General features: G+C 70.3%; 228 protein-coding genes, 3 tRNA genes and 2 pseudogenes (2 of these 233 cut by a window edge). 110 read left to right on the plus strand and 123 right to left on the minus strand.

What is annotated here, in order from left to right:
• The 6 genes from LV79_RS05155 to mctP form a co-directional block, all read left to right on the plus strand.
• Positions 1 to 1,160: the 3' portion of a dynamin family protein gene (locus LV79_RS05155; RefSeq protein ID WP_253832551.1), read on the plus strand. Its footprint begins 670 nt before the window's first position; 1,160 of the gene's 1,830 nt are visible here — the last part of the coding sequence; its start codon lies beyond the left edge, outside the window; its stop codon occupies positions 1,158 to 1,160.
• A gap of 99 nt (positions 1,161 to 1,259) precedes the next feature.
• Entirely contained in the window at positions 1,260 to 1,988 is a 729-nt protein-coding gene (locus LV79_RS05160) for a hypothetical protein (RefSeq protein ID WP_253832553.1), read from the plus strand.
• Between the two features lie 422 nt (positions 1,989 to 2,410).
• Positions 2,411 to 4,234, plus strand: coding sequence for a phosphoenolpyruvate carboxykinase (GTP) (locus LV79_RS05165; RefSeq protein WP_253832555.1), 1,824 nt, complete (start codon positions 2,411 to 2,413; stop codon positions 4,232 to 4,234).
• 142 nt (positions 4,235 to 4,376) lie between these two features.
• Entirely contained in the window at positions 4,377 to 4,598 is a 222-nt protein-coding gene (locus tag LV79_RS05170; protein WP_253832557.1) for a hypothetical protein, read from the plus strand.
• A gap of 264 nt (positions 4,599 to 4,862) precedes the next feature.
• Positions 4,863 to 5,132 (plus strand): DUF3311 domain-containing protein, encoded by a 270-nt coding sequence (locus LV79_RS05175; protein WP_253832559.1) that lies wholly within the window; start codon positions 4,863 to 4,865, stop codon positions 5,130 to 5,132.
• Positions 5,129 to 6,763, plus strand: a complete 1,635-nt coding sequence (mctP, locus tag LV79_RS05180; protein ID WP_253832562.1) for a monocarboxylate uptake permease MctP — start codon at positions 5,129 to 5,131, stop codon at positions 6,761 to 6,763. Before LV79_RS05175 ends, mctP begins: the two co-directional genes overlap by 4 nt.
• Positions 6,764 to 6,821: 58 nt before the next feature.
• Here the strand turns inward: mctP and LV79_RS05185 are convergent, their stop codons facing one another.
• The 4 genes from LV79_RS05185 to LV79_RS05200 all read right to left on the minus strand — a co-directional run bounded on the left by LV79_RS05185 (position 6,822) and on the right by LV79_RS05200 (position 11,017).
• Positions 6,822 to 7,283, minus strand: coding sequence for a hypothetical protein (locus tag LV79_RS05185; RefSeq protein ID WP_253832564.1), 462 nt, complete (start codon positions 7,281 to 7,283; stop codon positions 6,822 to 6,824).
• 721 nt (positions 7,284 to 8,004) lie between these two features.
• On the minus strand, positions 8,005 to 8,148 hold the full coding sequence (locus LV79_RS05190) for a hypothetical protein (protein ID WP_253832565.1): 144 nt from the start codon (positions 8,146 to 8,148) through the stop codon (positions 8,005 to 8,007).
• A 282-nt stretch (positions 8,149 to 8,430) separates the two neighbouring features.
• A complete protein-coding gene (locus LV79_RS05195; RefSeq protein ID WP_253832567.1) occupies positions 8,431 to 9,624 on the minus strand; it encodes an ATP-binding protein in 1,194 nt (397 codons plus the stop codon).
• Between the two features lie 112 nt (positions 9,625 to 9,736).
• Entirely contained in the window at positions 9,737 to 11,017 is a 1,281-nt protein-coding gene (locus LV79_RS05200) for an acetyl-CoA C-acetyltransferase (protein WP_253832569.1), read from the minus strand.
• 77 nt (positions 11,018 to 11,094) lie between these two features.
• On the opposite strand from LV79_RS05200, the gene LV79_RS05205 reads away from it, so the two are divergent.
• From LV79_RS05205 to LV79_RS05215, 3 genes are all read left to right on the plus strand, one after another.
• On the plus strand, positions 11,095 to 12,426 hold the full coding sequence (locus LV79_RS05205) for a 3-oxoacyl-ACP reductase (protein ID WP_253832571.1): 1,332 nt from the start codon (positions 11,095 to 11,097) through the stop codon (positions 12,424 to 12,426).
• A complete protein-coding gene (locus LV79_RS05210) occupies positions 12,426 to 13,259 on the plus strand; it encodes a MaoC family dehydratase (protein WP_253832573.1) in 834 nt (277 codons plus the stop codon). Before LV79_RS05205 ends, LV79_RS05210 begins: the two co-directional genes overlap by 1 nt.
• Before the next feature lie 539 nt (positions 13,260 to 13,798).
• Entirely contained in the window at positions 13,799 to 14,488 is a 690-nt protein-coding gene (locus LV79_RS05215; RefSeq protein WP_253832574.1) for a hypothetical protein, read from the plus strand.
• A gap of 4 nt (positions 14,489 to 14,492) precedes the next feature.
• Here the strand turns inward: LV79_RS05215 and LV79_RS05220 are convergent, their stop codons facing one another.
• Positions 14,493 to 15,146 carry a TetR/AcrR family transcriptional regulator gene (locus LV79_RS05220; protein ID WP_253832576.1) on the minus strand — a complete coding sequence of 218 codons (654 nt, stop codon included), beginning with the start codon at positions 15,144 to 15,146 and terminating at the stop codon, positions 14,493 to 14,495.
• A gap of 159 nt (positions 15,147 to 15,305) precedes the next feature.
• Here LV79_RS05220 and LV79_RS05225 point away from each other — a divergent pair, with 159 nt between their 5' ends.
• Together LV79_RS05225 and LV79_RS05230 are read left to right on the plus strand one after the other, a co-directional pair.
• Positions 15,306 to 15,875 carry an SCP2 sterol-binding domain-containing protein gene (locus tag LV79_RS05225; RefSeq protein WP_253832578.1) on the plus strand — a complete coding sequence of 190 codons (570 nt, stop codon included), beginning with the start codon at positions 15,306 to 15,308 and terminating at the stop codon, positions 15,873 to 15,875.
• Between the two features lie 55 nt (positions 15,876 to 15,930).
• Positions 15,931 to 16,527 carry a hypothetical protein gene (locus tag LV79_RS05230; RefSeq protein ID WP_253832580.1) on the plus strand — a complete coding sequence of 199 codons (597 nt, stop codon included), beginning with the start codon at positions 15,931 to 15,933 and terminating at the stop codon, positions 16,525 to 16,527.
• A gap of 243 nt (positions 16,528 to 16,770) precedes the next feature.
• Here the strand turns inward: LV79_RS05230 and LV79_RS05235 are convergent, their stop codons facing one another.
• From LV79_RS05235 to pdhA, 3 genes are read right to left on the minus strand one after another with little or no spacing between them, the layout of a single operon-like run.
• Positions 16,771 to 18,195 (minus strand): dihydrolipoamide acetyltransferase family protein, encoded by a 1,425-nt coding sequence (locus LV79_RS05235; RefSeq protein ID WP_253832582.1) that lies wholly within the window; start codon positions 18,193 to 18,195, stop codon positions 16,771 to 16,773.
• A gap of 3 nt (positions 18,196 to 18,198) precedes the next feature.
• The gene (locus tag LV79_RS05240; protein WP_253832584.1) at positions 18,199 to 19,224 is read right to left on the minus strand and encodes an alpha-ketoacid dehydrogenase subunit beta; all 1,026 of its coding nucleotides are present in this window, start codon (positions 19,222 to 19,224) and stop codon (positions 18,199 to 18,201) included.
• On the minus strand, positions 19,224 to 20,429 hold the full coding sequence (gene pdhA, locus LV79_RS05245; protein WP_253832586.1) for a pyruvate dehydrogenase (acetyl-transferring) E1 component subunit alpha: 1,206 nt from the start codon (positions 20,427 to 20,429) through the stop codon (positions 19,224 to 19,226). The genes LV79_RS05240 and pdhA overlap by 1 nt, the downstream gene beginning before the upstream one ends.
• Before the next feature lie 415 nt (positions 20,430 to 20,844).
• Between pdhA and LV79_RS05250 the strand changes: the two genes are divergently transcribed.
• Positions 20,845 to 22,296, plus strand: coding sequence for a M20/M25/M40 family metallo-hydrolase (locus LV79_RS05250; protein ID WP_301320392.1), 1,452 nt, complete (start codon positions 20,845 to 20,847; stop codon positions 22,294 to 22,296).
• On the opposite strand, the gene LV79_RS05255 is transcribed toward LV79_RS05250, so the two are convergent.
• The 8 genes from LV79_RS05255 to LV79_RS05290 all read right to left on the minus strand — a co-directional run bounded on the left by LV79_RS05255 (position 22,293) and on the right by LV79_RS05290 (position 28,438).
• On the minus strand, positions 22,293 to 22,934 hold the full coding sequence (locus LV79_RS05255; protein WP_253832588.1) for an endonuclease V: 642 nt from the start codon (positions 22,932 to 22,934) through the stop codon (positions 22,293 to 22,295). The genes LV79_RS05250 and LV79_RS05255 overlap by 4 nt on opposite strands.
• Before the next feature lie 4 nt (positions 22,935 to 22,938).
• Positions 22,939 to 23,358: a hypothetical protein gene (locus LV79_RS05260; RefSeq protein WP_253832590.1), complete on the minus strand. Its 420-nt coding sequence runs from the start codon at positions 23,356 to 23,358 to the stop codon at positions 22,939 to 22,941.
• Positions 23,355 to 23,978: a hypothetical protein gene (locus LV79_RS05265; protein WP_253832592.1), complete on the minus strand. Its 624-nt coding sequence runs from the start codon at positions 23,976 to 23,978 to the stop codon at positions 23,355 to 23,357. Before LV79_RS05265 ends, LV79_RS05260 begins: the two co-directional genes overlap by 4 nt.
• Positions 23,975 to 24,412: a UCP033725 family protein gene (locus LV79_RS05270; RefSeq protein ID WP_253832593.1), complete on the minus strand. Its 438-nt coding sequence runs from the start codon at positions 24,410 to 24,412 to the stop codon at positions 23,975 to 23,977. Before LV79_RS05270 ends, LV79_RS05265 begins: the two co-directional genes overlap by 4 nt.
• Positions 24,412 to 26,364: a WXG100 family type VII secretion target gene (locus LV79_RS05275; RefSeq protein ID WP_253832595.1), complete on the minus strand. Its 1,953-nt coding sequence runs from the start codon at positions 26,362 to 26,364 to the stop codon at positions 24,412 to 24,414. Before LV79_RS05275 ends, LV79_RS05270 begins: the two co-directional genes overlap by 1 nt.
• The gene (locus LV79_RS05280; protein ID WP_253832597.1) at positions 26,361 to 26,669 is read right to left on the minus strand and encodes a type VII secretion target; all 309 of its coding nucleotides are present in this window, start codon (positions 26,667 to 26,669) and stop codon (positions 26,361 to 26,363) included. Before LV79_RS05280 ends, LV79_RS05275 begins: the two co-directional genes overlap by 4 nt.
• 14 nt (positions 26,670 to 26,683) lie before the next feature.
• Positions 26,684 to 27,241 (minus strand): YbaB/EbfC family nucleoid-associated protein, encoded by a 558-nt coding sequence (locus LV79_RS05285; RefSeq protein WP_253832599.1) that lies wholly within the window; start codon positions 27,239 to 27,241, stop codon positions 26,684 to 26,686.
• 81 nt (positions 27,242 to 27,322) lie between these two features.
• Entirely contained in the window at positions 27,323 to 28,438 is a 1,116-nt protein-coding gene (locus tag LV79_RS05290) for an ADP-ribosylglycohydrolase family protein (RefSeq protein WP_253832601.1), read from the minus strand.
• Positions 28,439 to 28,735: 297 nt separating this feature from the next.
• Between LV79_RS05290 and LV79_RS05295 the strand changes: the two genes are divergently transcribed.
• From LV79_RS05295 to LV79_RS05310, 4 genes are read left to right on the plus strand one after another with little or no spacing between them, the layout of a single operon-like run.
• On the plus strand, positions 28,736 to 29,575 hold the full coding sequence (locus LV79_RS05295) for an ABC transporter substrate-binding protein (RefSeq protein WP_253832603.1): 840 nt from the start codon (positions 28,736 to 28,738) through the stop codon (positions 29,573 to 29,575).
• Positions 29,572 to 30,402, plus strand: a complete 831-nt coding sequence (locus LV79_RS05300) for an amino acid ABC transporter permease (protein ID WP_253832605.1) — start codon at positions 29,572 to 29,574, stop codon at positions 30,400 to 30,402. Before LV79_RS05295 ends, LV79_RS05300 begins: the two co-directional genes overlap by 4 nt.
• A gap of 7 nt (positions 30,403 to 30,409) precedes the next feature.
• Positions 30,410 to 31,159, plus strand: coding sequence for an amino acid ABC transporter ATP-binding protein (locus LV79_RS05305; RefSeq protein WP_253832607.1), 750 nt, complete (start codon positions 30,410 to 30,412; stop codon positions 31,157 to 31,159).
• A 58-nt stretch (positions 31,160 to 31,217) separates the two neighbouring features.
• The gene (locus tag LV79_RS05310; RefSeq protein ID WP_253832609.1) at positions 31,218 to 33,419 is read left to right on the plus strand and encodes a translocation/assembly module TamB domain-containing protein; all 2,202 of its coding nucleotides are present in this window, start codon (positions 31,218 to 31,220) and stop codon (positions 33,417 to 33,419) included.
• Positions 33,420 to 33,422: 3 nt separating this feature from the next.
• On the opposite strand, the gene LV79_RS05315 is transcribed toward LV79_RS05310, so the two are convergent.
• Positions 33,423 to 33,842: an SCO4402 family protein gene (locus LV79_RS05315; protein ID WP_253832611.1), complete on the minus strand. Its 420-nt coding sequence runs from the start codon at positions 33,840 to 33,842 to the stop codon at positions 33,423 to 33,425.
• 98 nt (positions 33,843 to 33,940) lie between these two features.
• Between LV79_RS05315 and LV79_RS05320 the strand changes: the two genes are divergently transcribed.
• The gene (locus tag LV79_RS05320; protein WP_253832613.1) at positions 33,941 to 34,363 is read left to right on the plus strand and encodes an Imm1 family immunity protein; all 423 of its coding nucleotides are present in this window, start codon (positions 33,941 to 33,943) and stop codon (positions 34,361 to 34,363) included.
• Positions 34,364 to 34,465: 102 nt separating this feature from the next.
• Here LV79_RS05320 and LV79_RS05325 read toward each other — a convergent pair whose 3' ends face one another.
• Positions 34,466 to 35,038: a PIN domain-containing protein gene (locus LV79_RS05325; protein ID WP_253832615.1), complete on the minus strand. Its 573-nt coding sequence runs from the start codon at positions 35,036 to 35,038 to the stop codon at positions 34,466 to 34,468.
• A 3-nt stretch (positions 35,039 to 35,041) separates the two neighbouring features.
• Entirely contained in the window at positions 35,042 to 35,536 is a 495-nt protein-coding gene (locus LV79_RS05330) for a helix-turn-helix domain-containing protein (RefSeq protein ID WP_253832617.1), read from the minus strand.
• A 98-nt stretch (positions 35,537 to 35,634) separates the two neighbouring features.
• On the opposite strand from LV79_RS05330, the gene LV79_RS05335 reads away from it, so the two are divergent.
• From LV79_RS05335 to LV79_RS05350, 4 genes are all read left to right on the plus strand, one after another.
• Positions 35,635 to 37,449, plus strand: a complete 1,815-nt coding sequence (locus LV79_RS05335; RefSeq protein WP_253832619.1) for an NHL domain-containing thioredoxin family protein — start codon at positions 35,635 to 35,637, stop codon at positions 37,447 to 37,449.
• A gap of 70 nt (positions 37,450 to 37,519) precedes the next feature.
• A complete protein-coding gene (locus LV79_RS05340) occupies positions 37,520 to 37,813 on the plus strand; it encodes a GroES family chaperonin (RefSeq protein ID WP_253835827.1) in 294 nt (97 codons plus the stop codon).
• Positions 37,814 to 37,842: 29 nt separating this feature from the next.
• A complete protein-coding gene (locus tag LV79_RS05345; protein WP_253832621.1) occupies positions 37,843 to 39,741 on the plus strand; it encodes a VanW family protein in 1,899 nt (632 codons plus the stop codon).
• A gap of 110 nt (positions 39,742 to 39,851) precedes the next feature.
• Positions 39,852 to 40,652 (plus strand): DUF1206 domain-containing protein, encoded by an 801-nt coding sequence (locus LV79_RS05350; protein WP_253832623.1) that lies wholly within the window; start codon positions 39,852 to 39,854, stop codon positions 40,650 to 40,652.
• 129 nt (positions 40,653 to 40,781) lie between these two features.
• Here LV79_RS05350 and LV79_RS05355 read toward each other — a convergent pair whose 3' ends face one another.
• The 3 genes from LV79_RS05355 to LV79_RS05365 all read right to left on the minus strand — a co-directional run bounded on the left by LV79_RS05355 (position 40,782) and on the right by LV79_RS05365 (position 44,239).
• Positions 40,782 to 41,492: a GntR family transcriptional regulator gene (locus LV79_RS05355; protein WP_253832625.1), complete on the minus strand. Its 711-nt coding sequence runs from the start codon at positions 41,490 to 41,492 to the stop codon at positions 40,782 to 40,784.
• An 86-nt stretch (positions 41,493 to 41,578) separates the two neighbouring features.
• Positions 41,579 to 43,405, minus strand: coding sequence for an acyl-CoA dehydrogenase (locus LV79_RS05360; protein WP_253832627.1), 1,827 nt, complete (start codon positions 43,403 to 43,405; stop codon positions 41,579 to 41,581).
• A gap of 120 nt (positions 43,406 to 43,525) precedes the next feature.
• Positions 43,526 to 44,239 (minus strand): response regulator transcription factor, encoded by a 714-nt coding sequence (locus LV79_RS05365; protein WP_253832629.1) that lies wholly within the window; start codon positions 44,237 to 44,239, stop codon positions 43,526 to 43,528.
• 290 nt (positions 44,240 to 44,529) lie between these two features.
• On the opposite strand from LV79_RS05365, the gene LV79_RS05370 reads away from it, so the two are divergent.
• From LV79_RS05370 to LV79_RS05380, 3 genes are all read left to right on the plus strand, one after another.
• Positions 44,530 to 45,027, plus strand: a complete 498-nt coding sequence (locus LV79_RS05370; protein ID WP_253832631.1) for a DUF4304 domain-containing protein — start codon at positions 44,530 to 44,532, stop codon at positions 45,025 to 45,027.
• 1 nt (position 45,028) lies between these two features.
• Complete coding sequence (locus LV79_RS05375; RefSeq protein ID WP_253832633.1) at positions 45,029 to 46,156, plus strand: DNA adenine methylase; 1,128 nt, start codon at positions 45,029 to 45,031, stop codon at positions 46,154 to 46,156.
• A 230-nt stretch (positions 46,157 to 46,386) separates the two neighbouring features.
• Positions 46,387 to 46,923 carry a snapalysin family zinc-dependent metalloprotease gene (locus LV79_RS05380; RefSeq protein ID WP_253832635.1) on the plus strand — a complete coding sequence of 179 codons (537 nt, stop codon included), beginning with the start codon at positions 46,387 to 46,389 and terminating at the stop codon, positions 46,921 to 46,923.
• A 293-nt stretch (positions 46,924 to 47,216) separates the two neighbouring features.
• Here LV79_RS05380 and LV79_RS05385 read toward each other — a convergent pair.
• A tRNA-Gly gene (locus tag LV79_RS05385) sits at positions 47,217 to 47,287 on the minus strand.
• Between the two features lie 79 nt (positions 47,288 to 47,366).
• Here LV79_RS05385 and dcd point away from each other — a divergent pair.
• Positions 47,367 to 47,948 carry a dCTP deaminase gene (gene dcd, locus LV79_RS05390; RefSeq protein WP_253832637.1) on the plus strand — a complete coding sequence of 194 codons (582 nt, stop codon included), beginning with the start codon at positions 47,367 to 47,369 and terminating at the stop codon, positions 47,946 to 47,948.
• Here the strand turns inward: dcd and LV79_RS05395 are convergent.
• Both LV79_RS05395 and LV79_RS05400 read right to left on the minus strand, forming a co-directional pair.
• Positions 47,924 to 49,081: an MFS transporter gene (locus LV79_RS05395; RefSeq protein WP_253832639.1), complete on the minus strand. Its 1,158-nt coding sequence runs from the start codon at positions 49,079 to 49,081 to the stop codon at positions 47,924 to 47,926. The genes dcd and LV79_RS05395 overlap by 25 nt on opposite strands.
• 101 nt (positions 49,082 to 49,182) lie before the next feature.
• Complete coding sequence (locus LV79_RS05400; protein WP_253832641.1) at positions 49,183 to 51,420, minus strand: (Fe-S)-binding protein; 2,238 nt, start codon at positions 51,418 to 51,420, stop codon at positions 49,183 to 49,185.
• A gap of 192 nt (positions 51,421 to 51,612) precedes the next feature.
• Here LV79_RS05400 and LV79_RS05405 point away from each other — a divergent pair, with 192 nt between their 5' ends.
• The 7 genes from LV79_RS05405 to LV79_RS05435 all read left to right on the plus strand — a co-directional run bounded on the left by LV79_RS05405 (position 51,613) and on the right by LV79_RS05435 (position 58,355).
• Positions 51,613 to 52,182, plus strand: coding sequence for a TetR/AcrR family transcriptional regulator (locus tag LV79_RS05405; protein ID WP_253832643.1), 570 nt, complete (start codon positions 51,613 to 51,615; stop codon positions 52,180 to 52,182).
• Positions 52,183 to 52,504: 322 nt separating this feature from the next.
• A complete protein-coding gene (locus tag LV79_RS05410) occupies positions 52,505 to 53,302 on the plus strand; it encodes a DUF4097 family beta strand repeat-containing protein (protein WP_253832645.1) in 798 nt (265 codons plus the stop codon).
• A 131-nt stretch (positions 53,303 to 53,433) separates the two neighbouring features.
• Positions 53,434 to 54,132, plus strand: a complete 699-nt coding sequence (locus LV79_RS05415) for a TetR/AcrR family transcriptional regulator (RefSeq protein WP_253832647.1) — start codon at positions 53,434 to 53,436, stop codon at positions 54,130 to 54,132.
• A 101-nt stretch (positions 54,133 to 54,233) separates the two neighbouring features.
• Positions 54,234 to 56,096 (plus strand): molecular chaperone DnaK, encoded by a 1,863-nt coding sequence (dnaK, locus tag LV79_RS05420; protein ID WP_253832649.1) that lies wholly within the window; start codon positions 54,234 to 54,236, stop codon positions 56,094 to 56,096.
• A 31-nt stretch (positions 56,097 to 56,127) separates the two neighbouring features.
• On the plus strand, positions 56,128 to 56,748 hold the full coding sequence (grpE, locus tag LV79_RS05425) for a nucleotide exchange factor GrpE (RefSeq protein WP_253832651.1): 621 nt from the start codon (positions 56,128 to 56,130) through the stop codon (positions 56,746 to 56,748).
• 21 nt (positions 56,749 to 56,769) lie between these two features.
• Positions 56,770 to 57,936: a molecular chaperone DnaJ gene (dnaJ, locus tag LV79_RS05430; protein WP_253832653.1), complete on the plus strand. Its 1,167-nt coding sequence runs from the start codon at positions 56,770 to 56,772 to the stop codon at positions 57,934 to 57,936.
• Entirely contained in the window at positions 57,933 to 58,355 is a 423-nt protein-coding gene (locus LV79_RS05435; RefSeq protein ID WP_253832656.1) for a heat shock protein transcriptional repressor HspR, read from the plus strand. The genes dnaJ and LV79_RS05435 overlap by 4 nt, the downstream gene beginning before the upstream one ends.
• A gap of 706 nt (positions 58,356 to 59,061) precedes the next feature.
• On the opposite strand, the gene LV79_RS05440 is transcribed toward LV79_RS05435, so the two are convergent.
• From LV79_RS05440 to LV79_RS05450, 3 genes are all read right to left on the minus strand, one after another.
• Positions 59,062 to 59,538, minus strand: a complete 477-nt coding sequence (locus tag LV79_RS05440) for an SRPBCC family protein (RefSeq protein ID WP_253832658.1) — start codon at positions 59,536 to 59,538, stop codon at positions 59,062 to 59,064.
• Positions 59,539 to 59,609: 71 nt separating this feature from the next.
• Positions 59,610 to 59,792, minus strand: coding sequence for a hypothetical protein (locus LV79_RS05445; protein ID WP_253832660.1), 183 nt, complete (start codon positions 59,790 to 59,792; stop codon positions 59,610 to 59,612).
• A 65-nt stretch (positions 59,793 to 59,857) separates the two neighbouring features.
• On the minus strand, positions 59,858 to 60,856 hold the full coding sequence (locus LV79_RS05450; protein WP_253832662.1) for a glycoside hydrolase family 76 protein: 999 nt from the start codon (positions 60,854 to 60,856) through the stop codon (positions 59,858 to 59,860).
• A gap of 52 nt (positions 60,857 to 60,908) precedes the next feature.
• Here LV79_RS05450 and LV79_RS05455 point away from each other — a divergent pair, with 52 nt between their 5' ends.
• Complete coding sequence (locus tag LV79_RS05455) at positions 60,909 to 61,589, plus strand: hypothetical protein (protein ID WP_253832664.1); 681 nt, start codon at positions 60,909 to 60,911, stop codon at positions 61,587 to 61,589.
• Here LV79_RS05455 and LV79_RS05460 read toward each other — a convergent pair.
• From LV79_RS05460 to LV79_RS05515, 12 genes are all read right to left on the minus strand, one after another.
• Positions 61,573 to 62,247 carry a TrmH family RNA methyltransferase gene (locus LV79_RS05460; protein WP_253832666.1) on the minus strand — a complete coding sequence of 225 codons (675 nt, stop codon included), beginning with the start codon at positions 62,245 to 62,247 and terminating at the stop codon, positions 61,573 to 61,575. The two genes, LV79_RS05455 and LV79_RS05460, sit on opposite strands and share 17 nt — an antisense overlap.
• Positions 62,208 to 62,582, minus strand: coding sequence for a DUF2784 domain-containing protein (locus LV79_RS05465; RefSeq protein WP_253832668.1), 375 nt, complete (start codon positions 62,580 to 62,582; stop codon positions 62,208 to 62,210). Before LV79_RS05465 ends, LV79_RS05460 begins: the two co-directional genes overlap by 40 nt.
• Positions 62,583 to 62,669: 87 nt before the next feature.
• Positions 62,670 to 63,263: an orotate phosphoribosyltransferase gene (pyrE, locus tag LV79_RS05470; RefSeq protein WP_253832670.1), complete on the minus strand. Its 594-nt coding sequence runs from the start codon at positions 63,261 to 63,263 to the stop codon at positions 62,670 to 62,672.
• Positions 63,264 to 63,294: 31 nt separating this feature from the next.
• Positions 63,295 to 64,116 (minus strand): LURP-one-related family protein, encoded by an 822-nt coding sequence (locus LV79_RS05475; protein WP_253832672.1) that lies wholly within the window; start codon positions 64,114 to 64,116, stop codon positions 63,295 to 63,297.
• Positions 64,117 to 64,126: 10 nt separating this feature from the next.
• The gene (locus tag LV79_RS05480; RefSeq protein WP_253832674.1) at positions 64,127 to 64,906 is read right to left on the minus strand and encodes an SDR family NAD(P)-dependent oxidoreductase; all 780 of its coding nucleotides are present in this window, start codon (positions 64,904 to 64,906) and stop codon (positions 64,127 to 64,129) included.
• Positions 64,907 to 64,947: 41 nt separating this feature from the next.
• Positions 64,948 to 65,655 carry a TtfA family protein gene (locus tag LV79_RS05485; protein WP_253832676.1) on the minus strand — a complete coding sequence of 236 codons (708 nt, stop codon included), beginning with the start codon at positions 65,653 to 65,655 and terminating at the stop codon, positions 64,948 to 64,950.
• 68 nt (positions 65,656 to 65,723) lie between these two features.
• Positions 65,724 to 66,356: a hypothetical protein gene (locus tag LV79_RS05490; RefSeq protein WP_253832678.1), complete on the minus strand. Its 633-nt coding sequence runs from the start codon at positions 66,354 to 66,356 to the stop codon at positions 65,724 to 65,726.
• Entirely contained in the window at positions 66,346 to 66,540 is a 195-nt protein-coding gene (locus LV79_RS05495) for a hypothetical protein (protein WP_253832680.1), read from the minus strand. The genes LV79_RS05490 and LV79_RS05495 overlap by 11 nt, the downstream gene beginning before the upstream one ends.
• A gap of 36 nt (positions 66,541 to 66,576) precedes the next feature.
• Positions 66,577 to 67,137 carry a hypothetical protein gene (locus LV79_RS05500; RefSeq protein WP_253832682.1) on the minus strand — a complete coding sequence of 187 codons (561 nt, stop codon included), beginning with the start codon at positions 67,135 to 67,137 and terminating at the stop codon, positions 66,577 to 66,579.
• Between the two features lie 436 nt (positions 67,138 to 67,573).
• Entirely contained in the window at positions 67,574 to 70,165 is a 2,592-nt protein-coding gene (clpB, locus tag LV79_RS05505; protein ID WP_253832684.1) for an ATP-dependent chaperone ClpB, read from the minus strand.
• Positions 70,166 to 70,533: 368 nt separating this feature from the next.
• Positions 70,534 to 70,989 (minus strand): MarR family winged helix-turn-helix transcriptional regulator, encoded by a 456-nt coding sequence (locus LV79_RS05510; protein ID WP_253832686.1) that lies wholly within the window; start codon positions 70,987 to 70,989, stop codon positions 70,534 to 70,536.
• A 78-nt stretch (positions 70,990 to 71,067) separates the two neighbouring features.
• Positions 71,068 to 71,565 carry a pyridoxamine 5'-phosphate oxidase family protein gene (locus LV79_RS05515; protein ID WP_253832688.1) on the minus strand — a complete coding sequence of 166 codons (498 nt, stop codon included), beginning with the start codon at positions 71,563 to 71,565 and terminating at the stop codon, positions 71,068 to 71,070.
• A 217-nt stretch (positions 71,566 to 71,782) separates the two neighbouring features.
• Between LV79_RS05515 and LV79_RS05520 the strand changes: the two genes are divergently transcribed.
• On the plus strand, positions 71,783 to 72,958 hold the full coding sequence (locus tag LV79_RS05520) for an FAD-binding oxidoreductase (protein ID WP_372495264.1): 1,176 nt from the start codon (positions 71,783 to 71,785) through the stop codon (positions 72,956 to 72,958).
• 601 nt (positions 72,959 to 73,559) lie between these two features.
• Here the strand turns inward: LV79_RS05520 and LV79_RS05525 are convergent.
• Positions 73,560 to 74,561, minus strand: coding sequence for a LacI family DNA-binding transcriptional regulator (locus LV79_RS05525; RefSeq protein WP_253835831.1), 1,002 nt, complete (start codon positions 74,559 to 74,561; stop codon positions 73,560 to 73,562).
• 75 nt (positions 74,562 to 74,636) lie between these two features.
• On the opposite strand from LV79_RS05525, the gene LV79_RS05530 reads away from it, so the two are divergent.
• Both LV79_RS05530 and LV79_RS05535 read left to right on the plus strand, forming a co-directional pair.
• Positions 74,637 to 75,242, plus strand: coding sequence for a nucleoside/nucleotide kinase family protein (locus LV79_RS05530; RefSeq protein ID WP_253832690.1), 606 nt, complete (start codon positions 74,637 to 74,639; stop codon positions 75,240 to 75,242).
• 81 nt (positions 75,243 to 75,323) lie between these two features.
• On the plus strand, positions 75,324 to 75,695 hold the full coding sequence (locus LV79_RS05535) for a VOC family protein (RefSeq protein WP_253832691.1): 372 nt from the start codon (positions 75,324 to 75,326) through the stop codon (positions 75,693 to 75,695).
• Positions 75,696 to 75,699: 4 nt separating this feature from the next.
• Here LV79_RS05535 and LV79_RS05540 read toward each other — a convergent pair whose 3' ends face one another.
• Complete coding sequence (locus tag LV79_RS05540) at positions 75,700 to 76,341, minus strand: DedA family protein (RefSeq protein WP_253832693.1); 642 nt, start codon at positions 76,339 to 76,341, stop codon at positions 75,700 to 75,702.
• A gap of 147 nt (positions 76,342 to 76,488) precedes the next feature.
• On the opposite strand from LV79_RS05540, the gene LV79_RS05545 reads away from it, so the two are divergent.
• Positions 76,489 to 77,067, plus strand: a complete 579-nt coding sequence (locus LV79_RS05545; protein ID WP_253832695.1) for an ABC transporter ATP-binding protein — start codon at positions 76,489 to 76,491, stop codon at positions 77,065 to 77,067.
• Complete coding sequence (locus LV79_RS05550; RefSeq protein WP_253832697.1) at positions 77,064 to 78,236, plus strand: hypothetical protein; 1,173 nt, start codon at positions 77,064 to 77,066, stop codon at positions 78,234 to 78,236. The genes LV79_RS05545 and LV79_RS05550 overlap by 4 nt, the downstream gene beginning before the upstream one ends.
• Here LV79_RS05550 and LV79_RS05555 read toward each other — a convergent pair.
• Together LV79_RS05555 and LV79_RS05560 are read right to left on the minus strand one after the other, a co-directional pair.
• On the minus strand, positions 78,218 to 80,869 hold the full coding sequence (locus LV79_RS05555; RefSeq protein WP_253832699.1) for an MFS transporter: 2,652 nt from the start codon (positions 80,867 to 80,869) through the stop codon (positions 78,218 to 78,220). The genes LV79_RS05550 and LV79_RS05555 overlap by 19 nt on opposite strands.
• A 106-nt stretch (positions 80,870 to 80,975) precedes the next feature.
• Positions 80,976 to 81,929, minus strand: a complete 954-nt coding sequence (locus tag LV79_RS05560) for an alpha/beta hydrolase (protein ID WP_253832701.1) — start codon at positions 81,927 to 81,929, stop codon at positions 80,976 to 80,978.
• A 97-nt stretch (positions 81,930 to 82,026) separates the two neighbouring features.
• Here LV79_RS05560 and LV79_RS05565 point away from each other — a divergent pair, with 97 nt between their 5' ends.
• Positions 82,027 to 83,418 (plus strand): FAD-binding oxidoreductase, encoded by a 1,392-nt coding sequence (locus LV79_RS05565; protein WP_253835832.1) that lies wholly within the window; start codon positions 82,027 to 82,029, stop codon positions 83,416 to 83,418.
• 98 nt (positions 83,419 to 83,516) lie between these two features.
• Positions 83,517 to 84,113 carry a hypothetical protein gene (locus LV79_RS05570; protein ID WP_253832703.1) on the plus strand — a complete coding sequence of 199 codons (597 nt, stop codon included), beginning with the start codon at positions 83,517 to 83,519 and terminating at the stop codon, positions 84,111 to 84,113.
• Between the two features lie 4 nt (positions 84,114 to 84,117).
• Here LV79_RS05570 and LV79_RS05575 read toward each other — a convergent pair whose 3' ends face one another.
• The 4 genes from LV79_RS05575 to LV79_RS05590 form a co-directional block, all read right to left on the minus strand.
• On the minus strand, positions 84,118 to 84,786 hold the full coding sequence (locus LV79_RS05575; RefSeq protein ID WP_253832705.1) for a DedA family protein: 669 nt from the start codon (positions 84,784 to 84,786) through the stop codon (positions 84,118 to 84,120).
• A gap of 100 nt (positions 84,787 to 84,886) precedes the next feature.
• A complete protein-coding gene (locus LV79_RS05580; protein WP_253832707.1) occupies positions 84,887 to 85,102 on the minus strand; it encodes a hypothetical protein in 216 nt (71 codons plus the stop codon).
• Positions 85,103 to 85,111: 9 nt separating this feature from the next.
• On the minus strand, positions 85,112 to 86,251 hold the full coding sequence (gene nagA / locus LV79_RS05585; RefSeq protein ID WP_253832709.1) for an N-acetylglucosamine-6-phosphate deacetylase: 1,140 nt from the start codon (positions 86,249 to 86,251) through the stop codon (positions 85,112 to 85,114).
• Positions 86,252 to 86,352: 101 nt separating this feature from the next.
• Positions 86,353 to 86,970 (minus strand): SigE family RNA polymerase sigma factor, encoded by a 618-nt coding sequence (locus tag LV79_RS05590; protein ID WP_253832711.1) that lies wholly within the window; start codon positions 86,968 to 86,970, stop codon positions 86,353 to 86,355.
• A gap of 66 nt (positions 86,971 to 87,036) precedes the next feature.
• On the opposite strand from LV79_RS05590, the gene LV79_RS05595 reads away from it, so the two are divergent.
• Positions 87,037 to 87,324, plus strand: coding sequence for a YciI family protein (locus tag LV79_RS05595; RefSeq protein WP_253832712.1), 288 nt, complete (start codon positions 87,037 to 87,039; stop codon positions 87,322 to 87,324).
• Here LV79_RS05595 and LV79_RS05600 read toward each other — a convergent pair.
• Positions 87,321 to 87,785 carry a pyridoxamine 5'-phosphate oxidase family protein gene (locus LV79_RS05600; protein WP_253832714.1) on the minus strand — a complete coding sequence of 155 codons (465 nt, stop codon included), beginning with the start codon at positions 87,783 to 87,785 and terminating at the stop codon, positions 87,321 to 87,323. The two genes, LV79_RS05595 and LV79_RS05600, sit on opposite strands and share 4 nt — an antisense overlap.
• A gap of 21 nt (positions 87,786 to 87,806) precedes the next feature.
• Positions 87,807 to 88,730 carry a short-chain dehydrogenase/reductase gene (locus LV79_RS05605; protein WP_253832715.1) on the minus strand — a complete coding sequence of 308 codons (924 nt, stop codon included), beginning with the start codon at positions 88,728 to 88,730 and terminating at the stop codon, positions 87,807 to 87,809.
• A 216-nt stretch (positions 88,731 to 88,946) separates the two neighbouring features.
• Here LV79_RS05605 and LV79_RS05610 point away from each other — a divergent pair, with 216 nt between their 5' ends.
• Complete coding sequence (locus tag LV79_RS05610) at positions 88,947 to 89,255, plus strand: hypothetical protein (protein ID WP_253832716.1); 309 nt, start codon at positions 88,947 to 88,949, stop codon at positions 89,253 to 89,255.
• A 32-nt stretch (positions 89,256 to 89,287) separates the two neighbouring features.
• Here LV79_RS05610 and LV79_RS05615 read toward each other — a convergent pair whose 3' ends face one another.
• Together LV79_RS05615 and LV79_RS05620 are read right to left on the minus strand one after the other, a co-directional pair.
• Positions 89,288 to 90,226, minus strand: a complete 939-nt coding sequence (locus tag LV79_RS05615) for an aldo/keto reductase (RefSeq protein ID WP_253832717.1) — start codon at positions 90,224 to 90,226, stop codon at positions 89,288 to 89,290.
• A 44-nt stretch (positions 90,227 to 90,270) separates the two neighbouring features.
• A complete protein-coding gene (locus LV79_RS05620; RefSeq protein ID WP_253832718.1) occupies positions 90,271 to 90,555 on the minus strand; it encodes a DUF427 domain-containing protein in 285 nt (94 codons plus the stop codon).
• 95 nt (positions 90,556 to 90,650) lie between these two features.
• On the opposite strand from LV79_RS05620, the gene fbaA reads away from it, so the two are divergent.
• Positions 90,651 to 91,685: a class II fructose-bisphosphate aldolase gene (gene fbaA / locus LV79_RS05625; RefSeq protein WP_253832719.1), complete on the plus strand. Its 1,035-nt coding sequence runs from the start codon at positions 90,651 to 90,653 to the stop codon at positions 91,683 to 91,685.
• Positions 91,686 to 91,736: 51 nt separating this feature from the next.
• Here the strand turns inward: fbaA and LV79_RS05630 are convergent, their stop codons facing one another.
• A complete protein-coding gene (locus LV79_RS05630; RefSeq protein ID WP_253832720.1) occupies positions 91,737 to 92,864 on the minus strand; it encodes a hypothetical protein in 1,128 nt (375 codons plus the stop codon).
• A gap of 104 nt (positions 92,865 to 92,968) precedes the next feature.
• Here LV79_RS05630 and LV79_RS05635 point away from each other — a divergent pair, with 104 nt between their 5' ends.
• Positions 92,969 to 93,379 carry a DUF3151 domain-containing protein gene (locus LV79_RS05635; protein ID WP_253832721.1) on the plus strand — a complete coding sequence of 137 codons (411 nt, stop codon included), beginning with the start codon at positions 92,969 to 92,971 and terminating at the stop codon, positions 93,377 to 93,379.
• Here the strand turns inward: LV79_RS05635 and LV79_RS05640 are convergent.
• From LV79_RS05640 to LV79_RS05650, 3 genes are all read right to left on the minus strand, one after another.
• Positions 93,376 to 94,299 carry a hypothetical protein gene (locus LV79_RS05640; protein WP_253832722.1) on the minus strand — a complete coding sequence of 308 codons (924 nt, stop codon included), beginning with the start codon at positions 94,297 to 94,299 and terminating at the stop codon, positions 93,376 to 93,378. The two genes, LV79_RS05635 and LV79_RS05640, sit on opposite strands and share 4 nt — an antisense overlap.
• A gap of 113 nt (positions 94,300 to 94,412) precedes the next feature.
• Positions 94,413 to 95,039 carry an HNH endonuclease family protein gene (locus LV79_RS05645; protein ID WP_253832724.1) on the minus strand — a complete coding sequence of 209 codons (627 nt, stop codon included), beginning with the start codon at positions 95,037 to 95,039 and terminating at the stop codon, positions 94,413 to 94,415.
• 188 nt (positions 95,040 to 95,227) lie between these two features.
• Positions 95,228 to 95,905: a hypothetical protein gene (locus tag LV79_RS05650; protein ID WP_253832725.1), complete on the minus strand. Its 678-nt coding sequence runs from the start codon at positions 95,903 to 95,905 to the stop codon at positions 95,228 to 95,230.
• 101 nt (positions 95,906 to 96,006) lie between these two features.
• Between LV79_RS05650 and LV79_RS05655 the strand changes: the two genes are divergently transcribed.
• The 6 genes from LV79_RS05655 to LV79_RS05675 all read left to right on the plus strand — a co-directional run bounded on the left by LV79_RS05655 (position 96,007) and on the right by LV79_RS05675 (position 101,428).
• Entirely contained in the window at positions 96,007 to 97,293 is a 1,287-nt protein-coding gene (locus tag LV79_RS05655; RefSeq protein ID WP_253832726.1) for an adenylosuccinate synthase, read from the plus strand.
• A 270-nt stretch (positions 97,294 to 97,563) separates the two neighbouring features.
• Positions 97,564 to 97,641, plus strand: coding sequence for a putative leader peptide (locus LV79_RS34760; RefSeq protein WP_372495327.1), 78 nt, complete (start codon positions 97,564 to 97,566; stop codon positions 97,639 to 97,641).
• A gap of 74 nt (positions 97,642 to 97,715) precedes the next feature.
• Positions 97,716 to 98,540, plus strand: a complete 825-nt coding sequence (locus tag LV79_RS05660) for an ABC transporter permease (protein ID WP_253832727.1) — start codon at positions 97,716 to 97,718, stop codon at positions 98,538 to 98,540.
• The gene (locus tag LV79_RS05665) at positions 98,525 to 99,232 is read left to right on the plus strand and encodes an ABC transporter ATP-binding protein (protein WP_253832728.1); all 708 of its coding nucleotides are present in this window, start codon (positions 98,525 to 98,527) and stop codon (positions 99,230 to 99,232) included. The genes LV79_RS05660 and LV79_RS05665 overlap by 16 nt, the downstream gene beginning before the upstream one ends.
• Positions 99,219 to 100,286 carry an ABC transporter substrate-binding protein gene (locus tag LV79_RS05670; protein ID WP_253832730.1) on the plus strand — a complete coding sequence of 356 codons (1,068 nt, stop codon included), beginning with the start codon at positions 99,219 to 99,221 and terminating at the stop codon, positions 100,284 to 100,286. The genes LV79_RS05665 and LV79_RS05670 overlap by 14 nt, the downstream gene beginning before the upstream one ends.
• Positions 100,283 to 101,428, plus strand: a complete 1,146-nt coding sequence (locus tag LV79_RS05675; RefSeq protein WP_253832731.1) for an LLM class flavin-dependent oxidoreductase — start codon at positions 100,283 to 100,285, stop codon at positions 101,426 to 101,428. Before LV79_RS05670 ends, LV79_RS05675 begins: the two co-directional genes overlap by 4 nt.
• Before the next feature lie 193 nt (positions 101,429 to 101,621).
• Here the strand turns inward: LV79_RS05675 and LV79_RS05680 are convergent, their stop codons facing one another.
• Entirely contained in the window at positions 101,622 to 103,214 is a 1,593-nt protein-coding gene (locus LV79_RS05680) for a Na+/H+ antiporter (protein WP_253832732.1), read from the minus strand.
• A gap of 14 nt (positions 103,215 to 103,228) precedes the next feature.
• Between LV79_RS05680 and LV79_RS05685 the strand changes: the two genes are divergently transcribed.
• Positions 103,229 to 103,486 (plus strand): UBP-type zinc finger domain-containing protein, encoded by a 258-nt coding sequence (locus LV79_RS05685; RefSeq protein WP_253832733.1) that lies wholly within the window; start codon positions 103,229 to 103,231, stop codon positions 103,484 to 103,486.
• A gap of 54 nt (positions 103,487 to 103,540) precedes the next feature.
• Here the strand turns inward: LV79_RS05685 and LV79_RS05690 are convergent, their stop codons facing one another.
• Complete coding sequence (locus tag LV79_RS05690; protein ID WP_253832734.1) at positions 103,541 to 104,593, minus strand: glycerophosphodiester phosphodiesterase; 1,053 nt, start codon at positions 104,591 to 104,593, stop codon at positions 103,541 to 103,543.
• Between the two features lie 327 nt (positions 104,594 to 104,920).
• On the opposite strand from LV79_RS05690, the gene purD reads away from it, so the two are divergent.
• The 11 genes from purD (at position 104,921) to LV79_RS05745 (ending at position 113,782) form a co-directional block, all read left to right on the plus strand.
• Positions 104,921 to 106,189, plus strand: coding sequence for a phosphoribosylamine--glycine ligase (gene purD / locus LV79_RS05695; RefSeq protein WP_253832735.1), 1,269 nt, complete (start codon positions 104,921 to 104,923; stop codon positions 106,187 to 106,189).
• Positions 106,190 to 106,272: 83 nt separating this feature from the next.
• The gene (locus LV79_RS05700; protein ID WP_253832737.1) at positions 106,273 to 106,686 is read left to right on the plus strand and encodes a PE domain-containing protein; all 414 of its coding nucleotides are present in this window, start codon (positions 106,273 to 106,275) and stop codon (positions 106,684 to 106,686) included.
• Entirely contained in the window at positions 106,679 to 107,284 is a 606-nt protein-coding gene (locus tag LV79_RS05705; protein WP_253832739.1) for a DUF3558 domain-containing protein, read from the plus strand. The genes LV79_RS05700 and LV79_RS05705 overlap by 8 nt, the downstream gene beginning before the upstream one ends.
• A 14-nt stretch (positions 107,285 to 107,298) precedes the next feature.
• Positions 107,299 to 107,961, plus strand: a complete 663-nt coding sequence (locus tag LV79_RS05710; RefSeq protein WP_285469601.1) for a DUF3558 domain-containing protein — start codon at positions 107,299 to 107,301, stop codon at positions 107,959 to 107,961.
• A 9-nt stretch (positions 107,962 to 107,970) separates the two neighbouring features.
• Positions 107,971 to 109,230: a PPE domain-containing protein gene (locus LV79_RS05715; protein WP_253832742.1), complete on the plus strand. Its 1,260-nt coding sequence runs from the start codon at positions 107,971 to 107,973 to the stop codon at positions 109,228 to 109,230.
• A gap of 1 nt (position 109,231) precedes the next feature.
• Complete coding sequence (locus LV79_RS05720) at positions 109,232 to 109,996, plus strand: ESX secretion-associated protein EspG (RefSeq protein ID WP_253832743.1); 765 nt, start codon at positions 109,232 to 109,234, stop codon at positions 109,994 to 109,996.
• A gap of 64 nt (positions 109,997 to 110,060) precedes the next feature.
• Positions 110,061 to 110,360, plus strand: a complete 300-nt coding sequence (locus tag LV79_RS05725; RefSeq protein ID WP_253832745.1) for a hypothetical protein — start codon at positions 110,061 to 110,063, stop codon at positions 110,358 to 110,360.
• Between the two features lie 9 nt (positions 110,361 to 110,369).
• Positions 110,370 to 111,533 carry a WXG100 family type VII secretion target gene (locus LV79_RS05730; RefSeq protein WP_253832747.1) on the plus strand — a complete coding sequence of 388 codons (1,164 nt, stop codon included), beginning with the start codon at positions 110,370 to 110,372 and terminating at the stop codon, positions 111,531 to 111,533.
• A gap of 46 nt (positions 111,534 to 111,579) precedes the next feature.
• Positions 111,580 to 112,734 (plus strand): pyridoxal phosphate-dependent aminotransferase, encoded by a 1,155-nt coding sequence (locus LV79_RS05735; RefSeq protein WP_253832749.1) that lies wholly within the window; start codon positions 111,580 to 111,582, stop codon positions 112,732 to 112,734.
• Positions 112,735 to 112,834: 100 nt separating this feature from the next.
• Entirely contained in the window at positions 112,835 to 113,002 is a 168-nt protein-coding gene (locus tag LV79_RS05740; RefSeq protein ID WP_253832751.1) for a hypothetical protein, read from the plus strand.
• Between the two features lie 33 nt (positions 113,003 to 113,035).
• A complete protein-coding gene (locus LV79_RS05745) occupies positions 113,036 to 113,782 on the plus strand; it encodes a potassium channel family protein (protein ID WP_253832753.1) in 747 nt (248 codons plus the stop codon).
• Here the strand turns inward: LV79_RS05745 and LV79_RS05750 are convergent.
• Positions 113,748 to 114,785 carry a threonine aldolase family protein gene (locus tag LV79_RS05750; protein ID WP_285469597.1) on the minus strand — a complete coding sequence of 346 codons (1,038 nt, stop codon included), beginning with the start codon at positions 114,783 to 114,785 and terminating at the stop codon, positions 113,748 to 113,750. The genes LV79_RS05745 and LV79_RS05750 overlap by 35 nt on opposite strands.
• A gap of 134 nt (positions 114,786 to 114,919) precedes the next feature.
• Here LV79_RS05750 and LV79_RS05755 point away from each other — a divergent pair, with 134 nt between their 5' ends.
• The 9 genes from LV79_RS05755 (at position 114,920) to LV79_RS05795 (ending at position 121,620) form a co-directional block, all read left to right on the plus strand.
• A complete protein-coding gene (locus tag LV79_RS05755; protein WP_253832755.1) occupies positions 114,920 to 115,438 on the plus strand; it encodes a SigE family RNA polymerase sigma factor in 519 nt (172 codons plus the stop codon).
• 17 nt (positions 115,439 to 115,455) lie between these two features.
• Positions 115,456 to 116,214 carry a hypothetical protein gene (locus LV79_RS05760; RefSeq protein ID WP_253832757.1) on the plus strand — a complete coding sequence of 253 codons (759 nt, stop codon included), beginning with the start codon at positions 115,456 to 115,458 and terminating at the stop codon, positions 116,212 to 116,214.
• A 27-nt stretch (positions 116,215 to 116,241) separates the two neighbouring features.
• A complete protein-coding gene (locus LV79_RS05765; RefSeq protein WP_253832759.1) occupies positions 116,242 to 116,823 on the plus strand; it encodes a TetR/AcrR family transcriptional regulator in 582 nt (193 codons plus the stop codon).
• A gap of 11 nt (positions 116,824 to 116,834) precedes the next feature.
• Positions 116,835 to 118,277: an adenylosuccinate lyase gene (purB, locus tag LV79_RS05770; protein ID WP_253832761.1), complete on the plus strand. Its 1,443-nt coding sequence runs from the start codon at positions 116,835 to 116,837 to the stop codon at positions 118,275 to 118,277.
• A gap of 160 nt (positions 118,278 to 118,437) precedes the next feature.
• A complete protein-coding gene (locus LV79_RS05775) occupies positions 118,438 to 119,244 on the plus strand; it encodes an ABC transporter substrate-binding protein (RefSeq protein WP_253832763.1) in 807 nt (268 codons plus the stop codon).
• Entirely contained in the window at positions 119,244 to 119,987 is a 744-nt protein-coding gene (locus tag LV79_RS05780; protein WP_253832765.1) for an amino acid ABC transporter permease, read from the plus strand. Before LV79_RS05775 ends, LV79_RS05780 begins: the two co-directional genes overlap by 1 nt.
• Positions 119,959 to 120,687, plus strand: a complete 729-nt coding sequence (locus LV79_RS05785) for an amino acid ABC transporter ATP-binding protein (RefSeq protein ID WP_285469591.1) — start codon at positions 119,959 to 119,961, stop codon at positions 120,685 to 120,687. The genes LV79_RS05780 and LV79_RS05785 overlap by 29 nt, the downstream gene beginning before the upstream one ends.
• 18 nt (positions 120,688 to 120,705) lie before the next feature.
• On the plus strand, positions 120,706 to 121,518 hold the full coding sequence (locus tag LV79_RS05790; RefSeq protein WP_253832767.1) for an MOSC domain-containing protein: 813 nt from the start codon (positions 120,706 to 120,708) through the stop codon (positions 121,516 to 121,518).
• A gap of 18 nt (positions 121,519 to 121,536) precedes the next feature.
• Positions 121,537 to 121,620, plus strand: a tRNA-Leu gene (locus tag LV79_RS05795).
• Here the strand turns inward: LV79_RS05795 and LV79_RS05800 are convergent.
• Positions 121,602 to 122,354 carry a recombinase zinc ribbon domain-containing protein gene (locus LV79_RS05800; RefSeq protein ID WP_285469589.1) on the minus strand — a complete coding sequence of 251 codons (753 nt, stop codon included), beginning with the start codon at positions 122,352 to 122,354 and terminating at the stop codon, positions 121,602 to 121,604. The genes LV79_RS05795 and LV79_RS05800 overlap by 19 nt on opposite strands.
• Before the next feature lie 563 nt (positions 122,355 to 122,917).
• The gene (locus LV79_RS05805; protein ID WP_253832772.1) at positions 122,918 to 123,268 is read right to left on the minus strand and encodes a MerR family transcriptional regulator; all 351 of its coding nucleotides are present in this window, start codon (positions 123,266 to 123,268) and stop codon (positions 122,918 to 122,920) included.
• 1,898 nt (positions 123,269 to 125,166) lie between these two features.
• Here LV79_RS05805 and LV79_RS05810 point away from each other — a divergent pair.
• Positions 125,167 to 125,805 (plus strand): hypothetical protein, encoded by a 639-nt coding sequence (locus tag LV79_RS05810; protein WP_253832774.1) that lies wholly within the window; start codon positions 125,167 to 125,169, stop codon positions 125,803 to 125,805.
• 22 nt (positions 125,806 to 125,827) lie between these two features.
• Here the strand turns inward: LV79_RS05810 and LV79_RS05815 are convergent, their stop codons facing one another.
• A complete protein-coding gene (locus LV79_RS05815) occupies positions 125,828 to 127,150 on the minus strand; it encodes a NucA/NucB deoxyribonuclease domain-containing protein (protein ID WP_253832776.1) in 1,323 nt (440 codons plus the stop codon).
• Positions 127,151 to 128,174: 1,024 nt separating this feature from the next.
• Between LV79_RS05815 and LV79_RS05820 the strand changes: the two genes are divergently transcribed.
• Positions 128,175 to 128,570, plus strand: coding sequence for a helix-turn-helix domain-containing protein (locus LV79_RS05820; protein WP_253832778.1), 396 nt, complete (start codon positions 128,175 to 128,177; stop codon positions 128,568 to 128,570).
• A 133-nt stretch (positions 128,571 to 128,703) separates the two neighbouring features.
• Positions 128,704 to 129,096 (plus strand): annotated as a pseudogene (locus LV79_RS33705) (DUF4365 domain-containing protein); the annotation flags it as partial.
• A 49-nt stretch (positions 129,097 to 129,145) separates the two neighbouring features.
• Here LV79_RS33705 and LV79_RS05830 read toward each other — a convergent pair.
• From LV79_RS05830 to LV79_RS05850, 5 genes are all read right to left on the minus strand, one after another.
• Positions 129,146 to 130,450 (minus strand): TIGR02679 domain-containing protein, encoded by a 1,305-nt coding sequence (locus tag LV79_RS05830; RefSeq protein ID WP_253832780.1) that lies wholly within the window; start codon positions 130,448 to 130,450, stop codon positions 129,146 to 129,148.
• Positions 130,451 to 130,456: 6 nt separating this feature from the next.
• Positions 130,457 to 134,665, minus strand: coding sequence for a TIGR02680 family protein (locus LV79_RS05835; protein WP_253832782.1), 4,209 nt, complete (start codon positions 134,663 to 134,665; stop codon positions 130,457 to 130,459).
• A complete protein-coding gene (locus tag LV79_RS05840; protein ID WP_253832784.1) occupies positions 134,662 to 135,924 on the minus strand; it encodes a TIGR02678 family protein in 1,263 nt (420 codons plus the stop codon). The genes LV79_RS05835 and LV79_RS05840 overlap by 4 nt, the downstream gene beginning before the upstream one ends.
• Positions 135,921 to 137,438, minus strand: coding sequence for a TIGR02677 family protein (locus tag LV79_RS05845; RefSeq protein ID WP_253832786.1), 1,518 nt, complete (start codon positions 137,436 to 137,438; stop codon positions 135,921 to 135,923). The genes LV79_RS05840 and LV79_RS05845 overlap by 4 nt, the downstream gene beginning before the upstream one ends.
• 145 nt (positions 137,439 to 137,583) lie before the next feature.
• Positions 137,584 to 139,440: a hypothetical protein gene (locus tag LV79_RS05850; RefSeq protein WP_253832788.1), complete on the minus strand. Its 1,857-nt coding sequence runs from the start codon at positions 139,438 to 139,440 to the stop codon at positions 137,584 to 137,586.
• Between the two features lie 159 nt (positions 139,441 to 139,599).
• Between LV79_RS05850 and LV79_RS05855 the strand changes: the two genes are divergently transcribed.
• Entirely contained in the window at positions 139,600 to 141,207 is a 1,608-nt protein-coding gene (locus LV79_RS05855) for an Eco57I restriction-modification methylase domain-containing protein (protein WP_253832790.1), read from the plus strand.
• A 4-nt stretch (positions 141,208 to 141,211) separates the two neighbouring features.
• On the opposite strand, the gene LV79_RS05860 is transcribed toward LV79_RS05855, so the two are convergent.
• The 3 genes from LV79_RS05860 to LV79_RS05865 form a co-directional block, all read right to left on the minus strand.
• Positions 141,212 to 141,454 carry a hypothetical protein gene (locus LV79_RS05860; protein ID WP_253832792.1) on the minus strand — a complete coding sequence of 81 codons (243 nt, stop codon included), beginning with the start codon at positions 141,452 to 141,454 and terminating at the stop codon, positions 141,212 to 141,214.
• Between the two features lie 70 nt (positions 141,455 to 141,524).
• Positions 141,525 to 141,653 carry a hypothetical protein gene (locus tag LV79_RS33710; RefSeq protein ID WP_285469588.1) on the minus strand — a complete coding sequence of 43 codons (129 nt, stop codon included), beginning with the start codon at positions 141,651 to 141,653 and terminating at the stop codon, positions 141,525 to 141,527.
• Positions 141,654 to 141,815: 162 nt separating this feature from the next.
• Entirely contained in the window at positions 141,816 to 143,258 is a 1,443-nt protein-coding gene (locus LV79_RS05865; protein WP_253832794.1) for an aldehyde dehydrogenase family protein, read from the minus strand.
• Positions 143,259 to 143,306: 48 nt separating this feature from the next.
• Between LV79_RS05865 and LV79_RS05870 the strand changes: the two genes are divergently transcribed.
• The 3 genes from LV79_RS05870 (at position 143,307) to LV79_RS05880 (ending at position 147,787) form a co-directional block, all read left to right on the plus strand.
• Entirely contained in the window at positions 143,307 to 143,951 is a 645-nt protein-coding gene (locus tag LV79_RS05870) for an MBL fold metallo-hydrolase (protein ID WP_253832796.1), read from the plus strand.
• A gap of 130 nt (positions 143,952 to 144,081) precedes the next feature.
• Positions 144,082 to 145,839, plus strand: coding sequence for a S8 family peptidase (locus tag LV79_RS05875; RefSeq protein WP_253832798.1), 1,758 nt, complete (start codon positions 144,082 to 144,084; stop codon positions 145,837 to 145,839).
• A gap of 187 nt (positions 145,840 to 146,026) precedes the next feature.
• On the plus strand, positions 146,027 to 147,787 hold the full coding sequence (locus tag LV79_RS05880; RefSeq protein WP_253832800.1) for a S8 family peptidase: 1,761 nt from the start codon (positions 146,027 to 146,029) through the stop codon (positions 147,785 to 147,787).
• On the opposite strand, the gene LV79_RS05885 is transcribed toward LV79_RS05880, so the two are convergent.
• Positions 147,784 to 148,596 (minus strand): SAM hydrolase/SAM-dependent halogenase family protein, encoded by an 813-nt coding sequence (locus tag LV79_RS05885; RefSeq protein ID WP_253832802.1) that lies wholly within the window; start codon positions 148,594 to 148,596, stop codon positions 147,784 to 147,786. The genes LV79_RS05880 and LV79_RS05885 overlap by 4 nt on opposite strands.
• A gap of 39 nt (positions 148,597 to 148,635) precedes the next feature.
• On the opposite strand from LV79_RS05885, the gene LV79_RS05890 reads away from it, so the two are divergent.
• Positions 148,636 to 149,517, plus strand: a complete 882-nt coding sequence (locus LV79_RS05890; RefSeq protein ID WP_253832804.1) for a phosphoribosylaminoimidazolesuccinocarboxamide synthase — start codon at positions 148,636 to 148,638, stop codon at positions 149,515 to 149,517.
• Between the two features lie 50 nt (positions 149,518 to 149,567).
• Positions 149,568 to 150,257 carry a DUF2334 domain-containing protein gene (locus tag LV79_RS05895; protein ID WP_253832806.1) on the plus strand — a complete coding sequence of 230 codons (690 nt, stop codon included), beginning with the start codon at positions 149,568 to 149,570 and terminating at the stop codon, positions 150,255 to 150,257.
• A 428-nt stretch (positions 150,258 to 150,685) separates the two neighbouring features.
• On the opposite strand, the gene LV79_RS05900 is transcribed toward LV79_RS05895, so the two are convergent.
• The 3 genes from LV79_RS05900 to LV79_RS05905 form a co-directional block, all read right to left on the minus strand.
• Positions 150,686 to 151,285, minus strand: coding sequence for a CLIPPER-2 domain-containing protein (locus LV79_RS05900; protein ID WP_285605681.1), 600 nt, complete (start codon positions 151,283 to 151,285; stop codon positions 150,686 to 150,688).
• An 8-nt stretch (positions 151,286 to 151,293) separates the two neighbouring features.
• The gene (locus LV79_RS34765; protein WP_372495267.1) at positions 151,294 to 151,962 is read right to left on the minus strand and encodes an Ig-like domain-containing protein; all 669 of its coding nucleotides are present in this window, start codon (positions 151,960 to 151,962) and stop codon (positions 151,294 to 151,296) included.
• Positions 151,963 to 152,314: 352 nt separating this feature from the next.
• Positions 152,315 to 153,313: an NAD-dependent epimerase/dehydratase family protein gene (locus LV79_RS05905; RefSeq protein ID WP_253832810.1), complete on the minus strand. Its 999-nt coding sequence runs from the start codon at positions 153,311 to 153,313 to the stop codon at positions 152,315 to 152,317.
• 116 nt (positions 153,314 to 153,429) lie between these two features.
• Between LV79_RS05905 and LV79_RS05910 the strand changes: the two genes are divergently transcribed.
• The 4 genes from LV79_RS05910 to purL all read left to right on the plus strand — a co-directional run bounded on the left by LV79_RS05910 (position 153,430) and on the right by purL (position 157,388).
• Positions 153,430 to 153,972, plus strand: a complete 543-nt coding sequence (locus tag LV79_RS05910; RefSeq protein WP_253832812.1) for a hypothetical protein — start codon at positions 153,430 to 153,432, stop codon at positions 153,970 to 153,972.
• A gap of 238 nt (positions 153,973 to 154,210) precedes the next feature.
• Positions 154,211 to 154,450: a phosphoribosylformylglycinamidine synthase subunit PurS gene (gene purS, locus LV79_RS05915; RefSeq protein WP_092781753.1), complete on the plus strand. Its 240-nt coding sequence runs from the start codon at positions 154,211 to 154,213 to the stop codon at positions 154,448 to 154,450.
• Entirely contained in the window at positions 154,447 to 155,118 is a 672-nt protein-coding gene (purQ, locus tag LV79_RS05920; RefSeq protein ID WP_253832814.1) for a phosphoribosylformylglycinamidine synthase subunit PurQ, read from the plus strand. The genes purS and purQ overlap by 4 nt, the downstream gene beginning before the upstream one ends.
• A complete protein-coding gene (gene purL, locus LV79_RS05925) occupies positions 155,115 to 157,388 on the plus strand; it encodes a phosphoribosylformylglycinamidine synthase subunit PurL (protein WP_253832816.1) in 2,274 nt (757 codons plus the stop codon). Before purQ ends, purL begins: the two co-directional genes overlap by 4 nt.
• 51 nt (positions 157,389 to 157,439) lie before the next feature.
• On the opposite strand, the gene arfB is transcribed toward purL, so the two are convergent.
• The 5 genes from arfB to purF all read right to left on the minus strand — a co-directional run bounded on the left by arfB (position 157,440) and on the right by purF (position 162,525).
• Complete coding sequence (arfB, locus tag LV79_RS05930; protein WP_301320741.1) at positions 157,440 to 157,877, minus strand: alternative ribosome rescue aminoacyl-tRNA hydrolase ArfB; 438 nt, start codon at positions 157,875 to 157,877, stop codon at positions 157,440 to 157,442.
• Positions 157,878 to 157,936: 59 nt separating this feature from the next.
• On the minus strand, positions 157,937 to 158,698 hold the full coding sequence (locus LV79_RS05935) for a hypothetical protein (protein ID WP_253832820.1): 762 nt from the start codon (positions 158,696 to 158,698) through the stop codon (positions 157,937 to 157,939).
• The gene (locus tag LV79_RS05940) at positions 158,695 to 159,204 is read right to left on the minus strand and encodes a SigE family RNA polymerase sigma factor (protein WP_253832822.1); all 510 of its coding nucleotides are present in this window, start codon (positions 159,202 to 159,204) and stop codon (positions 158,695 to 158,697) included. The genes LV79_RS05935 and LV79_RS05940 overlap by 4 nt, the downstream gene beginning before the upstream one ends.
• Positions 159,205 to 159,873: 669 nt before the next feature.
• A complete protein-coding gene (gene purM, locus LV79_RS05945) occupies positions 159,874 to 160,962 on the minus strand; it encodes a phosphoribosylformylglycinamidine cyclo-ligase (protein ID WP_253832824.1) in 1,089 nt (362 codons plus the stop codon).
• A 30-nt stretch (positions 160,963 to 160,992) separates the two neighbouring features.
• On the minus strand, positions 160,993 to 162,525 hold the full coding sequence (purF, locus tag LV79_RS05950) for an amidophosphoribosyltransferase (protein WP_253832826.1): 1,533 nt from the start codon (positions 162,523 to 162,525) through the stop codon (positions 160,993 to 160,995).
• Between the two features lie 120 nt (positions 162,526 to 162,645).
• Here purF and LV79_RS05955 point away from each other — a divergent pair, with 120 nt between their 5' ends.
• Positions 162,646 to 163,302, plus strand: coding sequence for a TVP38/TMEM64 family protein (locus LV79_RS05955; protein ID WP_372495269.1), 657 nt, complete (start codon positions 162,646 to 162,648; stop codon positions 163,300 to 163,302).
• Positions 163,303 to 163,306: 4 nt separating this feature from the next.
• Here the strand turns inward: LV79_RS05955 and LV79_RS05960 are convergent, their stop codons facing one another.
• From LV79_RS05960 to LV79_RS05975, 4 genes are read right to left on the minus strand one after another with little or no spacing between them, the layout of a single operon-like run.
• Positions 163,307 to 163,681 (minus strand): sterol carrier family protein, encoded by a 375-nt coding sequence (locus tag LV79_RS05960; protein WP_253832828.1) that lies wholly within the window; start codon positions 163,679 to 163,681, stop codon positions 163,307 to 163,309.
• Between the two features lie 8 nt (positions 163,682 to 163,689).
• A complete protein-coding gene (locus LV79_RS05965) occupies positions 163,690 to 164,478 on the minus strand; it encodes an ESX secretion-associated protein EspG (protein WP_253832830.1) in 789 nt (262 codons plus the stop codon).
• Between the two features lie 23 nt (positions 164,479 to 164,501).
• Positions 164,502 to 165,827 (minus strand): PPE domain-containing protein, encoded by a 1,326-nt coding sequence (locus LV79_RS05970; protein WP_253832832.1) that lies wholly within the window; start codon positions 165,825 to 165,827, stop codon positions 164,502 to 164,504.
• 47 nt (positions 165,828 to 165,874) lie between these two features.
• Positions 165,875 to 166,219: a hypothetical protein gene (locus tag LV79_RS05975; RefSeq protein WP_253832834.1), complete on the minus strand. Its 345-nt coding sequence runs from the start codon at positions 166,217 to 166,219 to the stop codon at positions 165,875 to 165,877.
• 228 nt (positions 166,220 to 166,447) lie between these two features.
• On the opposite strand from LV79_RS05975, the gene LV79_RS05980 reads away from it, so the two are divergent.
• Positions 166,448 to 167,044, plus strand: a complete 597-nt coding sequence (locus LV79_RS05980) for a type VII secretion system-associated protein (RefSeq protein ID WP_253832836.1) — start codon at positions 166,448 to 166,450, stop codon at positions 167,042 to 167,044.
• Here the strand turns inward: LV79_RS05980 and LV79_RS05985 are convergent.
• On the minus strand, positions 166,986 to 167,834 hold the full coding sequence (locus LV79_RS05985) for a helix-turn-helix domain-containing protein (RefSeq protein WP_253832838.1): 849 nt from the start codon (positions 167,832 to 167,834) through the stop codon (positions 166,986 to 166,988). The two genes, LV79_RS05980 and LV79_RS05985, sit on opposite strands and share 59 nt — an antisense overlap.
• Before the next feature lie 135 nt (positions 167,835 to 167,969).
• Here LV79_RS05985 and LV79_RS05990 point away from each other — a divergent pair, with 135 nt between their 5' ends.
• A complete protein-coding gene (locus LV79_RS05990; protein ID WP_253832840.1) occupies positions 167,970 to 168,437 on the plus strand; it encodes an SRPBCC family protein in 468 nt (155 codons plus the stop codon).
• A 23-nt stretch (positions 168,438 to 168,460) separates the two neighbouring features.
• The gene (locus LV79_RS05995; protein WP_253832842.1) at positions 168,461 to 169,729 is read left to right on the plus strand and encodes a PIN-like domain-containing protein; all 1,269 of its coding nucleotides are present in this window, start codon (positions 168,461 to 168,463) and stop codon (positions 169,727 to 169,729) included.
• A 27-nt stretch (positions 169,730 to 169,756) separates the two neighbouring features.
• Here the strand turns inward: LV79_RS05995 and LV79_RS06000 are convergent, their stop codons facing one another.
• The 6 genes from LV79_RS06000 to LV79_RS06025 form a co-directional block, all read right to left on the minus strand.
• Entirely contained in the window at positions 169,757 to 170,584 is an 828-nt protein-coding gene (locus tag LV79_RS06000) for a hypothetical protein (protein ID WP_253832844.1), read from the minus strand.
• Positions 170,581 to 171,906, minus strand: a complete 1,326-nt coding sequence (locus LV79_RS06005; protein ID WP_253832846.1) for a hypothetical protein — start codon at positions 171,904 to 171,906, stop codon at positions 170,581 to 170,583. The genes LV79_RS06000 and LV79_RS06005 overlap by 4 nt, the downstream gene beginning before the upstream one ends.
• Entirely contained in the window at positions 171,903 to 172,688 is a 786-nt protein-coding gene (locus LV79_RS06010) for an ESX secretion-associated protein EspG (protein WP_253832848.1), read from the minus strand. Before LV79_RS06010 ends, LV79_RS06005 begins: the two co-directional genes overlap by 4 nt.
• Positions 172,689 to 173,207 (minus strand): WXG100 family type VII secretion target, encoded by a 519-nt coding sequence (locus LV79_RS06015; RefSeq protein ID WP_253832850.1) that lies wholly within the window; start codon positions 173,205 to 173,207, stop codon positions 172,689 to 172,691.
• Between the two features lie 92 nt (positions 173,208 to 173,299).
• Positions 173,300 to 174,214, minus strand: a complete 915-nt coding sequence (locus LV79_RS06020) for a pentapeptide repeat-containing protein (RefSeq protein WP_253832852.1) — start codon at positions 174,212 to 174,214, stop codon at positions 173,300 to 173,302.
• 22 nt (positions 174,215 to 174,236) lie between these two features.
• Complete coding sequence (locus LV79_RS06025; RefSeq protein ID WP_253832854.1) at positions 174,237 to 175,028, minus strand: lysozyme; 792 nt, start codon at positions 175,026 to 175,028, stop codon at positions 174,237 to 174,239.
• A 335-nt stretch (positions 175,029 to 175,363) separates the two neighbouring features.
• On the opposite strand from LV79_RS06025, the gene LV79_RS06030 reads away from it, so the two are divergent.
• Positions 175,364 to 177,457, plus strand: a complete 2,094-nt coding sequence (locus LV79_RS06030; RefSeq protein WP_253832856.1) for a putative bifunctional diguanylate cyclase/phosphodiesterase — start codon at positions 175,364 to 175,366, stop codon at positions 177,455 to 177,457.
• A gap of 4 nt (positions 177,458 to 177,461) precedes the next feature.
• On the opposite strand, the gene LV79_RS06035 is transcribed toward LV79_RS06030, so the two are convergent.
• Entirely contained in the window at positions 177,462 to 178,121 is a 660-nt protein-coding gene (locus LV79_RS06035; protein ID WP_253832857.1) for a response regulator, read from the minus strand.
• Entirely contained in the window at positions 178,118 to 179,668 is a 1,551-nt protein-coding gene (locus tag LV79_RS06040) for a sensor histidine kinase (protein ID WP_253832859.1), read from the minus strand. The genes LV79_RS06035 and LV79_RS06040 overlap by 4 nt, the downstream gene beginning before the upstream one ends.
• Before the next feature lie 134 nt (positions 179,669 to 179,802).
• Here LV79_RS06040 and LV79_RS06045 point away from each other — a divergent pair, with 134 nt between their 5' ends.
• From LV79_RS06045 to LV79_RS06060, 4 genes are all read left to right on the plus strand, one after another.
• On the plus strand, positions 179,803 to 180,783 hold the full coding sequence (locus tag LV79_RS06045; RefSeq protein WP_253832861.1) for a Bug family tripartite tricarboxylate transporter substrate binding protein: 981 nt from the start codon (positions 179,803 to 179,805) through the stop codon (positions 180,781 to 180,783).
• Entirely contained in the window at positions 180,780 to 181,307 is a 528-nt protein-coding gene (locus tag LV79_RS06050; RefSeq protein WP_253832863.1) for a tripartite tricarboxylate transporter TctB family protein, read from the plus strand. Before LV79_RS06045 ends, LV79_RS06050 begins: the two co-directional genes overlap by 4 nt.
• 21 nt (positions 181,308 to 181,328) lie before the next feature.
• The gene (locus LV79_RS06055; RefSeq protein WP_253835841.1) at positions 181,329 to 182,801 is read left to right on the plus strand and encodes a tripartite tricarboxylate transporter permease; all 1,473 of its coding nucleotides are present in this window, start codon (positions 181,329 to 181,331) and stop codon (positions 182,799 to 182,801) included.
• Between the two features lie 95 nt (positions 182,802 to 182,896).
• Positions 182,897 to 183,955 carry an NADH:flavin oxidoreductase/NADH oxidase gene (locus LV79_RS06060; protein ID WP_253832865.1) on the plus strand — a complete coding sequence of 353 codons (1,059 nt, stop codon included), beginning with the start codon at positions 182,897 to 182,899 and terminating at the stop codon, positions 183,953 to 183,955.
• A 116-nt stretch (positions 183,956 to 184,071) separates the two neighbouring features.
• Here the strand turns inward: LV79_RS06060 and LV79_RS06065 are convergent, their stop codons facing one another.
• Positions 184,072 to 184,257 carry a DUF3073 domain-containing protein gene (locus LV79_RS06065; RefSeq protein ID WP_253832867.1) on the minus strand — a complete coding sequence of 62 codons (186 nt, stop codon included), beginning with the start codon at positions 184,255 to 184,257 and terminating at the stop codon, positions 184,072 to 184,074.
• A gap of 217 nt (positions 184,258 to 184,474) precedes the next feature.
• On the opposite strand from LV79_RS06065, the gene LV79_RS06070 reads away from it, so the two are divergent.
• Entirely contained in the window at positions 184,475 to 185,359 is an 885-nt protein-coding gene (locus tag LV79_RS06070) for a DUF8083 family protein (RefSeq protein WP_253832869.1), read from the plus strand.
• 653 nt (positions 185,360 to 186,012) lie between these two features.
• On the opposite strand, the gene LV79_RS06075 is transcribed toward LV79_RS06070, so the two are convergent.
• The 5 genes from LV79_RS06075 to LV79_RS06095 form a co-directional block, all read right to left on the minus strand.
• Entirely contained in the window at positions 186,013 to 186,954 is a 942-nt protein-coding gene (locus LV79_RS06075; protein WP_253832871.1) for an asparaginase, read from the minus strand.
• 17 nt (positions 186,955 to 186,971) lie between these two features.
• Positions 186,972 to 187,541, minus strand: a complete 570-nt coding sequence (locus tag LV79_RS06080) for an RsiG family protein (protein ID WP_253832873.1) — start codon at positions 187,539 to 187,541, stop codon at positions 186,972 to 186,974.
• A 55-nt stretch (positions 187,542 to 187,596) separates the two neighbouring features.
• The gene (locus LV79_RS06085; RefSeq protein WP_253832875.1) at positions 187,597 to 188,445 is read right to left on the minus strand and encodes a beta-keto acid cleavage family enzyme; all 849 of its coding nucleotides are present in this window, start codon (positions 188,443 to 188,445) and stop codon (positions 187,597 to 187,599) included.
• A 131-nt stretch (positions 188,446 to 188,576) separates the two neighbouring features.
• A complete protein-coding gene (ygfZ, locus tag LV79_RS06090; RefSeq protein ID WP_253832877.1) occupies positions 188,577 to 189,695 on the minus strand; it encodes a CAF17-like 4Fe-4S cluster assembly/insertion protein YgfZ in 1,119 nt (372 codons plus the stop codon).
• Positions 189,692 to 190,072 carry a Fur family transcriptional regulator gene (locus LV79_RS06095; protein ID WP_301320751.1) on the minus strand — a complete coding sequence of 127 codons (381 nt, stop codon included), beginning with the start codon at positions 190,070 to 190,072 and terminating at the stop codon, positions 189,692 to 189,694. The genes ygfZ and LV79_RS06095 overlap by 4 nt, the downstream gene beginning before the upstream one ends.
• A gap of 107 nt (positions 190,073 to 190,179) precedes the next feature.
• Between LV79_RS06095 and LV79_RS06100 the strand changes: the two genes are divergently transcribed.
• Together LV79_RS06100 and LV79_RS06105 are read left to right on the plus strand one after the other, a co-directional pair.
• Positions 190,180 to 191,022, plus strand: a complete 843-nt coding sequence (locus LV79_RS06100; RefSeq protein WP_253832881.1) for an aminodeoxychorismate lyase — start codon at positions 190,180 to 190,182, stop codon at positions 191,020 to 191,022.
• A gap of 111 nt (positions 191,023 to 191,133) precedes the next feature.
• Entirely contained in the window at positions 191,134 to 191,421 is a 288-nt protein-coding gene (locus LV79_RS06105; RefSeq protein WP_253832883.1) for a hypothetical protein, read from the plus strand.
• A gap of 1 nt (position 191,422) precedes the next feature.
• Here the strand turns inward: LV79_RS06105 and LV79_RS06110 are convergent, their stop codons facing one another.
• From LV79_RS06110 to LV79_RS06145, 8 genes are all read right to left on the minus strand, one after another.
• Positions 191,423 to 192,283 (minus strand): 5-oxoprolinase subunit C family protein, encoded by an 861-nt coding sequence (locus LV79_RS06110; protein ID WP_253832885.1) that lies wholly within the window; start codon positions 192,281 to 192,283, stop codon positions 191,423 to 191,425.
• Positions 192,280 to 192,894 (minus strand): 5-oxoprolinase subunit B family protein, encoded by a 615-nt coding sequence (locus LV79_RS06115; protein ID WP_253832887.1) that lies wholly within the window; start codon positions 192,892 to 192,894, stop codon positions 192,280 to 192,282. Before LV79_RS06115 ends, LV79_RS06110 begins: the two co-directional genes overlap by 4 nt.
• 13 nt (positions 192,895 to 192,907) lie before the next feature.
• A complete protein-coding gene (locus LV79_RS06120; RefSeq protein ID WP_253832890.1) occupies positions 192,908 to 193,549 on the minus strand; it encodes a heme-binding beta-barrel domain-containing protein in 642 nt (213 codons plus the stop codon).
• A gap of 215 nt (positions 193,550 to 193,764) precedes the next feature.
• Entirely contained in the window at positions 193,765 to 194,070 is a 306-nt protein-coding gene (locus LV79_RS06125) for a DUF1416 domain-containing protein (protein WP_253832892.1), read from the minus strand.
• A gap of 61 nt (positions 194,071 to 194,131) precedes the next feature.
• On the minus strand, positions 194,132 to 194,965 hold the full coding sequence (locus LV79_RS06130; RefSeq protein WP_253832894.1) for a sulfurtransferase: 834 nt from the start codon (positions 194,963 to 194,965) through the stop codon (positions 194,132 to 194,134).
• Entirely contained in the window at positions 194,962 to 195,423 is a 462-nt protein-coding gene (locus LV79_RS06135) for a DUF4395 domain-containing protein (RefSeq protein WP_253832896.1), read from the minus strand. Before LV79_RS06135 ends, LV79_RS06130 begins: the two co-directional genes overlap by 4 nt.
• A gap of 259 nt (positions 195,424 to 195,682) precedes the next feature.
• Entirely contained in the window at positions 195,683 to 196,096 is a 414-nt protein-coding gene (locus LV79_RS06140) for a thioredoxin family protein (protein ID WP_253832897.1), read from the minus strand.
• A complete protein-coding gene (locus LV79_RS06145) occupies positions 196,096 to 197,007 on the minus strand; it encodes an LmeA family phospholipid-binding protein (protein WP_253832899.1) in 912 nt (303 codons plus the stop codon). The genes LV79_RS06140 and LV79_RS06145 overlap by 1 nt, the downstream gene beginning before the upstream one ends.
• A gap of 428 nt (positions 197,008 to 197,435) precedes the next feature.
• Here LV79_RS06145 and LV79_RS06150 point away from each other — a divergent pair, with 428 nt between their 5' ends.
• From LV79_RS06150 to LV79_RS06200, 11 genes are all read left to right on the plus strand, one after another.
• Positions 197,436 to 198,161 (plus strand): winged helix-turn-helix transcriptional regulator, encoded by a 726-nt coding sequence (locus LV79_RS06150; protein WP_253832901.1) that lies wholly within the window; start codon positions 197,436 to 197,438, stop codon positions 198,159 to 198,161.
• Between the two features lie 29 nt (positions 198,162 to 198,190).
• Positions 198,191 to 199,087, plus strand: a complete 897-nt coding sequence (gene mshD, locus LV79_RS06155; protein ID WP_253832903.1) for a mycothiol synthase — start codon at positions 198,191 to 198,193, stop codon at positions 199,085 to 199,087.
• A gap of 206 nt (positions 199,088 to 199,293) precedes the next feature.
• Positions 199,294 to 200,421, plus strand: coding sequence for a phosphate ABC transporter substrate-binding protein PstS (gene pstS, locus LV79_RS06160; protein WP_253832913.1), 1,128 nt, complete (start codon positions 199,294 to 199,296; stop codon positions 200,419 to 200,421).
• A 182-nt stretch (positions 200,422 to 200,603) separates the two neighbouring features.
• Positions 200,604 to 201,533, plus strand: a complete 930-nt coding sequence (gene pstC / locus LV79_RS06165) for a phosphate ABC transporter permease subunit PstC (protein WP_253832915.1) — start codon at positions 200,604 to 200,606, stop codon at positions 201,531 to 201,533.
• Positions 201,530 to 202,441 (plus strand): phosphate ABC transporter permease PstA, encoded by a 912-nt coding sequence (pstA, locus tag LV79_RS06170; protein WP_253832917.1) that lies wholly within the window; start codon positions 201,530 to 201,532, stop codon positions 202,439 to 202,441. The genes pstC and pstA overlap by 4 nt, the downstream gene beginning before the upstream one ends.
• 8 nt (positions 202,442 to 202,449) lie before the next feature.
• The gene (pstB, locus tag LV79_RS06175) at positions 202,450 to 203,226 is read left to right on the plus strand and encodes a phosphate ABC transporter ATP-binding protein PstB (protein ID WP_253832919.1); all 777 of its coding nucleotides are present in this window, start codon (positions 202,450 to 202,452) and stop codon (positions 203,224 to 203,226) included.
• A 522-nt stretch (positions 203,227 to 203,748) separates the two neighbouring features.
• On the plus strand, positions 203,749 to 204,291 hold the full coding sequence (locus LV79_RS06180) for a DUF3558 family protein (RefSeq protein WP_253832921.1): 543 nt from the start codon (positions 203,749 to 203,751) through the stop codon (positions 204,289 to 204,291).
• 98 nt (positions 204,292 to 204,389) lie between these two features.
• Complete coding sequence (locus LV79_RS06185; protein ID WP_253832923.1) at positions 204,390 to 204,770, plus strand: hypothetical protein; 381 nt, start codon at positions 204,390 to 204,392, stop codon at positions 204,768 to 204,770.
• 55 nt (positions 204,771 to 204,825) lie between these two features.
• Entirely contained in the window at positions 204,826 to 205,359 is a 534-nt protein-coding gene (locus tag LV79_RS06190; RefSeq protein ID WP_253832925.1) for a DUF3558 family protein, read from the plus strand.
• Between the two features lie 19 nt (positions 205,360 to 205,378).
• A complete protein-coding gene (locus tag LV79_RS06195; RefSeq protein ID WP_253832927.1) occupies positions 205,379 to 207,058 on the plus strand; it encodes a hypothetical protein in 1,680 nt (559 codons plus the stop codon).
• A 5-nt stretch (positions 207,059 to 207,063) separates the two neighbouring features.
• The gene (locus LV79_RS06200) at positions 207,064 to 207,825 is read left to right on the plus strand and encodes an ESX secretion-associated protein EspG (RefSeq protein WP_253832929.1); all 762 of its coding nucleotides are present in this window, start codon (positions 207,064 to 207,066) and stop codon (positions 207,823 to 207,825) included.
• Positions 207,826 to 207,881: 56 nt separating this feature from the next.
• Here the strand turns inward: LV79_RS06200 and phoU are convergent, their stop codons facing one another.
• The 13 genes from phoU to LV79_RS06270 all read right to left on the minus strand — a co-directional run bounded on the left by phoU (position 207,882) and on the right by LV79_RS06270 (position 222,609).
• The gene (gene phoU / locus LV79_RS06205; RefSeq protein WP_253832938.1) at positions 207,882 to 208,547 is read right to left on the minus strand and encodes a phosphate signaling complex protein PhoU; all 666 of its coding nucleotides are present in this window, start codon (positions 208,545 to 208,547) and stop codon (positions 207,882 to 207,884) included.
• A 70-nt stretch (positions 208,548 to 208,617) separates the two neighbouring features.
• Positions 208,618 to 212,571 (minus strand): LCP family glycopolymer transferase, encoded by a 3,954-nt coding sequence (locus LV79_RS34340; RefSeq protein WP_253832940.1) that lies wholly within the window; start codon positions 212,569 to 212,571, stop codon positions 208,618 to 208,620.
• A gap of 232 nt (positions 212,572 to 212,803) precedes the next feature.
• The gene (locus tag LV79_RS06215; RefSeq protein WP_372495270.1) at positions 212,804 to 213,736 is read right to left on the minus strand and encodes a GGDEF domain-containing protein; all 933 of its coding nucleotides are present in this window, start codon (positions 213,734 to 213,736) and stop codon (positions 212,804 to 212,806) included.
• A gap of 164 nt (positions 213,737 to 213,900) precedes the next feature.
• Entirely contained in the window at positions 213,901 to 214,347 is a 447-nt protein-coding gene (locus LV79_RS06220; RefSeq protein WP_253832942.1) for a hypothetical protein, read from the minus strand.
• Positions 214,347 to 215,480 carry a tRNA dihydrouridine synthase DusB gene (gene dusB / locus LV79_RS06225; protein WP_253832943.1) on the minus strand — a complete coding sequence of 378 codons (1,134 nt, stop codon included), beginning with the start codon at positions 215,478 to 215,480 and terminating at the stop codon, positions 214,347 to 214,349. Before dusB ends, LV79_RS06220 begins: the two co-directional genes overlap by 1 nt.
• Before the next feature lie 264 nt (positions 215,481 to 215,744).
• A complete protein-coding gene (locus LV79_RS06230; protein WP_253832945.1) occupies positions 215,745 to 216,485 on the minus strand; it encodes a hypothetical protein in 741 nt (246 codons plus the stop codon).
• Positions 216,486 to 216,562: 77 nt separating this feature from the next.
• A complete protein-coding gene (locus LV79_RS06235; RefSeq protein WP_253832947.1) occupies positions 216,563 to 217,453 on the minus strand; it encodes a phosphotransferase in 891 nt (296 codons plus the stop codon).
• A gap of 9 nt (positions 217,454 to 217,462) precedes the next feature.
• On the minus strand, positions 217,463 to 218,557 hold the full coding sequence (locus LV79_RS06240; protein WP_253832949.1) for a saccharopine dehydrogenase family protein: 1,095 nt from the start codon (positions 218,555 to 218,557) through the stop codon (positions 217,463 to 217,465).
• Positions 218,550 to 219,581 carry a saccharopine dehydrogenase gene (locus LV79_RS06245; RefSeq protein WP_253832951.1) on the minus strand — a complete coding sequence of 344 codons (1,032 nt, stop codon included), beginning with the start codon at positions 219,579 to 219,581 and terminating at the stop codon, positions 218,550 to 218,552. Before LV79_RS06245 ends, LV79_RS06240 begins: the two co-directional genes overlap by 8 nt.
• A 16-nt stretch (positions 219,582 to 219,597) precedes the next feature.
• Positions 219,598 to 220,422: an isocitrate lyase/PEP mutase family protein gene (locus tag LV79_RS06250; RefSeq protein ID WP_253832953.1), complete on the minus strand. Its 825-nt coding sequence runs from the start codon at positions 220,420 to 220,422 to the stop codon at positions 219,598 to 219,600.
• 35 nt (positions 220,423 to 220,457) lie between these two features.
• Entirely contained in the window at positions 220,458 to 221,378 is a 921-nt protein-coding gene (locus LV79_RS06255; RefSeq protein ID WP_253832956.1) for a DMT family transporter, read from the minus strand.
• 309 nt (positions 221,379 to 221,687) lie between these two features.
• Positions 221,688 to 221,760 (minus strand) — tRNA-Lys (locus LV79_RS06260).
• 303 nt (positions 221,761 to 222,063) lie between these two features.
• The gene (locus tag LV79_RS06270) at positions 222,064 to 222,609 is read right to left on the minus strand and encodes a snapalysin family zinc-dependent metalloprotease (RefSeq protein WP_253832958.1); all 546 of its coding nucleotides are present in this window, start codon (positions 222,607 to 222,609) and stop codon (positions 222,064 to 222,066) included.
• Between the two features lie 359 nt (positions 222,610 to 222,968).
• Between LV79_RS06270 and LV79_RS06275 the strand changes: the two genes are divergently transcribed.
• Positions 222,969 to 223,832, plus strand: a complete 864-nt coding sequence (locus LV79_RS06275; protein ID WP_253832961.1) for a Vgb family protein — start codon at positions 222,969 to 222,971, stop codon at positions 223,830 to 223,832.
• On the opposite strand, the gene LV79_RS06280 is transcribed toward LV79_RS06275, so the two are convergent.
• The 3 genes and pseudogenes from LV79_RS06280 to LV79_RS06295 form a co-directional block, all read right to left on the minus strand.
• Positions 223,829 to 224,215, minus strand: a complete 387-nt coding sequence (locus tag LV79_RS06280) for a carboxylesterase family protein (RefSeq protein ID WP_301320762.1) — start codon at positions 224,213 to 224,215, stop codon at positions 223,829 to 223,831. The two genes, LV79_RS06275 and LV79_RS06280, sit on opposite strands and share 4 nt — an antisense overlap.
• Positions 224,212 to 224,535: a hypothetical protein gene (locus LV79_RS06285; protein WP_372495271.1), complete on the minus strand. Its 324-nt coding sequence runs from the start codon at positions 224,533 to 224,535 to the stop codon at positions 224,212 to 224,214. The genes LV79_RS06280 and LV79_RS06285 overlap by 4 nt, the downstream gene beginning before the upstream one ends.
• Before the next feature lie 199 nt (positions 224,536 to 224,734).
• Positions 224,735 to 225,178: pseudogene (locus LV79_RS06295) on the minus strand (carboxylesterase family protein); the annotation flags it as partial.
• A 252-nt stretch (positions 225,179 to 225,430) separates the two neighbouring features.
• Here LV79_RS06295 and LV79_RS06300 point away from each other — a divergent pair.
• Positions 225,431 to 226,996: a methyl-accepting chemotaxis protein gene (locus LV79_RS06300; RefSeq protein WP_253832963.1), complete on the plus strand. Its 1,566-nt coding sequence runs from the start codon at positions 225,431 to 225,433 to the stop codon at positions 226,994 to 226,996.
• A 45-nt stretch (positions 226,997 to 227,041) separates the two neighbouring features.
• Here LV79_RS06300 and LV79_RS06305 read toward each other — a convergent pair whose 3' ends face one another.
• Positions 227,042 to 227,641: a nitroreductase family protein gene (locus tag LV79_RS06305; RefSeq protein ID WP_253832965.1), complete on the minus strand. Its 600-nt coding sequence runs from the start codon at positions 227,639 to 227,641 to the stop codon at positions 227,042 to 227,044.
• Positions 227,642 to 227,693: 52 nt separating this feature from the next.
• Between LV79_RS06305 and LV79_RS06310 the strand changes: the two genes are divergently transcribed.
• A protein-coding gene (locus LV79_RS06310) for an exodeoxyribonuclease III (RefSeq protein WP_425547584.1) crosses the window boundary here: on the plus strand, positions 227,694 to 228,376 show its 5' portion. The gene runs 172 nt beyond the window's last position; 683 of the gene's 855 nt are visible here — the first part of the coding sequence; its start codon is at positions 227,694 to 227,696; the stop codon falls past the right edge of the window.

Raw genomic sequence — 228,376 nt, forward strand, 5'->3', positions numbered from 1 at the left:
TGGTCGAACACGCACCGCGGTTCAAGGACGCCATCTTCCACCCGGTGTCCTCGCGGATGTTCGAACTGGCGGGCAAGGCGCCCAACCCCGAGGCCGCGGAGATGCTCAAGGAGCGCTCGGGCATCGCCGAGTTGGTGACCTCGTTGCAGTCCCTGCTGGTCGGCCGGTCCGCGATGCTCGGCGAGGCCAACACGTTGCGTGCGCTGTCGTCCTCGCTCGGCGAGCTGAAGGTGACCCTGGAGAACGAGCGCCGGGCGCTGACCACCGGCGAGGCCGAGGCCGAGGCGCTGCGCTCGCGCAAGGACGAGCTGACCGCGGAGCGCCGCTCGTCGACCCGCGGCTGGCAGGTGAAGCTGCGCAGCGAGGTGCAGCGCGCCCGGCTGGAGAACGCGCACGAGGTCAGCCGCCAGATGCGCGACCTGCAGGCCTGGTTCCGCCAGGCCATCGACGTCGCCGACCGCGACCAGCTGCGCGGGCTGCCCGCGCACGTCGACGCCGCCATGCAGATGGTCAGCGGGAAGGTCTCGGAGTCGGTGGGCACCCGGCTCAACCAGGTGGCCGACTCGGTCCTCAGTGAACTGTTCAGCGAGGACGAGCTGGCGGTGATCCGCGGCCAGTTCGCCAGGGCCGGGACCTCCCAGGTGGTGCTGCGGGCGGCGGAGAAGCGGCTGCCGACCGCCGAGGACAAGCTGTTGGTGTTCATGGGGGTCTCCGGCGGCATCGGCGCGGGCAAGATGGCGGTCATCCCGCTGGCTGGCGCGATCGCGGCGCCGATCCTGCTGGTACCCACCATCGTCATCGGCCTCGGCGCCGGGTGGTGGATCGCGCGCACCCGCAAGCACACCGCGGACAAGCAGCACATGAAGCTGTGGCTCAACGACTCCATCGCCGATGCCCGGTCCACATTGGACCAGTTGGTGTCCGAGCAGTTGATCGACGCGGAATCCCAGCTCTCCCTTGCCCTCGACGAGGCGCTCGGCAAGCGGATCACCGGGATCGAGGAGCAGTTGCGCGAGGTCGACAAAGCATTACGACTTGACGTGAGCGAGCGGCAGAAGCGCGTGACCGTGGTAAACAAGCGCCTGACAGACGTGGTCGCCGGGCAAGAACGGGCGGAGAGGCTCCTTGCCGGTATCCGGTCCGTTCGCGACAAGAACTAACGGCGTAACGGCGGGAACCAGCGGGGCGAAGCGTCAGTCATACCGCCAACAACAAGCCATTGAGCATCCCGCCAAGGGATCAGCCAGAGGGGGCTACCCGTGTACGTTGACGAGACCGGCGCCGACGACACCGCGACCGACACCACTGCCGACGCGGGCCACGACGAGTTGACCGTCGAGGTCGGTGGCGAGGAGTACGAGGTCCAGGAGAACTTCGACTACGACCAGGACGGTGACAACGACACCGCGGTCGTGCAGACCGAAGAGGGCTACGTCGCCTTCGCCGACACCGATGGCGACGGCACCGCGGACACCGCCATCCAGCTCGACGAGCAGGGCAACGTGCTCGCGGCCGCCGAGTACGACGAGGCGTCCGGCGACTGGACCGAGGCCAGCACCAACTCCGTCGAGGCCCCCGGCGGCGACGGTGCGGACGACGCGGGCTCGAAGTCGGGCGCGAACGACGACGACGCCGCGACCCCGGTCAACCACGGCGGCTCGGGCGACAACATCACCGTCGACACCAAGTCCGGTGACGTCGACGCGGGCGAGGCGCAGTACGACGCGGACGGCGACGGCACCAACGACACCGCCGTGGTGACCGACGAGCAGGGCAACACCTACGTCTTCACCGACAGCGACGGTGACGGTGGCGCGGACGAGGCCGTCGTCATCGAGGCCGACGGCGACGTGACCGTGGCCCAGCACTCCGGCGAGGACGAGTGGACCACCGTCGAGACCGGTCACATCAACGCCGACGGTTCCTACGAGTCGGACACCGCCGCGACCGCCCCCACCTCCGGCTCCGACGCCAACTGGCAGGGCTGAGCCCCAGCGTTACGACCAGCGGGCGAGATGATTCCCACGCGGTAATCTCGAACCACGCTGAGTGAGATCCCGGTGCGCCCACGCGTGCCGGGATCTCGTGCTTCCGCCCCTGTTTGGCCAGGTCAGCCGTGGGCCGGCTCACGGTGAGTCACGACTGTCCGGTATCCGGACGTCCGATCGGTCGATTTAGCGGCTCGCAAGTGGGTACTGAATCGATTCCCTTATCGTTCTTGTGAGAGAACCGACAGGCAAGGTATCGGTTACCTCGCCGTCACCCCGCTAGCCTCATATGCATTCCTTCACGGCACGCACCCGCTCGACATGGGCGGGGGCTCAGCCATTCGGTTAGGACGCCGCCGTCCCCGGTCAGCTCGGTGGCGTCCTGATCGGCATTTCGGCGTTCAGTCAGGAGACGAGGCGAGATGACGGCAGTGACAATCCCTGGCGTTGACCAGGCACCGACGACGCACAAACGACTCCTGGCGTGGGTGCGCGAGGTCGCCGAACTGACCGCCCCCGAGCAGGTGGTCTGGGTCGACGGGTCCGAAGAGGAGTGGACCCGGCTCACCGACAAGCTGGTCGACGCGGGCACGTTCACCCGCCTGGACAAGAAGCCGAACTCGTTCTACGCGGCCTCCGACCCCAACGACGTGGCGCGGGTGGAGGAGCGCACCTACATCTGCGCGGTCGACGAGGCCGACGCCGGTCCAACCAACAACTGGATGGACCCGGCGGAGATGAAGTCGATCATGACTGAGCTCTACCGGGGCTCGATGCGCGGTCGCACCATGTACGTGATCCCGTTCTGCATGGGCCCGCTCAACGCGGAGAACCCGATGCTCGGCGTGGAGATCACCGATTCCGAGTACGTCGTGGTCTCGATGAAGATCATGACCCGGATGGGCACCAAGGCGCTCGACCGGTTCATCGACGCCGACGGCACCGAGCGCGACTTCGTGCCCGCCCTGCACTCGATCGGCGCGCCGCTCGAGCCGGGCCAGGCCGACGTCGCGTGGCCGTGCAACGACACCAAGTACATCGTGCACTTCCCGGAGGAGCGGCTCATCTGGAGCTTCGGCTCCGGCTACGGCGGCAACGCGCTGCTGGGCAAGAAGTGCTACTCGCTGCGCATCGCCTCGGTCATCGGCCGGGACGAGGGCTGGCTCGCCGAGCACATGCTGATCCTCAAGCTGACCTCGCCCGAGGACAAGGTCTACTACGTCGCGGCCGCGTTCCCCAGCGCCTGCGGCAAGACCAACCTCGCCATGCTGGACCCGACCATCCCGGGGTGGAAGGTCGAGACCATCGGCGACGACATCGCCTGGATGCGGTTCGGCGAGGACGGCCGCCTCTACGCGGTCAACCCGGAGAACGGCTTCTTCGGCGTGGCGCCGGGCACCGACTACCACACCAACCCGAACGCGATGCGCACCATCGCCAAGGGCAACTCGCTGTTCACCAACGTCGCGCTGACCGACGACGGGGACATCTGGTGGGAGGGCATCGGCGACGCGCCGGAGCACCTCACCTCGTGGAAGAAGGCCGACTGGGCGCCCGGCTCGGAGGAGAAGGCGGCGCACCCGAACTCGCGCTACTGCACCCCGATCGACCAGTGCGACACCAAGGCCGCCGAGTGGGACGACCCCAAGGGCGTGCCGATCTCGGCGATCTTCTTCGGCGGTCGCCGGGCCACCACGATCCCGCTGGTGACCGAGTCCCGCGACTGGCAGCACGGCACCTTCATGGGTGCGACGCTGTCGAGCGAGACCACCGCCGCGGCGGTCGGCAAGACCGGTGTCGTGCGGCGCGACCCGATGGCGATGCTGCCGTTCATCGGCTACAACGCCGGTGACTACTTCAACCACTGGATCGAGACCGGCAAGCGCGCGGACGCGACCAAGCTGCCGAAGATCTTCTACGTCAACTGGTTCCGCCGGGGCGACGACAAGCGCTTCCTGTGGCCCGGGTTCGGCGAGAACAGCCGCGTGCTGAAGTGGGCCATCGAGCGCATCGAGGGCAAGGCCGCCGCGCGGGAGACCCCGATCGGCTGGGTCCCCACCGCCGACGAGCTGGACCTCGACGGTGTCGAGGGCGACCGCGCCGACATCGAGGCCGCGCTCGAGGTCTCGGCCGAGGAGTGGCGCGCGGAGATCCCGCTGATCGAGGAGTGGTTCGACAAGATCGGCGACAAGCTGCCCACCCCGCTCCGCGACGAGCTGGAAGCCCTCAAGCAGCGCTTGGGCTGAGCCGCAACACACAGAACCGGCCCTCACCACTTCGCGTGGTGGGGGCCGGTTCTGCGTTGCCCTGTTCTGTGGGTCACAGCCGAGTCGTGCCCGGTCTGGGAAGGTGTGCGCGGTTCCCGAGGAGGAGAAGGAGGTGGGGTCGGTGTCGGACCACCGCGCGTGGCGCTGGCAGCGCTCCGGCTACGACGACCGCGTGCACGCCTTCCCCGCCGGGGAGCGGCCCGCGAGCTTCGTGGAGGCCGCCTGCGCGCACACCGTGCCCTACGCCAAAGTCACCCGGTCGCATGAGGGTGCCAGGTGCCTGCCGTGCCTGTTGATCGTCGCCGACGAGCTGGCCGCCCGGGTACCCGGCGCTGTGGACTGACCGGGGATCGACCTGGGGACAGTTCCTCCGGGGTTACCCGCTACTCGCCAGTCCCACACGTCACAGGCGTCGCAGAGTTGTCCACAAGCTGTGGACAAGGTTGTGCACAGCCTGTGGAGAGCGGTGTGCGACCGACGCCGGGCGGGCGCGATCGGTCGCCAACAAAGGGCCAAATGGCCGCACAGCGAGTTACCTGGTGACGAGACCGGTGCTCGGGCCTTAGTGTGTCGCGGCAACACTCCCGTCACGGAGAGCGAGACACCGATGACACAACCCGGCCACTCCGGCCTGCGCTGGAGCTCGTGGAACCTCCTGCTGTTGCTCCCACTCGGACTGCTCATCACGCCGATCTTCAACCGGACCGGGCCCGCGCTGTTCGGCCTGCCGTTCTACTACTGGTTCCAGCTCGCGGGCGTCGCGGTCGGCGTGCTGGCCACCTCGGTCGTGTTCGCCAAGACCAAGGACAAGCCCACGGCGCCCCCGCCAGGACCTGACCGCGATGTGGACACCCTGGACGAGGGAGCGGGCGCATGAGGTGGACCGAGCTCGTCATCTTCGTCGTGCTCTTCGGCGTCGTGACCGTCATGGGCTTCGTGGCGGCCAAGTGGAAGGCGGGCGGCAGCCTCGACCACCTCGACGAGTGGGGCCTCGGCGGCCGCAAGTTCGGCTCGTGGATCACCTGGTTCCTCATCGGCGGCGACGTCTACACGGCCTACACCTTCGTCGCGGTCCCCGCGCTCATGTTCAGCGCGGGCGCGGCCGGCTTCTTCGCGCTGCCCTACACGGTGATCCTGTACCCGTTGGCGTTCATGCCGTTGCTGCGGATCTGGTCGGTGTCGCGCGCCAAGGGCTATGTGACACCGGCGGACTTCGTGCGCGGCCGCTACGGCTCGTCGGTGCTCGCGCTGCTCGTCGCGATCACCGGGATCGTGGCGACGATGCCCTACATCGCACTGCAGCTGGTCGGGTTGGAGGCGGTGCTGCGCACGTTGGGGCTCAACGGTTCCGGCCTCGTGGGGCACCTGCCGCTGCTGATCGCATTCGTGATCCTGGCGGTCTACACCTACCAGTCCGGGCTGCGCGCGCCCGCGCTGATCGCGTTCGTCAAGGACATCCTGGTCTACGTCGTGATCATCGTCGCCGTGGTGTACCTGCCGATCAAGCTCGGCGGGTGGGGCGAGATCTTCCAGGCGGCCGACGAGAAGTTCAAGGCGACACCGGCGCCGGGTGACGGGATCCTGCTCAACGCCAACAACCAGTTGCAGTACGCCACCCTGGCGCTCGGCTCCGCGCTCGCGCTGTTCCTCTACCCGCACTCGCTCACCGGCGTGCTCGCCTCGCGCGGGCGCAACGTGATCAAGCGGAACATGTCGGCGCTGCCCGCGTACTCGTTGCTGCTGGGGCTGTTGGCGCTGCTGGGGTTCGTGGCGATCGCGGCGGGCACCAAGCCGTTGATCAACCAGGCCACCGGGAACCCGGACACCAACACGATCATCCCGAACCTGTTCGCCGGTCAGTTCCCGGCCTGGTTCGCGGGTGTCGCGTTCGCCGCCATCGGCATCGGCGCGCTGGTGCCCGCGGCCATCATGTCCATCGCGGCGGCGAACCTGTGGACCCGCAACATCTACAAGGAGTACTTCCGCCGCGACGCCACCCCGAAGCAGGAGGCCAAGCAGGCCAAGCTCGCCTCGCTGGTGGTCAAGTTCGGCGCGGTGGCCTTCGTGCTGTTCATCGATCCGCAGTTCTCCATCGACCTGCAGCTCATCGGCGGCGTGATGATCCTGCAGACGCTGCCCGCGGTCGCGATCGCGCTCTACACCCGCTGGTTCCACATCTGGGGCCTGGTCGGCGGCTGGATCGCGGGCATGGGCTGGGGAATGATCATGCTCTACAACATCCCCAGCGCCGACGGCAAGCGCAAGCACTTCGGTGCCTCGGCGCTCAAGCTCGGTGAGCTGAACCTGTTCGGCTGGCACCCGTTCGGTGGGTCGACGGTGCAGATCTACGTCGGTTTCGTTGCCCTGGTGACAAACTTGGTGGTCGCCGTGCTCATCACGGTGGTGGCCAGGAGGTTCAAGGTCTTCAACGGCATCGACCAGACCGAGCCCGCCGACTACCACGTCGACGAGGACTCGGCGAAGCTGCGCCCGGTCGGCGCGCACTGACCCACGACAGCGGAAGGGGCGGGGCCCGGGATCCGGACCCCGCCCCTTCGCACGTGCATCAGCGGCGCATCGCCACCATGGCGACGAGCAGTGCCGCGCTCAGCAGGGCCGGCACGATCCCGGCCAGCACCGCGAGCACGACGAGTCCCGACGTGACGCAGGCGACCAGCAGCATCGCCAGGTGCAGCGTCGGTGCCCACCCGCCGAGCAGCCGCTCGGCGAACACCATCGCCCGCGCGTGCGGGCTGGGCCTGCGCACCGGCGCGACCACGGGCTCGGCGGCGACGACGGTGTCGGCCTGCTCGGTGGTCTCGGCGGGTTCGGTTGTGGTGACCTCGGTGGTGCTGCCGACCCGCGAGCTGTCGGCCAGGTCGACCCGGTGGACGGTGTTGACCCGGTCCGCCTTGCCGACCAGGTCGGCCTTGGTGGACCGGTCCACCGCCCGGCGTGGCAGGGGCCGCGCCGGGAGTGCCGGGTCTTCGAAGGTGAGGTGCAACGTGCGGCGGACGTCCGTGCCCACGGACTCCGTTCCTGTCACGGCCAAGGTGTCAGGCTCCTTCGTGGTACTGCGACTACCGATCAGTTTCCTCGCTCCGGCGTTGCCAGGTAGGTAACTACTGGGTAGTAGACGATAAGCGGAGCGTGTTCGTCGGTGAGCGGCATCCTTGTGATCCGCCTCACCTATCGGGTGATGTCCTGACCCACTGCTACTGCGGATGGCCTACGACGACCGCCATCGGTCGGCTGTAGAACTGAACGGGTGGAGTAGTGCGGACGCGGTTGGCGCAATCGACCGCATACCTGGCAATCCAGGCGGAGCAATCCGGCGACGCTCGGTGCCCATGTCCGTTTCATCCGCACGGAGCAATCCCATGGTTGCACGTGAAATTCGGTCACGCTCCGTTGGTCGCGCGCGGTCGACACTTGATCGACGCTCGCGGGGCCGCGGTGAGCGGACGGGGTGAACTCGCGGCGGCGACGGGGGTGCCGTTCGCCGACTGGCGAACCGGGCCACTTCCCCGGCCGGGTGACGGGTGGAACGTGCCCCCGGGGCCGGGAACGGTCCACCGGCCTACCGCGCCTCGGGCGTGAAAGCCCTGGAAAATAAGGAAACCCCGTAGTGCTGCCAGGTCGGGGGTCCGCCAGCACTACGGGGTCAACCGGAACATCGTGAAGCGCCCCGGTCGTGTTACAACGGGCCGGAGATGTGCCCTGCATCACATCTCCGGCCCGAGTCTTGGTCAGCGCCAGACGTTCTGCGTCTGCGCCAGTGCGATCAGCTCGTGGCGCATCGCGGGCGTGGCGGCCTGGTCGATCGCGCGGTTCACGGCCTTGCGCGTGCGGGCCTCGGCGCGGCGGGCTCGGATCTTCGCGGTCACGTTCATTGCTCTTGCTTCCCCTCTAAGGACCTTGCTGGCCGCTCTGGCTGAGTGGCATGACTCAAGTATGCACCCTCAGACCCCGGAAAGCACGTATCTGTCCGGTGAACTGGCGCACATGCCGATGAATCATCGGTAGTGACCTGGAGCTCACCGGATAGTGTCCGGTTTCTTGTGAGCTGGGGAACAACGTGCTAACGCGCGCGGGCACACCGCGACCCTCGATCGCGGTGTATAGGCATATCTAGGAAGACGGCTAGATGCTGCGAGAGTGCGCCAGAAGCGGCGTCACTCCTCCATGTTCAGCAGGTAGCGACCGAAGTGCGGCACGGTGAAGGCGATCCGGCCGCGCTCGGCGGAGTAGACCAGGCCCTTCTTGATGAGGCTGTCGCGCGCGGGCGAGAGCGACGACGGCTTGCGGCCGAGGAACACCGCGATGTCCGAGGTCCCGGCGCTCTCGTCCTTCCCGTCGGTCAGCTCGGCCATCGCCCGCAGGTACTCCCGCTCGGCCGGGGTGGCGCGCTCGTAGCGGGAGCCGAAGAACCCGACCGCCAGCTCGACCTCCGCCTCCGGGGCGGCGACCAGGACGTCCTCGGCGGTGATCGGGTCGGCCGGGGCTGCGTCCCAGGCGGCCTTGCCGAAGGCCTGGATGAAGTACGGGTAGCCGCCGGAGCGCTCGAAGAGGGCGGCCAGCGCGTCCGGGGTGATCCCGGCCTGCTCGCGGTCGACCGGGACGAGCACAGCCTGGTCGGCGTCGGCGCGGTCGAGCCGGTCGATGCGGACGTAGCGGAACAGCCGCTCCGAGTACGACTTGCTCGCCGACAGCACGGCGGGCAGGTGCGGCAACCCGGCGCCGACCACCACCAGCGGCGCGCCGGACTGGGACAGCTCGTGGCAGGCGGCGCACAGCGCGGAGATGTCGTCGGCACCGATGTCCTGCATCTCGTCGATGAGCACCGCGACCCCGGTGCCCACGTCCTGGGCCAGCTCAGCGACCTCGGTGAACAGCTCGACCAGGTCGATCTCGATGTCGCCGGAGTCGGCCCTGCCCTGGGTGGCGGGCACGTCGATGCCGGGCTGCCAGCGCTCCCGCAGCTTGGCGCTGTCCGGGTTGGACTTGAGGGCGAACGCCTTGAGCACGCCGAGCACCTGCTCGACCCGCTCCGGCGCCCGGTGCCGCACGGCGAGGTCGCGGATCGCGCGGTGCAGCGCGGCGGACAGCGGGCGGCGCAGGTCGGCGTCCGGCCGCGCCTCGATCTTGCCCGCGCCCCAGCCGCGCCGGACGGCCATCGACCGCAGTTCGCCGAGCAGGACCGTCTTGCCGACCCCGCGCAGCCCGGTCAGCACGAGGCTGCGCTCCGGCCTGCCCCTGGCGACCCGTTCCAGCACGACCTCGAAGGCCCGCAGCTCCTTCTCGCGGCCAGCCAGCTCCGGCGGGCGCTGGCCCGCGCCAGGGGCGAAGGGGTTGCGCACCGGGTCCATCATGCGACGGTATCGGCGCGTCTAGCGTCAGCCCGATATTTCCGTCGGCGCGCCCGGCCGATTGCGGTGTCTAGCCCTATCTAGCGTCTTAGGTAGAGAGTGGTAGAGGTGGCTACTTCTCCAGGATCGCGGTGACGCCCTGGCCGCCCGCCGCGCAGATCGAGATCAGGCCGCGCCCGGCGCCGCGGTCGTGCAGCAGCTTCGCCAGGGTCGCCACGATCCGGCCACCGGTCGCGGCGAACGGGTGCCCCGCGGCCAACGACGAGCCGTTGACGTTGAGCTTCGACCGGTCGATCGAGCCGAGCGGTTCGGCCAGGCCGAGCCGGTCCTTCGCGAACTCGACGTCCTCCCAGGCGGCCAGCGTGGCGAGCACCTGCGAGGCGAACGCCTCGTGGATCTCGTAGAAGTCGAAGTCCTGCAACGTGAGACCGGCGCGGGCCAGCATGCGCGGCACGGCGTAGGCGGGGGCCATGAGCAGGCCCTCGTCGCCGTGCACGTAGTCGACCGCCGCGGTCTCGCTGAAGGTGAGGTAGGCCTGCACCGGGAAGCGGTGCGCCCGCGCCCACTCCTCACTGGCCAGCAGCACCGCCGACGCGCCGTCGGAGAGCGGGGTCGAGTTGCCCGCTGTCATCGTGCCGCTCTCGCCGCCGAACACCGGCTTGAGCGCGGCGAGCTTGTCGGCCGTCGAGTCGGGCCGCAGGTTCTGGTCCCGGGACAGGCCCTGGTAGGAGGTGACCAGGTCGTCGAAGAACCCCCGGTCGTAGGCGGCGGCCAGCTTCTGGTGGCTGGCGGCCGCGAGTTCGTCCTGCGCCTCCCGGCTGATCCCCCACCGCGCGGCGGTCACCGCGGCGTGCTCGCCCATGGACAGCCCGGTGCGCGGCTCGGCGTTGCGCGGGATGTCCGGCACGACGTGACCCGGCCGGATCTTGGCGAGCAGCCGCAGCCGCTGCCCGACCGACTTGGCGCTGTTGAGCGAGATCAGGATCCGCCGGAGGTCCTCGTTGACCTGCAACGGCGCGTCGCTGGTGGTGTCGACCCCGCCCGCGATGGCCGAGTCGACCTGGCCGAGGGCGATCTTGTTGGCCACCTGGACGATCGCCTGCAGACCGGTGCCGCACGCCTGCTGGAGGTCGTAGGCGGGGGTGTCGGCGGCGAGCCTGCTGCCGAGCACGCACTCGCGGGTCAGGTTGAAGTCGCGGCTGTGCTTGAGGACCGCGCCCGCCGCGACCTCGCCGAGCCGCTCCCCCTGCAGACCGAACCGGGCGACCAGGCCGTCGAGCGCGGCGGTCAGCATGTCCTGGTTCGACGCCCGCGCGTACGGCCCGTTGGACCGGGCGAACGGGATGCGGTTCCCACCGAGGACCGCGACTCGGCGCACGTGACTCTGGGCCATTGCGTCCTCCTGAACAGGGGCTCGGACCTGCGCTACCATCGTAACCTACTTGAGAGTAGCTTTGGAGGCGCGCCCCGATGGCAGATCGGTACCAGCGGTTCAGCAACTCCGGCGTCGGCCGGGTCCTGGTCAAGCGGCTCGGCCTGCCGAACCCGACCCCGTTGCGCCGCCACCGGCCGGGCGACCCGGCCCTGGACGGCCCGGTGCTGCTGGGCGCGGCACCCGGCGGGCGGCTCGTCGACCAGGTCGCGGGGGTGTGCGCGGCCGCGGGGACCGAGATGGTGACCAGTCCGGCCGACGCTCACGGCGCGCTTGTCTTCGATGCCACCGGGGTGCGGCGGGTCGAGCAGCTCCGGGCGCTCTACGACTTCTTCAACCCGGTGCTGCGTTCGCTCGGGACGTGCGGGCGGGTCGTGGTGCTCGGGACGCCACCGGAGCGGATCGCTGACGCCGAGGAACAGGTCGCCCAACGCGCGCTGGAGGGCTTCGTCCGGTCGGTCGGCAAGGAACTAGTGCGCGGCGCGACGGCTCAACTGGTCTATGTGGAGCCCGGGGCGGAGGGGGATATCGCGTCCACGCTGCGGTTCCTGCTGTCCGGCAAGTCGGCTTACGTTGACGCGCAGGTGATCCGGATCGGGGTTCTCGGTGGCAGCGCCGTGGAACCGGACGACTGGGCTTCGCCGTTGGCGGGCAAGGTCGCGTTGGTGACCGGGGCGTCGCGCGGCATCGGTGCCGCGATTGCCGAGGTGCTCGCCCGCGACGGCGCGCACGTCGTCGCACTGGATGTCCCCGCGCAGGGAGACGGGCTGGCCGAGGTCGCCAACCGGGTCGGCGGTTCCGCACTGCAACTCGACATCACCGCTGCGGATGCCCCCGCCCGACTCAGCGACCACCTGCGCACCCGCCACGGCGGCGTCGACATCGTCGTCCACAACGCGGGGATCACCCGCGACAAGAAGCTGGCCAACATGAAGGACTCCGCCTGGGACGCGGTGCTCTCGGTGAACCTCGCCAGCCAACTGCGGGTCAACACGGCGCTCCTGGACGGCGTGCTGCGCGACGGCGGCCGGATCATCGGGGTGTCGTCCATCGCCGGTATCGCGGGCAACACCGGCCAGACCAACTACGCCACCAGCAAGGCGGGCGTCATCGGGATGGTCAACGCGTACGCACCGGTGGTGGGCCGCGGGATCACGGTCAACGCCGTCGCCCCCGGCTTCATCGAGACCAAGATGACCGCCGCGGTCCCCCCGGTCATCCGCGAGGCAGGCCGCCGGATGAACAGCCTCGCCCAAGGTGGACTACCGGTGGACGTCGCGGAAACCATTGCCTGGTACGCCAACCCGGCCTCCGGCGCGGTCACCGGCAACGTCGTCCGCGTCTGCGGCCAGAGCCTCCTGGGGGCGTGATGCCAGTCCTGGACCACTCCCCTCGCCTGGCCGCGCTCTACACCAAGGCCGTCCTCGCCACCTTCACCAAGTCCGGCGGCTCCTTACCTGATCGCACTTACGAGCGCTTCCGGGTGGGCGTGGATGCGGCGCATTTGGCTGCTTACAACCGGGTGTGCGGATTCCGCTTGGGTGACGAGCTGCCTGCTACCTATCTGCATGTGCTGACTTTTCCCATGCAGGTCAAGCTCATGACTGACGCGGACTTCCCGTTTCCGCTGATCGGGTCAATTCACGTGGCGAACCGGATCGTGCAGCGCCGGCCGGTGCTGGTGGGTGAGGTGCTCGACCTTCGGGTGGGGGTGGCTGATTTGCGGGACCACCCTCGGGGGGTTCAGTTCGACGTGATCTCCTCGGTGGCTGCGGGTGGTGTTGAAGTGTGGAGTGGGGTTAGTACTTACCTTCGGCGGACTTCTGCTGGTTCTGGGTCTGGTTCTGCTTCTGGTCGGGAGGAGTTGCCTGGGGTTGTTGCTTGTTGGGACGTTCCTGGTGATGTCGGACGGCGTTATGCGGGTGTTTCTGGTGATCGGAACCCGATTCACCTGCATGCGCTGACGGCTCGGATGTTCGGGTACTCACGGCCGATCGCGCACGGGATGTGGACTAAGGCGCGGTGCTTGGCTGCGTTGGAGGGGAAGTTGCCGGGGGCGTTTGAGGTGGATGTGCGGTTCAAGTTGCCTGTGCACCTCCCTGCCCGTCTTTCGTTTTGCCTGGACGGGCGGCGGTTTGCGGTTGTGGGTGCAGATGGAGGCAAGCCTCACCTGACGGGGACGGTTGTTGACCTGTCCGCGTAGGGGCCCGTTGGGCCTTGTTGTCCACAAGGGGCCAGGTAGTCCACAGCTTCGACTTTCAGCCTCTCAGTGCTTGCGTTCCCTTCGGGGCACCCCAACCCCATCGAGCAGGCCTGGCACCAGCGCCGTGGTGGAGCGCGTGTGGGCCAACGTCGTTGGCGGGCGTCTCGGGGTCAACGTTGTCGGCGGGTGTGTTGGGGCAATGTGGTTGGGGTCTTGGCCAGTCGTTGGCGGGTGGGCTGGGACTGGGCGTGGGGACTTGGTGGAGCGTGGGGAGGCGGGCAGGGGCGTGGGCTCGGGTGCTGTGAGCTGGGGTTGTGGCGTGTTGGGCGGGAGGGGGTGGGGGCGATCATGATGTGGGGGTGGAGATGCCGGTGGTGGTTACTAAGCGGTGTTTGGATGCTTGTGTGGGGGTTTTTGGGTTTGGGGGGCGGGAGGAGGCTCGGGAGTGGTTGGAGGGGGTTATCGCTGCTGAGGGGGTGGTGACTGATCGGTTGCCGGAGGAGGTGGTGGGGCGGCGGAGTCCTTCGGGGTATTTCCTGGTGGCTGGGCGGAAGTTCGTGTTGCCGTTGGCTGAGGACCGGGACGGGGCCGGGCAGTGGATCGCGACGAACTGCTTGGGGTTCCCGAGGAAGTCCACTGTGGACTTGACTGGGTTGCGTGGGGTCGACCTGTTGGCGGAGGTCACTGTGTTGCCGCACGCCGTGGAGCGGTTTCAGCAGCGCGGGGGTGGGCACCGGGATCCGGACCGGGCCCACAAGGAGTTGTACGCGGCGTTAGCGCCCACGGTTCGGGCGGTGCGGAAGCCGCCGGGGTGGTGTCGGACGAGGGCGGCTGATCTCTACCTCGTCGCCGGTGAGCATGACGAGTTCTGTCTTCCTTGTCGGGCGGGGAGTGGGAAGCGGCCGTACGACGTGATCACGTGCATTCACCGCGCGGGGGATCTGTTCGGGAAGCCGTTGGGGGCCAAGGTGTGCGAGGTGGCGGTCGAGCCGGACAGCAAGGCGGCTCGGTTGGTCCATCGTGGACTGCGCAAGGGCGGCAGGCTCTCCTGGCACCGACCGGCGTGGGTCAAGGTGGCCAAGCCCGCGAAGTGGTGGTTGGTGTTCAACAACCGCACCGCCGCTGTGGTGCGGTGGGAGCCGGGGAGTGCGCGGCCGTTGGTGCTGACCCACGTCGTCGACGGCAGGTCCCTGCTGGTGCGGCTGGTCGACCGGGTGCTGGGCCGGTAGCGGGCTACTCCCCGGTCGGGGTCCAGACCGCGCCGTCGACCAGGTTGCCCAGGCCCATCCAGACCAGGTTCATCAGCCAGGACGCGACGACCTTCTCCGGGACGTCGGGGTGGTCGAGCCACCAGTCGGCGAGGGACTCGCCCGCGCCGACCAGGGCCGCGGCCAGGGCCTCGGTCGACTGGGTCGCGGTGTGCCCGCGGCTGGTGGCCGAGCGGACCAGCAGCGCGTCGACCAGGGTGATCGCGCGGGTGCGCATGGCCAGCAGTTCCTCGCTGAACGGCCCGCCCTGGGAGGTGGCCTGGCGGTGCAGCACCCGCCAGCTCTCGCGCTGGTCGCCGACGAACCGGAAGAACGCGCGCAGGCCGTGCCAGAGCTGCATGTCCGGCGGGGCCTCGGCGTGCACCCCGTCGGCGATGGCCGCCATCAGCTGGGAGGCCTCGCGCCGGATGCAGGCGGCGAACAGGTCCTCCTTGTGGCCGAGGTAGGCGTAGATCATCGGCTTGGAGACCCCGGCGACGTCGGAGATCTCGTCCATCGACGCGTTGTGGTAGCCGTGCTGGGAGAACACCGTGACCGCCGCGTCCAGGATCTGCCGCTCGCGGACCTCCCGCGGCAGCCGCTTCGCGCGCGCCGGTCGACTCTCCTCGTCGACGCTCACGCCGAACCTCCCTCTTGCCGACCCGCCTACCCGCCCGTAGCCTACCGATCAGTAGGTACGGGAGGTGCTCATGCCGAGGGAACCGGTCCAGCGGCTGACGTCAGACCGAGATGCTATCGGTCGGCCGATCACCCCGCGCCGAGTTCACCAGGCCCGCGCGTGAGCAGGCGGCGGCGCTGGAACCGGCTGACCCCGGTGACCGTGGTCGACCTCGACGGCCTCGCCGACGCCGTCGACCCCGCGCGGCTGACCCCCGAGCAGTTCGTCCAGCTCATCGAGGTCCTGCACATGCTCGGCGACGCGGGCACCGGCATCGAGCTGGCGGGCATGCGCACCGAGACCTTCCTGCGCTTCCTCGGCCGCGCCACCCGCGAGCAGGTCGACGCGCTGATGGCCCACCCCGACCTGCGGCCGGTCGTGTTCACCGAGGTCTTCCGGCGGATGGCCGAGCACCTGGCCGCCGACGACCTGCGCGCGGTCGTGCACTGGCGGTTCACCGGCCCCGACGGTGAGGACCGGTTCGAGACGGTGATCGACCGGGGCCGCTGCACCTCCGGTCCCGAGCCGACCGCCGACCCCCGGGTCACCATCACCATCGACCCGGCCGACTTCCTGCGCGCGATCACCGGCGCCGCCAGCCTGCCGGTGCTGTTCCTGTCCGGCCGGGTCAAGGTCAAGGGCGACATCGCGTTCGCCGCCGGGCTGATCGGCCACTTCGACCTGCCCTGACCTGTTCGGGGGACCCGGCGTGACAGCCGGGCGCCGAACCCGGACCATGCCACCCGTGGCGGTTTGTGGCAGCAAGCGCACCGAGGACGGCAAGCCGTGCCGGACCCCGGTGACCCGGCGCGGCAAGCGGTGCCGCGCGCACACCTGGTTCGGCCTGCTGTTCAGCAAGCCGACCCCGGTCCTGCCCCGGCAGACACCCCGCGCGCAGCGCACCCCGATGCGGGCCGCGACCAGGACCGAGGGCGTGCGGATCGCGACCGAGCAGTGGCAGGCCATCGTCGCCGCACGCGCCCGGCTGGTCATCCCGGCCGACACCTGGCAGGCCCTCACCACGGCGGACGCCTCGTCCACCTGCACCCGCTTCGCCCAACTCGCCGCTGCTGATGACGCCGCGACCCGCGCCCAGGCACCGGGTCCGGTCGCGCTGGAGGTCACCAGGCACATCGCCCAACGGCACGACGACCTGGGGACCGACGACCTGCTCCCCCGCTCGCTGCGCGTACTCGGTGTCTATCTGTGTGCCGCCGAGGGCCGAGACCTCGGCGACTGCCGCTGCCTGCGCGACCTCATCGACGACCACGGCCTCGCCGAGGCCAAGCACGTCCTGCAGGGCGCCATGTCCGACCTCGCCGCGAGCGGCCCCACCCGCTAACCGCGAACGAGCCGACCCGGTGCGCGACATCGGCCCGTAGACGCCCGCCGCCGACGTTGGCCAACCCCGCGCTCCACGAAGGCGCTGGCTGCCAAGTGCTCCTTGGGGCGGACCTGTTTTGGGTGTGGGAGAGGACCACCCGTAGCGTCGTTGCGCGGACAGGGCCATGCTCAACGGGTAGCGAAACAGCGCGGGGCCGTGGGGAGTGATCCCTACGGCCCCGCATCGTTCAGATCTTCAGGTTCAGTACGTGATCGCCAGTGCTGGGTTGGCCAGGAGTGCGCCGACCGCGGCCAGGAACTCGGAGCCCTGTTGGCCGTCCACCAGGCGGTGGTCGAAGCTCAGAGCGAGCTGGCAGACCTTGCGGATGGTGATCTGGCCGTCGACCACCCAGGGGGTGTCGCGGATGGCGCCGAAGGCCAGGATCGCCGACTCGCCCGGGTTGATGATCGGGGTGCCGGTGTCGACGCCGAAGACGCCGACGTTGGTGATCGTGATGGTGCCGTTGACCATGTCGGCGGGCGGGGTCTTGCCCTCCCGCGCGACGGTGGTCAGCGACTCCAGCGCCTGGGCGAGCTCGCGCAGCGACAGGGTGTCGGCGTCGCGGATCTTCGGCACGATCAGGCCGCGCGGAGTCGCCGCCGCGATGCCCAGGTGCACGTAGTCCTTGAAGACGATCTCCTGCGCCGCCTCGTCCCAGCTGCTGTTGACCTCGGGGGTCCGCTTGATCGCGGTCACCAGCGCCTTCGCGCAGAACGCGAGCGGGGTGAGCTTGACGCTGCGGAAGTCCGGGTGGTCCTTGAGCTTGGCGCGCAGCTCCATCATCGGCGTGACGTCGACGGTCAGGAACTCCGTGACGTGCGGCGCGGTGAAGGCGCTGGCGACCATGGCCTGGGCGGTGACCTTGCGGACGCCCTTGATCGGCACCCGCCGCTCGCCGCGCTCCCGGACCACGGCACCGACCGGGGTCGGCTCCGGCTCGGCGACGACGGTGCCGTTGGTCGCGGCCCGCTCGACGTCGGCGCGGGTGATCACGCCCGCGTCGCCGGACCCGGTGAGCTTGCGCAGGTCGACGCCGAGGTCCTTGGCCAGCTTGCGCACCGGCGGCTTGGCCAGCGGCACGTACCCGCCGGGCAGGTCCACCAGCGCGGCCGGGCTGTCGGGCACGACCGGGACGGCGGGCGCCACCGGGGTGTTCGGCGGCGGGCTGTCCGGCACCGGGCCCTGGTGGCGCTCGAACGCGGCGGCCACCGTGCTCTGCGCCGCTGCCGCGGCCGCCTCCACCGGGACGGCCGGACCCTTGCGGGCCCGCCGCTTGGCGGTGACGGCCTTGGAGCCGTAGCCGACCAGCGGCTTCATCTCCTCCTCGTCGGCCGCGGCCGGAGCCGGGGTCGACGAGGGAGCGGGCGCCGCGGCACCGCCGGGGTCGACGTCGATGGTGAGGATCGGCGTGCCGACCTCCACCGTCTGCCCGGCCTGGACGTGCAGTTCGGTGACCACACCCGCCCACGGGCAGGGCAGCTCGACGGCGGCCTTGGCGGTCTCGATCTCGACGATGATCTGGTTGACGGTGACCGTGTCCCCCGGCTTGACCTGCCAGTTCAGGATCTCGGCCTCGGTCAGCCCCTCCGCGGTGTCGGGCAGCGGGAAGCTCTTGTACTCAGGCATGCGTCACCAGGCCAAAGAGCGGTCGACGGCGTCGAGCACCCGGTCCAGGTCGGGCAAGAACTCTTCCTCCAGCTTGGCCGGGGGGTACGGGGTGTCGAACCCGGTCACCCGCAGCACCGGCGCCTCCAGCGAGTAGAAGCACTCCTGCTGCACCCGGGCGGCGATCTCCGAGGTCAGCGACGCCTCCGAGGGCGCCTCGCTGACCACCACGAGCCGACCGGTCCTGCGCACCGACTCGAACACCGGCTGCAGGTCCAGCGGGGACAGCGACCGCAGGTCGATGACCTCCAGCGAGCGCCCCTCCTCCTCGGCCGCGGTCGCCGCGTCGAGCGCGACCTTCACCGACGGCCCGTAGGCCACGACGGTCGCCGTGCTGCCCGCGCGCACCAGGCGCGAGGCGAACAGCGGGTCGGGGGTGGCGGTGGTGTCGACCTCGGCCTTCATGAAACCGGAGTGGTAGTACCGCTTCGGCTCGAAGAACAGCACCGGGTCGTCGCTCTGGATCGCCTGCTGGATCATCCAGTAGGCGTCGACCGCGTTGGAGCAGGCCACGACCTTGAGGCCCGCGGTGTGCGCGAAGTACGACTCGGGCGACTCGGAGTGGTGCTCGACCGCGCCGATGCCACCGCCGAACGGCACCCGGATGACCAGCGGCACCTTGACCCGGCCCAGGGTCCGCGCGTGCAGCTTGGCGACCTGGGAGACGATCTGGTCGAAGCCGGGGAAGATGAACCCGTCGAACTGGATCTCGCACACCGGGCGGAACCCGCGCACGGCCAGGCCGACCGCGGTGCCGATGATGCCGGACTCCGACAGCGGCGTGTCCAGCACGCGGTGCTCGCCGAAGTCCTTCTGCAGCCCGTCGGTGATGCGGAAGACGCCGCCGAGCTTGCCGACGTCCTCACCCATCACGATGACCTTGGGGTCGGCCTCCATGGCCGTGCGCAACCCGAGGTTGAGCGCCTTGCCCAGGGTCAGCGACTGCGTCGCGGCGGCCCCGTTCGGCTTGTTGATCACAGGCGCGGCCATCAGTGCTCACCTCCGGCGAAGTTGGCGTGGTAGGCCAGGTACTCGTCGCGCTGGGCGTCGACGAACGGGCTGGCCTCGGCGTAGACGTGGTTGAACATCTGCTCGACCGGCGGCTCTGGCATGTTGAAGCAGAACTCGCGCATGTCGGCCGCCAGCGCGTCGGCGTCGGCCTGGACCGAGTCGAAGAAGTCCTGGTCGGCGTGCTCGTGCCGGACCAGGTTCACCCGGACCCGCTCGATCGGGTCCTTGAGCTTCCAGGCCTCCAACTCGTCGGAGTGCCGGTAGCGGGTGGGGTCGTCGGTCGTGGTGTGCGCGTCCATCCGGTAGGTGAACGCCTCGATGAGCACCGGGCCGTTGCCGTGCCTGCACTCGTCGAGCGCCCACCGCGAGACCGCGAGGGTCGCGAGCACGTCGTTGCCGTCCACGCGGATACCGGGGAAGCCGTAGCCCCGCGCGCGCTGGTAGAGCGGGAGCCGGGACTGGCGCTCGGTCGGCTCGGAGATGGCCCACTGGTTGTTCTGGCAGAAGAACACCAGCGGCGCGTCGTAGACCGCCGCCCACACGAAGCCCTCGTGCACGTCGCCCTGGCTGGTCGCGCCGTCACCGAAGAAGACCATGGTCGCTTCGCTGTCGCCGTCGCCGACCTTGCCCTCGAACCGCTGCCCCATCGCGTACCCGGCGGCGTTGAGCACCTGGTTGCCGATCACGATGGTGTAGGGGTGGAAGCGCTTGGCGTTGGAGTCCCAGCTGCCGTGGTCGGTGCCGCGGAAGATCCCCAGGATCTCCTTGGGGCTGATGCCCCGGCACCAGGCCACGCCGTGCTCGCGGTAGCTGGGGAACACCATGTCGGTGTCGCGCAGCGCGCGTCCGGCGCCGATCTGCGCGGCCTCCTGGCCGAGCAGCGGGACCCAGATCCCGAGCTGGCCCTGCCGCTGCAGCGCGTTGGCCTCGCGGTCCGCGCGGCGCACCAGGACCATGTCCCGGTAGAGCGACCGCAGGTCCTCGGCCGTGACGTCGGCGACGTACCGGTCGAACTCCGGGTTCTCGACCCGCTCACCCTCGGGCGTCAGCAGCTGGACCAATTCCGGTCCACCCTCACTGGTCGCACGCAAACCCGCGATCACCTGCTCTGCTGACGGGGCAGCCGCGGTCGCGGCTGGTCCTTCCCGGGGTTCCGGGTGCGTCCACTGTTCTGGGGACGACATGCGCGTTCTCCTCGTGTCTGTGCCGCGCAGTCGCTCGTGGCGACGGCGTGCGGCCGCGCCGCCGGCCACCACCGCCGTTGGGTTGGGGCGCTGGCCACCGTCGACGCTGACGGCGTTGCTCTCACATCCTGACACGGGAGAGTGTGCAGCAGTGAGCCCGAGCACGCCTTCATTTGTCCACAGGGTGGCGTTGAGCTGCGAAAACGCTTGGACCACCGACCGTAGGGGGTCCCAGGAGAGGGGGGTCGGGGCTGCTCACGCCGACGCGGTCGGCGCCGCCGCGACCAACCGGTGACCCGTGGGTGACCTGTGTCACAAATGGGGCGCGCGGCGCGGTGCGGGAACAGACCCGGCCGCGCGCCGACACCAACCCTGCCTGCCCCTGCCTGATGAACCCCTGAGGCAATGGCCTGCCATGGGGTCGCCGACCGGCACTGGTGGCAGTATCGCGATCGTGGACAAGACAGCCGTTCAGCAGACCGTCCGGGAGTTGTGGGAGGCAGAGATCCTGCCCAGCCTGTCGGACTTCGTCGCGATACCCGCCCTCTCGCCGCACTTCGACGGCGACTGGGCCGCCAACGGGCACCTCGACGCCGCCGTCGAACACCTGCGTGGCTGGATCACGGCGCGCGACATCCCGGGTGCGCGCGTCGAAGTGGTCACCCTGCCCGACCGCACCCCCGTGCTGCTGGTCGACGTCCCCGCCGCCGGTGCGGACAAGGGCACCGTCCTGCTCTACGGGCACCTCGACAAGCAACCCCCGGTAGGCGGGTGGGGCGAAGGCCTCGGCCCGTGGCAGCCGGTGCTGCGCGACGGCAAGCTCTACGGCCGCGGTTCGGCCGACGACGGTTACGCGGGGTACGCGGCGACCGCTGCGATCGAGGCTGTCCGCGCCGCGGGTGGTTCTCACAGCCGGTGCGTGGTCTTGCTGGAGACCGGCGAGGAGTCCGGTAGCCCTGACCTGCCCGCTTACCTCGAACACCTCGCTGACCAGCTCGGCCAGGTCTCGCTGGTCGTCTGCCTCGACTCCGGCGGCAACGACTACAAGCGGCTGTGGCTGACGACCTCGCTCCGCGGCCTGGCGTCGGTAGATCTGACTGTGCGTGTTCTGGACGCGGGTCAGCACTCCGGCCTCGCCAGCGGGATCGTGCCGAGCTCGTTCCGGGTCATCCGCAGGCTGCTCGACCGGATCGAGGACGCCGAGACCGGTGAGATCCTGATCAAGGAGATGCACGTCGACATCCCGGACGACCGGGCTGCCGAGGCCGCGCAGTCGGTGGCCGCCGCGCCGGGCACGGTCCGCACCCTGTTCCCCCTGCACGGTGACACCCGACCGGTGGACCCCGATGAGGTCGAGCTGGTCCTGAACAACGGCTGGCGCCCGACGCTGTCGGTGATCGGAGCGAACGGCTTCCCCGAGCCGGTCGACGCGGGCAACGTCCTGCGGCCGTTCACCACGATGACGCTGAGCTTCCGGCTCCCGCCGACCGCCGACGCCACCGCCGCGCTCGAGGCAGTCCGCGACGCGCTGACCTCCGATGTCCCTTACGGCGCGACGGTCGAGCTGTCCCGCACCGAGGCGGCCGCGGGCTGGAACGCCCCGCAGTTGGCGCCGTGGCTGCGCGCCAGCCTGGACGCGTTGTCCGACGAGATCTTCGGAAACCCCTGGCAGACGGTGTCTCTCGGCGGCTCGATCCCGTTCATGGGCCTGCTCGCCCGGCTCTACCCGGAGGCGCAGTTCGTCATCACCGGGGCCCTCGGCGCCGACAGCAACGCGCACGTCCCGGATGAATGGCTTCACGTGAAACAAGCGGAAAGGGTCACCGAGGCGGTCGCGCACATCCTCGACGCGCACGCCAAGTCCTAACGCCGCGCCAAGTGGTCCGCCTGCCGTGTCGTCTCCGGCAGGCGGTACTGCGGCGTGAGGCGCAATACCAGGTCAGTGGCGGTGTCGAGGTCCACCAGGTGCCCCACGGAGACGAACACCGGCTTGACGCCGTCCTGCGTTCGCAGCGCACGCCCGACAACCTCGCCGCCGTCGGTCAGCGCTGACCAGTCGCCTCTACGTGGCCCCGGAGGGTCGAAGTCGCCCAGCGCGTTCTTGCCTACGCCTAGAGCTGGAATGCCCGTGAGCACCCCCGCGTGACAGGCGAGCCCGAACCTGCGCGGATGTGCCAGCCCTTGGCCGTCGCAGACCAGCACCTCAGGTGGCGTTGTCAGCTGGTCCAGGGCTCGCAGCAGCAGCGGGAGCTCGCGGAACGCGAACAGCCCGGGGATGTAGGGGAAGCTCTCCGGTCCTACGCAGGTAGCGGAGTCGACGACCTTGAGAGTCTCCAAGTCGATCGTGCACACCGCCGCCGTGAGGACATCTGTGTAGTGCACATCCAGGCCAGTCGCTGTCTTAGGCCTGAACCCACTCGGCGCCTCGGCCCTGACTTGCTCTCTTAGCCTTTCCTGCACCGCGATGGCCTCAGCCTCGGTCGCGGGCCACTCCGGGGTGTCCACCTGGTCAGGACTGGTGGAGCCAGGTGGCGAACAGCAGGTCGGTGTGGTGTTCGCGGAAGTTGGTGAGGGTGGCGATGGGGGTGTTCTTGGCCCAAGTACCGGGATCGATCTGGACGAAGCCGTCGGTCGACGCCTTGGACTTGTCAGGGCCCACGTAATAGAGGCCCGCTGAGCCCTCGGGGGAGATTCCGACGACCAGGCACTCGTGGCCTAGGTGGTCGGCGCGGGTGGTGACCTCGTCCAGACGGTCCAGGGAGTCCAGGGCGACCACGGCCTGCCAGCCGGTGGGGGTCTGGGTGAAGCGCGGGTCGACAGGGTCAACGAGCGCAGTCAGGGTTACCTCGCCGCGTTCGGGAGAGGTCGCGGGGTACTCGCGGCCATCGAGGAGAGCGATGATGCCCGTGCGGGGGCGCTGGTAAGTCATCGGGAGTCCAAGGGAGTCCAGGTGGACGCTGTCCACAGGGCGACCGGGAGCGGGCCGCGCGCGGTGTGGGCGATGATGCGCGCGCCCACGGGGATCACGCCGGGCTGCTTCCACCACTCAGGTAGCGCCAACGGCCCACCCGCAGTGAGTCCCGTACCGGTGAACGGCCACGGTGCGAACTCGGTGCGCACGGAGTTGGGGTCAACGCCTGCGGCTAGAGCGGCGGCGGTCATCGCGTAAGCGGGTTCGCGGGGACCGGTCGGTGCGCCGAACGGGACGACGTACCGGTCCGTGGGCCCTGCCGGGAACTCCATGGTGTGCAGCACCGGCATGTCCTGGCGGAACGGGCTGCCCGCGTAGTCCAACCGGAACGCCTGGTGGAAGTCGCGCGGCGCCCGCAGGTTCGCGCAGTCCTGCAGCCGGGCGACGGTGCCGCCGACCAGCCGGAAGTCGAACGGGGGCAGCGCGCCGACCACCCCGGCGGACACCTCGTGCCGCAGGTAGCGGTCGACCGACCACGGCGGCAGGACCTTGACCAGCAGCGTGTCCGGCGCCAGCGTGACGATGGCGTGGACCCGCGCGGTCAACGCCCGCTCGTGGTCGCTCAGACTTCCGGTCACTCGAACGTGCTCTCACGCCACCGGGTGAACCCCAGGTCCCGCTGCTCCTCGTGCACGTCCCCGAGCTCGGCGGCGGGCACCTCGCGGCGGTACTCGTACCGGTCCACCTCGGTGAAGCCGTTCTCCGCGGCCCAGCCGCCGTTCGAGTCGGCGTAGGTGACCGTCGCGACCCCGTCCACCACGGACTCGACGGCGACCCGGTGCCCCTGCCACTTGCCGTACGACCTGGCGGAGTACACCCGGTCGCAGTCGGCGGCGGTCAGGTCCGCGACCCAGCCGCCGAAGCGCTCGTGCCAGGAGAACAGGGTCGCGTCCGGGTTGTCGGCCTGCTTGGTCTTGAGCACGACCCGGTCGTTGTTCGGCGAGAACGTGCACGGGTGCGTCACCCCGCGCACCACGGCGAACTCCCCGGACCGCGGCCCGGCGTACCTCATCACTGCCTCACCCACCCGAGCACACTGTCATACACGGCAACGACCGTCTTGTTGCCCGCCGCGTCGAACTGGTTGATGGTCGACCCGTCCGGGATCGGCATCCGGCTGCCCATCTGGAACTCCGGCACCCCCATCGTCGGGTGCGCGGTCACGCCCGCGCCGGTGTAGGGCCACTGGTTGATCGACGGGCTGTACCGGTCCGGGTTGACCCCGGCGTTCTCCACCGCGTTGATCATGTCGTCGCGCGCGGCGAGCACCCTCGGGTCGGTCGCGCCGAGGCCACCGGGCACCGACGGGTCCATCGACGGCGCGCCGATCGGCGTCCGGTACAGCGAGGCGTCGGACGCCGGGAACTCGATGGTGTGGATCGTCGGCTGGGACACGTCGTAGGGCGTGCCGGAGTAGTCGAGCCGGTTGCCGTTGATCAGGTCGGCCGGGGTGTTGAGCCCACCGGCGTCCTGGTGCCTGGCGACGAACCCGCCGACCTCGGTGTACTTGCCGTTGAGGTAGTTGGCGACGTCGGCGTCGGGGATCACCTTCTGCATCAGCGTGCCGTTGGTGACCTCGACCTCCTTCATCGCGCGCGCCATCAGGTCCCGCTCGTGCGGGGTGAGCTGACCGGACCCCGGCACGTCGCCCGGCTTGGGGTCGGCGCCGAGCTTGTCCATCGCCCCCTTGAAGTCCTTCCACTCCGCGTCGGTGAACTTGCCGCGCACGGTGTCCGTCCAGTGCGGACCGGACGACCCGGGCGTGGTCGGCTTCACCGGCGGGGTCCCGCCCCCGCCGCCACCCGTCGTCGACGAGGTAGGGGGCGTGGAGGAACTGCTCGGCACAGTGGACGACGACGGCGTGACCGTGGGCGTCACCGAAGACGGCGTGGTGGACGGGGAGACCGAACCGCTCGGCACCGTTGACGACGACGGCGTGACGGTAGGCGTGACCGAGGACGGTGTGGTCGACGGAGATGAAGTCCCGCTGGGTGCCGTAGTAGTAGAAGGCGTAGGCGGCGCGCTGCTCGTTGTCGTCGTCGGAGTCGATGACCCGCTCGGGGCCGTCGACGTTGACGGAGAGTTCGGTGTGTTCGGGGTAGTCAGGTTCGGTTGCCCCGTCGTCGACGGCGCGTCGACCGGCGCGGGAGCGTTGCGAACGGCGTCCGGCGCGGAGGGGGTGTCAGCGCCGTGCGGCTTGGTGCGCAGACCGCGCAGCCCCGACTTGATCGCCTCCCAGATCTCGCCGAGCTTGGCCAGGATCGGCCGCAGCTTCTCCACCGACCGGATCAGCTTGGTGATCACGTCGGTGATCCGGCCGACCCACTTCGCCACCAGCGCGCCGACCGAGGCGACGATGTGCGGGGTGGCCAGGCCCAGCGTCAACCCGGCCTCGGCCAGCCACTGCGGCAGCCGCAGCAGCAGCGTCGAGATGCACTCGGCCACCAGGTCGCGCACGATCCCGCGGACCACGCCGACCAGGGCGCCGACCACCTCGACGACGGTGCCGATCGTCCCGGCCCCGCTGGCCGCCGCGGTGATGTGCTCGCCCTGCGCCGCGGTGTTGGCCCGGTAGGCGTCGGCGGCCGGGCCGGTCCACGCCGAGGTGCCGTTGGCGACCTCGGTGCCGAAGTCGGTGGCGATCCCGCCGACCGCCTGCGACACGTTCTTCCAGGTCGCGGCGTACGCGGCGATCTGGTCGGCGTCACCGGCCAGCCAGTTCAGCGCGTCGCGCAGCGGGGCGACGTGCTCGATCACCCAGGAGATCGCGTACTGGCCCAGGGTGCCGATCGGGTCGAGCGCCAGCGACAGCACCTCGAGGCCGCCGCCGAGCGCGCCGAGACCGCCCTCGACCCACGACCCGTTCTGCACGCCGTTGTAGATGTCGGCGGCCGACTCGACCAGCCCGATGCCGGTGTAGCCCTTGGTGGAGTCCTCGCGTGCCGCGACCAGGGGGTTCGTCACCGGGCACCGCCCGAGAAGGGCTGGGTGTTGGCGCGCTCGGTGTTGTCGTAAGAGCCCGCGGTTTCGCGAACGCCGCCCGCGGTCGCGTCCATGGTCGACGACGCCTCGCGGATCGAGTCGACCGCGGGCTGGCTGACCGCCTGCACGATCGGCACGAAGAACTGGCAGATCACCCCGTACGCCTGGCTGCCCAGGTGCACCTGGTTGGCCGCGTCGAACGCCTGCTCCAGCCGGTCGTTGAGCGCGTCGAGCCTGCCTGCGTGCGCGCCGAGCTCATCAATGAGGACGCCGTATCCGTCGGGCACCGCTGGACTCCTTCTCAGCGCAGGATGGAGGGTCCGCCCCAGTCGTCGTCCGGATTGTCGTCGTCCGGGTCGTCGTGGCTCGGGCGGGTCGAACGGCCAGGTCGCTGTCTCGGTGGTTCATCACCGTCGTCGACCCGCCCCAGGCGCATCTCGTCGACAGTGCTCGCGGTTGGACGCTCGGGCTCGGGCTCCGGTTCCGGGAACCTCGCGCGGTAGGAGTCGACCACGGCGGCCACGGTCTGCGGGTCGTCGCCGACGGTGCGGGTCATGACCTCGGCGACCTGCTCGGTGATGCGCGACTGGGCCAACCGCATTGTGCGCAGGACCAGCTCCGACAGCTCGGCGCCGCTGATCTCACGCGAACGCTCGCTGATCACGAGGTCGGTGACCGCGCCGGTAGCGTCAACCGTGACCGACACGAAGTCCTCGCGTGAGGACTCGGTCACCGACACGGCGGCCACCTCGGTCTGCATCTCCTGGTAGCGCTCCGCCTTGGCAGCGACACCGGCCGACCAGCGGCGCAGCTCCTGCTCGGTCTGGAATCCGTCCCCGCCGAATGACGGCTGGCTCACGCGTGCTCCCCGGCTTGCTCGGTGGCGATGGCGCGGCCAGTGTCCACGAAGGCGCCAGCCTTGTCAGTCCCTTCGGCACACTCACCAGGCCGGGTAGCGCTCCCGCCAGCCCGGGTGCTCCAGCGAGTTGGTCGGGCTGAACTCGATCAGCGCGTCCCGGCCGAGTTCCTCGATGACCTCGCGCAGTTCCAGCCCGGCGAGCCACTCGGCGGGCAGCGCGCCGACCCCGTGCGCGGCGCCGAGCAGGTTGCCGCAGATGGCGCCGGTGGAGTCGCTGTCGCCGGAGTGGTTGACCGCCAGCAGCAGCCCGTCGGCCAGGTCGTCGGCCACCAGCGCCGCGCACAGGCCGATGGCCAGCGCCTCCTCGCCGACCCAGCCGCCGCCGAGCTTGGCCAGCGTCTCCGCGCTCGGCCTGCCCCGACCGGCCATGTCGACGGCGTCGTCGATGGCGTCGACGGTCTCGGCCGACTCCTCCCAGGTGACCAGCTCGGCGCGGACCTCGGCGATCGCGGTGGGCAGGTCGGTGCCGTCGAGCAGGCGGTGCACCAGGAAGGCCAAGGCGCCCGCGGTGAGGTAGCCGCTGGGGTGGCCGTGGGTCAGCGCGCCGGACTGGGCGGCGACGACGAACGAGTCGAGCGGGTCCTCGGACCACAACGCGCACGGGGCGGCCCGCATGACCGCGCCGCAGCCCTTCGAGTCGTTGATGCGGTGCGAGAGGGTGCCCCGGTCCGCGCCAGCCGCGAAGCCCTTGAGCGAGGTAAGAACGGTCGCCCCGGGTGCACGGCGGTGGTAGAGCCCTCGCTCACGGATAAGCCAACCGTCGGGCTCGGCTTCCATGGCGTAAGAGCCCCCGGCTTGGTGCCACGGGGTGCCCTGCGTGTGGTACCAGCGCTGGTAGGCGTGCTGGATCACGGACGCGGGCTGCTGCTCGAAGAACATGAGACGTCTTCCCAGGTGACCCCTGATCATCGCCTCTAGGGTGAAGAGGGTCATCTGCGTGTCGTCGGTGATCCGGCCTCGGCCGCCGTAGGCCTCCTCATAGCCGGTTACCCCCGCCTCGCCGAAGCGGCCGCGGATCTCGTCTATGGAGAGGAACTCGATCGGCGCACCCAGGGCGTCGCCGACCGCGCCTGCCAGCAGGGAGCCGAGCCACCGGTCGGCGGGAATCACGCGCTCGTAGGGCAGATCACCGTCCACGTATGGGAAGCGTAGTGGCATCTGGCGACAACCACCCCCGGCACCATCTGTTCGCGATCAGTTGCGATGCGGACTCGACGAGGGATCTCACAGCGCGGTACCCCTCGCGTCCGGGGGGCCGGTTGCCGCGCATCTTTCGGCAACAGGGGTGGGAAGCGGGAAAAAGTGCGTCCGGCGTCTCGTCTACGCAACAAATAGGATGCGTACATGTGACAAACCGACGAGTAGTGCACAGTTTCGGCACTGGATGGCAGTATGCGTCCCACCTCGCACCTGAGATGAATGAGGAGTGACACCGTGGCGCGTCGATCCAAGCTGAAGGTGCTCGCCCTGCTGCCCGCGCTCGCACTCGCGGTCGTGGCCTGCGGCAGCTCCGACGGCGGCTCCACCGGTTCCAGCGGCGGCAACACCGCGGCGAACGGGGTCAAGCTCGTGGAGGCAGGCAAGATCAAGACCTGCACGAACCTGCCGTACCCCCCGTTCCAGTTCAAGCAGGGCGACAAGACCGTCGGCTTCGACGTCGACATGGTCGACCTCGCGGCCAAGAAGCTCGGCGTCACCCAGGAGATCGTCGACATCCAGTTCGACGTCATCAAGAGCGGCGCCGCGCTCAACTCCGGCAAGTGCGACGTGGCCGCCGCGGGCATGACGATCACCGACGAGCGCAAGCAGAACCTCGACTTCACCAACCCGTACTTCGACGAGGTCATCGCGCTGCTGGTGCCCAAGGGCTCCGGCATCACCAGCCTCGACCAGCTCAAGGACAAGAAGATCGGCGTGCAGCGCGGCACGACCAGCCTCGACTACGCCACCGAGAAGGGCTTCACGCCGACCGAGTTCGAGGACTCCGGCAAGCAGCTGCAGGCCTACCAGGCCGGTCAGGTCGACGCGGTGCTGCAGGACCTGCCCGTGGTCAACGAGTGGCTCAAGAAGCAGGGCCTCGGCGAGAAGTTCGAGATCGGTGCCGAGATCGAGACCGGCGCGCAGTACGGCATCGCGGTGAAGAAGGGCGGCAACCCCGAGCTGCTCAAGACCCTCAACGACGCCCTCGCCGCCGCCATCAAGGACGGCACCTGGGCCAAGTCGTACGAGCAGTGGATGGGCTCCAAGCCCAAGTCGACCCCGTCCGGCTCGTGAGCCACGGCCAGGAGGCGGGTCCGGCACCCCGGGCCCGCCTCAGCCCGCGCAAGCGGCAGCGGATCAGCCGCGGCGTGCAGTACGCGGTGTTCGCCGCGGTCGTGGTCGCCGTCGCCCTCGCCGCCGACTGGAAGGCGGTGGTGGAGAACTTCGCCGACCTCGACGTGGCGAAGGAAGCGTTCCCCGAGCTGATCACCATCGCGCTCAAGAACACCGTCATCTACACGCTGTCGGCCTACGTGGTCGGCTTCGTGCTCGGGCTGGTCGTCGCGCTGATGCGGCTGTCGTCGATCGCGGTGTACCGGGGCGTCGCCCTGGCCTACATCGAGGTCTTCCGCGGCCTGCCCGCCCTGGTGGTCTTCCTGATCTTCGGGTTCGGCCTGCCGGTCGCGTTCCCCGGGATGAAGTTCCCGTTCGACCAGTACGGCACGGTCGCCGTCGCGCTCGGCCTGGTCGCCTCGGCGTACATGGCCGAGACGTTCCGCGCGGGCATCCAGGCGGTGCCGCGCGGGCAGATGGAGGCGGCCCGCTCGCTGGGCATGTCGCACACCAGGGCGATGGTGTCGATCATCATCCCGCAGGCGCTGCGGATCGTGATCCCGCCGCTGACCAACGAGCTGATCCTGCTGTTCAAGGACTCCTCGCTGGTGTTCGTGCTCGGCGTGACCTCGCTGACCACCGAGCTGTCGAAGTTCGGCGGCGACCTGGCCACCGAGTACGCCGACTCCACCCCGCTCGTGCTGGCCGGTGCCGCCTACCTGGTGATCACCCTGCCGCTGGGCTACGTGGTGCGGCGGCTGGAAGCCAAGCAACAGAAGGCCAGGTGAGCCCCCGGTGAGCGCTGTCCAGATCATCGACCTGCACAAGTCGTTCGGCGACCTGGAGGTCCTGCGTGGCATCGACGCCACGGTCGAGTCCGGTGAGGTGGTGTGCGTCATCGGGCCGTCCGGCTCCGGTAAGTCCACCTTGCTGCGTTGTGTGAACCTGCTCGAGCAGCCCAACAGCGGCACGATCGTGGTCAACGGTGCCGAGATCACCGACCCCGACTGCGACATCAACGCCGCCCGCCGCCGCGTGGGCATGGTGTTCCAGCAGTTCAACCTGTTCCAGCACCTCACCGTGCTGGACAACCTCACCATCGCCCAGCGCAAGGTCCTTAAGCGCGACAAGGCTGACGCCGAGCGGACCGCGATGGAGAACCTGGAGAAGGTAGGCGTAGCCGACAAGGCACGCGTCTACCCGGCCACGCTCTCCGGCGGTCAGCAGCAGCGGGTCGCCATCGCCCGCGCGCTGTCGATGGGGCCAGAGGTGATGCTGTTCGACGAGCCCACCTCGGCGCTGGACCCGGAGCTGGTCGGCGAGGTGCTCGGGGTGATGCGGCAGCTCGCCACCGAGGGCATGACCATGCTGGTGGTCACGCACGAGATGCAGTTCGCCCGCGAGGTCGCCGACAAGGTCCTGTTCATGGACGGCGGCGTCGTGGTCGAGCAGGGGCCGCCGTCCCAGGTCATCGCCGCCCCGCGGCACGAACGGACCAAGACGTTCCTCGCCCGGGTGTTGGATCCGATCAACCGCTCGGAGTAACAACGCGGGAACGAAGCGTCACCGGTGTGCGTTCTCCTCTGGAGGGGAGGGGGACGCCGTGGCCGGACGTGACACCGACGAGGTCGGGGGTGTGCTCGACCCGCACTCCCCCGACCCGCCCGCGTGGGCCGTCATGCAGGCCGCCGACGTCGTGCGCCGGGTGGACCCGGAGAACGGCGGCGTGCTGCGGCGGCGCAGACCGACGACGGTTCCGGTGGTCAGCGTCAGTGACCGCTACCTGGTGGGTCCGCTCGACCTGCGCGCGGTGGAGTTCCCGTACCTGCTGGAGTTCGTGCGCTGCCGGTTCGAGCAACCGCCGGACGTGCGCCAGGCCAGGCTGGCCGGGGTCGAGTTCCGCGACTGCTGGTTACCCGGGCTGCAGGGCCGCAACCTGCGCAGCGACAACGACCTGCAGTTCGTCGGCGGGACCGTCATCGCGGGCAGCCTCGACCTGACCGACGGCGAGATCCACGGCACCCTCGTGCTCTCCGGCGCCACCCTCGCCCCGACCAAGGGCCCCGCGCTGCACGGCGACCGGCTGCACCTGGCGGGCGCCCTGCTCGCGCCGAACCTCGTCGCCAGGGGCGAGGTCCGCATCCCCGGCCTGCGCAGCGGCGGCAACCTCAACTTCGCCGGTGCCCACCTGGACAACCCGCGCGGCATCGCCATGAACGGCAACGGCCTGCAGGTCGGCGGCAACCTGCACCTGACGGCCGACCCGCGCACCGGTACCCCGTTCCGCTGCGACGGCCAGCTGTTCCTGCCCAGCGCCCGCGTCGACAGCGACTTCTCCCTGCGCGGCGCCCGGCTCACCCCGCGCACCGAGCACTCCCGCCCGGTGCCCCCGGACGACCCGTTCTTCGACCCCAACGCCACCCTCGTCGCCGATCGGTCCAGGGTGGACGGCAACGTCAACCTCGACCGCGACTTCACGAGCAGCGGCACGGTTCGCATCGTCAACGCCCACATCGGCGGCTCCCTGCGCCTGTCGCACGCGCGGGTCGACCTGTCCGGCGGGCAGGAGACGTTCGTCGAGCAGGACGGGGCAGGCCCGGGGCCGTACCCGGACCGGGCGCTGCACCTGGACGGCACCGAGGTCCGCGGCGGGATCGACGCCAGGGACGCGCGGGTCGCCGGGCAGATCCGCCTGGTCGACGTGAAGGTGCAGGGCAGCGTCCTGTTCGACCGCGCGGTGCTGAGCAACCGCAACGGCGACGCCATCGAGGGCAGGCGGTTCTCCGTCGGCGGCAACCTCGACGGCCGCTCGCTGCTGGTGTTCGGCTCGGTCCTGCTGCCGGGCGCCAAGGTCGGCGCGAACCTCGACCTGCGCGGCAGCCGGTTCGTCGCCCCGGGCAGCTACGCCCGCGACTCGTCCCCGAAGCCATCGCTTGACCTGCGCGTGTCCCACATCGGCCGCGACCTGATCTGCGCCGAACCGTTCGCCGCGCACGGCGAGATCCGCATGCGCCGCGCGGAGATCCTGCGGGAGACCAACTTCCACGGCGCGGAACTCGGCAACGACCGCGACCTGGTCGCCCTCAACGCCTTCGGCATCCAGACCCAGGAACTCCGCCTCGACGTCGCGTCCCCACCCCGGGGCCGCATCGACCTGCGCCACGCCCGCTGCGCGTTCCTCGCCGACAACGAGAAGTTCTGGTGCGCCCAGGGCCGCATCGAACTCGAGGACTTCCGCTACGACGCCCTCACCACCCCGGTCGAACTCGACGACGACGCCGAGATCGAACGCCGCCTGCGCTGGCTCCGCGCGGGCATGCGCGACGTGTACCGGCCGGGGCCGTACGAGCAGTTCGCCCACATGCTCCGCTCGGCGGGCAACGAGGAACACGCGGCCACCGTCCTGGTGGAGAAACAACGCCGCCGCTACAACGCCCTCGCCGACGGCGCCCGCCTGGCCGCCCCCGGCATCCGCCTCTGGAGCTGGCTCCAACGCTGGATGGTCGGCTACGGCTACCGCCCCACCCGAGCCCTCGCCTGGCTCTTCGCCTTCCTCATCGCCGGAACCCTCTGGTTCTCCGCCGTCCCCGTCCCCCACGAGGCCAACGCCGACGACCACCTCGTCTGGAACCCGGTCCTCTACACCCTCGACCTCTTGGTCCCCATCGTCGACTTCGGCCACAAGAACAAGTGGACCGTCGACGGCCCCTCCCAATGGATCTCCGCCGTCTTCATAGCCCTCGGCTGGATCCTCGCCACCACCGTCGCCGCAGGCATAACCCGCATGCTCCGCCGAACCTCCTGACGGTCAGCCATCCGGCCACCGGTGCCCCGCGTCGTCCAGCATCGCCAGCGCCCGCTGGTCGTTGCGGACCATCGCCTGCGCCAAGCGCCCCGCCGCCGCCACGACCTCCGCCCAACCCTCGTGCTCCAGGAACGCCTCGTCCGTGGCACCGCCCGCAATCGCGCCACTGACGGTGGAGAAGGCCGCACCGAGCTTCGCCATGAGGTCGACCTCCTCCTGCGTGCGCAAGCAGACCCCGAGGTAGCGCTGTGGATCGTCGGCGTCGCAGAAGTCGTCGAACAGCACGTGGACGACGTGGTCGAGGCTCTCGACCTCGTCGGGGCACAACCACACCTCCCGTTGCCAAGGCGGATTGGCCAGCGACAGCACCACCGGCACGATGTTGAGCCGGAAGTAGGGATACTTGACGCCGTGGTCGGTCACCCCGGCACAGTAACTCCCACCCAATGCCTCGTCGAAGTCGTTTTCGCTGGTCAAACCTGCTCGACGAGTCCGGCCGCACGAGCTGCACGAGGAGAGGGATGAGCTTCCGGGCCACGTGGGAGATCTACGACCCGCGGGAACTCCCCGCCGATGGCGCGCTGGTCGCCCATACCCCGCAGGATGTCGGCCGTCTGGTCGCCCTGCTGTCCGAGCCCAGCGCGAACCCGGCGATGGTCGTCCACCTGGACCGCCCGCTCGTCATCTCCGAGTTCAGCGGCAACACGGTCCCCGACCACCTGCTCTGGGCGCTCGTCCACAGCGGATTCGGCTACCTGTCGCACTTCTGCCCAGAACACCCCTACAGCGTCCCCATCGGCGATCCCGCTTCCCCCGCGCGCCACTACGACCACACGGAGTTCGAAGCAGGCAGCGGAGTCAGCTTCGATGTATTCACCCAGGCCCTCAAGGAGTTCCTCACCACCGCCGCTCGCCCCACCTGCGTCCAGTGGCGGCAGATCTAGGCGGTCTCCCAAATCCTGGGCCGGGGACCAACCCGGAACCGCAGGGCTGTTGAATCCCGGCGTGAGCACAGCTGGACTTCTGGACCTCCTGTTACCACCAGGTCAGCTTCTCCACATGCCACCGGCGCTCACGTGCCGTGCTTCAGCCGCGAACCCGGGGCAGCCGTTGCCCTCGTTGCCGAGGACGTCGAGCAGGTCGTCGACGGAGCGCGGGTACTTGCGGTGCCGGGACACCTGCCGCTGGAGCGCGGCTGACACCAGGCGCGGAGAGAGATCGAGCTGGTCTTGGAGAAACTCGTCCTGGTGCACAGCCGCGATGCCGTAGCGGTCAAGCGCGTGCTTGGGAAAGTCCTTCAGGTTCTCGGTCACCAGCGACGCCGCCCCGCCGCGGACGGCTGCCGCGAGAACATGGCGGTCCTTGGGGTCGTTCTCCATGGCGGGCACGAGGTGCTCGTAGCCGGTGACGTTCGCATCGGAGAAGTGGTGGGTCATCTGCTCAATCCGATGGCTCACCTGCGCCTCCGACAGGCCCCGTTTGGCGAGGTTCCTGGCCAGCTCGTCCAGGACGCCGATGGACCACAGTGGGCGGAACAGGCCGGACTCGGCGATGGTCAGCAGCGTGTCACACACGTAGGGCTTGAGGAGGACACAGGTGTCGAGGAAGGCGGGGTACAAGTCTCACTCGTGTGCGTCGTCGTCCAGTGGGGTTCGCTCGATCGGTGTTTCTAAGGGCAGGTCGTACAGACCGCTGTCTTCGCCACTGCGCACCATCTCGTCCAGTCCGGAGGCGCGGGCCCGTCGGGCGCGCTCCTGATAGGCGAGCACGTCTGCCAACCGCACCCTGCGGTGTCGGTTCGGCTGCTCGTAGGGGATGTCCCCAGCTTCGAGAAGGCGTACCAGCGTTGGGCGGGAGACGCCCAGCAGGTGAGCGGCCTCACTCGTGGTGAGCACCGTGTGTTGCGGTGCGACGGTGATCGCCAGGCCCTGCGACATGGCAACGACAACGTCGCGGAGCACCTCGAACACCTCTGCGGGGACCTGCAGTTCTGTGCCATCAGGTGCGACGAGTGTCGCTGGGCCGTCGTGCCCGTGCGCCAGCGCGCGAACCCACGGGGACAGGACCTCCGGACTGTCTGGAGGTAGCACGGTCCGCTCGCCCGCGATCGCTGTCATGCTCGCCAGCTTACGCCGAAACGAACGAAACGAAAGGTCGAGCACCCGGATGGTGGGCAACGGAACAAGCTCGATGCCTCCTGGTGTTGGATTCCCGCGTGAGCACAGCACAGCCCCGTCGTCTGTCCCGCGCTGCCGAACTCATCGGGCGCGGGTGGTTGAACACCGGTGACAAGGACCTGCACCTCGGTGACTTCCGCGGCAAGGTCCTGCTCCTGGACTTCTGGACCTTCTGCTGCATCAACTGCCTGCACGTGCTCGACGAGCTCCGCCCCGTCGAGGAGGAGTTCAAGGACGTGCTGGTGACCGTCGGGGTGCACTCGCCGAAGTTCGTGCACGAGGCGGATGAGCAGGCGCTGAGGGCGGCGGTGGAGCGGTACGAGGTGCACCACCCCGTGCTGGACGACCCGGAGTTGACCACCTGGCAGGCGTACGCGGTCAAGGCGTGGCCGACGCTCGTGCTGGTCGACCCCGAGGGTTATGTGGTGCACGTTGCCGCTGGTGAGGGGCATGCGGAGGCGTTGCGCAGGGTGATCGCCGAGGTGGTGGCCGAGCACGAGGCGAAGGGGACGTTGCACCGCGGTGACGGTCCGTACGTCCCGCCGCCGCCCGCTGAGACCGAGCTCCGGTTCCCCGCGAAGGCCATCGCGACCGCCAATGGCACCGTGCTCGTCGCCGACACCGCGCACCACCGGATCGTCGAGCTCAAGGACGACGCTGTCGTGACCTCTTACGGCACCGGCGCGCGCGGCAGGCAGGACGGCACCGAGCCCACCTTCTCCGAGCCCTCCGCCGTCGCCGTGCTGCCCGAGCACCTCGACGTGGGCTATCACTTGGTGGTCGCCGACACCGTCAACCACCTCCTGCGCGGCATCAACACCGACACCGGCGAGGTCACGACCATCGCGGGCACCGGCCTGCAATGGCGCAACGGACCGACCGACGGTCCCGGTCTCGAGATCGACCTGACCAGTCCGTGGGACCTCGTCTGGTGGGAGCCCGCGGGCGGCCTGGTCATCGCGATGGCGGGCAACCACACGCTCGGCCTGTTCGACCCGCGCACCGGTCACGTCAGCCGGTTCGCGGGCACGACCGTCGAAGGCCTCAGCGACGGTCCGGCCGAGGAGGCCTTCTTCGCCCAGACCTCCGGGCTCGCGGTCGACGGTGACCGCCTCTGGCTCGTCGACTCCGAGACCTCCGCGCTGCGCTGGATCGACGCCGACCGCACCGTGCACACCGCCGTCGGCAAGGGCCTGTTCGACTTCGGCCACCGCGACGGCCCGGCCGACCAAGCCCTCCTGCAGCACCCGCTCGGCGTGACCGTCCTGGCCGACCACTCGGTCGCCGTCGCCGACACCTACAACGGCGCCATCCGCCGGTTCGACCCGGCCACCAACGAGGTCAGCACCCTGGCCACCGGCCTCGCCGAGCCTTCTGGCGCCGTCCTGCTCGACGGCGACCTGGTCGTCGTCGAGTCCGCCGCGCACCGGCTGTCCCGCCCCGTCGCGAAGGCCCACCTGGTCGACGGCGAGGCGCACCAGGTCCGCAGGCCGCCGACCGACATCGCCGCCGGGGTGCTCGACCTCGCCGTGGTGTTCTCCGCGCCGCCGGGGCAGAAGCTCGACGAGCGGTACGGCCCGTCGACCCGGTTGGAGATCACCTCGTCGCCGCCGGAGCTGCTCGCCGACGGCGCGGGCGTCGGCACCGACCTCACCCGGAAGCTGACCATCGCCGCCGGTGTCGCGGAGGGCGTCCTGCACGTCGTCGCGCAGGCCGCCAGTTGCGACGACGACGGCACCGAGCACGCCGCGTGCCACCTGACCAGGCAGGACTGGGGTGTCCCCGTCCGGGTGACCGACACCGGCGCGCACCGGCTGCCGCTGGTCATGGGTGGTCTCGACGAGCAGCCCTGACCACGTCGGAAGCCCACCCCGAGCAGGCGGTTACCATTCCTCGGTGCCGGAACTGAAGCTCGAGATCCAGATGCTGCACGACCGGGTCCTCGTGCGGCTCACCCCCGAGGAGGGGGAACGGCGCAGCACCGGCGGCATCGTCATCCCGGCCACCGCGCAGGTCGCCAAGCGGCTCGCGTGGGGGGACGTGGTGGGGGCGGGGACGGGCGTTCGAACGGTGAAGGTGGGCGACCGGGTGCTGTTCAACCCCGAGGACCAGTTCGAGGTGGAGGTCCACGGGCAGGCCTACCTGGTGATGCGCGAGCGGGACGTGCACGCCATAGCCAGCGAACGCACCGAACACGGGACCGGGTTGTACCTCTGATCGGGTACCTCTGAGGGGAAAGGTGAGCCGTGCCGCAGGACCAGGATTGGCCTGACGGGGCTAGATGGCCGGAGTCGCACACCGAGCAGACCGATCTGTTGCCCCGGGTGCCGCAGCACGTGGGACCGCAGTCGGTGGGTTCGCCGCTGGACGGTCCGACCGAGAAGCTCGCCACGCCGACGGAACAGCAGGACGAGGAACAGGAGCCCGCCAAGGGCAAGAGCTTCCGCAAGCCCGCCATCATCGCGGGCGCGGTCGTCGGCGCGCTGGCCGTGCTCTACGGCCTGGACCTCGCGATCAGCAGCGGGGACGTGCCGCGCGGGACGACCGTGGCCGGGGTCGAGGTCGGCGGCATGTCGCAGGTCGAGGCCGAGCGCGAGCTGCGGGACAAGATCGAGCCGCGGCTCACCCAGCCGGTGTCGCTCAAGATCGGCGCGGTCGAGGAGAAGCTCGACCCGGCCAGGTCCGGGCTCACGCTGAACTGGGGTGCCACCCTGGAGCAGGCGGGTGACCAGCCGCTCAACCCGTTCACCCGGCTGTCGTCGCTGTTCGGCGGCACCCGCGAGGTCGGCGTGGTCACCTCCACCGACGACGAGGCGCTGACCGGGGCCATCGACCGGCTCAAGCAAGCCGGGACGCGCGCACCGGCCGAGGGCGGCATCCGGTTCGACGGCGCCACCCCGGTCGCGGTCGAACCCGCGCCCGGCCAGGAGCTCGACACCGCGAAGGCCAGGTCGATCATCATCGACGGCTGGGCCGATGGCGGGGCACTGACCCTGCCGGTGACCTCCACGCCGGTGAAGACGACGCCGGAGGGCGTGCACGCCGCGCTCGAGGTCGCCAAGGTCGCGGTGTCCGGGCCGGTCGTGGTCAAGGGCGACGGCAAGGACGCCAAGATCGAACCCGCGGTGATCGCGGCCGCGCTGACCTTCGAGCCGGTCGACGGCGGCGGCCTGAACCCGAAGGTCGACCTGGTCAAGGTCACCGACGCGGTCAAGCCGCAGCTCGCGCCCACCGAGAAGGAGGGCAAGGACGCGCAGGTCGTCTTCGAGGGCGGCGCGCCGACGGTCACCCCCTCGGTGGACGGCACCGGCGTCAAGTACGACACCGCGTTCGCCACCCTGCTCGACGTGCTGAAGAAGCCGGACGGCCGGGAGATCAAGGTCGAGTACACCAAGGCCCCGGCGAAGGTGACCACCGAGCAGGCCAACCAGCTCGGCATCAAGGAGGTCATCGGCGAGTTCACCACCAAGGGCTTCGCCACCGACTCCGGGATCAACATCCGCACCGTCGCGGCGAAGGTCAACGGCGCCATCGTCAAGCCGGGCGAGACGTTCAGCCTCAACGGGTTCACCGGTCCGCGCACCTCGGCCCAGGGCTACGTCGAGGCGGGCGTGATCAAGGACGGCGCCCCCGGCCGCGAGGTCGGCGGTGGCATCTCGCAGTTCGCCACGACGCTGTACAACGCCGCGTACTTCTCCGGCCTCAAGGACGCGGGCCACAAGGAGCACAGCTACTACATCAGCCGCTACCCGGCCGCCCGCGAGGCGACGGTGTTCCAGAACCACGACGGCAGCAGCGTCATCGACCTCAAGTTCACCAACGACGCGCAGACCGGGGTGGCCATCCAGACCATCTGGACGTCCGGGTCGATCACGGTGAAGATCTGGGGCACCAAGCGCTACGACGTCGAGTCGATCACCGGCGGCCGCTCGGCGGAGACCGCGCCGCAGGAGAAGCCGGGCCCGACCACCGGCAAGTGCTCCCCCAGCAACGGCGCGCCGGGCTTCACCACGTCCGACACCCGCGTCCTGCGCGAGGCGGGCACCGGCCGCGAGATCCGCCGCGACACCCGCACGGTGCGGTACAACCCGCAGCCAAAGATCGTCTGCGGCCCGCCGCCCGCCGTGCCGCCGCCCGCGGGCTGACCTTCCGACGTCGAAGGCCCGGTGACCGCACGTGGTCACCGGGCCTTTCACGTTTGAGCCACACGATCAGGTGACACGTCATCCCCGGACCAGGTGACCGAGGAGGGCGCATGACCAGCGCAGTGCACACCGCGCACCACAACGGCGTGGTGAAGGGGCTCGGTCGCGCGGGCATGGCCTGCTACGGCGCCGTGTACGTGATCATCGCGTACCTGGCCCTCCAGGTCGCGTTCGGCGGCGGGGGCCAGGAAGCCGACCAGACGGGGGCGCTGCAGGAGATCGCCAGCACCTCGTTCGGCGCGGTGGTCCTGTGGGTCCTCGCCATCGGCCTGCTCGCCTTCGGCGTCTGGCAACTGCTGATGGCCGCCGTCAGCTACCAGTGGCACGACGGCAAGAAGCGCACCTTCAAGCGCATCGGCGCCGCCGTCCGCGGCGTCGTCGGCATCTCCCTCGGCATCGCCGCCATCCGCATCGCCTCCGGCAACGGCAGCCAGAGCGGCGACGAGAAGCAGAAGGAGATGACCGCCCGCCTCATGGAACTCCCCGCGGGCCGCTTCATCGTCGGCCTGGTCGCCCTCATCGTCATCGGCGCAGGCATAGCCAGCATCGTCTCCGGTGTCCGCAAGTCCTTCATGAAGGACCTCGACACCAGCGAACTCCCCAAATCCCACTGGGTCGAGAAGCTCGGCATGGTCGGCCACATCGCCAAGGGCCTCGGCATCGCCATCGTCGGCACCCTCCTGGGCATCGCCGCCCTCGACGCCAACGCCGCCGAAGCAGGAGGCCTCGACTCAGCCCTCCGCACCCTCGCCGACCAGCCCTTCGGCACCGTCCTACTGGTGGTCGTCGCCGCAGGCTTCGCCGCCTTCGGCATCTACGCCATCGCCGCAGCCAAGGCCCACCGCACCTGACCGTGGAGCCGGTACAGCCGTCGAAGCGTTTGTACCGGCTTTGAGCTACGCCCCACCGGTAGGTTGACGCGCAATTCGGTAGACTCTGTTGCCGGAGTTAGGCTTCGTCGTTCTCGTGGGTTCGCGGCCTCAAGCCACCGCAACGAGGTTGTACTCCAGGATGTACGCGCTGGCGTCCAGGGTCATCTCGTTCACTTCGATCGCGACGTCGTCTGCTGTGCAGGCGGTGCGGGTGATGCAGATGACCGGTGTTCCCTGGGCGAGTCGGAGCGCTGAGGTTTCGTTGGCTCGGGGCATGCGGGAGCGGAGTTCTTCGCGGAACCGCACCGGTTTCAGGTCTAGTTCGGCGAGGCGGGCGTATGCGCCGCCGGGGCCGGTGTCTGGTGCGGTGATCCGGCTGCCACGAACCGCGTCGGCCGGGTAGTAGGTCTCGGCGAGTTGGATGGGGCGGTCCTCGACGACGTACTTGCGCCGTCGGACCAGCACCGTCTCGGTCGACAGCACGTGCCCGATGTGTGGCGGCGCGGTCTCTTCCGAGATCGCCAAGTCCTCGACAGTCGGCAATCGCTGGTGGTCATCGGACGCCCACACCGGTCCGCCCTGCAAGCGACTCGGTGACACGCGGCGGTACGGGTTGAACTCGCGCACGAACGTCCCAGCGCCCCGGCGGGCGACGATCAACCCCTCGTTCTTCAGCACGTCCAGCGCCCGGCGAGCGGTCGGCTGCTCCACCCCGTGGGCCGCCATCAGTTCGTTCTCGCTGGGGATCCGGTCACCCGGCTGGAGTTCGCCGGAGTCGATCCGCTGCCGTAGCGCGTCCGCGATGGCTCGGTAGCCCATGGATGCCCTCCGCTTCTGTACAGCTGCACCGTAACGGGCGATGGCCCGCCACCGGGGAGGGTGGCGGGCCATCGAGAAGCGGGTGCCTAGAACGCGGCTTCGTCGAGGTCCATCAGGTCCAGGTCGGCGGCTTCGACGATTTTGCGGGCGGCGGACAACTCCGGCAGGACGTTCTTGGCGAAGAACGACGCGACCGCCACCTTGCCCTCGTAGAAGGACTTGTCCCGTCCGGTGACCCCGGCGTCCAGGTGGGTCAGGGCGATTTCGGCTTGGCGCTGCAGGAGCCAGCCGACGAGGAGGTCGCCGGTGGCCATGAGGAGGCGGACGCTGTGCAGGCCGACTCGGTAGATGCTGCGGGGTTCCTCTTGGGACGCGGTCAGGTGGCCGACCATGGCGCCGAGGATGCCTTGGACGTCTTCGAGGGCCTGCTTGAGCAGTTCGCGTTCGCGCTTGAGGCGGCCGTTGTCGGTCTCGAGGAACTTGGTGATCTCCCCGGCGACGAACGCCAGCGCCTGGCCCTTGTCGCGGATGATCTTGCGGAAGAAGAAGTCCAGCGACTGGATGGCGGTGGTGCCCTCGTACAGGGAGTCGATCTTGGAGTCGCGGATGTACTGCTCTAGCGGGTAGTCCTGCAGGAAGCCGGAGCCGCCCAGGGTCTGCAGGGACTGGACCAGCTGCTCGGTCGCGCGCTCGGAGCCGACGCCCTTCACGATCGGGAGCAGCAGGTCGTTTACCCGTTCGGCGAGCTTCAGCGACTCCTCGTCACCCTCGCGGGTCCACAGCTGGTCCTGGAACGTGGCGTTGTACAGGTACACCGCGCGCAGGCCCTCGGCGTACGCCTTCTGCAGCATCAGGCTGCGTCGCACGTCCGGGTGGTGGGTGATGGTGACCCTGGGTGCGGTCTTGTCCAGCATGTTCGGCAGGTCGGCGCCCTGCACGCGCTCCTTGGCGTACTCCAGCGCGTTCAGGTAGCCGGTGGACAGCGTGGCGATCGCCTTGGTGCCGACCATCATCCTGGCGTACTCGATCACCTGGAACATCTGCGCGATGCCGTTGTGCACCTCGCCGAGCAGCCAGCCCTTGGCCGGGGTGCCGTGCTGGCCGAAGGTCACCTCGCAGGTCGTTGAGACCTTGAGGCCCATCTTGTGCTCGACGTTGGTCACGAACGCACCGTTGCGCTCGCCGAGGTCGCCGGTCTCGGTGTCGAAGTGGAACTTGGGCACCAGGAACAGGCTCAGCCCCTTGGTCCCCGGACCGTGGCCCTCGGGGCGGGCGAGCACCAGGTGCACGATGTTCTCGGTCAGGTCCTGGTCACCCGAGGTGATGAACCGCTTCACCCCGTCGATATGCCACGAGCCGTCGTCCTGCTTGACCGCCTTGGTGCGGCCCGCGCCCACGTCGGAACCGGCGTCCGGCTCGGTCAGCACCATGGTCGCGCCCCAGCCGCGGTCGATCATCAGCCGGGCCCAGCGCTTCTGCTCCTTGGTGCCGTTGTTGTGCACCACCATCGCGAAGTTCGGCCCGGCCAGGTAGATGAACAGTGCCGGGTTCGCGCCCAGGATCAGCTCGGAGGCCGCCCACTGGACCGTCGGCGGGAGGCCGAAGCCGCCCAGCTCGTTGGTCAGGCCGAGCCGCCACCACTCGCCGTCCCACAGCTGCTGGTACGACTTCTTGAACGACTCGGGCAGCGTGGCGCTGAAGGTCTTCGGGTCGTACTCCGGCGGGTTGCGGTCGGCGTCGACGAACGACTCGGACAGCGGCCCCACGGCGAGCTTGTTCAACTCGCTGAGCACACCGCGCGCGGTCTCCTCGTCGGACTCGGCCAGCACGCCCTTGCCGAGCCGGTCCCCGACGCCGAACACCTCGAACAGGTTGAACTCAAGGTCGCGGACGTTGCTCTTGTAGTGGCCCATCTCGTCGCTCCGTGTGTCACGCTCGTGAGCAGCGGCTACTCATCGGTAACTTGAGTCTATTACCGGTCGGTAGGAGCGGCAAGGCGCGGGGGCCCGTTCACCCGGTCAGTGGTCGAGATCTCACGTTCCGGTGCGGGGTCGGCGGATCGGAGCGATGAGCACACCCGACTTGAACGCCACCGCGACGGCATGGGTGCGGTCCCGGGCGCCGAACTTGCGCAGGATGCTCTTGACGTGCGTCCGGACGGTCTCCACCGAGACGAACAGGACCTTGGCGATGGCCTGGTTCTCCAGTCCGTCGGCGATCAGCTGCAGCACTTGGAACTCCCGGCGCGACAGTGGCTGCAGGTCGTCGGCCACCCTCGCCAGGCGGGTGCGCGGCGCGGCGACCGTGGCGGCGAGACCGGGGTCGAGGTAGCGGCGCGTCTCGTGGACCGCGCGGATCGCCTCGACGACCTGCGGTGGCTCTACCGAGCGCTGGATGACCCCGTGCACACCGGCGGTGATCGCGGTGGCCACGTACTGGGTGGTCCGGTGCGCCTCGCGGACCAGGATCAACACGGCGAGGTTGGGGCACGCGGCGCACAAGGAGGTCGACAGGTGTCCGCGGGTGTCTAGGCCGGAGTCGATAAGAACCACGTCGGGGCGGAACCGCTCGGTGAACCCTAGGGCGCTCTGCGGGGTGTCGGTCGCGCCGAGCCAGCGCAACCCGGGCGTGCGGAGGACTAGGGCGGACAGGCCTTCGCGGAACAAGGGGACGCCGTCGACGAGCGCGACGGTCATACTGATCTCCCCGAGCCTACCGACGAAGGCCCGGTGGGTGCTGCGCGGCATGGGAGGCTCCTCCAGCTGTTCACCCGTCCGTGTAGGTGCGACGACACCATCCGCCGCTCGTGACGTGCGGTTTCGACATTTCCGGCCATTTCCGCGACAACCTCACCCATACGGGTGAGATCGCCAGTGTGATCTGTGTTACATATATCGCCAGACCGTCGCGGTGTGTGTCGTCATCACTCGGTGGTGGTTGGCGACCAGGTCACGAACCGGCGTGAGATCGACGAATGGGTAGGAACGGCGCGGTCCGCCGGATAGGGTCATCGGAGTACTCCGGAGTGACCAGTCGGATGCCGAGCGTGGGCGGCCTGACCCAAACAGGGGGCTACGTGGAAGCGGGCGCGGTGCGCAATGCGGACGAGTGGTTCCGACTGATGGTCGAGACCGGACTCGCCCCCGGCCTGCGCGCGTTGGGGCTATCCGGCACCGGTAGGCACTTCCGGGTGATGGAGAACGCCCACGTCGGGCAGATCTCGATCCTGCAGTCGGCCAAGTCCAGCACCTACTCCACCCGGTTCACCCTGTCGTTGAGCGTCAACGCCACCGACGAGTGGGCCTCGCAGCTGCGCATCCGCCCGTACACCCGGGCCGCAGGCCACACCGGTGGCGGCTGGCAGGAGCGCATCGGCAACCTGATGCTGGTCGGCTCCGGCATACCGATCGGCGACCTGTGGTGGAAGATCGAGGCGGGCCGACCGTTCACGAACCTGTCCGCCGAGGTGCTGACCGCCGTGCGCGAGTTCGGGCTACCGGCCATCCGCGACCAGATCCGCGCCCGCGTGCACTGATGTGGCCGAAGAGAACCCGGACTACCCGCGGACCCAGCTGATTACCTACCTCGGTAACAAGCGCGGCCTCTTAGCCCCGATCGACACGGCCGTCCGGGCTGTCCGCGAGCACCTTGGTCGCCCCTTACGCATTCTCGACGCGTTCTCCGGCTCCGGTGTCGTCTCCCGCGCCCTCAAGCAACACGCGTCCACACTGGTGGTCAACGACATTGAGGACTACGCGCGCGTGGTCAGCCAGTGCTACCTGACCAACGCTGACGAGGTAGATCTACCGGCACTGGAGCAGGTCGTCCGCGACCTCAACCGTCAGGTAGACCTCTCCCCCGGCGACGGCTTCATCCGCAAGCTCTATGCCCCAGCGGACGACGACCACATCGAGGCCGGGGAGCGCGTCTTCTACACCACCAGCAACGCCCGAAGACTCGACAGTTACGCCTGTCTGATCCGCCAAGCCCCACCGGACTTACAGCCGCTCTTACTCGGGCCACTGCTGTCAGCGGCATCGATACACACCAACACCGCAGGCCTCTTCAAGGGCTTCTACAAGGACAGAACCACCGGCGTCGGCCGCTTCGGCGGTAGCGGTAAGGACGCGTTATCCCGCATCAAGGGCGAGATCCGGCTCAGTGTCCCCGTCCTGAGCAACTTCTCTTGCGCTGTCACGGTCCTCCAGCAAGACGCCAACACCCTCCCCGAGGCACTGGACGAGTTGGACCTGGCCTACCTGGACCCGCCGTACAACCAACACCCGTACGGCTCCAACTACTTCATGCTCAACCTGCTGGTCAACTACACCGAGCCCACCGAGATCAGCCCCATCTCCGGCATCCCCACCAACTGGCGCCGCTCCGCGTACAACATCCGCAAGCAGGCCCCGGCCCTCCTGGCCGACCTCCTGGCCCGCATCCCCGCCCGCTTCATCCTCATCTCCGCCAACAACGAGGGCTTCATCTCCCCTCCCGCCCTCCAACACCTACTCCGCGCCGCGGGCACCGTCACGGAGTTCACCACCCAGTACAACGCCTTCCGCGGCAGCAGGAACCTCCACTCCCGCACCCTCCACGTAACCGAACACCTCTACCTGGTGGACAAGTCCCGCGAACTCCACCCCGCCGCTGCCCAGGACTGAGTGCGCGGCACCAAGACGAACTCGCCCAACTGGACCAGATGGGACTTTTCGGCAACCTGCATTGTGAATGGGAACTATTCGGTCGCGCTGGGGTTGACCGCATCCGCGCTGGTTGGGGCGTTGAGGGCGCTGTATAGGCGATGCCTATGTTTCATTGGCATGTACCGCAGAGGAAAGGACATCGTCACTGTGAACCTTGTCAATCGTCCCAGTGACAAGGAGTTCTCCAGATGTCCGTCAAATCCCTGTTCGCAGGCGCGGTCGGTGTCGCGGTTCTCGTAATGCCGGTGATCGCCAGTTCCGCGTCCGCCGAAACGTCGAGTGCGTCCGCCGCCAAGACGGTTTGCGTCAGCACCTCCGGCGCGCCGCAGTTCCGCCAGTACATCATCGCCGGGCTCGGCAAGTGGAACGAGTCCGTGCGCAACGTCCAGTTGAAGGAGTGCGCGGGCGCCACGCTGAGGTACGTCGAGGGCAGCTACGGCCAGCAGGGCTCGCACGCGGTGACCAACGGCCACGGCCAGGGCACGATCTACATCGACTTCCAGCAGATGGCCAAGTACGACAAGGTCCGCATCACCGCGCACGAGACGGGCCACGCACTCGGCCTCAAGGACCATTACCAGGGCCCGTGCTCAGAACTGATGTCCGGCGGCGGCGCCGGAACCTCCTGCCACAACGCCAGCCCGAACGCCCAGGAGCGCCAGTCCATCGAGCGCATGTGGGCCAACGGCTACACCGCCCCCGAAACCTGGTCCATCCAGCAGTAACCCCATTCCCCCCGGTCCGGGGAGCCCACCCCTCCCCGGACCCCACCCACACCCATTGGCTACGTACTCAATGTGAGAACCGAAGGTTCAAGCGAGCCCCACTGGTTCCGGCGCCCGCCGCACCGTGGGCGACAGCCCCATTGGTTACACACCTTGATGCGATGACCGAAGGTCGAGCGAACCCCGCTGGTTCCGGCGCCGACCGCACCGTGGGGGTCTGGGGGCTCTGCCCCCAGATGTAATGGCGAAACCACAAGGTCCAAGCATTCCTTGGACATGGGTAGCCCTGGTTGAGCGGATGACGGGAATCGAACCCGCGTATTCAGCTTGGGAAGCTGATGTTCTACCATTGAACTACATCCGCAGTGATCTGGAAGATCGCCGTCAGCCTACACGGCCTGGGTGGGCGCGTCACGGGGAGGTGGCGTGGTTAGGGTGTGGGGGTGTTGCTGAGCGATCGTGACCTGCGGGAAGAGTTGGCGGCTGGGCGGCTGGGGTTGGAGCCGTTCGAGCCGTTGATGGTGCAGCCGTCGAGTGTTGACGTGCGGTTGGACCGGTTCTTCCGGGTGTTCAACAACACGCGGTACACGCACATCGATCCGCGGCAGCAGCAGGATGACCTGACGTCGTTGGTCGAGGCTGAGGACGACGAGCCGTTCGTGCTGCACCCCGGGGAGTTCGTGCTGGGGTCGACGTTCGAGGCGGTGACGTTGCCGGATGACCTGGCTGGGCGGCTGGAGGGCAAGTCGTCGCTGGGGCGGTTGGGGTTGTTGACGCACTCGACGGCGGGGTTCATCGATCCGGGGTTCACGGGGCACATCACGTTGGAGCTGTCCAACGTCGCCAACTTGCCGATCACGTTGTGGCCGGGGATGAAGATCGGGCAGCTCTGCCTGTTCCGGCTGTCCTCAGCGGCCGAGTTCCCCTACGGCTCCAAGGAAGCCGGGTCGCGCTACCAGGGGCAGCGGGGTCCGACGCCCTCTAGGGCTTACCTGAACTTTCACCGGGTCGACACCAAGCGCTGACCGACCGGCGTGATGAACACGGCGGCCACAGGTAGCGCTGCCACTAGGGATAGGGCTAACGGCCAGCCGAAGGCGGTTACCACTACCGCGAACAGTGGGGCGATGACGAGAGCCATCGCGTTCTGGCCAGTGTTCTGGATGCCCAACGCGCGGCCTGCCCAGAACGGGCCCGCTAGTTCTGCCGTCGCTGTGAACGCCAGCCCGTTGTCGGTCACCGAGATGATCAGCACCGCGACCAGCCCCACCACGGCCACCCACGTCGAGCCGCCGAAGGCCCAGATCATCAGCGCCGCCGCCACGGCCACCGCGATGATCCGCATCGGCCGCATCCGGCTCCCCATCCGGTCCGACCACACCCCGGCCCCGATCCGACCGGCCGCGCCGAAGATCTGCACCACGGCGAGCACGACCCCGGCCGTGACCGCGTTCCACCCGTGTTCCGTGACCAGGTAGGTCAAGGCGAACGTGCTCGAGGTGAACTGGGGTGCCACCAGTAGCGCACTAGCGATGTGGACTCGCCACAACGTTGGCGTCCGGTAGGGCGACCTGGTCTCGGTGACAGTGCGCGCTGCCGTGCGTGGCGGGTCCAACAGCCACAGGGCAACGACAACTGCCAGCACCAGGCACAATGCGGCAGGTACGACTAACGCCGCGCGATAGCCCCAAGCCTCCCCCGCAGCAGGTAGCACTAGAGCGGCGAATCCGACGCCGATGGGTGTGCACGTCTGTCGGATCCCCATCGCCAGACCGCGCTCGGACGCCTCGAACCACCCCAGCACCGCCCGCCCGCTGGCCGAGGTGATCGACGCCGAGAACACCCCCGCCACGACCATCAGCGCGCCGAGTCCCACCACCCCGCTCACCGCGGCGGCGGCCAGGCCCGCGAGCCCGGTGCCCGCCATGCCGATGCCCATCACGACCCGCTCGCCGAACCGGTCCGCCGCGGCGCCCCACGCGATCAGCGCGACGAGCACCCCGAGCACCGGCACCACCGCCAGCGTCCCGCCCTCGGTCAGCGACAGCCCCAACTCGGCCCGCAACTGCGGCAGCAGGAAGGGCAACCCGTAGACCAGACTCGTCACGGCGGCCTGCGCGGCGACCGCGATCGTGAGGATCCACCAGCGACGTCCCATGTAGTTAACGTAGCTAAGTGTTCCTGGATAGCGGAACAACTTTCCCGCCATACGAGAAGCGCCCCCGACCGCGGCAGGTCGGGGGCGCTGTCGAGAACCGGCTACTTGTCCTCGTCCGCCAACGGAGTCCCGGTGCCCACCTCGTCGGTCGGGGTGTCCATCGGCTCGTCCTTGCCCCGTCGCACCGCCGCCAGCAGCAGCTGCGCGACGTCCACGACCTCGACGTGCGCCCCGGCCAACCCGTCCGCCTGCCGCGCGGTGACCCCGTCGGTCAGCATCACGCGGCAGAACGGGCAGCCAGTCGCGATCTTCGACGGCGCGGTCCCCAGTGCCTCGTCGACCCGGTCGACGTTGATGCGCTTACCGATGCGCTCTTCCATCCACATTCGCGCACCACCCGCACCGCAGCACATAGACCTATCCGCGTGGCGTGGCATCTCACGCAACCGCGCACCGGAAGCACCAACGAGCTCACGCGGCGCTTCATAGACCTTGTTGTGCCGCCCCAAGTAGCAAGGATCGTGATAGGTGACGTCTTCCGTCACCGGTGCCACCGGGACAAGGCGGCGCTCACGCACCAACTTGTTCAACAACTGGGTGTGGTGCAAGACCTCGTAGTTGCCGCCGACCTGCGGGTACTCGTTCGCGATCGTGTTGAAGCAGTGCGCGCACGTCACCACGATCTTGCGCTTACCCGGCTCGCGGCCCTCGAACACCGAGTTGATGACCTCGACGTTCTGCTGGGCCAGCATCTGGAACAGGAACTCGTTGCCCGCCCGCCGCGCCGGGTCGCCCGTGCAGGTTTCCTCCGGCCCGAGCACCACGTACTTCACCTCGGCGGTGTGCAGCAGCTCCGCGACCGCGCGCGTCGTCTTCTTGGCCCGGTCCTCGAACGCGCCCGCGCAGCCCACCCAGAACAGGTACTCGGTGTCGTCGGTCAGCTCCCCGTCGAACACCGGGACCTCGAACTCCAGCTCCTCGGTCCAGGCGAGCCGGTCCTTGGCGTTCTGGCCCCACGGGTTGCCCTTGTTCTCCAGGTTCTTGAACATCCCGCCGAGCTCGCTGGGGAAGTTCGACTCGATCAGCACCTGGTAGCGGCGCATGTCGACGATGTGGTCCACGTGCTCGATGTCCACCGGGCACTGCTCGACGCACGCGCCGCAGGTGGTGCAGGACCACAGCACCTCGGTGTCGATGACCGCGCCGTCGTCGCCGATCAGCGCCTTCTGCGACTCGGCGATGGCCAGCACGTCGATGCCCGCGTACGGGTTGTCCCCGGTCAGCCCGACCTCGTCGCCCGCCATGTCCCTGCTGCCGCCCGCGAGCAGGTACGGGGCCTTGGCGTAGGCGTGGTCGCGCAGCTGGGTGATCAGCAGCTTCGGCGACAGCGGCTTGCCGGTGTTCCACGCCGGGCACTGCGACTGGCAGCGGCCGCACTCGGTGCAGGTGGTGAAGTCCAGCCAGCCCTTCCAGGTGAAGTCCTCGACCTTGCCCGCGCCGAAGACGTCCTTCTCCGGGTCGGCCTCCTCGAAGTCGAGCGGCTTGCCGCCGGACATCATCGGCCGCAGCGGGCCGAGCGCGACCCCGCCGTCGTCCTCGCGCTTGAAGTAGATGTTGAAGAAGGCGCTGAACCGGTGCCAGGCCACGCCCATGGTCATGTACTTGGCGACCACGTACACCCACACCATGGCGCCCATCAGCTTGATGAACGCCAGCACCGAGACCAGGGCCGGGCTCGCGGGCAGCAGCTCGCCGAGCGGGTTGGTCACGAACGCCGCCCAGGTCGGGACCTCGTGCGCGCCGAGTGCCGCCTTACCGGCCCGCACGCCCAGGATGCCGATGCCCTCGAAGATCACCACGGCCTCGACGAAGTACGCCTGCCACTGGTTCGACCCCTGGAACCGGGACAGCCGGTCGGCACGGCGCGGGTGGTTGCGCTGCCGGATGACCGCGAGCGCGACGCCGCCGACGATCGTGCCGATGCCGAGCAGCTCCATCAGCAGGTGCCACAGGCTCCAGTGGTCGAGGACCGGCCAACCCCAGGTCGGCACGAACACCTCGCCGTAGGCCTCGAACAGCGCGGCCGACCCGATCAGGAAGCCCCACATCACCAGCCAGTGCCAGGGCCCGACGTGCCGGAACTTGTTCATCCTGGTGTGCGCGGCGAATTCCTTGACCAGCGTCTTCATCCGCGGCACGAACGGCCCGTTGCGGGTGGCGTCCGGCTGGCCGAGCCGGATGATGGCGACCATCCGCGCCACGGTCCGCACGAACATGCCCCACGCGACGAGGCTGACCGCGACCGCGACCAACCCCAGTGCCAGCTGCACGGCGCCCATGTGGTGGTGCCCTTCCGTCGATCTGGTGCGGGTGGGTGGACCCTACGCGTTCTTACTGGCCGGTAACCGACTTTGAGAAGCCTAAGTCGGTCAAGTGTGGCGCACACCTCGGTAACTTCCTGGACACTTGTTCAGGTAGTTTGCCGGTGTGCACCCGCCCATCCTCCCCGTGATCACCCGGCTCGGCCCGACGTGAGGAGCTACCGCCGGGTCGACGGCCGCAGGACCAGGGGCGACCGGCGCAGGCGCGAGATCGTCGAGGCGACGCTGCGGGTGGTCGAGCGCGACGGCGTCGCGGGCGTGTCGCACCGGTCGGTCGCGGCGGAGGCGGAGATCCCACCCGCGTCGATCACCTACCACTTCGCCGCGCTCGACGACCTGCTCGTGGCCGCGCTGGTGCACTCGGCGGAGGAGTCGGCTGCCCGCACCAGGGACCTCATCGAGTCCAGTCGGATCAAGGGCAGCGGACCCGCGGGCGCCGTCGCGGAGATGCTGGCCGACGCGCTCGGGCCCCGGCGCGGCCGGACGATGGCGCAGTTCGAGCTCTACCTGCTCGCCGCACGCCGGCCCGCGCTCCGCCCGGCCGCGCGGCTGTGGATCGACGTGCTGACCAGCCTCGGCCGCCAGCCCGACGAGGTCGGCTTCCGCGCGTTCCTCGCCGCCCTCGACGGCATGCTCACCCAGGGCCTGATCGACGACGAACCGCCGACGGCCGCCGAGTTGCTGCCGGTCGTGGAGCACCTGCTCGCCCCGTTGCGGTAGGTGCCCAGTACCAGGCGGCTGGGGACAGCGCCTGGGACCAAAGTCGTACTCGAACCAAGACCCGGGTCCGATGTCGGCGCACGCCGGGGACCCTAGTCTCGGGTGGGGGTCGTCGGGGGGCGCTGACCAGCGGAAACGGGACGTCGTACCACCTGGGGGTAGGGACAACTTCAGGGCAGGGTCGGGGGCGTCCCGGATTTCGGCAACCGGTCTGCGGTCCTAGCGTCGCGGTAGCGGTTCTTCCTGGTGGTTCGCGGTTTCCGGTGGGGGTGTCATGGCGAGCGGTGTGGTGGTCGGCAGGTCAAGACGAGGGGTGCTGGGGGTGACCGCCGTGGGGGTGGCGGTCCTGCTCTCCTCGGTGGGTGCCTGCGGTATCACGACGAAGCGGTTCAGCGATGACGCCGCGGTCGGCGAGGTGATCCGGGCGGTCCGGATCGAGTCCGAGGCCGGTTCGGTGCGGTTGCGGGCGGGCACGTCCACCAGCGTGCACCGCACCGTGTCCCACCTCGACGACCGCCCGGGAGCCACGCACCGGGTCGAGGGGGACGTGTTGGTCCTGCGGGAGTGCGAGACGCGCAACTGCTGGGTCGACTACGAGGTGGTCGTGCCGGAGGGCGTGACCGTCTCGGGCGGGCTCGACTCGGGGTCCGTCGACGTCGAGGGGGCGTCGACGGTCAACCTGCGGGTCAGCTCGGGGGAGGTGAAGGTGCGCAGGGTGTCCGGCGCGGTGCACGTGGCGGCCGAGTCCGGCTCGGTCGACCTGGTCGACGTCAAGGGGAAGGTCGCCGTCGAGGCGAGCTCGGGGGACGTCTCGGCCAGGAACACCGGCGCCGCCACCCTGCGCGCCGAGTCCGGCTCGGTGGACGCCCAGGGGATCGACGGCCCGGTCGACGTGACCGCGCAGTCGGGCACCGTCACCGTCCGGTTGGTCAAGGCCGCGGCGGTCCGTGCGGTCAGCAGCAGCGGTTCGGTGCAGGTCATCGTGCCGCGGGGGGAATACCGGGTGAGCGCGCACACCGACAGCGGGGACGTCGACAACGGCGTCGGCGACTACCGCGATTCGCCCAACCACTTGGAACTCAGCGCGGAGTCCGGCGACGTGACGGTGAGGTTCGGCTGATGGCAGAGCAGGCAGTTGTGGGTCAGGCGGCAGTGGGTCAGGCAGCAGCGGGGCAAGCAGTTGGGGGCCACGCGGCAGTGGGTCCGGTAGTGGTGGAGCGGCCCGCGGCGCCGGTGCGGACGGGGGGCGCGGTGATCCACGAGCGGGCCGACGCGGCCCGCAACCGGCGGCGGATCCTGATCGCCGCCCGTGCCCTGTTCGCCCAGCGCGGGGTGGACAAGGTCACGATGGACCAGATCGCCGCGGCGGCCGGGGTGGGCAAGGGGACCCTGTTCCGGCGCTTCGGGGACAAGTCGGGGTTGGCCGCCGCGCTGCTCGACGACGGGGAGCGGGAGCTGCGCGCGCGGGTGGCCGAGGGGGCGGCGCCGCTGGGTCCGGGGGGAGACCCGGCGGCGCGGCTGCTCGCCTTCTTCGACGCCTACCTCACCTTCCTGACCGACCACCTGGACCTGGTGCACCTCGCCGAGACCGCGCGGCCGGGCACCCGGTACCGGATCGCGGCCTACCGGTTCTGGCACGCGCACGTCGCCTCGCTGCTCACCGCGGCGAGGGCGGCGGGCGACCAGGACGCGCTCGCGCACGTGCTGCTGGCCGGCGTCGCAGCCGACCTGCAGCGGGCCGTGCGGGCCGAGGTGACCGCGGCCGGGATGCGGGCCTCCGTGCTGCACGTGGTCGATTCCGTGGTGAACGCCCAGGTCAGCGCGCCGAACCCGGTCGAGTCGGCCGTCGAGGCGGAGCCGGAGCGCCCGCTGCCGTCGCCAGGTTCAGTGGTGGCGCTCACGCCGGGAACAACCGACCGGGGTGCTTCGTTGTGGGTGCAGGAAGGTTGAGCGGGGCGGACTCAAGTTAAAAACCTCAGTCCGGTAGGCTCAACTTCGCCAGGCCCCGGGGTGGGCCGACACCACAGGCACAGCACCAGCAGGAGGAAACCATGGCGCGAGCGGTCGGCATCGACCTGGGGACGACCAACTCCGTCGTCGCCGTCCTGGAGGGCGGTGAACCGACGGTTATCGCCAACTCGGAGGGCTCGCGGACGACCCCGTCCATCGTGGCGTTCGCCAAGAACGGCGAGGTCCTGGTCGGTCAGCCCGCCAAGAACCAGGCCGTCACCAACGTGGACCGCACGGTCCGCTCGGTCAAGCGCCACATCGGCACCGGGTGGAAGACCGACGCGATCGACGACAAGGCCTACACCGCGCAGGAGATCAGCGCCCGCGTGCTGATGAAGCTCAAGCGCGACGCCGAGGCCTACCTCGGCGAGACCATCACCGACGCGGTGATCACCGTCCCCGCGTACTTCGAGGACGCCCAGCGCCAGGCCACCAAGGAGGCCGGGCAGATCGCGGGCCTCAACGTGCTGCGGATCGTGAACGAGCCGACCGCGGCGGCGCTGGCCTACGGCCTGGACAAGGGCGCCAAGGAGCAGACCATCCTGGTCTTCGACCTCGGCGGCGGCACCTTCGACGTGTCCCTGCTCGAGATCGGCGACGGCGTCGTCGAGGTCCGCGCGACCAGCGGCGACAACCACCTCGGTGGCGACGACTGGGACCAGCGCGTCGTCGACTGGCTGGTGGAGAAGTTCAAGGCCTCGGCGGGCATCGACCTGACCAAGGACAAGATGGCCCTGCAGCGCATCCGCGAGGCGGCCGAGAAGGCGAAGATCGAGCTGTCCAGCTCGAACAGCGCCAACATCAACCTGCCCTACATCACCGTGGACGCGGACAAGAACCCGCTGTTCCTGGACGAGACGCTGACCCGCGCCGAGTTCCAGCGGATCACCGCCGACCTGCTCGACCGCACCCGCGCCCCGTTCAACAACGTGGTGAAGGACGCGGGCGTGTCCGTCGGCGAGATCGACCACGTCGTGCTGGTCGGCGGCTCCACCCGGATGCCCGCCGTCGCCGAGCTGGTCAAGGAGCTGACCGGCGGCCGCGAGCCGAACAAGGGCGTCAACCCGGACGAGGTCGTCGCGGTCGGCGCCGCGCTGCAGGCCGGTGTGCTCAAGGGCGAGGTCAAGGACGTCCTGCTGCTCGACGTGACCCCGCTGTCGCTGGGCATCGAGACCAAGGGCGGGGTGTTCACCAAGCTCATCGAGCGCAACACCACCATCCCGACCAAGCGCTCGGAGATCTTCTCCACCGCCGACGACAACCAGACCACCGTGGGCATCCAGGTGTTCCAGGGTGAGCGCGACTTCGCCGCCGACAACAAGAAGCTCGGCACCTTCGACCTGACCGGCCTGCCGCCTGCCCCGCGCGGCGTCCCGCAGGTCGAGGTCACCTTCGACATCGACGCGAACGGCATCGTCCACGTCAACGCGAAGGACCTGGGCACCGGCAAGGAGCAGTCGATGACGATCACCGGTGGCTCCGCGCTGCCGAAGGACGACATCGACCGGATGGTCCGCGACGCCGAGGCGCACGCCGAGGACGACCGCAAGCGCCGCGAGGAGGCCGAGGTCCGCAACCAGGCCGAGTCGCTGGTCTACCAGACCGAGAAGTTCGTCAAGGACAACGACGAGAAGATCCCGGCCGAGGCCAAGGAGAAGGTCGGCGCCGCGCTGGCCGAGGCGAACGAGTCGCTCAAGGGCACCGACATCGCCGCGATCAAGGCCGCGATGGAGAAGCTGGCCGCCGAGTCGCAGACCATGGGGTCCGCGCTCTACGCCAACACCGGCGCGCAGCCCGGCGGTGCCGAGGACGCGGGCCAGGCCGGGCAGGGCCAGCAGGCCAAGTCCGACGCCGACGACGTGGTGGACGCCGAGATCGTCGACGAGGACAAGGACAAGAAGTGACCTCGACCCCGATCGCAGGTGAGGTGACCGCGTGAGCGAGCAGCACACGGGCGACCTCTCCGAGGAGCCCCAGGTCCCGGCGCAGGACACCCGCCAGGAGGCCGACGCCCCCGCTGGCACGCACGCCCCGTCCACCCCGGAGGCCGAGCACGGCTCGGTCGTCGACGGGGTCGTCGAGGGTGTCGTGGAGCCGGAGCTCGACCCGACCGCGGCGTTGAAGCTCCAGCTCGACGAGCGCACCGCCGACCTGCAGCGCCTGCAGGCGGAGTACGCCAACTACCGCAAGCGGGTCGACCGGGACCGCGAGCAGGTGGTCACGGCGGCGAAGGCCACCGTGGTCACCGACCTGCTCTCGGTGCTCGACGACGTCGAGCGGGCCGCCGCGCACGGCGACCTGACCGGCCCGTTCAAGGCGGTCGCGGAGAAGCTGACCAGTTCGCTGCAGAAGGCGGGCCTCGAACCGTTCGGCCACGAGGGCGAGCCGTTCGACCCGTCGGTGCACGAGGCCGTGCAGCACAACACCTCCACCGAGGTGTCCGGTCCCACCGTGACCGGGGTGCTGCGCCGCGGCTACCGGTTCGGTGACCGGGTCGTGCGGGCCGCGCTGGTCGCGGTCACCGACGCGGAAGCCGCACCCGCGGCGCAGGACTAGCACGAGAGGAGGGGACGTCCGGTGAGTGCCAGGGACTGGATCGACAAGGACTTCTATCGCGAACTGGGCGTCTCCTCCGACGCCTCGGACGCCGAGGTCAAGAAGGCGTACCGCAAGCTCGCCCGCGAGCTGCACCCCGACGCGAACCCCGGCAACGCCGACGCCGAGGCCCGGTTCAAGTCGGTGTCCGAGGCGTACGGGGTGGTCGGCGACCCGGAGAAGCGCAAGCAGTACGACGAGGCCCGCTCGATGTTCGGCGGCGGCCTGCGCGGTGGGTTCGGTGGCGGCTCCGGGTTCGACTTCGGTGACGCCTTCGGCCAGCAGGGCGGGTTCACCGGCGGCAGCGGCGGCGGCCTCGGCGACCTGTTCGGCAACCTGTTCAACCGGGCCAAGAGCGGCGGCGGCACCACCGCCCGACCGCGGCGCGGCGCCGACGTGGAGACCGACGTCCGCCTCGACTTCGTCGAGGCGGTGCGCGGCGCGACCGTCCCGCTGCGACTGTCGAGCCCGTCCACTTGCGACACCTGCCACGGCTCGGGGGCCCGACCGGGCAGCAGCCCCAAGACCTGCGTCACCTGCGGTGGCGTCGGTCTGGTCAGCCGCAGCCAGGGCGCTTTCGCGTTCAGCGAGCCGTGCCGCGACTGCCGGGGCACCGGCCGCATCATCGACGACCCGTGCCCCGACTGCGCGGGCGAGGGCGTCAACACCAAGACCCGCACCCTCACCGTCCGCATCCCCGCAGGCGTGGAGGACGAGCAACGCATCCGCCTCGCTGGCCAGGGCGAACCCGGCCGCAGCGGCGCACCCGCGGGCGACCTGTACGTCCGCGTGCACGTCACCCCGCACCCGGTCTTCGGCCGCAGCGGCAACGACCTCACGCTCAAGGTCCCCGTCAGCTACACCGAACTGGCCCTCGGCACCACGCTCACCGTGCCCACCCTCGACGGTGTCGTCTCACTCAACGTCGCCCCCGGCACCGCGTCCGGCCGCGTCCTGCGCGTGCGCGGCAAGGGCGTCCAACGCCGCGACGGCCAGTCCGGCCACCTGCTGGTCACCCTCCAGGTGACCGTCCCCGCCGACCTCGACGACGACGCCCGCACCGCGCTGGAGGCCTACGCCAAGGCCACCGCCACCCACGACCCCAGGCCCGAACTGACCGCCCTGGTCCAGAAGGCGAGGCAGTCGTGAACCCGTTCCCCCCAGGCACCGACGAGGACACCCCCTTCTTCGTGATCTCGGTAGCCGCCCAGCTCTCGGGCCTGCACGCGCAGACCCTCCGCAGCTACGACCGCCAGGGGTTGGTTTCCCCTGGGCGTACCTCCGGTGGCGGTCGTCGGTACTCGTTGCGGGACATCGCTTTGCTGCGGGAGGTGCAGCGGCTCTCGCAGGAAGCGGGGGTGAACCTGGCCGGGATCAAGCGGATCATCGAACTGGAGAACGAGGTCGACGCGCTTCGGTCTCGAGTGGCCGAGCTGACGGAGGAGTTGGCATCGGCTTACGCGGCGGCTGAGCAGGCGGCTGCGGCGGTGCACAAGTCTTATCGGCGGGACCTGGTGCCGGTGCGGCAGCAGACGGCGCTGGTGGTGTGGCGACCGCAGCAGCGGTGAGGGTGGTTCTTTGGGCCGATCTCCTTTGGGAGGTCGGCCGTTTTGCGTTTGGGGGGCTTGGTTGGGTTGGGGTTGGTGGGTTGAGTTGTCCACATGGGGCTGAGCTGTCCACAGGGGCTGCTTTCAGCCTCTCTGCGCTTGCTGCCCCCTCGGTAGGCTGTGTATTCGGGGGTCTTTGGGGCGGGTTGATCTTGGGGGCCGTGGCTGGGTGGGCGGTGAGCTGGGGATCTCTGGCTTTCGTTGCCTTCGCTGCGCTGCGGTAGACGCCTCGGCTGCGCCATCGTCGTGACGCGAGAAAGCGAAGAGCTCGATGGGGCGAACTCATTTTGTGCGGGGCCCCTGAACCACCCTGGGAAGGGCTAAAAGCAGGGGCCACAGAGCGGCCCTCCCCTGCCCCTGTCGACGCTACGGGTGGTCCTCCCCCACACAAAACAAGTCCACCCCATCGAGCCGGCCTGGCACCAGCGCCCTCGTGGAGCGGAGGGCGGCCAACATCGTCGGCGGGCGGTTGGGGGCCGACGTTGTCGGCGGGTGCTTGGAGGCCAACGGTGTTGGCGGGTGGTTGTAGGCCAACGTTGTCGGGGTTCTTTCCAGTTGTTGGTGGGGTGGGGGCGGGGCTTGGGTTGTGGAGAGTGTCGCGTGTGGATGGTGGGGGTAGCAGCGAGCCCCCGGGCTGGGGGCCCGGGGGCTCGATGTGTGGTGGGAGCTAGTGCGTCGGTGGGACCTGGCCGGGGGCGTCTACTTCGCCGCGCCAGGAGCCGGTGGGGGTGGGGTTTTCCTCGATGAAGGCCTTGAAGCGGCGCATGTCGGCCTTGACGCGGTGGTCGATGACGCCGAGTTTGTCGGCCACGTTCTCGACGAAGCCCTCGGGGTCGATGTCCATCTGGGCGGTGACCCGGGTTTCGCGGTCGTTGAGGCGGTGGAAGGTGATCACACCGGCGTGCTCGGGGCCGTCGGTGGACTTCCAGGCGACGCGCTCATCGGGGATCTGCTCGGTGATGGTGGCGTCGAACTCCCGGGTGACGCCTCCGATCTTGGTGACCCAGTGGGTGCGGCGGTCGTCGAGCTGCTGGATCCGCTCCACGCCTTCCATGAAGGCGGGGAAGGACTCGAACTGGGTCCACTGGTTGTACGCGGTGGACACCGGGACTGCGACGTCGACGGTCTCGATGATCGTGCTCAAAACGCGATCAGCCTCCTCGTACTCATCGGGGGTTCTGCACAAGGGCTACCCGACTCGGCGAGGGCTACACATCAGGCCGCGCGGTGGTGGTCACGTTTGGCGCCGACCTCGGGGGTGAGGCCGAGCATGTCCAGCAGCATCGCGCACTCGGCGGCGTCGGTCGCGATGGCGGCGACCACCCGGGCGGCGCGGTGGCGCTTGTCCTCGGGGACGGACGTGTCCAGGTCACCGGTCAGGCCGAGGTCGTCGGACATCGGGATCAACTCCTCACTCGAACGGGGGCGGCAAGTGGCCCCGACATACCCACCAGCGGACCGGATCACACCCCTTCGGGTGAAGGTGCGCCCGCGCGGACGAGCAGGGCCGCCGCCTCCAGGGTCATCCAGGCGGAGAGCTGCACCGACAGGTCCCGGCTCTGGTCGCTGCTGGGCGCCCACCGCACGCCGAACAGCGGGCCGTCGGCGGTGATCACGCGGTGCCGCCAGAGCGCGTCGGCCGAGGCGAAGACCAGGCGGCGGGCGGTGTCGGCCTCGGCGGTGGGGAGCAGGAGCGCGGACTGGGCGAGGTAGCGGGCGAGGATCCCGGCGAACAGGCCGCCGTCGCCGGTGCCCTGGCCGGGCAGGACGTGGGCGGTGGCCACGTACCGCCGGACGGCGCGGATGGTGCGGGCCGCCAGGTCCGGTGTGGACAGTTCGGCGGCGGCGCCGATGAACACGCCCTGGCAGTACGTGTAGATCAGCCGCACCAGCTCGCCGTCGAGCCGGATGCCGTCCCAGACCAGTCCGGTCGCCGGGTCGACCAGGGTCCGGTCCATCCAGTCGAGCGCGGCGCGGGCCCACTCGTGGTCGCCCCGGCGGGCGAGGAAGATCGCGGCGGGGCCGTTGGCGGGGACGTTCTTGAACGTGTCGCCCCGGCGCCACCAGATCCCGCCACCGAGGTCGTCTGTCCACCCTAAACGCAAACGCGCCTCGATAGCGCTAAGAGCCCGCTCGGACCCACCCGCTCGCTGTAGCGCCAGACCGAGCCAGGCGATGTCGTCGTAGTAGCGGTTTGTCCACACTCCGAAGTTGCGCACATGGATGCCCCGGACCAGCGCCGCGATAACCCTGTCGCGCTCCGGCGTCGGGTCCCGCAACCTCGCGTCGACAAGGCAATCGAGCAGATGCGCCTGCCACCAGTAGTTCCACCGCAGATGCACACGGCTACCGATCGCAGGTAGCCCTAACTGCGTCCCAGGCAGCGCGAACACCCGTCGCATGAACCGCGCCCGGACCGCGTCCTCCGCAATTCCCGCGCGTGCCGCCCACTGCCCAGCCATACTCCATGGTGCGTCAGCCACGGGACTGATCGCCACACACCGGGGGATATACATGATCAGCGGGCTCGATCTAGCACGCCGGTTCTACCACGAGGCGATAGCCCCGACGCTCGACGTGCCGCACTCCGCGGGACGGCTCGGGTCGGGCTCGGAGGTCCTCGGCTTCGACACCGCGATCTCGGCGGATCACGAGTGGGGACCGAGGTGCCAGATCCTCGTCGCCGAGGACGCTCAGCGCATCCGGGACGAGCTGGCGCACACACTGCCCAAGACCTTCTTGGGTTACCCGACGCACTTCGACGGTAACCCCATTGGATCGATGGCGGAGACCGACGGTCCGGTCAACCACCGCGTCGACGTCCGAGAGCCGAGCGAGTGGGCGACTAGCGCGCTCGCGAGGCTCCCGCATCACGCGCTCCAGGCGACACTAAGAGACGTTCTCGCCGCGCAGGACTACCGCACCCGTGGAGAGCTCCTAGCGGACGCCTACGAGGCCGTAGCGGCCCTGCACAACGCCACCGGCCTCACGGATCCGGTAGACCCAACGCGGCGGGACTACTACGAGCGGCCCTACCCTGTGATCCGGGCCGACCGGTTCGTCGAAGCACTACGCAACACCCTTGACCCTGAGTTGCGGAGCCTTCCGCTAACCGGTGCCGTCGACCAGTGGGCAGATAGCACTGACTTGCTCATGGACGCGGCAGCGCGACGTAGGGCTACCAGGCTTGGGTGAGGTCGGCGTGTTCGCGGATCCACGCGTGCATGACGATGCCCGCCGCGACGCCCGCGTTGATGGAGCGGGTGGAGCCGAACTGGGCGATGGACACCAGCATGTCCGCGCCCTCCTTGGCCGCCGCCGTCAGGCCAGGCCCCTCCTGCCCGAACAGCAGCACGCAGTCGCGCGGGAGTGACGCGGTCTCCACCGGGACGGACCCGGGCGTGTTGTCGACGCCGACCACCGCCAAGCCCAGGCCGCGCACCGCTTCCACAAAGGACTCGACGGTGGGGTGGTGGTGGATGTGCTGGTAGCGGTCGGTGACCATGGCGCCACGGCGGTTCCAGCGCTTGCGGCCGACGATGTGCACCGCCCGCGCGGTGAAGGCGTTGGCGGTGCGGACCACGGTCCCGATGTTGTGGTCGTGCTGGAAGTTCTCGATCGCCACGTGGAAGCCGTGCCTGCGCCGGTCGAGGTCGGCGACCACCGCGTCGCGCCGCCAGTAGCGGTAGGCGTCGACGACGTTGCGCCGGTCGCCGTCGGTGAGCAGGTCGGGGTCGTAGTGCTCACCCGAAGGCCAGTGACCTGGCCACGGGCCGACCCCGACCGGCTCGCCGAACACCCACTCGGTGGGGCCTACTTCACCGGCACCATCAGGCTTTTCCGATTCCGCCACAGCAGATACGCACCCACATACGAGAAGACCAGCACCAGCAGGGCGACAGCGGCCACGAGGTCGACGTGCCCCTCTGGGACCAGCGTGCCGTAAACGTAGTACTCGTTGAAGCCACCCGGAAGCGGACCAAGTCCCTGTTCGGCGCGGAAGTAGTTCTCCACCGCCGTCAGCGGGCACTGGACCGGGGTGCTGTTGACCAGCACGCCCCAGATCGCGAAGAACACATGGATGAAGATCGACTTAGGCCACTTCCAGGCGAGGAAGCCACCGAAGCCGATGTAGAGCAGTGCCGCGAAGTGCACGACCACCGTCGCGGCGGCGAGCAGTCCGAACACCGAACCACCTCCCCAACCACCGAGAACCTCGGCGAGCACTTTCCACGGTACCCGGAGTTGGGGAACATCAACCGGAATTAAGGCTGGTCAGTCACCGTCGACCAAGCCGAGATCAGCGAGGCCGAGCAGCGACCGGTAGGGCAGCCCGCGGGCCTCGATGGCCTCGCGGGCACCGGTGTCGCGGTCGACGACGGTGGCCACGCCGATCACGACGGCACCGGCCTCGGTGAGCGCGTCGACGGCGGTGAGCACGCTGCCACCGGTGGTGGACGTGTCCTCCACCGCCAGCACGCGCTGACCGGCGACCTCGATGCCCTCGATGCGGCGCTGCATCCCGTGCGCCTTCGCGTCCTTGCGGACCACGAACGCGTCGAGCACCTCACCGGCGGCTGATGCGGCGTGCATCATCGATAGCGCTACCGGGTCGGCACCGAGGGTGAGGCCACCGGCGGCGACGTAGTCCCAGTCGGCGGTGAGTTGGCGGAGCAGGCGCCCGATGAGCGGGGCGGCGGCGTGGTGCAGGGTCGCCCGGCGGAGGTCGACGTAGTAGTCGGCCTCCTTGCCGGACGAGAGCGTGACCTTGCCGTGCACGACGGCGAGTTCGGTCACCAGGCGGGCGAGTTCACCCTGGGCAGCGGGGTCGACAGACGGAGCGGTTCGCACGAGGCGCAAGCCTCTCATGCCCACCCGGTCCCCTGACAGCGCTCCCGGATCAGCCGAAGCCCCTGCTGTCCTGCTTGAGCGCGGTGTCGACGGTCAGCGCCGAGGCGACGACCATGCTGAGCAGCGGGTCCTGCAGCTGCCGGTGGATCTGCAGCACGTAGTTGTCCGCGCTGGTGAACATCGTCTTGGCGATGCCCTCGAAGGTCTTGGTGATCCTGGCGACCTCGGCGCCGGTGTGGTCGAGCACGGCGAAGTTCCAGGCCCGCCAGTTCTCCGCCTGGATGCCGCCGATCTCGTGCCCGCCCGCGACGAACGAGAAGCGGATCTTGCCGAACACGTTCTGCTGGACGATCTCGCCGACCGGGGCGCCGTCACCGCGCTCGACGATCATCCGGGACTTCACGAACTTGGCAGGCCTGGTCAGCCGCAGCACCGTCTGGTGGTTGGCGTCGCGGACCTCGAGCTTGTGGGTGAAGAACTGGTCGTAGCTGCCCAGGAACCGGACGGCCTTCTTCAGCGCGCTCTGCCCGACCTGGGCGACCGACCCGATCTGGCGGCCGTGCTGGTCGAACACCGAGTACTCGTTGCTCATCTCGATGAGCTTGACCTTCTGGTTGACCACCAGGACCGGCTCGCTGAACAGCGTCCCGCCGCCCTGGGCGGTCTGGCCGACCCCGGCCCTGCGCTGCTGGTCCTTGATCTTGTCCGGGCTGGCCGGACCCTGGCCGAGCGGGATCTCCCAGCCGCTGGCGTCGCTGCGCGGCTGCTGCTGGGCCTGCTGGGTGTGGTTGGTCCACTGGTTGCCGTCCCACCAACGCAGGCTGGTGGAACCGGGGCCATCGGGGTACCACCCGGGCTGCGGATTCGTCATGGCGGGGAGCCTAACCCCGGTCGCGACCGGCGGACGCGCGTTGCGAGAGGAACCGCAGCAGGGCCCTGGGCAGGAGTTTCGTCACACCCAGCAGCGTTTTGTACTGGATGCCCGGAACCGACCGGTCGTTGTTGTGCCGGAGGTCCGCCAAGGCGTCCGCGACGACTCTGTCGGCCTCTAGCCATAAGAACTCGGGCATCCCAGCGGTGTCGTCACCGGCGCGCTCGTGGAACTCGGTACGGGTGAATCCCGGGCACAGCGCCACCACGCGTACGCCCGTACCCGCGAGGTTGGCGGCTAGACCCTCGGACAGCGCCGTCACGTAAGCCTTGGTCGCGCCGTAAGAGGGACCGGTCACCGGGAAGAACCCGGCGATGCTGGACACGTTGATCACCCCGCCGTGCCCGCGCTCGAGCATGCCGGGCAGCGCCGCCCTGGTCAGCCGCATGACGCTGGTCACGTTCACGTCGAGCTGGTTCTGCAGCCAGTCCGGGTCGGCCTCGGCGAAGGCGCCCCTGGTGCCGAACCCGGCGTTGTTGACCAGCAGGTCCACCGGCCGCTCCGGCTCGGCGAGCCTGGCCTCGACCCGCTTGCGCGCCCTGGTGGTCGACAGGTCCGCGGTCAGCGGCTGCACCGCCACCCCGTGCGCCCTGGTCAACTCGGCGGCGACCTGCTTGAGCCGCTCGGTCGTCCTGGCCACCAGCACCAGGTCGTACCCGTCGGCGGCCAGGCGCCTGGCGAAGGCGGCGCCGATCCCTGCGGTGGCCCCGGTGATGAGCGCGGTAGGCATGCGATCAACGTACCCAGTGGTAACCGGGCCGGGAACCGGTACTAGTCCGTGGGCTTGCCGCTCGGCTCGGGCTGGTCCGCCGGCTTGTCGGCCGCCGCGGGCGGCACCTCGGGGATGTCGAACGGGTCGACGACGTCGGCGATCTCGCCGATCCCGCGCAGCAGGCGCTCCAACCGCGACGGGCTCGACCCCGGCGCGGCGGCGGCGAGCACCCAGCCCGCCTCGATCCACGCCACGGCGATGTCCTGGCCGATGTCCTCGGTCGCGTCCACCAGGTCCGGGGTGATCAGCGCCCGCGCCGCCCCGATGTCGGAGACGAAGGCGTAGCGCTGACCGACCGGGCCGAGCAGCTCGGGCATGTGCTCGCGCTGGAACGGGGTGCTCGGCACCCACAGCTCCAGCACGACCGGGTGCGTCCTGCGGCACTGCACGGCCACGATCACCACGTTGACCCGGCCACCGGCCTCCAGGTCGAACACGTAGACCTTGCGCCGCCCGTCCGCGGTGAACGTCGTCCCGGCCACCACGTCCCTGGCCACGCCGTCGCCGTAGTAGGCGACCGCGCCACCGGCCCACTGCTTGGGCAACTCAGGGTCGGCCTCGGCGAACTGCCACCCGCGCAACGCGGCCCACCGCCGCCGCTCCCGGTTGCGGGAAGTCAGCACCGCCCGGTCGCGCAGCAGGAACAGGCCGCCCGCGGAACCCGCGACGACCGCGACAACGAACCAGACCCACGCGGGAACACCCACGTGGGGCAGCCTAGTCGTCACAGCCCGGTCTTCAAGATCACGGGCCAACTTAGCCCCGGGGTGTCGCGCTAGTGCTGCCAGCGCACCCGCGCCGACCGCGGCCCGACCAGCAGTTGCTCGAACAACCGCTCCTCCTCGACCAACCTGCGCCGGTACTCGAACACGTGCCCGTTGATGCTCGTCCGCCGCTGTTCGTGCTGGTAGGGCGGGTCGGGGTCCTGGACCGGCCAGTCCGGCACCGGCTCGATCGACGACGCCGCCACACCCCAGATCGGGGTGACCGCCTGGTCGACCGGCCCCCGCGCCCACTGCGGCGCGATCGAGTCCAGCGCGGCGGCCGCCCTGAGCAGCACCTCCCGCACGTCCACCGCGGCACCGGTCCACAACTGCGCGTACCTGGCCCGCTCCGCGCGGTCGGCCGGGTGCCACAGGTGCGGCAACTCGTGGACGAACGTGTTGTGCCCCTCGGCGCGCCGGACCACCTCGTCGTGGACATCGAGCACCGCCTGCCACGCGTCGCCCTCCGCGCGCATCCTGGCCTCGACCCGGTCCGCGGTGGTGCCCGCCCAGAACTGCGGTACCAGCTTGGGGGCGCGCGCTGCCACCTCGGCGAGCGGCTCACGCTGGGCGACCAGCGTTTCCACCAGGTTGCGCACCCAGTTCGAGTTGCCGGGCGGCCGCGTCAGGTCCTCAGTGGTCAATGTCGCGCACCGCCCGCCGCACCCGGTCGTCAGCGTCCCGATAGGCCACTGCCGTGTCCGAGAGGTTCCCCGCGACCTCGTCCAACCCGCCGCACAGCCGGTCCCGCGCCGCGCGGAGGCTCCGCAAGTAGACGCCCACCGCCTCGCGGAGCGGGTCGCCGACCGGCCACTGGTCAGCGTCCACTCCGTACTTCCACGCCACGTCCCCGCGCCGCCGCCGCTAGTCTCGAATTGCTACCCCACCCCGTAGCGCGAGTACGGCCAACTCGCGCCACCCACTGCCCGTGAGCAGAGAGGTCAGGTCTGCGCTCGGAACGACCGAGAGTGCGAGGCGCGTACTCGCGCGACGGGGGTCGTACGTGGCCTCGATCGAGGCTTGCTCCCGGACCACCGCTAGATCTGGGACGGGGTAGGGGCCGTCGAGGGCGAAACGCATCCGCTCGCGAACGAGTTCGGAGAGCAGGCTGGTCAACCTGCTGGCCGACCAACCGCGCCGCTCGCTCACCACGGTGATGCGCTGAGAGAGTGACAGCGCAGTCAGCCTCGGATCCCGCTCGATGTTGTAGGCGGCCGAGAGCAGCAGTCGGTCCCGCTTCTGGTCGAAGGTACGCTTGATCAACCAGTCCAACTGCCAGGCGACGGTGGCCAGCAGTAGCGGCCTGTCGGCGTTGGGAGCGATGTGCATCCGCCGCGCGAGGTCAGGGTCGATCACCTGCCGGAGGTCGGGGCGGCGCACCCCGCGCTCGCGCCGCAGGGAGGACTCGACATTGGGCATGACCATCGGCACTCTTTCGAACAAGGCGGGCGAGGGTGTGCGGACGAATGCGCCGCATACTCTAGTGGATCTTGTGATTCGCGGAGTCAAGGTTGGTGTGGCGTACGCGGGTTGTCGACCGGCCTGTCACACGACAGAACATGGACAGTCTTCGTGCACGTCGCGGCAAGTTCTCGGCTTCGCCCAATGGGTGGCTGCGGCCCGTTGGGATTGCAAGTCGCTCGACGACGCGAGGTTGTGGTTCATTAATCAGGTATTCGGCACCGCGAGAATGAATTCGATGCGGCCATGTTCCTCGTCAATTACCCTTCATCGCCGTGGTGACCCGCCGCAGGGCCGGGGGTCGTGCTCGCGATCGGGCGGGCCCAGGAACTCGCCGCGATGTTCTGGAAACGAGACCAGCCGCCCCGGGGAGCCCGGGGCGGCTGGGTCGTGTTGTTGATCAGGAAGCGCTGGTGACGGTGAGGCCGGTGTTGTCGCCGATGACGTCCACGGTGACCGTGTCGCCGTCGCGGATCTCGCCGCCGAGCAGGGACTTGGCCAGTTGGTCGCCGATGGCCGACGAGACCAGGCGGCGCAGCGGGCGGGCGCCGTAGACGGGGTCGAAGCCGTTGAGGGCGAGCCACTCGCGGGCGGCCGGGGAGACGGCCAGGGTCAGGCGGCGCTGGGTGAGGCGGCGGGCCAGCTTCGCGATCTGGATGTCGACGATCGCGGTGAGCTCCTCTGTGGCCAGTGCGTGGAAGACGACCACGTCGTCGAGCCGGTTGAGGAACTCGGGCTTGAAGTGCCGCTGCACCGCGTCCATCACCGCGTCGTGGCGGCCGCGGTCGTCGAGCGCCGGGTCGGTGATCGCCTGCGAGCCCAGGTTCGAGGTCAGCACCAGGATGGTGTTGCGGAAGTCCACCGTGCGGCCCTGGCCGTCGGTGAGCCTGCCGTCGTCGAGGACCTGCAGCAGCACGTCGAAGACGTCCGGGTGTGCCTTCTCCACCTCGTCGAGCAGCACCACCGTGTACGGGCGGCGGCGGACCGACTCGGTGAGCTGGCCGCCCTGGTCGTAGCCGACGTACCCGGGCGGGGCGCCGACCAGCCTGGCCACCGAGTGCTTCTCCGAGTACTCGCTCATGTCGACCCGGACCATGGCCCGCTCGTCGTCGAACAGGTACTCGGCCAGCGCCTTGGCCAGCTCGGTCTTGCCGACGCCGGTCGGCCCGAGGAACAGGAACGCCCCCGTCGGCCGGTCCGGGTCGGACACCCCGGCGCGGGCCCGGCGCACCGCGTCGGACACCACGCGCACCGCCTCGGCCTGGCCGATGACCCGGGCGCCGAGCTCCTGCTCCATCCGCAGCAGCTTCTGCGTCTCGCCCTCGAGCAGCCGCCCGGCCTGGATGCCGGTCCACGCCGACACCACCTCGGCGACGTCGTCCGGCCCGACCTCCTCCTTGAGCATCACCGCCTGGTCGGCCGCGTCCGTCGCCGCGGTCGCCGCATCGAGGTCCTTCTCCAGCGCCGGGATCCGCCCGTACCGCAGCTCGGCGGCCCGACCGAGGTCACCGTCGCGCTCGGCGCGCTCGGACTCGCCGCGCAGCGCCTCCAGCTGCTCCTTGAGCTGGCGCACCCGGTCGATGGAGCCCTTCTCGTTCTGCCAGCGGGCGGTCAGCGCGGAGAGCACCTCGCGCTTCTCGGCCAGCTCGCCGCGCAGCGCGGAGAGCCGCTGCTTGGAGGCCGGGTCCTCCTCCTTGGCCAGCGCCATCTCCTCGATCTCGAGCCTGCGCACCGCCCGCTCGACCTCGTCGATCTCCACCGGCCGCGAGTCGATCTCCATCCGCAGCCGCGACGCCGCCTCGTCGACCAGGTCGATCGCCTTGTCCGGCAGGAACCGGGCGGTGATGTAGCGGTCGGACAGGGTGGCGGCGGCGACCAGGGCGCTGTCGGTGATCCGCACGCCGTGGTGCACCTCGTAGCGCTCCTTGAGGCCGCGCAGGATGCCGATGGTGTCCTCCACCGACGGCTCGCCGACCAGCACCTGCTGGAACCGGCGCTCCAGGGCGGCGTCCTTCTCGATGTGCTGGCGGTACTCGTCGAGCGTGGTGGCGCCGACCATCCGCAGCTCGCCGCGGGCCAGCATCGGCTTGATCATGTTGCCCGCGTCCATCGCGCCCTCGCCGGTCGCGCCCGCGCCGACGATGGTGTGCAGCTCGTCGATGAAGGTGACCACCTGGCCCGCCGAGTCGGTGATCTCCTTGAGCACCGCCTTGAGCCGCTCCTCGAACTCGCCGCGGAACTTCGCGCCCGCCACCATCGAGCCCAGGTCGAGCGAGACCACCCGCTTGCCGCGCAGCGACTCCGGCACGTCACCGGCGATGATCCGCTGCGCCAGGCCCTCGACGATGGCGGTCTTGCCGACGCCCGGCTCGCCGATGAGCACCGGGTTGTTCTTGGTGCGCCGCGAGAGCACCTGCACGACCCGGCGGATCTCGGCGTCGCGGCCGATCACCGGGTCCAGCTCGCCCTTGCGGGCACGGGCCGTCAGGTCGACCCCGTACTTCTCCAGCGCCTGGTAGGTGCCCTCCGGGTCCGGGCTCGACACCCTGGCTGACCCCCGGACCTTGGCGAACGCCTCGCGCAGCGCGTCGGGCGTCGCGCCGTGCCTGCTGAGCAGCTTGCCGACGTCACCGCCCTCGGCTGCCAGGCCGACCAGCAGGTGCTCGGTCGAGACGTACTCGTCGCCCATCTCGGTGGCCAGCTTCTGGGCGTGCGTGATCGCGCGCAGCGCCTGTTGGGACAACCCGGGCGAGGACACCGTGGCGCCGGTAGCCGACGGGAGGGCCCTGGCCAGTGGCTCCAGCTCCTTGCGGACCACGTTCGGGTCCACCCCCACCGCGATGAGCAGCGGGGTCGTCAGGCCGTCGCCCTGGTCGAGCAGGGCGGTCAGCAGGTGCACCGGCCGGATGTCGGGGTTGCCCGCCGCCGACGCCGCCTGCGCCGAGCTCGAGATCGCCTGCTGGGTCTTCGTCGTCGGGTTGAACGCGTCCATCTCCCACCTCGGTCTTCGCACCGCGCGTTGCTGTCACCGTGCACAACGTCAGAAAAGTTGAGCCAGTTCCACTCAAGTGCATCTTGACCCAGGTCACACCCGAGCAGGTGAACGACGGGCATACGACTACCCGAACGCGCACCCCGATCGCCCGGTAGGGCCGTCACCCACATGTCGCAGTGCGGCTATCCACACAAGTAATCCACTTATCCACAATCCCCAGGTGGTTGTCCACAGGGCATCGCCGGATCGGTCCACAACCCGGCTCACCCCGCCGGGGCAGCGGCCGCGCGGGTGGTGACCAGCGGCGATCCGATCACCGAACGCGGTCGGTCAAGCCGGGTTAACAACGGGCTACGAGACGGTCGTCACAGGTCGCTGTTGAGCTTGCCGAGCAGCCGGGAGAACTCCTCGATGTCGGGCGTCGACCAGTCGGCCAGCGTCGCCCGCAGCTGCTTGCGCCGGTCCTCGCGCACCTCGGCCAGCCGCGTCGCCCCGGTCTCGGTCAGCTGCACCAGCCGGGCCCGGCCGTCGGACGGGTCGGCGACCCGCTCGATCAACCCGAGCTCCTCCAGCCGGGCGATCTGCCTGCTCACCGTCGACTTGTCCAGCCCGGTCAGCTCGACCACGTCGGCGGCCCGAACGGGGGCGATGCCGCTCAGGTGCACCAGCAACGCGTAAGAGGCGCTGTCGAGCCCGGGGTGCACCCGCGCCGCGATGGTCAAGGAGAGGCTGCGCGCCCGGCCGAACAGCTTCGACAGCTCGCGCTCCAGGTCCTGCGCCGCGGTCTCCCGGCCGCCTGCGCCCGTCCCGCCCTCCGCCACCCGCGTCCCTCCCGTCGAACCGGCCAGCGGAACGCTAACCGGACATCCCCGGCACCGGGGCCGCGTGGCACAAGGGTCTCATCCGGTGAACGCGCCGGAGTGCAGGTACGCCTCATCGACCAGCACGACCACCCACCGGGACCCGGCGAAGCGCGGCGGCAGGCACGGGTGCGCGGCCCGCAACCACGCGTCGTCGACCACCCCGGCGTGCCCGTTGACGTGCAGACCGCGCCTGCCGTCGACGAGCACCACGCTGATCCGGGGGTTCGCGGCGAGGTTGACCAGGCCGGGCACCGGGTCGACCAGCGCGCAGGCCAGCCGCCGGTCGTCGAGCACGTGCACGAACCCCGGCGGTCCGGCGCACAGCGCGAAGTCGCACTCACCGTCGGCCGCGGCGGTGGCGAGGAACACGCGGTCCATCCGAGTGATCAACTCCACCATCGGGGTGGTGAGCCGGTCGAGCACCGGTTGGCGCGGCGCGGGGGCCTCGCGCGGGCGCTCCTCCGGCGGGGTCGCGGGCGGCGGCTCGGCGAACCCGAGCCGGAGCAGGTCAGTGGGGTGCTGGTCGGTCGACACGGGGGTCCACGGTGGCACGACCGCGCCGCGTTGCGTAGTGCACGCGGACGATGTACCCCATTGGAAGGAGAGCCCTGTACGGGGAGTCAGCGAGAATGACACGAAGGTGTGATCTAGGCATTCAAGCAGCCAAATCCGGTCTACTGTCGACACCGTCGGGGGATGGATGCGCGAGTACCGTGGTGAAAGCCCGAGAGGTGGAGTCGACACCCCGATCATGACAGCCAACGCAGTGGTGAGCCCCATCCCGGCCTCGCAGTACCGAACCGAGTCCCCCACCGCAGTCAGCCACATGGTGCGGTTGGTCCGGCAGAGCTTCGCGGCTGTGGAACCCCAGCACGACCAAGTCGCCCAGTTCTTCTACGGGATGCTGTTCAGCATCGAGCCAAGCGCCAGGGAGATGTTCCCGGCGAACATGCAGGTGCAGCGCTCCAGGCTGCTGCGCGCCCTCGTGCACGTGGTGCAGATGGTCGACCGCCCGGACGACCTCGCGCCGTTCCTGCACCAGTTGGGCCGCGACCACCGCAAGTTCGGCGTGGTCAGCTCCCACTACGAGGCGGTCGGCACCGCGCTCATCGCCGCGGTCAAGAAGTTCGCTGGCGAGGCGTGGACCGACGAGATCGAACGCGCCTGGGCCGAGGCCTACACGATCATGGCCCGCGCCATGCTCGACGCCGCCGCGGCCGACGAGGGCCCGGCGTCCTGGCCCGCGCACGTGGTCGACCACGAGCGCCTCGGCTGGGACCTCGCGGTCGTGCGCGTCCAACCCGACCACCCCGTGCCGTACCACCCGGGGCAGTACGTGAGCGTGGAAGTGCCGCAACGCCCGCGCTTGTGGCGCTACTTCACCCCCGCCAACGCCCCCCGCCCCGACGGCATCCTGGAGTTCCACATCCGGGGCGTCGAGAACGGCTGGGTCAGCCGCTCCATCGTCGCGCACGCCAAGATCGGCGACACCTGGCGCATCGGCCCGCCGATGGGCCGCATCAGCGTCGACCGCAAAGCGGGCCGCGACATCCTGATGATCGCGGGCGGCACCGGCATCGCCCCCATGCGCGCCATCATCGAGGACCTCGCCCAGTGGGGCGACAACCCCCGGGTCCACCTGTTCAACGGCGGCCGCGTCCGCGCGGACCTCTACGACCTGCCGCACCTGCAGAACATCGCCGCCACCAACCCCTGGCTGACGGTCACCCCGGTGCTGGAACAGGAAGAGGCCCCCGGCTTCGACCGCGGCACCCTCGCCGACATCGTCACCCGCCACGGCACCTGGGAAGACCGCGAAGTCCTGGTAGCGGGCTCCCCCACCATGATCCGCTCCACGGTCTCCCGCATGCTCGTCGCCGGAACCCCCCTGGACCACATAACCTACGACCCGTTCACTTTGGACTGACCCTCCGATTCCCTTGCCCCACAAGGAAATTGAGCCCCCGCCAGCCCCGCATCACCGCCAGCCGCGGCGCCTCCGGCCGGACCCCAGCCCCCACCCTGTCCCGGGGGGCGTCCCCTGGCCCAGTCTACCGGCACCCCCTCACCCGAAGGGGTGACCGGAAAAACCTGTGGATGGGCGGCGGGGTTGTGGACAACTCGACCTGGCCAGACCCGAGCGGACCGAGGCGGACCCGCTTGGATTCACCCGGTCGAGGTACCGAGTCAAGACGCGATGCGGTTGGGGCACAACAGAAGTTGGCTGGCGGGCAGGCGGAAGCCCGGCCAGCAAGGCTGCTGGACGCTAGGTAGGCAAGGCGTACAGCAGATCGGGCTTCGGCTGGGCTGAGGCGCCAAGCAGGGCCGATTGCGCCGCCGCGAGGGGGCCAGCAAAGGCTCGAGCGGGGCAAAGCCGTCAGCCGGCAGGGCAATCAGGGCGTAGGCGCCATGCGCGCGAACGTCAGCAAGGGTGGGGCGCCGGGCAGGCAGAAGCGCCAGCCATCCAGGTTGAGGCCATCCAGCCAGCAAGTGCCGAGCGCGGCAGAAGCGCGCGTCAGGTAGCGGGGTTAGGCGGGGTCGGGTGAGCAGCCGCAGGAGGAGCGGTGGTTGAGGGTGGGTGGGAGGAGGATGGTTTCCGGGGTGCGGTCCGGGTCCTCCAGGCGGGCCAGGAGGAGGCGGATGGCGGTGCGGCCGATCTCGTCGACTGGGTGGGTCATGGTGGTGATGGCGGGGGTGACGAGTTCGGCCCAGTCGACTTCGTCGTGGCCGGTGATGGCCAGGTCGGTGCCGATGGTGAGGCCGTGGGCGCGGGCCTCTTGGTAGGCGCCCGCGGTCATGGCGCCGTTGCCGGTGATGACGGCGGTGGGGCGTTCGGGGACGGTGAGGAGGCGGCGCATGGCGAGGATGCCGTCTTCGGGGCTGGCGCCGCCGCCCGCGACGAGGTTGGAGTCCCAGCGCAGGCCCGCGCGGCCGAGGCCGAGGCGGTAGCCGAGGGTGCGCTCCTCGCTGGCGCTCATCCACTCGACGCCGCTGATGAAGGCGATCCTGCGGTGGCCCGCGGTGGCCAGGTGCTGGACGAGGGCCGAGGTCGACTGGATGTTCTCCGGGCCGACCTGATCCAGTTTGATCTTGTGGGACACCCGGTCCACCAGCACCGCTGGCACCCCGGTGCGGGCCAGTTGCTCCAAAGTGGACGTGTCACCGGGAGCGGGTGTCAACAGCATGCCGTCGACGCGGCGGGCCTGGAGCTTGCGGACGGCGGAGCGCTCGCCGTCCTCGGAGTCCAGGGTGTCGCCGAGCAGCACCGTGTACCCGGCCGCCGTGGCCTCCGCCTCGATGGCGTGCAGCAGTTGCGGCAGGTGCGGGTTGGCCAGCAGCGACATCGCCACGCCGATGGACTTGGTGCCGCCGGTGACCAGCGAGCGCGCGATGGCGTTGCCGGTGTACCCGGTCGACTCGATCGCGGCGACGACCCGGTCGCGCGTCGCGGCCGCCACCGGTCTGGTCTCGTTGACCACGTGTGAGACGGTGCTGATCGAGACCCCCGCCAGCTTGGCGACGTCCTCCATAGTGGCCACTGCGTGCACGCTCCAGCTCGGGGGGCAAACGCTTGCGGGAACACTACATACTGGGAGGTAGCGCCCGTGCACTGGGATGCGCTAGTGGCCCGTGCCGCCGCACTCGCGGTGCCCGGGGAGCGGAAGATCCTGGGTATCGCCGGTGCGCCCGGCGCGGGGAAGTCGACCTTGGCCCGGCGGCTGGTCGACGCGCTCGGCGACCGGGCCGCGCTCGTCGGGATGGACGGCTTCCACCTGGCCCAGGCCGAGTTGGAGCGCCAGGGCAGCGCCGACCGCAAGGGTGCCCCGGACACCTTCGACGCCGACGGCTACGTCCACCTCCTGCGCCGGTTGGCGGCCAACACCGACCCGGTCGTCTACGCCCCCGAGTTCCGCCGCGAGGTCGAGGAGCCGATCGCCAACGCGGTGCCGGTCGGGTGTGATGTTCCCCTCGTGGTGACCGAGGGGAACTACCTCCTGCTGTGGCCCCTGGTGCGCCCGCTGCTCGCCGAGGCCTGGTTCGTCGACCCGGGTGACGGGGTCCGCCGGGACCGGCTGCGAGCACGCCATATGGCCTACGGCCGGACCCCGGCGGAAGCCGACGCCCGCACCGGCGGCTCCGACGAGGACAACGCCCGGCTGGTGGCCGCGACCGCGCCGCTGGCGAACCTCGTTCTTCGAAAGGTCGACTAGTCAGTAGCCCTGGCTTCACCCGACTGGGGCACTATGGCGGACGGCCCGCCCCCGAACGGGTCAAGGAAGGACGGATAGTCGATGTCCGCGTTGACCGGCGTCCAGCACATCGCCCTCACCGTCACCGATGTGGACCGCAGCGTCCCCTGGTACGAGCGGGTGCTCGGCTTCGCCGCCGAGAGCCGCACCGACCGCGCGGACGGCAGGAGCACGGTCCGGCTGCGGGGTTTCGGCGTCACCCTCACGCTGGTCCAGCACCCGCACGGTGCGCACGCCCCGTTCGACGAGTACCGCCCGGGGCTGGACCACCTGACCTTCTCCGTGCCGGAGGCCGCGAGCTGGCCGGGCCGCCTCGACGAGTGCGGCGTGCCCTACTCCGACACCCCCGACGGCGTCGCGCTGCGCGACCCGGACGGCATCCGCCTGGTCCTGGCCTGCCCGGCAGGCCGGTGACCGGCTACTCGGTGACCGACACCGTGTCCACCGGCCTGCGCATCTCCTGCCGGTACCGCCAGATCCCCCACACGGTCCCGCCGACGAAGAACGCGATGCTGCCGACCACCGCCACCGTCTGCAGCCAGGGCAGGTCTTCCAGCAGGCCCGCCGCGTAGTAGCCGAGCAGGACCAGCGTCGGCACCCAGGCGATGCCGCCGACCGTGGTGGCGAGGGCGAAGCGGCGCGCGTCCATCTTCGCCGCGCCCGCCACCAGCGGGGCCAGCGTGCGGATCCACGGGATCCAGCGGGCGACCACGATGGCGAAGAACCCGCGCCGGTCGAGGAAGTCGCGGGCGCGGTCGAGGTTGTGCTGGTTGAGCACCCGGCCGCCGACCCGGGTGATGATCGCGTGGCCCGCCTTGGCGCCGATGTAGTAGCCGACCTGGTTGCCCGCGACGGCGACGACGGTCGCGGCCCCGGAGAGCCACCACGCCTGGTGCTCGTGGTCGTGCTGGGCCAGCACCACGCCCGCGGCGAACAGCAGCGAGTCGCCGGGCAGGAAGAGGCCGACGACGAAGGCGCACTCGGCGAAGACGAATCCGAGCACGATGGCCCAGACCAGCAGTGGACCAGCCGATTCGAGCACGCCGAGCGCGGTGTTCACGGCCGTAGGGTACGGCGGCGAACGGCCACCGCGCAGACGATCCACGCCGTATTCACCGAGCTTTGGCTGCCCGGAAACGCCCCCGCGACCAGCCGGTGCTCACCCGTTGGGGCGGAACACAACGCGCCGCCCGCACGTTGCCCAACCGTGTCCGATGTGATCATTTCCGGTAGGGGTGTCGGCGTGCTCGTCGGGGACGAGCGCTGGCTGTTCCGCGGTCTCGACCTCGCCGTCCCCGCGGGCCGGTGCCTCGCGCTGACCGGGGAGAACGGTTCCGGCAAGTCGACCCTGCTGCGCGCCCTCTACGGCCTGCAGGAGCTGACGGAGGGCACCGTGCTGGTCGCGGGCCACACCCCGGACGAGGCCGACATCGCGTTCCGCCGCGACGTCTCGGTGCTGCTCGACGATTCGGCGGTGTTCGACGAGTTCACCCCCGGCCAGCACTTCGACCTGCTCGGCGGTGGCCAGCCCGCGCACGAGTTGCCCGAGGTGCCCGCGCGCGGCCTGTCCGCGGGCCAGCGCAGGCGGCTGCTGCTGCTCGGCGCGCTGACCAAGCCGCACAAGGCCCTGCTGCTCGACGAGCCGGAGCGGGCGGTCGACGCCTCGGGGCGGGACTGGTTGAAGCAGATGGTCAACGCCGCCAAGGGCGCGGGCTCGGCGGTGGTGCTGGCGAGCCACTACCCGCCGCTGGTCGACGCGGTCGCCGACGAGGTCATCGAGCTGTGAGGCGGGTGCTCGCCCGCCTGTCCGACTCGGCGCTCGTGGTGTTCGTGCTGGGCGGCTTGCTGAGCCTGCCGTTCTACAAGGCCGATGGGCTGCGTGAGCGGTTCGTCGGCGCGCACGCCGTGGCGCCGGGGTCGACCACGGCGGTGCTGCTGGTCTCGCTGGCGATCGCGGTCTTCTCGCTGCTGCGCCGCAACCACGTTTGGGCCAATCCCGCCCAGCTGACGTGGGACGATCACGGCGATCGGGCGAAATCCCTCCGCCGCCGGTTGTGGTTGGCACTGCTCTCGCGCTTCGCGGTGGTCGGCTATGTGTTCGTCGCGGCGGGCTTGATCCTCGGTTGGCCATCAGATCTGCCGCTCGTGGGCGCTCTTATCGCCGCATCGGCCCTCTTCGGATTCCGCTGGGCCAACCGACCGCAGAGCTGGCCAGAACTCGGCGGCCCATTCCTCTTAGCGCTAGCGGGAGTCCTGTTCGCCGGGCCGATAGTCCTGTGGGGCGTCGTCGCGGTTCTTACGGTTGCCGCGTTCCCTAGCGGGCGAGCGGTTCGGCGGGACGTATTGGTCCGCGGTTGGAACGCGCGCATCTTGCGGTCAGTCTCAGCTGCCTTCGGTGATGCGCTGGCCCTCTTACCGCCTGCACGCCCGGTCCGCGTACGTCCCAGCAATCCTCTGCGCTTCGCGCTTGCCGGTGCCCTGGCGAGACGGTCAGCGCTGCCGTTCGCGGTGCTCGTCTTGCTGGCGACACCGGTGCTGCGCCACGCCTTCCCCGTCGTCGGTTCCGTGTGGTGGGTCGGCCTCGGCGCGTACTTCTCGACCGTGCCGTTGGCGGGCGGCCTGGCGGAGGTGATCCGCACGCCAGGCCTCCGGCGCTGGGTGCCGACGAGCACCAGAGTGCTCAAACTCGCTGCGCTGGCCGTGCTGACCGTGGCCGCCGCGGTGTGGGCGGCCACGGCCGTGCTGCTCGGGCTCTCGTTCGTGCCTCTAGTCGTCCCCCTGGTCGCGTGGGCCGTCGTGCGGACCGTGACCAGGCCCGACATCGACTACACAGCCGGGGTCTCGACGGACGTCGGTGGCGTCTACCTCCCGGTCGGGCTCGTGTTCCAGGTGCTGCGCGGGCCCGACCTGCTGCTGTTCGGCCTGCTCGTGCTCAGCTACTTCCACTCGTCGTAGCCGAGCACCACGTCCCGGGTGCCCGCCTCGCCGCGCCGCAGGCTCACCTCGTGCGCCGACGGCGAGTACCCGCTGGCGATCACCGTGTAGTCGCCCTCGGCCAGCGCGTCCACCGAGTACCAGCCGGACTCGTCGGTGTTGGTCACCGCGACCACCTCGCCGGAGGAGTCGAGCACGGTGATCCGCGCGTTGGCCACCACGGCTCCGTCGCCGGTGCGCGCCATGCCCTCCAGCGCGGCCGCGCCCAGGAGCTCGACGTCCTGGCGCAGCGGCCCCGAGTCCGGCACGGCGAGCGGGATCGCGACCGGCTGGAACTCCTCGGCCGCTACCACCAGGGTCAACTCGCCCTGGCGCACGCCGACGAACCGGAAGCTGCCGTCCGAGGCCGTCGTCTGGGACTCCACGACCTCGCCGCGGTGGTCGGTCAGCGTCACCTGGGCCAGGCCGAGCGCGGTGTGCCCGTCGGCGGTCATCACGAACCCGTGCACGATCGTCGCGCCCGCCAACACGACGTCCAGTGTGGACTGTCCGGATCGGACCTTCACGGTGGTCGCCTTCGGCTGGTGCTCCGGCGCGGAGGCGAGCAGCACGTACGACCCGGGGTTCGGCGCGTCGAGCAGGTACTCGCCGGTGCCGTCGGACCCGACCCGGCTGACCTGCCTGCCGCCCGGGTCGAGCAGCGTCAGCGCCGCACCCGGCACGACCGTCCCGTCCGGGTGCCGGACCTGCCCGCGCAGCCCGACCAGCTCACCGCGCAGGGCGGTCGGCTCGTGGAACCCGTTGTGCCCGTTGGACTCCGAGTGCCCGTTGGACTCCGAGTGCCCGTTGGACTCCGCGTGGCCGTTCGACCCCGGGTGCCCGTTGGACTCCGGCTTCCCGTCGTCCGCCTGGTCCCCGTCAGCGGCCTGCTCGTCGGCCTGCTCCTCCGGTCCGAGCAGGCTCTCCTTGGCCTCGTCCGGCAGCAGCGCCTCGCCGCCCTCCATGATCGCCGCCGGGGACGCGCCGCTGCGCAGCGGGATCTCCTTGATGAACAGCGACACCAGGAACGCCAGCACCATCACGCCCGCGCCGACCAGGAACACCAGCTGGATCGACTCGACGAAGCCCTCTTGGAACGGTCGTGCCAGCCGCGGGTCGATCTCCTGCAGGAACGACGAGTCCTGCAGGACGCCGCCACCGCCGCCACCGCGCAACGCGGCGAACACCGGGTCGTTGACCGGGTTCGACCGGACCGCCGGGTCCGACAGGGCGGCCTGGAACGCCGGGTTCTGCGCGGCGGACCGGAAGGCGTTGGCGATGTTGTCCGCGACGGTGCTGAACAGCAGCGACAGGAACACCGCGACACCGAGCGTGCCACCGAGCTGGCGGAAGAACGTGATCGCCGCGGTCGCGACGCCCATGTCGCGCATCTGCACCGAGTTCTGCGCGGCCACCGTCAGCGTCTGCATGCAGAAACCGAGGCCGAGGCCGAACACCACCATGTAGACGATCGGCTGCCAGATCGGGGTGTCCACGCCGACGAGGTGGAACAGCAGCAGCCCGCCGATCAGCAGCAGCGACCCGATGATCGGGAAGACCTTGTAGCGCCCGGTCTTCGAGGTGATCTGCCCGGACACCACCGAGGCGAACATGATGCCCAGCATCAGCGGCACCATCATCAGCCCGGCCTCGGTCGGGGTGAACCCGCGCACGATCTGCAGGTACTGCGGGATCATGGTGATCCCGCCGAACATGCCGATACCCAGGATCGTGCCCGCGATGATCGTCATGGCGAAGGTGGACGTGCGGAACAACCGCAGCGGGATCAGCGCCTCGTCCTTCATGGCCCGTTCGACCAGCAGGAACCCGACCAGGCCGACGAAACCGATGCCGTAGCAGAGCAGCGAGCGCTGCGAGTCCCAGCCCCACTCCCTGCCCTGCTCGGCGACGATCAGCAGCGGCACCACGGCGATCGAGAGGAACACCGCGCCGAAGTAGTCGATGCGGTGGTCGTGGCGCTCGTGCGGGATGTTGAGCACCTTCATCACCACGAACAGCGCGATGATGCCGATCGGGACGTTCACCAGGAACACCCAGCGCCACCCGGTGATGCCCAGGATCTCGCCCTGGCCAGCGAAGAAGCCGCCGATGACCGGGCCGAGGACGCTGGAGGTGCCGAACACGGCCAGGAAGAAGCCCTGGTACTTGGCCCGCTCCCGGGGCGGCACGATGTCGGCGATGATCGTCAGCGCCAGCGACATCAGCCCGCCCGCGCCGAGGCCCTGGAACGCCCGGTAGGCCGCGAGCTCGTACATCGTCGTGGCCAGCGTGCAGGCCAGCGAGCCGATGATGAACAGCGAGATCGCGGTCACGAAGAACGGCTTGCGGCCGTAGATGTCGGAGAGCTTGCCGTAGAGCGGTGTGGAGACGGTCGAGGTGATCAGGTACGCGGTGGTCGCCCAGGCCTGCAGGCTCAGCCCGTTGAGGTCGTCGGCGATGGTCCTGATCGACGTGCCGACGATCGTCTGGTCCAGCGCGGCCAGGAACATGCCGAGCATCAGCCCCGACATGATCACCAGGATCTGCCGGTGGGTCAGGCCCCCCTCGGTCGGCGCTGCGTGCTTGGCCGGGTTGTCGGCCGTCGCTGCGGTCATGCGTGGTCCCCTAGCTGGTGCTGGTGTGCTGGTTCGTGGGCAGCCCGGATCGACGCAACTGGTTGCGTTGGCCAAGCATGTGCCTGCTCGGCGTCGGGTGCAACTCTCAGGCGGCGAGCGTGCGCACCAGGGCGTCGCGCAGGAACTCGCCCGCGTGCCGCAGCGCCAACCGGCCTTCCGGGACGATCGGGTAGAACGCCGGGAACACGTGCACCTGGCCCGGCCACACCTGCAGGTCGCAGTGCGCGCCTGCCGAGGTCATCGCGGTCGCGAGGCGCCGCGCGTCGGCTAAGAGGCACTCGGCACCGCCCACCTGCACCAGCGTCGCGGGCCAGCGCCGCATCGAGCCGCGCAGGACGTCCAGCCGGGGGTGGTCGACGCCGAGGTCACCGGCGTAGATCGCGGCGACCTCGCGGGCCCGGTCCGGCGGGATGTACGGGTCCCGGCACAGCGCGTCCTGCTCGTCGAGCCGCGCGCAGGTCAGGTCCAGGAACGGGGAGAACAGCACGACCGCGCCGGGCATCGCCGAGCGCTGCCTGGTCAGCGCCGCGAGCAGGCCCGCGGTGAGGTGACCGCCCGCGGAGTCGCCCGCGAGCACGATCCGGTCGGCGGAGTAGCCCTGGTCGAGCAGCCAGTGGAACGCGGCGAGCGCGTCGTCGGCGGCCGCCGGGTACGGGTGCTCCGGGGCGCGCCGGTAGTCCAGCAGCAACACCGGCAGGCCGCTGGTCTGCGACAACGCCGCCGCGATGTGCCGGTGGCTGCGCAGCGACCCGAGCACGAAACCGCCGCCGTGCAGGTACAGCACCACCCCGGCCCGCTCGTCGGCGTCCCGCGCGGTCAGCATCAGACCGGTCACGTCGCCGTAGCCGTGCGGCTCGGACACCGCGCGGACCCGGGTGCCGCGCGGCAGCGGCGTCAGGCCGACGGTGTCGAACGCCTCCCGCACCACGCGCAGTTGCCCACCGCGCAGCCGCAGCCGGTCGGCGACCGGGCGCGCGCAGGTGCGCAGGTACCGCGCCAGCGCCCTGGCCTGCACGCTCGGCCCTGGTAGCTCGGCCATCCCACACCCCCGACCCGGCATCGACAGTGACACCCAACACATCAACTGTAGGTCAGCGGTAGGACGATCGCCTACGGTTGCCGGTGTGCACGCCTCGGTGACATCCCCGGAGTTGCTGGCCCGGCTCAGCTCCGCGCTCGACCACGACGGGGTGATCACCGACGCCGACGTGCTGCCGGGCTACGAGCGGGACATGATGCCGCTCGCCCCGTACGGCACGCCGCTTGCGGTAGTGCTGCCCAGGACGACCGCGCAGGTCCAGGCCGTGGTGCGGGCGTGCGCCGAGCACGGGGTGCCGATCGTCCCGCGCGGCGCGGGCAGCGGGCTGTCCGGCGCGGCCAACGCCATCGCGGGCTGCGTCGTGCTGGTGACCACCCGGATGAACGCCATCCTGGAGATCGACCCGGACAACCGGCTGGCGGTCGTCGAACCCGGCGTCATCAACCTCGACCTGCGCGCCGCCGTGGAGCAGCACGGCCTGTTCTACCCACCGGACCCGTCGAGCTACGACTGGTGCACCCTCGGCGGCAACCTGTCCACCAACGCGGGCGGCCTGTGCTGCGTGAAGTACGGGGTGACCACCGACTCCGTGCTCGGCCTGCAGGTCGTGCTGGCTGACGGCGAGGTGCTCGACACCGGCCGCCGCACGGTGAAGGGCGTCGCGGGCTACGACCTCACCAAGCTCTTCGTCGGCAGCGAGGGCACCCTCGGCGTGATCACCCGGGCCACCCTCGCGCTGAGGCCGCTCCCCCAGGCCCCCGGCACGCTGGTCGCGGCCTTCGACACCGCGGCGGCCGCGGGCGACGCGGTCACCGGGGTGGTGCGCGCGGGGATCATCCCGTCGCTCATGGAGATCATGGACGCGACGGCCATCGCGGCCGTGGAGGCGCACCTCAAGACCGAGCTCGGCGCCGGTCGGGGCAGCGCCGCCCTGCTCATCTGCCAGTCGGACACCGGTGGCGACGCGGCGGTCGGGGAGCTGTCGGCCATCGAGCGGATCTGCCGGGACGCGGGTGCCCCCCTGGCGCACACCACGTTCGACCTCGCGGAGGGCGCGTTGCTGCTGACCGCGCGCCGGGCCGTGCTCACCGCGCTGGAGACCTACGGCGCCTGGCTCACCGACGACGTCTGCGTGCCGCGCACCAAGATCACCGACCTGATCGCGGGCTGCGAGCGGATCAGCGCCGAGGTCGGCCTGCGGGTCGCCGTGGTCGGGCACGCGGGCGACGGCAACATGCACCCCACGATCGTCTACGACCCCGCGTCGGCCGACGAGTTCGCCCGCGCCGAGCGCGCCTTCGCCGACATCCTCGACCTCGGGCTCCGGCTCGGCGGCACGATCACCGGCGAGCACGGCGTCGGCAAGATCAAGCGCGAGTGGCTCGCCCGCGAGATCGGCCCGGTCGGCCTGCGGGTGCACCGCGCGGTCAAGGCCGCGCTCGACCCGGGGAACCTGTTCAACCCCGGCTCCATGTTCGACCTCGGCTGAGCGCCGCGATCACCCGGCGGACGGCATCGCGTGGGGCACCCGGCTCACTACAGTGATCCGCCCACCACCGGTACGAGCAGGAGTGACGGTTCGAGACGATGGACCAACCGCAATACGCCACCGCCACCGAGGTGTGCCGACGCCTCTCCGGCAGGCTCACCGACGACGTCGTCAGCGTCGTCCAGTCGCAGTTCTTCGCCGGTGAGCGGGAGATGGCGCTGTCCGCGCTGCTGCTCAACCTGCAGTACGAGGGGGTGGGCATCACCGAGGACGAGGCCGAGCTGATCCGCGCCCTCCTCGACGACCCGCACGACCCGGAACTGGGTGAGGTGGCCGTCGTCGCGACCCCACCAGCGCCCTCCTACCGGTTCAGCCCCACCGGACCAGCCGACGCACCGGACCCCTCCGGCGCCGACCGGGTCATCGCCGGTGAGGCCGCTGTCGCGGGCGGGCGCCGGGTGCGCAGGGTGTGGCGGGACCCGCTGCCGGACGCGGCGAACCCAGCGACCTGGGTGTACCTGGTCCAGGTGGCGCCGGGTGCGGACGAACTGCGGGCGCACAGCGCGATCAGCTCACGGCTGTGGGTGGCCCGGCAGGAGAAGTGGCCGATCGAGGTGGTGGTGGAGGGCAGGCCGCTGCCGCCCTACCAGACCGCCGCGGTGACCGCCGCCCACCAGGTGTGGGCGGCGGCGTGAGCGACTAGAGGCCGGGGCCTGCCGCGTGCTTCCGTTCGCGGCGGGCCTTGAGCACCTCGAAGATGATCGGCAGCACCGAGATCAGCACGATGAGGACGAGCATCGCCTCGAGGTTGTTGTGGATGAAGTCGATCTGACCGAGGAAGTAGCCGAGGACGGTCAGGCCGGTCGCCCACAGCACGGCGCCGATGGCGGAGAAGGTGAAGAACTTGCGCTGGTCCATGCGGCCGACACCCGCGACCGCGGTGATGAAGGTGCGCACGACCGGCACGAACCGGGCGAGCACGATGGCGCGCGGGCCGTACTTCTCGAAGAACACGTGCGTCTTGGCGACGTGCTCCTGCTTGAACAGCTTGGAGTCCGGCTTGTTGAACAGCGCCGGGCCGACCTTGTAGCCGATGTAGTAGCCGACCACGTTCCCGATGAACGCGCAGGCCGTGAGCAGCACGCAGATCAGCCACAGCGGCGTCGGGATCTTGTCGATCGCCACGAACAGGCCCGCGGTGAACAGCAGCGAGTCGCCGGGCAGGAAGAAGCCGAGGAGCAGCCCGCACTCGGCGAAGATGATCAGGCAGAGCACCGGCAGCAGGTACGGGCCGAGGCTCGTGAGGATGACCTCCGGGCTCAGCCAGTCCGGTAGCAGTGCCTGGTTCACGGGGAGGTCTGCGCGCACTCGGACAAGGTACAGGGCAGGCCTGTGACCAGCCTGTGCCGGGTTTGTCCTGGCAGTGCCTCCGGTCACACACCGTGTCGGCGGTCGGCCAGGTCGGGGGTCAGCGCAGCAGGGTGAGGAACCCGACGAGTGACCCGGCGGCCAGGCCGAGCAGGAGCGCGAGCGCCAGCACCCACCACGCCCGGGGCGGCAGGCCCTGCTCGGCCCGGGCGGCGGCGAGGGTGCCGGGATCGTCCACCGGCTCCGCGACCGGGGTCCTGGCCGCCTGCGCGCGCAGCGCGTCGGTGAGCAGGCGTTCCGGGTCGGCCGCGGTCATGCGGGGACGTTAACCCACCCAGGAACCCCGGCGCATGACCGAGTCGACGTGCAGGCCCGCGTCGAGCAGCACGAGGTCGGCGGTCAGGCCCTTGGCGAGCTTGCCGGTGGTGTCGGCGAGGCCGAGCAGCGCGGCCGGGCGGGTCGAGGTGGCCGCGACGGCCTCCGGGACCGTGAGCCCGCAGCCCTGCACGAGGTTGCGGAAAGCGACGTCCATGGTGAGCGTGCTGCCCGCCAGCGAGGTCCCGCCCGCCAGCGTCGGCACGCCGTCCTTGACCACGACCTCCAGGCCGCCGATGTCGTAGGAGCCGTCGCCGACCCCCGCCGCGGCGATGGCGTCGGTGACCAGGACGGTCCGGCCGAGGCCCGCGTGCTTGGCGGCCAGCCGCACGATGGTGGGGCTCAGGTGCACCAGGTCGCAGATCAGCTCGACGGTCACCCGCTCGTCGTCGAGCAGCGCCCCGATCGGGCCCGGCTCGCGGTGGTGCAGCGGGCGCATGCCGTTGAACAGGTGGGTGGCGACGGTGGCTCCCGCGTCGACGGCGGGCATGACCTGGGCCTCGGTGGCGTCGGTGTGCCCGATCGCGGCGATCGACCCCGCGTCCACGAGTTGGCGGACCGCGTTGACGGAGTTGTCCAGTTCGGGGGCGAGGGTGACCATCCGGACCGCGCCCTGACCCGCGCGCAGCAGCCGCTCGACCGCGTCGGTCTCCGGGGCGCGCAGGATGGCCGGGTCGTGCGCGCCGCAGCGGGCCGCGGACAGGAACGGGCCCTCCAGGTGCACGCCCGCCAGCAGGCCGTCCTCGACCAGTTCGCGCAGCGCGGAGATCTGGTTGACCAGCTCGTCGATCGGGCGGGAGACCAGGCTGGCCAGCAGCGTGGTGGTGCCCCGGCGCGCGTGCGTGTCGACCGCGACCCTGGCCCTGGCCGGGTCGGTGCTCATGAACGGCTCGCCACCGCCGCCGTGGCAGTGGATGTCGACGAAGCCGGGGACCACCCAGGCGCCGTCGGCCTCGACGGTCTCGTCGGCGCGCGGACGCTCACCGCTGCCGAGGGCCGAGATGTAGCCGTCTTCGACCAGCAGCCAGCCGTCGTCCACCACGCCTTCCGCGGTGACGAGTCTGCCTCCTGCGATGAGCCGTCCTGCCATTTGATGGTCCTCCGAGCGTCCGTGCACGCGACAGTGCACAGTGGCAGTGTATTGGTCTATACCGCAATGGTCTAAACCAACTTCGCCCAGTAGGAGTACGCCTACGGCGTGTTCATGATCTTCTGCAGCGCCTCCAACGCCCGGCTGGCGGTCGACTTCACCGTGCCCTTGGAGATGCCCGCCGCCTCGGCGATCTCCGCCTCGGTGAGGTTCCCGTAGTAGCGCAGCACCAAGACCTCGCGCTGCCGCGGCGGCAACTGGGACAGCGCCCGCACGACGCTCTGGTGCTCCGCGGTCAGCATCGCAAGGCTCTCCGCCGACCGCGCGTTGACCGCGTGCGGCGGCGTGTACTCGCGAGCGGTCTTGCGCCTGCGCAGGACGCTGCGCGAACCGTTGACCACCGCCGTGCGCAGGTAGCCGACCGCGGCCGCGGAATCGCGCAGCCCGCCCCAGTTGCGGTGCAGCCCGGTGAACGCCTCCTGCACCACGTCCTCGGCCGTCGCCGGTTCGTCGACCAGCAGCAACGCCAGCCGGATCAACCGCATCCGGTGCGTGCGGTACAGGTCCTCCAGCGTCAGCGGGGCGTCCGGCCGCGGTGGCGGCGGCGCACCCTTGGTGTCGATCGCCCGCAGCCGCGTCAGGGTCTGCTCGACCGTCTGCTCCGCGCTGCCCTGCCCCGTCGACTGCGGGGCACCTGCCTGGTTGTCTTCCCCTGCCACGGGGTGACCTTACCGGGCCGAGACCCGCGGGCACACCGTCCGACCTGCGCTTGCGATGATGGCGCCATGACCTGGTTCACCGTGGACACCCGCTACGCCGACGACGTCGACCGGCTCAACGCGGCCCGCCCAGCCCACCGCGACTGGCTGCGGCCGATGGTCGACTCCGGGCAGGTCCTCGCCGCCGGGCCGTGGGCCGACGGCAGCGGCGGGTTCTTCGTGCTGCGCGCCGCCGACCGCGCTGAGCTGGACGAACTGCTCGCCGCCGACCCCTACACGCTGCAGGAGGTGGCGGCGGCGCGGGTGATCCGGGAGTGGAACATCGTGCTCGGGACGCCCGCCGCGCTCGACTAGTAGGTCCCGCCCAGCTTGCGGTGGTCCCAGGACGTCACGTGGGTGGGGGTGAACCGCAGCCCCACCCGTTTGGCGGCCTGGACCCGGATGAACTGGTAAGCGGCAACGGCGATCTCCGGGTTCCCGGCGTACCGCTCGGTCACGGCGCCGCCGATCCGGACCACCTCGTCGGCGTCGGTGACGACCTCCACGTCGCACTCCATCAGCACGCCGCGAAGCTCCTCATAGGACTCGCCAGCCTCCACCAGCACGCTCGCCTGGGCGAGTCGGCGCAGGTTGGCGACCTTCTGCGAGCTCTCGTAGGTCCACGACACCAGCCCGCCGCCCTCGGGCACGAACCACAGCGGCACCACGTGCGGCCGGGTGTTGCGCCCGATGGTCGCCACGTTCGCGGTCCGCTCCTCGGCGAGGAACTCGGCGATCTCGGCCTGGGTCATCTTGATCTGCTCGCGCCTGGACACGGTCCCCACCCTGCCGGCCGACTACCTCGGGTGTACCGCCGCCGCGCCGCCCGCGCCGACCGGTCGTGACGACACCTCGGCCCCGCGCGCAGCGATGTCGGCCAACGCGGCCTTGTCCGCCTTCGCCACCATGTTGCCGGTGAGCCGCCCGCCGATCTCGATGATCGGCGGCAGGAACGCGCGGAACAGCTTCAGCAGGCCGACCCAGCCGGGCACGTGCACGGTCCGGTCCCGGCGCAGCACCCCGGCCTCCAGCGCGTCCAGCGCCACCGACACCGGGTAGGTCTTGCCGATCGGACCGGGCATGCCCGCGCGCAGCGGCCCGAAGACCGGGTGCTCGTCGGCGCCGTTGACCAGGTCGGTCGCGATCCAGCTCGGGTGCGCGACGCCGACCTTGACGCCCAGGTGCCGCACCTCGGCGCGCAGGCTGTTGGTGAACGCCTCCACCCCGGCCTTGGCGGCGGCGTAGGCGGCCATCGCCGGGGCGTGCGCGATCGCGGCCATCGACGACACCACCAGCACGTAGCCCTTGCGCTCGATGACGTGCGGCAGCGTCACCCGGACGGTGCGCCACACCCCCAGCAGGTCGACCTCGATCGTGCGCTCGAAGGCGACCGGGTCGATCGAGCGGACGAACCCGGCCGCGGCGATCCCGGCGTTGGCGACGACGATGTCGATACCGCCGAAGCGCTCCACGGTGCCCTTGGCCGCCGCTTCCAGCGCGGCCCAGTCGGTGACGTCGGCCTCGAACACGGCCGCGTTCGGCCCGCAGTCGGCCGCGACCTTCGCCAGCTCCTCCGGTTCCAGTCCGACCAGGGCGACCTTGGCCCCGCTGGCGGCGAACCGGCGGGCGAGGCCCGCCCCGAACCCCCGCGCGGCGCCGGTGATCAGGATGACCTTCCCCGCGACGCTCTGCGTGCGGGCAAACAGGTTCGTCACGCCCATGGGTGCCTCCAAGACCGGGTTCCGCCAGCGACCGTACCGCAACCTACTCCGAGTAAGCTACCGCGAGTAACAGGTATTTCGCCAGACCGGTAACCCCCGACCGGGGTCCGTCGATGTGATGGTCGATGCGCTGAGAGTGAGCGGCCGACTCACCTGCCAAGCCGGGGACGATGCCGGGCGGGGACGAGGGGGCGGGTGGCGGGAGGAGTGATACCGGTGTCGGTGGAGTTGGTCGTGACCGCCTTGCTCGCGGGTGCTGCCGCGAGCACGACGACTACGACGACCGCGGCGGTGGACGCTTACGCCGCGCTGACCACCGAGATCAGACGGGTGCTGCGCAGGCGCGAAGAGGACTTCGTGGTCGACGCCGAGGTTGCCGAAGACGTGCACGTGCCCGAACAGCGCGCCGACCTGACAGCCACCCTGACGGCGACGGGCGCGGGGGACGACCCTGAGGTCCTCGCCCGCGCCCGTCATCTGCTCGTCGTACTCGGCCACCGCTCGCTGCTGGAAGTCACGGACTGACCGGATCAAGCACGGCAAAGTGGCCTGAGCGGTTACGCCTCCGCGGCCGCCCGCAGTTCAGCCACCTCGTCGGAGGTGAGCTTCAGGTCGACCGACGGGAGCAGGTCGGCCAGTTGCTCCGGCGTGCGCGCGCTCGCGATGGGTGCCACCACGTTCGGCTGCGCGGTCAGCCACGCCAGGGCGACAGCGGCCACAGTGGTCTCGTGCGCCGCCGACACCTCGTCGAGCACCTCCAGCACGCGGCGGCCCCGGTCGTCCAAGTAGGACGAGGCGGCACCCGCGCGGGGGCTGTCGACGGTGGAGCCGCCGTCGCGGTACTTGCCGGTGAGGAAGCCCTTCGCCAGCGACCAGTAAGGCAGGACGCTGAGGTTCTCCTTCGCGGCCAGCGCCGCGTACTCGGTCTCGTAACCCGTGCGCTCGACCAGGCTGTAGTGCGGCTGGATGGCCACGTACCGCGCCAGGCCCTCGCGGTCGGAGATCGCCAGCGACTCCTCGATCCGCGCCGCGGAAAGGTTCGACGCGGCGATGTGGCGGACCTTGCCCTCGCGGACCAGTGCGTCGAACGCGGTGAGCGTCTCCTCGATGGGCGTGTTCTCGTCGTCGTAGTGCGAGTAGTACAGGTCGATGTGGTCGGTTCCCAGCCGCTTGAGGGAGCCTTCCGCGGCGGCCTTGATGTTCGCCGCGGAAAGCCCCTTAAAACCCTCAAGCGCGGACAGCTTTGTCGCCACCACGAAGTCGTCACGCTTACCGCGCGCGGTAAGCCACTCCCCGATGATGGTCTCCGACTCGCCGCCGGAGTTGCCGGGCGCCCACTGCGAGTACATGTCAGCGGTGTCGACGAAGTTGCCGCCCGCTGCCGCGTAGGCGTCCAGGACGGCGAAGGACGCCGCCTTGTCCGCCGTCCACCCGAACACGTTCGTGCCCAGGTTGAGCGGGTAGACCTCGAGTTCCGTGGTGCCGATGCGCGTCATGCGCCGAACCTACCCCGACCGGGTTCGCCGGTCACCGAACTATCTCAGCTGGTGACCTCGACGCCCTTCCAGAACGCCACCCGGCCCTTGATCTGCGCGGCCTCGGGCTTCGGCTCGGCGTAGTACCAGGCGGCGTCGACGTTGTCCTCGCCGCCGACGTGCAGCGTGTAGTAGTTCGCCGTGCCCTTCCACCCGCACTCGGTGGTGGTCTCGGAGGGGCGCAGCAGGTGCTGGTGCACCGACTCGATGGGGAAGTAGTGGTTGTCTTCGACGACGACGGTGTCATCGCTCTCGGCGATGACCTCGCCGTTCCAGGTAGCCGTGGCCATGCGGTCCAGTCTGGCACCAGTCTGCCCAACACGGGGGGCGGCCGCTGCTCGTAGGATGCGCCAGAACGGCGCAGGCCACCCCGAGGAGGAGCACGATGCCCATCGCCACACCCGAGGTCTACGCGGAGATGCTGGACCGGGCCAAGGCGAACGAGTTCGCTTACCCCGCCATCAACGTGACCTCGTCGGAGACGCTGAACGCCGCGCTGCGCGGGTTCGCCGAGGCCGAGAGTGACGGGATCATCCAGGTCTCGACCGGCGGCGCCGAGTTCGCCTCCGGCACCAAGGTCAAGGACATGGTCACCGGCGCGGTGGCGCTCGCCGAGTTCGCGCACGTGGTCGCGGCCAAGTACCCGGTCAACGTCGCGCTGCACACCGACCACTGCCCCAAGGACAAGCTCGACGGCTTCGTCCGGCCGCTGATCGCGATCAGCCAGGAGCGGGTCGACGGGGGCGCCAACCCGCTGTTCCAGTCGCACATGTGGGACGGGTCCGCGGTACCGCTGGAGGAGAACCTGCAGATCGCCGCCGAGCTGCTGGAGAAGGCGGCCGCGGCGCGGATCGTGCTGGAGATCGAGGTCGGTGTCGTCGGCGGCGAGGAGGACGGCGTCGCCAACGAGATCAACGACAAGCTCTACACCTCCGAGGAGGACTACCTCAAGACCGTCGACGCGCTCGGCGTCGGCGAGAAGGGGCGCTACCTGCTCGCGGCGACCTTCGGCAACGTGCACGGCGTGTACAAGCCGGGCAACGTCAAGCTGCGCCCGGAGATCCTCAAGCAGGGCCAGGACGTCGTCGCGCAGAAGCTCGGCCTCGGCGCCGACGCCAAGCCGTTCGACCTGGTCTTCCACGGCGGCTCCGGCTCGCTGCTCGAGGAGATCCACGAGGCGCTGACCTACGGCGTCATCAAGATGAACATCGACACCGACACCCAGTACGCCTTCACCCGGCCGATCGCGGCGCACATGTTCGCCAACTACGACGGTGTGCTCAAGGTCGACGGCGAGGTGGGCAACAAGAAGGTCTACGACCCGCGCAGCTACCTCAAGGCGGCCGAGCAGGCGATGGCCGCGCGCATCACGCAGGCGTGCGAGCACCTGAAGTCGGCGGGCCGCATGATCGCGGGCTGACCCACGGCGAAAGGCCCTCTCCTCGTTCCAGGAGAGGGCCTTCTTGCGTTCTCAGGCCACTTTGCGCGCGATGGGACGGCCTGCCGCCCACAGCACCGCGACGCCCACGAGCGCGATCGGCGCGGACCACCACGCCGTCGGCGGCGCGGCGAGCAGTTGGTCTTGGACGTACAGCGCGCCGTAGCCGAGCACGGTGACCGCGACGGCGCCGGCGATAGCCTCACCGAGGTGCGGCAAGCCGAAGCGGCGCACCAGATCGATCGCGAGTCCCACGAACACCAAGTAGAACGGCACCGTCGACGGCGGGAAGTCTCCCGCGACCAACAGCGGCCAGATCACCGCGCGGTAGGCGACGTAAACGCCCGCGACAGCCGTAGCGGCCCACGGTTTGCCAAGCGTCTTCGCCGCTACCGCCAACACCAGCGCCGCGACTCCGATGCCCCACAACGGATAGACCCACGACGGGATCGGCAGCGCGAAATGCTCGATGGCCGTGTAGTCCACCGGTCGGCCGATCTGCTGCGCGGCGAACTCCAGCAACTCCCGCTCGGCGTAGCAGCTGTTCGCGTCCAGCACCCCGTTCGGCGTGCAGGAGGCCATCTCCAGCGCGCCGTACTCCTGCTGCCCGTTCGGGAACAGGGTGTTCTCCAGGAAGAACACCCACAGCGAGCCGAGCACCAGCGTCCACCCCGCACCGCGCGGGCCTGCGGCGTACCAGCCGTCGATGAGACCGGCGACCATCAGCGCGGTCCCCAGGTACAGCAGGGCGTGCGACGGGCTCCACGCGGTGAGGTCCAGGCCGTTGACCCGGTGGTTGATCACGTCGAGCGGCGCGGCGATCAGGAACACCGCCAACCCGGACTGGGTCAGCCGCTGCGCCCGCCGGGTGGTCGCCATGCCGGTGAAGGTGTGGATGGCCACCAGCACCACCGCGACCCCGGTGCCGACGCTGTTGATCAGGTGCGGCGGGGCCAGGTCGTCGCGCAGGAACTTGAAGTGCCACGACTCGTCCCAAGAGGACCCGATCAGCTTGAACAGCAGCGCCAGCAGCCAGGTGCGGTAGGCGAAGTGCCACACCCAGTCCGGCGTCTCCCGCCCGGCGGCCCCCCTGGTCCAGTGCAGCCGGAAGAACGCCTTGAACTGCGCGACCGGCCCGCCGATCTCCACACCCTGTCTCACCGGGCCATGATGACCCCGGTCGGCCGGGTGGGGTAGTCCGGGTGTCCGATTCGGCCACGGGTAGTCACCCGATCACGCACCGTCCGGTACGGCAGGATGGCGGTATGCACGGAAACCTCCTCGGCCCCGAGCCGACCCTGTTGCCCGACCGCGCCGAACCGCAGTCCGCGCTCGAGGGCGGCACCGACCCGGTCGAGGTCGCCACGAGTTGGCCGGACTTCAGCGAGGCGTGGGCCGCCCTCGCCGAGCGCGCCCTCGCCGCCGGTGAGCCGATCGCCGCCTACGCCTACGCCCGCACCGGCTACCACCGCGGCCTCGACCAGCTGCGCCGCTCCGGCTGGAAGGGCTTCGGCCCGGTCCCGTGGTCGCACCGGCCCAACCAGGGCTTCCTGCGCGCGCTGGCCGCGCTCGCGCTGGCCGCCAGGCAGATCGGCGAGGTCGAGGAGTACGACCGCTGCTCCACCTTCCTCGCCGACTCCGACCCGGCGGCCCCCGCGGCGCTCGGCCTCGTCTAGGCGCACTCGGTCGGGGAGGCGTCCATGCTCCCCGACCGGTACGCCGGGTCGGTGATCAACGGCACCAGCAGGCCGCGCTTGGCTGGCTCGCACGCCATCGAGAGGCTGTGGTCCGCGGACTCCCCCGGGACGACGCCGAGCAGCTCCGCCGACAACCCCGGCAGGTCGACGTGGTGGTAGTCCGCTTGCGTCACGGCGATCGCGACGATGTCCGAGGCCCTGGTGGGGTTCTCGACGGCGAACGCGTAGGCGATGGAGTAGTCGACGTGCACCACGAGGAAACCCTGGTGCTCGCGCACCGACATGCTGCCCTTCACCCGGGGCGTCGCGGGCAGCAGCGGATACCGGGGGTCGATCTTCGTGTAGAGCGAGCTCACCGACGACGGCCTGCTGGCCAGTTGCTCGTGCCACATGTCCCGCGCGGTGGGCGCCATCAGCGCCAAGACCTTCTCCGCGTCGTCCTCCTCGATCACCGAGCGGTCGAGCCTGCCGGTCACGACGATCCGCTTGGTCAGCTCCAAGGCGGCCCGCACCTGCTCGGCCGAGTGGGTGCCGACCGGCGTCGCCTCCGGCAGCACGATCGCGGCCTCGCCCTCGGCCCAGGTGGCCGCCAGGCTGCCGTCGAACGGCCGGGTGACGTCGAAGGCCGGGGCCGCGCTGGTGACCGGGTGGACGGGCGGGGCAGCCGCGGCGACGACGCCGTCCGCGCCGACCGGGTCCGAGTTGGCGTAGAACGCGATCGCGCCCAGCACCAAGCCGATCGCCAGCACGAGCGTGACCTTGCGGCCCGACCCGCGCCGCTGCTTGCGGATCGCGCGGGCCTCCTCGCGCACCCCCTTGCGGACCTGCGCGAGCCACTCGCTGTCCTTGAGCTCCGGGTGCTCCCAGATGTCGTAGTTCTCGTCGCGTGGCGACGTCATCGCTTCTCCCCAGAGAGGTGGACGGTACCGAACCGACCGACTTTAGTAATCACCTTGGGAGAACGAGAAAACGGGTGGGGTGAGCACGCCCCACCCGTTCGCCGTGCCGTGGTTCAGCAGCGGTCGAGCATGCCCGACAGCGCTGACTTCTCCGCGGAGTTGACGCTCAAGCTGTAGGAGTACTTCACCCGGGTCCACATCTTGGCGTAGGTGCACCAGTAGCCGGTCGTCGGCGGCTTCCAGCTCTCCGGGCCCTTGTCGCCCTTGGACTGGTTGACGTTGTCGGTCACCGCGATCAGCTGCGGGCGGCTCAGGTCGTTGGCGAACTGCTGGCGCTGGCTGGTCGACCAGCCCGACGCGCCGGAGCGCCAGGCGGCGGCGAGCGGCACCACGTGGTCGATGTCCACATCGGACGCCGCGGACCAGGTGGCGCCGTCGTACGGGCTGAACCAGCTGCCCGAGGTCGCCGAGCACGAGGAGTTGGTGACCACGTTGCTGCCGTCGCGCTTGAGGACGGTCTCGCGGGTGTCGCAGGCACCCGAGACGGTCACCCAGTGCGGGAACTTGTCCCGCGAGTAGCCGGTCATCGAACCGTCCGCGCGCACGGTGAGCGCGGCGAGTTCGGAGCGGGCCGTCGCCGCGCTCGGGATCCCTGGCGGGGTGGCGCCCGCCGGGCTGGCGAGCGCGAACACGGCGATCAGCGCGGAGAGCACCGCGGCCACGCGGGTCTTGGTCGTCATCGTTCCTCCGGTCGGCAGGGGGAGGGCCGTTCCTCACCGTGGTGCCACGAGATGGACCGCTTCACACCCGTGGGTGACAGAACGGGGACGCACAGTGAAAGAGCTCGGTCGGCCGTGCCCGCCGACGGGCGCCAAGAGTTAGGGGCCCGTGGCCGCCCGCGCGGGGGTCAGCGACTCGACACCTCGGGTCACACGACGCCGCGGGCCACCCGGAGGTCCTCGGTGTGCCGGTACCAGGTCCACTTGGCCACGTCCTTGGCCACGCCGTCGCGGGTCAGCAGGGTGCGGACGCAGCCGATCTGGAACGCGCGACCCGCCAGGGTGGTGACCTTCTTGCCGAACCACCCGGTCGTGACGCGGACCACCAGGCCCGCGCCGCCGTCCGGGTCCGGGGTCACCTCGATCCGCTTGGCCCGCCCGCGCAGCGCCACGGTGTCGTCGCAGTAGGCGACGCCCTGGGGCTGGTCGATCACCCCGAGGCCGACCAGCACCCCGCCCGAGTCGTCGCGGACCAGCGGGAACGGGTCGATCTCGCCGCCGAGCGCCACCTCGACCAGCGCGGCCTGGTCGCGTGGCAGGCCCCACAGCGCGGGGATGGCCGACGCGCGCGGGTCGACCGGGACGTACCCGATCGGTGTGTCGGCGAGCCGGTCGAGGCGCATCACGCGCAGCACCACAGCGGCGAGGTCGGCGTCGGTGCCCACGACCACCACGCGGCCGCCGCCGGTGGCCTTGAGCAGCGGGTCCACCTCCGCCCGGCCGGGTGTCGCGGGCACCGGCCGCCAGGTGATCCCGTCACGCTCGGTGAGCGCGGGCGGGCGGCCGGTGTCGGCCGCGTTTCCGCAGGCCAGCACGAGTGCGCTCACTGCTGTCTCCTGGTCTAGTCTCAGTCACCGGCATTCGCCCGAGGCAGCACGGGTACGGGTGTCCAAGGGTTTCTCCACACTGCCAACACCTGGAGTTTCACATGCCGGCAATCGTGCTGATCGGCGCCCAATGGGGCGACGAGGGCAAGGGCAAGGCCACCGACCTGCTCGGCGAGCGCGTCCAGTGGATCGTGCGGTACCAGGGCGGGAACAACGCGGGTCACACCGTGGTGCTGCCGGACGGTCAGAAGTTCGCGCTGCACCTGATCCCCTCCGGCATCCTCAGCCCCGGCGTCACCAACGTCATCGGCAACGGCGTGGTCGTCGACCCCGGTGTGCTGCTCACCGAGCTGTCCGGCCTCGCCGAGCGCGGGGTGGACACCTCGCGCCTGCTGATCTCCGCCGACGCGCACCTGATCATGCCGTACCACGTGGCCATCGATAAGGTCACCGAGCGCTACCTGGGCAAGGCCAAGATCGGCACGACCGGGCGCGGCATCGGCCCGGCCTACCAGGACAAGGTCGCCAGGGTCGGGGTCCGCGTGCAGGACGTGCTCGACGAGAAGATCCTGCGGCAGAAGGTCGAGGCCGCGCTCGACATCAAGAACCAGATGCTGGTCAAGGTCTACAACCGCAAGGCGCTCGACGCCAACCAGGTCGTCGACGAGGTGCTGGCCTCGGCGGAGAGGTTCGGCCACCGCATCGCCGACACCAGGCTGCTGCTCAACCAGGCGCTCGAACGCGGCGAGACGGTGCTGCTGGAGGGCTCGCAGGGCACCCTGCTCGACGTCGACCACGGCACCTACCCGTTCGTCACCTCGTCCAACCCGACCTCGGGCGGGGCGTGCGCTGGCTCGGGCATCGGCCCCACCCGGATCACCACGGTCATCGGGATCCTCAAGGCCTACACCACCCGGGTCGGCTCCGGCCCGTTCCCGACCGAGCTGACCGACGACATGGGCGAGCGGCTGCGCAAGGTCGGCGGCGAGATCGGCGTCACCACCAAGCGGCTGCGCCGCACCGGCTGGTTCGACGCGGTGATCGCCCGCTACGCCGCGCGCGTGAACGGCATCACCGACTACTTCCTGACCAAGCTCGACGTGCTCTCCGGCCTGGACACCGTCCCGGTCTGCGTCGGCTACGAGGTCGACGGCCGCCGGGTCGACGACATGCCGATGACCCAGACCGACGTGCACCACGCCATCCCGGTCTACGAGGAGCTGCCCGGCTGGTGGGAGGACATCAGCCACTGCCGCACCTTCGACGAGCTCCCGGCCAACGCCCGCGCCTACGTCGAGCGCCTCGAGGTGCTCTCCGGCGCCCGGATCTCCGCCGTCGGCGTCGGCCCCGGCCGCGACCAGACCATCGTGCGCCACGAGCTGGCCTGACCGCTCATCGCCCGCCCCCGGACCAACGACGCTCCGGGGGCACCGGCTGACCCTCCACTGTGGACCCGTGGGGACCCGGCTGCCGACGCCCGCACCACCGGCGACGGCAGCCTTTTGTTTTCACGCTGAAAATAAACCGGCGGGACCGCCGCGCCGACTGCCTGGCAGAATTCCGCGGCCCGCGCACCATTCTCTCGCGCCTTTCCAGGATCCGGGACGGCCCGTCCAGGGCGTTGACTTCGCCGTGGCCTGCTCCAAGACTCAGGGACCATGAACGGCGGCGAATCCCTGGTGCACCGCCTGCACGTCGACCTGCGGCGGCAGGCCAGCGCGATCTGTCTGGCCTGACCCGGCCACTACCGGCCGCTCAAGCGTTTCGCGCGCCGATCCCGCGCGCGGTCCCCACCCACCGGGAGACACCCGTGTCCGTCTCGACCCTGGGCGCCCCCGCACGCGCGGATTCGGCCCCGCCTTCGTTAACCGTCAAGAAATCGCGCCGGAAACTACCCGACCTGCGCCGGTGGATCAGCCCGCTGGTCATTGTCGCGCTGTGGCAGATCGCCTGCGAGACCGGTTTGTTGCCGCCGGACAAGTTAAGTTCACCGTGGACCGTGCTGCAGTCGGGCATCGAGCTCGCGGGCACCGGTGAACTCGGGGACGCGTTCGTCGTGTCCACCACCCGTGTCGGGATCGGGTTCGGCATCGGCGCGCTGATCGGGATCGTGCTCGGCATCGTTGCCGGGCTCTCGCGCTGGGGCAACTACCTGGTCGACCCGCCGGTGCAGATGCTGCGGACGCTGCCATTCCTCGGGCTGATCCCGCTGTTCATCCTGTGGTTCGGCATCGGCGAGGAACCGAAGATCGCGCTGGTCGCGCTCGGCGTCGCGTTCCCGCTCTACCTCAACGTGCACGCGGGCATCCGCAACGTCGACAGCCACCTGATCGAGGCGACGACGGCGCTGGGCTACACGCGCAGCGAGCGCCTGTTCCACGTCGTGCTGCCCGCCGCGCTGCCCAACACGCTGGTCGGCCTGCGCCAGTCCCTCGGCGTCGCCTGGCTGTCGCTGATCGTCGGCGAGCAGGTCAACGCCAGCAGTGGCCTCGGCTACCTGATCAACAACGCCCGGGAGTTCCTGCGCACCGACGTCATCGTCGTCGGGCTGGTCGTCTACGCGGCGCTCGGTCTGGCGACGGACGCGATCGTGCGCCTGGTCGAGAGGAGGGCGCTGCGGTGGCGAGCGGCCTGACAGTGGCGGTACGCGGCCTGACCAAGCGGTTCGGTGACCGCGCGGTGCTGCACGGGTTGGACCTGGACATCGCGCCGGGCGAGTTCGTCGCCCTGCTGGGCCGCAGCGGTTCCGGCAAGTCGACGTTGTTGAAGGTGTTGGCGGGCCTCGACCGCGACGTCACCGGTGAGTTCACTGTGGACGGAAAGGTCTCGGTCGCCTTCCAGCAGCCCCGGTTGCTGCCGTGGCGGCGGGTGTGGCGCAACGTCGTGCTCGGGTTGCACCCGGTCGTCGGCAAGGACGTCGCGCTCGCGGCACTGGCCGAGGTGCGGCTCGCCGACCACGCCGACGCCTGGCCGCGCACCCTCTCCGGCGGTGAGGCACAACGGGTGTCGCTCGCCCGAGCCCTTGTCCGCGAACCTGGCTTGTTGCTGCTCGACGAGCCCTTCGGCGCACTGGACGCGTTGACCCGCATCGCCATGCACCGGCTGGTGGAGTCGTTGTGGCTGCGGCACAAACCCGCTGTGCTGCTGGTGACGCACGACGTCGACGAGGCGCTGCTGCTCGCCGACCGGGTCCTCGTCCTCGACGAGGGCCGCATCGCCAGCGAGTACGTCTTGGGCCACCCGCGCCCGAGAGAACTGTCCGACCACATCGACGTCCGCACGCAGGTGCTGGCCGACCTGGGAGTGAACGAACGTGCGACTGCGTAACCTGATCCCCTTCGCCGTGGCGGCGTTGGCCTTAACGGCGTGCGGTGGCACTAACACCCCGGCCGCCTCCGCGCCGGTACCGGACTCCGTCAGCGCTGCCGACCTCGCCAAGGTCACCCTCAAGGTCGGTGACCAGAAGGGCGGCCAGAAGTCCTACCTGGAAGCGGCGGGTCTGCTCAAGGACCTGCCGTACAAGATCGAGTGGTCGACCTTCACCAGCGGCCCGCCCCTGCTGGAGGCGGCCTCGGCGGGCGCCATCGACATCGGCTCGGTCGGCAACACCCCGCCGATCTTCGCCGCGGCCGCCAACGCCAAGATCGCGGTCGTCTCCGCGCAGAAGGGCGACGTCTCCAGCGACGCCTTCCTGGTGCCGGAGGACTCGCCGCTGCGCAGCATCGAGGACCTGCGCGGCAAGACGATCGGTGTCGCCAAGGGCAGCTCCGCGCACGGCCTGGTCCTCACCGTGCTCAACAAGGCCAAGCTGACGCCCGCCGACGTCACCCTCAGCTTCCTCCAGCCGTCGGACGCCTTCGCGGCGTTCACGCAGAAGAAGCTCGACGCCTGGTCGATCTGGGACCCGTACACCACCCAGGCGCTGCGTGACACCAAGGCACGCGTCCTCATCGACGGCACCGGCACCCTCGGCGGCGGTAAGCCCAACACCGAGGCAGGCCTGGATTCCCTTGCCAGCGGCTACGGCTTCCTCGTCGCCGGTAAGGCTGCCTTGGCTGACGCGGGTAAGAACGCGGCGCTTCGCGACTACGTCGTCCGCTACGCCAAGGCGCTCAACTACGCCAAGAGCCACGGCGACGAGCGCGCTGCCGTGTGGGCCAAGGAAACCGGCCTCAAGCCCGAGGTAGCGCTAGAGGCGACCCAGCGCGGCCTGGACCGACCGATCAAGCTCGACGACACGGTGATCGCGGACGAGCAGAAACTGGCGGACGCGTTCGTGGCCGCGAAGGTCCTGCCGACCAAGTTCACGTTCGCCGATTTCGTCGACAACCGCTTTGCGGCCGATGTGGCCGCGGTGGCCGAGTCTGGAGCCCAGAAATGAGCATCACCCTGCACTGGTTCCTCCCCACCTCCGGGGACGGCCGCAACGTGGTGGAGCGGTTCCACGCCAACCGGGCCGAGAGCTCCGCGCGCCGGGCGCCCGACATCGACTACCTCGCCCAGGTGGCGCGCGCCGCCGAACAGCTCGGCTTCACCGGCGTGCTGACCCCCACCGGCACCTTCTGCGAGGACGCCTGGCTGGTCACCGCCGCGCTCATCCGCGAGACCAGGACGCTCAAGTTCCTGGTCGCGTTCCGGCCCGGGGTCATCTCGCCGACCCTGGCCGCGCAGATGGCGTCGACCTACCAGCGCGTGTCCCGCGGCAGGCTGCTGCTCAACGTGGTGACCGGCGGCGACGCCGTCGAACAGGAGCGCTTCGGCGACTTCCACGACCACGACAGCCGCTACGCCCGCACCGACGAGTTCCTCAGCATCGTGCGCGGCGCGTGGAGCGGCGAGCCGTTCTCCTACGACGGCGAGCACCTCAAGGTCGTCGGCGCCACCACCCTCGACGCGCCCGATCCCATCCCGGCCGTCTACTTCGGCGGCTCGTCGGACGCCGCGCTCCCGGTGGCCGCCAAGCACGCCGACGTCTACCTGACCTGGGGCGAGCCGCCCGCACAGGTCGCCGAGAAGATCGCCAGGGTGCGCGAACTGGCCGCCGCCCAGGGCCGCGAACCCCGCTTCGGCGTCCGGCTGCACACCATCTCCCGGGACACCTCGGAGGCGGCGTGGGCCGAGGCGCAGCGACTGCTCGACGCGCTCGACCCGGCGCAGGTCGCCGAGGCACAGGCGCAGCTCGGCAAGAGCCAGTCGGTCGGCCAGCAGCGGATGCTGGAGCTGCACCAGGGCGGCCTGGACAAGGGCGTGCGCGGCCTCGAGGTGCACCCGAACCTGTGGGCGGGCATCGGCCTGGTGCGCGGCGGCGCGGGCACCGCGCTGGTCGGCAGCCACACCGAGGTCGCCGACCTGATCGAGCAGTACCACGACATCGGCATCACCGAGTTCGTCCTCTCCGGGTACCCGCACCTGGAGGAGGCGTACTGGTTCGGCGAGGGCGTGCGACCCGAGTTGGCCAGGCGCGGCCTGCTGGCAGGGCAGGAAGCCGCGCAGCCCTCGGCACTGAGGGTCGCCGCCTCCTAGGCGCAGTCCTGCAGGTCCGGCACGTGCTATCCGCGCCCGCGCGGCCCCTGGCCGCACAGCCGGAAAACCCGAGTACGTCCAGTACGAGGGCTTCCCGGCCGCGCACCCAGGAACCACGCGGATCACGAATCCCACGCACCAGACCCACAGGACAGCGCCTAGTGGGTAGGGGCCAACCGCGCCCGGTTGGCCCCTACTCGCGATCCAGGGCGGCTTCCTCGAGGTCCAGCTCGCGCTGCACGCGCCGCAGGATCTCGTCGTCGATCTCGCCCCGGTCGCGCGCGGCCACGAACACCTCGCGCTCCGCGGCCAACATCCCGCGCCTGAGCCTGCGGAACACGGCAGAGGGGTTCTCCTGCTCCTGGCGACCCAGGCGCTCCCACACGGCGTTGCCCCGGTGCTCGGCGATGGCCCGCAGCTTGTGCGCGAGGTGCTCGGGGACGTCGTCGTCGACGAGTTCGTCCAGCCGGTCGACCGCCGCCTTGGCCGCCGAGTTCTGCACCTGGGCCTCGGCCAGCACCCGGTCCTGGCCGTCCTCCGCTCGCACGCCGAGCCAGCGGATCAGCATCGGCAGCGTCGTGCCTTGGACCAACAGCGTCCCGACCGTCACCACGAAGGTCAGCAGCAGCACGACATCGCGACCCGGCATGTCCAGCGGGATCGCGGCCGCGGCGGCCAGCGACACCACGCCGCGCATCCCGGCCCAGGAGATCACCGTCAGGTGCCGCCACCTCGGCGCGGGCTCACGGCGGCGGATGTGCGGGAACAGCCACCGCGGGATGTGCGCGGCGGGGAACACCCACACGAACCGGATGGCGATCACCGCGATGAGCACCAGCGCGCTCGCGGTGATCAACCCGCCGCCCAGGTCGGCGGCGGACACGATGGTGCGCATCTGCAGCCCGATCAGGGCGAACACCAGGGACTCCAGCAGCACGTCGACCGACTTCCACACCGCCGTCTCCTGCAGGCGGGTCGAGTAGCCCGCCGCCGGGGCGTTGTGGCCGAGGTAGAGGCCCGCGACCACGACCGCCAGCACGCCGGAGGTGTGCAGCTCCTCCGCCAGCAGGTACGCGCCGAACGGGACGAGCATGCCCAGCGCGCTCTCCAGCACCCCGTCACCCAGGCGCAGGCGGATCCGGTGGATGACCACACCGAGCACCAGGCCGACCAGCACACCGCCCACCGAGGTGATCAGCAGCGTCGAGATCCCGTCGGCCCAGGAGAACGCCGCCACACCGGTCGCTGTCGCTACCGCGACCTTGAACGCCGTCAGCGCTGTCGCGTCGTTGCCGAGGCTCTCGCCGGTCAACAGGGTCATAGCGCGACGAGGTAGCCCTAGCTTCCGTCCAATCGACACCGCCGCTACCGCGTCAGGTGGGGCTACCACCGCTCCCAGGACCAGCGCCGACGCCAACGGCAGGTCAGGTAGAGCCATGTGAGCGACAACACCAACTACCGCTGTCGACACTAGGACCAGTCCGACCGCGAGCAAACCGATCGGCCGGATGTTGGCCTTGATGTCCAGGTAGGAGCTGTCCAGTGCGGCCGAGTACAGCAGCGGCGCCAGCACCAGGACCAGCACCAACTCCGGGTCGAGGGCGAACTTGGGCACCCCCGGGATGAACGACACCGCGAGCCCGACCGCCACCAGCACCAGCGGCGCGGGCCAGTCGACCCGACGTGACAGCGCGGCGACCGCCAGTGACCCGGCGAACAGCAGCAGAAGTTCCACACCCGCCTCCTCGTCCTCGTGCGCAAGGATTGCCCATGCGTGTTGCCGCATGAAAGGAGCGGGTAATGACCTGCGAACACACCGAGGCGCTGCCCACCGGGGTCACCGCCGACGCCGACGTCTGCCAGGACTGCGTCGCGGCGGGCAACCGGCACTGGGTCCACCTGCGCCGCTGCCTGACCTGCGGGCACGTCGGCTGCTGCGACTCGAGCCCGCTCAAGCACGCCACCGCGCACCACCGGGCGACCGACCACCCGGTGATCCAGTCCCACGAACCCGGCGAGGACTGGCGCTGGTGCTACGTGGACAACCGGATCGTGTGAAGAAAGGCGGGCCGCCACCCCCTGCCGGTGGCGGCCCGCCTGGTCCTACCGCGGTCAGCGGCGCGGGAAGGTCTCCGCGCGCGAGGCGACCGCGATGTCCGGGTTGTCGCTGAACACGCCGTCCACGCCCGCCGCCCAGAACGCCGACAGCTCACCGAAGAGGTCGCCGTACTCGGCGGGCACCGCGGACGAGCGCAGGTTCGCGGGCAGGAAGGCGTTCTCCGCGCGGAACGTGTACGGGTGCACCTTGAGGCCCGCCGCGTGCGCGTTGCCCACGAGAGCGGTCGGCTGCGCGAGGTTGCCCGCGGCGTCCCTCGGGATGACCTGGTCCTTGGCCGGGCCGATGCCGTAGGCGTACTTCGCGACACCGCGCAGGCCAGCCGGGGTCAGCAGGTCGGCGTAGGTCCGCTTGTCACCGCTGGCCACGAAGTCGTACGGCGCGCCGGAGGCCGAGGTCAGCTGGATCAGCGGCACACGCAGCTTGCGGCTGAGCTCGACCAGGTTCCCGACCTCGAAGGACTGCACGAACACCTTCGCGCCGCGCCGGTTGAGGCCGTTGCGCTCCAGCGCCTCGACCACCTTCGGGTTCAGGTCGAGGCCGATCTTGCGGAAGTACGTCGGGTGCTTGGTCTCGGGGTAGATCCCGACCTCGCGGCCCAGCTCCCGCGACAGGCGCTTGGACAGGTCGATGACCTCCTGGAAGGTCGGCACCTGGAACCGGCCGTTGTAGATCGTGTTGCGCTGGCGCACGTCCGGGATGCGCTCCACGGCGCGCAGCGTCTTCAGCTCGGCGAGGGTGAAGTCCTCGGTCCACCAGCCGGTCACCGACACGCCGTCGAGCACCTTGGTGGTCTTGCGCGCGGCGAACTCCGGGCGCTTCGCGACGTCGGTGGTCCCGCCGATCTCCGGCTCGTGCCGGGCGACCAGCACCCCGTCCTTGGTCGACACCAGGTCGGGCTCGATGTAGTCGGCGCCCATCCTGGCCGCCAACTCGTAGCTGGCCAGCGTGTGCTCCGGCCGGTACCCCGAGGCACCCCGGTGCCCCAGCACCAGCGGGGCGGCGCGGTGGCCGTCGCCGTGCTCGGGGGTGGCGCTTGCGGTGCTCATGGTCGCAACCCCTAGCAGGGCGAGCGCGGACACGGCAACGCCGATGGTCCGGGTAGCAGGCATTCTTCCTCCTCGTAGCCCCGCGAACTGACCCGCGCAACCCTCGCCGCGCCCCACGAAATCCGGGCCACCACCTGGCGAAACCTGCCCCAAGCGCGGATGAACGCCCAGCGCTGTCCACAACCGACTCACCTGTCCACACCCGGCGACTTCCCCTGTCCCCCCTCCCCCCGAACCGGAAGGATCGATTCGGGGGCTGCTCAGCCCGGGCCGCGTTCCCCGGGGCGGCGGCGGACCACGGCGGCCGGGCATCTACCCTGGCTGACCGTGCGAGTCCTCGTGCTCGGGTCTGGTGCCCGCGAACATGCCCTGGTCCTGGCCCTGTCGAAGGACCCGGAGGTCGTCGCGCTCGCGTGCGCCCCGGGCAACGCGGGCACGGCGTCGCTCGCCGAGACCTACGGAGTCGACGCGGTCAGCGCCGAGTCCGTCGTCGGTCTCGCGGAGCGCTGGAAGGCCGACCTGGTGGTGATCGGGCCGGAGGGTCCGCTGGTCGCGGGCGTCGCCGACGCGGTCAGGGCCGCCGGGTTCGCCTGCTTCGGCCCCGGCGCCGACGCCGCCCGCATCGAGGGCTCCAAGGCGTTCGCCAAGGACATCATGACCACCGCCGGTGTCCCGACCGCGCACAGCGAGATCGTCGACAACCCCGCCCGGCTCGACGCCGCCCTCGCCCGCTTCGGCCCGACCTGGGTGGTCAAGGACGACGGCCTCGCCGCGGGCAAGGGCGTCGTGGTCACCGCCGACCTGCCGACCGCCCGCGCGCACGCCATGACGCTGCTCGACGACGGCCACCCGGTGCTGCTCGAGTCGTTCCTCGACGGCCCCGAGGTGTCGCTGTTCTGCGTGGTCGACGCGACGGGCACCGTCGTGCCGCTGCTGCCCGCCCAGGACTTCAAGCGCGTCGGCAACGGCGACTCCGGCCCCAACACCGGCGGCATGGGCGCCTACGCCCCGCTCCCCTGGGTCCCCGACGGCCTGGTCGACGACGTCGTCACCCGCATCATCGAGCCGGTCGTCGCGGAGATGGCCCGCCGCGGCACCCCGTTCTCCGGCCTGCTCTACGCGGGCCTCGCGCTGACCTCCAACGGCCCCGAGGTCATCGAGTTCAACTGCCGCTTCGGCGACCCCGAGACCCAGTCCGTCCTGGCCCTGCTGCGCAGCCCGCTCTCGCGCCTGCTGCTCGCCGCCGCCCAGGGCCGCCTCGCCGAGCACCCCCCGCTCGACTGGGCCGAGGGCTCCGCCGTCACCGTCGTCATCGCCGCCGACGGCTACCCCGGCCGCCCCCGCACCGGCGACACCATCACCGGCGCCGAAGCCGACGGCGTCCTGCACGCGGGCACCCGCCGCCGCGACGACGGCGCCCTCCTCTCCGCGGGCGGCCGCGTCCTCGCCGTCGTCGGCACCGGCGACACCCTCCCCGCCGCCACCGCCGACGCCTACCGCAAGGTCACCGCCGTCCACCTCCCCGGCTCCCACCACCGCACCGACATCGCCCTGCGCGCCATCAACGGCGAGATCGGCCTCCCCGTCCCCAACTAGGCCGTTCTCGCGAACTCACGGTGACCACCCCGTACACGTTGGTAGCCTCAAACGGGAGACAACGACCCAGGGGGTACCCCGGCATGACCGACGCCACCCACACCGGCGCGCTCGCCGCCATAACCGCCACCGCCCGCATGGCCGCCGACTCCCTGCACCACCCCACCGCCACCACCGCGGGCCAGTTCCTCATCAACCACGACAACGTCCTCGCCGCCGCCAAGATCATCCAGACGCAGATCGACACGCTGCAGGACCGCGTCAAGGGCGCGCTGGTGGACCTGGTCGTGGTGCCGCCCGGCGACGACGACGTCAGCGTCCAGATCGCGCAGGAGTGGAACGAGCGGCTGACCCGGCAGGACGGCTCGTACCGGCAGCGGGTGATGGAGTACATGGCCTCGCTGGACGCCCTGGTGCGGCAACTCCAGGAGAGCGCGAAGACCTATGGCTACACCGAAGAGGAAATCGCCGCCGCGATCGGGACGACCGTTGGCTAGTCGCTTGGTGCTCGCCGCCGCTGCCGCGGTACTGCTGCTCTCCTCCTGCACGACCGCGGAGCAGGGCCTGCCCGCGCCGACCAACGGTGGCCAAGAACCGCAGACCACGACCGAGGCCGAGCTCACCGCGGAACTGCCCAAACGGCCCCGCGACCTCAAGCTCGACTCGGTCGACCCCTGCAAACTGCTCGTCCCCGCGCAGCAGGCGGAACTGAAAGTCGGCCGCGTTCGCCCGTACTCCTCCACCTCGGAGACCTACCGCGGCGCCAAGGGCTGCGCCTTCGAGGTCAAGGGCGGCCAGTTCTACGACTACGACGCCCTCCTCGTCACCACCGAAGGCGCCGACGCCTGGCTCAAAGAGAAGCGCAACGTCGAAATGACCCCCGGCGCCGTAGCCGATTACGGCGCCATCACCTACCGCCTCAAGGGCGAAGGCCCCAACAGCGCCCCCTGCACCACCACAATCGACGTCGCGGACGGACAGCAACTCCAGGTCACGACCTCGACCATGGGCAAGGACTTCACCCAGGACCAGGTCTGCGAGATGAGCGAGAAGGCCGCCTCCCTGGTGCTGACCACCTTGAAGACACTGGCGTGAGGGAGGCGAGAACTGTGCGAGTCGCAGACCTACCCGTCCCACGCCGACAAGATCCACGCCGCCGCGCGCGTAGGCGGGTCGTCGCATTCCTCCTGCTGCCTGCCTCGGTCGCGGCCTGCACGACATCGGAGCCGGGCGTGCCCACCACGTCTGCTGAAGCGGGCGGGGAAACGACTGGGCCCACGAGTTCCACCAAGCCCACGGTCGCCCTTCCGGCTCGCCCGCGTGACTTGAAGCTCGATGCGGTCGACCCGTGCAAGCTGCTCACCGATCCCCAGTTGGACCAGCTCAAGATCAAGCGCGTGCATCCCTGGACCTACGACCAGGAGACCTACCGCGGCGCCAAGGGGTGTGTTTCCGATGTTTCCGAGGAGAGTCGTCGGTACGAGTACAGCGCGCTGTTGGTGACCACCGAGGGTGTTGAGGCCTGGCTGACCGGCAAGCGCAACGTCGAGTCGGAGGCCGTCGAGGTCGACGACTACGGCGCCGCTCGGTACCGACTCACCGGGGACGGCCCCAACAGCGCCCCGTGCACGACGGCCCTCGATGTCGCCCAGGGACAACAACTCCAGGTCACGACATCGACCACGGGCAAGGATTTCTCCCAGGACGAGGTGTGCCGGATGAGCGAGAAGGCCGCCAACCTGGTGCTGACCACGTTGAAGACGCTGGCGTGAGGGGCTGAGATGGCGGAGAACGGGCTGGCTGACCTGCGGTTCGAGGGGTACGGCTACGACGCGCTCGCTGATCAGGTGGATCGGTTGCGGCAGGGGCCGGGGTCCGAGAGCTTGTTCAAGGCCGTTCGCGCGTTGATGCAGATCGCGGATGGGTTGGCGGATGCGGATCGGGCGTTGCGGGAGGAGTTGGCGCGGATCGGGGTGGAGTGGCAGGGGGCTGCCGCTGATGGTGGGGTCGAGGCGACGAAGCAGTCGAGTGTGTACGCGGCGGACGCGGTGCCGACGGTGGCGCATTCGGCGGGTGGGGTGAGCGAGCAGGGGGACACGTTCGCCACGACTCGCAACAGTGCGCCTGAGGGGAGCCAGTTGCGCGGCGCCACCCAGATGAACATGTGGGACAAGGGGATGGGGCTGGTCGGCCACACCACCCCGCACGCCGCCGAGGTGCAGCGCACGCAAGCGGCGCGCCAGCAGGCCATCGGGTCGATGAACGACTACGCCCGCGGTAGCGAGGGCGCGCTCGGTAACTTCCAGAACCTCCCGGTGCCGCCCGCGGTAGGGGTCGGGACGCAGCAGCCCGGCACAAAGGACACCACCGCGGTACAGGGCCTCCACAGCGGCCAGGACTCGTTCACCCCCACTGGGGGAGGTAGCGCTAACCGTCCGCAGGCAGGGACACCGCTACCCGGCAACTTCACCGGCGCGGCCCCGGTCCACTCAGGCCCCGCGCCCACGGTCGGACTCAACCCCATGCCCGGCAACACCCCGACGCCCGGACTCGGTCGTGTCTCCGGGATCGGCCCGGTGCTTCCCGGAATGGGCGGCCTCCCCGCCACCACCAACGCGCTCAACGTCTTCCGCACGGGCATCTCCGGCCAGTTGGTCGGCGAGATCGCGACCGCCGCGGGAATCGCCGGGGCCGGTGGCGCCGGTGCGGCGGCGGGCGCCGCGATGGATAAGGACAAGGTCGTGCGCGGCGGAGCCGGAGCTGCTGGTGGCAATCCCGGTGCGGCGGGTAAGAACACTCAGCGCGCCGTTGGCCCTGTCGCCGGTGCACCGGAGGAAGAGGCTCGGGCGGCTCGCAACGCCGAGAAGATCGGTGGGACTAAGAGCGGCAAACCTGCCTCTTCGCTCATGCAGCCCGCAGCGGGCGCGGCGGCCAACGGCGAGGACGACGACGAGCACGTGCGCAAGTACGGCATCGACTCCGAGGACCTCTTCGGCGACGACCGCCTGGTGATCTCGCCGGTGCTCGGCGAAGACGACTGACTTGTCCGCGAGCATCGTCCTCTCCGCCCTCGAGTTCGACGTCCTCTGGGAGTCCGAGCGGCTCCCGCTGCGCCACGTCGCCATCGACGTGCCCAGCCCCGGCATGACCCACTCCGAGCGCGCCCGGCTCGTCGCGGGCGCGTTCGCGGACCTGGAACGCCGGGGCCTGGCTTCCCGGGGCCGCGCGGAGCCCGAGGTGGCCGACCGGTTGAGCCTGCTCGCGCACGCCCAGGTCAGCGTTGACGTCTGGGTGTGGACCGACCGCGAGATCAAGGCCCTAGCCGTGATGTCCGGCGATCAGGCAGGTCTAGCGGTCGTCGACAACGATCAGGTCTGGCTCATCCCGGCGCGTACGAGCGCACTGGCCGAGGCAGCGGTATCCGTGACGGGGGACGCTCCCGCCGGACCCGGCCGCTCAGTGAGCCTCTTGCGGGATGTCCTCATCGACGCAGATAGGCGTGCCGGGGGCGAGCCGCACAATCTGGTCACACCGCTCCAACGCGCAGGCCTAGCCCTGTACGAAGCGCAGTCTCTAGCGCTCATGTTCTCCGGTGTTGGTGCACGCGGTCAGTTCGGCGTTGAGCGTGTCGGCCGCGATCAGCGCAAGCAGCGGGCCGACAGGGTTGTCGCGTTCCACGACACCAACCAGGGTCGGTACGTGCACGTGGCCAAGCACAGCAATGACGGCCAGGTCTGGAGCACGGTCGCCCCCGCCGACAACGCCCGACTCGCCGCCGCGGTCTGGGACCTGCTCGACGACGCATGATCGTCTGGAACCGGCGCACCCCGCCCGCCGTCTGACCCTGGCACCGATCTGCCAAGGGGGAGTTGTGGCTGGGGCCGACTACAACCTGCAAGCCATCGAGCAGTGCCGAGCGGCCGTCGCCGGTCAAGCCGGTCCGGTCGCCGGCGCGGGCGACGCGCTGCCACGGGATGCCGATGCGGGCATTTTCGGCACTTTGCCCAGCTCGGCGGGCCTCGCCTCCGCTGTCCGCGCCCTCGCCACCACCGGGAGCGATGAGCTGGATCGGGCGGGCGCGCTGTTGGGATCGGTCGACCGGGCCTTGGACGCGATCGGCACCTCCGTGGCCAACAACGAGCAGGCCGCCACGCGGTCGTTGACGGTCTGAGGGGTCGACGTGACCGCGAAGGACGCCGCCGCCGGTCTCGGTGGCACCGCAGCAGAGTTGGCCGAGACCGCGAACAAGGTCTACTCGGCACAGCCGAGCGCCATCAACGACCTAGCCGCCAGGTTCACGCAAGCAGCCACCGGTAGCTCTGACTCCGTCGGCAAGGTCGACAGCTCCGTCAAGCAGTTGGACGGTGCCTGGCAAGGCAGCTCTGCCGACGGATTTGTCGCGTACATGGCCAACTTCACCAAAGCGGGCGAATCGCTCAACGAGGCTCTTACCGCCGCCGGATCAGATCTTCGCACTGCTGCGACTGGACTCCAAGCGGCGCGCGACACGCTAGAGGGTGTCTTCGGCGAGCTCTATGACAACGCCACCTCTTGGATCAACGCTCATCCAGATGCGACAGAGCAAGAGAAGCGAAGCTACGTAGACGGCTTAGCCAGCGGCTACCGGGGCCGTGTCACCGCTCAGATCGACAACGCCGAGCAAGCCGTCTCCACTGCCGCGTCCGCGCTGCAGGGCCGCAACCCCAACCCGAAGTTCTCCGCGATCCCCGACCCCAACACCCAGGCCTTCACCCCTGCCCCGGGCAAGAGTGTCGAGTGGACTCCGGCAGCGACTCCCACGACAACCGCACAGTCCCACCCGGACAGCCCCGAGAAGGCCGCGCAGCCCGCACAAGCCCCACAGGCCACCGGTAGCCCTACCGGCGACAGCGGAGGGCACAGCGGTGGCGGTGGTGGGCACGGTGGCGGCGGAGGGCATAGCGGCGGTATGGGCGCTAGCGGCGGCCCGCCCAGCAGCCCTCCCCCGGGCAACGTGCAGGAGTGGATCCGTCAGGCGATCGAGCTGCTCCGCGCTAGAGGCATCAACGTCACCGAGGCCGACGCGCAGCTCATCTGGGAGATCATCCAGCATGAGTCGGGCGGCAACCCGAACGCGATCAACAACTGGGACTCCAACGCCGCCAAGGGCACCCCGTCCAAGGGCCTCATGCAGACGATCGACCCCACCTTCAACTCTTACGCCATACCCGGCCACAACAACATCTGGAACCCGGTCGACAACATCTGCGCGGGCGTGAACTACGCCGTGTCCCGCTACGGCTCTTTATCCAACGTCCCCGGGATCAAGGCCACCCACGGTGGTGGCGGGTACGTCGGCTACTGACCGTCGCCGTCTCGTCGCGACTGGCGCCCGTCACTAGGCTGGCGCCATGCACGCGCTGCTCAAGGTGGCCGATCGCGCCGCCGTCCCGCCGTTCCACGTGATGGATGTCGTGTCGGCCGCCAACGCCCGCCAGCGCACCCACGGCGACATGATCTCTCTAGCCGCAGGCCAGCCCTCTAGCGGCGCACCGCAGGCAGTGAAGATCGCCGCCGCGGAGGCTCTTGGGTCGCAGCCGCTCGGTTACACCGAGCAGCTAGGCATCCCCGAGCTGCGCGAGGGCATCGCGGGCCACTACGCGAACCGGTACAATCTGGACATCTCGCCGCAAGACGTCGTCATCACCACCGGCTCCTCCGGCGGCTTCCTGCTGGCGTTCCTGTCGGCGTTCGACGCTGGTGACCGCGTCGCTCTCGCCCGTCCCGGCTACCCGGCGTACCGCAACATCCTGACCGCGCTCGGCTGCGACGTCATCGAGCTGCCCTGCGACGAGCAGACCCGCTTCCAGCCCACGGTCGACATGCTCGACGAGATCGGCCCCATCGACGGCCTGGTCGTCGCCAGCCCGGCCAACCCCACCGGCACGGTCCTGGCCCCCGCCGAGCTCGCCGCCATCGCGGGTTGGTGCGCCGAACGCGGCGTCCAGCTCATCAGCGACGAGATCTACCACGGCATCTCCTACGGCGCCGAGACCGCGTCCGCCTGGCAGTTCTCCCGCGAGGCCGTCGTGGTCAACTCGTTCTCCAAGTATTTCGCCATGACCGGCTGGCGCCTCGGGTGGCTGCTCGTCCCCCAGCGCCTGCACCGCGCCGTGGACTGCCTCACCGGCAACTTCACCATCTGCGCCCCCGCCATCGCCCAGCACGCGGGCGTCGCCGCCTTTGACCCAGAGGTCTACACAGAGCTAGATGCTCACGTCGCGCACTACGCCGCCAACCGCACGCTTCTGCTGGACGGTCTTACCGCCGCCGGTATTACCCGAGTGGCCCCAGCCGATGGCGCCTTCTATGCCTATGCGGACGTCTCACACCTCACGCATGACTCGATGAGTTTCTGCCAGCGCCTCTTGGCCGAAACCGGTGTCGCGATCGTCCCGGGCATCGATTTCGACCCCGAGACCGGCGGCAACTACGTCCGCTTCTCCTTCGCGGGCGCCACTCACGACATCAAGGAAGCCCTGGCCCGCCTCGCCACCTGGCTCTAGCGCCGAGCGAACCGCGGTCCGATCCGAACCCAGGTCCGTTGGGAACGACCGCCCGCACCCCCGCGTTCACCTGGTAAGTACCCCCGAAAGGCGGCGGACCATGCTCCTCAAGATCATTGGCGCGATCATCGTCATCTGGATCGCGTTCAGCCTGATCGGCTTCATCTTCAAGGCCATCGGCACGTTGCTGATCATCGCGGCGGTGGCGACGGTCGGGGTCGCGGCGTACGGGGCGATCAAGGGCAAGTCGAGGCGCCAGATCCGCTAGCCAGGGCTAGCCCGTTCGGGTGAGGATGTCGGGGTGAAGAACCCCGACGAGCCGCGCCTGTCCGCCTGGGAGGCGCGCACCGAGTGGCCGCTGACCGGCCTCGCGGTGGCCTTCCTAGTGGCCTACGCCTGGCAGGTGCTGGGGACGGCCAACTCGCCGCGGGTGCAGTGGTGGCTCGAGGTGTGGCTGTGGGTCGTCTGGGCGGTGTTCGCCGTGGACTACCTGGTGCGGCTCGGGCTGGCCAGGCGCAAGTGGCGGTTCGTCGGCAAGCACCTGTTCGACCTGGTCGTGGTGGCGCTGCCGATGGTGCGGCAACTGCGCGCGCTGCGGCTGGTCACCGTGTTCAAGGTGATCAACCGGCGGATCGGAAGCGGGCTGCGCGGCCAGGTCGGCGTGTACGTGGGCGGCGCGACGCTGATGGTCGCGTTCGGCGCCGCGCTCGCCGTGCTGGACGCGGAGCGCAACGACCCTAACGCCACCATCACCACCTTCGGTGACGCTCTCTGGTGGACGCTCACCACGATCTCGACCGTCGGCTACGGCGACCGCTACCCCGTCACCACCGAGGGCCGCCTGGTCGCGGGTGCGCTGATGGTCGGCGGGATCGCCCTGCTCGGTGTGGTCACCGGTGTGATCGCGTCCTGGTTCGTGGAGAAGATCGCGGGCGCCGAGGCGTCCATCGAGGCCAGCACCCGCACCGAGGTCCAGGCGCTGCGCGAGGAGATCGCCCAGCTGCGGGCCGACCTCACGCGGCAGGAGCCGGGCTCTGCGCCGCGCTGATCCGCCGCAGCGCCTCGGCGACGTCGAGCTCCGGCGCGTCCCGGTGCGTCACGAACCGCACACCCCCCGGCACCGCCGTCGCCAGCACCCCGACCCGCTCCAGCGCGGTCAACGTCGAGGCCACGTCCGGCACCGCGGCGATCACGATGTTCGTTTCCGGCTGCCCGACCTCCCAGCCCAACCCGGCCAGCCCCTCGGCCAGCAGCGCCGCGTTCGCGTGGTCCGCGGCCAGGTCGTCGATCCGCTCGAGCGCCAACAACCCGGCCGCCGCGAGCACACCGCCCTGCCGGACCCCGCCGCCGAGCATCTTCCGCACTCGGCGCGCTTCCTTCACGAACGACCGCGACCCCGCGACGACCGACCCGACCGGCGCGCCCAACCCCTTGCTCAGGCACACCTGCACGGTGTCCACACCGACCGTCAACGCGGCAGGCGGCACTCCTAGTGCTACCGACGCGTTCCACAGCCGCGCGCCGTCGAGGTGTACGAGCAACCCGGCCTCACGCGCCGCAGACACCAACCGGGCGTGCTCGTCAGGTGGCGTAACCGTGCCGCCCGCGAAGTTGTGCGTGTTCTCCAGGCAGAGCAACCGAGTCGTCAACGCGTAGTAGGGAGACGACTGCGTCGCGTACGCCCGCACGTCCTCCGGGTTGATCCGACCCGGGCCGACCGTCCACTCGAGCGGCTGCGGCATGCCCCCGGCCAACCACGCGGAACTGCCCAGCTCCGCCTCCAGCACGTGCGCCGCCCTCGGCGCGAGGAACCGGTCGCCGCGGCGCAGGTGGATGACCATCGCGATGACGTTGCCCATCGTCCCGCTCGGCACCCACAGCGCGGCGTCCATGCCCAGCCGCGCGGCGGTCTCCTCCTCGAGTCTGCGCATCGTGGGATCGTGGTCCAGCACGTCGTCGCCCACCTGTGCGGAGGACATGGCCACCCGCATGGTCTCGTCCGGCTGGGTCACGGTGTCCGATCGGAGATCGATCCGGCGCGCGTAAGTCACGATCCGATCACACCACAGCGTCGTCCGTTCGGCTGGTGGCGGGGGTGGCGTATGTCTCTGCGGTGCCGCGTGCAACCGTTAGCCGGGGCACGTCCGTCCCCTACCCGTAGACAAGACGAGCGGAGAGCGTCCGCGTGGACCAGCGCGAGGAGCAGGAGTTCGCGGAGTACTTCACGGCACGGCGCGACGCCGTGCGAAGAACCGCGTACCTGCTCTGCGGGGACTGGCACCGGGCGGACGACCTCACCCAGACGGCGTTCGTCGCGTTGCACCGCAGGTGGCGCAAGATCCGGGACCGCGGGGCCCTGGACGCCTACGTCCGCCGGTCGGTGCTGCGCGCGATGATCGACGAGACCCGACGGCCGTGGCGGCGGGAGCGCCACGTCGACGCGGTCCCCGAGCAGGCCACCACCGCCACCGACGTCGGTGAGTCGGTGGCGACCCGCTCGGCGCTGGTGGGCGGGTTGGCCAAGGTGCCGCCGAGGCAGCGGGCCGTGCTCGTCCTGAGGTTCCTCGAAGGGCTCGACGTCGCCTCGACCGCCGAGGCGCTGAAGTGTTCGGAGGGGACCGTGAAGAGCCAGACCGCCAGGGGCCTCGCGACACTGCGCGAGGTGCTCGGCGACTCGGTTGACGACCTTCGGTCGACTTCGTGACGGGGAGGTGGGTGTAGGTGGACGAGCGCAAGATCTCCGACGTGTTCAACGCAGCGGTCGGCGATGTGCCGCCGCCGTCGTTCGAGCACGGTGACGTCCTCGCCCAGTCGGCCAGGTTGACCCGGAGGAGGAACAGCCTGGTCGCCGGTTCGGCGCTGGGCTTCGCACTGCTGGTCGGCGGGGTCACCACCGGTGTCGCGCTCTGGGCGGGACCATCCGGTGCGTCGGATAACAATTCGGCCGCGCAGGCGCCGGTCTCGGCGCTGGAGGGTAACGCGAATCCCCTTCCGAGCGAGGTAAAGACTGACTCGCCGCGCATCGCCGGGGCGGGGGAAGACTCTCCGTCGTCGACGCCCAAGCAGGGGGGCTCGATGACTGGAGATGTCGGCACGAGTGCCGACGGCACCCCTGGTGGGTGCGGAGCGGCGGACCGGGAGCTCGCTGCTGCCCTCGCGGGCGAGCTCCCGTCCGCTGTTTCCCGGGGCGAGGTTCGCGGCTCGCCGCTGAGCTGCCCGTCCGGGTCCCGCTCGGCCGCCTTCGAGGTGGCCGACGGTCCGCGGCGCGGTCTCGTCTCGATCATGCTGACCCCGGCGGGCACCGGCCAGATGGTGCAGCCGCCCTGGGGTGACCGCCCCTCGGCCACCGGTTCCGTGGTCAGCGCCCAGACCGGCGCGACGATCGTGCTGAGCGTCGAGGGCGTCACGGGTTCCGCGGCGCCGCCGATCACCGAGGACGACCTGAGGGTCGTCGCCGGGAAGCTGGCTCCCCGGTACTGACCGCGCGGACGGCGGCACAATCCCCCCATGACCACCGCCAGCACCCCCAAGGGCGAACGCCGCAGGCACGCCCTCGTCGCGGCCGCTGTCGAGCTGCTGATCGAGGGCGGCTTCGACGCGGTCCGCCACCGGGCCGTCGCCGAACGGGCCGGGCTGCCGCTGGCGTCGACCACGTACTACTTCGAGTCGCTCGACGAGCTGATCGGTGCCGCCATCGAGCACCACGGTCGCACCGAACTGGCCAGGGGCCGGGCAGTGCTGGAGGCGATGACCGAGGGACCGCGCGGGTTGGACCACCTCGTGGAGCTAGTCATCGACCAGCTGCTCGGTCCCGTTAACGCTAACGACGCCGAGGCCGTGTTGCTGCGGTACGAGCGTCTTGTCGCTACCGGCCGCCGTCCGTACCTGCGCCCGTTGATGCTGGAACTCGGTGCCGAACTACGGACGCTCCTGCTCGACACCTGCGTGCGCGCAGGCGCCGAACTCGACCACGCGCGGCTTGAGCAGCTCATCGCGCTCGTCGACGGCGCGGTGGTCAACGCGCTCATCGAGGTCAACCCGGATCCGCGCGCGGCGGCGAAGCGAATGCTGCGGGAAGCCCTCGCGTAAGCTGGGCAGACGTGACCGCAGCTCAGCAGAAGCCCAGCATCCCCAACGTCCTCGCCGGGCGCTACGCCTCCACCGAGCTGGCCGCCCTGTGGTCACCCGAGGCGAAGGTGACCCTCGAGCGCGAGCTGTGGCTCGCCGTCCTCGCCGCCCAGGCCGAGCTCGGCATCGAGGTCCCCGCTGGCGTGGTCGACGACTACCGCCGCGTGCTCGACCAGGTCGACCTGGTGAGCATCGCCGCCCGCGAGCGGATCACCCGGCACGACGTGAAGGCGCGCATCGAGGAGTTCAACGCGCTGGCCGGGCACGAGCACGTGCACAAGGGCATGACCTCGCGCGACCTCACCGAGAACGTCGAGCAGCTGCAGGTCCGCCGGTCGCTGGAGCTGGTCCGGGTGCGGGTCGCCGCGGTGCTGGTCCGGCTCGCCCGCCTGGCCGCCGAGCACGCCGACCTGGTGATCGCGGGCCGGTCGCACAACGTCGCCGCGCAGGCCACCACGCTCGGGAAGCGGTTCGCGACCGCCGCCGACGAGCTGCTGGTCGCGTTCGTCCGCCTCGACGAGCTGATCGCGCGCTACCCGCTGCGCGGCATCAAGGGGCCTGTCGGCACCGCGCAGGACATGTTGGACCTGCTCGGCGGTGACCAGGACAAGCTGGCGCGGTTGGAGCAGACCGTCGCCGGTCACCTGGGCTTCGAAGAGCACTTCGTCAGCGTCGGTCAGGTCTACCCGCGCTCGCTGGACTTCGACGTCGTCACGGCTCTTGTCCAGATCGCGGCCGCGCCGTCGAGCCTGGCCAAGACGATCCGGCTGATGGCGGGCCACGAGCTGGTCACCGAGGGCTTCAAGGCGGGCCAGGTCGGGTCCTCCGCCATGCCGCACAAGATGAACACGCGCTCGTGCGAGCGGGTCAACGGCCTCGCGGTCATCCTGCGCGGGTACGCGTCGATGACCGGCGAGCTGGCCGGTGACCAGTGGAACGAGGGCGACGTGTCCTGCTCGGTGGTGCGCCGGGTCGCGCTGCCGGACGCGTTCTTCGCGCTCGACGGCCTCCTCGAGACCTTCCTGACCGTGCTCGACGAGTTCGGCGCCTACCCCGCGGTGATCGCCCGCGAGCTGGACCGGTACCTGCCGTTCCTGGCCACCACCAAGGTCCTCATGGCCTCGGTGCAGGCCGGTGTCGGTCGGGAGACCGCGCACGAGGCGATCAAGGAGCACGCCGTCGCGGTCGCGCTCGCCATGCGCGAGCAGGGCGCGGCGGACAACGACCTGCTCGACCGGCTCGCCGCCGACGAGCGCATCCCGCTCGACCGCGCCGCGCTCGACGCCCTGCTCGCCGACCGGCTGCCGTTCACCGGGGTCGCGGGCGCGCAGGTGGCCGAGGTCGCCAAGCGGGTCGAGGTCGTGCTGGCCCGGTTCCCCGAGGCGGCGGGCTACGCGCCCGGCGCCATCCTGTAGCGGGTATCACCCGATAGCGGTCCCGGCATGTGAGAGTTTCACCCGAATTTGGCGCTCACCCGGGGCCGCTGCATACCGTCGGTGACGAACGCGGGCGAGGAACGGACCTCCTCGCCCGCGTGATCTGTTGTGCGACAAGCACATGACCGACGGAAGACGGATGCGAACCTCATTGCTGCGCGTAGTCGCGCTCGCCGTTGCCGGGATCACCGCCACGACCGCGCTGACCGCGTGCGGCTCGTCGTCCGACGCGGGCGCGGGTGGCTCCGGTGGGCCGCAGACGCTGCGGGTCGGCACCCTCGGTGACGCCCCGCCCAACGTCTACCAGGAGAACGGCGTCTACACCGGGTTCGACAACGAGCTGTTCAAGGCCGTCGCGGACAAGGCCGGGTACAAGGTCGAGTTCGTCGGCACCGACTTCTCCGCGCTGCTCGGCCAGGTCGCCAACAAGACCTACGACGCGGGCTCGTCGGCCATCGCGCAGACCGAGGAGCGGCGCAAGACCGTCGACTTCACCGACCCGTACAACTACGAGTACATCAGCGTCCTGAGCAAGGACAAGAGCATCACCGACGCCAAGCTGCTCGACGGCAAGCGCGTCGCGGTGATCCAGGCGACCGTCGGCGACAAGTACCTTGGCGCCAACGTGCCCGGCGCGCAGGTCGTCCGGTTCCCCAGCTACGACACCGCGATCGCGGGCCTGCGCAACGGCAACGCCGACGCCTGGGTGGTCGACCTGACCATCGCCGAGAAGTACGCCAAGGAAGACCCGTCGCTCGCGGTCACCACGACCATCGAGGCCAACGACCTGCCGCACGGGTTCGCGGTGCGCAAGGGCAACGACGAACTGCGCGGCAAGCTCAACGACGGCCTGCGCGCGGTCATCGCCGACGGCACCTGGCAGAAGCTGCACGACAAGTTCATCCCGAGCGTGCCCGTGCCGGACAAGTTCAAGCCGAAGTCCTGATGTCCGACCTGCTCGACACGTTCCTCAACTGGGACTACATCGCCGAGGTCCTGCCCGACCTGCTCAAGACCGGGCTGGTCAACACGCTGGTGCTGGCGGGGTTCTCGGCGGTGATCGGCACGGTCCTCGGGCTGGGGTTGGCGCTGCTCGGCCTCTCGCACCGGCGGTGGCTGCGCTGGCCCGCGCGGGTGTACACCGACATCTTCCGCGGCCTGCCCGCGATCGTGACGATCCTGCTCGTCGGGCAGGGTCTCGCGGTCGTGGCCAGGCCGCTGGTCGGCAACAACCCGTACCCGCTCGGCATCCTGGCGCTGAGCCTGATCGCGTCGGCCTACATCGGCGAGATCTTCCGCGCGGGCATCCAGAGCGTCGACAAGGGGCAGTCGGAGGCGGCGCGGGCGCTCGGCATGACGCACACCGCCACCATGGCGCGCGTCGTCGTGCCGCAGGGCATCCGGCGGGTGCTCCCCGCGCTGGTCAACCAGTTCATCTCGCTGGTCAAGGATTCCAGCCTGGTGTACTTCCTGGGGTTGCTTGCCTCGCAACGGGAGCTGTTCCGCATCGGGCAGGACCTGGCGGCCAACACGGGCAACCAGTCGCCGCTGGTCGCCGCCGGGCTGGTGTACCTGGCGATCACGGTCCCGCTGACGCACCTGGTGAACTTCGTCGACCGCCGCCTGCGCGACGGTCGACCGGTGCGGGGAGGTGACACCCTTGACGAGCTCGAGCCTGCGCGTGGCTGACCTGCACGTGTCCTTCGGCACCCTGGAGGTGCTGCGCGGAGTGGACCTGGCGGTCCCGAGCGGGTCGACGACCTGCGTGATCGGGCCGTCCGGCTCGGGCAAGTCGACCCTGCTGCGCGCGATCAACCAGCTGGAGCGGCCCGCGCGCGGGGACGTGCTGCTCGACGACGTGAGCGTGGTCGGGACCGACCCGGACGCGCTGCGGCGCCGGATCGGGATGGTGTTCCAGCACTTCAACCTGTTCGCGCACCGGACTGTGCTGGACAACCTGGTGCTGCCGCTGCGGTCGGTGCTCCGGCTGTCCAAAGAGGAGGCTCGCGAGCGCGCGCTGGAATACCTGGGTGACGTCGGGCTCGCGGACAAGGCGCCGTACCGGCCGTCGGCGCTCTCGGGTGGGCAGCGGCAACGGGTGGCGATCGCGCGGGCACTGGCCATGCGGCCGGAGGTCATGCTGTTCGACGAGGCCACGAGCGCCCTCGACCCGGAGCTGGTCAAGGGCGTGCTGGGGCTGATGGCGGAGCTGTCGAGCAGCGGGATGACCATGGTGGTGGTGACCCACGAGATGGGGTTCGCCAGGTCGGTCGCCGACCAGGTCGCGTTCATGGACCACGGCCGGGTCGTCGAGGTCGGCGCGCCGGGGCAGGTGTTCGAGTCGCCGTCGAGTCCCAGACTGCGGAGGTTCCTCGACCAGGTCCTCTGATTGGGTAGCGTGGGGACCGTGGCGAGAGTGTCTGGGTTGGCGTACTACCCGGTGAAGGGCTTCCGCGCGGTCCCCGTGCAGGCGGCCGACGTCGTCGAGACGGGGCTGGTCGACGACCGCCAGTACATGGTCGTCGACGCGTCCGACGGCAGCTTCATCAGCCAGCGCAAGGTCCCCGCGATGGCCGCCGCCAGCGCCGCGTTCGTCGACGGCGGCCTGCTGCTCTCGATGGACGGCCTGGACGACCACCTGGTCGAGACCACACTGGACGGCGCGGCGCGCGACGTGAGCATGTTCAACAAGTGGTACGGCACCGGCATCGACCAGGGCGACCAGGCGGCCAAGTGGTGCAGCGCCGCCCTGGACCGCGAGGTCCGCCTCGTCCGCTTCCCCCCGACCCAGATCCGCGACGGCTGGGGCCTGCACCCCGGCCGCGTCGCCTTCGGGGACGCCCACGCCATCCTGCTGATCACCGAGGCGTCCCTGGAAGGTCTCAACACCCGCATCACCGCCGCGGGCGCACCCGCCGTCCCCATGGACCGCTTCCGCCCCAACATCGTCCTCACCGGCTGGCCCGCCCACGCCGAGGACGAAGCCACCCGCCTGCGCATCGGCGCCGTCGAACTTGGCTTCTCCACCCGCGCCATCCGCTGCGCGGTACCAACGGTCGACCAGGCCACAGGCGCCAAAACCGGCCCCGAACCCACCCGAACCCTCGCCACCTACCGCCGAGACCCCGACCGCCCCGGCGTCTCCTTCGGCGCCAAGTACGCCGTCCTCACCCCCGGCCCCCTCCACCTCGGCGACGAGGCCCAAGTGGTCGAGGGGTAGACTTCCCCCACACACCAAGTCCGGGTGGCGGAATGGCAGACGCGCTAGCTTGAGGTGCTAGTGCCCTTAACGGGCGTGGGGGTTCAAGTCCCCCCTCGGACACGCTTACTACCCCTACCGGACCGGATGCTGACGTCGAGCATCCGGTCTTCTGCGTTGTAGAGAAGCTCCAGGTCGAGCGCTGTGTACAGCTCTTGCAGCTTGGCGGGGCCGGCGTCGTTGACCTGGCGGCCGATGGTGTCGAGGTAGTCGATCATGGCGTCGACCTCTGCTGGACCAACCTCGCGGCTGGCCGGGAGGGCATCCAACTCTGTGCGGGCGGCGTCTCGTTCGGCCTGTGCACGGTTGAGAGCGTCTATCAGGGCAGCCGGGTCGGCTCCCGCTTCGATCGCGGCTTGGAGCCTGCGTAGGCGCGTCTCAGCGTCCTTGATGCGGTGGCGCAGGGGTTCCGTGCGGGTGTTGGTCGTGGTGCCGGGTTGTGCGCCGACCAGAGCGGCGACTGTGGTGTCTCGGTTCTTGGGGGCGAGTAGGCCGCTGATCCAGTCGTTGAGGTGCGGGAGTACGGCGCTTTCGGGGAGATAGATGTTCTTCGGGTGGGTGGCCAGGATCGGTGATCCGGGAACGATGGAGCGGGCGGCGCAGCGGTAGTAGATGCGGGCCTCGCGTGGGGTTCCTTCCATGCGGCGTTCGCAGTGGCCACAGCGGACTCGACCACGCAGGGCGTAGACGCGTTTCGTCGCCTTCGGGCCGCGTTCGAGTTTGCTGCGAGATTCCAGGCCACCGGCACCCTTGGATCGGCGCAGTAGCCGAACCTCGGTGAACGTCTCGACGGACACGATCGCGGGGTGGGCTTGTGCGCGGGATCGGACGATGCGGTCCGGGGAGGCGCGGCGGAACTTGGTGATGTGGCCGGCTGAGGGAGCCGACCTGCCCGACTTCCAGGAGGTGGTGGTACCGCACCTGCTGCCCGCCCTCCTGACCGAGTTCAAGCACGACCTCAACGGCTAACTGGCCGTAACGCCCGGCTCGCACCCGAAGACCCTTACCGGGCTGGTCGCGCACTACGGCCACCCCGCGGCCGGGGTCGCCATCGGCCGCGTTCACATCGAGATTCACACCGCCCGCACCGGCGTCACCTACTTGGTGGTGCGGGCGGATACGACTTCCCGCTACCAATCGGCCGGTGGCTGGCCAAGCTGCCGGACCGGGGCATGGAGAGAGTCCACGCCGAATGGCACCGGTTCGACCACGACGACGCGGCCGTCATCATCGCCTGCATGCGTACCCCGCTGGCGAGGTGCGTTCCTCGACACCGTTGGCGAGCTGTACGACCCAGGTCGCCTCGCTCAGCGGACCTGGTTGTGCGACCTTGCCGTCGACGGCGGGTGGGCTCGATGTCTCAGGCGGGGTGTTCCGTCGCGGCGCGGGTTTCGTCGTGGCGGCGTTCGGAGTCTTGGAGTTGGTTTTCGAGGGTGATGATGCGGCAGGCGGCGTCGAGGCCGGTACCCTCGTCGAGGAGTTTCCGGACCCGCATGGCCAGGCGGAGTTGGTACTGGGAGTAGCGGCGGTGCCCGCCGCCGGAGCGGTGCGGGGTGAGGAAACCGGCCTCGTCGAGGCTGCGCAGGAACCCGGCGGTCACGCCGAGCAAATCCGCGGCGGCGCCTATCGTGTAGGCGGGGTAGTGCTCGTCATCGAACTTCCCGCCTGCCCCGGTCGAACCGGCGGGGGTCTCGCGTTGGCCAGGGATCATCGAACCTCCACGTCACGAGGAGCCCCGGACGCCGTGTGCGGCGTCCGGGGCTCCGGGGTTGGGTGTCACCATTGTCATCCGGCCGTGCGGCCGACTACCTGTACCCGCGTTCTCCAGCCGTGAGCCGACTGGTGCGGGGATCGCTGACTCGTACCCAGAACCACCCTTCTGGCCGATGGGACTGCGGTACCCGCGCGGCACGAACGACCGGCCGCTGCGGGCGATCCAATGATGTGCCCTCTCCCTTCCTCCATCGGATTTCTTCTCAACTGCTACTGCGCTCGCACTTACCATCGGTACTGCTTCGAGAACGGCGTTCACGGCGGGACCCCTTCCGTGCTCGGTCCCAGCGCGCCCTGCGCCGCTGGTCACTGCCCGAAGCCCCGTCCGTAGATCGGCCTCGGCCACCTGACCGTCGTGCATCACATCACTAGCGGTCGTGCAACTTCCACCTTGCTGTGCACTTTCACGCGGGCTGGATGTCTACCCGCGCCTTTCTCTGTCTTCCCGGAGCCAGCACTGCCTCTTCCGACATCTTCCATCCGGCCCCGGAACTGCTCCAATCGCCAGTCGAGACCCGTGCACACAGTGGCCTCGTCCTGTCCGACCGCTTGTCTCACCTTGCGGGTAGTTCCGTCATCTCCCGCGCCTGCTTGACGTTATCTTTCTCCGTATAAGAAGGATACTACACACACTCGGACCCAGATGTCTACTCCAGCGCCCATAGATTTTCTGCGGCGACGGGCTGACCGAGCGTGCGTGCAGCCTGTGACCCGCTGAGCTGGAACGGGCGCCTGCGTCGAGCGCGTGCCGGCAAGCCGCCGGGCGGTGGTACCAGCGGTCGCAGCCGATCGACGGTGACGGATCACCGGGCGGGGGCAAGCCCGTGCGGCGGATCACCGTCTCGGCGGCGCCCACGCCGGACTCCGTTGAGGTGGCCTGTGGGGTCACCGCGCGCGACCGCGCTGTAGCCGCCTGCGGAAAAGGATCCGACGAGGGCCACCGGCGCAGCACTTCGAACGGGTCGTGGCTGAGTTCTGTGCGCCTGTTCGTAAAGAACTTGTCCAAGCGTGCGCTCATGGCGCTAGTCTGCTAGCGAACCGCATCTCAACTGACTGCGATGTCACTCCTCTTCGAGTGCCGCCTTGAAGTACTGCGCAATGCGCTTGCTCCGTGAAGGGGCACTTCCCCCGTTTGTCAATCGACCACCGCGTCGACAGCAAGTCCAGCCACGCCTGCGCTTCGTCGATGTTTGCGTTTCCCGGCTGAACGATCTTCCTCTATTCTCGAGAAAGTCAAGTTTGGCGACCAGATCATCTGGCAACGACCACCGCACTCTCGTCGTGGGGTCAGGGTCAGGGTCACTGGCGCTGCGCCCACAGACCGAGCAGGTGCGTCCAAGACCACCAAGAGTTGGAGGTGCGTGCCCACCTCGCCCTCCAGATCTGCCCAGCAACGGTTCAGGAGGTTCACCGAGCCATGAGCGACGAACTGCCTCGCCCTCCCGTGGACTGCGTTGTGGACACCCCCGTGGGAGCTGGGTGCTGGGTTGGCCTAGCGGGTGTCATCGAGCATGGCTACTTCGCACCGCGGGCGTCTCAGGCACTTGAGTTCCGGTGACCTGATGGGGCGTCACGATAGGGGCAGCACGGGGATGGCTCCTCGGACACCAGCACTACTCACCCGTGAAGCGGCCGTCCTCCGACGGCCGCTTCGTCGTTGAGGCCCCCTGATCTCCAGGCCCATCGTCTCGCAGGGGGAGCGGGTGGTTGTGGCATGGCTGTTGGGCCAGGGCCGTTGGGTTTGGTGGCCCGCTGGGCCGTGCCTGGAACGGGTGCCTCCCCTCGTTCCGATGGGCTTCGGCGGGGATTAGCTCCAGGGAACGTTCCACCGCGCGAGTGCGGGAATTCCTCGAAGTATCCGAAGTGAAGAATGCTATCGGCGCAAGGGAATATTTGTGCCAGAGGTGTCGAATCTTTGGCGGACCGGTTCAACTGCGCGGTATGCGCTGCGGCAGGTGGTACAGGAACTGTGCGAAGGCTCGTTGTCACTGCGGTAATGTGCGTGCGATGGCACCGATTGCGCGCTTGGATGACACTGTCAAGGTCGAGTGGAACAAGTTCGGCATCGCCGACGATGACCGGTTTTCGCCGGGTGAGCCGTCGTGGTTGGGGTTGGGGGACACCGACACCATGCGGGTAGGGGTGAATGGTGTCTACCTGGTCAGTGAGGGGACGCACCACTGGGCGAAGGTGGTGATCGAGGCGTGGTCGGTCGAGCCCGGGTTGGTGGGTAGTTGGGACGCGGTCTGGGAGGATGAACTCCAGCTCACCTCCGGTGTCGTGCGGCTGGTGGAGGTCATGGGTGCGTCTGACCGGTCCGTAGCGGTTGGTGGACCTGGGGTGTATCGGATCCGGGCGTGTAGCCGCGGACGTGCCGATGCTGGTGCCAATGGCGATCGGGACAACTTCGGTGAGCATTTCGAGCACTGGTTGGTGCAGTTCTGGCCCGGGAAGGCGCAGGGGCGGACTCGGTGAACCGGGGCCGCCCCTGCGTTCCTCACGGTGTCGGGTCTACGTGGAAGGCATCACCGTCGAGGATGCGGTCGTAGGAGTACCAGGCGCCCAGCCAGGCGCCGCCCGCTTCGTTGTCGTCCTTCGGGATGACGCGCACCGAGAAGTTCCCGTCACCACGTGCCGCGCCCTGGTGCGTGGCGTTGAACGGGTACTCGTCGCACTGCAGGGTTCCCCCCTGCGCGTAGTCGGGCCCCCACTCCGCGACGCAGGCCTTGCGGGCCTCCGCCCGGTTCTGGTCGAAGTTGTTGAAGTACCACCTGGTCAGCGGCTGGCCGTCGAGGGCGCCGGGGATCACCTTGCCCGCCTTGGCCGGGATGGTGCTGCCCGGTTGGGTCTGGGCGAAGTCGATGTGCGCCGCCTCCTGCGTCATCGCGGTGAACTCCGGCCGGTCGACCGGGTAGGGCATGACGGCGCGCACATTGCTGAAGATGGCGCCGTTGAAGCCGTTCTGGCTCAGGTACCGGACTGTGTCGTAGCGGACCTTCTGCCGCGGGCTGGAGATGGTCACCGGTCGGGAGTTGGGTAGTTCGGGAACGAAAGCCGACGCCTCCGACCAGAAGTCCATGTAGCCGAGTCGGTTCGGGTTGGTCGGGTCGCCCTCCGGCGGTGCGACCGAGGCGTAGCCGGTGCTGAAGAAGCTCTGCACCCGCCATTCCGCGAGGGTCTTCTCGACCGAGGCGGGGGTGTTGCGGTCCAGCACGCAGTTGTCCGTCGTGCCCAACGAGGCGCACGGGTTGCCAATCCTGACGACGGTGCCCACCTGGAGCGCCGGGCTGCTGGTCCGGATGTCGGACACGGTGGTCACGACCCGTACCTTGCGGTCGCGCTCGGAGCCGAAACCGAGGATGTTGACGTGGAAGGACGACGTCAGGTTGAAGCACCGGCCGAGGAGGCAGACCCGGTCCACCCGCTCGCCCTTCATGATGCGGCAGAACGCATAGTGGTTCTTGATCCACCCCGCTGCCGAGCCGGATTCCGGGTGGTCCTCGCACTCGTCCACCGTTTCGATGTAGTCGTACTCGAACGGGGGCGGCGTCCAACCGGCCTGGGAGCGTGTCGCGCCGGACACGTCGTAGTTCGACCGGTAACGTGCCGTGCTGTCACGGTCTTCCTGGCGCAGCGCCTCCAGCGTGACCCCGCGGTCGAGCCGGGCACCACGTTGCGCAGTGCTGTCGATGTCGTTGAGCGGTCCGTACCGGAACGTGGTCGAGACAACGGTGCCGCCTGCCAGGTCGACCGGGACCTGATCTGTTTCGGCGTACGCGGCGGTCGGGAGTCCGATCGCGACGAAGGCCGAGGCGGTCATGATTATCGCGCACGCTCGCGCGGATAGTTCTGAGATTCGCACCTATCCCCCAAGATCTGTGCTTATCGGGAAAATCAACGAGCGCTGCCGACGCTAGATGGAGTCCGCTCAGGCAAGCGGGGTTCTCGGAATTTTCACCCTGATGTCGCAGTGCTCGACGAGATGTGATTCATACAGCCTCGGGGAGAGCGGCAGTTTCGCTGTGTGCCGCAGGCAGACCCGTGCTCGCCAGATCCACGTCGATGAGCGCGAATCCGTTCGAGCCATGGGAACTCGGTCAGAGGCGGCGGAGGCGGACTTGGTAGTTGGCTTCGGCGGTGGACAGTGCGTAGCCGAACTCGGAGCCGTCGGGCCAGGTCAGTCTGCGTTGGGTGAGGATCAGTCGGAGGGTTCTGGGCTTGGTGGCTTGCCAGCGGAGTTCGGGGTGGTGAGGACCGGCGTCGATGATGGCGGTGTGTGAGGGAGAGTGGGCGAGCCAGGGGGGGCGGATCTGGCGGCATCGACCAGAGGCAGGGCTTGGGCGTTGCGCGGGGCCGGAGACCCTGCCGTCGCGGGCGAAAGCGTTGACCAGTTCGCCGCCTCCGAGGGTTAAGGCGATGCTTGCGATTGTCGGGTACCCGTGATGGTGCCGTCCCCGCGCCTGCCGGGGACGGCGAACTCGGGGCCTCACCTCTCCCAGGAACACCACTACCGCTGGCTCGTTCCACAGACTCTCGGCGTAGGCGCGTACCCGCTCGCGGTTCTTGCCCGAGGGTAGTGCTGGCCCAAGTCTGAAGGGCTCTTAGGTGCAACGCTCCTTTCTCGACATAGGTCTATCCTGCGCGAATGAGATCGTGTGTGTGGGCGAAGAATGTGGCCTCTATCTTGTTCTGATAAGAGGAATTGGGACTCCTTTTGGATTTCAGCGGAAGGTTGAGCTGAAATTGGCCAGTTTGCCGAGGGGTGTTCGACACGGGCTTATGGAGGGCGTAAATCAGCCCGTTGACGGCTAATGTCTGCGTGGAGGCGAAGCGCGGAGGAATGCGTGTCGGAGGATTGGGCGGCGGTCGCGGGGGTCATCGCGGTGCGGCTGAGGGAGCTCGGGTGGCGGCAGCGGGAGTTGGCGGAGCGGTCGCAGGTGTCGCAGGCCATCATCCGGGAGTTGCAGTACCACACGGTGGAGCGCCGTCGCAGTGCTCGGACGCTGGAGGCGCTGTCGATCGCGCTCGAGCTGCACCCCGACCACCTCAACGCGGTCCTCAACGGGCAGACCCCGCTGAGCGTGGGCGCTCCGGCCACCGAGGAGGAGCGGATGCGGGCCCAGCTCAACGTGCTGGAACTGCGGCTCGACGAGGTCCTGTCCCGGTTGGCCGACGTGCAGGGGCAGTTGCGCGCCCTCGTTCGGCACACCGCCGACGACGACCGGGGCGCGATGAGCTGAGGGCAATTCTCCAGACGCTGATATCGGCTCGTTGATTCACTGGGTTCCGGAAAGTTCCCGCACGAACCGGATGGATGCCCGCATGAGCTTGTCCGCGATATGCCGAGATCGCGCTGTTTTCAGCTACCGCACGATGGTCGACCACCGGCGGGTCGTGGCGGATCGCGCGATCAACCGGGTGACGTCCCTGTTCCAGGAGAGCGGCCACGTCGTCCAGCGCATCGACGGCCACAACGACTTCGGCGAAGACCTCTACGTCAGCCTCAACGAGTCCCGCCGCCCCACCGGCTACACCATCGCCGTCCAGGTCAAGGGCGGGGCCTCCTACCGCAGCGCCCGGGGATACCGCGTCCGCGTCCGCCAGCACCGCGACTCCTGGCGCAAGGCCAACGCCCCCGTCGTCTGCATCGTGTACGACCCGACCACCGACCACCTCTGCTGGGCGAACGCGTCCGAACAACTCCGCCGCACGCAACACCTCCGGTCGATCGAGGTCCTCCGCACAGACATCCTCAACGCGACCTCTGTGGACGCCTTCGTCCAGCACATGGGCCAGTACATCGCCGCTGGCTGCGTCAGGAACCCAGGTCAGTCATCAGGTGTTCCAGGACTGCCTCTTCGTGGACAGCCACTTTGTGGGTCCGCATCACTGCCTCCAGGCGAGGGCTCCACGGCGTTCCCGGTACTTCGCCGGTGAACGCAAACGTCGTTGCCGGGTCGATCGCTGCGACAGCCTCGACGTAGTCCACATCCGCGTAGCGCCAAGGAACCACGCCTCGGGAGTAGAGGCGGCTCGCGATGCGGAGCCCCGGCGGGTCGAAGTCACCGTGGTAGGCGACGCGGATGCCGTCTTCGACGAGTTTGTCCATCGCCAAGGCCGCGACGGTCGCCGGGTTTCCGGAGGTGCACAGCAGCGGACCGGATACTTCCGCACGGGCCGCCGCTTGGACGACTTGCGGGTTCTCGCACACGAACACCTCGGAGCCCTCCGCGGCCCAAGCAAGTCCGCGAGCGCTGGACCACTCCTGAAGCGTTATGTGCGTTACCAGGCCGAGGTCCGCACGGGCCCGCATCATCGCCGCCCACGGGGACGGCCCCGGCGGCCTGAGTGCCCAGACCAGGAGGGTCCCGGACACTGAGTCCGGTGTGACGCCGACCGAGGTCCACATCTCCCGGCGCCGGGCGGCCGTGGTCGGCACGGCCTCGTCGGTGGCCGCTGCGACAGCGCGGAGCACCAGGGCGCTCGTCAGCTGTCCGTCGTCGAGTGCGTGCGCGTCCACGCAGCACCGACTCGCGAGTTCCCCGAGTTCGAACGCCGGGTCAGCGGGAACGGCCTGGCGCACCGCCTCGGGCTGCGGGGACCCCAGGGGGACGACCTGCGCCAAGGTGCGCAGGACCGTCATCGACTGCCGGATCACCGCTGGTGCCGATGCCCCGGCGCGGGTGAGCAGGCCGGTGCGCCGGACTCCGTCCTGCCACTGCGCGACCCACGGGGCCGCCGCCAGCCCGGATTCGACCAACTCCGACTCCCAGCACTCCCACAGCCCTTGGCGGGACGCGGTCCGTGCCGCGTTCGCCGCCTTGGTGTCGGTGATGGCGCCGCCGGTGAGTTCGGCTACCACCGCGACGAGCCCCCGCCCCGCGGCTGACGCGCGCAAGGCTGTGTCCAGCTCGGCGAGGTTCAGGCGCACCGCCCCCACCTGCACGGACCGCCGCAGTACACCGGACAGGGTGTCGGCCGCCTGGTAGCTGAGCTCGACGCGGATCGAGCCGGTGGCCGAGAGCCCGTTGCGCCCCAACCTGTCCCGCAGGGCGGCCCAGGTCGGCGCCAAGTCCGGCGTCGACAGGTAGGTGCGCAGCGCGGGCGGGATGGTCGACACCGGCGATCACCTCGTCGGCTTGAGGTAGTGCTGGGTGTGCCCGTCCCAGTGCACGCGGGTCGCGATGGCCGCTGTCCCCTCGGAGCGGCGGATCTCGTACACGTCCAGGCTCGGCACCTGGCCGTAGTCGCCCCACAGCGCGTGGCCGGTCATGCAGAAGTCCAGGTCCAGGCGCACGAGCAGGCCCATCAGCTCGCCGATGGTGCGGTCGTCGACCTTGGCGAAAGCGTCGTCGAGCAGGATCAGCCGCAGGGCCAGGTCGGTGTCGGGGAGCCCGGACAGGTACGCGTCGGCGGCGGCGAACAGCGCGACGTAGGACACGAACCGGGTCTCGCCCTGGGACAGCTTCGCGCGCCTGTTGATCTTGCGCTCCTGGCCGGGTGCCGGGCCGGTGATGATCACCTCGACCCGGTGCCACTGCCGGTAGTCCACGGCGGTGCCCACGTGGGCGCGGTAGCCGCCGTCGGCGTCCCTGGCGAACTCCTCGTCGACCCGTTCCTTGAGGAGTGCGATCAGCTCGGCGGTCTCCTCCGGCGAGCGCACCACCGAGCTCGCCCGCACCAGTTCGCGTATGCGGGCCACGCGGCTGTCGGCGTCCTCGGTCAGCACCCAGCGCAGCCGCACGCCGATGCCGTGGCTGGTCCGGATGTCAGCCAGGCTGAGGTTCATCGCCTTCACCAGGTGCTCGGCCTGCGCGAGCCGTCGGCGCAACTCCTCGCCGACGCCGCCCACCACGAAGTCGGTGAAGACCTGGTGCTCCCGGGTGCTGAGCGCGCCTCCCGCGCGCTCGGCGCGTTCTCGCAGGTTCTCCGCCGCGAGCGCCACGGGATGACGGCCGGTCGCGTCGGTCAGCTCGACCTGCCAGATGCCTGCCACGAGGTCGTGGTTCAGGTCGAAGGTGTTGGTGAGCTCGTTGCCCGCCAACCGCAGGGCACGCATCAGGGCGCCTTCGTCGACGGCGGCCCCACCGCGGTCCAACGCCGTTTGGACCTGCCGGGCGTAGGTGATCACTGCTGCGGCCGCCGAGGACTCGGGGAGCTCAGGGGGCAGCGCGTCGACTCGCCTGCACGCCGCCTGGAACACGCCGGAGACGTGGGCCTTGCGGTGGAGCTGGTCGACCTCCAGCCGCATGGCCTTCGTACCGTCGTCGAGATGCTCCGCGGCCCGCGCTGTGCGCCCGTGCGCCCTGGTGGACTCCTCACCGAGCCGCCGTTCCTTGCGGTCGAGGGTGCCAAGCTCGTTTCGCACCGTGCCCAGGTCGCGCTTGGCCACCTGGAGCTTCGTTTGCACGTCGGCGATATCAGCGCCGACAGTCTTCGCCACCGCGCTGTACTTGGCGTGCTCGCCGTGCCACTCGCTCCACGCCCCATCCGCCGTCGCCTCGGCGTGGACCCGTTTGCCCGATGCCTTGCTGATCTCGCCGACCAGGGACTGGTGCTTGGTCCCCGCCGCGTCCAGGCGGTCGAGCTGAACAGCCAAGTCCCGGCAGGACCGGGTGGCGTCGCGTGCGGCGTCCACGACCTCGGTCAACGCCTGGCGATCCTGGGGAAGCCCGACCCGCGCGCATTGCTCGCTGTGGGCCCGGTAGTCGCTGGTCAGGTCGGCGCGTGACTGGACCGCGGCTCCCCGCAACTGCCCGGCCAGCCGTCCCAGCCTGGTGGACTCCTGGTCCGCGTTGTTCGCCGCCATCCGGGCCTGGAGCAGAGTGCTCGACGAGGGCGAGGACCGCACGAACAGGTTGAGGTCTTCCTCGTGCTGAACCAGCTGCCGCAGCTCGTGTTCCCGAGCTGTGTCGTTCTCGTCGAGCTTGACGAGGAGATCGGTGATCGTGGAGAGCCGCTCCGCCCTGGCCGCGGCACGGGCAGCCGCTCCGATGTGCCTGGCGCGGTCGACCTGGTGCCTGCCGCGGAGTGGACCCGCACCCCAACGGCCATCGCCGTCCACCCAGGTGCCCGGTCCCGCACCCAGGCCGATCCGGCTCAACACACCGGTGACCACCTGCTCCGGCAGGCCGCTGGCCACGTCCCACCGCAGCACCGCGTGAACTGGCGTCGGGGCCTTCGGCGCGGCGTCCGTGAGCAGGACCTGCCCCGTTTCGGCGTGCACCGACCCATCCGGGGTGATCCAGGCGGACAGCAGACCCGACGCCATCAGCGCTGCTTCCAGCCCTGCTCGCCGGTGCTCCGGCACGCCTTCGGTGAACTCGACGACTCGCCACAACGGCAGTCCCCCGGTGGGGCCGTGGCTGACCCAAGGTGCCGCCTGGGGTTCCGGATCCTGTTCGGCGAGCAGGCCGCGGCGTTCGTCGGCCAACGCGGCCCGGTTCGCGTCGTCATCCTGCTGCCTCTGCCGTACCTCGGCCCGATCGAAGGCGATGGCAGCCCGGGCGGGCCCCGCCGCCTCCACCGCCGCTGCGTCCAGCCGCTGGAGGTCGTCGTTGCGCTCGCGCGATCCGGCCACCGAGTTGGCGTCGGTGAGCAGCGGACCCACCGACGTGCTGGACCAGTCGACCTCGCCCAGGGTGGCGGCGCAGCGCTCGTCAACGGTCCACTTGCGCCACATCGCGGCCAGTTCGCGTGCGTGGTCGTCGCGGGTGTCCGCTGCCGCTAGCGCGTGCTCAGCGCCCTCCTCCGCCTGCTGTTCCGCGTTCTCTGCCTTCTCCTCGGCACGTCTGGTCCTCTCCTCGCGCTGCTCCAGCTCCCGCGCCGTCTCGAGCCTGCCCCGGGCGTGCGTCTCCCGCTGACCCGCGGCCCTTCCGAGATCACGGACGTTCGTCACCACCTCGGCGAGCGGATCAGGCGAGATCCGCAGCGTGCTGTGCGCAGGACGTGCCGTGAGCTCGGGTGCGCTGTCGACGGCGTGGCGCACCGGTTCTTCCTGCGGGTCAACGGGTATCGCATCCACCCGTACCGTCGTGGGCAGCGATCCAGCAGGCAGACCGGCCGCCGCGAGCGCGTCGCGGGTCTGCTCCAGGAGTGCGTCGACCGCACGCCCTTCCGCTACTGCGACCTCGACCTGGATGTCGGCTCGCGTGACGGCACCGGTCTCGTCATCGCGACGATCTTTGGCCGCGTTCAACGCCAGCACCGCGGCCCTCTTGAGCGAGGTCACCAGGTCCGCCAGGGTGTGCAGTTCGAGTCCGGTCCGGTAGAGGGCCGAGCTCTCGATGCCGCTGATCGTCTCTTCGATGACCTTGCGCTCGGTTCGCTTCTCCTCGAGCGCGGACACGGTCGCCGCGTGCTCCTCCTTGAGCCGCGCGTGTTCCTGCCTCGCGGCTAGGGCGGTTTTCTCCAGCTCGACCGTCTTCGCGGCGGCCTTGGCTGCGAGCTCGGCTGAATCATCGAGCGCCTTCGCGGTGTACCGGCGGTAGATGTCCAGGAGGGCGTCCACCTGTTCCACGGCCTCGAGCAGGCGCCGCTGCTCGTCACGGGAGTCCTTCAGCGAGTCGAGCCGCTCGCCCGCCTCGCGCAGCGTCACCTCCGACAGCGGCGGCAAGGCGTCAGAGAGGATCTTGGGAAGGTTCCCCTCGTCGATCCGGTTCCCCATGTCCGGTGCGCGCAGTGTGTGCAACAACTGCAAGAGGCCCGCGTAGCGTTCGCCCGCGGTCTGTCCGGTGAGGCCGAAGACGAGGGCAGCCACGCGCTCGCGGTGCACCTCAGGCCGGTCGGTGATCAGGTCGGGGCCGATCAACTCGCCGAGCCGTTCGCGGGAGAGTGGTTGCCTGCGGTCGTCGATCAACCGCAACTCCGCACCGACCCGCTGGGTCGTGGTGAAGTACCAGGGCTTGGCCTCGCCGGTGCTCGCGGAGAACCGCACGAGGGCGCCGACGGTCCGGAAGTGCTGCTCCGGGCCGTTGGCGGTCTCCACCTCGCGGGCGAGTTCGAGCCACAGGTAGCCGAGCCGGTTGGTCTGGCCATCGGCACCGTTGCGCATGAGGTCTTCCAGCCGGACCTTGCCGGAGCCGGTCGCGTCCATCTTGCGGCGGTCGGCGTCGAGCACGAAGGGCAGGAGCATCTCCATCGCCCTGCTCTTGCCGGATCCGTTGGTACCACGCAAGATCATCCGACCACCGGAGAAGATGAACTCCGTGTCGTAGTAGAACCAGACGTTCAAGATGCCCGCGCGGTTGATCCGCCACCGGTGCGTGTGGTGCTTCTGCGCTCCCAGGACCAACTCTTCGCCCCCGTCGACGACCGTGCTCGACGTTGCCGTCATGACTCTCCCCTGTGGTCCGTCGCGTCGGTGGTGAACAGAGTGGGTGTGTCGTCGTCCAGCCTGCTCTGGGCGCGGGTCTTCGCGGGCGCGCGGTGCGGTTCGGGCCGGTACCTCGCGGCAGCGGGGTGCAACACCAAGCCGTCGGGTACGGCAGTCGCCAGGCACACCGATTGCAGGAGGGCGACGACCTCGCTGCGCAGGTGGTCGACGTCTGCCACGTGGGCCTTGGCGAACGTGCGGCCGTACTGCTCGACCAACAGGTCAAGCGACGACCGAACCAGTGCCCACGTGGCGAGGACGCCGGGCACGGTGCGCCCTTCGACCTCCGCCGTGGTCGCCCCCGTCGGGCGGAGTTCGTCGGTCAACGCGTTCACCAGCAGCAACGCGGCGTGGGCGACCGTCCCCGTCCCCGGGAACCGGACGTCGCTGAGCTCGTCGTCGGGGTCGTAGGCCAAGGCGCCCTCGGACCGGACCTCCAGCACCAGTCCGAACGACTCCGCCAACACCCTGGTCAGCTCACGGCGCTCGCGGGAGAGTACGTCCCGTTCGGATTCAGGCAGGTCTTCGCGGCGTACCAGGGGGTTCTCGACGAGCCTGCGCCGCAGGTCGCGCCGCGGCTGCTCAGCCGCCACCGGATCGCCGAGCGTGCCAGCGATCAAGTGCGTGGGGTCGCCGACATCGCGCAGGCCGCGCGTCAGCAGGTGGGGCAGCAACCCGCGGTGGACGTCGAGCAGGGCCTCCTCGTGCTGCCGGTGGTCCCACGCCGCCACCGAGCCGTCTACTTCGGACAGAACACCCCAGTCGACGAGGAGACCGATCGCCCGAACCAGGTGCCGCTGCTCGGTCGTCGCGTCGGTGGTGGTGATCCCGGCGGTGACCGCGTCGGCTCGGACCTGGTCGACCAGTTCGCTCATCAACACCTGTTCGCCGGTGTTCGGGGACAACAGGCTCGCGCACACCAGGGCGAGGTACGCGTAGGTCCGCGGTGCGAACTCCGCGCCGTTGGGGGTCAGCGCAGGTCGTGCCGCCGTCTCCTGACTCAGCGGGCTCTTGATCAGACGCGCGAAGCCGGACTCGACGACGAGTTGGTAGCCCAAGACCCGGTTGAACACGCGCTTGAGTTCGACGGCGTTGGCGCGCACCAGCGCGAGGTCGTCCGGTCGCTGAGCCGCGGTGATGATGGGGTTCATCAACAGCACCCGTGCCGCTCTCCTGCGGTTCTCCGCCTGGTGCTCGTCAGTCCCCGGTGGCGTGCTCACGCTGTTCGCTCCGATCGTGCTCGTCCGCCACTGGCCGGGCGGCGCGCGACGAGCCGCAAGCCGTGGACCGTGATCGCACCGTCCTTCGAGTGCAGCGTCGTGCTCGCGTCCGGCACCGGTTGCGCGGCGATGGCCAGGTCCAGATCGGTGTTGGTCTCCACCACGGGACCTGCCATGTCTTGGTGCCGGGCCAACAACGCGCTGAGGAGCCCGAGCACGAGCTCCCGGGCCGCCGGGCTCACCCGTGCCCCGTCGAGCTCACCGGCGGCCACCAGTTCGGTGGCCGCGAGCCGTCGTTCCCTGGCTTCTTCCCTGGCCTGTGCGAGCAGCCGCTCGGCGTCCAGACCGGGATCCGGCACCGACGACGTCCGACCACGGGCGGTGCGGTCGCCCCGGTCCCGCAAGCTGATCGGCACGTCGACCGGGCTGGCGTCCCACCACGACGTGCTCGCCCCATCGCGTGAACCGGGTTCCTCCGGACCGCCGGACAGGTGCCGGGCCGGGTAGGTGCCGAACGTCGCCCCGAAGAGCCGGTGGGCGGCGATCGCGTCGACGCCGTCGAACCACGAGGCAAGTCTGAGCAGGTCGGCGCGCCTGCTGACACCGGTCCCCGCCGCGGCGAGCATGCGCTTGGCGTTGGTCAACAGCTGCCGCAGCGCCTGGTCGGCGGCAGCCCTCAGGGTGTCCGGACCGGATCGGCCGGTGGTCCCCGCGTACCAGTCGTGCAGCCGCTCCCAGTCCGCTCGACACCGTCCCGGCAACCGGTCCGCCGGGGTTCCATCGGGTGTCGTCGGGACTGGCAGGTCGTCCAGGGTCGCGAGCACCACGTCGAGCCGGGGCACCAGCCGAGCGCACCGGGCAGCGATGGCCGGGGCGTGCCGCGAGACGTCCGCGGTGATCAGGTCGATGTACTCCAGCAGCAGTTCCTTGAACCGGTGGTACTCCTCGCCCGCGAGGTCGTAGCGGGACAGGATCCCGTTGAGGTAGGCGTAGAAGTCGCGGACGCTCTCGTTGAACAGTTGCTGGTTGTTGAACACCGTGGTCACGTCCGCGGCCAGGGCGACAGCATCGGGCTCGGGTGCGCTGACCCGGTCCAGGACCTGGTCCAGGAGATGGACCGTGGCGCCGAGCAGTTCCCGCGCCACTTCCTGCGCCCCGTCGCCCGCCGCCAACACCGCCTCGGCGTCGCGGTGCACCCGACCCCCGAGCTTCGAGGCCTGGTATCGCCCCCGAGCTTTGAGGAAGTCGTTGACCGTGGGCACCCGGGCATCGCGCACGCCGCGGACGAGATTGCCCCACGACTCCAACTGCCTGCAACGCAGCGTCGCGTCATCCACCGACAAGGGGATGCCCTGTTCGCCCAGTCGGTGGGCCACCTCACCTGCCGAGAGATCGATCAGCAGCGTGCCCGTGAACAGGCCCATGATCGCGCGGTACTCAGTGGCCTGTGCCGCCCCGAGGTAGGCGTAAAGACTCGTCCTGGGCGGGTTTCTGTTGTCGTTGGGACTGTCCACGCGGTTCACCCTCCAGCGCGCACCACGGCCACGCCTGTCCCGTGGGTGTGGTGCCACGACAGCACGGGAGGTCGAGCGAATTGGGCTGTTTCGCCCCGGACCACCCGATCGAGTGAATTCCGATCGGGTGGCCACGGGTCGTGAGTCAGGTGGAGCCGATGATCCGGAGGTCGTCGCAGCGGCCGATGATGGATTTTCGGGTGGTGTGGAAGAGGTTGTCGAGGCGGGCCAGGCGGCGGGAGTTGGTGGTGGGGGTGTTGGCGTCGGCGGCGGTTCGGGCGGCGTCGTAGGCGGGTTTGTAGAGGTGGGGTTGGACGATCGTGACGTAGGTGAGGTCCGAGGCGACGCGGGCGCGGAGTTGGTCGATGACGGTGGCGGCCGGGACCCGGTCGCCGTTGTGCCAGGCCGCCGCGGTGCGGGAGCGGGTGGTGAGGTGGTCGACCAGGGTGGTGTTGTCCAGGTAGTCGAGGCTCTTCTCGGCCTGGCTGACGACCTGCTCGAAGTGGGTGACCGCGATCTCCCGGTGTTCGGTGGAGTTGCCCGCCGCCTTGACGTGGATCACGTTGAGCACGCCGTTGTTGTCGAGGTGCAGGAAGTCGGCGACCTCGCCTGCGCCGTCGTCGCACAGCAGCCAGCCGTCGGTGTGGCGCTGCACGACCCAGGCGAACAGGGAGTCGTCGCCGGGCTCGGCGATGGCGTCGTGCAGGCTCTGGCCCTCGTTCCGCTTCGGCTTCTCGCTGGTGATCGCGAAGCCGGTGAAGTCGGCGAACTCCACGCCGCGGAAGGGGACGCTGGTCACCTTGTCCCGCAGGATCCGGCCGTCGCGGTAGACGTGGCCGGACTCGTAGTACACCGACAGTTGGGTGCTCGCCTGCATGTCGGTGAGGATTTGCTGATAGTCCGTCGCGTGGGTGATGTCCTTGGTGGGACTCACCTTCAGGATGAACCCGTCGCGCGTCGGGACGGGTCTCACCGCTATCGAGCCGACCTTCGCGCCCTCGTACCCCACGTCGACGACGGCCCTCGCCGAGTTCTCGGTCGGCCGCACCTCCAGCACCACGTCGAGCAGGTCCTCCGCGTGCGCCACCTGGTCCTCGTCCCCGTCCGGCGCGCCCAAGAGCACGTCGGGGTCGATCACCGAGACCTCGTACGCGCCGCGCACCCGGCTCAGGTCCGTCTCGACCACCGCCAGGCTCGGCGACAGCGGCTCGGCGGCGTTGCCGCCGACCTGGGCCTTCTCCAGCAGGTCGAAGATCTCCGCGGCGGCCAGCAGGAACACCCTGAGGTTGCCCGCGCGCTTCCACGAGATCCGGGACCTGGTGGGCGAGAACGTGATCTGGTCGCGCACCACGCTGTTCTGGTCGCCGGGGTCGTAGGCGACCTTCGCGGCGCTGACCACGTAGGTGCCGTCGTCGACCGGGTTCAGGGTGTCCTGCACGCGCATGCCGCCGAGGGTCTTGGTGTCCGCCTTGGTCGTGCGCCTGCGGTGGATGCCGCGCAGCCACAGCACCCTGCCGTCACCCGGGAACGTCCCCGCCACCACCTCGGGCGGCAGGAACCGGTACGGGCTCAGCGTCTTGTCGATCCACTTGCGCAGCTGGCTGGTGGTCGGCGCCGGGCCGTTGATCAGGATCAGGTCACCGCGGCGGACGGTGAGCACCAGCTCGTTCTCCAGGTCGTTGATCCCGGCCTCCCGGGGGATCCACCCGGCTGGCCGCTCGACCTTGCGCACCAACAGGTGCAGGTCGTCGATGCCGAGCTCGGCGAGCGGGCCGACCTCGTCGATCACGTCGTCGCCGGTGCGCCGGTCCTCGAACGGGACCGCCACGCTGATGGCCCGTCCCGGCGCGCTCGCCGACTCGCGGACGAACCGGACCAGCTCGTCGAACGATTCCGCGGCGTTGTTTCCGACATGCCGCAGGAAGGTGCACGAGAATTGCGGGGTGAGTTCTGCCAGGGGTAGCGGAGTGGGCTCATTGGCCGCCGCTGGGGAAGCATCCATGGCGCCCGAGATTAGACATCCAGAGTTGTAAGTCGACGAAAGTGGCAACATTCTCCGGTAATTGTCGGGCGCTTGTCGTGCCTTTGTCAGGTGGGCCAGTCCCGGGGGTGCGGCGGGTGGCCGGGCACAATCAGGGCCGAGGACGGACGGGGGTGCCGCGTGGCCGGTCGGCGGGAGCGGGTGGGCGCGGCCGAGGTCAAGCGCCACGGCAAGCACTACACGCCGGTGGGGCTGGCCGAGTTCCTCGCGTCCGGGATCGTGCGGAACCTGGCGGTGGCGGACGTGGTCCGCGTGCTCGACCCGGCCTGCGGGGACGGCGAACTGATCCTGGCGACCGCGGCCGCCGTCGTCCGCAGGTGGCCCGACGCCGTGGTGGAGCTGGTCGGGTACGACGTCGACGAAGAGGCGGTGCGGCTGGCCGAGAAGCGGGCCACCGAACGCGGACTCGCGAGCACCTGGCGGGTGGGCGATTTCATCGCGGCGGCGGCTGGACTCCCGGCGGCGTCGTTCGACGTCATCACCACGAACCCGCCGTACGTGCGGACGCAGCAGTTGGGGGCGGAAGCGGCGCGCGGCCTGGCCAGGGACCACAACCTGGCAGGCCGGATCGACCTGACCCACCCGTTCATCAGCACCTTCCCGAGGCTGCTGCGGGCGGGCGGCGTCATGGGGCTGCTGTGCTCCAACCGGTTCCTCAGCACCAAGGCCGGGGGCAACGTCCGGGGCGTGCTGGCCGACTCGCTCAGCCCGGTCGAGCTGTACGACCTGGGCGACACGCGGCTGTTCACCGCCGCCGTCCTGCCAGCCATCGTCATCGCGACCAAGACACCGGTCACCGGGAACTGCCGCTTCGCCAGCGCCTACCGCGCCGAGGGCACCGCGCCGACCAGCGCGGACACCCTGTTCCAGGCCCTGCGCGCCGACGGCGACAGCGTGGTCGAGCACGGCGGCAAGCCGGTCACCGTGCGGGTCGGGGAGCTGGCCGACCGGCTGGACGCGACGCAGCCGTGGCGGCTCAGCTCCGGCGGCTGGCTCCGCCAGGTCGGGGCGGCCACCTGGCGGACCTTCGGCGACGTGGCGCGGATCCGGGTCGGCATCAAGACCACCGCCGACGCCGTGTTCATCCGGGACGAGTGGCGCGGCGTCGAACCGGAGCTGGTGCGGCCCCTGCTCACCCACGAGGACGTCGAGCCGTGGCGGATCGGGCGGCCGCGCACGAGCGTCCTGTACCCGTACGACCTCACCAGCGTCCGCCGGAGGCTGGTCGACATGGCCGAGTTCCCCCAGGCCATGGCCTATCTGGAATCCCACGCCGAGCGGCTGAAAGGACGGAAGTACGTCACGGCCGCCGGGCGGGCCTGGTGGGAGATCTGGGTGCCGCAACGGCCGGGGTTGTGGGGCGTGCCGAAGGTCGTTTTCCCGGACATCAGCGAACGGGCGCGGTTCGCTTATGACCGGTCGGGGGCGGTCGTCAACGGGGATTGCTATTGGATCTCGCTGGCGGACATCGGGGACGAGCGGCTGGCGTACCTGATGGTCGGGGTGGCGAACTCCGCGCTGGGCCTGCGGTTCTACGACGAGGTGTGCGGCAATCGCCTGTACTCCGGCCGACGACGGTGGATCACCCAATACGTGGAGCGGTTCCCTCTACCTGACCCTGGAACCGCGGCAGCACAAGAGGTTGTGGACGCGGTAAGAGAGTTGGTTGAGGGCCGCGGTGACCCGACCGTCGTCGACGGCCTGGTGGAGCGGGCGTTCGGGCTCTAGCGCCCTACTTCTCGCAGGCGATGCCGTCGCCGTCGGCGTCTAGGCCGTACGGGTCGGAGCCGATGATGCGAATAGGGCCCTTGACGTACGCGGGGCCGTTGCCCGAGCCACCCGCACAGTCGACGTCGCTGGCGTTGGGAACGCACGGCGAGTAGTTGGGATTGCAGTTCGACGCGGGCTTGGCCACCGTCGTCGTGGGCTTCGGCGCCGCAGGCTTCGGCGCAGGACGCGCGGTTGTCGTTGTCACCGCGGGCTTCTTCACCGCAGTGGTCGGAACCGGCACAGGCGCGGGCGGCGGAGGCGGCGGCGCGGGGACCTCAGTGGTCGTTGTCGTTGTCGGAACCAGTGTCGTCGTGGTCGTGGTCGTGGTCGTGGTCGTAGTGGTTGTGGTCGTCGTCGTGGCGGTAGACGAGACCGTTGGCTGGCTTGCGGTGGGGGAACCACAAGCGGTCAGGGTAAGGAGAAGAGCTCCGGCGAGTAGTCCCATGTGGCGGGCCGCCACCTTGGTTCTCCGGGGGACGATCATGGTGTGCTCCCAGCGGCTGAACGACATACGCCCCCGTTGCATCGGCCAGGCGAGCGCCGCGTTACCGCTGGATGACCGCCAGTCAGCGGCGGCCGTGGAGGAGGGTGATGAGTTTGGCCACTCGGGTGTCGGTCTTTTCGGGGCGGGTGAAGCTGGTGAGGGTCAGGGGGGCGCGGAAGCGTTGGTGGGTGGTGGCTTGGGGGCGGGCGAACTCGCGGAGGCCTTCGGGGCCGTGGATTCGGCCGAAACCGGAGTCGCCGGTGCCGCCGAAGGGGAGGGAGGGGATGCCTGCGAAGCTGATGACGGAGTTGATGGAGACCATGCCCGCGCGGAGGCGGCGGGCTAGGGCGGGGCCGTTGGCGCGGGAGAAGACAGCGCCGCCTAGGCCGTAGCGGGTGTTGTTGGCCTTGGTGATGGCCTCGTCCATGGAGGCGACCTTGGTGACGGTAAGAGTCGGGCCGAAGGTTTCCTCCTGTACGGCAGAAGATTCCTCCGGTACGTCCACCAGCACAGTGGGCTCGACGAACCTGCCTGAGCCGTTGCCGCCAACGAGCGCGCGGCCGCCACGAGAGAGGGCGTCGGCGATGTGGCCTCGGATGATGGCGACCTGACTAGGCATGGTGATCGGGCCGATCTGCTTGCCAGGTTCAACGGCGCGGGCCTTGTCGACCACAAGGGACACGAACTTGTCGTAGACCGCCGAGTGGACATAGACCCGTTCGATGCCCACACAGGTCTGCCCGGCGTTAGAGATCCCGCCCCACACTGCGGCGTCGGCGGCGGCTTCCAGGTCGGCGTCGGAGTCGACGAGGAGTGCGTCCTTTCCGCCCGCCTCGATCAGGACCGGTGTCAGCGTCTCCGCGCACGTGGCCATGATCTTCTTCCCGGTCCCCGGCGACCCGGTGAACGCGATCTTGTCGACACCCGACCGGCACAGCGCCGCGCCCGTCTCGCCGAATCCGGTGATCAGTTGGAACACCGGGTGCTCCGGCACCACCGACGCGAATGTCTCCGCCAGCCACTGCCCGACGCCGGGGGTGTATTCGCTCGGTTTGAACACGACCGGGTTCCCCGCTGCCAATGCGTAGGCGATCGACCCCATTGGGGTGAACACCGGATAATTCCACGGACCGATAACGCCGACGACACCTAACGGTAGGTATTCCACCCGCGCGGTCTGGTTGGCCATCAGCAGCCCGGACGGGCGGCGCTTGCGGCCCAGCACCTTCGGCGCGTTGCGCGCGGCCCACGCCGTGTGGTCGACAGCAAGGATGATCTCCAGCATGGCGTCGGCGTGCGGCTTGCCGGTCTCGGCGCTGACCACCTCGGCCAGGTCCGCCGCGCGCCTGGTCAGCACGCCCTTCCACCTGGTCAGCCGCTCGGCCCGACCGGCGAACCCGAGGTCAGCCCACCACCCGGCGGCCGTCCGGGCGCGGGCGACAGCCGCGTCGACCTGCTGCGCCGTGTGCACCGGGTGCGTACCCACGACCTCGTCGGTGACCGGGTTGAGCGACTCGAACGTCATCCCGCGAAGCTACCGGTCAGTACGGCCGCTGGCGATACCCTGGCCGACGTGAAGGTGACTCATCTCGGCCACGCCTGCGTGCTGTTGGAGACCGGGTCCGCCCGGCTGCTGATCGACCCGGGCGTCTGGTCGCACGGCTTCGAAGACCTGCGCGACCTCGACGGCGTGCTCATCACCCACCAGCACCTCGACCACTTCGACCCGGAGCGGCTGCCCGCGCTGATGGCCGCCAACCAGCACGCCGAGCTGGTCGTCGACCCCGGGACGGCACCCGAGGCCGCCAAGGCCGGTCTCCAGGCCCGCGTCGCCAACACGGGTGACGTCATACGGTTGGGTGGTTCTGCCGTCACCGCTGTGGGTGGCGTGCACGCGCTCATCCACGCCGACATCGTCATCCCGCCCAACCTCGGCTATGTGGTCGACGACGGCGCGTTCTACCACCCCGGCGACTCCCTTTTCGTGCCCGACCAGGAGATCTCCATCCTCGGGCTGCCCGTGGACGCGCCGTGGCTGCGCCTCGGTGAGGCGATCGACTTCTACCGCGCGGTATCGCCGAAGATCGCTTTGCCGATCCACGACCAGACCGCCAGCCAGAAGGGTGTCGACATCGCGCATTACCGATTCAGCACCCTCGGACCGGAGAACTCTCGGTTCGAAGTACACCCGGTCGGTACAACGATCGAGTTCTCCTAGGACCCGTTCGGGTAATTTCTTCCGGTCCGGCGTCCCATTGGCATGACAATCTCCTCCTGTGTGGGTGAAGGGTTCACCCTGCACCCCGGTCAGCAGCGACCGGGGGGACCTTCACCTGTGGAGGAAAGCCGTGTTCCTGCGTTCCCACTCCCGGCTCCGCCGCACGGCGGTAGTCGCCGCGGTCGGTGCCTGCGCCGTGGTCGGGTTGTCCGTCCCGGCCACCGCCGCCCCCGGCGTCCCCTTTTCCCCGGCCGCTCCCGCGGCGGCCCAGGCCGGTCTGCGCTCTTACCTGGTCATCACCGCGCCGAACAACACCGCGGGTGCCAAGTCAGCGGTAGCGACCAACGGCGGCACTGTCTTCGCCTCTTATGACGTCATCGGCGTCATCGTGGCGCACTCGACGGCCACCGACTTCGCCACCAAGATGCGCGCCGTCAGCGGTGTCCAGCAGGTCGGTGCCACCCGCACCAGCGACCTGCCCGCCCAGGCCAGCAACCCGCCGATCCCGGCGTCGCCGACCCAGACGACCCCCACCGCGGCCGAGACCAACCGCGCGGACATGACCCAGATCAAGGCCGACCAGGCGTGGGCCGTCACCACCGGGTCCCCCTCGGTCACCGTCGGCGTCCTCGACACCGGCGTCGACGACCAGCACTACGACCTCAAGGCGAACTTCGACGCCTCGAAGTCGGCCTCGTGCGCCTACGGCAAGCTCGACACCCGCGTCGGCTCGTGGCGACCGGAGGGCACGCACGGCACGCACGTCGCGGGCACCATCGCCGCGGCCAAGAACGGCAAGGGCATGGTCGGCGTCGCGCCGAGCGTCAAGATCGCGTCGGTCCGCATCGCCGAGGCGCCCAGCGGCCTGTTCTTCGCCGAGAACACCATCTGCGCGTTCGTGTTCTCCGGCGACCAGGGCTTCAAGATCACCAACAACAGCTACTACACCGACCCGTGGCTGTTCAACTGCCCGAGCAACGCCGACCAGGCCGCGATCCTGGAGGGCGTCAAGCGCGCCGCCGCCTACGCCGAGGGCAAGGGCGTGCTCAACGTCGCCGCCGCGGGCAACGAGAACATCGACCTGGCGAACAAGACCACCGACACCACCAGCCCCAACGACTCGACGCCCGCGAGCAGGCCGGTCACCAACGCCTGCCTCGCCGTGCCGAACGAGCTGCCGAGCGTGCTGGCCGTGTCGTCGATCAACTCTTCCAACGTCAAGTCGTCGTTCTCCAACTTCGGCACCGACAAGATCGTCGTCGCCGCCCCCGGTGACAACGTGTACTCGACGCTGCCCGGCGGCACCTACGGCAACTCCTCCGGCACCTCGATGGCCTCCCCGCACGTCGCGGGCGTCGCCGCGCTCATCCTCAGCGTCAACCCGGCGCTGACCCCGGCCCAGGTCCGCGCCAAGCTGGCCACCGACGCCGACGACCTGGCCTGCTCCGACAGCCGCTGCGCGGGCACCACCGCCAAGAACAACTTCTACGGCGACGGCCGGGTCGACGCCAAGGACGCGGTCGGCGGCGGCACCACGCCGGGCACCTCCTTCGAGAACACCGCCGACCTGCAGATCCCGGACGGCGGCGCGGCGGTCACCAGCCCGATCACCGTCACCGGCGTCCCGGGCAACGCCCCGGCGACGCTCAAGGTCGACGTCAACGTGGTGCACCCCTACCGCGGCGACGTGGTCATCGACCTGGTCGCCCCGGATGGTTCCACCTACCGCTTGAAGGGCTCGTCGACCAACGACGCCGCGGACAACGTGGTCGCCACCTACACCGTCAACGCCTCCACCGAGGTCGCCAACGGCACCTGGAAGCTCAAGGTCCAGGACATCTACCGCTCCGACGTCGGCTACCTGAACTCGTGGAAGCTGACCTTCTAGGCAAAAGCGCTACCTGGTAATACTCTGAAGGCCGTCCTGTTTGTCCCAGGGCGGCCTTCTGTTTATTCCACTTTCTCTGGGCCGTTCGAACCCTTTTTTCGCCAAGGATTCTTCCGCCGGGTGTTTTTGGTCATCATGGCGCGCACAGGGTCTCCCTGCCCCTGATCGAAACGCCCCGGAGGACATCGTGTTCCTGCGTTCCCGCGCCGGACTGAGGCGGACGGCGATCATCGCCGCGCTCAGCGTCGGCCTGATCACGCCCATGGCGGGTGTCGCCGCCGCGGGTCCCGGCAAGCCGGGTACCGGCAAGTCCGTGGCCGCCGCGGCCGGTCTGCGCTCGTACCTCGTGATCACCGCCCCGAACGACACCAGCGGCGCGAAGTCGGCGGTGAGCACCAACGGCGGCACGGTCTACGCCTCCTACGACGCGATCGGCGTCATCGTGGCGCACTCGACAGCCACCGACTTCGCCTCGAAGATGCGCTCGGTGTCCGGCGTGCAGCAGGTCGGCGCCTCCCGCACCTCCGACGTGCCCGCCGCGTCGTCGAACCCGGCGATCCCCACCTCGCCGTCGCAGACCACGCCGACCGCCAACGAGACCAGCCGGGTCGACATGACCCAGATCGGCGCGGACAAGGCGTGGGAGGTCACCACCGGTAGCTCTAATGTCCTCGTGGGCGTTATCGACACTGGTGTCGACGACCAGCACTACGACCTCAAGGCGAACTTCGACGCCTCTAAGTCTGTCTCCTGCGCTTACGGCAAGGTCGACGCGCGCACCGGTTCGTGGCGCCCGGTCGGCGACCACGGCACGCACGTCGCGGGAACCATCGCCGCGGCCAAGAACGGCAAGGGCATGGTGGGCGTCGCGCCGAGCGTGCGCGTCGCGTCGATCCGCGTCGCCGAGCCGACCACCCAGCTGTTCTTCCCGGAGAACGTGGTCTGCGGCTTCATGTACGCGGGCGACAACGGCTTCGCGGTGACCAACAACAGCTACTGGACCGACCCGTGGTGGGCGAACTGCCCCAACAACGTCGACCAGGCCGCGATCATGGAGGCCGTCAAGCGCGCGGCCGACTACGCCACCGGCAAGGGCGTGCTCAACGTCGTCGCCGCGGGCAACGAGAACACCGACCTGGACAACAAGTCCACCGACACGCTGAGCCCGGACGACTCGACGCCCTCGAGCCGCCCGGTCACCGCGTCCTGCAAGATCGTCCCGGGTGAGCTCGAGTCCTCGCTCACCGTCGGCTCGATCACCAGCAGCAACGCCAAGTCCTCGTTCTCCAACTTCGCCAACAAGGTCAATGTGGCCGCCCCCGGCGACAACGTGTACTCGACCATGCCCGGTGGCAACTACGGCCAGATGTCGGGCACCTCGATGGCCACCCCGCACGTCGCGGGCGTCGCGGCGCTGATCAAGAGCGTCAACCCGAGCGCCACCGTCGACCAGATCAAGGCCAAGATCGCCGAGCAGGCCGACGACCTGGCCTGCGGCAGCGACAGCCGCTGCAAGGGCACCACCGCGAAGAACACCTTCTACGGCGAGGGCCGCGTCGACGCGCTCGCCGCCGTGCAGGGCGGGACCCCGCCGCAGCCGGGTGGCCCGTGGGAGAACACCGACGACGTGCAGATCGCCGACAACGGCGCCGCCGCCACCTCGACCGTCACCATCGACGGCCGCACCGGCAACGCGCCCGCCGCGACCAAGGTCGACGTCAACATCGTGCACACCTACGTCGGCGACCTGGAGCTCAACCTGATCGCGCCGGACGGCACCAGCTACTCGCTGCGCCGCGCCAACCCAGGCGACGGTTCCGCGAACCTGACCACCCAGTTCACCGTGGACCTCTCCAGCGAGGTCGCCAACGGTGGCTGGAAGCTGTCGGTCCGCGACACCGCCACCTACGACACCGGCTACATCAACTCCTGGAAGGTCACCTTCTAGGACCGAGCGGGCGGTGCTGGAGCGGCTGCCAGCAACAGCACCGCCCGGTCACCGGGTCGCGGCAACAGGATCTCGGCGGCGGAACCCCCGTTGACCGCGATCGCGACCCGACCGGCCGAGTCGAGCAGCACGACGGCGTCGCCCGAGCGGGCGTCGGCGAACGTGCGCCCGACGACCGCTTCCAACGACCGGTCGCCGACCTGGGCATGGACCACCGTGCCCGGGTCGGCGGCCAGGTCTTTCGCGGCCAGTTGGACGTTCCCGAAGCGGTCCGCACCTAGAACCTCCGTCGTGACCCGACCTGGCTCGGTGTGTGTGACCGGCTCAGGTAGGCGTATCAGCGAGTCCAGGTCGACAGCGGGACCCAGCGCGCTGGGGTTGACGCCGTTGGCCACGTGCGCGGCGGCGGGCGCGAAGATGTCGCGCCCGTGGAACGTCGCGGACACCGGTGCCAGGTGGAACTCGGCGATCTCGTACGCCGCGATGGCCCCGCCGAGCACCTCGGCGGCCGACGGGAGCAGCCCGTTGTCCGGTCCGATGAGTACCCCCTCGGGTGACACGATGGCCACCGGTCTGCGCCCCGTCCCGACCCCCGGGTCCACGACGGCGAGGTGCACCGCGCGCGGCAGGTACGGCACCGAGCGCACCAGCAGGTCGGCCCCGGAGCGCACGTCCTGGCGCGGGACCTCGTGGCTGACGTGCAGGACACGCGCGTGTGGCGCGGTGCGGGCGATGACGCCTTCGCAGACGGCGGGGAAGCCGTCGGCTCGGCCGTAGTCCGTGGTGAAGCAAACCCAGTCGTACCCCACGTCCGAAGTGTGCGGCACGAATCCGTAGGCTGCACCAACGTGGCCACGCTCGAGGATTACCCGAAGATCGCCGCGGGCAAGGTCCGCGAACTGCACGCCATCGACGACGACCACCTGCTGCTGGTCGCCTCGGACCGGATCTCGGCGTACGACTTCGTGCTCGACACCCCGATCCCGGACAAGGGCCGCATCCTCACCGCGATGAGCGTGTTCTGGTTCGACCTGCTCGGCGACGTCGTGCCCAACCACCTGGTGGCCTGGGACGACCCGCGCATCCCGGCCGAGGTCCGCGGCCGCGCGCTGGTCGTGCGCAGGCTGGACATGCTGGCCGTGGAGGCCGTCGCGCGCGGTTACCTCGCCGGGTCCGGCACGCTCGACTACAACCGCACCGGCGCCGTCTGCGGGATCGCGCTGCCGCCCGGCCTGGTCGAGGGCTCCAAGCTGCCCGAGCCGATCTACACCCCGGCCACCAAGGCCCCCATCGGCGAGCACGACGAGAACGTCACCAACGACGAGATCGCCGAGGTCATCGGCACCGAGCACGCGACCGTGGTGCGCGACCTGGCCCTCGAGGTCTACCGGCGCGCCGCCGACCACGCCGCCGAGCGCGGCATCATCCTGGCCGACACGAAGTTCGAGTTCGGCCTGCTCGACGGCCAGGTCGTGCTGGGCGACGAGGTGCTCACGCCGGACTCGTCGCGCTACTGGCCGGTGGAGACCTACCAGCCGGGCCGGGCGCAGCACTCGTTCGACAAGCAGTTCGTCCGCGACTGGCTGACCTCCCCGGCGTCGGGCTGGGACCGGGCGAGCAACACCCCGCCCCCCGCGCTGCCCGACGAGGTCGCCGAGGCCACCCGCGGCCGCTACATCGAGGCGTACGAGCAGGTCACCGGCCGGAAGTTCGCCGACTGGATCGGCTGAGTCACCACCGGCGACACCTGGTAGTCACCCGGTGGCGCTGTGCTGGTGGGGTGACGGCTCGACTGCTGGTCTCGCTGTCCGGGATCGACGCCCGGACCCTGCACCACTGCGCCGATCTCGCCGAGCACCTGGGCAGGCGCGGGGTGCCACTGTCCCTGTTGGTAGCCCCCCGACTCGCAGGCGCGGCCGTGGACTGGGTCCGCACCCGCCGCCTCGTGGGCGACGACGTCCTGCTGCACGGCTTCGACCACACCCGGGAACCCCGTGGTCGGACCGTGTCGATGCGGCGCCCCGAGTTCGCTTCGCTGCCCGCGCACGAGGCCGGGTTGCGCCTCACGGCGGCCATGTCGGCCATGGAGCGCGCGGGCCTGCACACGACCGGTTTCGCGCCACCGCGCTGGCTGGCCTCGCGTGGGACCTTGATCGCTTTGCAGCGCAAGGACTTCACGCTGTGCGCCGACCTCGTGGGTGTCCACGACCTGCGGACGGGTGCCGTGTGGCGGTCGCGGGTGCAGTCCCTCAGCAGCCACGAACGGGCCGAGACGTGGCGGTGCTTCGCGCTTGTCCTGGCCGCGAGCCGTACTACCCGCCGGGCGGGCACGCTCCGGCTTGCCATCGACGCGGCAGACCTGTCTCGTCCTTCCCACCGTGCGGCCTACCTGGACGCTGTCGACACTGCCCTGGACAACGGCGCTACCGCTATGACCTACCGGGCCTGCACAGCGCTGTCTGCGGCTTGACGCCTGCGGATAACCAACAACGTGCTCGTCCCAGCCAGGACGAGCAGGATGCCCAGCCAGGCCAGGTGGTGGGGGGCCGTGCTCCGGTGTCGGCCAACTCCGGTTCGTCCTGCTCCGGTACGGCTGGTGCGCTGCCGATCTGCAGGTCGACGACCACCAGGGTCGTGGACTGCACAGTGACCTGGGTGGCCGTTGACGCGGTACCTGTCGCGGGGTCGGTAGCGGTGCACGAATAGAGGCCGTAGGGGAGCTGGGTGAGGTCGTATGAGCCTGCCGCGTTAGCGACAACGGTTATTGGGACGTCGTCGGGTGTGGAGAGAATGCCGTCTAGACCCGCCCAATGACAGACCACCTGCGCGCTGCTTACCGGTGCTTGAGTGCCTGTGTGGATGGTCCCCTTGATCGCGCCCTTACCCACTCCGGTGAAGTTAGCGGCAACGGCCGAGGTGCCGTCGACGACAACAGTGACTGACCAGTCCGCGTCGGACGTGTAGGTGAATCCGGCGTTGGTTAGAAGTGATGGTGCAAGCCAAGACAGTGCTGTCGGTGAGAGTTACTCCTATCGCCGGCAGAGTGGTGTTGCCGGTGTTGGCCACTGTGTAGGTCACGGTGATGTTGCCGCTGTTGAGCGACGCTGCGGCGGTGACTTTCAGGCCCGGCACGCGCGCGAGCGGCACGGTGGTCTCGTCGAAGCCGCTCGCTGGGCCGCCAGTGCTGTTCGCGGTGACGTCGATACGCCTGGTCAGTTGGCCCGCGTCGATCTCGGGCTGGGTCAGGGTGTGGTTGTGGGTGCACGCCACGTTGCTGCCGACGGTGAGCGTGACGGCGGTGCATGTCGCGCCGGTGGGGGTGATGTCAACCAGGGTGACGTTGCCGGTGTTGGTCACGGTCCACGTCCACGGGACAACATCACCTGCTGCCGGTTGGCTTCCCGCGTTCGGTGGCGTCACCGCAATGCTCAAGGCAGGTAGCGCTACCGCGCCAATGACGGTGATGCCGACACCTGACTCAACCCACAGCTGCGACACCGGATCAGTCAGGCGGTAGGTAAAGCTGTCGGGCCCGGTGTAGCCAGGTCCGGGTGTGTAGCGGAACCCGGTTCCGTCTTAGTCCAAGTCGCCGTCGTCTGAAGACGTGCGGATGAGCAAGACGCAACCCGGGCACGAACTGGTGGCTGGATGGCGAGATCTTGGTCGACTGGGGTGCTGACCGCGAGCGGTGGTGGGGTCACCAGAATCCGCACGGTAGAGGACACCACCTGCGACCCATCTCCCGCCGTGTAGCCGAAACTGGCCAGACCGGCGAAATCAGCGGGCGGTGTCCAACCGACTGCGCTGCCTTCGCTGACCGATGTCCCGTAGCTCGCTGTCGTAACAGAGGTGATCGTGCAGCCAGGGCAGAGGTCGTTCGCGAGCACGTCCAGGCCGGTGACAGTTCCGCCTGCTGGCATGGTGATCGCGTCCGGTAGGGCATTGCTGACCTCAACCGTAAGTGTTGCCGTTGCGGTAAGAGCGGTTGCTGGATCTGTCGCGGTCCGGTGTAGATCGTGATCGTGTGGCTCTGCGGAGTGGTGGTCGCTGCAGATGCCGTGAACAGCAGGTACCGCGCCACACCGGTTTCGGTGAGGTCGGGTAGCGGAACCCTGGTGGGCTGGTCGGTCGCGGGCGCGATCACCCCGCCGGTGAAGCCGTCCACGCCGAGCCACAGTCCACTGCGCGCTGTCTGGCCACTCACCCGGTAGCCCGCGTAGCCGGACGGCAGCTGCGCGTTGGTGTCGACGTAGAAGTGGCTGCTGTGCAGCGCGACCACCGACGGTGTGCCCGGCCCACCGCAGCGCGGCGGGGCCGCCTCAGCCGGGTGAACCAACCCGGGCGCCAACCCCGCCGCGACGAGCGCGACGACCAAGAGGCGGGCGAACGCGCGCCCGGGCTTCCCGCGGAGCATTCGTTCTCCCTCGGATGACAACCGGACACCACCCCGCAGGCCATCGGCTGCCCAGGCGGACCACCTCGAGCACCGGTACCTGTTCGGTGGGGTTGCGCCCCGCTGTCGGGTGACTACGCGCCGAGGGCGGCGATCACCTCGGCCTCGTCCTCGGGAGTCAGGCCTGCCTTGCGTTCACGGTCCAGGCCGAGCGTGCGCTCGTGGTCGAGGGCCCCGGCCACGGCGTCGGCGAGGGAACGCGGGGTGAGGCCCGCCGCCAGCGCGGGCGCGGCGTCGCGGGAGGCCATGTATCGGTGGCTCGCGGGCAGCCAGAGCGGGAGCGAGCGGGGGCCCGCCCAGGGGTTGACGCCCAGCTCGAGCAGCTTGTCCGGGCTCGCTCTCACGAACTCGACGTCCGCGCCGAGCACGTCGGCGATCGCGGTGAGCAGGTCCGGCAAGGGCCGCGCGGGGCCGACGCCGTCGAAGATCCCGGTGGTGCCCTTCTCGGCGGCGTCCACGATCCAGGCGGCGAGGTCGCGGACGTCGACGATCTGGATGTCGTGGTCGACGTCGGGCACCAGCACCCGGCCACCCCGGGCCAGGCGTTGCGCCCAGTAGCCGAACCGGTCGTGCTCGTCACCCGGCCCGGTGATCAGACCGGCGCGCACGATCATGGCCTTGGCGCCGACGGCCGCCGTGACCGCCTGCTCACTGGCGACCTTCACCGAGCCGTACAGGTCGGGATCGTCCTTCATCAACTCGCGGGTGCCGTGCACCGTCCTCGGCGGGAGCAACGGGTCGCCCGCCCCGGTCGGCCGCGCACCCGGCTCGGCGTACGCGCTGATCGACGACACGAACGTCCAGTGCCCGACCTGCTCGCCGAACGCGGCCAACGCCCGCCGCACCCACTCGTAGGAGATCGTCGCGACGTCCACCACCGCGTCGAACCCCTCCCCCACCAGCGGCTCGAGCCCGCCCTCCACATCCCGGTCGACCCGCACCAACCGAGCCCCCTCCGGCACCCGCCCCGCCTGTCCCCGCGCCGCGCACACCACCTCGTGCCCCCGCCGCACCGCCTCAGCCGCCACCGAGAACCCCACGAACCGCGTCCCACCCAAAACCAGAATCCGCATACCCCCACCCTCACCCGCCCGCCCCCGCCCCACCACCCCTCTCGCCACAGGCGAACACGAAACGCACACACGTTCGAGTGATCCAGACCGGTCCCGCCGGAGCCGATCTTCCTTGGGTGACCTTGCATGCCTTCGTTGACGAGTCCAGCCGTGGCGACGCCTACCTGTTGGTTGCCGCGTGCCTCGACCCGGCTCAGCTCAACCGGACTCGGAAACTGATGAAGTCGCTGCTGCTCCCCGGCCAGCGCGAGTTGCACTTCAAGAGGGAATCGCCGCGGCTGCGCCGACTCGCACTGTCCCGGATGGAGGAAGCGGGATTGGGGTGTTGGGTCTACGCGGCCGACTGCGGCAACGGGCACGAGCCCGCGCGGCAGGCCTGTCTCGCCGCGCTGACCGTGGACCTGCTGGGGGTCGACGCCACCCGGATGGTCATGGACAGCCGAGACGATCGGGACCGGCTGGACGAGGCGACGATCCGGGTGGTGCTGACCAAGATCGCCAGGGCGTCGGGGCTCGTCTACGAGCACCACCACGGCCCCGGTGAGCCGCTGCTGTGGATCGCGGACGCCGTCGCGTGGTCGGTGGGTGCGGGCGGGGACTGGGGCCGCCGCTCGGAACCGCTGGTCGGCCGCCGCGTCACGGTGCCGGTCCCCGGATAGCGCGAAGCCCAGCCGCCGTCCGTCCGGACGTGGGCTGGGCTCACTTCCCTGGCTTACGGGCCAGAGCAACACGGCAAGATTAACCGCGCGGTAGCGGTTCGCCAAGGCCCGTTCGCCGGTCCCACTCGATCGTGTGACGTGGGCGAGGTCGTGCAGGTCAGCGGGGGCGGTGGGGTGAACTCCCAGGTCAGGTAGGCTTCCGGGGTATTGGCCTCTCGAACTCGAGGAGTAGCCCGCCGTGGCCCGAGTTGTCGTCGATGTCATGCCCAAGCCGGAGATTCTGGACCCGCAGGGTCAGGCGGTGGCCCGTGCGCTGCCCCGGCTCGGGTTCGACGGGGTGTCCGATGTCCGACAGGGGAAGCACTTCGAACTCGAGGTCGACGACTCCGTCGACGACGAGACCCTGGCCAGGATCGCCGAGGGCTTCCTGTCCAACCCGGTGGTCGAGGACTTCGTGGTGAGGCGGGTGCAGGCGTGAGGATCGGCGCGGTCACCTTCCCCGGCACGCTCGACGACAGCGACACCATCCGGGCGATCAAGGCCTCCGGCGCCGAGGCCGTCGCGCTGTGGCACGGTGACGCCGACCTCAAGGGGGTCGACGCGGTCATCCTGCCCGGTGGCTTCTCCTACGGCGACTACCTGCGCGCAGGCGCCATCGCCCGGTTCGCGCCGGTGATGGGCGAGATCATCGCCGCCGCGCGCGGCGGGTTGCCGGTGCTGGGCATCTGCAACGGCTTCCAGGTGCTGTGCGAGGCCGGTCTGCTGCCCGGCGCGCTGCTGCGCAATGCGGGCCTGCACTTCGTCTGCCGCGACCAGTGGCTCAAGGTCGAGAACGCGGGCACCGCGTGGACCAGCCGCTACGACGCCGGTGCCGAGATCATCATCCCGGTCAAGAACATGGACGGCCGGTACGCCGCGCCGCGCTCCGTCGTGGACGAGCTGGAGGGCGAGGGCCGGGTGGTCTTCCGCTACGCCGGGCTCAACCCCAACGGCTCGACCGACGACATCGCGGGCATCAGCGACCCGACCGGTCGCATCGTCGGCCTGATGCCGCACCCCGAGCACGCCATCGACGCGCTCACCGGGCCGTCCGACGACGGTCTCGGCATGTTCCTGTCCGTCCTCGACTCGGTGGTGGCCGCGTGATCGACAGCGTTGACAACGCCAAGGCGACGCCGGAGCAGGAGCAGCCGTTCCGCGAGCTCGGGCTCAAGGAGGACGAGTACGCCAGGATCCGCGAGATCCTCGGCCGCCGCCCCACCGACGCCGAACTGGCCATGTACTCGGTGATGTGGAGCGAGCACTGCTCGTACAAGTCGTCCAAGGTGCACTGGAAGCACTGGTCGGCCAACACCACGCCGGAGATGAAGGCCAAGATGCTGGCCGGGATCGGCGAGAACGCCGGTGTGGTCGACATCGGCGACGGCTGGGCGGTCACCTTCAAGCTCGAGTCGCACAACCACCCGTCCTACGTGGAGCCCTACCAGGGCGCGGCGACCGGCGTCGGCGGCATCGTGCGCGACATCATGGCGATGGGCGCCCGCCCGCTCGCGGTGATGGACCCGCTGCGCTTCGGCGCCCCCGACCACCCCGACACCAAGCGCGTGCTGCCCGGTGTCGTCGCCGGTGTCGGCGGCTACGGCAACTGCCTCGGCCTGCCCAACATCGGCGGTGAGGTCGTCTTCGACGCCTCCTACCAGGGCAACCCGCTGGTCAACGCGCTGTGCGTCGGCGCGATGCGCACCGAGGACCTGCACCTGGCGCACGCGTCGGGCACCGGCAACAAGGTGATCCTCTTCGGCGCGCGCACCGGCCTCGACGGCATCGGCGGCGTGTCCGTGCTGGCCAGCGAGACCTTCTCCGGCGACGAGGGCGGCACCGGGCGCAAGAAGCTGCCCGCGGTCCAGGTCGGCGACCCGTTCACCGAGAAGGTGCTCATCGAGTGCTGCCTCGAGCTGTTCGCCGAGGGCATCGTCGTCGGCATCCAGGACCTCGGTGGCGCTGGCCTGTCCTGCGCGACCAGCGAGCTGGCCAGCGCGGGCGACGGCGGCATGCTCGTGCAGCTCGACCGGGTTCCGTTGCGCGCCACAGGGATGACGCCCGCCGAGGTCCTCTCCAGCGAGTCGCAGGAGCGGATGTGCGCGGTCGTCAAGCCGTCCGATGTGGACGCCTTTATGCGGGTCTGCGCCAAGTGGGACGTGATCGCCACCGAGATCGGCGAGGTCACCGACGGCGACCGGCTGGTCATCACCTGGCACGGTGAGACCGTTGTCGACGTCCCGCCGCGCACCGTCGCGCACGAGGGCCCGATGTACGAGCGCCCCATCGAGCGCCCGGACTACCAGGACGCCTTGCAGGGCAACGGTCCCGAGCAGCTCGCTCGTCCGTCCACTCCGGACGAGCTGCGGGCCGAGGTCGTGCGGATGGCGGCCAGCCCGAACCTGGCGTCGCGGCGGTGGGTCACCGAGCAGTACGACCGCTACGTGCGCGGCGGCACCGTCCTCGCGCAGCCGTCGGACTCCGGCATGATCCGGGTCGACGAGGAGACCGGTCGCGGCGTGGCGCTGGCCACCGACTGCAACGGCCGCTTCGTCAAGCTCGACCCGTACACCGGCACCCAGCTCGCGCTGGCCGAGGCGTACCGCAACGTCGCGGTCACCGGGGCCACCCCGCTCGCGGTCACCAACTGCCTCAACTTCGGCTCGCCGGAGGACCCGGCGGTCATGTGGCAGTTCGAGCAGGCCGTGCGCGGTCTCGCCGAGGGCTGCAAGGAACTCGGCATCCCGGTCACCGGCGGCAACGTCAGCTTCTACAACCAGACCGGCACCACCGCCATCCACCCGACCCCGGTGGTCGGCGTCCTCGGCGTCATCGACGACGTGCGCCGCCGCATCCCCACCGGCATCGGCGCGGAGGCGGGCGAGTCGCTGCTGCTGCTCGGCGACACCCGCGACGAGTTCGGCGGGTCGGAGTGGGCGCACGTCGTGCACGGCCACCTCGGTGGTCTGCCGCCGAAGGTCGACCTGGCCCGCGAGCGGCTGCTCGGCGAGGTCCTGCTGGCCGGTTCTCGCGACGGCATGATCTCTGCCGCGCACGACCTGTCCGACGGCGGCCTGGCCCAGACGCTGGTCGAGACCTGCCTGATCGGCGAGGTCGGCGCCCGGGTGTTCCTCGACCAGGACCAGGACCCGTTCGTCCAGCTGTTCAGCGAGTCCGCAGGCCGTGTTCTGGTCGCCGTGCCGCGCTCGGAGGAGCTGCGCTTCACCGAGATGTGCACCGCCCGGGGCCTGCCGTGGCGCCGCACCGGCGTCGTCGACCCGGAGTCGCAGTCCCTGGAGATCCAGGGCGTCGGCGACCTGCCGCTCGCCGAGCTGCGGGAAGCCTGGGAGGGCACCCTCCCCGCGTTGTTCGGCTGAGTCTCACCTGAGCTGGGCGGTCCCGTTCGTCGGGGCCGCCCAGTTCTTCGTTCAGTCGTCCGGCGGTCGTCGCCGGGTCTGCTTGGTCTGCGAGCGCTGCTTCTTCGCGGTCAGGCGGCGTTCGCGGGAACCCCGAGAGGGCTTCGTGTCACGGCGCGATGGCGGCGGCGGGGCAGCGGCTTGGCGGAGTAAAGCCGCGAGGCGCTCGCGGGCGGCGGCCCGGTTGGCCAGCTGCGCGCGGTACTCGCTGGCCGCGATGGTCACCACGCCGTCCACCAGCCGGTTGCCCAGGCGCGCGAGCATGCGCTGGCGCAAGTGGTCCGGAATGGACGGAGACCGGGCGAGGTCGAAGGACAGCTCGACCCGGCTGTCGGCGGTGTTCACGCCCTGACCGCCGGGACCGGACGAGCGGGAGAACCGCTCACGCAGCTCACCCGCCGGTACGACCAGCGCCGCGGACACCACCAACTCATCGTTCACGTCCACCAGGATGCCCTAGTGGGGCAACCGGGTTTCACCGCCGGGGTCCTGCTGTGTCCACATCGGACTCAGGGTGCCAGCCCGGGAAGCGTAGCGATCTTGAGTATGGTGCTGTCGGGGAGCACTTGGTCCAGCCTGCCGTGGTCGCCCGCGGTCTCCATGACCTCGACGGTCACCGAGTCCGCGCGGTCGGCGGTGACCAGCACCACGGCGGGCCCATCGGTGGGGGAGTCCCGCTCCGTGCGGACCTTCGCGTTGGCGTAGCTGCCGACGTAGCAGTTGGGCAGCTTCGCGCCGTTCTGCACGCCCGGGCAGTCGATCATGTGCTCGCGCGCGGCGGTGAAATACACCCTGACCTGCAGGATCCGGTCACCCTTGGCGGTGGTCAGCGCAGCTCGGATCTCGCCGTCGTCGTCGAACTCGTACCACTCGCGGCCCGGCTTGCTCGACTGCGGCCGCACCCCGGCAGGCCAGATCACCCCGTCGCGCAACGCGGTGACCTGCCTGGGCCGGTGGGTGGTGATCGTCGACGACGGCGCCTCGGTCGGTGTGGTCGGCACTGGTTCGACAGGTGCCGGGACCCGGGTCGTGGTGACCGACGGAGGCGCCGCGGGGAGGACCTCCGGCTGGCTGAGCCCGACCGCGCCGCTGGAGAGCATCGCCGCGCCGAACACGGCCACCGCCACCGCGGCCGCCACCCCACCGGTCGCGGCCACCCGACGCCGCCGCAGCCGACGGCGCCCGTCCGCGAAGACGGCCTCGCGGTCGATGCCCAGCGGCGGCTCGTCACCGAGCGCCCGACCGAGCAGGTCCCGCACGTCATCGGTCACAGTTGCCCCTCCACCAGGACGCGCCCGCCCGCCAGCAGCTTGCGCAGCGCCGCCAACCCCTTCGCCGCCTGACTCTTGATCGTCCCCTCGCTCTTCCCCAGCGCCTGCGCCGTCTCGGCGACGCTGAGATCCTCCCAGTACCGCAACACCACCACCGCGCGCTGCCCGGCGGGCAACAACGCCAACGCCCGCCGCACGTCGACCGCGTCATCCACCCCGACCGGCTCGACCCCCACCTCCGGCAGGTGCTCCACCACGTTCTCCCGCCGCCGGAACGCCCGCCGCGACTCGTCGATCGCCGTCCGCACCATCACCTTGCGCGAATACGCGTCCACCCCGCCCTCACGGTTGAGCCGCGGCCACGCCACGTAGATCTTCGCCAGCGTCGTCTGCACCAAATCCTCCGCCCGGTGCCAATCACCCCCACTGAGCAGGAAGGCGGTCCGCCGCATGACAGTGGCCCGGCTGTCCAGGAACTCCCCGAACTCCGCGTCCCGGTCCGGCACCCAACACCTCCTAGGTCCGCCCGTTAGTACGGGCCGGCACCCCCGCAGGTTGCCCCGCCACCCCCCGACTTTTCCACCCCCACCCCCCAACCCACAGCAACTCCACAGCCGTCCGCAATGGACACCCGCCGCTCGCCTGACCAGCAGCGACCCCGTCACATGACCCCCGACACGCCCACACCCCAAGCCGGAGCAGCCAACCTCACCCGCGAGACAGCCGCCGCACACGACCCGAACCGCCGCCGCTGGCCCTTAGCGCTACAGCCCGCTCGCGCGCCACTACCCGACTCGCTTCGCGCCAGCGCCCCTAGAGCCCTACCGGCCTCACTTTGCGCCTCGGCCCCTAGGCCCCACCGGGCCCGCTCCGCGCCGCCAGCCCCCGACCCCACCGAGCCCGCTTCGCGCCCGCGCGCGCAGGCAACCCCTGCCCAGCCCCCACCCTCTCTGGGGGGCGTCCCTGGGCCAGTCTACCGGGGCCCACCGACAGTCGATCTTGAAAGCACCCCTGCGGTGATCCACATGTGGATAACTTCTGTCACCCATAAGAGTGGATATCGGCGGGAGATCAACGGCGAGACCCCTGGTTAGAGGCACAGACGCCACCCAGTCGGACCGCAGACAACGAAACAGGCCCGGCGAACAGCTCGCCGGGCCTGTTGTCGAAGAAGCCTAGAACCGCGGGTGGTCGCCCGTAAGGGTCGCTCGCACCGCCGCGGGGTCGTCCGCGGGGCGGACCTCGCCCAAGATCCACGACGGGACGTGGCGGGCGGTCAGGACGGCGAGGGCGCGGTCGACGTCCTCCGGGGCGACCACGGCGACCATGCCGACGCCCATGTTGAAGGTGCGTTCCATCTCCTCGCGGGCCACGCGGCCGCGTTGGGCGATGAGGGAGAAGACCGGCTGCGGCGTCCAGGTGCCGCGGTCGAGCGTCGCGTGCAGGCCGTTGGGGATGACCCGGGCGAGGTTGGCCGCGAGGCCGCCGCCGGTGATGTGGGCGAAGGTGCGGACCTCGGTCTCGGCGGCGAGGGCGAGGCAGTCCTTGGCGTAGATGCGGGTCGGTTCCAGCAGTTCCTCGCCGAGGGTGCGGCTGAACTCCTCGACGTGGCCGGAGAGCGGGATGCGGCCGATCTGCAGCAGGACGTGCCTGGCCAGGGAGTAGCCGTTGGAGTGCAGGCCGGAGGAGGCCATGCCGATGAGGACGTCGCCGGGGCGGACGCGGTCCGGGCCGAGGATCTGGTCGGCCTCGACCACGCCGACGCCGGTGGCCGACAGGTCGTAGGCGCCGTCGGACATCAGGCCGGGGTGCTCCGCGGTCTCGCCGCCGAGCAGGGCGCAGCCCGCCTGGACGCAGCCCTCGGAGATGCCCTTGACCAGTGCCGCGATCCGGTCCGGCAGGACCTTGCCGACGGCGATGTAGTCCTGCAGGAACAGCGGCTCGGCGCCGCAGACCACCAGGTCGTCGACCACCATGGCGACCAGGTCGACGCCGACGGTGTCGTGGATGTCCAGCGCCTGGGCGATGGCGATCTTGGTGCCGACGCCGTCGGTGGACGACGCCAGCACCGGTTCCTTCCACCGGTCGAGCTTGAGCTTGAACAGCCCGGCGAAGCCGCCGATCCCGCCGAGCACCTCCGGCCGGTTGGCCTTGGCCGCCCACGGCTTGAGCTTCTCGACCGCCTCGTCACCTGCTTCGATGCTCACGCCCGCAGCGGCGTAGGTGGCGTTGGCGGAGGACTCGGGTGAGCTGGTCTCAGTCATGGCTCGAATCAGGTTAGGAGGGGCAGGACGTCACGGGCGCCGGAGGGCGTCCTCGGCACCGTACCCGGCTGGCTGCAGCGGCGCGGCGGAGCCCGCCACGCCCTTCTCGATGCCTTCGAGCAGGTGCTTGCCGATCAGCGCGTCGTCGGGCAGCTCGATGGGGTACTCGCCGGTGAAGCAGGCCGCGCAGAGCCGGGTCTTGGGCTGCTCGCTCGCGGCGATCAGCGCCTCCAGCGAGACGTAGCCGAGCGAGTCGGCGCCGATGGAGCGCCGGATGCCGTCCAGGTCGAGCCCGTTGGCGACCAGCTCGGCCCGGGAGGCGAAGTCGATGCCGTAGAAGCACGGCCACTGCACCGGCGGCGACGCGATCCGCACGTGCACCTCGAGCGCACCGGCCTCGCGCAGCATCCGGACCAGGGCGCGCTGGGTGTTGCCGCGCACCACCGAGTCGTCGACCACGATCAGCCGCTTGCCGCGGATGACCTCGCGCAGCGGGTTGAGCTTGAGCCGGATGCCGAGCTGGCGGATGGTCTGCGACGGCTGGATGAAGGTCCGGCCGACGTAGGCGTTCTTCACCAGCGCGGTGCCGAACGGGATGCCGCTGCCCTGCGCGTACCCGATGGCCGCCGGGGTGCCCGACTCCGGGACCGGCACCACCAGGTCGGCCTCGACCGGGTGCTCCACGGCCAGCCTGCGGCCGATCTCGACCCGGGTGGCGTGCACGGACCGGCCGGAGATCGAGGTGTCCGGGCGGGCCAGGTAGACGTACTCGAACAGGCAGCCCTTGGGTTCCGGGCTGGCGAAGCGCGACGAGCGCAGGCCGTCGGTGTCGATGGCGATCAGCTCGCCCGGCTCGACCTCGCGCACGAACGACGCGCCGACGATGTCGAGGGCGGCGGTCTCGCTGGCCACGACCCAGCCGCGCTCCAGGCGGCCGAGGACCAGCGGGCGGACGCCGTGCGGGTCGCGGGCCGCGTAGAGGGTCGACTCGTCGGAGAAGACCAGGCAGTACGCGCCGCGGATGGTGGGCAGGACCTCGAGGGCGGCCTGCTCCAGGCCCTTGTCGGCGGCGCTGGCCGCGAGCAGGGCGGTCATGATGTCTGAGTCGGTCGTCGCGCCGTTGCGCGAGGTCACCCCGAGCGCGGTCGCGCGGTCGCGCAGCTCGGCGGTGTTGACCAGGTTGCCGTTGTGGCCCAGCGACAGGCCGCTGCCGGTGGCGGTGGTGCGGAACGTGGGCTGGGCGTTCTCCCAGGTGGTCGACCCGGTGGTCGAGTACCGGCAGTGCCCGACGGCGACGTGGCCGCGCAGCGAGGACAGGACCTGCTCGTCGAACACCTGGCTGACCAGGCCGAGGTCCTTGAACACGACGATCTGGTGACCGTCGGCGACCGAGATGCCCGCCGCCTCTTGCCCGCGGTGTTGGAGTGCGTACAGGCCGTAGTAGGTGAGCTTCGCCACCTCTTCGCCCGGGGCCCACACGCCGAAGACACCGCATTCCTCGCGGGGTTCGGGCTCGGGCTGGTCGAAAGAGGGGATAGGGCCAGTCGTGAACTGGTCGGCCACCAAGCGCTCCCTGGGGACGGAGTGAGGGCTGCACCCCAGTGTAAGCGCTGCTCGGCGGAGCACGGACCAACCGCAGGTGGCGCACGTCACCCCGGCCGGACTGCCACTACCGTGGTGGGCGTGCCCGGTCGTCGAGCCCTCCTCCTCGTGTCAGCCGCCGTCATCGCCCTGGTCCTGGTCGGATCGCTCATCCCGATCCCCAGCCCGGTGCAGGTGCGGCTGTGGGCGGACGGCCTCGGGTGGGCCACCCCGGTGCTCTTCCTGATCGGCTACTCGGTGCTCACCGTGGCGCCCATCCCCCGCACCGTCTTCAACCTCTCCGCCGGGTTGCTGCTGGGTGGTGCCGCCGGGTTCGCCGTCGCGATGGTGGCCACGACGATCGCGTCCACGCTGGCGTTCTCGCTGGCCAGGGGGCTGGGGCGGCGCTGGGTGGAGCCGCACCTGGAGCGCGGTGTGGTGCGCGCGGTGAACGCCCGGCTCGCGGGCGGTGGCGTCGGCGCGATCACGACGCTGCGGCTGGTACCGATGGTCCCGTTCGCGCCGATGAACTACTGCTGCGGCCTGTCGACGATCTCGCTGCGGCCGTTCCTGATCGGCACTTTCCTGGGCAGCCTCCCCGGTACGGCTGCTGCCGTCTTCCTTGGTGATGCCCTGACGGGCACGACGCCGCCCGCGCTGCTGGCCGTCTACGCGGTGCTCGCGGTGGCTGGCGCTATCGGGTTCGTGCTGGTTATGCGTCGCACCCGGATCCCTGAGCCGGAACTGGTCGACGTCTAGAGGCTCAGAACCGGAGCAACGGGAGCAGGCCAGACAGGTCTGCTCTAGCGCCGGAAGCGGCGATACGTCCGTCGCCCACCGCGTCCTCCCAGCGCAACCGGCCGACGGCCAACGCGAGCCAGGTGCGCGAGTCCATCTCCACGACGTTGGCAGGCGTACCGCGCGTGTGCCGGGGACCTTCGACGCACTGCACAGCCGCGAACGGCGGCACCCGGACCTCCACGCTGTGGCCCGGCGCGTCCTGCTCCAACGTCCGCAGGCTCAACCGGACGGCGGCGGCGAGGACGGGACGTGCGGGCTGGTCGCCGCCGTCGAGCCACGCGAGGGTGGCTTCGACGGCGGCGCGGAGCTCAGCGGGGTCGACGGTCTGGCGCGGCACGGGTCCGGCTAGTCCTCGACGTCCCGGACCACCTCGTCGAGCACTTCCTCGACCAGGTGCACCAGCTTGCGGTTGTCCGCGGGCGAGATCGTCGTCCACAGGGTCTTGTCCGGCGAGGCCCGGCGGACCTGCACGTAGCGGCCGAGGTCGGTGTCGAAGAACGACACCACCCGGTCACCGCGCACCCGGCGGCCGAGCCGGTCGCGGGCGGCGGCGCCGAAGTTCCCGGTGCCCCGCACGTCGCCGATCATCTCGGTCAGCGCGGTCGCGTCCTCACCGCGGACACCCCTGGCGAGCAGCGCGAGCTCGAAGCTCTTCTGCGTCCCGTCGGTGCCCTTGGCAGCGGCCTCGAAGTCCTCGGTGCGCAACGTGATCGACCGGCCCGGACCGGCCTGCACGGCGGGCAGCACGGCGACCGCCGCACTGGCCAACCCCGCGGGCGAGGTGCGGCTCAGCGTGATCCGGTCCTCGCTGAGCACCGCGAGCGCGGCGTGGTCGCGGCCGGTGGCGCACGCCAGCAACCGGACACCCCGGCCGACCCAGGTGCGGCCGTCGACCTCGCGGTCCGGCCTGGCCAGCAGCCGGACCAGGTGCTCGACCTCGGGGTGCACGTCGACCTTGCGGCCGAGCCCGCGCTGCTCGAGACCGGCCCAGACCTCGTCCTCGATCTGGGCCCGCTCCTCGTACGTCTTGCCCGGTGAGGGCACCTTGACCACCAGGGGCATCGCCCCGGGGGCCAGGTGCTCCCACAGCACGTCGAACTCCAGCGCGGAGAGCGACACAGGGGTGCTCGTCACCTCAGCCACGATGCCGAACGTGGTCACTCGTCGGCGCCGAGGACGGCTTGCGACACCGCGCGCTCGTCGCCGAACACGTCATCGGTCTCGACGAGGTAGCTCGCGGTCTCGAACTCCTCCTCGTCGTCCTCGCCGTTGGCCCGGTTCTGCCCGGCGGGGCCACCCAGACCGCCCTTGCCCGCGGCGACGGCGTTCGAGCGGGTGCCCATCATGCTGTCGCCCGCACCGCCCATGCCACCGGTCCCGGCCATGCCGCCGCGACCGAGCTGACCGCTCTGCCGCGAGCTCTCCCCGGTCGCACCCGGCGTGCCCACCGACGACCCGGCGCCACCCTTGCCGCCGAGCCCGCTGCTGGACTTGGGGCCCTCGGCGCCGCTGACGCCGCCGGTCGGGTTGAGGGTGCCGTTGAAGGTCCCGTTGACGCCGCTCTGGTTGAACTGGACGTTGCCGCCGCCCGAGGTCTGGTTGTGGTTGAACTGGGTGAAGTTCAGGTTCGGGCTCTCACCGCCGCCACCGGGGATGAAGCCGGAGGGCGCGGTCACGCCACCGGGCCTGGTGTAGCCGGCCGGGGCGGTGGGCGCGGGCAGCGCCCCGGGGTGCGTGAACCCGACGTTGCCGCCACCGTGGTTCGGCGGGACGTAGCTGCCGCCGCCGAAGTGGCTGACGTTGCTCGGCGCGTAGCTCGCGGTGTTGGTGCCGGTGCTGCCGTTGGCGCCGTTGAAGTCCGACACGAAGTGGCCGACGGCGTACCCGGTGCCACCGGAGGGCTCCGGGGTGGACACCACGACGTCCGGCGGCGGCACGAACTCGCCGAGGGTGTTGGTGTTGAAGTTGCTGCTGGACTGGTAGCTGTCCATCGCGTCGACGGCCTTCTGCGAGGCGGCGTCCTGGGCCGCCTCCTGGGCCTCGTGGTCCTGCGCCTGGTTGACCACCGCGGCGGCCGGGCCGGGGTTGCCGGTCAGCAGCGCGGCACCCGCGGCGACCTTCGACCAGCCCGACGGCGCGGGCGTGGTCACCGGGACCGGCTCCGGCATCTCCGCGCGGGCCCGGCCGACGATGTCGGCCTGGTACTCGGTGGAGGCGCGCATGCCCGAGGCACCGGACTGCGCGTCGGCCGCCCACGCCTGCAGCGGGGTCAGGCCGGTCTGCGCCTGGTCGGCCGCGCCACCCTCCCAGCTGGCGGCGAGCGTGCTGAGCTTGGCGTTGAGGTCGGCGTCGATCTCGGCCAGCTCGGAGTGCAGCGAGTCCCAGTACTCGGTCTGCGGCGTCGACGCGGCCGGACCAGGGCCGCCGTTGATCATCGTGTGCAGGGTGGGGTGGTCGTACCCGCGCCACCGGTGCATTGCCATGTTCGGATCACCCTCGGTAGACAGCTGGTGGGGTCAGGGGAGGCGGGTCACGCCGGGTGGGTCTTGCCCCACATCGCGGAGTTGGTGCCCTCGGTGGCCAGGTATCCCCGTTCGGCCTGCTCGAGTGCGGTGATCGCCCGCTGCAGCTGCTCCTGGTAGCCGCGCAGGCACTTGCTCGCTGAGTCGTCGCCACCGCCGTTGGTGCGCTGGGTGAACTCGGTCGCGGTCGTGCCGCTCACCGGGTCGTTCGCCCACTCGGGCACCTGCAGCGCGTCGAGTGCCGTGACCTTCTCCGACACCCTGGCGTGGGCTTCGCGGAACGCGGCGAGCGCGCCGGGGATGGCGGACGGCTCGACGCGCAGGGTCTGGGTTCCGGCGTACGCGGGCTCCACAGGTGCGGAACCCCCACCGCCATCGGCTAGAAACACCGTGCTGACTCCCTGGTCCTGTGCTTTTGCGACGACTCTATCTCTGATGGGTGACGTCGTGGGACGGTTCCCGTGTTATTGGTCGAGTTCGTCGGGAATTCCTGGCCCGGTGGCGGTGGGCACCTGTCCGGTCACGTGAAGTGAGCACCGGCCTTAGGATGTCCGCACCCACCCCGCGCCCAGGGAGCGACGATGGACCAGCCGGAGATCACCCTTGAGATGCGGGCGAGCGCCCGGTCCAACCCCAACAGCTGGCTGTACGTGATCGACCCCGAGTTCGGCAGGCACGAGGAGGTGCCGCCGTGGGGGGTCGTCGGCGCCTACCCGGTCGACGACCGCGGTCAGATCGGCGAGCGGTTCCGCGCTAACCGCGACTACCGGCCGTCACCCACGGCATTGCGGATGCCGGTTCCGTCGAACCGGTTGGAGAAGGTGCTGCAGCTGATCCACACCCGATACCGGCCGCAGACCGATTTGCTGCCGGAGCTGCACGACGCGACATTGTTGATCTTTGCGCGGTCCTCGAACGACGCCGGTATCACCGGATTCCCCAATCAGGACGGCACGGTGATGGTGCCGGTGTGCACCTCGGCCGCGCACGTGCCGCCCGCCTGGCCGGGGTGGCGGGAGGTGCGCGGGCACGAGGTCGCCGCGCTGCTGCGCGGCCACCCGCTGGTGGTGAACCCGCAGGGGCCGATCACCGCGGTCGTGCCCGCCGCGCACCTGGCCGCTACCCGGCCCGCCCCTCGGCGAGCGCGACGAGAAAGGCACGCGACTCATCGGGCGTGAGGGCGGTCTCGGCCAGCGCGGCCAGCACCGCCCGGTACCCGGTGACCTCGTCGGTGCCCTCGATGAACTGGCACGAGGTCTCGCTCTCCACGCACACCACCGGCTTGAAGTCGGCGAACTCCAGCAGCCGGAACGACCCGGCCGCCGACGCGGTGACCCCGCGCTCGGTCGGCACCACCCGGATGGTGATGTTGCGCCGCTCGGACATCCGGACCAGGTCGCGGGCCTGGTCCGCGCGCAGGTCGTGGCCGCCGACGGGCAACCGCAGCGCGGCCTCGGCGATGTGGAACACGCAGGTGGGCGGCAGGTCGCGCTTGATGAACTGGCGCCGGGTGAGCTTCGCCACGACCCGCGCGTCCCGCTCGTTCGGCGGCACGGTGACGTCCGCGGCGACCAGCGCCCTGGCGTAGTCGTCGGTCTGCAGCGGGGCGGGCACCACCAGCAGGTCCAGCCCGCGGATCGTGACGGCCTGCTCCTCGTGGTCGATGAGCGCGTGCAGGTGCCTCGGCAAGCGGCCCGCCTGCTCCCGGGACCAGGCTGGCGCGCGCAACTCGGCGCAGATGGCCAACATCCGGTCCCGCTCCGCGCCGGTGACACCGCAGACCCGCAGGAAGTCGACCAGGTCCGCGTGCGACACCCCGCGGGTGCCGAGGAACATCCTGGACAGCTTGCTCTTCGACCACCCCAACTCCGCGCACGCGCGCACCCCGTTGAGGTTGGCCATCACCATGGCGAGCCGCATGCTCTCGCCCAACTCCCTGGCCCGGATTGTGGGCTCCCGTTTCTCCATGCCACATGAGTCTCACGTTGCGGGGTGGCAAGGGAAGATTCGCCACCCGTTGCGGGATGTGGTTGGCATCGCCGCAACGTGCTCGATAGGTGGATAGTTGCCGTAGCACCCGGCCACCCGACCTATAGTCGGACCGTGACCGACCCGCTGAACCGCGCCGACGCGTGGACCCGCACCGACCCCCTCGCGGTCAGCGACCCCGGCCTGACGCAGGACGCTGGCTGGCAGATCGGTGTCTCCCGCACCGTGCCGCACCCGCTGGCCAAGGTCTGGGACCTGATCAGCGGCCCCACCGGCATCTCGATGTGGCTCGGCCCCGGCGCCGTCCTCTCGCCCACCCGCGGCGCCAAGTACGCCACCCGCGACGGTGCCGTCGGTGACGTCCGCGGCTACCGCGACCGGGACCGCATCCGCGTCACCTGCCGCCCCCCGGGCTGGGACCACTTCACGACCATCCAGGTCACCGTCACGGCCAAGGGCGACAAGACCCTGCTGCGCTTCCACCAGGAATGGCTCGCCAACCCCGGCGAACGCGCCCGCCAGCGCGACCACTGGACCGCCGTCATGGACCGCGTCACCGGCGCCCTTGACACGACGCCCTAGTAACAAGATCCTTTCCCGCCGCGATGTCCGCGAACATGGCGGACCAGAGCGGGAGCGGCGGGCTGTACGCGGGTTTCGAGGGCTACCGCAGCCCCACGGCTGACGAACTCAGGCAGGTGCTGACCTCGGGCATCGTCGTGCCGGACACCAACCTGCTGCTCAACCTCTACCGCTACACCGCCACCGCGCGCGACACCCTGCTCAGGGCGCTGGAGAAGCTGGAGGCGCTCTGGGTGCCGCACCAGGTGCTCACCGAGTTCTGGCGCAACCGGGAGACCGTCCTGCGCGACCCGGGGGACGCCGTCAAGATCACCAAGAGCCTCGACGCGCACCGCGACAAGGCCAACACCGAGGTGCGCGCCTGGGCGAACCGGGTGCACCTGGCACCGGGGGAACGGGACGCGCTGATCTCCTTGCTGGACAACGGGTTCGAGCAGGTGTCCGACCGGATCAAGGCGATCGCCCACTCGTCGACCCACCAGTTCCACCGCGACACCCACCAGGACACGGTGCTGGCCGCGGTGGAGCCGATCCTCCAGGGGCGGGTAGGCCCACCGATGACGGCGCAGGCGTACAAGGTGGCCGTGACCGAGGGGTTGCGGCGCATCCAGGCGCAGGAACCCCCGGGGTACAAGGACAAGAAGAAGGACGACGCCAACGCGGTCGGGGACTACCTCGTCTGGGAGCAGACGCTGGTGGAAGCGGCGAGCCGCCGCCTCGACGTCCTCTTCGTCACCAGCGACACGAAGGAGGACTGGTGGCGGGACGAGGGCGGTGAGCGCCGCGGGCCGCGCATCGAGCTGGTGAACGAGATGCGGGCGAGGTGCGACACGACCCTCTACATGATCCGCCCAGCCCAGCTGCTCGAACTCGCGAAGAGCGAGCTGGCGGTGGAGGTGAGCTCCGAGTCGGTCAAGGACGTCGACCGGGTCGACGCCTACACCGCGCGGCGCGAGAGCCCGAAGTTCGGCGGCTGGACGGAAGAAGCCGTGGACGCCCTGCTGATGCGGCTGCACGCCGAGCGACCGGTCCAGGCGGCCGTCCTGGTGGAGGCCTCGGTCGGGTCCGGTTTCGTGAGCAGGGACCGCGTGTACGAGATCGCCGAGTACCCGCCGGGGCGGAGCCTGCGGGGCTTCACCAAGCCGATCAACCGGATCACCCAGGACCTGAAGGACGACGGTCAGCTCTCCGAGGAGGCCGTGGACATCCTCTCGGCCGTCTACTCCCACGACACCCCCACCCAGGCGGCGGGCTTCGAGATCCACTCCGCGGTGATGCCGATCTTCGGCTAGCCGGTCGGAGTCCGTTGTGGACGGATGTCACCGCACCGGGGCGCAGGTGGGGGTGGTGGCGGTGATGGTGAGTTCCAGGGTGCCCTCGCTGGACTTGATCATCATCGCGGAGATGTTGGTGTCCTCACGGGTGGCCGTGAAGTACTCGGGTTGGGACGGGCGAGGGTCGATCTTCCAGCCGTCGAGGAATCCGATGGCCGTGCGCTTGATTGTGGGGAGATCGGCGTCGGTGATCAGTGGGGTTCGGCTGGTCGCTCGCCACTGGGCGCCGCGGCTGGTGGGGGTGGTGCAGGTGGAGAGCGTCGCGGTGGTGAGCGCGGCTGTGCTGGGGAACGCGTCCTCGTCGACGGGGACGTTCGCCGCGGTGGAGATCTTGCGGGCGGCGGTGGTGGCGCGGGCGAAGCTGGGGCTGAGGACCTTGCGCTGGCCGTCGGTGAGGTCGGGGTGCATCGGGATGGCGAGGTCCTGGTGGCGACCCGCGATGGAGCACTTGGCCTTCTCGGCGCGCAGCCGTCCCCGGCGCAGGCCGACGCGGGTTTCGGCCGGTCCGATGAGGAGCACCGACCAGTCGTCGACCGGCAGTTGTGGTTGCCAGCCAAGGGAAACGGCGGCCGTCAGCAAGGACTCGGGGGCCACGTCGATGTCCACGTCCGCCCACATCGCCACGCTGTCGTCGGGGTTCCCGTCGAAGACGCTGCCGCAGGTCATCGCCGAGAACGCCGGGTTGGCACTCCCCCCGGCCTCCTGCACCAGTGCGGTGACCGCGTCCTGGAACTCCTTGCTGACCACCGCGGGCTTGGATTCCGCGCAGCCCGCCACCAGCAGGACCACAAAAGCGAGTACCGCCAACCTCACTTCTGCCGCACCACGCTGTACTCCTCGGTGACCACGGACTGCCCACCGAAGAAAACACTGGCGCCGTCCCGGAAACGCACGATGGACGGGTCGGTGCTCGAGTCCAGCTGCCTGGCCGCCTCGGTGTAGTTGCCGTTGATGGCGTGGTTGCCGCCCGCGGTGCCGGTCTGGTTGTCGAACTTCACCGTCGTCCGGTTGTCGCTGTTGGGGTTCTCGGCGGCGTCGAGGTGCGGGACGATGTCGCCGTTGTTCTCCAGCGACAACATCTGCACCCGCTCGTCGATCGGGATGCCGCCCACCGGCGACCCCGCGGTGACCACGTGGGTGATGTTGTAGCCGCTGGCCAGCAGCGGGTCGACCGAGCGGGCCGCGACGATGCCGCCCTGGCTGTGGCCGACCAGCATCAGCGGCGCGTCCTTGGGCACCTGGGCCTGGATCAGCGCCTGCTGGATGCCCTCCTGCAGCACGGTCGGGTTGCCCGCGATCGCGTCGACGTTGGTGCCCATGTCGTTGGCACTGCCCTGGTCGTCGGTGAACGGCGCGTTCCACACCCTGGTGCCCGGGATGTCGACGATGTAGGCGACCGTGCCGTCGGCCTGCGTGACCCGGCGGATGTCGATGTTGGCCTCGGTGCCGTTGCGGTGGTCGAGGCCGTTGAACAGCTCGGCGAGGTTGTCCGGCGGGTCGGTGGCGATGGGGTGCTCGTCGGTGCGGACGTGGGTCACCACCGGGTCGCCGTCGGGGTAGGTCGCGGCCACCAGGTCGGTCAGCGTGGCCAGGTCGGTGGGCAGGCCGAGGGCGGACAGCGCGCCGGGCGTCATCCCCAGCAGGTCGTCGACCATGCCCGGGTGCTCGACCAGCCACCGCTGCCAGTCGCCGTCGTAGTTGATCAGGATGTCGGCGCCGATGAACGCGCCCGCCCCGATCGCGACCCCCGGCACGGTGACGGCGGCGGCACCGGCGAGCCAGCGCCCGGCCTCCAGCGCCTTGGCGTTGAGGTCGTCGGCCAGGTGGTAGGCCTGGTTGGTGGCCTGGAAGGCGATGCCGCGCAGCCCGATGCCCGCCGACGTCGCGGTCAGCCCGGACGGGCCGTCCAACGCGCCGAGCATCGCGAACTCGAACTGCGCCGCGCCGACCGGGTTGAGCACGGCCGAGGCGAGCAGGTCCGGGTCGGCGAGGTAGCGGTGGCTGGTGACCGCGATGCCGAGGGTCTCGCCCGCGATGTCGTCGGTGAGGTCGCCCATCGCGGCGAGGTCCTCGTAGAACGCCTCGGTGCCGCCCGCGCCGCCGCCGACGGTCAGGTTGGTCACGGGGTTGCTCATGCCAGGGCCTCCGCCAGGTAGGGGGCCACCCAGACCCCGAGGTCGGCCCGGTCGACCGGGACCAGTTCGACCAGTTGCCTGCCACCGCCGTGCGCGGCGGGCCGGACGCCGACCCAGCCCGCGTCGCTGTGCAGCCAGTGCACCCGCGCGCTGCGCACCGAGCCGTCGACGAGCCCGGTGACCAGGCAGGTCAGCACGCCGTCGGTCCGCTTGACGACCTGGAGCGCGAACTCGGCCTCTTCCTTGGGCAGCCGCAGCTCCGCCAGCACGTACCCGGGCGCCTCCGGGTCGGCCTCGCGCAGCAGGTCGGCGACGCCGAGTTCGTGCAGCGCGGCCAGCGGCACGACGCCCTGGAGCGGCTCGACCTCGTCGACGGCGTCGAGCGCGGCGCCGATCCCGCTCTCCTCGCCCGGCACCGCCCGGACCAGCTCACGGCCCAGGTCGACGGCGGCGAACAGCGAGATCTCCACGGCCGCGTCGGGCAGCAGGAACAGGGAGGCGCCGAGGTCTCCGGCGACCGCGTGCAGGCTGCGCGACCCGCGCGTGCCCACCGTCGCCGTGGTCTCCAGGAACACCTTCGGCGCGGCGATGACCCCGATGTTCGCCGCGACCGACGGGTGGACCTCGTCGTCGACCAGGACACCCTTCGCCGCGAGGTCACCCACGGCCGCGATGTCGGGCGCGGGCCGCCAGTCCGGCGGCATGTTCGCGTCGAGCCGCGCCACGACGTAGGCGTACTCGGCGGCGGTGAGGGTGAGCCGGTGCGGTGCCGGGGTGCTCATCTACGCGACACCCCGCGCCCGCATGAAGGTGCCGACGTCGAGCCACTGCTTGTCACCGGCGGGCGGCAGGGTGTGCGGCTGGTACTGCCAGCCCTCCCACGGCGGCCGGGGCGGCTGCGGCGGCGACCCGCCGATGCCCAGCCCGGAGGCCACCGCGTTGGCGATGTCGCGCACGGCCTGGTTGAACCGGTCCACCGCCTGGTTGAACCGGTTGATCGCGCCGTTGAACCAGTTGACCACGGCCTCGCCGATCCGCTTGATCGCCGCGATCAGCTCGCGGACCTGCTGGGCGTGCCTGCGCAGCGCGGCGGCCGCCTCGTCGAGCTTGGTGGCGACCGCGTCGAGCGCCTTGCGGTCGTTGGCGACGGTCTCGCGGCACCGGTCGGCGGCGATGGACTTCCACCGCATCGCCTGGGCCTGGCGGACCATCGTCGAGCCGTGCCCGCGGACCTCCTCGGCGTGCTGCTCGACGCGGCCCGCGAGCCGGTCGAGTTCGTCGGGATCGCCGTAGAACGACATGTCCACCCCCAGGTCTTGGCCAACCCTTCGCAGGCGCTCAGACGCCGCCGGTGGCGGAGCGGTTCCCGGTCCGGGCCGACTTGGTCAACTGTTCACCGCACCCACTCCAGGAACCGGGCGCCCTGGAACGTCGTCGTGCCGAGGAACCGGGTGTTCGCGACCCGCAGCGGGCCCTCGAACCGGGTGCCCGCGAACCACGCGCGCTGGTGGAACACCATGTCGTTGGCGTGCAGCATGCCGTGGCTGACCGCCTTGGTGAACCAGGCGTGGCCGTGGATCTGCGTGCCCCACAGCGCGTTGGACCGGTGCAGGTGCGCCCAGCGCAGGGTCAGCGTGCCGATGGCCCGGCCGGACAGGTCGAAGTACTCCAGGTCGGCGCCGGTCAGGTCCAGGTCGAAGTACGGGCCCGGGTGGTCGGCGGGCGGTAGCAGCGCCGAGATCAGGCTCTGCGCGGTCTTGCGCACCTGGGCCTCGCTGTCGCCGTCCGGCGTCCGCTGGTACGGGATGCGCAGGTAGGAGCACAGGACGTCGAGCACGGTCTGGGTGTAGTACGGGCGGGAGCGGGCCAGGCCGTGGAGCACGTGCAGCGCGCCGATGCGGACCTGGTCGGCGCTGTTGCCCAGCAGTTCGACCGCGCGGGCGAAGCGCTCGTCGGCGACCCGCTCCCGGTCGAACTCGGTGCGGTCGCTCTCCAGGTCGTGCCGCTTGCGCTCGATGTCCTGGCGGCGCTCCTCCACCCGGCGCCTGCGGTCGTTGAGCCACAGCGCGTAGAGGGCCACGACCGCGCCACCGGCGAGACCACCGGTCTTGAGCGCCTCACCCCGGTTGGCGTTGGGCTCGGTGAGCAGCCAGCCGCACACGGTGCCGAGCAGGCCGACGGAGATGAGCACGACGGCGAGCAGCCACCAGCGCTCCCGCGGCGCGCCCCTGCCGACCACCGACCCGAGCCCGATCGCGGCGCCCGCCGCGAGCACGACAAGTCCGGTGATCAGGAAACCCAGGCCCACGGCGGGTGAACCTACCCGACGATCACCCGGTCGCGAGCACCCTGAGCCGGTCGACGGCGCCGTTGAAGTAGTTCTGGTCCAGCGGCGAGGAGGTGTACTGCCAGAAGGTCCAGTACGGCCAGTTGTAGGGCAGCGTGCCCACCGACGAGGAGTACCTGGCGACCCACAGCGGGTTAGCGCCCGCGAAGGAGGTGTTGCCGACGCACTGGGCCCACCAGCTGGTGCTCGTGTAGATCACCGCGTCGCGGCCCGCGCGGGCGCGGTAGGTGGTGGTGAAGTCGCGGATCCACGCGGCCATCGCGGCCTGGGTCTTGCCGTAGCAAGTCGCGCCGTACGGGTTGTACTCCAGGTCGACCACGCCGGGCAGGGTCTTGCCGTCCCGCGACCAGCCGCCGCCGTTGGTGGCGAAGTAGGTCGCCTGCGCGGCGCCGGTCGAGCGGTCCGGCAGCGCGAAGTGGTACGCGCCGCGGATCATGCCCACGCCGTAGGAGCCGGTGTACTGCTGGGTGAAGAAGGGGTTCTTGTACCCGGTGCCCTCGGTGGCCTTGACGAAGGCGAACCGCTTGCCTTGGCTCCACCAGTACGCCCAGTCGACGTTGCCCTGGTAGCTGGCGACGTCCATGCCCGCCACGGTGGCCAGCCCGGTCGGCGGCGCGGTGACCATCCGCTGCACCGGCTCGTGCTTGCGGATCTGCGACCCGAGCGGGTGGTCGGTGGGTGTCGGCGCGGCGGCCGATGGCAGTGCCGCCGCCACCGTCGCCGCCGCGCACAGGACGGCCGTGACGGCGGATCTGGCCCCGAGGACAATGGACATGGTTGATCGTCCTTTCCGAGTGCCCACACAATGATCAAGGGAACGGGCGGGTACTCGCGGTAGCCGCCCGTGCGTCGATTGTGATCGGATAACCATCCACTTGTCACGCTTAAGCGTGAAGGATTCACCAGAGCAGGGGTGAACTGGGGTGATGTCGTTCAGCGGCGGTGGGAAAGAACCGCACGGTCCACACCGAATGGACGCTTTCCGTAGTCGCGCGGGTGCGCTATGTCAACTCAGGACTCAGGGGTGATCGGGGGCGCATCCGGGCTGGCTACCTGGCGTTGAAGAGGTGAGACTTTGCGTTGACCGGCGTGGGTGGGGAAGGGAGAGCGGTGGGCGGAGGACCCGACGCGTTCGCGCGGATGTGGGCGGCCGTGCTCACCGAGACGGGCTACGTCGCCATGGACCGCCGCGGCCTGGTCGAGCAGATGCGCGAGTACACCGAGGTGCTGCTGACCTGCCTGCGGGCGGACCGGTTCACCCCGGAGCCGGTGGAGCGGATCGGCGCCGGGCTGGTCGCCATGCGGTTGGCCGGACCGGAAACGCTCAGAGCGTCACTGCAGCTCATCGGATCCGACCTGGCGCGGGTCACTGAGGCGGGTGAACTGCGGGCGGAGTTGTTGCCCGCTGTGCAAGGCGCGTTCGCCGCGGGCTTCGCCACCGCCATGCAGGAGAAGATCTTCCGCGACCAGGAGACCATCCGCAGGGCCGCGCTGGAGGCCAGGCGCGGCGCCGAGGCGCGGCTGCTGGCCAGCGAGGCCCGGTTCCGGGCGATGTTCAACCAGGCCGCCGTCGGCATCGCCATCGGGGACGCGGACGGCACCCTGCTGGAGATCAACACCGCGCTGGCCGAGATGCTCGGCTACCCGGTCGAGCAGCTGCGCGGGATGAACGTCGACGACCTGCGCTTCCCCGACGAGCCAGCCGCCATGCGCATGCCGTTCGACGAGGTGAGCTCCGGCGCGCGCGACCACTACCGGATGGAGCGGCGGCTGCGCCGCGCCGACGGGACGCCGTTGTGGACGGACATCACGGTGTCGCTGGTGCGCACCGAGACCGGGGAACCGCAGTACCTGGTCGGCATGATCGAGGACATCACCGACCGGCACCTGCTCGAGGAGCGGTTGCGCCACCAGGCCAACCACGACCCGCTGACCGGCCTCGGCAACCGGGCCAGGTTCACCGAGCGGCTCACCGCCGCGTTCGGCTGCGCCGACGACACCAGGGTCGGCGTCTGCTACCTGGACCTGGACGGCTTCAAGGTCATCAACGACAGCCTCGGCCACGACATCGGCGACGAGCTGCTGGTCGCCGTCGCGGCCCGGCTCGACCGGCTGGTCACCGCGCCCGGCCGGATCGTGGCCAGGTTGGGCGGCGACGAGTTCGTGGTGCTGGTCGAGCGCAGCGCGGGGCGGGCCGAGCTGATCGAGCTGGCCGACCGGATCCTGGCCGCGCTCGCCGAACCGTTCCCGATCGGCGGGCACCGGCTCGCCGTGTCCGCCAGCATCGGCCTGGTCGAGCGCTCGGTGGTCGGCGCCACCCCGGCCGACACCATGCGCGACGCCGACGTGACCCTGTACTGGGCCAAGGCGGACGGCAAGAACCGCTGGGCCGCTTACGACCCGGACCGCAACGCCCGCGAGGTCGCCCGCTTCACCCTGTCCGCGCGGATGCCCGCCGCGGTGGAGAGCGAAGAGTTCTACGTGGACTACCAGCCGATCGTCCGGCTCAGCGACGGCGAGCTGATCGGCGTCGAGGCGCTGGTCCGCTGGGCGCACCCGGAGTTCGGCAGGCTCGGCCCGGACCAGTTCATCGGGTTGGCCGAGGAGACCGGGTTGATCGTCCCGCTCGGCCGCTGGGTGCTGCGCGAGGCCACCAAGCAGGCCCGCCGCTGGCACGACGCCTACGGCGACCGCGCGCCGATGGTCAGCGTCAACCTCGCCGCCCGGCAGACCGAGGAACCCACCCTGGTCGCCGACGTCGCCACCATCATCAAGGCCGCCAACGTGCCGCCGTCGACCATCCAGCTGGAACTGACCGAGAGCGCCATCATGAACACCACCGGCGGGCCGCTGCGCACCCTGCGCGACCTCGCCGACCTGGGCATCCGGATCGCCATCGACGACTTCGGCACCGGCTACTCGAACCTGGCCTACCTGCGCCACTTGCCGGTGCACGCCATCAAGCTCGCCGGGTCCTTCATGGAGGGTCTGCGCGACTCCCCCACGGCCGACCCCGCCGACGCCCAGATCGTCACCACGCTGGTCGCGCTGTCGCACGCCCTCGGGCACGTCGTCATCGCCGAAGGGGTGGAGGACCCGGAGCAGGCCGACCGGCTCCGCGAGTTCGGCTGCGACAACGCCCAGGGCTGGTTGTTCGCCAAACCCGGCCGCCCCGAGGAAATCGAGCGCTGGCTGGAGAAGTAGCGGGTCAGCGCAGTCGGTAGCGGCGTTCGGGGCGACCGGTCCCGCCGTAGCGGAGGCGGACCTCGGCGCGGTTGGAGTCGACGAAGTGCTCCAGGTAGCGGCGGGCGCTGACGCGGGAGAGCTGGGCCTGGGCGGCGCACTCGGCGGCGGACATGTCGGGGTCGGCGGCCCGCAGGACCTGTTCGACGAGGGTCGCGGTCTGCTCGGTGAGCCCCTTGGGCAGCGCTGAGCGGGGGCGGGCGCCGAAGACCTCGTCGATGGCGGCCTGGTCGGCGCTGGTGAGCTCGCCGAGTCGGGTGTGGACAGTCGCGAAGTGGCGCAGCTGGTCGTACAAAGCCGTGTACGCGAAGGGTTTGACGAGGTAGTGCAGTACGCCGCCGCGCAGCGCGCCGCGGATCGTGTCGACGTCGGTCGCGGCGCTGATGACGATGACGTCCGGCTCGGCCGGGCCGTTGCGCAGTTCGCGCAGGACTTCCAGGCCGCCCATGTCCGGTAGGTAGATGTCGAGCAGGACAAGGTCGGGGCGTAGTCGGGCGGTCAGTGCGAGGGCTTGGGCGCCGGTGTGCGCGACGCCCGCGACCGTGAACCCGGGGGTGCGCTCGATGTATCCACTGTGGACCCTGGCCACCATGAAGTCGTCGTCCACCACGAGCACGCTGATCACACTGGCACCTCCGGCATCCGTGCGGTGAACACCGCGCCGTCGACCTCGACCGTCCCGCCGCGGCTCAAGCAGGTCTGCCGGGTCAGGGCCAGGCCCAGCCCGCGCTGACCGCCCTCTTCGGCGGCCTTGGTGGTGAAACCGTGCCGGAACACCTCTGAGGCGAGGTCCGGTGCCACCCCCGGCCCCGAGTCGCGCACCACGACCTGGACCACCCCGTTCTCGTGCGTCAACGCCACCTCGATCCAGCCACCCCCGCCGCGCACCGAGTCCAGCGCGTTGTCGACGAGATTCCCCAGCACCGTCACCAGATCCGCCGACAGGTGCTCGTCGACGGCGCCCAGTCGGCTCGACGGTTCCAGCCGCAGACCCACGGCCTGCTCGGCGGCCAGGCTCGACTTCGCCACCAGCAGCGCGGCCACCGCCGGGTCGGCCACGTGCGAGCTGACCTCGGACTGCCAGGCCGACCTGGTGTGGCTGACCCGGTCGACGAAGCGCCGGACCTCGTCGTACTCGCCGAGCTCGATCAGGCCCGCGATGGTGTGCAGCCGGTTGGAGAACTCGTGCGCCTGCGCCCGCAGCGTGTCCGTGGTGGCGCGGTTGGCGTCCAACTCGTGCCGCAGCGCGACGATCTCGGTGCGGTCGCGCAAGGTCACCACCGACCCGACGCCGTCACCACCGCTGATCGGCATCCGGTTCATGATCAGGACCCGGCCGCGGCGCAGCACGATCTGGTCGGCGCCCTCGGCCCGGCCGCTGAGCACGTCGAGCGCGCGGTCGTTGAACTCGAAGTCGGTGACCGGCCGCCCCACCGCGTCGTCCGGCAGCGACAGCAGGGTCTTGGCGTGGTCGTTGACCAGCGTCACCCTGCCCTGCGGGTCCAGGCCGACCACGCCCTCCTTGATGCCGTGCAACATTGCCTCGCGGTGCTCGACCAGCCCGGCGATCTCGGTCGGCTCCAGCCCCAGCGTCTGCCGCTTCACCCGCCGGGCCACCAGCAGCGACCCGCCGACGCCGAGCACCGTCGCCACCCCGAGGATCAGCAGCGCCTCGCCGGGCGAGTGCACCACGCCAGCCACGAACGAGGGCCGGTCCACCTCCGCCGCGACGATCCCGATCACCGCGCCGTCGTCCCCGATCACCGGGACGTGCGCGACCAGGTGCGCGCCGACCTCACCGACCCAGGACCGTCCAGACTGGACAGTGCTGCCGCCGACCGGCAGCTGACCGCCGACCTGCGACGGGTCCGGCGAGGTCAGCACCCGAAGCGCGGGCAACGCGATCAACACCCCGTCCGCGCCGGAAAGGCTGCGCGCGCTCTCCGCGAACGGCGGGAGTTGGTGGTAGCGCAGGGGGTCGGCCAGCGCGGCCCGCACCCCCGGGGTCGCGGCGACGTCCTCGGCGACCGACAGCATCCTGCGGCCCTCGGTGGTCTGGAACGCCGACCGCGCCTGGACCGCCGAGAACACCGCGACGGCCGCGAGCAGGGTCACCACGACCACCACCTGCCAACCGAGCAGTTGGCGCGCCAGTGAGCCCCGTCCAGCCATCGCACCAGTGTGCCCTGGCGAACCCGACTCAGCCTGTGAACACAAGGACCACAACGACCGCTGTGGCCGCAACGCGACAGCTGCCGCAATCCGGGGGCAACATGCTGTCAACCAACGACGAGAGGTGGGTCACAGTGCGCGTATCGCCGCTGGCCGCCGCGCTGACCGCTCTGGCGGCGGTGCTGCTGGTGCCCCCGTTGCTCAGCTCGGGTGACTCCGACAGCACCGGCGTGCGCGGGTTGCGCGTGCTCGTGCCGAACTCGCCGGGCGGTGGCTACGACATCACCGCGAGGACCGCGGCCAAGTCGATCGAGGACAGCGGCCTGTCCAGCGGGATCGAGGTGTTCAACCTGCCCGGCGCCGGTGGCACCGTCGGTCTCGGGCGGCTGGTGAACGAGCGCGGCAACGACAAGCTGATCATGTCGATGGGCCTGGGTGTCGTCGGCAGCGTGTACACGAACAAGTCGCCCTCGTCGTTGGCCGACACGACGCCGATCGCCAAGCTCATCGAGGAACCGGACATCGTGGTGGTGGCCAAGGGCTCCCCCTACACCGACCTCGCCGGGCTGATCACCGCGTGGAAGGCGAACCCGGGCGCGGTGCCGGTCGGCGGCGGGTCGTCCCCTGGCGGACCCGACCACCTCGCGCCGATGCTCATGGCGAAGGCCGTCGGCCTGGCGCCGAGAGACGTCAACTACGTGCCGTTCGACGGCGGCGGCGAGCTGCTCGCCTCGGTACTCGGCGGCAAGGTCGCCTTCGGCGTCTCCGGCATCGGCGAATACCGCGACCAGATCCAGGCGGGCGAGTTGCGGGTATTGGCCGTCACCAGCGGGAAGCGGATCCCCGGTGTCGACGCCCCGACGCTGCAGGAGTCCGGTGTGGACGTCGACTTCACCAACTGGCGCGGGATCGTCGCCCCGCCCGGCATCACCGACACCGCGCGCGACCGGCTGGTCAAGCTGCTCACCGACCTGCACGGCTCCGGCGCGTGGCAGGAGGCGCTGCGGCGCAACGGCTGGACCGACGCGTTCGAGACCGGCCCGGCGTTCGGCCGGTTCCTCGCCGCCGAGAACGCCAGGGTCGCCGACGTGCTGAGGGAGCTGGGGCTGGCATGAGCGCGCTCACCGAGAACCGGACCAGGTTCGACCGCCAGTGGCTGCGCGAGCACTCCGAACTGGGCGTCTGCGTGGTGCTCGCCGCGCTCGGCGTCCTGGTGCTCACCGACGCGCTGCGCATCCCCACCGACTTCGCCCAGCGCGGCCCGGTCGGCCCCAAGGCGGTGCCGGTGCTCGTCGGCGGCCTGTTGCTGCTGGTCGCGGCGCTGCTGGCCCGCGACGTGCTGCGCGGCGGCAAGGGCGAGGCCGAGGCGGGCGAGGACGTCGACCTGTCCGAGCCGGGCGACTGGAAGACGGTGCTGCTGCTGTCCGGGGCGTTCCTGGCCAACGCGGCGCTGATCGGGCTGCTCGGCTTCCCGATCTCCGGCACGGTCCTGTTCTGGGGTGCCGCCTACGCGCTCGGCAGCCGGGAACTGGTGCGTGACCCGCTCATCGCGGCTGGCATGTCGCTGGTCACCTACGTCGTGTTCAACAACCTGCTCGGGGTGCCCCTGCCCGGCGGACCGCTGATGGGGGTGTTGTGAGTGGAATCCTTCGACCTGCTCATGTCCGGGTTCGGCACCGCGCTGACCCCGACGCACCTGATGCTCGCCGCGATCGGCGTGCTGCTGGGCACCTTCATCGGCGTGCTGCCCGGCATCGGTCCGGCCATGGCGGTCGCGCTGCTGCTGCCGGTCACCTACGGCCTGGAGCCGACCGGCGCGTTCATCATGTTCGCCGGGATCTACTACGGCGGCATGTTCGGCGGCTCGACCACGTCCATCCTGCTCAACACCCCAGGTGAGAGCGCGGCGGTGGTCGCGGCCATCGAGGGCAACCCGATGGCCCGCAAGGGCCGCGGCTCCCAGGCGCTGGCGGCCGCCGCCATCGGGCACTTCGCCGGTGGGCTCATCGGCACCACCCTGCTCGTGCTGCTCGCCCCCACCGTCGCCTCGCTCGCGGTCGGCATCGGCGCCCCGGACTACTTCGCGATCATGGTGCTGGCGTTCATCGCGGTGACCTCGGTGCTGGGCACCTCCCGGGTGCGCGGCTTCGCGGCCCTGCTGATCGGCCTGGTCATCGGCCTCGTCGGGCTCGACGAGATGACCGGGCAGCAGCGGCTCACCTTCGGCTCCCTGCAACTGGCCGACGGCATCGACGTCGTCATCGTCGCGGTCGGCCTGTTCGCCGTCGGTGAGTCGCTGTGGGTCGCGCTGCACCTGCGCCGCCGCCCCGCCGAGCCGATCCCGGTCGGTCGGGCCTGGCTCGGCCGCGACGACCTGCGCCGGTCCTGGAAGCCGTGGCTGCGCGGGCCGCTGATCGGGTTCCCGTTCGGGGCGCTGCCCGCAGGCGGCGCGGAGATCCCCACCTTCCTGTCCTACGCGGTGGAGAAGCGGCTGGCCAAGGACAAGAGCGAGTTCGGCCACGGCGCCATCGAGGGCGTCGCCGGACCGGAGGCCACCGCGAGCGCGTCCGCCGCGGGCACCCTGGTGTCGATGCTGACCCTCGGCCTGCCGACCACCGCCGTGGCCGCGGTCATGCTCGCCGCGTTCCAGCAGTACGGGATCCAGCCGGGGCCGCTGCTCTTCGAGCGGGAGCCGACCCTGGTCTGGGGGCTGATCGCCAGCCTGTTCGTCGGGACCGTGCTGCTGCTGGTGCTGAACCTGCCGCTGGCGCCGGTGTGGGCCAAGCTGCTCAAGATCCCCCGGCCGTACCTGTACGCGGGCATCCTGTTCTTCGCCGCCGTCGGGGCCTACGCGGTCAGCGGCCAGGTTGCCGACCTGCTGGTGCTGTTCGTGATCGGCGTGATCGGGCTGGCCATGCGCCGCTACGGGCTGCCGGTGCTGCCCGCGGTGCTCGGGGTGATCCTCGGACCGGCCGCCGAGCAGCAGATGCGCCGGGCGCTGCAGCTGTCCGACGGGTCGCTGACCGGGCTGGTGAACACGCCGTTCTCGATCGTGGTCTACGCGGTGGTGGCCCTGGTGCTGCTCTGGCCGGTGGTCAACACCCTGCGCAAGCGCCGGGCCGCGCGGGTGTGACGCGGAACCGGACCGGGAACAAAGATCACGGCCGGGCGCGCTACTAGGGTCGACGTGGAAGTTCGTTGTCGAGCGAACTGATTCCTGGAGGACCCGTGAGCCTGCTCTTCTCCCCGCTGACCATCAGGTCGGTCACCCTGCCCAACCGGATCGTGGTCAGCCCGATGTGCCAGTACTGCGCCGAGGACGGGGTGCCGGACGACTGGCACCTGGTGCACCTCGGGTCCCGCGCGGTCGGCGGGGCGGGCCTGGTGTTCGCCGAGGCGGCGGCGGTCGAGCCAGCCGGGCGGATCACCCCGCAGGACGCGGGCATCTGGTCGGCGGCCCAGGTCGCGGCGTGGCAGCCGATCACCGCGTTCATCAAGGCGCAGGGCGCGGTGCCCGGGGTGCAACTCGGACATGCCGGGCGCAAGGCCTCGGTCTACCGGCCATGGGACGACGGCGATGGCGAGGTGGCCGAGGGCGCCTGGCAGACCGTCGGGCCGACCGACCAGCCGTTCAGCGCGAGCTACCCGGTGCCGCAAGCGCTTGCGCCTGCGGACATCGAGGCACTGGTGCAGACCTTCGCCCAAGCGGCGCATAACGCCGTCGAAGCGGGCTTCGAGGTCTTCGAGGTGCACGCCGCACACGGCTACCTGCTGCACCAGTTCCTGTCGCCGCTGAGCAACACGCGCACCGACGAGTACGGCGGCGACCTCACCGGGCGGCTGCGCTTCCCGCTCGCCGTGGTCCGGGCGGTCCGCGCCGCGGTCGGCTCGGAGCTGCCGGTGTTCGTCCGGGTCTCGGCCACCGACTGGACCGACGGCGGGTTGACCGTGGACGACACGGTCGAGATCGCCCGCGCACTGGCGGACGCGGGTGCTGACCTGGTCGACGTGTCCACCGGCGGCAACATCGCCACCGCGCGGGTCCCGACCGGGCCCGGCTACCAGGTGCCCTTCGCCGACGCGGTGCGCCGCAAGGCCGAGGTGCCGACCGCCGCCGTCGGCATGATCACCGACCCGCACCAGGCCGAGCAGATCCTCGCGGACGAGTCTGCCGACCTGGTGCTCCTGGCCCGCGAGCTGCTGCGCGACCCGTACTGGCCGAGGCGCGCGGCAGCCGCACTGGGTGCGGAGGTCACCCCGCCTGCCCAGTACGCACGGGCGTTCTGAGCGTGCCGCGTGGCTGTCCCACCATCCGGGAGTACCGGGGCGTGGGGCAGCCGCACGGGGCAGGTGAGGGGGGAAGCGGGGTCAGGGGTCCAGCACCGGGGCACTGGACCCCGGATTCACCGCCGGTAGTCGTCGTACTCGTCGTCGGACGAGTCGTCGAACTGGTCACTGGACTCGTGACCGTCCTCCGATTGGCCGCCCGACAGCTCGCGCTGCAGGGCGTCGAAGTCCGTGTGGTGTGAGCTGTACTTGAGCTCCCGGGCCACCTTCGTCTGCTTGGCCTTAGCTCGGCCGCGCCCCATGGCTCGACCCCCTCGCACAGTGACGGGGCGGCCGGGGGAACGGCGGCCCCGTAGATGTCGACAGTTGATTCCTGCTAACTACCGTACCGTGCCGAAGGGGTTCGATGCGACGCGGCACGGTGTGCAGAACCTGACATCCCCGCGAACGCGGTCCCGATCACCGCTCGTTCACCTTCCTGGACGCCGCCGCGGTGGCGGTCCGTGAAACGATGGGCTGGTGCCTCGTCCGTTCGTCGCCTACCTGCGGGTGTACGAACCGTTGTCCTCGTTCGACGAACCCCTCGCTGACCTGCTGCGGGCCGCGATCGAGGCGGGCGCGGTCGACCGGCTGGACGCGCCGACCCGCGAGCGTGAGCTGTGGCTCACGTCACACCGGATCGGGGCAGCGCTGCCGGGTGAGTCGCGCGACGGCCGACCGTCCCCGAGCGCCCTGCGCGACCTCCTGGTGATCGACCCGGCCGAGGTCCCCACCGGCGAGTCGAGCTGCGGCCCCGGCCCGCTGGTCTGCCCACTGGACCTGCGCGCCCGATCCGCCGCCGCCATGGTCGGCTTCCTCGCCACCGCCGGACCCGCGCTGCGCGACGCCGTCCTCACCGCCACCCCCGAACAGGTCCGCCAACAGGCCACCCGCGTCCTCGCCAACCTCCCCAGCGGCGCCGTCCACGTCGTCTCCACCACGTGGACCGTCCCCCTGCCCTGGTTCGCCCTCTTCGACCCGACCCAGCGCCACATCGTCCTCGCCCCCCGCGAAGACCCCCGCCGCCAGCTCTACTGGCGCTCCAGCCACGGCGACGCCCTCCGCCGCGTCGAACGCGCCCACGACCTCGCCACCCAGACCTTCGGCGAGACCGGCCCCACCAAGGTCCTCGCCGACACCGCCCGCTGGCTCGAGAACTTCGACGAGGGCTCGGCAGTGGAACTCGACTACGGGGGGCTGGTGCAGCTGCTGTCGGACGAGGAGCTGATGGAAGACACGTCGGCGGAGGACGTGCACGCGATCCTGGACGCCATTGAGGCGTCGGACGCTGAGGTGGTGGGGGAGCGGTTCGACCGGTTGCGGGGGTTCTGGTCGGACCTGGCTCGGCGGGAGCAGCGGAACTGAGGTGACGGGTGTCTGGGGTGGACGGTGCTGTCCACTGCGGATGCTTGGTGGGGCTTGAGGTTGTCCACAAGGGGTGGAGTTGTCCACAGGCTCTGCTTTCAGCCTCCCTGGGGTTGCGTGCCGCTCGGTAGGCTGTGTATTCGGGGGTCTTTGGGACGGGTTGATCTTGGGGGCCGTGGCTGGTGGGGCGTTGAGCTGGGGGAAGTCTGGGTCTCGGGCCTTCGCTTCGCTGCGATAGACGCCTCGCCTGCGGCATCGAACAGGCGCGAGAAATGCGAAAGCTCGATGGGGCGAACTTATTTTGTGCGGGGCCCCGGGACCACCCTGGGAAGGGCTAAAAGCAGGGGGGCCACAGAGCGGCCCTCCCCTGCCCCTGACGACGCTACGGGTGGTCCCCCCCACACACAAAACAAGTCCGCCCCATCGAGCAGTTGGCACCAGCGCCGTGGTGGAGCGATGGTGGGCCAACGTTGTCGGCGGGCGTCTTGGGGCCAACGGCGTTGGCTCCTTGCCAGTCGTTGCGGGTGGGCTGGACTGGGCGTGGGGACCTGGTGGGGCGGGTGGGGGTGATGCGCGTGGGCGTGGTGGAGCGCGGAGGGCAATGCAGTCGGGCGTAGTGGGGCGTGGGGTGGCGATGCGGGGTGGTCTGGGGGTTAGACCAGGGAGTCGAGTAGGCCGTCGGTAAGGCGGGCGGCGCCTACGGGGACTCCGCCGCCTAGGACGTCGCGTTCGGCTTTTTCTTCTAGTTCTGGGGCGTCGTAGCCGAGGGCTCGGAGGACGCCTACCAAGATGGGGGTTCTGGGGCGGGGGGCGCCGTCGTCGATTTTCATGGCCATGGCGGTGCCGTCGGCCAGGACCATGGCGTGGACGCCTTCGGCGCCGCCCTTGACGAGGAGGCCGGGGATGGCCTGCATGAGTTCGGTGTCGTCGCGGTCGGTGCCGCCGACGAGGTGGGGGTGGGCGCGCATGGCGTCGGCGACGCGGCGGCGGCGGGTGCCTGGGTCGGCGGTGACGAGCCGGGTGTAGCCGGTGGCGAGGCCGCGCAGGGTGAGGGCGAACAGGGGGGCGCCGCAGCCGTCGACGCCGATGGTGGTGATGCGTTCGCCGGTCATGTCCTCGACCGCGTCGGCGATGGCGGATTGGGCGGGGTGGTCCGGGTCGAGGTAGTCGCGCACGACCCAGCCCTGTTGGGCGGCGGTGGCGACCATCGCGGCGTGCTTGCCGGAGCAGTTCATCGCCGCCGCGCGCTTGCCGCCGCCGCCCGCGATCACCCGGTTGCGGGCGGCCTGGTTGAGCGGCCAGTCCGGCGGGCACCCGAGGTCCGACTCGGCGAGGCCGTTCTTGTCCAGGATGCCCAGCACCTGCTCGACGTGCTCGGCCTCGCCGCTGTGCGACGCGCAGCCGACGGCGAGGTCGGCGTCGTCGGGCAGGTCGAGACCGGCGCGGAGCAGACCGAGGGCCTGCAGCGGCTTGTTGCACGAGCGGGTGAAGACCGGTTCGTCGACCTCGCCGAGGGCGAGCCGAACCTGGCCCGCTGGGTCGAGCACCACCACCGAACCCCGGTGGATCGACTCGACGAAGCCGGACCGCAACACCTCGACCAGGACCGGGTTCAGCGCTGTTCTCCCTTGCCGCGCTCGGCGGCGAGCAGGTCGTCGACCGACGCGCTGCCCGCGCGGTACCGGCCACCGATCTCGTCGTTGAGCAGGTCCATCACCTTCTGCACCTCGCGCCTGCGCTGGGAGACCGAGGCCTCCTCCTGCTGGTAGGTCAGCAGCGCGAGCGCCAGCCGGTCGTCGGCGAGCGCGCCGACGTCCGACAGGTCCGCGTCGGACACCAGCGCCTCCACGTGCCTGCGGTGCGCCTCCGCCCGCGACGGCTCCATGGTCTGGTAGCGGCCGGAGCCCATCGCCGGTCCGACCGCGTTGTCGGCGAGAATCGCCGCGAGCTGGTCGACCACCGAGGTGGACTCGCCGTTGGCCCGCCGCCGCTGCTCGGCGCGCACGATGTCGATCCGGCCGTGCAGCAGCCTGCGCAGGTAGGACAGGTCGGTCTCCTCCTGCGCCGCGTCGTCGCGGCGCGCGCGGACCTCGACGAGGTCCAGGCCTGCCAGTCCCTCGACGTACTCAGGCGACAACACCCTATCGATGCGCCTGCGCCCTCCTGGGCGGACTTCGATCACGGGCACATCCTCCGCCACTCGGTGCTCGACCGCCATATCTTGACCACTACCGCGTTCAGCTCGCCACCCCCAGAAGTACCCTCGACTCCTCTGGCCCAACCGGCGGCCGCTGCGCGATCTTCGCCAACCCGGCCGCCCTGGCCACGAGCTGGGCGTTGTCCCGGACCCGTTCGCCCCTGGCGTAGGACAGCGTGTCCTCCATCCCGACCCGCACGTGCCCGCCCGCCGACAGGCTCGCCAGCAGGACCGGCAGGCTCGTGCGGCCGACCCCGGTCGCGGAGAAGCTCGCGCCGTCGGGGATCAGCCGCAGCGCCGCGGCCAGCGTCTCGGTGTCGCCCGGCATGCCACCGGGGACGCCCATCACCAGGTCCAGGTGGACGTGCCCGCCCGAGGGCAGGCCGTGCTCGTCGAGCAGCCTGCGCAGCGCGGTGAGCTGGCCGAGGTCGAAGATCTCGTACTCCGGCACGATGCCGCGCTCCTGCATGCCCTTGTGCAGCGCGACGATGAACTCCCAGCGGTTGAGGAACACGTCGTCGCCGAAGTTCACCGTCCCCATGGTGCACGACGCCGAGTCCGGCATCGCGTCCAGGACGCCGAGCCGCGCGGACTCCGGGTCGGTCACCGCGCCGCCGGTGGACAGCTGCACGATCAGCCGGGTGTTCTCCCGGACCGCGGCGACGGTCTCCTTGAGCAGACCGAGGTCGAGCGTCGGCTGCGCCGCCCCGTCCCGGACGTGGATGTGGATCATGGCGGCGCCGACCCGCTCGCAGTCGCGCGCGGTGCGCACCAGCTCCTCCAGGGTGACCGGCAGGTTCGGCACATCGGCCTTGCTGTGCTCGGCCCCGGTGGGGGCGACCGTGATCAACGTGCCGGAACTGCCTGGACGGGGCGTCGACGGTGACATGGCGCGATACTGGCACAGCCGCCCGGGCCACCCACAACCGTCGCGGCGTCTGGATCGAACCGGTCACCAAGTCGAAACCCGTTCCGCGCGGGAGCGATTCCCGCAGCCGAGTTCTGCCGCACCGCGCCGAGTTATCCGCGCAGGCCCTGCGCTGCCTTGCGGCCCAGGGCGGGGGTGTCGTCGGGCACCGAGTCGGGGTCGATCGACGCCTGGGTGGTCTCCTCGCCGGTGCCGACCACCAGGTCCGTGCCCGGCTCGACCGACCGCTTGATCAACGCGAGCGCGATCGGGCCCAGCTCGTGGTGGTTGACCACCGATCCGATCCGGCCGACCGCGCGCTCCCCCGCGTACACCACGTCGCCGGTGTCCGGCAGGACGTCGGTCGCGCCGTCCAGGTGCAGCAGCAGCATCCGGCGCGGCGGGCGGCCCACGTTGTGCACCTTCGCGACCGTCTCCTGGCCCCGGTAGCAGCCCTTGGCGACGTGCGCGGCGACGTGGATCCAGTTCACCTCGTGCGGGATGGTCTTCTCGTCGGTGTCCACCCCCAGCCGGGGGCGCAGCGACTCGACCCGCAGCGCCTCGAACGCCAGGCTGCCCATCGGCCGGGCGCCCGCCTCGGTCAGCCGGGTCCACCAGGTGGTCAGCTCGGCCCTGGGCACCAGCAGGTCCACCGCGTCGTGACCGGGCCACGGCATCCGGCGCACGATCACGTCGTGCTTGACCGCGACGCCGTAGGACGCGACGGGCACCGGCAGGTCCACTGTGGTCAGCAGGTCCGGCACCTCGGGCCCGACCAGCGTGAGCACGGCGCGTTCCGCTGTCGCGTCCCGGAGCTCCACTTTGGACCAGAACACCATCTGCCGCAGGTACTCCAGCAGCCCCAAGGGCTCACCGCGCACACCGGTCGCCCGCGCGCCGGGTTCGGTGTCGAGCCACACGGTGCCGTCCACGTGCGCCAGCAGCATGTGCGCATCCACCCGGCCCTGCCCGTCGAGCACCAGCGCCTCGGTGCCCGCGCCGTCGGCGAGGTCGGTCACGTGCTGGGAGATCACCAGGTGCAGCCAGGACAGCCGCTCCTCGCCGGGCACCGCGATCACCTCGCGGTCGGAGCGGTCGACGACGGCGACCTTGCGCGCCGCGCTGCGCTGCTCGGCGAACGGGTCGCCGAAGTGCCACGGCACCGCCGACGCCGCGCTCTCGGGGGCCGCGACGGCACCCTGCTGGTCGAGGATCGGGGAGCGGTCGGTCACGGGTTCTCCTGGGAGCAGGTCTGACACGTTCCGGACAGCGCGAGGTGGCTCGCATCCAGCTCGAACCCGTGGGTGGCCCGCAGTGTTCCGCACAGCTGGTCCATGACCGCTTTCGGCGACTCCACGACGTGGCCGCAGCGGTGGCAGACCAGGTGGACGTGCTGGTGCTCGTGCACCGAGTAGGTCGGCGCGCCGTGCCCGAGGTGCGTGTGCCGGACCAGGGCGAGGCCCTCCAGCAGCTCCAGCGTGCGGTAGATCGTGGTGATGTTCACCGTCGGGGTGGCGCGCTGCACGTGCGCGCAGACCTGCTCGGGGGTCGCGTGCTCGAGCACCAGCAGGGCGTCGAGCACGAGCTGGCGCTGCGGTGTCATCCGCATGCCGCGCTCGTGCAGGGTCGTCCGCAGGTGCGCGCGTCGCTCCTCCAGCGAGTGGGCGGTGTCCACCTGTTCGATGTTAGGGCCTGCGCCCGCGTAGGGTTCGCCGCATGCGCGTGCTTGCGATGCTCGACGGCTCCCTCGTCGACCCGGAGACCCCGCTGATCAGGGTCGACGACCTGGGGCTGACCAGGGGCGACGGGGTGTTCGAGACCGTGCTGGTGGTCGACGGGCAGCCGAGGGAACTCGGTCCGCACCTGGCCAGGCTCGCCAGGTCGGCGGCCATGCTGCAGCTGCCCGCGCCGGACCTGGCTGCGTGGGAGCGGCTGGTCGAGACGGTGGTCGGCGCGTGGACCGAGCCGGGCGAGATGGCGGTCAAGCTGGTCTACACCCGCGGTCCCGAGTACGGCGACGGCGGTCCGACCGGGTACGCCATCGGCCTGCCGATCGGTGGCCGGGCGGTGCGCAACCGGACCTCGGGCGTCACCGCGATCACGCTGGCGCGCGGGTACGACCCGGCGGTCGTCGAGCGGGCGCCGTGGTTGCTGCTCGGCGCGAAGACGCTGTCGTACGCGATCAACATGGCCGCCATGCGGCACGCCGAGCAGCTCGGGGTGGACGAGGTCATCTTCGTCGGCGACGACGGCACTGTCCTCGAAGGACCGACGTCGACGATCGTGGTGGCCAGTGGCGGCACGCTGCGCACCCCGCCGCCGTCGAGCGGCGTCCTGCCCGGCACCACCCAGGGCGCGCTGTTCCGGGCCGCCGAGCGAGCGGGCTGGTCGACGAAGGTCGAGCCGGTGCGCGCCGACGAGTTAGCGGGCGCGGACGCCCTGTTCGTGGTCTCCAGCGTCCGCAAGGTGACCCGCGTGCACACCCTCGACGGCCTCCCCCTCCCCGACTCGACCGAACTCGGCGCCGAGCTCTCCACGCTCTACGAGGCCGAGTACTGACATCCCACTGACACCCAAATTGGTTCAACCAATTGGGGGCTGATCGGGCAGCGGCCCGCCTGCTGTGCTGGACCGACCCCGCGCGGGGTCCCAGTGCGAAAGGTGGAACTCGTGAGACTCAGCAAGATCCTCGGTGTCGTGTCCGCGGTGGTGGTCGCGGCCACCACGCTGTCCCCGCAGGCGAGCGCGGCCAGCTACTCCTGGTCGTGCCGCACCGTCCCTGCCGGCTACACCTACGTCATGGTGCGGGCCGACGTGGGCTGCGAACCGCTGTACTACGTGACCTTGCCGGAGCCCGGGCTCTGGGCCTGTCGCGTGCCCGCTGGCTGGACCTACACGGCGACGCGGGCCTCGTCCAACTGCTGGTGGAACGACCAGTACCTGCTCGCCAAGGCCTGATCTAGCCGCGCAGCCTGATCCGCGTCCCCGGCCTTGCCTGGGCCAGGACCGCCAGGTGCCGGGCCGGGACCACACCCACCACCGGGTAACCACCGGTGGTGGGGTGGTCGGCCAGGAAGACGACGGGGCGGCCGTTGGCGGGGACCTGGATCGCGCCGGTGACCACGCCCTCGCTGGTCAGCTCCCTGCCGTCGAACCCGGGGGCGCGCCGCAGCGGATCGCCGAGCAGCCGCAGGCCGACCCGGTTGCTCTCCGGCGACACCGACCACACCGACGCCGCCAGTTGCGCGCCCGCGCCGGTGAACCAGTCGTCGCGCGGGCCGAGCACCACCGGCACGGACAGGAAGTCGACCGGGTTCAGCGGCGGCACCGCGTCCTCGCCGGTCGGTAGCCCGGCGGGGTCCCCAACCGGCAGCACGTCGCCCGCAGCCAGCGGGGCCGGGCCGATCCCGGAGAGCACGTCGGTCGACCTCGACCCCAGCTGCGGCGGGACCGCGATCCCGCCGGACACCGCCAGGTAGTTGCGGATCCCCGCCAGCGGCGATCCCAGTTCGACCACGTCGTCGGCGCGCAGGTGGACCGGTGCGTGCGAGTCGACCAGGTGACCGTTGACCCGCACCGGCACGCTCGGCCCGGTCACCGCCACCGTGCAGGACGTCCCCGCCCGCACCGCGAGCCCGCCGAGGACGCACTCGATGCCCGCGGCGCCCTCCGGATTGCCCGCCAGCCGGTTGGCCAGGCGCAGCGACGGCACGTCCAAGGCGCCGGACGGGGGGACGCCCAGGTGGGCATGGCCAGGTCGGCCGAGGTCTTCGATCAGGGCTAGCGGTCCGGTGGCGAGCACGGTCAACGCGCGGCTCACGACACCGCCTCGAAGCGCACGCGATCACCCGGGGAGAGCAACGCGGCAGGTTCGCGAGTCGGGTCGAACAGCGCGGCAGCGTCATCGGCGAGTCGTGCGACCAACCGCCAGCCGCCGGGTGACGAACGCGGATAGATGCCCGTGAACTCTCCGGCGACACCGACCGATCCGGCGGGTACACGCGTGCGGGGGTTGTCGAGCCGGGGTTGGCACAACGGCTCCGGCAGGCCTGTCAGGTAGGCGAAGCCGGGCGCGAAACCGCAGAAGGCCACGGTGTAGTCCGCGCCCGAGTGCAGTGCGATCGTCTCCGCGACGCTCAACCCAGCTGTTTCCGCTACCAGCTCCAGGTCGGCACCTTCGTAGACCACCGGCAGGGTCACCTCAGCGGAGTCGACCACGGGCGCGGCGGACAGGTCAGCCTGCTCCAACACCGCCTGGACCTGCCGCAACCCGGGCGAACCCGGCTCGAACGACACCAAGACCGTCCGGGCGGCGGGGACCAACTCGACGAGACCGGGCAGTCCCACCAGAGCGGCACGGGCGGCGGCTACCGCGCCCAGCGAGTCGACCTCGACCAGCACCGCGTCCGGTCCGCACCGCCGCAGCCGCATCCGGTCGCCCGGTTCAGCCGACCACGCGGCGCAGGTACGCCGAGGTGTGCGGCTGCAGCTCCTGGCCGACCATCGCGCGCTCCTCGACGTAGGCCAGGTCACCACCGTTGACCAGCCCGTAGAGCCGCTTCGCCGCGGTGACCTCCTTCGCCGACGAGGTCCGCAGCACGACGTCGGTGTCGATCTCCCACGAGGTCTGCGTGCGCGGCGACCCGTAGTAGATCTCCGAGACGCCGGTGGCGTGCACCAGCAGCACCTCGATGGTGTCGTCGGCCTGCGGGCGCCAGAACCCGGTCTCGCGCGCGGCCGGGCGGATCACCTTGCCCTCGTCGTCGAGCAGCCACGCGCGCGCCTCGTAGTGCAGGAACGGGCGGCCGTCGTGGGCGAAGGTGATCTGCTGGCCGTACTTGTACGGGCCGTCGATGGTCGGGTAGACCACCTCACCCTCGCCGCGCCAGACCCCGACCAGGGGCAGCAGCGCCAGGCAGGCGTCGTTGAGCTCGGGGCCCTCGCGCAGGTTCGCGGTGTCCGCCGGGATCGGCAGGTCGTCGAACTGCGGGACGTTGCGGTGCCCGGTGACCTCGGCGCGCTCGGCGGCCGCGTGGATCGCCGCGTCGCCGCTGCCGGGCACTGGCCCAGTCGCGTCAGCGGGCATCAACGCTGGTCGGCGTAGAGGCGGTAGACGACGTACCCGGCGAACCAGGTGGTCAACAAGCCCACCAGGACCAACAGCGAGGTGAAGAAGATTTCCACCGGTGCAGGATACCGCCCAGGCGTCCGGTCCACGCGTGGTGCTGCTCGCACGCGGAAGGCCCCGGGGTCACGACCCCGGGGCCTTCGCTGTGGTCCTGTCCGACCGGGACGGCAGTCCTAACCGACCGACACCGCGACCTGGTGCAGGCCCGGGCCCTCGGCGCTGACCTTGGCCTCGCCGTTGCCGCTGCGGTGCAGCGCGCGCACGGTCCACTCGCCGGGGGCGGCGAAGAACCGGAAGTCGCCGTCGGCGGACGAGACGACCTCGGCGGTGAACTCCCCGCTGGCGTCGAGCAGGCGCACGTACGCGCCGCCGACCGGGGTCTCACCGCTGGTCACCTTGCCGTTGAGGACGACCTCCTTGCCCGCGTCCACGTTCGCGGGCAGCGCGGTGCCTTGCTCCGGTGCTCCACAAGAGCTCATGACTGTCCTTTCCGTCCCGGCCGCCGCCTGGGTGTGGACGCGGCCTGGGGTTGTCGGTGAATCAGGCGCCGACCTCGACCGGCACGCCGACCAGGGAGCCGTACTCGGTCCAGGAACCGTCGTAGTTCTTCACGTCCGAGTAGTCGAGCAGCTCGTGCAGCGCGAACCAGGTGTGCGACGAGCGCTCACCGATGCGGCAGTAGGCGATGGTCGCCTTGCCCTCGTCCAGGCCCGCGTCCTTGTAGAGCTCGCGCAGCTCGTCGTTGGACTTGAAGGTGCCGTCCTCGTTGGCCGCCTTGCTCCACGGCACGTTGATCGCGGTCGGGATGTGGCCCTTGACCTGCGCCTGCTCCTGCGGCAGGTGCGCAGGGGCGGCCAGCTTGCCGGAGAACTCGTCGGGGGAGCGCACGTCGACCAGGTTCTTGGTGTTGATCGCGTCGACCGCCTCCTGGCGGAACGCGCGCAGCGAGAGGTCCTGCTCCTGGGCGGTGTAGGTGGTCTCCTCGCGGGACACCGCGTCGGTGGACAGCGGGCGCCCGTCGAGCTCCCACTTCTTGCGGCCGCCGTCGAGCAGCTTCACGGCCTGGTGGCCGTAGAGCTTGAAGTACCAGTACGCGTAGGCGGCGAACCAGTTGTTGTTGCCGCCGTAGAGGATCACGGTGTCGTCGTTGCCGATGCCGCGCGCGGAGAGCAGCTTCTCGAAGCCCGCGCGGTCGACGAAGTCGCGGCGCACCGGGTCCTGCAGGTCGTTGCGCCAGTCGATCTTCACCGCACCCGGGATGTGCCCGGTGTCGTAGGCGCTGGCGTCCTCGTCGACCTCGACGAACACCACCCCCCCTGCGGTGAGGTTCTCCTCGGCCCACGCGGCCGAAACCAGCACGTCTTCGCGGCTCATCGGGCGGTTCCCACTTTCCTTTGCTTGGCGGACAGGCGGTTGATCAGCAGATAGGCCTCGCAGCCGAGGCAGAACCCGAACGCGGCGTTGAGGAACGCGGCGGCCAGCGCCAGCGCGGTCGCCACGACACCGACGGTCGGCGCGCCGAGGGCGTAGCCGAGCACACCGACGACGGCGAAGCCGAAGCCGACGGTCTGGGCGAATCGCGGCGGCGCGGCGTCCTCGCGCTCGTCGGTCGGCCGCAACCGGGGCGCGACGACGGCGCGGAACAGCACCGAGTACGGGGAGTAGCGGAGCCCGGCGAACCCGCCGAGCGCGAACACGACGGCCTGGGCGGCCAGCAGCGGCCACCACCCGGTCGCGAGCACGACGACGAGGACGGCACTGGTCAGCCAGGCGGCGAACCGGGGGCCTCGGGGGTCGACCGTCGGCCGGGGAGCGAGCGGGGGTGCGGGCATGTGGCCTCCTGACCTGCACACGGGTGGGGTCCGGTGAGGGCGGCCAGGCGCGGTCGAGCCGCGGTGGGGGTCGCCCGGTCAGTCGCTCCGACACAGGCTGCTGTGCACGCGGCAGAAGTCCACCGCGCGGCGCCTGGTCAGGAAGCTGGACACGGCGGCGAGAGTACCCGCCGCCGACCCGGGCGTGAGAAGGCCTGTCCAGTGGGTGAGACGCCGGAGATCGGCATTGCGCTCGGCGAAAGCGCAGGTGGCGGCCGCTTCAGGCGGGCAGGTGCGGCCGCAGCGAGGTGAGCAGTTCTTCACGTTTCGGGACGCCGCCGACGCGCAGCAGCTCCGCCCCCGCGGCGTCCACCGCGATGGTGGTCGGCGTCCGCAGCACCCCGAGGCGCTTGGCCAGCTCCGGCTGGTCGGTCAGGTCGACCTCGGCGTGCGCGAGGCCGGGGGTGTCGTCGACGAGACCGGTGAGCAGCACCCTGGCCTGCCCGCAGGTCCCGCAGAACTCGGTGGTCAGCTGCACCAGCGTCACCGCGGCACCCGGGGCGAGCACCCGGCGCAGCTCGTCGGGCACCGCGCCCGCCGTGGACGGCCTGGTCCGGCCGCCGAGCGACCGGACCAGGAAACCGATGACCATGGCGACCGCCACGGTGCCCAGCGCGACGAGGAGACCGGTCATCAGCGGCCCAGCACCAGGTTCTCGGCCTTGCCCTTGACCGAGAGCACCCCGCGCTCCACGGTGACGGCCGTCGGCGTGACCTTGAACGGCAGGCTGCCCGGGTCGAGCTTGCGGGCGAACAGCTCCAGCACCTTCCCCTGGATCGCCGTCGGCAGCTTCACGTCCGACCCGCCGTTGCGCAGCTCGAGGCGCTTCGGGGTGATGGTGACGACCCCGTCGGCCAGCGAGACGATCGAGAACACGCACAGCTCGGTCTCCTGGCCCGCGATCGCCACGGTGCCGCACAGCTTCACCCCGGCGGTGGTGCCCTCCTGGTCGGCGACCTCCGCGCCGTCCTCCTCGGTCTCCTCGCCGTCGGCGGGCGCGGTGTTGACCGTCTTCTCGCTCACCGGGTCGATGGTCAGGTTCGTGATGGCCGAGACGACCTCGTTGGAGTTCTCCTGGATCGCCCGGTTCACGTCCGATGCCTTGATCCGCACCTGGCCCTCGACCTCGCGGATCGGCACCTGGGTCAGCGAGCCGCCGACCAGGTCCGACAGCGGAGCCTGCACCCCGCGCAGGTCGGCGTGCACGTCGACGTCGCGCAGGGTGTCCTTCACCGGGACGCCCTTGGCGTCGATGGTCACCAGGTCGTACTCCCCGGAGGCCGCCTGCAGCAGGAACGAGAACCCGCCGACCTTCACCGACGGGTGGTCGCGCAGGTCGAACTGCTGCTGCGCGCGCTTGGACACCTCGTGCTCGAACACCGCCGCCGCGCCGAAGTCGGCCGCGACCAGCAGCGCCACCAGCACCAGCAGCGCGATGACGAGCCTGCGCACCGCCTTCGAGCGGCGTCGGGGCGCCGCGGGCGGCCCACCCGTGTTCGCGCCGGAGTTCGTCATCGTCGTCATCCCGTCACCCGTCTTTGTCACGTCACGTCCACTGCCGCGTACCCGCCGCACCACAGCTACCTACCCGCTGCGGGCCCCTACGGCACGCCCCCATGATTGCGCAGCCGGTCCGGCCCGCGTCCAGAGGACGTGCCGGGGCCGCGCGGCGTTGCCCGAGGCGCCGGTCGGCGGGGTGACACACCATTCACAAATCGAATTCCGGACGTCCGGCTAATCCGCCGATCGCGGGTGGCGCACAGGTGGACGCAGGATTTACCCCGCCGTAACACCACCCCGCTGAGCTGGGCGGTCGTGCCGGTCCACGCCGCCGCGCGTGTGACGCGGACGTCACGGGCACGACAGTCGCGTGAACTCCGGGCTATTGTCCTGACCAGCCGAAATCGCCACCCCGACCCGGGGCCGCACCCCAACGCCGCGGCGCGGATTCACGCAAGAGAGGCGGACTCGTGATGAGCCTCGACCTGCTGCTGCTGACCGCCGACCCCGAGCCCGCGACCGTGGTGCCGTCGCTCACGCTCCTCCCGCACACCGTGCGCACCCAGGCCCCCGAGGTCACCGCCCTGCTCGAGGCGGGCTCGCGCGACGCCGTGATCGTGGACGCGCGCACCGACCTCGTCGCGGCCAAGAGCCTGTGCAGGCTGCTGACCAGCGGCGGCGACAGCGCCCCCGTCCTCGCCGTCGTCACCGAGGGCGGGCTGGTCGCGGTCACCAGCGACTGGCGCGTCGACGAGATCCTGCTGCCGACCGCCGGTCCCGCCGAGGTCGACACCCGGCTGCGGCTGCTGACCACCCGCGGCCCCGCCGGTGCCCCCGTCGACGGCGCGCTGCGCCTCGGTGAGCTGGTCATCGACGAGGCCACCTACATGGCCCGGCTGCGCGGCCGCCCGCTCGACCTCACCTACAAGGAGTTCGAGCTGCTCAAGTACCTCGCCCAGCACGCGGGCCGGGTGTTCACCCGGGCGCAGCTGCTGCAGGAGGTCTGGGGCTACGACTTCTTCGGCGGCACCCGCACCGTCGACGTGCACGTCCGGCGGCTGCGCGCCAAGCTCGGCGTCGAGCACGAGCAGCTCATCGGCACCGTGCGCAACGTCGGCTACAAGTTCGTCCAGCCGCCCAAGGCCGGTGCCCGCCGCGAGCTGTCCCACGACCCGGACCGCAGGCGCGTCGACGTCTGAGCGCCGCGGATCTGGGTAGGTTCGGTGGTGTGACCGACCTGACCTGGCGCCCCGACAGCCCCGACGCCGCGGCTGAGATCCGCCCGCTGCTGCTCGCGGTGGCGGCGGCCGACGGCAGACCCGAGGTCACCGGGGGCGCTCCGCTGCCGCGCGAGTTCCGCGGCGGCGAGCACCTGCTGGCCACCGACGGGATCGAGCTCGTCGGCTACGCCCACCTGGACACCGACGGCGACTCCTTCGGTCGCCAGGTCGCCGAGGTCCTCGTGCGGCCGGACGCGCGCAGGCGGGGCGTGGGTTCCGCGCTCGTCGACGCGGTCATCGCGCGGGCGGCCGACGGGACCCGGTTCTGGGCGCACGGCGACCACCCCGGGGCAGCGCGCATCGCCGAGCGGCAGGGCCTGTCACGGGTTCGCGAGCTGCTGACGATGCGCATCGACCTCGCCGAGACCGACCTACCTGACCCGGTGTGGCGCGAGGGCGTGCGGGTGCGGACCTTCGAGACCGGTCGGGACGAGGCCGCCGTGGTCGAGGTGAACAAGAAGGCCTTCGACTGGCACCCCGAGCAGGGCGCGCTGACCGTCGCCGATGTGGAGGCGACCGAGGCCGAGGCGTGGTTCGACCCGGCGGGGTTCTTCCTGGCTGTGGACCCGGACGACCAGGTGCTCGGGTTCCACTGGACCAAGGTGCACCCGGGCGGTGTCGGCGAGGTCTACGTCGTCGGTGTCGACCCGGGCGCGCAGGGCGGTGGGCTCGGCAAGGCGCTGACCCTGGCCGGGCTCGCGCACCTGCGGTCGCTGGGGCTGACCGAGGTCATCCTCTACGTCGAGTCCGACAACGCCCCCGCGGTTGCTGTTTACAGCCGATTGGGGTTCACCCGTTCGGCCGCCGACGTTCAATATGCACGTGCAGAAGCACCGAGCGTCTAGTCGGTTACTCAGCGCATACGTACAGGTCACGACAAAGCCACGACCAGGCGACGCGCATATCGCAACGGTCACGAAAACGGGCTTGTTCACCCTGCGTTCACCCCGTCAAGGGCATTCGTCCACTAGTGCTGCCTAGCGTCGCGGCGAGGCGGCGGACGTAGGGTCACGTCGCGACCTGAGAACACTCCTGCCTGGAGGAAGACACCGTGATCAGCAAGCGGCCAGTGTCCGTGCTCGGCCTCGTCGCGGCGGGCGCACTCGCGCTCACCGCGTGCGGCAGCGACAACAACACCCCGGCGGGTGGCAACAACTCCGCTGCCCCCGCGCCGACCGCCACGACCCAGGTCGAGTGCGGTGGCAAGAAGGACCTCGTCGCTGAGGGCTCCAGCGCGCAGAAGGGCGCCATCGAGGCCTTCGTCGCGGCCTACGGCGCCAAGTGCTCCGGCCAGCAGTTGGCCTACACCCCCTCCGGCTCCGGCGCGGGTGTCAAGCAGTTCACCGGCGGCATCGTCGACATCGGCGGCTCCGACTCCCCGCTGAACAAGGACAAGGGCGAGGTCGAGAAGGCGGCCGAGCGCTGCAAGGGCAACCCGGCGTGGAACCTGCCGCTGGTCTTCGGCCCGGTCGGCATCGCCTACAAGCTCGACGGCGTCACCAGCGTCACGCTGACCGGCGAGGTCGCGGCCAAGATCTTCAGCGGCGCGGTCACCAAGTGGAACGACCCGGCCATCGCCGCGGTCAACACCGGCGCCACCTTGCCGGACAAGGCCATCACCGTCATCTACCGCGGTGACGAGTCGGGCACCACCGACAACTTCCAGAAGTACCTGAAGGCCGCGGGCAAGGGCGCGTGGACCAAGGACGCGGGCAAGAAGTTCAACGGCGGCGTCGGCCAGGGTGCCCAGGGCTCCGCGGGTGTCGCGGACGCCATCAGCGCCGGTGACGGCACCATCGGCTACATCGAGTGGTCCTACGTCCAGGACAAGAAGCTCTCCGCCGCCAAGCTGGACAGCGGTTCGGGCGCGGTCGAGCTCGGCGCCCAGGGTGCCGCCGCGGCGATCAAGTCCGCCAAGGTCAAGGGTGAGGGCCACGACCTCGTCCTCGACCTCGACGCCCTCTACGCCAGCAACACCGCCGGTGCGTACCCGCTGGTGCTCGCGACCTACGAGATCGTCTGCTCCAAGGGCTACGACGCCGACACCGCCAAGGCCGTCAAGGCGTTCCTGAACGTGGCCGCCACCGACGGCCAGAGCGCGCTGGCGGACGCGGGCTACGTCCCGCTGCCCGACGAGTTCCAGGCCAAGCTGCTCGACGCCATCAAGGCCATCGCGTAAGTCCACCTGGCACACTGCGAGTCGAGAACGACGACGACATGAGCGATTCCGACACTGTCGGACGCCCCGGCGCCCCTGGTTTAGCCAGGGGCGCCCGGGGCGGCGCGGCGCCCGACACCGCACCGGAGGCACCGATTTCCACTCCGCAGGGTTCTGGCGGGACCCCCGCCCAACCCCCCAAGGTGATCACCCGTCCGGGTGACAAGATCTTCAAGGCGTTGACCGTCGGTTCCGGCGTCTTCGTCGTCGCCATGATCGCGCTCATCGGGGTCTTCCTGCTCATCCAGGCGATCCCCTCGCTCGCGGACAACCAGGCCAACTTCCTGTTCGGCCGGGACTGGGACGCCGACCCCGAGGGCGGTCTCGCCTTCGGCGTGCTCGACCTGCTCCTGGTCACCGTGTTCAGCTCGGTCTTCGCGCTGATCATCGCGATGCCGGTCTCGCTGGGCATCGCGCTGTTCCTCACCCAGTACGCCCCGCGCAGGCTCGCCAGGCCGTTCGCCTACCTGGTCGACCTGCTCGCCGCGGTCCCCTCCATCATCTACGGCCTCTGGGGCGCCTACGTGCTGGCGCCCGCGCTCGCGCCGGTCAGCACCTGGCTCAACGAGAACCTCGGGTTCATCCCGCTGTTCGCCACCGGCACCTCCAACCTGGCCATCGGCCAGACGATCTTCACGGCGGGCATCGTGCTCGCGGTCATGCTGCTGCCGATCATCACCGCGATCAGCCGCGAGGTCTTCGACCGCACCCCGCCGATGCAGGTCGAGGGCGCGCTCGCGCTCGGCGCCACCAAGTGGGAGGTCGTTCGGACCACCGTGCTGCCCTTCGGCCGCGCGGGCTACATCAGCGCCTCCATGCTCGGCCTCGGCCGTGCGCTCGGCGAGACCATCGCGGTGCTGATCATCCTCAGCTCCACCACGTCGCACTTCGGCTTCAGCCTCTTCGACGGCGGTGACACCATCGCGTCCAAGATCGCCCGCGCCGCCCAGGAGTTCAACGACCCGCGCGGCGCCGGTGCCTACATCGCCGCGGGCCTGGTGCTGTTCGTGCTCACCTTCGTGGTCAACGCGTTCGCCCGGTCCATCATCGCCGGCCACAAGGAGTACGAATGAGCACCGCGACCGACCTGAACCGGCCCGCGGCGCCGCCCGCGTTCCAGGAGATCAACTCCTCCCGCCGGTTCAAGAACCGGCTGGCCACCATCCTGGTCGGACTCACCTTCGTGCTCGCCCTCGCGCCGCTGGTGTGGCTGCTGATCACCGTCATCGCCAAGGGCTTCCAGTACGTCCTCAACGCCGACTGGTGGCAGAAGTCGCTCGCCGGGCTCACCTCCCGCCAGTTCGGCGGCGGCGTTTACCACGCGATCATCGGCACCCTGCTGCAGGGCCTGATCTGCGCCGTCATCGCGGTGCCGATCGCCATCCTGGTCGCGGTGTACCTGGTCGAGTACGGCAAGCAGTCCCGGCTGGCCAAGGCGGTGACCTTCACCGTCGACATCCTCTCCGGCGTCCCGTCGATCGTCGCCGCGCTGTTCATCTACGCGCTGTGCATCACCACCCTCGGCATGCCGCGCAGCGCGTTCGCGGTGTCGCTCGCCCTGGTGCTGCTGATGATCCCGGTCGTCGTGCGCACCACCGAGGAACTGCTCAAGATCGTCCCGGACGAACTGCGCGAGGCCGCCTACGCGCTCGGCGTGCCCAAGTGGAAGACCATCGTCAAGATCGTCATCCCGACCGCGATGTCCGGCATCATCACCGGCATCTCGCTGGCCATCGCCCGCGTCATGGGTGAGACCGCGCCGGTGCTGGTGCTCGTCGGCTACACCACGTTCATCAACTACGACCCGTTCGGCGGCTCCATGGCGTCGCTGCCGCTGCTGATGACCTCGGAGCGGCTGACCACCAACGAGGTCGGCGAGGCAAGGGTCTGGGGCGCGGCGGTCACGCTGATCCTCATCATCACCGTGTTCAACCTGCTGGGATCGCTGATCTCGCGGCTGACCTCTCTGAAGACGAAGTAGGCGGGACAATGGCCAAGCGCATCGATGTCAAGGACCTCAACCTCTTCTACGGCAAGTTCCACGCCGTCGACGGGGTGTCGCTGGCGGTACCGCCGCGCAACGTGACCGCCTTCATCGGCCCGTCCGGGTGCGGCAAGTCCACCGTGCTCCGCTCCCTCAACCGCATGCACGAGGTCATCCCCGGCGCCCGCGCCGAGGGCAAGGTCCTGCTCGACGGCGAGGACATCTACGCCTCCACCGTGGACCCGGTCTCCGTGCGCCGCACCATCGGCATGGTGTTCCAGCGCCCCAACCCGTTCCCCACCATGTCCATCCGCGACAACGTCGTGGCCGGGCTCAAGCTCGCCGGTGAGCGCAACGGCAAGAAGCTCGACGAGGTCGCCGAACAGGCCCTGCGCGGCGCCAACCTCTGGGCCGAGGTCAAGGACCGCCTCAACCGCCCCGGCGGCGGCCTCTCCGGCGGCCAGCAGCAGCGCCTCTGCATCGCCCGCGCCATCGCCGTCCAACCCGACGTCCTGCTGATGGACGAGCCCTGCTCCGCCCTGGACCCCATCTCCACCCTGGCGATCGAGGACCTCATCCAGGAGCTGAAGAAGGACTTCACCATCGTCATCGTCACCCACAACATGCAACAAGCCGCCCGCGTCAGCGACCAGACCGCCTTCTTCAACCTCGCAGGCGTCGGCCAACCCGGCCGCCTCGTCGAACTCGACGACACCGAGCGCATCTTCTCCAACCCCACCCAAAAAGCCACCGAAGACTACATCTCCGGCCGCTTCGGCTGATCCCCTCTCGACCACACGGGGCTGGGTGCACCACGCACCCAGCCCCGTTGTGCTTTCCATTGCATTGCCCTAAGCCTCCGCCAACAACGTTGGCCCCAAGACGCCCGCTACCGACGTTGGCCGACACCCGCTCCACCACGGCGCTGGTGCCAAGTGCTCGATGGGGCGGACTTGTTTTGTGTGGGGGGACGGCACCCGTAGCGTCGACAGGCAGCAGGGAGGGCCGCTCTGTGGCCCCCTGCTTTTAGCCCTTCCCCGGGTGTCGTAGGGGCCCCGCGCAAAACAAGTTCGCCCCATCGAGCTCTTCGCATTCTCGCGCCTAGCTGCAATGCCGAAGGCGAGCCGACCTCCCCGCGATGGCGCAGCCGAGCAGTATCCCTTGCCCAGCCACCCCCACCCCCTCGACCATCGAGGCACACTGCTCCAGACGGGCGACTTGCCAGGAGTCCGGACCGCGCCTGAGATGTCATTGGTACCGTCCCGGCGGGGTCCGCTCACCGTCGATTGTCGTTGGGGAGATCAGTGAGCCGTCCTTGGCATGTCCCGGCCGCCCTGCTCGTGGCGCTGTGCGCCGCCTGCTCGTCGCAGACCGCGGGCACCCCCGTCCCCGCCGCGGGCGCGCCGACCGGGCCCACCTCGACCAACCGCCGACCGGTGCCCGACCCGCGGGTCCTGCAGGCCGCGCAGCCGTGCGAGCTGCTGCCCGCCGCCGCGCTGCGGCCGCTCGGCATCACCGGCGCGGGCAAGTCGACCAGCACCTCCAAGTCCCGCCAGTGCGAGTGGCGGGTCGAGAAGGGCACCGTCGCCGAGAGCTACACCATCGCTGTGGTGATCTACGAGTCGACCGGGGTCGCCGACATCAAGACCGACAAGGAGATCGAGTACCTCAACGTCGGCGAGCACGAGGCGGCCCGCTACTTCACCAGGGGAACGGCGGGCTGCGCCCTCGGCCTGGGCATCACCCCCACCTCCCGGGTGGACGTCCAGGCCACCGGCGAGGACCCCGAGGCGCTGTGCGGCCCGGCCATGGAGGCCGCCAAGCAGGTCGAACCCGCCCTGCCCTGACGGAACCGGACACCACCCCGGATGCGTCACAACCAGGACGGGCCCCACGGGCAGTTGGTACGGTGCCCACGGAGTCCGAACGGTTTTCGGGGGCAACGATGTACATCGACGAAGGGCCGGGCGCCCCGCTCAGCGCCATCGGCCGCGCCATGAACGACTTCGCGGGCAACGCCGCCTCCGGCCGCTTCGCCGTCAACGAACGCGGCGGCGAGGCCCTCTTGGCCGCCATCCGCAACATGGCCGCCTGGGTCGACAGCCAGTCCAACCGGCTGCGTGCCCTCGCTCAGACTCCCCAGCTCGGAACCTCGAACAACGCCCAGGTCATGAAACCCTACATGCAGCAGGTCGCCGTTGACGATCAGGGCTTCCTCACGCAGTTGACCAGCTTTCGCGAGTCCCTGGTCAAGGCCGAGGAAGGCATCAAGCAGGCGATGGCGAACTACCGGCAGACCGATGACGAGAACGCGATCCGGTACTGATGGGGTGCGCGCGGCAATGACGTATGGGGGGTCAGTGAAGAGATCGTTTTCAGTGGTGTTCGTCGCTGTCTTGGCGCTGGTCGCGTCCGCGTGCACCAGCGAGCAGACAGGAAGTCCGATTCCCAGCGGCGGTGGTGGCACTGCACCCACCACGACGAGCACTCGTGCGCCCAAGACGACGACTACCGCGCCAGTCCCGGCGTTGAAGCCGTGCGCGTTGCTGTCCTCCTCGGCGGCGAAGTCGCTCGGTGTCACGAGTGGACCTGACGAGGTCGACCTGGGCAAGAAGCGGCCCTACTGTGAATGGCGCGTCGACAAGGGGAGTATCGCGGACAGCTACACCCTTGCCGTCTACATCGTGACCGATGGTGGCCTCGCGGACATCGTCGCCGAGGGGGAGATCGAGCCAATCAAGGTGGGCTCGAGGAGTGCCGCGCAGTCGATCGGTCCTGGTGGCTTGGTCTGCGCCATCTCGCTCGAGTTGTCCGAGAAGACTCGAGTCGACGTCCAAGCCGGTGGTGGCGATGGGCAGAAGTTGTGTGCGACCGCGTTGGACGCGGCGAAGCTTGTTGAACCTGAATTGCCCTGAGGTAGCTGGGAGGTAGGTCATGCCTGGACAGGCGCGGACGGCGTACACGCCGCACCAGGGGGATCAGGGGACGGTGGACGTCTCGGATCCGAGTAGTCCTGGGTACGACCCGAGCGCGGCTGGGTACGACCGGACGTACGATTCCAGCAGCAGGTACTACATCGATCGGAAGGGGACGTCCGACACGAGTTCGGACGTGCACGACCGGGCTGAGCAGCAGGTCGACCAGGACATCGATGACGCGCCGTTCTGGCCGGGGTTGATGAAGCGGTTCAACCGCAACAGCGAGATCGATCAGCAGTACAGCCAGGAGATGACGGCGCAGGCGCGGGAGTTGGCCGCGGGGTTGGACACCAGGCAGCCGCCGGGGATGCAGTGCTCGAACTACAGCAACTACGCGCACGGCGAGCTCAAGCCGATGGTGACCCAGGACGTCGACCCCGACCAGGTCGGGGAGATGGGTGAGCTGTACCTGAACGCGGGCAACGCGATGACCCGGTTCCAGTCCGAGGTGGCGTCGGCGATCAACGACAGCCAGGCGGACTGGCAGGGCGAGGCCGGTGACTCGGCGCGGTTGTTCATGGTGGGCATCGGGAACTGGGTCGGCACGGCCGGGCAGAGCGCGCAGTTGGCCGGGACGCAGGCCGGGTTGCAGTCGGCGGCGTTGGCCGACGCGAAGAACTCGATGCCCGAGGAGGTCCCGTTCGACGCGGCGGCGGCGAACCGGGATCTGATGAGGACGACGAACCCGATCGACCTGGTCATCAAGTCCGCGACGTACATGAACGACTACCGGGAGAGCCAGTCCGCGCGCGCGGAGGCGGCCAGGGTGGTCACCTCTTACGACAGTTCGCTGGGTACGTCGTCGACGATGCCCGCGTTCGCCGCGCCCCCCACGATGGGTGATTCGACCGGCGACGACCCGAAGACCGGCGACGACGGCAAGGGCGTCACCGACCCGAGCGGCGACGACGTCAACGTCCGCGGCGGCGGCGACAGGACCGGCGGGGGCTACTCCCCGTCCAATGGCAACGGCAACGGCACCGGCGGCTACAACCAGCTCCCCGGCAACGGTGGCGGCTTCCAGCCGGGCAACGGCGGCGGTACGAACCCCGGCGGCGGCACGACTCCGGGTGGGACGAACCCCGGTGGCACTAACCCCGGCAACTGGACGCCCGGCGACCCCGGTGGCAACCCCGGGCGCCCGTTCCCCAACCCGAATCCGAACCCCAATCCCAACCCGAACCCGGGTCTGCCCGGTGGTTTGGCCCCGATGCCCGGCGCTGGTCCCTTCGGTGGCGGTGACGACGTCACCCGGCGTGGTGGCGGCTTCGGCGGCGGTCGCGGGGCGGGCGGCGGTGGCTTCGGTGGTGGCGGAGCAGGCGGCGGTGGTGGCGGCGGGACCGGTGGCGGCGGCGGTGGCTTCGGCGCGCGTTCCGGCGCTGGTGCCCTCGGCCCCGGCATGGGTGCCGGGGCTGGCGCGCTCGCCGCAGAGCAGGCGGCCATGGGCCGTGGCGGTGCCGCTGGCGCGGCCGGTCGCGGTGGCGGCGCGGGCATGGGCGGTATGGGCGGTGGCGGTGGACGCGGCCAGGGTGGAGAGGACGAGGAGCACACCCGCCCGTCGTACCTCGTCGAGGCCGACCCGGACGAGGTGTTCGGCACCGACGAGATGACCGCGCCACCGGTGATCGGCGGATAGCGCCGGTGCCGCGTTCGTTCACGTTGTCGCTGGCCGCGGTCGACGTCCTCGGCCAGGTGCTCGGGGTCAGCCCGAGGCTGTTCCCGTTCGAGGTGCCCAGTTTCGGCCGGTTCGCCGAGGACCGCGGCCGGATCGCCGAGGCGGTGTTCGCCGACCTCTACGGTCGTGGACTCGTCGGTCGCGACCAGCTCGACCACGACGTCGAGACGGCGCTGCGGATCACCAGCGAGCACGACGTCGGCATCGGCGTGATGGGCACCGTCGAGAAGGACCGCCCGGTCAGGGCGCGGGCCGCGGTCCTCGGCACGACGGCGGTGCTGGCCGTCCAAGAGGGACAGACGATCCGGTTCGACCTGATGGCCCCGAGTTCGGTGGCCAGGGCGCTGGTCGACCTGCTGCCCGCGGCCAAGGCTGGCCCTGGGCAGTCGGTGATGGTGACCGAGGCGCCGGTGGCCCAGGAGGGCGGTTTCGTGCGCCCGGTCCGCGCCGCGAGGTCCACTTCGGACACGCAGCTGCGGTTGGCGGCGACCATGCTGGAGCGCCCGCGCACCGGCTTCGGGTTCTACTCGGTGGTCGGGAAGGGGCGCCACGGCAGGGAAGTGGAGGCGGGCACGGTCGGCTGGATCGACACCGAGTCCGGCCGCTACCTGTCGGTGAGCCGTCCCCAGCCCGACGGTGCCATCCGCGCGACCTACTCCCCCGCCGACGCGGCTAGGTTGATCCGCCAGCTCGACGAGCTGATCGCGACCGCCACGCCGAGGCGCTGAGACGAAAGCCGCCCCGCTCGGTGGTCCGAGCGGGGCGGTGGTCGGACTGGGGGGACTTACAGGTCGTCGCCGCTGGTGGTGCCCGGCATCCGGCCGGTCACCACGAACACGACGCGCTTGGCGACCGACACCGCGTGGTCGGCGTAGCGCTCGTAGAAGCGGCCGAGCAGCGTGACGTCCACAGCGGACGCGACGCCGTGCTCCCACTCCTTGTTCATGATCAGGGTGAACAGGTGCCGGTGCAGGTCGTCCATCTCGTCGTCGGCGTCCTCGATGGCGCGCGCCGCGGCGACGTCCTTGCTCTCGATGACCTCCTCGGCCTTGCGCGCCAAGGTGACCGCGATCCGGCCCATCTCGGCGAAGTAGCCGTGCACCTGCTCGGGGAGCACGGGTGCCGGGTGCCGCCTGCGGGCGACCTTGGCCACGTGCAGGGCGAGGTCGCCCATCCGCTCCAGGCTCTCCGCGGCGTGGATGACGGCGAGCACGGTCCGCAGGTCGGTCGCGACCGGTGCCTGCAGGGCGAGCAGCGCGTACGCCTGCTCCTCGCACTCCGAGCGGGCGTCGTCGATTGCCTCGTCCCCGCTGATCACCTGCTCGGCGATGCTCAGGTTCGCCTCGAGCAGCGCACGCGTGGCGAGCTCCATCGCCTCGGCGACCTTGGAGCACATGCCCGCGAGCTTGGTGGCCAGCTGACCGAGTTCGAGATGGTAGGCCTCACGCATGCGCACAGCCTAGAGGCACGTTCGCGGAGATGCGCCATCCCCAGGTGAAGCGAAGGTGAACGGGGCGCGTCTAGGCGCAGGTCACATCCGAGCCGTTGACCGTGGACAGGTCCGGCAGCGGCTGGGGGTTGGGCGTCGGCGTCTGGGCACCGGGGGTGCCGGGCGCGACGATCTGACCGGTGAACTCGGGGCCGATCACCAGCACCAGGGCCGCCGACATCGACGGGTCCTCCTGCAGCGTGGCGCCGGGGACGGTCGACGCGAGGGTCTGCGCGGCCGCCTCGTGGCCCTTGCCGTAGCGCACGACGGACCGCGCGACCGGGGCGGTCGGGTTGACCTGGACGACGGTGAAGCCGAACGCCTCGAGCTTCTCGGCGGTGCGCCTGGCGATGCCGCCGGTCTCGTTGCCGCCGTTGAGCACCTGGACCTTGAGCGTCTTGGGGTCGACCGGCTCGCGCAGCGGCGCCGCCTGCTGCTGGGTGCCGCCGCCCTCGGTTGCCGGTGGCGGGGGTGCCTCGCCGGACAGCGGTTCCTTGTTGATGATCGCCCGGAACAGCCGGTCCGCGTCGTCCTTGCGCAGCACCTCGTTGCCGCGCGAGTTCGACGTGCCGACGGTGGGCACGGTGATGAAGGTGACCCGGCCGGTCTCCAGGTTCTGCAGCGACTGGCCGAGCTGCATCAGCGAGTCGACGCCGATGTTGTCGCCGAAGGTGGACTTGGCGACCTCGCCGGTGAAGGTGGTGAGCTTCGACGGGTCGAGCAGCACCTGGCCGGACATCGCCTTGCGCAGCAACGAGGACAGGAACCGCTGCTGGCGCTTGATGCGGCCGTAGTCCGAGGTCGGGTCGCCGCGCACGTGCCTGGCCCGGACGAAGTCCAGCGCCTGCTCGCCGCGCAGCATGACCTCGGTGCCCGCCTCCTTGACGATCCACTTGTTCAGCTTGGTGTCGAACATCGGCTGCTCGACGCAGACGTTCACGCCGTCGACCGCGTCGACCATGCCGCGGAAGCCGGTGAAGTCGATGCCGACGAACCGGGTGATCTGCAGGCCGGAGAGCTCCTGCACCACCCTGGTCACGCACAGCGGCCCGCCGACCTGGTAGGCGGTGTTCATCTTGGCGTTCTTCAGCGGCTGGACATGCTCGCCGGTGTACTTGGCCGCCTTGGCGTCGAACCGCTCGCAGCCCGGCCGGTTGATCTCCAGGTCGCGCGGGAAGGACACGATCACCACGCGGCTGCGGTCGGCGGGGATGTGCGCGATCATCACCGTGTCCGAGCGGGCCCCGGGCACCGCGCTGGCGTTGCCCACCCCCTCCTCGGCCTCGGCGCCCTCGCGGGAGTCGGACCCGACCAGCAGGAAGTTCTCGTCGCCGCGCTGCCCGGCGGCGTTCTGGATGGACTCGGACTCCGGGTCGAGCGCGCGGACCTGCTCGATCGCGTTGTCCGCCCACTCCTTGACGCCCCAGCCGACCCCGGTCGCGGCGAACACGGCGACGGCGGCCGATCCGGAGAACACCTTCGCCAGCAGCGACCACCGGCCGCGCTTGGGCTTGTCGTCATCGTCGTCGGGGCCCGCGCCGTCGCTGTCGGCGCGCCGGTCGACCGGTTCGACCACCACGGTCGGCTCGGCGGGCATCGCGGCGAGCTCGTCGAGCTTGTCGTCGAGTTCGGCGGCGTCCGAGCCCCACGGGGTCTTGATGCGCTTGGACTTCTTGGCCTTCTCCTCGGCGCGCATCTCGTCGTGCACCTTGGAGAACCGCGCCAGCGTCTGGTCGACCCGCCGCCGCTTCTGCACGGCCTCGCCGATCGGCTCCATCTCGGTGGTGAGCCCGGCCAACTCCTGCGGCGACACACCGGCGGGCGGGGTCAGCTTGCCCTCGGGCACCGGCGGCATCGACGACTGGCCGGGCGGCTGCTGGCTCGGGATCCGCGGCTTGGGCTGCTGCTCCTCGACGACCGGGTGGCCACCGCTGGACTCGCCGCGCCGGGGAACGGGGTGGCTTCCGGTGCCCTGCGGGGTGTCCAGCGGGCGCCCCGGGATCGGGTGGCTGCCGGTGCCGTGCGGGGAGTCGAGCCGACCGGGGCCGTCGTGCGGCTCACCGCGACCGGGGATGGGGTGCGCGCCCGTGCCCTGGGGACCGTCGAGCGGTCCGCCGCGGAAACCGGGGCGACCGGGCATGTCCGGGCCGGGACCGCGTTGACCGTGGTCGACGGGGCCGGGGATCGGGTGCGCGCCGGTGGGCGCGGGGCCGTTCGGGATCGGGTGGGCGCCGGTCCGACCGTCCGGACCGGGACGGCGGGCGTCCGGGCTGGGGATCGGGTGCGCGCCGGTGCGACCGGGCACGCCCGGCTCCGGCTGGGGACGGCGGTTGCCGTTGGGAACCGGGTGGCTCCCGGTGGCGTGCGGGGGTTCCACACCGCGTCCGCCGTTGGGCCTGCCGGGGATCGGGTGCGCGCCGGTGGGCGCGGGACCGTTCGGGACCGGCTGCCCGCCGGGGCGACCCGGGAGGTCGGGGATCGGGTGCTGCCCGGTCGGGCCGGGCATCGGACGACGGCCGGGCGCCGGGTGGGAACCGGTGCCGCGCGGCGACTCGAGGGGACCGCCGAGGTCGGCGTCGTCCTGGCGACGCGGCCTGCCCTGGCCCATCGGGGCCCGCTCGTCCGGACCGCGCCTGCCCTGGTCGGCGATCGGGAACTGACCGCTCGGCTGGGGCTGGCGCCTGCCGAGCGGTTCCTGCGGGCCGCGGCGACCGGGTGACGGCGGCCGGTTCTCCGAGAACGGCCCGGCCTGGCGCTCGTCGAGCGGGAAGTCGGGGGTGCCGACGGGGTGCGCGGGACCGCGCCGTCCGCCGTTCGGACCGCGCTGCGGCTCGGACCTGGTCGGCTCGCGCAGCGCCGAGTCCGGCAGCGGCCGGTTCGGTCGCAGGGGCTCAGACCGGTTGGGCTCGCGGATCGCCGAGTCCGGCAGGGGCCGGTTCGGCCGAAGTGGTTCGGACCGGTTGGGCTCGCCGATCGCCGACTCCGGTAACCGGCGGTCGGGTCGGGACGGTTCCGGCATGGGCCGCCGGTCGTTCACCGGGGGCTGCGCGGGGCCGCGACCTTGCCGCTCGGCGCGGATCGGCTCGCCGAGCGCGGGGTCCTGGCGCCTGATCGGCTCGGCAGCGCGTGGCTGACGGGGCGGCTCCGAGCGGGGTGCGGGCTCGGCGGCGGCCGCGTCCTGACGGTTGCGTCGGGGGAGTTCGGGGCGGCCCGCGGGTTCGGGTGCGCGCCGCGGCTCGGAGCGGGTGGGCTCCTGGAAGTCGGCCTCAGGCTCGACCCGGGCGCGGCGGCCGATGGGCTGCTCGTCGGTGTGGCGCGCGGGTGGCGGCGGCGGGTTGCCCGGCAGCGAGCGCCTGGCGTCCGCACGGCCCCGGCTCGCCGACTCGGCGAAGGTCTCCTTCTTCGCCCGCTTCCCGACGGCCGTCGGGCCGAGCAGGTCGGCGACCGAGGTGGGGCGCTCGACCTCGTCGCGCACCGGGCGGGCCGGGCGCTCGACGGGCTGGCCCTTGGACTGGGCGAGGATGTCGGCGGGGACCGAGTGGGTTGCGGTCCGGCCGCGGCGCGACTCCGGCCTCGGCTGCTCGACACGAGGGGGTTCGGCGCGCGGGGGCTCCGGCCGGTACGGCTCGGGTTCGGGCGCGGGGACTTCCGGGGCGCTGCGGCGGCCGCCGGAGCTGATGGTGTTGCGGTGCACGTCCGGGGCGTCGTCGGCGGCGCTCTGGGCGGCGGAGTGCCTGGCGGGCGGTTCCGGGGCGGCGCGGCGGCCGCCCTGCTGGTGTCTCGGTACCTCGTCCGGCTCGTCCGCCTCGGGTATCGGCATCAGGTTCGACCGGGAGCCGCTGTGCCGCTCGACCAGGTCGGACACGCTGACCCCGCCCGCGCCCTCCATGGACCGGCGCCTGCGCCGGGGCTGCTCGGCCGGTTCCGGGGCGCGGCGCTTGCCGCCGGGCGAGGAGCCCGGGGCGCGGTCGTGGTCGTCGGACACCCGTGCTCCTTCCCTCCATCAGAGGCTCGGCTGTGCGCGAACCGTTGTCGGTTGGTTATCAACACGTTGCTGTGCCGCGTTCGGTTGCTTACCCGATCGTGTCACGCTGCCGGAGCGATAGTACGGATGGCTGTCCCTCGTGACGATGGCAGACCACAATTCGTTCACTATCAGTACGGAGTTCCGCGCATGGCTCTAGCCCGATCAGGGTAGCCCTGCTCAGGTGAGGCACTTATCGTGCTGACGCCCGGGGTGTGACGATCGCGCGGCGGCCCGCCGCCGCTCCGGCCAGGTGAGCGGTGCCCTCCAGCAGATATGCGACAGCGTTGCGCCCGGACTGCTTCGCGGTGTAGAGCAGCGCGTCGGCCTCGCGCAGCTGACGCTCCGGAGCCGCGGGTGTGTTGTCCGCCACTCGGATGGCCGGTTCGTGCGCCAGTCCGATGCTCACCGTGACCCGCAGCCCGAGGACCAGGCTCGACCATGGGTAGCGCTCGACCCGCCCGCGCGCGGCCTCGGCGATCTCGACGGCCGCGGCCAGGTCGATCCCGGGCAGCACGAGCACGAACTCCTCGCCGCCGTAGCGCGCGCAGAACCCGCCCTCGGGCAGGCCGTCCTGCAGCAGCTCCACGACCCGCTGCAGCACCCGGTCGCCGACCAGGTGGCCGAAGGTGTCGTTGACCTGCTTGAACCAGTCCAGGTCGACGAGCGCGACGGCGAGCCCGTCCGCGGTGCCCTGCTCGGCGACCAGGTCGACCAGCCGCTGGTCGAGGTAGCGGCGGTTGTAGCTGGCGGTGAGGCTGTCGCGGATGCTCTGCTCGTGCGCCTCGGCGTGCTCGCGGCGCAACCGGTCCACCTCGCGGCGGAACTGCTCGGGGATCTGCGGCGGCGCGCTCATCTCCGACATCAGGTCCAGCGCGGAGCGCAGGTGCTGGTAGGCCTGCCGGTACTGGCCGCGGGAGGCGAGCAGGGCCGCGATCGACTCGTGCAGGCTGACCAGGTTGGCCGTGTCCGCGGGCGGGTCGTCGGGGTTCTCGGTGCGCTCGGTGATCGCGGGGTGGCGCAGCGGTACTGTCGGCTCGCTGACCCGGTGGTCCCGCCACGGGCTGTCCCGTTGGTCGGGGTCGGGCTTGGCGACGCCTCGTCCCAGAACGGCCACCGCGGTCACCTCCCTACGTACGTGTGTGTCGTCCGGAATGACGCCGCGCTTGAGCGACCGGGACGCATGGACGCAGGAATTCCCCCTACTGGTGGACCCCACACTGCTCCAAACAAGTGACTGACCAGGGAATCGGTCGCAATACGCACACGCTCGGTATCACCCGTTCGGAGTCACCGGGTCGGGCAGGGTGTGAAGCCGTAGGCCTTCCCGTCGAGCACCACGACCCGCTGCGAGCCGATCTGCTCGGCCAGCGTCGCACTCTCCCGCCGGATCCGCACCGACACGCCCACCACGTAGACGGTGCCGCGCGGCGCCTTGCTCGCCTTCTCCGGCTTCCACTTGGGGTCGGTGCGCAGCGTCGAGAGCGCGGGCTCGACCCGCAGCGTCAGGTTCCCCAGGTCGCAGTCGGAGTCGAAGTCGGGGTGCTGGGTGCGCCGCAGGAACTCCCGCTGCGCGCCCACCCCGTCCGCCCCGGCCTCGTTGAGCTCGGTGAAGTACTCGCTGACCAGTGTCCGACCCGGGGTGACCCCGGTGGCGGGCACCGGTGTCCCGGTGACCGCGGTGGCGCACCCGGTCGCCGCGAGCAGGACGAAGAGGACGCCCGGTAGCGCGCGCATCAGCCCCCCGAGTGCATCAGCTCGGCGCCCTCCGGCACGGCGGCGTCCTCGGGGTCGTCCAGCCAGCCCTCCGGCAGCACCACCCGGCCCGGCGAGCCCTGCCGCCCGCGCGGCCCCTCAGCCTCGGCGGGGTACGGCGCGTCGTGGTCGAGCTGGCCGAGCAGGTCCTCCAGCTCCGGCAGCCCGGACACCATGGCGAACGACTTGCGCAGGTCGGAGCCGATCGGGAAGCCCCGCAGGTACCAGGCCATGTGCTTGCGCAGGTCCCGCAGGCCCTTCTCCTCACCGAGGTGGTCGGCGAGCAGCACGGCGTGCCGGTGCAGGATCGCCGCGACCTCACCGAGCGACGGCCCGGCCGGGACCGGCTGCTCGGTCAGGGCGGCGTGCAGCTCGCGGAACAGCCACGGCCTGCCCAGGCACCCGCGACCGACCACGACCCCGTCGCAGCCCGTCTCGCGCATCATCCTGAGTGCGTCCTCCGCACTGAAGATGTCACCGTTGCCCAGCACGGGGATGCTCGTCACGGCCTCCTTCAGCCGCGAGATCCGCGACCAGTCGGCCTCCCCCGAATACCGCTGCGCCGCCGTCCGCGCGTGCAGAGCGACCGCCACCGCCCCCTCCGCCTCAGCGATCCGCCCGGCATCGAGGTAGGTGAGGTGCTCGTCGTCGATCCCCACCCGGAACTTCACCGTCACCGGCATGTCCCCCGCCGCCCGCACCGCCGCCCGCACGATCTCGGCGAACAACCGCCGCTTGTAGGGCAGCGCCGCACCCCCGCCCTTGCGGGTCACCTTGGGCACCGGGCAGCCGAAGTTCATGTCCAGGTGATCGGCCAGACCCTCGCCCGCGATGATCGTGACGGCGTCGGTGACGTTCTTCGGGTCGACGCTGTAGAGCTGCAGCGACCGCGGCGACTCGTCCGCGCCGAAGGTCATCATCTCCATCGTCTTGGAGTCGCGCTCGACGATCGCGCGGGCGGTGACCATCTCGCACACGTAGAGCGAGGTGGCGCTGCCGAACTCGCGGCACAGGGTGCGGAACGCGACGTTGGTGATCCCGGCCATCGGAGCGAGCACCACAGCCGGGTCCACGACGTATGGCCCGATCTTCAGGGACGAGGCTGTTCCGAACACGCCCCCAGGCTAACCGGTGACGCTCGACCCACCTCGATTGCCGCGCATGCCTCCGACGATGATCTTGCGGCCGCCTGGAGAACGACCAAGTCGCGGCCCCGCCGCCCGCAGGCTGGTGACGAGGTCGTCGTCAACCACCTTGCCTCTTCCGCGCACCTCGACTCGCCAGGTTCACATCCAGCGAACGCCACGACGGCGCGCGGGGGTTGCATGCCGCTGGCCCCGTCCCGGGGGAGTGGGGCGGGGCCAGTGAGTGGCGCGGTGTCAGGAGAGTTCGGAGTACCAGTCCGAGACGGTGGGTTCGGCGGTGGCGTCGTCCGGGGAGCAGGAGTCGTAGCTGTCGTCGAGGCCCGAGTCGCTGTGGGGGTCGGCGTACGGGTCGTCCTCGGTCGTGGAGTCGGTGGTGTCGTCGAGGGTGGTGTCGTCCTCGGTCGAGTCGGTCGAGTCAGCCGTGGTGTCCGTGGTGGAGTCGTCGACGGCGGTGTCGTCGGTGGGCTGGTTCTCGAAGTCGCCGTCTTCGATGTCGGTCGACGGGTCGTCGTCCGTGGTGGGGTGCGCGGGGGGCAGGTCGGCGCCGTCGTCCGGGACGTCGCTGGGGACGTCCTGGGTCTGGTCGTCGGCAGGCGCGTCGGTGGCCGGGGTGTCGGTGGTCGGCGTGTCAGAGGTGGGCGTGTCGGTGGTGGGCGCGTCCGAGGTGGTCGGGTGCGCGGGGGGCAGGTCGCCCGCCTCGTCGCCGCCGATGCCCTTCTCGTTCCACGTGCCGAGGCCGGTGGGGTCGTTGTAGGCGGACTCGGCGACGCCGTCGTCGTTGTAGTCCAGCAGCGCGGTGTCGGCGACGCCGTCACCGTCGGAGTCCCACATCCGGTCGTCGTAGCGGCCGTCCCCGTCGAAGTCGACCGCGATGGCGTCGTTGGTCCCGTCGCCGTCCACGTCCGCGTCCGCCTGGCCGTGGTGCACGTTCGGGGCGCTCTCCCCGGTACCGAAGCGGTATTCGATGTCCGCCATGTCTGCCCCCTCTGGGTCGAAGTCATCGGGATAGACGGCTACCTGGCCGACCCGGTTCCGGGCATCGTAGTGGTGAATCAGTCGAAAAAGGACGGTTTCGCCAAGGCAACCAGCTGGGCCCGTGGCGCGTCTGCGAACGGTCCCGCGCTACCCGCGACGGCCCGGTGCCAGGTCAGCGCCCTGGCGATCTTGCCGACCCGGCAGGCCAGTTCCAGGTCCGTGACCAGGTCGGCTCGGGGTGCGAGATCGGTGAACGCCTCGACGTACGCGTCGCGCCCCCGGTCGCTGTCGGCGCCGAGCATCGACAGCGGCACCAGCATCGACGCGAACGAGTGGGCCACCACGCTGTCGCCCCAGTCGTAGAACCGCCCGTCCCGCAAGAAGTTCCCCGCGTGCAGGTCGTTGTGGTCAATGCTCACCGGGACCGGTGACTCGGCCAACCGGGCGCACCAGTCCGCCACCCGCGGCGCGAGCGCGGCGATCTCCGGTGGCACGCCGTCGATCACCGCGAGCGCCTCGGCGAACCGCTCCGGCAGCCGCGGCGGCCGCATGTCCGACACCCCGGCGGCGAGGATGGCGTCGACGTGCGGGGCGAGGTCGCGCTGCATCTGCCCGTACGGCGCCAGGCGATCGATCATCTCGCGCGGGTCGGTCAGCGTCGGTCCGCCGTCGGGCAGCACGATCCAGCCGCGCGCCAGATCGGTCGCGATCGGGGCCAGCACCCGTTCTGGCGCAACGGCGTGCAATACCCCGTATAGCCGGACCTCGGCCGCCGTACCCGGGGTGGTCGCCTTGAGCCACACCGGTCCGACCGTGGTGGCGGCGCTGAACACCCCGGCCCACGTCCGCACCTTGTGCTCGGTCAGCGGGCCGACCCGGGTGATCCCCGCGTCGGCCAGCCGCTCGTCGAGCCAGTCCTGCGCGCCCGCCTGCCATTCGGCGGACTTCCACTCGTCGACCACGTCCACGGTGGAACGCTAACGCGCGGCGATCCCCTGCCGCTCCAGCTTTTCCAGCCACCGGCGGGACACGTCGACGGTCTCCGCCGCGCGGTGCAGGCCCGGTGCCAGCGCACCCGAGAGCACGTCGGCGATCCCGACCGCCAGCGGCGTCGACACCAGTCGGGCCATCGCGCTGTCGTTGTCGTCGCCGACCACGTCGAGCACGTGCTCCCCCGACCACTCCGCGCCGTCGTCGCCGCGCACCGTCAGCGCCACCGCCAGCACGACCCGGTCGCGGTCGGCCTCGGTCGTCGGGTAGCGGGCGGCGAGATCCGCGGCCAGCGCGGTGATCCGGTCGGGATCGGGGTCGCGCAGCTCGGCGAACACCGGCTCCCACGCCTGCCGCCACCCGTCCAACCGCAGCGTCCCGCGCACGAACCGCTCCAGCCGCCAGTGGCTGGGCAGGTGGTACTGCTCGACGAACGGCAGGCTGTCGCGATTCGGGTACGCCTCGAACCGCTCCCCGCGCAGCACGTGACCGGTCGTGGCCTCCCACGGTCGCTCGGCCACCGTCTCCACGCCGCCGTCGATGTAGCGGGCGGGCGAGAGCAGCGCCGTCAGCACGCCCCTCGGCGCCCAGCTGAACCGGTACCGGAACTCGTTGGGCACCGCGGGGATGCCGCCGCAGTAGGAGGTGAACGTCGCCGTCGCCGGACCTTCGACCTCGGCCCGAGCGATCAGGTCGTGGGCCAGCAGGTGGTCGATGCCCGGGTCCAGCCCGGCCTCGGTGAGCAGCACGACCCCCGCGTCGCGGGCCGCGTCGGCGTACCCGGCGATCTCGGGCGAGACGTAGCTGGTGTTGGCGAAGTGGGAACCGTTGGCCAGGCTCAACTTCAGCAGTCGGACGTGCTCGGTCGCGGGCAGCATCGACACAACGACGTCACCGCGGCCGGGGTCCAAATCGTCGAGCGCGCGCGGCGCGACCCGGCCGGTGAGCGCGAGCCGGTCGATGCACGCGGCGGCCTTGTCCCTCGTCCGTCCATAGAGGACTATGTCGGCCGTGTCGGCGAGCACGCGGACGCCGCCGCCGGTGGACAGGCCGGTGCCGACCCAGTGCACGGTCTCAGCCATTGATGGCCTCCTTCGCCACGCCGGTGCGGAAGTGCTCCAACGCCCGCGCCCACTCGTCGCCGCCGTGGCCCAGGGTGCGCAGCAGCGGGGTCAGGTCCGCGGAGAACGCCACGCTCGCCTCCCTCGGCAGCAACGACGGCAGGTTGTCGATGGCGATGATGTCGACCGGCGGGTCCGCGCGCAGCCGCCGGGCGGGTTCGTCCCAGTCGGTGATCCGGTCGTACACCGGGAGGACGTTGCAGTCGGAGGTGACGTCGCAGGTCACGTCCGAGATCACCGAGAGCGTGCGCCCCGGCGTGTCCAGGTCGGCGTCGGTGACGAACGGGGGCACCGGCGTCGTGGTGAGCACGGCGTTGACCAGCAGGTCGTGTGCCAGCAGGGCGGGCTTGTCCAGGTCGCGGGTCTCGGCGAGGTCCCACGCGGTCGCGTCGAGCCCGGCGACGGCCAGGGCGTCCAGCGCACCCCGACCGCTGCGGCCCAGGGCGCCGACGACGAGGGCACGGGCGTCGACGTGGCCGCGCAGTGCCGTGTCCAGCTCGTCACGGGTCAACGGGCGCAGCGGTGTGGTGAGCGAGCCGCGCAGGTGCAGGACGGCGAGCGCGGCGCCCACGTACCCGGCCCAGTAGCCGAACGCGGCGAGCCTGCGGCCGTTGGCACCGGTCAGGTACTCCAGGTCGAGCAGCGCGCCGCCACCGCAGGTGAACCGGTCGAGCAGTGCGGCCGCGCCGTCCTGGCCCTTGTACGCGTGTCCGAAGTAGACGTGCTGGTGGCGCAACTCCGCTGGGGCGTCGGGGAGTTCCTTGAGGCCGACGACGAACACGTCGTCCGGGGCGTCGACCCAGGAACCGGTCTCGGCGACCGCGCAGCCCGCCGCCGCGTAGTCGCCGGTGTCGAACACGCGTTGCGGGGAGTCCTCGACGGTGACGGTGATCCCGGCGTCGACCAGGGTGCGGGCGTCGTCGGGCACGATCGGGGCACGGCGCTCGGTGGTTCGCACCTCGTGCCGCAGCCACAGGTGGGTCATCGGGTGTCCTCCACGGTCAGTCGATCAGCGCGTCGGCTTGCGCGTAGCTCATGGCGCCGGTGGTCAGGGTGAAGGTGCCCGATTCGGCGATCTCCTGCGCGGCGAGCACGGCGGCGGTGAGCGCGGCCCTGGGCAGGGCCGAGCCGAGGCTGATCCGGCGGGCGCCGAGCTCGCCCAGCTTGGTGACCGAGCAGCGCGCCGCCGGTCCGGCCGCGAGCACGTTGACCGGCTTGTCGACCGCGGCGCAGACGGCCTTGATCGAGTCCAGGTCCGGCAGGCCCGGGGCGTAGAGCACGTCCGCACCCGCCTCGGCGAAGGCCTGCAACCGGCGGATGGTGTCGTCCAGGTCGGGTCTGCCGTTCAGGAAGTTCTCCGCGCGGGCGGTGAGGGTGAACGGGAACGGCAGCGCCCTGGCGGCCTCGGCGGCGGCGGTGATCCGCTCCACGGCGAGCCCGAGGTCGTAGATCCGGTCGTCGTCCCGGCCGGTCGCGTCCTCGATCGACCCGCCGACCAGCCCGGCCTCCCCGGCGAGCCGGATGGTCTCGGCTACGTCCTCCGGTTGGTCACCGAAGCCGTTCTCCAGGTCGGCGGACACCGGCAGGGTGGTGGCCGAGATGATCGCCGTGGCGTTGGCCAGCGTCTCCGCCCTGCTCACCAGGTTGGCGCCGTCCGCGCGACCGAGGGTGAAGGCCAGACCCGCGCTGGTCGTGGCCAGCGCGCGGAAGCCGAGCCCGGTCAGCAGCCGCGCGGTCCCCGCGTCCCACGCGTTGGCCACCACGAAGGCCCCCGGACCCCGGTGCAACTGGGCGAACGCCTCAGCCCGGGCGTGCTGGTCGGACATCGGAACCCCTCTCTGGTGACTGGGTGGGTGCCAAGCTAGATCACATCGCCATCCTGGCGGGTTCGCGTGAGCCGAACGGGTGAGCGGGGCGCCACGTCCGGCCGCTTGCTGCGGGCCACGGCGACCCCGGCGAGGCACAGCGCCCCGCCGACCAGGGTGAGCGCGGTGGGGACCTCGCCGAGCAGCAGCCAGGACATGAGCAGGACCAGCGTGGGGACGACGTAGGTGGTCGCGCCCATCCGGCCCGCAGTGGTCCGGGAGAGGGCGTACGCCCAGGTGTAGAACGCCAGCGCCGTGGGGAACAGGCCCAGGTAGACCATGCCGATGACCGAACTGGTCGGCGCGGTCCGCAGCCCGTCGAGCAGCTGCCCGGAGAACGGGAGCGTGGCGACGGCGCCGATGACGCAGCCGAACGTGGTCACCTGCAGCGCGGAACCGTGCCGCAGGGCGGGTTTCTGCAGCACCACACCACCGGCGTAGCTGATCGCCGCCGCCACGCACAGCACGATCCCCAGCAACGACGACGTCCCCGCCCCGGACGTCGACACCCCGACCACCACGGCCCCCGCGAAGGAAACCCCCATCCCCAACAGCAACCGCGGCGGGAATCCCTCGTTCAGCAACCACCCACCGAGAAGCGCGATCAAGATCGGCCCGATGTTGACCAACATCGCGGCCGTCCCGGCGTCGACCAGCTTCTCGCCCCAGTTCAAAATGACCATATAACCGCCGAACCACAGCAATCCGGACCCGATGATCCCCGGCCACGCCCCGCGCCCCGGCAGCCCTTCCCCGCGCAGCACCAGGAAGAGCAGCAACGCCACCGCCCCGCTCAGCAGCCGCCCCTCAGCCAACGCCCCCGCCGAAAAGTGCGGCGCGGCATCCCGGATCACCACAAAAGCCGACGCCCACAACACCGCGGTAACCGCTGCGGCCCCAGCCGCCCGTCGATCCACAAACGCCTCCCCAGCCCAATTTCCGCGCAGCCTCCCACCCGCCCGTAAACCCGTCAACCAGCTTATTCGCCACCCCATTTCCGATGGCAGAAACCACTCCCCCGATGACCGTTTCCCACCCCCGCCGGTCACTCTCCAGCAACGCCCGGCTCCCGCCCGTGCCCACCCTGTGACCCATGACACCCCACGACACCCCTGGGTGTCACCTGGACAGGGTGCACCCACGGGTGCACTCGGGAGATGTGCGGCGCCGCGACCGGCAGGAGATCATGTCTGCTCGCGCGGCACGCCGCTGACCAGCCAAAAGAGTGGGCCGCCTGGGGCTCGAACCCAGAACCTACGGATTAAAAGTCCGCAGCTCTACCAATTGAGCTAACGGCCCAGGGGGCCGAGTGTAGCGGCAACCCCGGTCGGGATGGACGGGCGGACGACGGCGCCGATGCGCGCTCCGCTTCGGTACCCGCACGGCACTCTTCGGAGAACTCGAACCTAGAACCTACGGATTAAAGGGCGGCCGCGTTTGGTCGGGATGGGGAAGGCGGGTCACCCGTTGCGGGGGGTGGATTGGGGTATCCGGGGTGGGGGTTGTGGTGGTGTGGTTGTGGGGCCTGCTTCTCGGGGAGGTGGGTATGGGGTGGCACAGGAGCGGGCCTCAGGGTGGGCCCGCTCCTGTGCGCAACAGGGGTTATGCGGCGGCGAAGATGGTGTGTTCGTGGGGGGCGGGGGCCGGGGCGGCGACGCGGCCGGTCCAGAAGCGTTGGACGGCGGCCAGTTCGGCGGTGCTGGGTTGGGCGTTGGTGCAGCGGCCGCCTGCCATGACCTTGGCGCAGTTGCCGATGTCGGAGGGGTGGTTGAGGCTGAGGATGTGGCCGAACTCGTGCACCACGACGCGCAGGGCGCTGGCGCCGGAGCTGGTGATCTGGTTGCGGTAGAAGTAGATCTGGCCGCGGGTGCAGCCGACGCAGCTGGCGGTGCCGGGGGCTGAGCCGTTCTGGGCAGTGGTGATGGTGATGCCGCCGGTGCCGCGGACGAGTTTGACGCTGGTGACGCCCGCGTTCCAGATCTGCACGGCCTGGTCGACGGTCGCGGTGAGTTCGGCGGCGCGGCTGGAGTCGTAGTAGATGGTGCGCACGAGGGTCTGCTGCGGTGCCGCGGTCGCCGAGGCCGGGGTGGCCAGGGCGAAGAGGGTGAGGGCGCCGAGCAGCGCGGCGAGGAACCTGGTTCGGGACATGGGAAAAGCTCCTTCGTGGGACATCCCCGTGGGACACTGGGGTCGTCCCAACGTAAAGCGGAACTGATCCGGGTCGGGACCCAACAGGACGCCATAACTCTTCCCACCGGTTTTCGCCCGGCCGTGCGCACGCGTGCTGCATCACCGCTTGTGATGCCCAGTCAGGATTGGCGTCACCTGTTGCGGTGGTGGGAATGCCGTCGATGTGGGGTTCGTGGCCGACCTATCTTCTTCGTTGTCCGCTTCCGTGTGCGGACAGGCGCAGAAGCGGTCGGTGGGCCCATCACCCCCGCCGGTCCGCTTCTGCGCCACCCAATCCGCTTGCGCCCACCCGCCGGGCTCGACCAGGGTTGGTGGCCATGACCGCGTACCGCAGTTCCCTGGTGGTGGAGTTCCCCGTGGCGGCAGGTCCATACGGGATCGTCGTCGGGCCGGACGCGGCACTCTGGTTCACCAGGGTGCCAGGCGGCATCGGCAGGCTCACCACGGCGGGCGAGGTCACCGACCACCCGGTCCCAGGTCGCCCGATGGCCATCACCACCGGCCCCGACGGCGCGCTCTGGTTCACCAACGAGGACCGCGTCGGCCGCATCACCACCACCGGCGAGGTCACCGGCTTCGACCTCCCCAACCCCGGCGCGGGCCCGTACGGCATCACGACCGGCCCCGACGGTGCGCTCTGGTTCACCGAGATGAACGCCAGCAAGCTCGGCCGCATCACCCCCGGCGGCGACGTCACCGAGTTCGACCTCCCCCCAGGCGCCTTTCCCGCCCACATCACCACCGGCCCGGACGACGCACTCTGGTTCACCCTCAACCAGGCCAACGCCATCGGCCGCAGCACCCCGAGCGGCGACATCACCACCTTCCCCCTGCCGACCGCCGCCGCTGCCCCCGTCGGCATCTGCGCCCGCGAGGACGCACTGTGGTTCGTCGAGATCGGCGCGGGCCAGATCGGCCGAATCACCCCTGACGGCGACATCACCGAGTTTCCCCTGCCCGACCGCACCGCCCGCCCGCACGCCATCACCGCGGGCCCAAACGGCTGCTGGTTCACCGAGTGGGGCGCGGGCCACGTCGGCTGGATCGACCAGAACGGCGCCATCGAGCGGTACCCCCTACCCAACCCCAAGTCCGAGCCGCACGGCATCACCGTCACCGACGACGGCGCGGTCTGGATAGCGCTGGAGACCGGCTCAATCGCCCGGCTGACCAGGGGCTAGCCGCCCCAGAAGGCGCAGTGGTGCCTGCCGACGAAGTCGACCGGCCCGGACCCCCGCGGGGTGAGCTCTTCGACGTACGGGAACCGGGGCCAGTCAGTGCTGCCGGTCCTGGCGAACGCGGCCCACTGGTCGATCATCCGCTCGGACAGCCGCTGCTGCCCCGGCGTGAACTCCGGGCTGAACCCACCCAGGTCGAACAGGGACCACAGTTCGGACGCGTGCTGCGCGCCCATCGGCATCGTGGTCGGCCCCGGAGCTAGCAGCGGCGCCCGCCGATCAGCGAACTCGTACTGGTGCGCCGGCACGTGCCGGGCGAGTGCGCGGGAGGTCGCGTACTGGGTGCAAGCCCACTTGCTGTCGGTTGTGATGGCTGTCCAGGTCAGTGCGCCGGAGTCGTAGTGCTCTCTGGGGTACTCCGCGCTGACCGAGGGGCCGTCTCACTCATCACCGCGGCGAACGTCTGCTCCGTCATCGCGGTGGAGCGGTCGTCGTACCGAGAGACCCCCTGCGTGGTTTCATCCCGCGTGTTGCCGGAGAGAACCGGTGCGCGGTGGAAGTCGCCTCTGCGGATGGCCTGACCGGGGTGCGTGGGCAGGAACGCGGTGCCGTAGGCGGGCTGGATGAACTTCTGCTGCACCGGCCAGAGCGCGTCCACCGACAGGCCCCGCAGGCAGGCGATGGCCGCATCGCCCGTGCAGCCCAATTGCTCAGCGGTGCTCTTGCCCTGCGCCGTGCGGGCTGTGCGGGCCCACGACGCGCGGATCACCGCCGAACACGGCGAGCGCGCCGTCTGGCTGCTGGGCGACGACTTCGGACAGCGGGTCGTAGATGTCGTCCGCGGGCTGCTTGCGGTACTCGGTGTTCGCGATCCAGCTCGTCAGGCACGACCCGCTCTGCAGCACGACCTTGGCGAACAGCCCGCGTGCCTGCGGCGCCGTCATCAAGGCGCAGCTGCTGACACCGCCCGCGGATTGGCCCATGATGGTGACGTTGTCCGGGTCGCCGCCGAACGCCGCCGCGTTGCGCTGGGTCCACCGCAGCGCGGCCAGCTGGTCGGCTACGCCGAACGTCCGGGATCCCGGGAGGCCGGGGTGTCCGAAGTAGCCGAACACGCCGAGCCGGTAGTTCGGGGCGACCACCACCACGTCACCTCGCGCGGCCAGTCGCTGTGCGCCGTAGTTGCCTGCCGCGCCCATGTGGAACCCGCCGCCGTGCAACCAGACCACGACGGGCTTGGGCGTTCGGCTTCGTGGCGCTGGCACCTCCAGGTGTAGGCAGCCCTCGCTCCTACTGCCCTCCGGGAGTTCGCCGGGGTACTTCAAGCGGTCGCGCTGACCACCTGCCATCGGTTCACAGCCGGGACTCCTCTCGAACGGGGTTCCAGCAACCCGGTTCGACGAGGAAGCGGCACTCAAGGTCAACCGGGTCGCGTCGGACGTCCTAGGGACTCGCCCGACCCCTTGAGCGTACGCCGTATCGTCCGGCGCGGTGCACCGTGCGTCAGCGGTGTTGCCCCATCCGGGCGGCTGGGGCGGGAAACCTTCAGCTCGTCCGCACCGGTGCCAATACCACCGACACGCGTACCGAGAGGGAGTGCCATGGGCTTGAGCATCCGGTTCCGCCTGCTGGTGATGGCGGGCGTCGGCGTTGCCGCGCTCGGGGCGATGGCCGGGGTGGCGGCCAACGCTACGGATGCCCAGTCGGACGCTACCGCCGCGTTGGCGCGGGTCAGTGCGGCGATGAGCGCGCAGTGGAACGCGGACATGATGCACGACGCCATCCGGGGCGACGTCATGGCCGCGATCGGTGCGCAGACCGCTGCTGAGGTCGCTGACTTCGGTGCGCAGGAGGTCTCCGAGCACGCCGAGACCATGGTGGCGAAGTTCGACGCCGCTGCCGCCGGGGCGCCGGATGACCTGCGTGCTGGCTTCGCCGCGACCCGTCCCGCGCTGCTGGACTACACGAGCAAGGCCTCGGACATCGTCACCACCGCCACCAGCGACCCGGCCGCGGCCAGGGCCCTGGTGCCCGCCTTCTTGGACGTCTTCAGCCAGCTGGAGGACAAGCTCGGCGCGCTGGACGACCAGCTCTCCACCGCCGTCGAGCAGCAGCGCGCCGACGCGGACTCGGTCGGTGTCACCAACCTGACCCTGATCCTGCTCTGCGCGCTCGCCGCCGCCGTGGCGTTCGTGGCCATCTCGGCGTGGACGATCCGGGCCATCCGCGGCCCGCTGATGACCATGGTGCGCGGCCTCAAGGCGATGGCGGCGCGCGACCTGACCACCCGCGTCGACCTGGTCCGCCGGGACGAGCTCGGGGAGATGGCCGAGGCGATCAACGCGACCGCGGTGGCCATGGGCGAGGTGCTGACCTCGATGGGCGAGGGCACCGCGACCCTGCTCGCCGCCGGTGCCGACCTGGACCAGGTGTCCGGCAGGCTGGGCACCGCCGCCGCCGAGACGCTGGCCCGCACGAACGAGGTTGCCGAGTCCGCCGGTCGGGTGACCAGCACGATCACCGAGATCGCCGCCGCGTCGGCGCAGATCGGGTCGTCGGTGGACAGCGTCGCCAGGGCCTCCTCCGACGCCCAGTCGGTGTCCGCGCAGGCCGTGCGGGCCGCCGAGGACACCGCGAACGGGGTGCAGCGGCTGCGCGCGGCGAGCCGGGAGATCGACGAGATCGTCCGCGCGATCACCTCCATCGCCGAGCAGACCAACCTGCTCGCGCTCAACGCCACCATCGAGGCCGCGCGGGCCGGTGCCGCGGGCAAGGGCTTCGCCGTGGTCGCCAGCGAGGTCAAGGACCTGGCCCAGGAGACGGCGCAGGCCACCGAGAACGTCAAGACCAAGATCAGCGTCATCCAGACCATGACCGGCGAGGCGGTCGAGGCGATCGACTCAATCCGCGCGGTGATCACCCAGATCAACGACGGCCAGCAGGGCATCGGCACCGCCGTCGACGAGCAGACCCGCACCACCCAGGGCATCACCACCAGCGTGGGCGAGGTCAGCCGCACCACCGGGCAGATCAGGGAGTCGCTCGACGGGATCTCCAGCAGCGCCGCGTCCACCGCGGACGGCGCCGCCGCGACCCAGCGCTCGGCCGCGACGCTGACCGCGACCGCCCGTCAGGTCAACGACCTCATCGGGACCTTCTCGTACTAAGAGCAGCAGTGGCCCCCACCAGTCTTGGTGGGGGCCACTCGCGTGTTAGTGGGTGCCCCACTGCCCGCGGTGGATGACCTCTGCGGCGCCACGCCTGCGTTCAGCGATACGCGCGGGCTGGTCCGGTAGGTCTGGCGCGCGGTATCCGACGGTGATGGCGCCGATGGGGTGGTAGTCGCTAGGGACGCCGAACTCGGCGCGGACGCTGTCGAGGTTCTCGGGCATGATGCCGAAGAAGCACGCTCCGAGCCCTTCGTCGACGGCCGTAAGAAGCATCAGTAGCGCCGCCATTCCGGTGTCGATGTGCCAGTAAGGGGCGGGCCAACGACTTTCCGCGCGGTCTTCCCAACCTTTGTCCGGTTCCGCGTACCGCTCCAGGTAAGCCAGTTTGTGTGCTAGCGGGATAACGACCAACGGCGCGTCTTGCATCGTGGGCGTCTGTTCCACGCGCGTGGGGATGAACGGCCAGAACCGCGCCCTGTCCTCGGGTTCGGTAAGAGCCAGGAATGCCCACCCCTGGGAGAACCCGGCTGAGGGTGCGCGAAGCGCGTTGGACAGAACGCGCTCGATGACCTCGGGGGCGAGCGGTTGGTCTGAGTAGTGGCGCACCATCCGACGTCGTCGGACCACCTCGGAGAACTCCATGCGCCTCAACGTACTCGCGCGGGGCGGCCTGGCTAGGGCTAACGTGGGCCGGGTGCGCGTGGCGACTTGGAACGTGAACTCGGTGAAGCAGCGGCTGCCCCGGCTGCTGCCGTGGCTGGACCAGCGGGCGCCGGACGTGGTGTGCCTGCAGGAGACGAAGCTCGCCGACGAGGCCTTCACCGCGTTGCTGGGCGGTCCGCTCGCGGAGCGTGGGTACGAGTTCGCGCTCAACGGTGAGGTCCAGTGGAACGGTGTGGCCATCCTGTCCCGGGTAGGTCTAACGGACGTGGTGCGCGGAATCCCTGACGGCCCAGGGTTCCCCGACCCGGAGGCGCGTGCCGTCTCCGCTACCTGTGGCGGTGTGCGCGTCCACTCCGTCTATGTGCCCAATGGACGCGAGCCGGACTCTGACCACTACCAGTACAAGTTGGCTTGGCTCGCGGCCCTACGGGACAACGTCGTCGCTGGCCCTGACGACGTCATGGTGTGCGGTGACATCAACATCGCCCCAACGGATGCGGACGTCTTCGACCCAGCCGCGTACGTAGGCCACACCCACGTAACCGAGCCAGAGCGCGCTGCCCTCGCCGAGTTGCTCAACGCCGGACTGCACGACGTGGTCCGCGACTGGTGGCCGGACCAGCGCGTGTTCACGTACTGGGACTACCGGGCAGGCATGTTCCACAGGGACTTGGGCATGCGCATCGACCTGGTCCTGGCAGGCTCACCTGTTGC

Source organism: Actinokineospora globicatena (assembly GCF_024171945.1).
GTDB lineage: Bacteria > Actinomycetota > Actinomycetes > Mycobacteriales > Pseudonocardiaceae > Actinokineospora > Actinokineospora globicatena.

Coding starts and splice junctions, on each gene's coding strand:
- LV79_RS05635 (WP_253832721.1), top strand. CDS start 92,969: ATGCACGGAAACCTCCTCGGCCCCGAGCCGACCCTGTTGCCCGACCGC.
- LV79_RS05995 (WP_253832842.1), top strand. CDS start 168,461: ATGTCCGCGAACATGGCGGACCAGAGCGGGAGCGGCGGGCTGTACGCG.
- LV79_RS05835 (WP_253832782.1), bottom strand. CDS start 134,665: ATGACGGCAACGTCGAGCACGGTCGTCGACGGGGGCGAAGAGTTGGTC.
- LV79_RS05700 (WP_253832737.1), top strand. CDS start 106,273: ATGACCGACGCCACCCACACCGGCGCGCTCGCCGCCATAACCGCCACC.
- mctP (WP_253832562.1), top strand. CDS start 5,129: ATGAGGTGGACCGAGCTCGTCATCTTCGTCGTGCTCTTCGGCGTCGTG.
- LV79_RS05535 (WP_253832691.1), top strand. CDS start 75,324: ATGTCCGCGTTGACCGGCGTCCAGCACATCGCCCTCACCGTCACCGAT.
- LV79_RS05560 (WP_253832701.1), bottom strand. CDS start 81,929: ATGGCCGAGCTACCAGGGCCGAGCGTGCAGGCCAGGGCGCTGGCGCGG.
- LV79_RS06185 (WP_253832923.1), top strand. CDS start 204,390: ATGTACATCGACGAAGGGCCGGGCGCCCCGCTCAGCGCCATCGGCCGC.
- LV79_RS06305 (WP_253832965.1), bottom strand. CDS start 227,641: ATGGAGTTCTCCGAGGTGGTCCGACGACGTCGGATGGTGCGCCACTAC.
- LV79_RS06300 (WP_253832963.1), top strand. CDS start 225,431: ATGGGCTTGAGCATCCGGTTCCGCCTGCTGGTGATGGCGGGCGTCGGC.
- LV79_RS05350 (WP_253832623.1), top strand. CDS start 39,852: ATGACCAGCGCAGTGCACACCGCGCACCACAACGGCGTGGTGAAGGGG.
- LV79_RS05195 (WP_253832567.1), bottom strand. CDS start 9,624: ATGGACCCGGTGCGCAACCCCTTCGCCCCTGGCGCGGGCCAGCGCCCG.
- LV79_RS05570 (WP_253832703.1), top strand. CDS start 83,517: ATGGACCAACCGCAATACGCCACCGCCACCGAGGTGTGCCGACGCCTC.
- LV79_RS06140 (WP_253832897.1), bottom strand. CDS start 196,096: ATGACCGGTCTCCTCGTCGCGCTGGGCACCGTGGCGGTCGCCATGGTC.
- LV79_RS05615 (WP_253832717.1), bottom strand. CDS start 90,226: ATGACGCGCATCGGCACCACGGAACTCGAGGTCTACCCGCTCAACCTG.
- LV79_RS05520 (WP_372495264.1), top strand. CDS start 71,783: ATGACAGCCAACGCAGTGGTGAGCCCCATCCCGGCCTCGCAGTACCGA.
- LV79_RS05210 (WP_253832573.1), top strand. CDS start 12,426: ATGCCAGTCCTGGACCACTCCCCTCGCCTGGCCGCGCTCTACACCAAG.
- pstA (WP_253832917.1), top strand. CDS start 201,530: ATGAGCACCGCGACCGACCTGAACCGGCCCGCGGCGCCGCCCGCGTTC.
- LV79_RS05555 (WP_253832699.1), bottom strand. CDS start 80,869: ATGACCGCAGCGACGGCCGACAACCCGGCCAAGCACGCAGCGCCGACC.
- LV79_RS05205 (WP_253832571.1), top strand. CDS start 11,095: ATGGCAGATCGGTACCAGCGGTTCAGCAACTCCGGCGTCGGCCGGGTC.
- LV79_RS05690 (WP_253832734.1), bottom strand. CDS start 104,593: ATGAGCACCGCAAGCGCCACCCCCGAGCACGGCGACGGCCACCGCGCC.
- LV79_RS06230 (WP_253832945.1), bottom strand. CDS start 216,485: ATGGCGGACATCGAATACCGCTTCGGTACCGGGGAGAGCGCCCCGAAC.
- LV79_RS05605 (WP_253832715.1), bottom strand. CDS start 88,730: ATGGGCGTGACGAACCTGTTTGCCCGCACGCAGAGCGTCGCGGGGAAG.
- LV79_RS05475 (WP_253832672.1), bottom strand. CDS start 64,116: ATGACGAATCCGCAGCCCGGGTGGTACCCCGATGGCCCCGGTTCCACC.
- LV79_RS05525 (WP_253835831.1), bottom strand. CDS start 74,561: ATGGAGGACGTCGCCAAGCTGGCGGGGGTCTCGATCAGCACCGTCTCA.
- LV79_RS06040 (WP_253832859.1), bottom strand. CDS start 179,668: ATGGCTGGACGGGGCTCACTGGCGCGCCAACTGCTCGGTTGGCAGGTG.
- LV79_RS06005 (WP_253832846.1), bottom strand. CDS start 171,906: ATGAGCAACCCCGTGACCAACCTGACCGTCGGCGGCGGCGCGGGCGGC.
- LV79_RS05620 (WP_253832718.1), bottom strand. CDS start 90,555: ATGGCCACGGCTACCTGGAACGGCGAGGTCATCGCCGAGAGCGATGAC.
- LV79_RS05715 (WP_253832742.1), top strand. CDS start 107,971: ATGGCGGAGAACGGGCTGGCTGACCTGCGGTTCGAGGGGTACGGCTAC.
- LV79_RS05655 (WP_253832726.1), top strand. CDS start 96,007: ATGCCGGCAATCGTGCTGATCGGCGCCCAATGGGGCGACGAGGGCAAG.
- LV79_RS05450 (WP_253832662.1), bottom strand. CDS start 60,856: ATGGCTGGGCAGTGGGCGGCACGCGCGGGAATTGCGGAGGACGCGGTC.
- LV79_RS06275 (WP_253832961.1), top strand. CDS start 222,969: ATGACCGCGTACCGCAGTTCCCTGGTGGTGGAGTTCCCCGTGGCGGCA.
- LV79_RS05365 (WP_253832629.1), bottom strand. CDS start 44,239: ATGCCGCGCAGCACCCACCGGGCCTTCGTCGGTAGGCTCGGGGAGATC.
- LV79_RS05680 (WP_253832732.1), bottom strand. CDS start 103,214: ATGCGGCAACACGCATGGGCAATCCTTGCGCACGAGGACGAGGAGGCG.
- LV79_RS05175 (WP_253832559.1), top strand. CDS start 4,863: ATGACACAACCCGGCCACTCCGGCCTGCGCTGGAGCTCGTGGAACCTC.
- fbaA (WP_253832719.1), top strand. CDS start 90,651: ATGCCCATCGCCACACCCGAGGTCTACGCGGAGATGCTGGACCGGGCC.
- LV79_RS05190 (WP_253832565.1), bottom strand. CDS start 8,148: ATGAACGTGACCGCGAAGATCCGAGCCCGCCGCGCCGAGGCCCGCACG.
- LV79_RS05780 (WP_253832765.1), top strand. CDS start 119,244: ATGTCCGACCTGCTCGACACGTTCCTCAACTGGGACTACATCGCCGAG.
- LV79_RS05765 (WP_253832759.1), top strand. CDS start 116,242: ATGACCACCGCCAGCACCCCCAAGGGCGAACGCCGCAGGCACGCCCTC.
- pstB (WP_253832919.1), top strand. CDS start 202,450: ATGGCCAAGCGCATCGATGTCAAGGACCTCAACCTCTTCTACGGCAAG.
- LV79_RS05805 (WP_253832772.1), bottom strand. CDS start 123,268: ATGATCCCTGGCCAACGCGAGACCCCCGCCGGTTCGACCGGGGCAGGC.
- LV79_RS05640 (WP_253832722.1), bottom strand. CDS start 94,299: ATGACGTCGCCACGCGACGAGAACTACGACATCTGGGAGCACCCGGAG.
- LV79_RS05480 (WP_253832674.1), bottom strand. CDS start 64,906: ATGCCTACCGCGCTCATCACCGGGGCCACCGCAGGGATCGGCGCCGCC.
- LV79_RS06065 (WP_253832867.1), bottom strand. CDS start 184,257: ATGGGGCGCGGCCGAGCTAAGGCCAAGCAGACGAAGGTGGCCCGGGAG.
- LV79_RS05645 (WP_253832724.1), bottom strand. CDS start 95,039: ATGACGACCAAGACCCGCGTGGCCGCGGTGCTCTCCGCGCTGATCGCC.
- LV79_RS05865 (WP_253832794.1), bottom strand. CDS start 143,258: ATGACGTTCGAGTCGCTCAACCCGGTCACCGACGAGGTCGTGGGTACG.
- LV79_RS05330 (WP_253832617.1), bottom strand. CDS start 35,536: ATGACAGCGATCGCGGGCGAGCGGACCGTGCTACCTCCAGACAGTCCG.
- LV79_RS05200 (WP_253832569.1), bottom strand. CDS start 11,017: ATGGCCCAGAGTCACGTGCGCCGAGTCGCGGTCCTCGGTGGGAACCGC.
- LV79_RS06015 (WP_253832850.1), bottom strand. CDS start 173,207: ATGTCGTTCTACGGCGATCCCGACGAACTCGACCGGCTCGCGGGCCGC.
- LV79_RS05685 (WP_253832733.1), top strand. CDS start 103,229: ATGACCTGCGAACACACCGAGGCGCTGCCCACCGGGGTCACCGCCGAC.
- LV79_RS05500 (WP_253832682.1), bottom strand. CDS start 67,137: ATGGTCATGCCCAATGTCGAGTCCTCCCTGCGGCGCGAGCGCGGGGTG.
- LV79_RS05250 (WP_301320392.1), top strand. CDS start 20,845: ATGGGGTCGCCGACCGGCACTGGTGGCAGTATCGCGATCGTGGACAAG.
- LV79_RS05850 (WP_253832788.1), bottom strand. CDS start 139,440: ATGGATGCTTCCCCAGCGGCGGCCAATGAGCCCACTCCGCTACCCCTG.
- LV79_RS06130 (WP_253832894.1), bottom strand. CDS start 194,965: ATGAGCCGCGAAGACGTGCTGGTTTCGGCCGCGTGGGCCGAGGAGAAC.
- nagA (WP_253832709.1), bottom strand. CDS start 86,251: ATGGCAGGACGGCTCATCGCAGGAGGCAGACTCGTCACCGCGGAAGGC.
- pdhA (WP_253832586.1), bottom strand. CDS start 20,429: ATGTCGTCCCCAGAACAGTGGACGCACCCGGAACCCCGGGAAGGACCA.
- LV79_RS06055 (WP_253835841.1), top strand. CDS start 181,329: ATGTCCGGGTTCGGCACCGCGCTGACCCCGACGCACCTGATGCTCGCC.
- LV79_RS05970 (WP_253832832.1), bottom strand. CDS start 165,827: ATGGCAATGCACCGGTGGCGCGGGTACGACCACCCCACCCTGCACACG.
- LV79_RS06050 (WP_253832863.1), top strand. CDS start 180,780: ATGAGCGCGCTCACCGAGAACCGGACCAGGTTCGACCGCCAGTGGCTG.
- LV79_RS05400 (WP_253832641.1), bottom strand. CDS start 51,420: ATGGGCGCCGTGCAGCTGGCACTGGGGTTGGTCGCGGTCGCGGTCAGC.
- LV79_RS05815 (WP_253832776.1), bottom strand. CDS start 127,150: ATGACCGCCTCGGCCTTCGTCGCGATCGGACTCCCGACCGCCGCGTAC.
- clpB (WP_253832684.1), bottom strand. CDS start 70,165: ATGGACGCGTTCAACCCGACGACGAAGACCCAGCAGGCGATCTCGAGC.
- LV79_RS05235 (WP_253832582.1), bottom strand. CDS start 18,195: ATGCCTGAGTACAAGAGCTTCCCGCTGCCCGACACCGCGGAGGGGCTG.
- LV79_RS05380 (WP_253832635.1), top strand. CDS start 46,387: ATGTCCGTCAAATCCCTGTTCGCAGGCGCGGTCGGTGTCGCGGTTCTC.
- purM (WP_253832824.1), bottom strand. CDS start 160,962: ATGACTGAGACCAGCTCACCCGAGTCCTCCGCCAACGCCACCTACGCC.
- LV79_RS06195 (WP_253832927.1), top strand. CDS start 205,379: ATGCCTGGACAGGCGCGGACGGCGTACACGCCGCACCAGGGGGATCAG.
- LV79_RS05240 (WP_253832584.1), bottom strand. CDS start 19,224: ATGGCCGCGCCTGTGATCAACAAGCCGAACGGGGCCGCCGCGACGCAG.
- LV79_RS05580 (WP_253832707.1), bottom strand. CDS start 85,102: ATGACCGCGGCCGACCCGGAACGCCTGCTCACCGACGCGCTGCGCGCG.
- LV79_RS06025 (WP_253832854.1), bottom strand. CDS start 175,028: ATGTCCATTGTCCTCGGGGCCAGATCCGCCGTCACGGCCGTCCTGTGC.
- LV79_RS05445 (WP_253832660.1), bottom strand. CDS start 59,792: ATGTCCGACGACCTCGGCCTGACCGGTGACCTGGACACGTCCGTCCCC.
- LV79_RS05260 (WP_253832590.1), bottom strand. CDS start 23,358: ATGACTTACCAGCGCCCCCGCACGGGCATCATCGCTCTCCTCGATGGC.
- phoU (WP_253832938.1), bottom strand. CDS start 208,547: ATGCGTGAGGCCTACCATCTCGAACTCGGTCAGCTGGCCACCAAGCTC.
- LV79_RS05370 (WP_253832631.1), top strand. CDS start 44,530: ATGCCGAGCGTGGGCGGCCTGACCCAAACAGGGGGCTACGTGGAAGCG.
- LV79_RS05740 (WP_253832751.1), top strand. CDS start 112,835: ATGCTCCTCAAGATCATTGGCGCGATCATCGTCATCTGGATCGCGTTC.
- LV79_RS06120 (WP_253832890.1), bottom strand. CDS start 193,549: ATGCCCGCTGACGCGACTGGGCCAGTGCCCGGCAGCGGCGACGCGGCG.
- dnaK (WP_253832649.1), top strand. CDS start 54,234: ATGGCGCGAGCGGTCGGCATCGACCTGGGGACGACCAACTCCGTCGTC.
- LV79_RS06250 (WP_253832953.1), bottom strand. CDS start 220,422: ATGTCCGACCAGCACGCCCGGGCTGAGGCGTTCGCCCAGTTGCACCGG.
- LV79_RS06010 (WP_253832848.1), bottom strand. CDS start 172,688: ATGAGCACCCCGGCACCGCACCGGCTCACCCTCACCGCCGCCGAGTAC.
- LV79_RS05270 (WP_253832593.1), bottom strand. CDS start 24,412: ATGAGGTACGCCGGGCCGCGGTCCGGGGAGTTCGCCGTGGTGCGCGGG.
- LV79_RS05595 (WP_253832712.1), top strand. CDS start 87,037: ATGACCTGGTTCACCGTGGACACCCGCTACGCCGACGACGTCGACCGG.
- LV79_RS06150 (WP_253832901.1), top strand. CDS start 197,436: ATGAGCCTCGACCTGCTGCTGCTGACCGCCGACCCCGAGCCCGCGACC.
- LV79_RS05675 (WP_253832731.1), top strand. CDS start 100,283: ATGAGCATCACCCTGCACTGGTTCCTCCCCACCTCCGGGGACGGCCGC.
- LV79_RS05985 (WP_253832838.1), bottom strand. CDS start 167,834: ATGGAGAAACGGGAGCCCACAATCCGGGCCAGGGAGTTGGGCGAGAGC.
- LV79_RS06115 (WP_253832887.1), bottom strand. CDS start 192,894: ATGCGGCTGCGGCGGTGCGGACCGGACGCGGTGCTGGTCGAGGTCGAC.
- LV79_RS06220 (WP_253832942.1), bottom strand. CDS start 214,347: ATGCGCGCGCTACCGGGCGTCCTCTTCGTCCTGCTCGCGGCGACCGGG.
- LV79_RS06135 (WP_253832896.1), bottom strand. CDS start 195,423: ATGCCCGCACCCCCGCTCGCTCCCCGGCCGACGGTCGACCCCCGAGGC.
- LV79_RS05355 (WP_253832625.1), bottom strand. CDS start 41,492: ATGGGCTACCGAGCCATCGCGGACGCGCTACGGCAGCGGATCGACTCC.
- LV79_RS05775 (WP_253832763.1), top strand. CDS start 118,438: ATGCGAACCTCATTGCTGCGCGTAGTCGCGCTCGCCGTTGCCGGGATC.
- LV79_RS05980 (WP_253832836.1), top strand. CDS start 166,448: ATGGACCAGCCGGAGATCACCCTTGAGATGCGGGCGAGCGCCCGGTCC.
- LV79_RS05340 (WP_253835827.1), top strand. CDS start 37,520: ATGCTGCACGACCGGGTCCTCGTGCGGCTCACCCCCGAGGAGGGGGAA.
- pyrE (WP_253832670.1), bottom strand. CDS start 63,263: ATGAGAGGCTTGCGCCTCGTGCGAACCGCTCCGTCTGTCGACCCCGCT.
- LV79_RS34760 (WP_372495327.1), top strand. CDS start 97,564: ATGAACGGCGGCGAATCCCTGGTGCACCGCCTGCACGTCGACCTGCGG.
- LV79_RS05165 (WP_253832555.1), top strand. CDS start 2,411: ATGACGGCAGTGACAATCCCTGGCGTTGACCAGGCACCGACGACGCAC.
- LV79_RS06095 (WP_301320751.1), bottom strand. CDS start 190,072: ATGCGGATGACACCGCAGCGCCAGCTCGTGCTCGACGCCCTGCTGGTG.
- LV79_RS06125 (WP_253832892.1), bottom strand. CDS start 194,070: ATGAGCTCTTGTGGAGCACCGGAGCAAGGCACCGCGCTGCCCGCGAAC.
- LV79_RS05320 (WP_253832613.1), top strand. CDS start 33,941: ATGAGCTTCCGGGCCACGTGGGAGATCTACGACCCGCGGGAACTCCCC.
- LV79_RS05395 (WP_253832639.1), bottom strand. CDS start 49,081: ATGGGACGTCGCTGGTGGATCCTCACGATCGCGGTCGCCGCGCAGGCC.
- LV79_RS06245 (WP_253832951.1), bottom strand. CDS start 219,581: ATGACCCACCTGTGGCTGCGGCACGAGGTGCGAACCACCGAGCGCCGT.
- LV79_RS05360 (WP_253832627.1), bottom strand. CDS start 43,405: ATGGGCCACTACAAGAGCAACGTCCGCGACCTTGAGTTCAACCTGTTC.
- LV79_RS05735 (WP_253832749.1), top strand. CDS start 111,580: ATGCACGCGCTGCTCAAGGTGGCCGATCGCGCCGCCGTCCCGCCGTTC.
- LV79_RS06100 (WP_253832881.1), top strand. CDS start 190,180: ATGCGCGTGCTTGCGATGCTCGACGGCTCCCTCGTCGACCCGGAGACC.
- LV79_RS05455 (WP_253832664.1), top strand. CDS start 60,909: ATGATCAGCGGGCTCGATCTAGCACGCCGGTTCTACCACGAGGCGATA.
- LV79_RS06085 (WP_253832875.1), bottom strand. CDS start 188,445: ATGTCACCGTCGACGCCCCGTCCAGGCAGTTCCGGCACGTTGATCACG.
- LV79_RS05905 (WP_253832810.1), bottom strand. CDS start 153,313: ATGCGGATTCTGGTTTTGGGTGGGACGCGGTTCGTGGGGTTCTCGGTG.
- LV79_RS06240 (WP_253832949.1), bottom strand. CDS start 218,557: ATGGCTGAGACCGTGCACTGGGTCGGCACCGGCCTGTCCACCGGCGGC.
- LV79_RS06270 (WP_253832958.1), bottom strand. CDS start 222,609: ATGTCCCGAACCAGGTTCCTCGCCGCGCTGCTCGGCGCCCTCACCCTC.